The sequence below is a fragment of the Paraburkholderia sp. JPY465 genome, from assembly GCF_050436725.1.
GTDB lineage: Bacteria > Pseudomonadota > Gammaproteobacteria > Burkholderiales > Burkholderiaceae > Paraburkholderia > Paraburkholderia youngii.
This window is the reverse complement of sequence record NZ_JBNDMT010000002.1, coordinates 2,525,346-2,692,557: the sequence shown is the minus strand read 5'-3', so window position 1 is coordinate 2,692,557 and position 167,212 is coordinate 2,525,346. Positions and strand designations below refer to the sequence as shown.

The 167,212-nt window shown below is 64.8% G+C and carries 149 protein-coding genes, 5 pseudogenes and 2 riboswitches (1 of these 156 running past the window's edge); of the genes and pseudogenes, 79 read left to right on the top strand and 75 right to left on the bottom strand.

The features are described 5' to 3' along the window. Nucleotides 1–243: 243 nt before the first annotated feature. On the top strand, nt 244–1,188 hold the full coding sequence (locus QFZ94_RS14510) for a flagellar brake protein (RefSeq protein ID WP_429457673.1): 945 nt from the start codon (nt 244–246) through the stop codon (nt 1,186–1,188). A 65-nt stretch (nt 1,189–1,253) separates the two neighbouring features. Here QFZ94_RS14510 and QFZ94_RS14505 read toward each other — a convergent pair whose 3' ends face one another. The 4 genes from QFZ94_RS14505 to cobW all read right to left on the bottom strand — a co-directional run bounded on the left by QFZ94_RS14505 (nt 1,254) and on the right by cobW (nt 7,936). Beyond that, complete coding sequence (locus QFZ94_RS14505) at nt 1,254–1,793, bottom strand: vWA domain-containing protein (protein WP_429457791.1); 540 nt, start codon at nt 1,791–1,793, stop codon at nt 1,254–1,256. 131 nt (nt 1,794–1,924) lie between these two features. After that, nucleotides 1,925–3,016 (bottom strand): ATP-binding protein, encoded by a 1,092-nt coding sequence (locus tag QFZ94_RS14500; RefSeq protein ID WP_429457671.1) that lies wholly within the window; start codon nt 3,014–3,016, stop codon nt 1,925–1,927. Further along, nucleotides 3,013–6,831: a cobaltochelatase subunit CobN gene (cobN, locus tag QFZ94_RS14495; RefSeq protein ID WP_429457669.1), complete on the bottom strand. Its 3,819-nt coding sequence runs from the start codon at nt 6,829–6,831 to the stop codon at nt 3,013–3,015. The genes QFZ94_RS14500 and cobN overlap by 4 nt, the downstream gene beginning before the upstream one ends. 13 nt (nt 6,832–6,844) lie before the next feature. After that, nucleotides 6,845–7,936, bottom strand: coding sequence for a cobalamin biosynthesis protein CobW (gene cobW / locus QFZ94_RS14490; protein WP_429457668.1), 1,092 nt, complete (start codon nt 7,934–7,936; stop codon nt 6,845–6,847). Between the two features lie 202 nt (nt 7,937–8,138). Then, a riboswitch (cobalamin riboswitch) is annotated at nt 8,139–8,416 on the bottom strand. An 80-nt stretch (nt 8,417–8,496) separates the two neighbouring features. Then, a riboswitch (cobalamin riboswitch) is annotated at nt 8,497–8,764 on the top strand. A 246-nt stretch (nt 8,765–9,010) separates the two neighbouring features. On the opposite strand from cobW, the pseudogene cobA reads away from it, so the two are divergent. The 5 genes and pseudogenes from cobA to bluB all read left to right on the top strand — a co-directional run. After that, a pseudogene (cobA, locus tag QFZ94_RS14485) lies at nt 9,011–9,736 on the top strand (uroporphyrinogen-III C-methyltransferase); the annotation flags it as partial. A 63-nt stretch (nt 9,737–9,799) separates the two neighbouring features. Then, the gene (locus tag QFZ94_RS14480) at nt 9,800–10,234 is read left to right on the top strand and encodes a cobalamin biosynthesis protein (protein ID WP_429457789.1); all 435 of its coding nucleotides are present in this window, start codon (nt 9,800–9,802) and stop codon (nt 10,232–10,234) included. Then, nucleotides 10,231–10,833 (top strand): cob(I)yrinic acid a,c-diamide adenosyltransferase, encoded by a 603-nt coding sequence (gene cobO / locus QFZ94_RS14475; RefSeq protein ID WP_013091616.1) that lies wholly within the window; start codon nt 10,231–10,233, stop codon nt 10,831–10,833. Before QFZ94_RS14480 ends, cobO begins: the two co-directional genes overlap by 4 nt. Nucleotides 10,834–10,836: 3 nt before the next feature. Further along, complete coding sequence (locus QFZ94_RS14470) at nt 10,837–12,162, top strand: cobyrinate a,c-diamide synthase (RefSeq protein WP_410849871.1); 1,326 nt, start codon at nt 10,837–10,839, stop codon at nt 12,160–12,162. Beyond that, nucleotides 12,146–12,805 (top strand): 5,6-dimethylbenzimidazole synthase, encoded by a 660-nt coding sequence (gene bluB / locus QFZ94_RS14465; protein ID WP_429457667.1) that lies wholly within the window; start codon nt 12,146–12,148, stop codon nt 12,803–12,805. Before QFZ94_RS14470 ends, bluB begins: the two co-directional genes overlap by 17 nt. A gap of 38 nt (nt 12,806–12,843) precedes the next feature. On the opposite strand, the gene QFZ94_RS14460 is transcribed toward bluB, so the two are convergent. The 8 genes from QFZ94_RS14460 to QFZ94_RS14425 form a co-directional block, all read right to left on the bottom strand. Continuing rightward, nucleotides 12,844–13,458, bottom strand: a complete 615-nt coding sequence (locus QFZ94_RS14460; RefSeq protein ID WP_429457666.1) for a DUF4136 domain-containing protein — start codon at nt 13,456–13,458, stop codon at nt 12,844–12,846. A 42-nt stretch (nt 13,459–13,500) separates the two neighbouring features. Next, nucleotides 13,501–15,987, bottom strand: coding sequence for a CHASE2 domain-containing protein (locus QFZ94_RS14455; protein ID WP_429457664.1), 2,487 nt, complete (start codon nt 15,985–15,987; stop codon nt 13,501–13,503). Nucleotides 15,988–16,053: 66 nt separating this feature from the next. Then, nucleotides 16,054–17,505, bottom strand: coding sequence for a FecR family protein (locus QFZ94_RS14450; protein ID WP_429457662.1), 1,452 nt, complete (start codon nt 17,503–17,505; stop codon nt 16,054–16,056). After that, nucleotides 17,502–18,242 (bottom strand): response regulator transcription factor, encoded by a 741-nt coding sequence (locus QFZ94_RS14445; RefSeq protein WP_410849875.1) that lies wholly within the window; start codon nt 18,240–18,242, stop codon nt 17,502–17,504. Before QFZ94_RS14445 ends, QFZ94_RS14450 begins: the two co-directional genes overlap by 4 nt. A gap of 1,035 nt (nt 18,243–19,277) precedes the next feature. Next, nucleotides 19,278–22,805: an SNF2-related protein gene (locus QFZ94_RS14440; protein WP_429457659.1), complete on the bottom strand. Its 3,528-nt coding sequence runs from the start codon at nt 22,803–22,805 to the stop codon at nt 19,278–19,280. 219 nt (nt 22,806–23,024) lie between these two features. After that, on the bottom strand, nt 23,025–23,564 hold the full coding sequence (locus QFZ94_RS14435; protein WP_429457658.1) for a cytochrome b: 540 nt from the start codon (nt 23,562–23,564) through the stop codon (nt 23,025–23,027). Then, on the bottom strand, nt 23,561–24,670 hold the full coding sequence (locus tag QFZ94_RS14430) for a catalase family peroxidase (protein ID WP_429457656.1): 1,110 nt from the start codon (nt 24,668–24,670) through the stop codon (nt 23,561–23,563). Before QFZ94_RS14430 ends, QFZ94_RS14435 begins: the two co-directional genes overlap by 4 nt. 115 nt (nt 24,671–24,785) lie before the next feature. Further along, on the bottom strand, nt 24,786–25,058 hold the full coding sequence (locus QFZ94_RS14425; protein WP_368586861.1) for a DUF4148 domain-containing protein: 273 nt from the start codon (nt 25,056–25,058) through the stop codon (nt 24,786–24,788). A 166-nt stretch (nt 25,059–25,224) separates the two neighbouring features. Between QFZ94_RS14425 and QFZ94_RS14420 the strand changes: the two genes are divergently transcribed. The 3 genes from QFZ94_RS14420 (at nt 25,225) to QFZ94_RS14410 (ending at nt 27,475) form a co-directional block, all read left to right on the top strand. Beyond that, nucleotides 25,225–25,950 carry an anti-sigma factor family protein gene (locus tag QFZ94_RS14420; RefSeq protein ID WP_429457654.1) on the top strand — a complete coding sequence of 242 codons (726 nt, stop codon included), beginning with the start codon at nt 25,225–25,227 and terminating at the stop codon, nt 25,948–25,950. Nucleotides 25,951–26,108: 158 nt separating this feature from the next. Further along, nucleotides 26,109–26,627, top strand: a complete 519-nt coding sequence (locus QFZ94_RS14415; RefSeq protein WP_410849879.1) for a sigma-70 family RNA polymerase sigma factor — start codon at nt 26,109–26,111, stop codon at nt 26,625–26,627. Next, nucleotides 26,624–27,475 carry an anti-sigma factor family protein gene (locus QFZ94_RS14410; protein ID WP_429457651.1) on the top strand — a complete coding sequence of 284 codons (852 nt, stop codon included), beginning with the start codon at nt 26,624–26,626 and terminating at the stop codon, nt 27,473–27,475. Before QFZ94_RS14415 ends, QFZ94_RS14410 begins: the two co-directional genes overlap by 4 nt. A 34-nt stretch (nt 27,476–27,509) precedes the next feature. On the opposite strand, the gene QFZ94_RS14405 is transcribed toward QFZ94_RS14410, so the two are convergent. Continuing rightward, a complete protein-coding gene (locus QFZ94_RS14405) occupies nt 27,510–28,427 on the bottom strand; it encodes an AraC family transcriptional regulator (protein ID WP_368586857.1) in 918 nt (305 codons plus the stop codon). On the opposite strand from QFZ94_RS14405, the gene QFZ94_RS14400 reads away from it, so the two are divergent. From QFZ94_RS14400 to QFZ94_RS14390, 3 genes are all read left to right on the top strand, one after another. Further along, nucleotides 28,414–28,557 carry a hypothetical protein gene (locus QFZ94_RS14400; protein WP_410842554.1) on the top strand — a complete coding sequence of 48 codons (144 nt, stop codon included), beginning with the start codon at nt 28,414–28,416 and terminating at the stop codon, nt 28,555–28,557. The two genes, QFZ94_RS14405 and QFZ94_RS14400, sit on opposite strands and share 14 nt — an antisense overlap. Nucleotides 28,558–28,657: 100 nt before the next feature. Further along, nucleotides 28,658–29,566, top strand: a complete 909-nt coding sequence (locus tag QFZ94_RS14395; protein WP_429457649.1) for an NAD(P)H-binding protein — start codon at nt 28,658–28,660, stop codon at nt 29,564–29,566. Nucleotides 29,567–29,571: 5 nt separating this feature from the next. Continuing rightward, nucleotides 29,572–29,742, top strand: coding sequence for a hypothetical protein (locus QFZ94_RS14390; protein WP_410849882.1), 171 nt, complete (start codon nt 29,572–29,574; stop codon nt 29,740–29,742). A gap of 17 nt (nt 29,743–29,759) precedes the next feature. Here QFZ94_RS14390 and ribA read toward each other — a convergent pair whose 3' ends face one another. Next, complete coding sequence (ribA, locus tag QFZ94_RS14385; RefSeq protein ID WP_026228235.1) at nt 29,760–30,410, bottom strand: GTP cyclohydrolase II; 651 nt, start codon at nt 30,408–30,410, stop codon at nt 29,760–29,762. A 293-nt stretch (nt 30,411–30,703) separates the two neighbouring features. On the opposite strand from ribA, the gene QFZ94_RS14380 reads away from it, so the two are divergent. Continuing rightward, the gene (locus QFZ94_RS14380; protein ID WP_368586854.1) at nt 30,704–31,147 is read left to right on the top strand and encodes a CBS domain-containing protein; all 444 of its coding nucleotides are present in this window, start codon (nt 30,704–30,706) and stop codon (nt 31,145–31,147) included. Nucleotides 31,148–31,416: 269 nt separating this feature from the next. Here the strand turns inward: QFZ94_RS14380 and QFZ94_RS14375 are convergent, their stop codons facing one another. Both QFZ94_RS14375 and QFZ94_RS14370 read right to left on the bottom strand, forming a co-directional pair. Next, nucleotides 31,417–31,764: a DUF4148 domain-containing protein gene (locus tag QFZ94_RS14375; RefSeq protein ID WP_368586853.1), complete on the bottom strand. Its 348-nt coding sequence runs from the start codon at nt 31,762–31,764 to the stop codon at nt 31,417–31,419. Nucleotides 31,765–31,983: 219 nt separating this feature from the next. After that, complete coding sequence (locus tag QFZ94_RS14370) at nt 31,984–32,613, bottom strand: DNA-3-methyladenine glycosylase (RefSeq protein ID WP_429457646.1); 630 nt, start codon at nt 32,611–32,613, stop codon at nt 31,984–31,986. A gap of 325 nt (nt 32,614–32,938) precedes the next feature. Between QFZ94_RS14370 and QFZ94_RS14365 the strand changes: the two genes are divergently transcribed. Then, nucleotides 32,939–33,298 (top strand): BON domain-containing protein, encoded by a 360-nt coding sequence (locus QFZ94_RS14365; RefSeq protein WP_013091595.1) that lies wholly within the window; start codon nt 32,939–32,941, stop codon nt 33,296–33,298. Nucleotides 33,299–33,593: 295 nt separating this feature from the next. Continuing rightward, complete coding sequence (locus tag QFZ94_RS14360; protein WP_368586851.1) at nt 33,594–34,676, top strand: calcium:proton antiporter; 1,083 nt, start codon at nt 33,594–33,596, stop codon at nt 34,674–34,676. Between the two features lie 33 nt (nt 34,677–34,709). Here the strand turns inward: QFZ94_RS14360 and QFZ94_RS14355 are convergent, their stop codons facing one another. Continuing rightward, nucleotides 34,710–35,603, bottom strand: coding sequence for a LysR substrate-binding domain-containing protein (locus tag QFZ94_RS14355; RefSeq protein ID WP_429457643.1), 894 nt, complete (start codon nt 35,601–35,603; stop codon nt 34,710–34,712). A 550-nt stretch (nt 35,604–36,153) separates the two neighbouring features. Here QFZ94_RS14355 and QFZ94_RS14350 point away from each other — a divergent pair. From QFZ94_RS14350 to QFZ94_RS14340, 3 genes are all read left to right on the top strand, one after another. Further along, complete coding sequence (locus tag QFZ94_RS14350) at nt 36,154–36,975, top strand: transporter substrate-binding domain-containing protein (RefSeq protein ID WP_368586876.1); 822 nt, start codon at nt 36,154–36,156, stop codon at nt 36,973–36,975. Nucleotides 36,976–37,037: 62 nt separating this feature from the next. Beyond that, on the top strand, nt 37,038–37,805 hold the full coding sequence (locus tag QFZ94_RS14345) for an amino acid ABC transporter permease (RefSeq protein ID WP_410849885.1): 768 nt from the start codon (nt 37,038–37,040) through the stop codon (nt 37,803–37,805). Between the two features lie 2 nt (nt 37,806–37,807). Next, complete coding sequence (locus tag QFZ94_RS14340; RefSeq protein WP_429457640.1) at nt 37,808–38,464, top strand: amino acid ABC transporter permease; 657 nt, start codon at nt 37,808–37,810, stop codon at nt 38,462–38,464. 13 nt (nt 38,465–38,477) lie between these two features. Here the strand turns inward: QFZ94_RS14340 and QFZ94_RS14335 are convergent, their stop codons facing one another. Further along, complete coding sequence (locus QFZ94_RS14335; RefSeq protein ID WP_429457638.1) at nt 38,478–39,365, bottom strand: enoyl-CoA hydratase/isomerase family protein; 888 nt, start codon at nt 39,363–39,365, stop codon at nt 38,478–38,480. On the opposite strand from QFZ94_RS14335, the gene QFZ94_RS14330 reads away from it, so the two are divergent. Both QFZ94_RS14330 and QFZ94_RS14325 read left to right on the top strand, forming a co-directional pair. Then, nucleotides 39,339–39,644 carry an isochorismatase family cysteine hydrolase gene (locus tag QFZ94_RS14330; RefSeq protein ID WP_429457636.1) on the top strand — a complete coding sequence of 102 codons (306 nt, stop codon included), beginning with the start codon at nt 39,339–39,341 and terminating at the stop codon, nt 39,642–39,644. The two genes, QFZ94_RS14335 and QFZ94_RS14330, sit on opposite strands and share 27 nt — an antisense overlap. 140 nt (nt 39,645–39,784) lie before the next feature. After that, on the top strand, nt 39,785–40,375 hold the full coding sequence (locus QFZ94_RS14325; protein WP_429457634.1) for a winged helix-turn-helix transcriptional regulator: 591 nt from the start codon (nt 39,785–39,787) through the stop codon (nt 40,373–40,375). Between the two features lie 41 nt (nt 40,376–40,416). On the opposite strand, the gene QFZ94_RS14320 is transcribed toward QFZ94_RS14325, so the two are convergent. From QFZ94_RS14320 to QFZ94_RS14305, 4 genes are all read right to left on the bottom strand, one after another. Beyond that, nucleotides 40,417–40,875, bottom strand: a complete 459-nt coding sequence (locus QFZ94_RS14320; protein ID WP_368586844.1) for a MarR family winged helix-turn-helix transcriptional regulator — start codon at nt 40,873–40,875, stop codon at nt 40,417–40,419. 256 nt (nt 40,876–41,131) lie between these two features. Further along, nucleotides 41,132–41,404: a hypothetical protein gene (locus tag QFZ94_RS14315; protein ID WP_368586843.1), complete on the bottom strand. Its 273-nt coding sequence runs from the start codon at nt 41,402–41,404 to the stop codon at nt 41,132–41,134. Between the two features lie 69 nt (nt 41,405–41,473). After that, the gene (locus tag QFZ94_RS14310; protein ID WP_368586842.1) at nt 41,474–41,920 is read right to left on the bottom strand and encodes an Ohr family peroxiredoxin; all 447 of its coding nucleotides are present in this window, start codon (nt 41,918–41,920) and stop codon (nt 41,474–41,476) included. 97 nt (nt 41,921–42,017) lie between these two features. Further along, the gene (locus QFZ94_RS14305; RefSeq protein ID WP_410849891.1) at nt 42,018–42,464 is read right to left on the bottom strand and encodes an Ohr family peroxiredoxin; all 447 of its coding nucleotides are present in this window, start codon (nt 42,462–42,464) and stop codon (nt 42,018–42,020) included. A 401-nt stretch (nt 42,465–42,865) separates the two neighbouring features. On the opposite strand from QFZ94_RS14305, the gene QFZ94_RS14300 reads away from it, so the two are divergent. Next, on the top strand, nt 42,866–43,570 hold the full coding sequence (locus QFZ94_RS14300) for an SDR family oxidoreductase (RefSeq protein WP_429457631.1): 705 nt from the start codon (nt 42,866–42,868) through the stop codon (nt 43,568–43,570). Between the two features lie 88 nt (nt 43,571–43,658). Here QFZ94_RS14300 and QFZ94_RS14295 read toward each other — a convergent pair whose 3' ends face one another. Genes QFZ94_RS14295 through QFZ94_RS14285 form a run of 3 tightly spaced genes read right to left on the bottom strand, consistent with a single transcriptional unit; the run spans nt 43,659 to nt 47,690 of the window. Next, complete coding sequence (locus QFZ94_RS14295) at nt 43,659–44,963, bottom strand: c-type cytochrome (protein ID WP_368586839.1); 1,305 nt, start codon at nt 44,961–44,963, stop codon at nt 43,659–43,661. Between the two features lie 17 nt (nt 44,964–44,980). Beyond that, nucleotides 44,981–47,233, bottom strand: coding sequence for a molybdopterin cofactor-binding domain-containing protein (locus tag QFZ94_RS14290; RefSeq protein ID WP_429457629.1), 2,253 nt, complete (start codon nt 47,231–47,233; stop codon nt 44,981–44,983). Nucleotide 47,234: 1 nt separating this feature from the next. Then, nucleotides 47,235–47,690, bottom strand: a complete 456-nt coding sequence (locus QFZ94_RS14285; RefSeq protein ID WP_368586837.1) for a (2Fe-2S)-binding protein — start codon at nt 47,688–47,690, stop codon at nt 47,235–47,237. A 359-nt stretch (nt 47,691–48,049) separates the two neighbouring features. On the opposite strand from QFZ94_RS14285, the gene QFZ94_RS14280 reads away from it, so the two are divergent. Then, nucleotides 48,050–48,448 (top strand): hypothetical protein, encoded by a 399-nt coding sequence (locus QFZ94_RS14280; RefSeq protein WP_368586836.1) that lies wholly within the window; start codon nt 48,050–48,052, stop codon nt 48,446–48,448. Between the two features lie 252 nt (nt 48,449–48,700). Here QFZ94_RS14280 and QFZ94_RS14275 read toward each other — a convergent pair whose 3' ends face one another. Both QFZ94_RS14275 and QFZ94_RS14270 read right to left on the bottom strand, forming a co-directional pair. Further along, nucleotides 48,701–49,657, bottom strand: coding sequence for a peptidoglycan DD-metalloendopeptidase family protein (locus tag QFZ94_RS14275; protein WP_429457626.1), 957 nt, complete (start codon nt 49,655–49,657; stop codon nt 48,701–48,703). 426 nt (nt 49,658–50,083) lie between these two features. Next, nucleotides 50,084–51,262, bottom strand: a complete 1,179-nt coding sequence (locus QFZ94_RS14270) for a porin (protein WP_429457624.1) — start codon at nt 51,260–51,262, stop codon at nt 50,084–50,086. A 526-nt stretch (nt 51,263–51,788) separates the two neighbouring features. Here QFZ94_RS14270 and QFZ94_RS14265 point away from each other — a divergent pair. Together QFZ94_RS14265 and QFZ94_RS14260 are read left to right on the top strand one after the other, a co-directional pair. Then, nucleotides 51,789–52,901, top strand: a complete 1,113-nt coding sequence (locus QFZ94_RS14265) for an OpgC domain-containing protein (protein WP_429457622.1) — start codon at nt 51,789–51,791, stop codon at nt 52,899–52,901. Between the two features lie 118 nt (nt 52,902–53,019). Next, on the top strand, nt 53,020–53,892 hold the full coding sequence (locus QFZ94_RS14260) for an alpha/beta hydrolase (protein ID WP_429457620.1): 873 nt from the start codon (nt 53,020–53,022) through the stop codon (nt 53,890–53,892). A gap of 7 nt (nt 53,893–53,899) precedes the next feature. Here QFZ94_RS14260 and QFZ94_RS14255 read toward each other — a convergent pair whose 3' ends face one another. Continuing rightward, entirely contained in the window at nt 53,900–54,994 is a 1,095-nt protein-coding gene (locus QFZ94_RS14255) for an AI-2E family transporter (RefSeq protein ID WP_368585368.1), read from the bottom strand. A gap of 343 nt (nt 54,995–55,337) precedes the next feature. Here QFZ94_RS14255 and QFZ94_RS14250 point away from each other — a divergent pair, with 343 nt between their 5' ends. Both QFZ94_RS14250 and QFZ94_RS14245 read left to right on the top strand, forming a co-directional pair. Further along, nucleotides 55,338–55,625, top strand: a complete 288-nt coding sequence (locus QFZ94_RS14250) for a DUF3331 domain-containing protein (protein WP_013091570.1) — start codon at nt 55,338–55,340, stop codon at nt 55,623–55,625. Between the two features lie 284 nt (nt 55,626–55,909). Beyond that, a complete protein-coding gene (locus QFZ94_RS14245; RefSeq protein ID WP_429457618.1) occupies nt 55,910–58,495 on the top strand; it encodes an adenosylcobalamin-dependent ribonucleoside-diphosphate reductase in 2,586 nt (861 codons plus the stop codon). Nucleotides 58,496–58,552: 57 nt separating this feature from the next. On the opposite strand, the gene QFZ94_RS14240 is transcribed toward QFZ94_RS14245, so the two are convergent. The 7 genes from QFZ94_RS14240 to QFZ94_RS14210 form a co-directional block, all read right to left on the bottom strand. After that, nucleotides 58,553–59,509: a dimethyl sulfoxide reductase anchor subunit family protein gene (locus QFZ94_RS14240; RefSeq protein WP_429457616.1), complete on the bottom strand. Its 957-nt coding sequence runs from the start codon at nt 59,507–59,509 to the stop codon at nt 58,553–58,555. 19 nt (nt 59,510–59,528) lie between these two features. Continuing rightward, the gene (locus QFZ94_RS14235) at nt 59,529–60,299 is read right to left on the bottom strand and encodes a 4Fe-4S dicluster domain-containing protein (RefSeq protein WP_429457614.1); all 771 of its coding nucleotides are present in this window, start codon (nt 60,297–60,299) and stop codon (nt 59,529–59,531) included. Nucleotides 60,300–60,320: 21 nt separating this feature from the next. Beyond that, entirely contained in the window at nt 60,321–63,272 is a 2,952-nt protein-coding gene (locus tag QFZ94_RS14230) for a molybdopterin-dependent oxidoreductase (RefSeq protein WP_429457612.1), read from the bottom strand. Between the two features lie 218 nt (nt 63,273–63,490). Next, a complete protein-coding gene (locus QFZ94_RS14225) occupies nt 63,491–64,489 on the bottom strand; it encodes an Ldh family oxidoreductase (protein WP_429457610.1) in 999 nt (332 codons plus the stop codon). Nucleotides 64,490–64,607: 118 nt separating this feature from the next. Further along, complete coding sequence (gene dctA / locus QFZ94_RS14220) at nt 64,608–65,966, bottom strand: C4-dicarboxylate transporter DctA (RefSeq protein ID WP_429457608.1); 1,359 nt, start codon at nt 65,964–65,966, stop codon at nt 64,608–64,610. 171 nt (nt 65,967–66,137) lie between these two features. Continuing rightward, complete coding sequence (locus QFZ94_RS14215) at nt 66,138–67,313, bottom strand: UxaA family hydrolase (protein ID WP_429457606.1); 1,176 nt, start codon at nt 67,311–67,313, stop codon at nt 66,138–66,140. A gap of 108 nt (nt 67,314–67,421) precedes the next feature. After that, nucleotides 67,422–67,763: a UxaA family hydrolase gene (locus tag QFZ94_RS14210; RefSeq protein ID WP_217709839.1), complete on the bottom strand. Its 342-nt coding sequence runs from the start codon at nt 67,761–67,763 to the stop codon at nt 67,422–67,424. 265 nt (nt 67,764–68,028) lie between these two features. On the opposite strand from QFZ94_RS14210, the gene QFZ94_RS14205 reads away from it, so the two are divergent. Both QFZ94_RS14205 and QFZ94_RS14200 read left to right on the top strand, forming a co-directional pair. Further along, the gene (locus QFZ94_RS14205; RefSeq protein WP_429457604.1) at nt 68,029–68,787 is read left to right on the top strand and encodes a GntR family transcriptional regulator; all 759 of its coding nucleotides are present in this window, start codon (nt 68,029–68,031) and stop codon (nt 68,785–68,787) included. Nucleotides 68,788–68,902: 115 nt separating this feature from the next. Beyond that, nucleotides 68,903–70,381: a diguanylate cyclase domain-containing protein gene (locus QFZ94_RS14200; protein WP_429457602.1), complete on the top strand. Its 1,479-nt coding sequence runs from the start codon at nt 68,903–68,905 to the stop codon at nt 70,379–70,381. Between the two features lie 67 nt (nt 70,382–70,448). On the opposite strand, the gene QFZ94_RS14195 is transcribed toward QFZ94_RS14200, so the two are convergent. The 3 genes from QFZ94_RS14195 to QFZ94_RS14185 all read right to left on the bottom strand — a co-directional run bounded on the left by QFZ94_RS14195 (nt 70,449) and on the right by QFZ94_RS14185 (nt 72,924). Further along, entirely contained in the window at nt 70,449–70,751 is a 303-nt protein-coding gene (locus tag QFZ94_RS14195) for a putative quinol monooxygenase (protein ID WP_368585359.1), read from the bottom strand. Nucleotides 70,752–70,855: 104 nt separating this feature from the next. Continuing rightward, a complete protein-coding gene (locus QFZ94_RS14190; RefSeq protein ID WP_429457600.1) occupies nt 70,856–72,256 on the bottom strand; it encodes a heavy metal sensor histidine kinase in 1,401 nt (466 codons plus the stop codon). Continuing rightward, nucleotides 72,253–72,924 carry a heavy metal response regulator transcription factor gene (locus tag QFZ94_RS14185; protein ID WP_429457598.1) on the bottom strand — a complete coding sequence of 224 codons (672 nt, stop codon included), beginning with the start codon at nt 72,922–72,924 and terminating at the stop codon, nt 72,253–72,255. The genes QFZ94_RS14190 and QFZ94_RS14185 overlap by 4 nt, the downstream gene beginning before the upstream one ends. A gap of 247 nt (nt 72,925–73,171) precedes the next feature. On the opposite strand from QFZ94_RS14185, the gene QFZ94_RS14180 reads away from it, so the two are divergent. The 3 genes from QFZ94_RS14180 to QFZ94_RS14170 are packed head-to-tail and all read left to right on the top strand — an operon-like array spanning nt 73,172 to nt 75,298. Beyond that, on the top strand, nt 73,172–73,801 hold the full coding sequence (locus QFZ94_RS14180) for a hypothetical protein (RefSeq protein ID WP_429457596.1): 630 nt from the start codon (nt 73,172–73,174) through the stop codon (nt 73,799–73,801). A 43-nt stretch (nt 73,802–73,844) separates the two neighbouring features. Continuing rightward, a complete protein-coding gene (locus QFZ94_RS14175; protein WP_368585356.1) occupies nt 73,845–74,495 on the top strand; it encodes a cytochrome b/b6 domain-containing protein in 651 nt (216 codons plus the stop codon). After that, nucleotides 74,492–75,298, top strand: coding sequence for a molybdopterin-dependent oxidoreductase (locus QFZ94_RS14170; protein ID WP_429457594.1), 807 nt, complete (start codon nt 74,492–74,494; stop codon nt 75,296–75,298). The genes QFZ94_RS14175 and QFZ94_RS14170 overlap by 4 nt, the downstream gene beginning before the upstream one ends. On the opposite strand, the gene QFZ94_RS14165 is transcribed toward QFZ94_RS14170, so the two are convergent. Continuing rightward, nucleotides 75,295–76,263 (bottom strand): AraC family transcriptional regulator, encoded by a 969-nt coding sequence (locus QFZ94_RS14165; RefSeq protein WP_368585354.1) that lies wholly within the window; start codon nt 76,261–76,263, stop codon nt 75,295–75,297. The two genes, QFZ94_RS14170 and QFZ94_RS14165, sit on opposite strands and share 4 nt — an antisense overlap. Nucleotides 76,264–76,600: 337 nt before the next feature. Between QFZ94_RS14165 and QFZ94_RS14160 the strand changes: the two genes are divergently transcribed. Together QFZ94_RS14160 and QFZ94_RS14155 are read left to right on the top strand one after the other, a co-directional pair. After that, nucleotides 76,601–77,653 (top strand): NAD(P)-dependent alcohol dehydrogenase, encoded by a 1,053-nt coding sequence (locus QFZ94_RS14160; RefSeq protein WP_368585353.1) that lies wholly within the window; start codon nt 76,601–76,603, stop codon nt 77,651–77,653. Between the two features lie 751 nt (nt 77,654–78,404). Continuing rightward, on the top strand, nt 78,405–79,361 hold the full coding sequence (locus tag QFZ94_RS14155) for a LysR family transcriptional regulator (protein ID WP_368585352.1): 957 nt from the start codon (nt 78,405–78,407) through the stop codon (nt 79,359–79,361). Between the two features lie 33 nt (nt 79,362–79,394). Here QFZ94_RS14155 and QFZ94_RS14150 read toward each other — a convergent pair whose 3' ends face one another. From QFZ94_RS14150 to QFZ94_RS14125, 6 genes are all read right to left on the bottom strand, one after another. Then, nucleotides 79,395–80,540, bottom strand: coding sequence for a nucleoside hydrolase (locus tag QFZ94_RS14150; protein WP_429457591.1), 1,146 nt, complete (start codon nt 80,538–80,540; stop codon nt 79,395–79,397). A gap of 170 nt (nt 80,541–80,710) precedes the next feature. Further along, nucleotides 80,711–82,192, bottom strand: coding sequence for a glucose-6-phosphate dehydrogenase (gene zwf / locus QFZ94_RS14145; protein WP_429457589.1), 1,482 nt, complete (start codon nt 82,190–82,192; stop codon nt 80,711–80,713). Between the two features lie 234 nt (nt 82,193–82,426). Continuing rightward, nucleotides 82,427–83,359 carry a bifunctional Delta(1)-pyrroline-2-carboxylate/Delta(1)-piperideine-2-carboxylate reductase gene (lhpI, locus tag QFZ94_RS14140; protein WP_429457587.1) on the bottom strand — a complete coding sequence of 311 codons (933 nt, stop codon included), beginning with the start codon at nt 83,357–83,359 and terminating at the stop codon, nt 82,427–82,429. 83 nt (nt 83,360–83,442) lie between these two features. Beyond that, nucleotides 83,443–83,721, bottom strand: coding sequence for a hypothetical protein (locus QFZ94_RS14135; protein WP_368585348.1), 279 nt, complete (start codon nt 83,719–83,721; stop codon nt 83,443–83,445). Nucleotides 83,722–83,810: 89 nt separating this feature from the next. Then, nucleotides 83,811–84,443 carry a C39 family peptidase gene (locus QFZ94_RS14130; RefSeq protein ID WP_368585347.1) on the bottom strand — a complete coding sequence of 211 codons (633 nt, stop codon included), beginning with the start codon at nt 84,441–84,443 and terminating at the stop codon, nt 83,811–83,813. A gap of 52 nt (nt 84,444–84,495) precedes the next feature. Continuing rightward, entirely contained in the window at nt 84,496–85,836 is a 1,341-nt protein-coding gene (locus QFZ94_RS14125) for an NAD(P)/FAD-dependent oxidoreductase (RefSeq protein WP_429457584.1), read from the bottom strand. A 231-nt stretch (nt 85,837–86,067) separates the two neighbouring features. Between QFZ94_RS14125 and QFZ94_RS14120 the strand changes: the two genes are divergently transcribed. The 3 genes from QFZ94_RS14120 (at nt 86,068) to QFZ94_RS14110 (ending at nt 88,831) form a co-directional block, all read left to right on the top strand. Next, nucleotides 86,068–86,322 carry a helix-turn-helix domain-containing protein gene (locus QFZ94_RS14120; RefSeq protein ID WP_410849916.1) on the top strand — a complete coding sequence of 85 codons (255 nt, stop codon included), beginning with the start codon at nt 86,068–86,070 and terminating at the stop codon, nt 86,320–86,322. Nucleotide 86,323: 1 nt separating this feature from the next. Continuing rightward, the gene (locus QFZ94_RS14115; protein ID WP_368585344.1) at nt 86,324–87,664 is read left to right on the top strand and encodes a type II toxin-antitoxin system HipA family toxin; all 1,341 of its coding nucleotides are present in this window, start codon (nt 86,324–86,326) and stop codon (nt 87,662–87,664) included. 312 nt (nt 87,665–87,976) lie between these two features. Continuing rightward, on the top strand, nt 87,977–88,831 hold the full coding sequence (locus QFZ94_RS14110) for a helix-turn-helix domain-containing protein (RefSeq protein WP_152853852.1): 855 nt from the start codon (nt 87,977–87,979) through the stop codon (nt 88,829–88,831). Between the two features lie 28 nt (nt 88,832–88,859). On the opposite strand, the gene QFZ94_RS14105 is transcribed toward QFZ94_RS14110, so the two are convergent. Together QFZ94_RS14105 and QFZ94_RS14100 are read right to left on the bottom strand one after the other, a co-directional pair. Further along, complete coding sequence (locus QFZ94_RS14105) at nt 88,860–90,707, bottom strand: ATP-binding response regulator (protein ID WP_429457581.1); 1,848 nt, start codon at nt 90,705–90,707, stop codon at nt 88,860–88,862. Then, complete coding sequence (locus tag QFZ94_RS14100) at nt 90,677–91,246, bottom strand: molybdopterin-dependent oxidoreductase (RefSeq protein WP_429457579.1); 570 nt, start codon at nt 91,244–91,246, stop codon at nt 90,677–90,679. Before QFZ94_RS14100 ends, QFZ94_RS14105 begins: the two co-directional genes overlap by 31 nt. Before the next feature lie 267 nt (nt 91,247–91,513). Here QFZ94_RS14100 and QFZ94_RS14095 point away from each other — a divergent pair, with 267 nt between their 5' ends. After that, nucleotides 91,514–92,461, top strand: a complete 948-nt coding sequence (locus tag QFZ94_RS14095; RefSeq protein WP_429457577.1) for a phosphoribosyltransferase family protein — start codon at nt 91,514–91,516, stop codon at nt 92,459–92,461. A gap of 27 nt (nt 92,462–92,488) precedes the next feature. Here QFZ94_RS14095 and QFZ94_RS14090 read toward each other — a convergent pair whose 3' ends face one another. Beyond that, complete coding sequence (locus QFZ94_RS14090) at nt 92,489–94,156, bottom strand: ATP-binding domain-containing protein (protein ID WP_429457575.1); 1,668 nt, start codon at nt 94,154–94,156, stop codon at nt 92,489–92,491. Between the two features lie 237 nt (nt 94,157–94,393). Here QFZ94_RS14090 and QFZ94_RS14085 point away from each other — a divergent pair, with 237 nt between their 5' ends. Both QFZ94_RS14085 and QFZ94_RS14080 read left to right on the top strand, forming a co-directional pair. Further along, on the top strand, nt 94,394–95,020 hold the full coding sequence (locus tag QFZ94_RS14085; protein WP_429457573.1) for a glutathione S-transferase family protein: 627 nt from the start codon (nt 94,394–94,396) through the stop codon (nt 95,018–95,020). A 105-nt stretch (nt 95,021–95,125) separates the two neighbouring features. Further along, nucleotides 95,126–95,707, top strand: a complete 582-nt coding sequence (locus QFZ94_RS14080) for a Fur family transcriptional regulator (protein ID WP_410849922.1) — start codon at nt 95,126–95,128, stop codon at nt 95,705–95,707. Between the two features lie 156 nt (nt 95,708–95,863). Here the strand turns inward: QFZ94_RS14080 and QFZ94_RS14075 are convergent, their stop codons facing one another. Continuing rightward, nucleotides 95,864–96,376 (bottom strand): response regulator, encoded by a 513-nt coding sequence (locus QFZ94_RS14075; protein ID WP_176105726.1) that lies wholly within the window; start codon nt 96,374–96,376, stop codon nt 95,864–95,866. 547 nt (nt 96,377–96,923) lie between these two features. Between QFZ94_RS14075 and QFZ94_RS14070 the strand changes: the two genes are divergently transcribed. After that, nucleotides 96,924–97,655, top strand: coding sequence for a ribonuclease activity regulator RraA (locus tag QFZ94_RS14070; RefSeq protein WP_429457570.1), 732 nt, complete (start codon nt 96,924–96,926; stop codon nt 97,653–97,655). Nucleotides 97,656–97,703: 48 nt separating this feature from the next. Here the strand turns inward: QFZ94_RS14070 and QFZ94_RS14065 are convergent, their stop codons facing one another. Next, the gene (locus QFZ94_RS14065; RefSeq protein WP_429457568.1) at nt 97,704–98,516 is read right to left on the bottom strand and encodes a TetR/AcrR family transcriptional regulator; all 813 of its coding nucleotides are present in this window, start codon (nt 98,514–98,516) and stop codon (nt 97,704–97,706) included. 75 nt (nt 98,517–98,591) lie between these two features. Between QFZ94_RS14065 and QFZ94_RS14060 the strand changes: the two genes are divergently transcribed. From QFZ94_RS14060 to QFZ94_RS14050, 3 genes are all read left to right on the top strand, one after another. Continuing rightward, nucleotides 98,592–100,139, top strand: a complete 1,548-nt coding sequence (locus QFZ94_RS14060) for an MDR family MFS transporter (RefSeq protein WP_368585335.1) — start codon at nt 98,592–98,594, stop codon at nt 100,137–100,139. Between the two features lie 420 nt (nt 100,140–100,559). Next, on the top strand, nt 100,560–101,702 hold the full coding sequence (locus tag QFZ94_RS14055; protein ID WP_429457566.1) for a hypothetical protein: 1,143 nt from the start codon (nt 100,560–100,562) through the stop codon (nt 101,700–101,702). A gap of 256 nt (nt 101,703–101,958) precedes the next feature. Then, complete coding sequence (locus QFZ94_RS14050; RefSeq protein ID WP_429457564.1) at nt 101,959–103,032, top strand: TAXI family TRAP transporter solute-binding subunit; 1,074 nt, start codon at nt 101,959–101,961, stop codon at nt 103,030–103,032. Nucleotides 103,033–103,076: 44 nt separating this feature from the next. Here the strand turns inward: QFZ94_RS14050 and QFZ94_RS14045 are convergent, their stop codons facing one another. Continuing rightward, nucleotides 103,077–104,516 (bottom strand): PLP-dependent aminotransferase family protein, encoded by a 1,440-nt coding sequence (locus QFZ94_RS14045; protein WP_429457562.1) that lies wholly within the window; start codon nt 104,514–104,516, stop codon nt 103,077–103,079. Nucleotides 104,517–104,626: 110 nt separating this feature from the next. Here QFZ94_RS14045 and QFZ94_RS14040 point away from each other — a divergent pair, with 110 nt between their 5' ends. The 3 genes from QFZ94_RS14040 (at nt 104,627) to QFZ94_RS14030 (ending at nt 107,200) form a co-directional block, all read left to right on the top strand. Continuing rightward, on the top strand, nt 104,627–105,514 hold the full coding sequence (locus QFZ94_RS14040; RefSeq protein ID WP_429457560.1) for a DMT family transporter: 888 nt from the start codon (nt 104,627–104,629) through the stop codon (nt 105,512–105,514). Between the two features lie 119 nt (nt 105,515–105,633). Next, nucleotides 105,634–106,542, top strand: coding sequence for a sap1 transcriptional regulator SapR (gene sapR / locus QFZ94_RS14035; protein ID WP_429457558.1), 909 nt, complete (start codon nt 105,634–105,636; stop codon nt 106,540–106,542). 76 nt (nt 106,543–106,618) lie between these two features. Then, entirely contained in the window at nt 106,619–107,200 is a 582-nt protein-coding gene (locus QFZ94_RS14030; RefSeq protein ID WP_429457556.1) for an N-acetyltransferase family protein, read from the top strand. Between the two features lie 48 nt (nt 107,201–107,248). On the opposite strand, the gene QFZ94_RS14025 is transcribed toward QFZ94_RS14030, so the two are convergent. After that, on the bottom strand, nt 107,249–107,803 hold the full coding sequence (locus QFZ94_RS14025; protein WP_410849932.1) for a putative glycolipid-binding domain-containing protein: 555 nt from the start codon (nt 107,801–107,803) through the stop codon (nt 107,249–107,251). Between the two features lie 187 nt (nt 107,804–107,990). Between QFZ94_RS14025 and QFZ94_RS14020 the strand changes: the two are divergent. The 3 genes and pseudogenes from QFZ94_RS14020 (at nt 107,991) to QFZ94_RS14010 (ending at nt 110,054) form a co-directional block, all read left to right on the top strand. Further along, nucleotides 107,991–108,862 (top strand): annotated as a pseudogene (locus QFZ94_RS14020) (urea transporter). A 171-nt stretch (nt 108,863–109,033) separates the two neighbouring features. Beyond that, the gene (locus tag QFZ94_RS14015; RefSeq protein WP_429457554.1) at nt 109,034–109,810 is read left to right on the top strand and encodes a class II aldolase/adducin family protein; all 777 of its coding nucleotides are present in this window, start codon (nt 109,034–109,036) and stop codon (nt 109,808–109,810) included. Continuing rightward, nucleotides 109,728–110,054: a 4-oxalocrotonate tautomerase gene (locus tag QFZ94_RS14010; protein WP_429457552.1), complete on the top strand. Its 327-nt coding sequence runs from the start codon at nt 109,728–109,730 to the stop codon at nt 110,052–110,054. The genes QFZ94_RS14015 and QFZ94_RS14010 overlap by 83 nt, the downstream gene beginning before the upstream one ends. A 164-nt stretch (nt 110,055–110,218) precedes the next feature. Here the strand turns inward: QFZ94_RS14010 and QFZ94_RS14005 are convergent, their stop codons facing one another. From QFZ94_RS14005 to garD, 7 genes are all read right to left on the bottom strand, one after another. Next, entirely contained in the window at nt 110,219–111,430 is a 1,212-nt protein-coding gene (locus QFZ94_RS14005; RefSeq protein WP_368585325.1) for a porin, read from the bottom strand. Between the two features lie 78 nt (nt 111,431–111,508). After that, a complete protein-coding gene (locus QFZ94_RS14000; RefSeq protein ID WP_368585324.1) occupies nt 111,509–112,861 on the bottom strand; it encodes a TRAP transporter large permease in 1,353 nt (450 codons plus the stop codon). 13 nt (nt 112,862–112,874) lie between these two features. Continuing rightward, the gene (locus QFZ94_RS13995; protein ID WP_368585323.1) at nt 112,875–113,384 is read right to left on the bottom strand and encodes a TRAP transporter small permease; all 510 of its coding nucleotides are present in this window, start codon (nt 113,382–113,384) and stop codon (nt 112,875–112,877) included. A gap of 172 nt (nt 113,385–113,556) precedes the next feature. After that, nucleotides 113,557–114,549: a TRAP transporter substrate-binding protein gene (locus QFZ94_RS13990; protein ID WP_176105711.1), complete on the bottom strand. Its 993-nt coding sequence runs from the start codon at nt 114,547–114,549 to the stop codon at nt 113,557–113,559. A gap of 611 nt (nt 114,550–115,160) precedes the next feature. Next, on the bottom strand, nt 115,161–116,090 hold the full coding sequence (locus QFZ94_RS13985; protein WP_429457548.1) for an SMP-30/gluconolactonase/LRE family protein: 930 nt from the start codon (nt 116,088–116,090) through the stop codon (nt 115,161–115,163). Next, entirely contained in the window at nt 116,090–116,941 is an 852-nt protein-coding gene (locus QFZ94_RS13980; protein WP_429457546.1) for an NAD-dependent epimerase/dehydratase family protein, read from the bottom strand. The genes QFZ94_RS13985 and QFZ94_RS13980 overlap by 1 nt, the downstream gene beginning before the upstream one ends. Nucleotides 116,942–117,040: 99 nt before the next feature. Continuing rightward, nucleotides 117,041–118,630 (bottom strand): galactarate dehydratase, encoded by a 1,590-nt coding sequence (garD, locus tag QFZ94_RS13975; RefSeq protein ID WP_429457544.1) that lies wholly within the window; start codon nt 118,628–118,630, stop codon nt 117,041–117,043. A gap of 254 nt (nt 118,631–118,884) precedes the next feature. On the opposite strand from garD, the gene kdgD reads away from it, so the two are divergent. The 3 genes from kdgD (at nt 118,885) to QFZ94_RS13960 (ending at nt 122,319) form a co-directional block, all read left to right on the top strand. Then, complete coding sequence (kdgD, locus tag QFZ94_RS13970; RefSeq protein ID WP_368585319.1) at nt 118,885–119,802, top strand: 5-dehydro-4-deoxyglucarate dehydratase; 918 nt, start codon at nt 118,885–118,887, stop codon at nt 119,800–119,802. 190 nt (nt 119,803–119,992) lie between these two features. Continuing rightward, nucleotides 119,993–121,351, top strand: coding sequence for an MFS transporter (locus QFZ94_RS13965; RefSeq protein WP_429457542.1), 1,359 nt, complete (start codon nt 119,993–119,995; stop codon nt 121,349–121,351). Nucleotides 121,352–121,575: 224 nt separating this feature from the next. Then, complete coding sequence (locus QFZ94_RS13960) at nt 121,576–122,319, top strand: FadR/GntR family transcriptional regulator (RefSeq protein WP_368585317.1); 744 nt, start codon at nt 121,576–121,578, stop codon at nt 122,317–122,319. A gap of 145 nt (nt 122,320–122,464) precedes the next feature. Here the strand turns inward: QFZ94_RS13960 and QFZ94_RS13955 are convergent, their stop codons facing one another. After that, complete coding sequence (locus QFZ94_RS13955) at nt 122,465–124,048, bottom strand: aldehyde dehydrogenase (NADP(+)) (RefSeq protein ID WP_410849938.1); 1,584 nt, start codon at nt 124,046–124,048, stop codon at nt 122,465–122,467. A 241-nt stretch (nt 124,049–124,289) separates the two neighbouring features. Between QFZ94_RS13955 and garL the strand changes: the two genes are divergently transcribed. From garL to QFZ94_RS13935, 4 genes are all read left to right on the top strand, one after another. Then, nucleotides 124,290–125,090, top strand: coding sequence for a 2-dehydro-3-deoxyglucarate aldolase (gene garL / locus QFZ94_RS13950; RefSeq protein ID WP_429457540.1), 801 nt, complete (start codon nt 124,290–124,292; stop codon nt 125,088–125,090). Continuing rightward, nucleotides 125,087–126,016 carry a 2-hydroxy-3-oxopropionate reductase gene (locus tag QFZ94_RS13945; RefSeq protein WP_410849939.1) on the top strand — a complete coding sequence of 310 codons (930 nt, stop codon included), beginning with the start codon at nt 125,087–125,089 and terminating at the stop codon, nt 126,014–126,016. The genes garL and QFZ94_RS13945 overlap by 4 nt, the downstream gene beginning before the upstream one ends. A gap of 387 nt (nt 126,017–126,403) precedes the next feature. Then, a complete protein-coding gene (locus QFZ94_RS13940) occupies nt 126,404–127,237 on the top strand; it encodes an RNase A-like domain-containing protein (protein ID WP_368585313.1) in 834 nt (277 codons plus the stop codon). Nucleotides 127,238–127,246: 9 nt separating this feature from the next. Continuing rightward, nucleotides 127,247–127,537, top strand: coding sequence for a contact-dependent growth inhibition system immunity protein (locus QFZ94_RS13935; protein ID WP_368585312.1), 291 nt, complete (start codon nt 127,247–127,249; stop codon nt 127,535–127,537). 379 nt (nt 127,538–127,916) lie between these two features. Here QFZ94_RS13935 and QFZ94_RS13930 read toward each other — a convergent pair. The 4 genes and pseudogenes from QFZ94_RS13930 to QFZ94_RS13915 all read right to left on the bottom strand — a co-directional run bounded on the left by QFZ94_RS13930 (nt 127,917) and on the right by QFZ94_RS13915 (nt 131,324). After that, nucleotides 127,917–128,892: pseudogene (locus QFZ94_RS13930) on the bottom strand (MFS transporter). A 72-nt stretch (nt 128,893–128,964) separates the two neighbouring features. Further along, the gene (locus tag QFZ94_RS13925) at nt 128,965–129,762 is read right to left on the bottom strand and encodes an NAD-dependent epimerase/dehydratase family protein (protein ID WP_429457537.1); all 798 of its coding nucleotides are present in this window, start codon (nt 129,760–129,762) and stop codon (nt 128,965–128,967) included. Nucleotides 129,763–130,127: 365 nt separating this feature from the next. Next, nucleotides 130,128–130,948 (bottom strand): annotated as a pseudogene (locus QFZ94_RS13920) (alpha/beta fold hydrolase). Further along, on the bottom strand, nt 130,905–131,324 hold the full coding sequence (locus QFZ94_RS13915; protein WP_429457535.1) for a hypothetical protein: 420 nt from the start codon (nt 131,322–131,324) through the stop codon (nt 130,905–130,907). Before QFZ94_RS13915 ends, QFZ94_RS13920 begins: the two are co-directional and overlap by 44 nt. Before the next feature lie 153 nt (nt 131,325–131,477). On the opposite strand from QFZ94_RS13915, the gene QFZ94_RS13910 reads away from it, so the two are divergent. The 4 genes from QFZ94_RS13910 to QFZ94_RS13895 all read left to right on the top strand — a co-directional run bounded on the left by QFZ94_RS13910 (nt 131,478) and on the right by QFZ94_RS13895 (nt 135,240). Then, the gene (locus QFZ94_RS13910) at nt 131,478–132,902 is read left to right on the top strand and encodes a cytochrome ubiquinol oxidase subunit I (RefSeq protein WP_429457533.1); all 1,425 of its coding nucleotides are present in this window, start codon (nt 131,478–131,480) and stop codon (nt 132,900–132,902) included. A gap of 22 nt (nt 132,903–132,924) precedes the next feature. After that, a complete protein-coding gene (cydB, locus tag QFZ94_RS13905) occupies nt 132,925–133,929 on the top strand; it encodes a cytochrome d ubiquinol oxidase subunit II (protein ID WP_429457531.1) in 1,005 nt (334 codons plus the stop codon). Beyond that, entirely contained in the window at nt 133,904–134,107 is a 204-nt protein-coding gene (locus tag QFZ94_RS13900) for a hypothetical protein (protein ID WP_429457529.1), read from the top strand. Before cydB ends, QFZ94_RS13900 begins: the two co-directional genes overlap by 26 nt. A 389-nt stretch (nt 134,108–134,496) precedes the next feature. Then, nucleotides 134,497–135,240 carry a response regulator transcription factor gene (locus QFZ94_RS13895; protein WP_368585306.1) on the top strand — a complete coding sequence of 248 codons (744 nt, stop codon included), beginning with the start codon at nt 134,497–134,499 and terminating at the stop codon, nt 135,238–135,240. Between the two features lie 38 nt (nt 135,241–135,278). Here the strand turns inward: QFZ94_RS13895 and QFZ94_RS13890 are convergent, their stop codons facing one another. Further along, on the bottom strand, nt 135,279–137,174 hold the full coding sequence (locus QFZ94_RS13890) for a hybrid sensor histidine kinase/response regulator (protein WP_429457526.1): 1,896 nt from the start codon (nt 137,172–137,174) through the stop codon (nt 135,279–135,281). A gap of 236 nt (nt 137,175–137,410) precedes the next feature. After that, a complete protein-coding gene (locus QFZ94_RS13885) occupies nt 137,411–137,569 on the bottom strand; it encodes a hypothetical protein (protein WP_410849947.1) in 159 nt (52 codons plus the stop codon). On the opposite strand from QFZ94_RS13885, the gene QFZ94_RS13880 reads away from it, so the two are divergent. From QFZ94_RS13880 to QFZ94_RS13870, 3 genes are all read left to right on the top strand, one after another. Then, complete coding sequence (locus QFZ94_RS13880) at nt 137,568–138,359, top strand: hypothetical protein (protein ID WP_429457524.1); 792 nt, start codon at nt 137,568–137,570, stop codon at nt 138,357–138,359. The two genes, QFZ94_RS13885 and QFZ94_RS13880, sit on opposite strands and share 2 nt — an antisense overlap. Before the next feature lie 68 nt (nt 138,360–138,427). Beyond that, complete coding sequence (locus QFZ94_RS13875; RefSeq protein WP_429455271.1) at nt 138,428–139,462, top strand: IS630 family transposase; 1,035 nt, start codon at nt 138,428–138,430, stop codon at nt 139,460–139,462. A 270-nt stretch (nt 139,463–139,732) separates the two neighbouring features. Next, nucleotides 139,733–143,149, top strand: coding sequence for an alpha/beta fold hydrolase (locus tag QFZ94_RS13870; protein WP_429457522.1), 3,417 nt, complete (start codon nt 139,733–139,735; stop codon nt 143,147–143,149). A gap of 129 nt (nt 143,150–143,278) precedes the next feature. Here QFZ94_RS13870 and QFZ94_RS13865 read toward each other — a convergent pair whose 3' ends face one another. Both QFZ94_RS13865 and QFZ94_RS13860 read right to left on the bottom strand, forming a co-directional pair. After that, entirely contained in the window at nt 143,279–144,676 is a 1,398-nt protein-coding gene (locus tag QFZ94_RS13865) for an FAD-binding oxidoreductase (protein WP_429457520.1), read from the bottom strand. 11 nt (nt 144,677–144,687) lie between these two features. Beyond that, nucleotides 144,688–145,662 (bottom strand): isopenicillin N synthase family dioxygenase, encoded by a 975-nt coding sequence (locus tag QFZ94_RS13860; RefSeq protein WP_429457518.1) that lies wholly within the window; start codon nt 145,660–145,662, stop codon nt 144,688–144,690. Nucleotides 145,663–145,907: 245 nt separating this feature from the next. On the opposite strand from QFZ94_RS13860, the gene QFZ94_RS13855 reads away from it, so the two are divergent. Genes QFZ94_RS13855 through hutC (QFZ94_RS13835) form a run of 5 tightly spaced genes read left to right on the top strand, consistent with a single transcriptional unit; the run spans nt 145,908 to nt 149,836 of the window. Next, a complete protein-coding gene (locus QFZ94_RS13855) occupies nt 145,908–146,729 on the top strand; it encodes a transporter substrate-binding domain-containing protein (protein ID WP_429457786.1) in 822 nt (273 codons plus the stop codon). 55 nt (nt 146,730–146,784) lie between these two features. Next, a complete protein-coding gene (locus QFZ94_RS13850; RefSeq protein ID WP_368585299.1) occupies nt 146,785–147,435 on the top strand; it encodes an amino acid ABC transporter permease in 651 nt (216 codons plus the stop codon). Nucleotides 147,436–147,463: 28 nt separating this feature from the next. Then, a complete protein-coding gene (locus QFZ94_RS13845; RefSeq protein WP_368585298.1) occupies nt 147,464–148,126 on the top strand; it encodes an amino acid ABC transporter permease in 663 nt (220 codons plus the stop codon). A 13-nt stretch (nt 148,127–148,139) separates the two neighbouring features. Then, nucleotides 148,140–149,027, top strand: coding sequence for an amino acid ABC transporter ATP-binding protein (locus tag QFZ94_RS13840; protein WP_429457516.1), 888 nt, complete (start codon nt 148,140–148,142; stop codon nt 149,025–149,027). Continuing rightward, entirely contained in the window at nt 149,024–149,836 is an 813-nt protein-coding gene (hutC, locus tag QFZ94_RS13835; protein ID WP_368585296.1) for a histidine utilization repressor, read from the top strand. The genes QFZ94_RS13840 and hutC (QFZ94_RS13835) overlap by 4 nt, the downstream gene beginning before the upstream one ends. A 20-nt stretch (nt 149,837–149,856) precedes the next feature. On the opposite strand, the gene hutC (QFZ94_RS13830) is transcribed toward hutC (QFZ94_RS13835), so the two are convergent. From hutC (QFZ94_RS13830) to QFZ94_RS13815, 4 genes are all read right to left on the bottom strand, one after another. Beyond that, nucleotides 149,857–150,636, bottom strand: coding sequence for a histidine utilization repressor (gene hutC, locus QFZ94_RS13830; RefSeq protein WP_368585295.1), 780 nt, complete (start codon nt 150,634–150,636; stop codon nt 149,857–149,859). A 112-nt stretch (nt 150,637–150,748) separates the two neighbouring features. Continuing rightward, nucleotides 150,749–151,429: a methyltransferase family protein gene (locus tag QFZ94_RS13825; protein WP_429457513.1), complete on the bottom strand. Its 681-nt coding sequence runs from the start codon at nt 151,427–151,429 to the stop codon at nt 150,749–150,751. A 23-nt stretch (nt 151,430–151,452) separates the two neighbouring features. Then, nucleotides 151,453–152,289 carry an arylamine N-acetyltransferase family protein gene (locus QFZ94_RS13820; RefSeq protein WP_429457511.1) on the bottom strand — a complete coding sequence of 279 codons (837 nt, stop codon included), beginning with the start codon at nt 152,287–152,289 and terminating at the stop codon, nt 151,453–151,455. Nucleotides 152,290–152,377: 88 nt separating this feature from the next. Continuing rightward, nucleotides 152,378–153,055 (bottom strand): hypothetical protein, encoded by a 678-nt coding sequence (locus tag QFZ94_RS13815; RefSeq protein WP_429457509.1) that lies wholly within the window; start codon nt 153,053–153,055, stop codon nt 152,378–152,380. Between the two features lie 236 nt (nt 153,056–153,291). On the opposite strand from QFZ94_RS13815, the gene QFZ94_RS13810 reads away from it, so the two are divergent. Next, complete coding sequence (locus tag QFZ94_RS13810) at nt 153,292–154,815, top strand: carbohydrate porin (RefSeq protein ID WP_429457507.1); 1,524 nt, start codon at nt 153,292–153,294, stop codon at nt 154,813–154,815. A gap of 68 nt (nt 154,816–154,883) precedes the next feature. Here the strand turns inward: QFZ94_RS13810 and QFZ94_RS13805 are convergent, their stop codons facing one another. Then, nucleotides 154,884–155,741 carry a LysR family transcriptional regulator gene (locus QFZ94_RS13805; protein WP_176368242.1) on the bottom strand — a complete coding sequence of 286 codons (858 nt, stop codon included), beginning with the start codon at nt 155,739–155,741 and terminating at the stop codon, nt 154,884–154,886. A 102-nt stretch (nt 155,742–155,843) separates the two neighbouring features. Here QFZ94_RS13805 and QFZ94_RS13800 point away from each other — a divergent pair, with 102 nt between their 5' ends. Beyond that, nucleotides 155,844–156,776 (top strand): DMT family transporter, encoded by a 933-nt coding sequence (locus tag QFZ94_RS13800; protein ID WP_368585290.1) that lies wholly within the window; start codon nt 155,844–155,846, stop codon nt 156,774–156,776. Between the two features lie 21 nt (nt 156,777–156,797). Here the strand turns inward: QFZ94_RS13800 and QFZ94_RS13795 are convergent, their stop codons facing one another. Next, complete coding sequence (locus QFZ94_RS13795; protein ID WP_410849957.1) at nt 156,798–158,096, bottom strand: MFS transporter; 1,299 nt, start codon at nt 158,094–158,096, stop codon at nt 156,798–156,800. 205 nt (nt 158,097–158,301) lie between these two features. Between QFZ94_RS13795 and QFZ94_RS13790 the strand changes: the two are divergent. From QFZ94_RS13790 to QFZ94_RS13750, 9 genes and pseudogenes are all read left to right on the top strand, one after another. Continuing rightward, nucleotides 158,302–158,946 (top strand): annotated as a pseudogene (locus tag QFZ94_RS13790) (GntR family transcriptional regulator); the annotation flags it as partial. Nucleotides 158,947–159,093: 147 nt separating this feature from the next. Then, the gene (mdcA, locus tag QFZ94_RS13785; RefSeq protein WP_429457784.1) at nt 159,094–160,764 is read left to right on the top strand and encodes a malonate decarboxylase subunit alpha; all 1,671 of its coding nucleotides are present in this window, start codon (nt 159,094–159,096) and stop codon (nt 160,762–160,764) included. 2 nt (nt 160,765–160,766) lie between these two features. Further along, nucleotides 160,767–161,735: a triphosphoribosyl-dephospho-CoA synthase gene (locus QFZ94_RS13780; RefSeq protein WP_429457504.1), complete on the top strand. Its 969-nt coding sequence runs from the start codon at nt 160,767–160,769 to the stop codon at nt 161,733–161,735. A 5-nt stretch (nt 161,736–161,740) separates the two neighbouring features. Next, entirely contained in the window at nt 161,741–162,061 is a 321-nt protein-coding gene (locus QFZ94_RS13775) for a malonate decarboxylase subunit delta (RefSeq protein WP_176123180.1), read from the top strand. Next, nucleotides 162,058–162,942, top strand: coding sequence for a biotin-independent malonate decarboxylase subunit beta (locus QFZ94_RS13770; RefSeq protein ID WP_410849958.1), 885 nt, complete (start codon nt 162,058–162,060; stop codon nt 162,940–162,942). Before QFZ94_RS13775 ends, QFZ94_RS13770 begins: the two co-directional genes overlap by 4 nt. After that, nucleotides 162,939–163,754 (top strand): biotin-independent malonate decarboxylase subunit gamma, encoded by an 816-nt coding sequence (mdcE, locus tag QFZ94_RS13765; protein WP_429457502.1) that lies wholly within the window; start codon nt 162,939–162,941, stop codon nt 163,752–163,754. Before QFZ94_RS13770 ends, mdcE begins: the two co-directional genes overlap by 4 nt. Beyond that, nucleotides 163,754–164,452, top strand: coding sequence for a malonate decarboxylase holo-ACP synthase (locus QFZ94_RS13760; protein WP_429457500.1), 699 nt, complete (start codon nt 163,754–163,756; stop codon nt 164,450–164,452). Before mdcE ends, QFZ94_RS13760 begins: the two co-directional genes overlap by 1 nt. Then, on the top strand, nt 164,452–165,384 hold the full coding sequence (mdcH, locus tag QFZ94_RS13755; protein ID WP_429457498.1) for a malonate decarboxylase subunit epsilon: 933 nt from the start codon (nt 164,452–164,454) through the stop codon (nt 165,382–165,384). The genes QFZ94_RS13760 and mdcH overlap by 1 nt, the downstream gene beginning before the upstream one ends. Before the next feature lie 633 nt (nt 165,385–166,017). After that, nucleotides 166,018–166,827, top strand: a complete 810-nt coding sequence (locus QFZ94_RS13750) for a class I SAM-dependent methyltransferase (protein WP_429457496.1) — start codon at nt 166,018–166,020, stop codon at nt 166,825–166,827. A gap of 20 nt (nt 166,828–166,847) precedes the next feature. Here the strand turns inward: QFZ94_RS13750 and QFZ94_RS13745 are convergent, their stop codons facing one another. Further along, a protein-coding gene (locus tag QFZ94_RS13745; RefSeq protein WP_410849961.1) for an HAD-IC family P-type ATPase crosses the window boundary here: on the bottom strand, nt 166,848–167,212 show its end. The gene runs 2,392 nt beyond the window's last position; the window shows 365 of its 2,757 coding nt (coding positions 2,393–2,757); the start codon falls outside the window, past its right edge — the gene reads right to left on this strand; the stop codon is at nt 166,848–166,850.

Genomic DNA, 167,212 nt, shown 5'->3' with positions numbered 1-167,212 from the left:
GCGGTCGACAACACGTCAAGCCCCTTCTGCGAATTTCTTTTGGGAGCAAAGACTCTCATCTCAATCTCATTGCCCACATTCACAAAAGAGTCAACTCACGTCAGATCAAAAAAGAAGCAAAATTAGTTAGCCCTCCGATTCAATCCGTCGAAGTCCGGAAACCCACCACCGCTCCCCAAGTTAAAGTTTTACCCCTCCTCGCCGTCAATCAGATCATCCCGCCACTTAAATTAGCTGCCGACTATGGACCATCCCGTCGACGCACACGTCGAGGAAACCCAGCGCGCCGCTGCATCGCCGGCGCTCGAGCCTGATTCGGTGCCGGTAGGCACGCCGCTGCCATGGCCGATCGTCGATGCCGACGGCACGCTGCTGTTCGCAAGCGCGACGACGCTCGCGACCACCGACGAACGCGACTTTCTGTTTCAACACTTCCGCCCGCACCGCGGCGACCTGCACGACCTCGGCACACAACAACCGCCGGCGCCCACGGCCCAGCCTGACCAGCTCGCCGAGCTGACGCTCAAGGATATGCACCTCGAGATCGGCGCATTGATCGGCATGCGCTCGCAACTCGGCAGCGGCGCGCCGATGCACCCATGCCGCATCATCGGTTTCGCGCCGAATCATGCGCTGTTCGTCACGCCGCCGATCCAGCAAGGCCAACCGCTGCCGCTCACGCCCGGCGAGAACGTCGAGCTCGTGGCGATCGCGAGTCAGGCCGTGTTCCGTTTCGTCTGCACGGTCGAAGCGGTCTGCCGCGTGCCGTTCGACTACGTCGTGTTGTCGAGGCCTGGCATGGTCCGCCGGCTACGCGAGCGCAAATCGATCCGCGTCCACGCGCATCTGCCCGTGCGGTTTGGCATAGGTGGAGCCGGCGACACGTACGAGGGCCTTGGCGTCGCCAAGGGCATCAGCGCGCTCGGCATGTCGTTGTGTGCGTCGTGGACACTGGGCGAGGTCGGCGACCGACTGCGCATCGCATTCCGGCTGAAGTCGGCCGAGTTCTATTCGCAGATCGAGACGACGGCAGTGATCCGCAACGTTCAGAAGGGCAAGACGCCTGGCGAGCCGTCCATGCATGGCCTCGAACTGGATCAACTCGATTCCGCTCAACAGATGGCGATGAAGGTCTTCGTGTTCGATCGTCAGGAAGACGTGCAGCACTGGTCCAACGGACTCCAATAAGCGCTCCGGCTGGCAACCAACGCGCGCGCGAACGGAGCAGTCCGAGCTCTCTGCGCACACATCGATCAGCCGATCAACTCTTCAGGCGTCAACCGCCGCGCTCCCCACGCATTGGCGAGCATTTCGCAACGGCCGAGCCGTATCGCACCACGCTCGAAATCGACGAACACGACTTCGTCGGCGCCGGCCGGCCGCGCGGGTTCGTCGCGCGTGCGGCCGTCGGTCAGAATCCAGAGCCAACGCTGCTGGGCCGGCCGTCGCCGCGCGCAGCGCTCGAGCAAATGCGCGGCGCTCCGCACGCCCGACGCGAGCGGCGAGCCACCGCCTCCGCCCACGGGCGCGAGCCTTCGCTCGTTCCACCAGCGCGGCACGGCGGGGCCGAAGCGTACGTCAGCGCCCGCACCACCGAAGCAGATCAGCGCAGCCTCGGCGCGCATCGCACTCGCACGGTCGAACAAGGCAGTCAGTAGGCCCTTCGCGAGCGCAAGGCGTTGGCCCGCCAGCATCGACCCGGAGCAATCGAGCACGAAGCAATGCAGCACTCCGCCGCCCGGCGCTTCGCGTGCGAAGCGCAGATGCTCGCGACGCAGCGTGCGCTCGCGCATCGCGGCGAGCGTCGGTGGCCATGCAATGCGCCGGCCCGGTTCGCCGCGCGACCTATCGCGCAAACCCGCTCTGACGCCTTGCGGCCATCGAAAACCGCTGCGCGAGTCAGCGGCGGCGCCCTTCCGATGGCTCAGCGTTTTTTTGCGTCGAGCGGAATGACGCCTTTGACAGGCACAGTCCCGGTCGGCTCGGGCGGCAGGTAGCCCCAGTCGGGGTCGGCGGAAGATGTCGCCGAATTGCCAGACGCCCCCCCAACGACTTCCTGCGATCGCGCCTCGCTGTCCGGCTGACGCTGATTCGCAGGCTGCGAATCATGCTGACGCCGCCGATGAAGCAGCACCGCATCGGCGACGCAATCCACATGTCCGACCGTCACCGCATCCCTCTGTTCGAATGCGGCCAGCGCGCGCGCCGCGCGCAGCATCACGAGGTCGGCGCGCAGGCCGTCGACGGCTGCGTCAATGCACAGCGCGCTCACACGCGCATGGACGGCGTCATCGAACGCAAGCAGCGGCAGCGCCGCGCGCGCCGAGCGAATTCGCTGCACGTATGAAGCCTGCTGCTCCGCATAAGAGGCACGAAACCCCACGGGATCGAGATCGAACGCGAACCGCGCTTTGACGATCGCCTGCCGCACCTGCGGCTCGAACGCGTTCTGCAACTCCACCATCAGACCGAAGCGGTCGATCAGTTGCGGCCGCAACTCGCCCTCTTCGGGATTCATCGTGCCAATCAGCACGAAACTCGCGTCATGACTGTGCGACACGCCATCGCGTTCGACGGTATTCACGCCGCTCGCCGCCGCATCGAGCAATGCATCGACGAGCGCATCGGGCAGCAGATTGACTTCGTCGACGTACAGCACGCCGCGATGGGCCTTCGCGAGCAGCCCCGGCGAGAAGCGCACCGAGCCGTCGCGCAGCACGGTTTCGATATCGAGCGTGCCGATCAGACGATCCTCGCTCGCGCCAAGCGGCAGGTTCACGAGCTGCCCTTCCGGCAGCAGCTCGGCAAGCGCGCGCGCGGCAGTCGACTTCGCGGTGCCGCGCGGTCCGCTGATCAGTACGCCGCCCAAGCCCGGATCGATCGCGGCAAGCACCAGCGCCTGCTGCAACGAGGCCTGGCCGATCAGCGCGGCAAACGGAAAAACCGGCCGCGACGCCGTGCCCGAAATAGAGCCCGCGCTGCCTAGGTCGTCCGTTCTTCGCATCGCTCCATTCATGTTTGTCTTCCTTCGATCTGCTGTTCGCTCGCAAGCAGATGCGCTTCCACCTGCGCGCGATAGTCGCCCGGCTGCTGCCACAGCCCTCGCTGCATCGCTTCGAGCAAACGCTCGCAGATCGAATGCAGCGCATGCGGGTTGTGCCGCTGCATGAACGCGCGGGTATCGGCGTCGTTCAGATAAGCATCGGCAACGAGCGCGTATTGATGATCCGCGATCACGCGCGCGGTCGCGTCGTAGCCATACAGATAGTCGACGGTCGCGGCGATTTCGGCCGCGCCCTTGTAGCCGTGGCGCTTCACGCCATCGAGCCATTTCGGATTGACCACGCGCGAGCGGATCACGCTCGCGATCTCCTCCTGCAACGTGCGCACGCGCGGCGCGGCAGGATTGCTGTGATCGGCGTGATAGACATGCGGCTGCTCACCGGCCAGATGCCGTACCGCCGCGACCATGCCGCCCTGGAACTGGTAGTAGTCGTTCGAATCGAGCACGTCGTGCTCGCGGTTGTCCTGATTCTGCAGCACGACGTCCATCGCTGCGAGGCGCGCGCCAAATGCGCGATGCGCCTCCTCACCCGCGGCCTTCTGCGTGTACGCGTATCCGCCCCAGGCCTGATACGCGTTCGCGAGATCGGCGTCGGTCTGCCATTGGCGCGAGTCGATCATCTCCTGCAGACCTGCGCCATACGCGCCGGGCCGCGCGCTGAACACGCGCCAGCCGGCGCGCTTGCGCGCATCGACCGGGTCCATGCCGCTCGCAATCAACGCATCGCGTTCGCGCTGCACACGCGCGCGAATCGGATTCAGCTCCGCCGGCTCGTCGAGTTCGGCAACCGCTTGCACGGCCGCATCGAACAGATGCATCACGTTCGCGAACGCATCGCGGAAGAAACCGGATACGCGCAACGTGACGTCGATACGCGGCCGATCGAACGCTTCGATCGGCATGATCTCGAAGTCCGTCACGCGATGACTGCCCGGCGCCCACTTCGGCCGCACGCCGAGCAGCGCGAGCGCCTGCGCGATATCGTCGCCGCCGGTGCGCATCGTTGCGGTGCCCCAGACCGACAGGCCGATCGCGCGCGGATAATCGCCATGCTCCTGCAGATGCCGCTCGATCAGTTGCTGCGCCGATTTCAGGCCGAGTGCCCACGCGGCTTGCGTCGGCACCGCGCGCGTGTCGACCGAGTAGAAGTTGCGGCCGGTGGGCAGCACGTCGGGCCGTCCGCGCGACGGCGAGCCGCTCGGACCGGGCGGCACGAAACGTCCTTCGAGGCCGCGCTTGAGCTGCGTCATTTCCTGCGGGCCGCATGCGTCGAGGCGCGGCAGCACGTCGTCGCGCAGGCGTGCAATTACCTGTGCCGCTTGCTGCAGACTTTCGTCGGCTACAGGAACGGCCTGCGAACGATCCGCGTCATCGCAATCGACACCGCAGACGCCGCGCAACAGCTCGCCCGCGAGCAACTCCAGCCGCTCGCGCGTATCGCCGTAATGCCGCCACGGTGCATCGCTGATCCGCCGCAAGACATCAGGACGTGGGCCGTCCCATGCGGCGGCCCAATCCACGCCCAACGGATCGAACAGATGATCGATGCGCAGATCGCGCGCCAGCGCGTCGACGAGCCCAGCCTTGCCGCCCTGTCCATCGCCGATCGGAAAGCGCCCGAGCGCGAGCAGCGTGTCGCGCCGCTGCACGCCGCGCGGCGACTGCCCGAACGTATGCAGGCCATCGCGAATCTGCGCTTCCTTCAGCTCGCACAGCCACGCATCGACGCGCGTGAGCAGCGCGTCTTCATCGTCCTGTCCGTCGGGCGCCGCGAGACTCAGCTCTTCGTGCAGCCGATGCTCGACGATCGTCGTCAGAATCGTGCGACGCAAGAGCTTTGCGCGACGCGAATCGACCATCAACGCTTCGTAGTATTCGTCGACCTGGCGTTCGAGGTCCTGCAGCGGCCCATAGTTTTCAGCGCGCGTAAGCGGCGGCATCAGATGATCGATGATCACCGCCTGCGCACGCCGCTTCGCCTGGCTGCCCTCGCCCGGATCATTGACGATGAACGGATACAGATGCGGCATCGGTCCGAGAATCAGATCGGGCCAGCACGCGTCGCTCAACGCGACACTTTTGCCCGGCAGCCATTCGAGGTTGCCGTGCTTGCCGACGTGCACGACCGCGTCGATGCCGAACTGGTGGCGCAGCCAGAAGTAGAACGCGAGGTAGGCATGCGGCGGTACGAGCTCCGCATCGTGATAGCTCGCGTAGTCGCCTTGCTCGCGCGAACGCGAAGGCTGAATGCCGACGAACACCTGCCCGCAGCGCCAACCCGCGATCATGAAGCGGCCGCGCCGCAGCGTCGGGTCCTCTTCGGGCTTGCCCCAGCGCGCGTTCAACGCGTCGCGCACGCTCGCCGGCAATGCGTTGAAATGCGCGAGATAGTCGTCGAGCGCGAGACTTTGCAGGGCCGGACGCAGATCGCGGACGACCGGATCGTTGGTCACGCCCTCGGTCAGCCTGTTCAACAACGCGTCGCCGTGCTCGGGCAGTTCGCCGACACGATAGCCCTCATCGCGCAGCATCGACAGAATGCCGACCACCGATGCCGGCGTGTCGAGCCCGACGCCATTACCGATGCGCCCTTCACTCGTCGGATAGTTCGCGAGAATCAACGCGACTTTCTTGTCGGCGTTATCGAGCGAACGCAAACGGCACCAGCGGCGGCTCAGCTCGGCGAGAAAACGCACCCGTTCGAGATCGGGCTGATAGCGGACCACATCGACCTGGGTACGCGCACAGCGATACGCGAGACCCTTGAAACTGATCGCGCGCGTAATGATGCGCCCGTCCACTTCGGGCAGCGCGACGTGCATCGCGATGTCGCGCGAATTCAGGCCGTGGTTGTCTTTCAGCCAATCCTCGCGATTGCCGCCGCTCAGGATCACCTGGAACACCGGCGCGTCGCCGGCGAGCGCGAGCGGCTCGGGGTCGTCGATCGCGGACGCGGCGAACGCGGTCGTGTTCAGCACCAGCGCGACGCCATGTTGCGCGCACAGCGACTGCACGACATCACGGCTCATCGCATCCTTCAACGACGTGATCGCGAGCGGCAGCGGATTGAGCCCTTGCGCTTCGAGCGCATCGATCAGCGCATCGAACACCGCGGTATTGGCGGCCTGCAGATGCGCCTTGTAGAACAGGATCGCGACGACGGGCGCGTCCTGCCGCCAGCGCGCCTGCCAATCGGCGACGGTAGGCGTATCGCGCTCGGGGTGATACAGCGACGCGGCCGGCAACGCGCGCGGCGGCTCGGGCTCGCGCCCCCAACCGAGTGCGCGATACGCGATGCAGCGCAAAAACGCCTCGGCGTTCTGCGGACCGCCCTCGCGCAGGTAGCGCCACAACTGCTGACACAACTCGGCGCTCGCGGTGCTGCGCGCGAGCAGGTTCGGGTCCTCCTGCAGATCGCCGGAAAACATCGCGAGCGTTTGCTGTTTGCGCTGCGCGAGCGCGACGACCTGCTCGATGCCGTACGGCCAATACGCTTCGTCGCCGAGATGATCGACGACGACCACGCGCGCATGCTGCAACACGTCGTCCAGATAGAAATCGACCGAGGCCGGCTGACGCAGATACGTGACGTTCGCAAGCCGCACGCTCGGGAAGCCGTCGCCAAGACGCGGCACCACGCTCGCGAGCAGCGACAGCGTGGTGTCGGCGGAACTGAGCACGACGATATCGGCGGGCTGCTGATCGATGCGGATCACGCCCTGCGTATCGTCGACGAAACCGCCCGGCGTCGTGCGCAGCAGATGCATGCTGGTGCGCCCGTTATGCCGTCGCGTTCGACGTCGCGCCGAGCGCCGCGTCGAGAGCCTGTTGCAGCGCGGGTCGATCGAGGTCTTCTCCGATCAGCACAAAGCGGCTCAGGGCGCCGTCGCCGTTTTCGCCCGCCTGCCAGCGCCGGTCGAAGTAGCTGTCGAAGCGCCGGCCCACGCCCTGGATCACCAGACGCATCGCCGCGCCCGGCAGTGCCGCGAAGCCTTTGACACGGTAAATCGTGTGGTTTTCGACCAGCGTCTGCAACGCGGCGAGCGCCGCGTCGCGCGACGGCACCGATGCCTGCACGACGACCGAATCGAACTCGTCGTGGTGATGATCCGGGTCGTCGGCGGAACCGTGGTGGTCGTGCCGCAGGTGGATCGTCTGCTCCGACGCCGCTTCGAGCCCCAGCAGCGTATGCAGGTCGAGCTGCCCCTGCTGCGCGCGCACGATCTTTACCTGCGGCGGAATCTCCGCGCGGATCGCGGCTTCCACTTCGTGCTGCCGCGCGTCGTCGATCAGATCGGTCTTGTTCAGAATCACCAGATCGGCGGCCGACAACTGGTCTTCGAACAGCTCGTGCAGCGGTGACTCGTGATCGAGGTTCGGATCGGCCTTGCGCTGCGCATCGACGGCGACCGGGTTCTCGGCGAACTGGCCGCTTGCGGCGGCCGGGCCGTCCACCACCGTCACCACCGCGTCGACCGTGAAGCCGTTGCGGATCTGCGGCCAGTTGAACGCCTGCACGAGCGGCTTCGGCAATGCGAGCCCCGAGGTTTCGATCAACACGTGATCGAGTTCGTCGCGCCGCTCCGCGAGTTTTTCCATCACCGGGAAAAACTCTTCCTGCACGGTGCAGCACAGACAGCCGTTCGCGAGTTCATACAATTGCCCTTCGGTCTCGACGCCGTTTTCATCGCAACCGATGCCGCAGCCCTTGAGGATTTCGCCGTCGATGCCGAGTTCGCCGAACTCGTTGACGATCACCGCAATGCGCTTGCCGCCCGCATGCTTGAGGATGTGCCGCAGCAACGTCGTTTTGCCACTGCCGAGAAAGCCGGTGACGATCGTGACGGGAATCTTGCGCAATTGAGTTTGCATCGTGAGGTCCATCCCTTTGCGTTGCATCGGTCTGCCGCAAAGTCCGCGCATCGGTCGGCATCGGCTGGCGAACGGAGCGAATGAATCACGCGCACAGTACCAGCGATCACCAGACACGGGGACGAACGACGGCATTGCCGCGACAACGGAAATACAGAAAACGGAACTGAGGTCATGAACGCGCCGCCGCATCCCCGCGGCGGTCGTTCTGCTTCTTCGGGCCGGTATCCGGGCTGGCGAAAGCGCCGCTTCCCCTTCCCGGCCGAGTGGTTTCTCGTCCAGTGGTGATATGTCGACGCGACCTTGCGCGAGGACATCGAAGCCGGCACCGCGGTGCCCGGCTATCAACCCGGAACCGCTTTTCGCTTACCGTTGCGGGGACAGCACAGGTTAGCCGCTCTAGCGCAGATGGCTCCCTGTTTCCCGTTTAACTGCATGCGCACGAACGCGCACGCGAGCACCCAAAGTGCGTGCGAGTGTAGGCCCCCGGGCATGCGCAGTCAAGGAACGCAGGCCGCCGGAAAGCGTCGCCGAGGCTTATCTGGCAAGGCGCCATGTGCTATCGTATGCGCGCGTTTGGTGCCCGCACATGCACTCGCATGTGCAGTTAAACGGGAAACAGGCAGCGCGTCGCGCGTTCAACCTGTGCTGTCCCCGCAACGGTAAGCGACCTGCGGCGCGCGATTCGATCCAGCTTCGATTCCACCGTGCCGCGCATGCGTTTTTTGATGCCACTGCCCCGCGAATCCGCAGATTCGCAAACAAGGACGGGAAGGCGAAACGCGTGAGGCCGCCAGCCCGGATACCGGCCAGACGCGGAGGCGGCGCCGCATGCACCCGTGCATCAGGTTGCGCCGCCGGCCGCCGGAATCCGCGGGGAACGGATGTGAAGGCGTAGAAACGTGGCATCGCGCGTTTCGTGGCGTTCTCTCTCTGAAGAATCCGCCGCGAGCCGCATGAGTGGCCGCGCCTGGATTCGCTGTATTGCATGACCTCTATATTCACTGCCGCGTGCACCGTCGCACGCCGCTCCTCTCCTCCCATCTCCGCATGGCATGCGCCATGCACGCCGCGATGACGCGCGCCTGGCTGATCGGCGCCGGTCCCGGCGACGTCGAACTGATGACGCTGAAGGCCACCCGTGCGCTCGCGCAGGCCGATGTCGTGCTGGTCGACGATCTGGTCAATCCCGACGTACTGCAGTTCGCACGCGCCAACGCGCAAGTCGTGTACGTCGGCAAGCGCGGCGGCCATCCGTCGACGCCGCAAGCGGACATCGTCGCGCAAATGCTCGGGCATCTGCGCGCGGGACGCAGCGTCGCGCGGCTCAAGGGCGGCGATCCGTTCGTGTTCGGCCGCGGCGGCGAAGAATTGCAGGCGCTGCAGGCGGCGGGCATCGAAGTCGACGTGATCAACGGCATTACGGCCGGCATCGCCGCACCCGCGACGCTCGGCATCGCGGTCACGCATCGCGATTACGCGCAGGGCGTCGTGTTCGTCACCGGCCACGGCGCCGGCAACGGCGAACCGGACTGGGCCGCGCTCGCCGCGACCCGCATGACGATCGTGATCTATATGGGCATGCGGCGGCTCGGCGAAATCGTCGCCGCGTTGCTCGCGGCCGGCATGTCCGCCGATACACCCTGTGCGGCGATCGAATCGGCGACGCGGCCCGAGCAGCGTCACGTGCTCGCGCCGCTGCGCGAGTTTGCCGAGGCGGTCGTGCGCGCAGGGCTCGGCTCGCCGGCGATCGTCGTGATCGGCGGCGTGGCCTCGCTCGCGCTTGCACGTGAAGCGGCGAACCGCGACGGCCGAGTCGATCACGAACAAGCTGCGAGCGCGCTCAAAACGCTAAGCGTCGGCATAGGTTGCCGCTTGCACAGCGATGCCGGCGACATCGAAGCCGCCGTGCGCGCAGCACTCGGTTCGAATGCCTTCGAGCGGATTCGCACCATCGCGACGATCGACACCAAAGGCAACGAAGCAGGTCTGCTCGAATTCTGTTCACGCCATCAACTGCCGCTGCAACTGTTCAGCCGCGAGCAGATCGCGGCCGCGCCGGTCGCGGCGCCGTCGGCGGCCGCGCGCGCGCATCTTGGTGTCGACGGTGTGTGCGAACCGTGTGCGCTACTGGCGGCAGCAGCTTCGGTCTCCGCGACAATCGCGCAAACCGCACGTCTGGTCGTACCCAAGACCACGCACGCTGGTATCACCATTGCAATTGCGGCGGCGACCGACACCGCACCCGGCGACGTAGCGCCCTTCCATCCCGCCCCTCAAGACCAGGACCTTCGATGAAAACCGACCCCGAATCGCATCAACGCATGACCGAGCGCCGCCGCGAAGGCCACGAAAAGAAGCAGGCCAGCGCGACCGTCGAAAAAGGCCTGCTGATCGTCAACACCGGCACGGGCAAGGGCAAGAGCACGGCCGCGTTCGGCATGGCCGTGCGGGTGCTCGGCCACGGCATGCGGCTGGGCGTCGTGCAGTTCATCAAGGGCGCGCTGCATACGTCGGAGCGCGATTTCCTCGGCGCAATCGCGCAATGCGATTTCGTCACGATGGGCGACGGGTATACGTGGAACACGCAGAATCGCGAAGCCGATATGGCGACCGCGCGCAAGGGCTGGAACGAAGCGCGGCGGATGATCGAAAGCGGCGACTACCAGATGGTGATCCTCGACGAGCTGAACACCGTGCTGAAGTACGAGTACCTGCCGCTCGACGAAGTGCTCGCGGTGATCAAAGCGCGCGCGCCGATGCTGCACGTCGTCGTGACCGGACGCCATGCGCCCGATGCGCTGATCGAAGCCGCCGACCTCGTCACCGAAATGCGCGCGATCAAGCATCCGTATCGCGAGCAGGGTGTGAAGGCGCAGCGCGGCGTGGAGTTCTGAGCGATGTCCGCATCCCCCAAGGGGACTTCCTCCGCTGCGTGCCCCGCGCTGTTCATCAGCGCGCCCGCGTCGGGACAAGGCAAGACCACGATCACCGCGGGTCTCGCGCGCTATCACCGGCGGCTCGGACGTCGCGTGCGCGTGTTCAAGAGCGGGCCGGATTTTCTCGATCCGATGATCCTCGCGCGCGCGAGCGGCGCGCCGGTGCTGTCGCTCGATCTGTGGATGGTCGGCGAAAGCGCGTGCCGCAACCTGCTCGCGCAGGCGGCGCAAGAAGCCGACCTGATCCTGATCGAAGGCGTGATGGGCCTGTTCGACGGCACGCCGAGCAGCGCCGATCTGGCGACCACGTTCGGCGTGCCAGTGCTTGCGGTGATTTCGGCGCAGGCGATGGCGCAGACCTTCGGCGCGCTCGCGTTCGGCCTTGCTCGCTTCAGACCACAACTGCCGTTTCATGGCGTGCTCGCGAATCGCGTCGGCTCGGCTCGGCACGCGCAGATGCTGCAGGAAGCGCTGCCGCCCGAACTGCGCTGGTGCGGCCACATCGCCGCGAGCGACGAGATCACGTTGCCCGACCGCCACCTCGGCCTGCATCAGGCCGATGAAATCGACGATCTCGAAGCGCGCCTCGAACGCGCGGCGGATACGCTCGCGTCGACCGCGCTCGCCGAACTGCCGCCGCCGGTCGATTTCGGCGCACCGTCGCCCGAAGTGCTGCCGCGTCTGCTCGAAGGCAAGCACATCGCGATCGCGCGCGATGCCGCGTTCTCGTTCATCTATCCCGCCAACCTCGCGCTGCTCGAAGCGCTCGGCGCGCGGCTCAGCTATTTCTCGCCGCTCGCCGACGAAGCGTTGCCCGCCGACACACATGCGCTCTATCTGCCGGGCGGCTACCCCGAACTGCAAATGGCGACGCTCGCTGGCAACATGCGCAGCGCGGCATCGATCCGCGCGCACGTCGAGGCGGACAAACCGGTGGTCGCCGAATGCGGCGGCATGCTCTACCTGCTCGACACCCTGACCGACGCGCAAGGCAAGAGCACGCCGATGCTCGGCCTGCTGCCCGGTCACGCGGAGATGCAAACGCGCTTCACGTCGCTCGGCATGCAGCAGATCGACGGCCTGCACGGCACGCTGACCGGCCACACGTTCCATTACTCGAAGCTCGCGACATCGCTCGAGCCGCAGCGCTTCGCCACCCGCGCGCACAGCGACACGCCCGGCGAAGCGGTGTTCCGCGTGGGTCCGATTGTGGCAACCTATATGCACGCTTACTGGCCCTCCAACCCGGCTTTCACGGCCGCCCTCTTTCATGGCGAAGCCTTTTGACGACTCCGAGCGCGACGCGGTCTATCGCGCGATTTACGAACGCCGCGACATGCGCCACTTCGTGCCCGATCCGGTCGATTCGGCGGTGCTGCGGCGTCTGCTCGACGCGGCGCATCACGCGCCGAGCGTCGGCTACATGCAGCCGTGGCGCATCGTGCGCATCACCGATGCAGCGCTGCGCACGGGCTTGCGCGACATCGTCGAGCGCGAACGGCTCGCCACCGCCGACGCGCTCGGCAAGCGCCGCGACGAATTCATGAAGCTGAAGGTCGAAGGCATGCGCGACTGCGCGGAACTGCTGGTGATCGCGTTGATGGACGGGCGCGAGCGACACGTATTCGGCCGTCGCACGCTGCCGGAGATGGACCTCGCGTCGGTCGCGTGCGCGATCCAGAACATGTGGCTCGCCGCACGCGCCGAAGGACTCGGGCTTGGATGGGTGTCGCTGTTCGAGGTCGACGCGGTGCACCAGCTACTGGCGATGCCGGAAGGCGCGCGGCCGGTCGCGATTCTGTGCCTCGGCCACGTCGATGCGTTCTACAGCGAGCCGATGCTCGAAACGGAGCGCTGGGCGAGCCGTCTGCCGCTAGGCGATTGCGTGTTCGAAAACCGCTGGCCAGGCGGCGAGCCGGCGCAGGAATAACCGACACGCGCGGCTCCGGCGACTCGAAGCTGCGTTATTTAGCGCTGCAGCGGCTCCATAGAATCGACGTTCGGCGCACCGCTCGCCTTGTCGATACTGAGCTTCACGCGCCAGTCGGCCGGCGCGTCGTACGGCAGCTTCGCAAGCGCGGTTTTCACGAGCAGCGGCAACGCATGCAGCGGGTCCGCGTCGCGATCCATATACACCGCACTGACCTTGTAGCGCTCGGCGCCGCTCGCATAGTCGAAAAAGCGCAGTGTCAGCGCGTGCTGATAGTTGCGCCCGAATAGCAGCGCGCCCGGACCGTCGCTGCCCGCGCCGCAATCGGCGGGCGCGCAATCCCCGCCGCCAATGCCGATCGACGCCGGCCGCGTGCTATACGCGATCGACAGCAGAAAATGCGCGGACTTGCCCGCCGTATCGACGAAGCCGTGTTTCGCCAACTCGTCGCGCAGCAGCTTTTCGACTTGCGGATGGTCGGCGCTGTCGTCCTGTGACTGCGTGCGCGCGAGTGAATAGGTCTGCCCGCCTTGCAGCGCAATGGCATGGTCGGCGCCGTTAGCGGAGGCGGTGTGCACGTCGGCGCTGAGGCCCGCGCAAGCGGTGAGGCTCGCCGCAGCCAGCGCGACATAGAGGTGAGCGATCTTCGCCATTTTCTGTTTTCTCTCTAGTCCATCGAATCCATCACAAGCGCATCAGGCGCGCGGTGCGCTGGTTTCATCGAGCGGCGCGTCGTCGAGCGCGGGCAGCCAGATCGTAAAGGCGGTCCCCTCGCCGGGCGCGCTGACGACTTCGACGCTGCCGCCGTGGCGCGTAACGACGGTTTTGATGAACGCCATGCCGAGTCCCGCGCCGCCCACTTCCGGCCGCTCCGCCTCGTGAAAACGGCGAAAGCGCTCGAATAGCCCCGCCTGCTGCTCCTTCGGGATGCCATAGCCCTGGTCGCGAATCGTGCATGCCACGCGAGCCGCCCCGCTGCCTTCGCGCCTAGCCGCCGGCTGGCTCGCGAAACTGCACACGATGCGCGTGTCGGGCGGACTGTACTTGACCGCGTTGTTCAGAATATTGACGAGCGCGCGCGTCATCAGTGAGCGGTCGGCGCAAATCCAGAGATCTTCGCTGGTGGTGTCGCCGGTTTCCGTATGCAGCGTGATGCGCTTCGCGTGCGCCTGCGGCCAGACCTCGTCGCTCGCATCGATGACGAGTTCGGTCAGGCTCAGCGGCTCGAGCACATACGCCTGCGACTCGGCGCGCGCCAGTTGCACGAAGTCGTCGGCGAGCGTGAGCGCGCGTTGCGCGTAGCGTTCGATGCGCTCGAGCACGCTGCGCGCGAGCGCCGGCTCGGTCCGCGCGCGCTCGATCTCGACCAGCGCAATGATCGACGCCTGCGGCGAGCGCATGTCGTGCGACAACAGCCGCAGCGCGTCCTCGCGCTGACGCTCGGCCGCATGCAGCGCCGACACGTCGACGAGACCGGCGATCCAGCCGGTCGTCTCACCCTGCGCGTTGGTGCAGGTCGCATAGCGCAGCAGATGGTCGCGCTCGTTCGAGTCGCGCACCTCGACACCCTGCGCCATCAGCGCCGCGAACTCGCCGCGCGTCGGATCGAGCGGCACCGGCCAATGCGCGTGCGCGTACACGTTGCGCTGGTTGTCCGCGGCCGCGCCGGCATCGATCGTCTTCACGAGCGTGAGACCGCCGAGCACGCTTTGCATCGGCTGGCCCTCGGGCATCGGCGCGCCGAGCCGCGCGAAATGCGCTTTCGCCGCGTGATTCGCGATCAGCACGACGCCGTCCACATCGCTGACGAGAATCGGCTCCGGCATGCTGTCGAGGCTGTCCCACACGAAGCGCTTCATGTCCTGCACCCGTTGCGCGGCCTCAGCCATCAGCGCCATGTGCTGCGCGAGCACGTCGCCGCCGAACTCGCGGCGGCGCTTCGGCGTTTCGGGCAGCAGATGCGGCTCGTCGGCGAGACGTTGCAGTTCGCCGCGCAGATACGCCATCGTCATTTCGAGGCGTCGCCAGTTCCAGATCGGGTAGACGATCACGACGCCGAGGATCGCCGGCACCGGCGACATCCACAGCCTGCCGCCGTACAGCAGCAGCGCGCTGCCGGCCACGGCGAGCAGCACCAGCGCGCCGGTCAGCAATAGAGAGCGGCGCGGCGACAGCACGAGGAAGCCGCCGAGCAACGCGGCGAGCGGCGCGAGCGCCGCCGCGAACATGATCCACAGCGCGACCGGCTGGATCTCGCGGCCGGTCAGCAGCGTGTCGAGCACGTTCGCGTGGATGTAGACGCCTGGCAGCGGACCGAGCTCGCCCGACACCGGCGTCGCGAAGCGGTCGTACAGACCCGACGCCGTCACGCCGATCACGACGATGCGCCCGCGCAGCTGATCGGCCGGCACCTTGCCGGCGAGCACGTCGGCGAAACCGAGCTTCGCGTAGTTCGCGGCATTCGGGCCGAACGGAATCAGGAAGCGGTCTTCGCGGCCGTCGTCGCTGCCGCGCGCCGGCTCGGTCGAGCGACGCGGCGGCAGCCCGTTGCGCCGCCGCAGCTTGCCGCGTTCGACCGCGTCGGCGACGAGCACCGTCAGTTGCGGCCAGCGCGAGTGCTCGTCGCCCTGGAAGCGCGCGACGCTGCGCACGATGCCATCGCTGTCCACTTCGAAATTGATGTGACCGAGCCCGGCTGCTGCCTGCGCGAGCGGCGTGACGGGTTCATCGACGGTGCGCTCGCCGCTCGCATCGGGCGGCGTCAGCAGCACGGGCAGATAGGTCGGGCTCAGCGCGATGGCGTGGGCGAGCTGGGCGTCGTCGACGTTGGGCTCGGTGAACAGCACGTCGTAGATCACCGCGGCGGCTTTGGCCGCGGCGAGCTGCTCGAGCAGCCGCGCATGCACGCTGCGTGGCCACGGCCAGCGGCCGAGCGCGTCGATGGCCGCATTGTCGATCTCGACGACGACGATGTCGGACAGCAGCGGCTGCTTGCGCAGCTTCAGAAACTGGTCGTATACCAGCAGATCGATGCCGGCGCCGACGCGCCCGAACGATGTCAGCAGGATCACCACGAGGCCGAGACAGCCAACGCTGAGCCACTCGATCAGAAAGCGTCGGCCGGCCCGCCGTCCGAGACGGGCGCGCGGATCGAGGCTCAGTCGCGTAGAAGTGGCGGGCAAGGGGCGATGTAATCCGGAACGGGAGGACGGACCGGGCAGCAAGCCGGCTCCGAGAATCTACCAGCGTCAGCGCGCCAGCGTAAAGGAGCGGACCGGGCTGCTCTTTTCGTAGAAGCGGCCGTTGTCGAACTGCTCGGCGACGATCGTCCAGTAGTAGACGCCAGGCGGCAGATCGCTGATTACGAGTTCGCCGCCCGCCAGATCGGTGCGATCGATCACGGGATGGCTTAGATCAGCCGTCTTCGCGAGCACGAAGCGAAAACGCGTCGGCACGTTGCTGTGGCTGACGAACCAGCGGAACTCGTAGTCGTGGCTACCCGCGCGCTGCGCGGCCGAAGCGTCCAGCCCGAGTTGGCGGCGCTCGAACGCATACACGTTCGGCAGGCCGTCGAGGCCGTCGCTACCGGTTGACGCGACACGCACGAAGTACGTGCCGTCGGGCAGATCGCCGAAGTCGGCGTGCGGCACGCTCACGCGTAGATCGCGTACCAGGTCGAGCTGATCGGCATCGTGCGAAATCTGCAGCCGATAGCCGACCGCGTGCTCGGCCGGGTTGACGTCGAACGCGACGGTCTTGCCGTCCTGCACGCGCGCCGGTCGCTCGACCGAAGGCGCCGGCAACAGCTGGAGCGGACTGCCGATCGCGCCGCCCGAGTGTGTGACGTTGCCGAAGCTTGCCTTCACCAGTTGCTCGGACGCCTGCAGCGGCCTGCCCGGCACCGGCGCGGCGCTCTGGCCATGCTGCCTGGCCGGATCGACGCCGACCGCGCCATCGAGCACCGCCACCGCGGTGGTCTGCGTGTCGCCGTTGTAATCGACGCGAAAGCGCGTACCGCGCACCCCGGCGACCACCGAAGGCGACCGGATCTGAAAGCGATCGTCGCGTCGCGTTGCATGCGTGACCTGGCTTTCGACTTCGCCCGAATGCAACTGGAAGATGCGATCTGCCGCGCCGGTCAGCGTGATGTGCCGCAGCCGCTCAATATTGAGCTCGCCATTTTGCGCGACCGTCACATACGAGCCGTCGGGCAGTTCGAGCGTCGCGAACCCGTTCGCGCCGGTGCGCAAGTGATCGCCTTCGGCAAGCGTTTCACCGCTTTTCAACGGCAGATAAGGGTTTGTGTGGAACGCGTGCTCGACCGGACCGCTGGTCGCGACCACTCGCGCCGTGTCCGGATCCTGGCGCAGCCTTTGGAACGGCAAACGCAGCACGATGCCGGCCGGCATGCGGCGCGGCGCGGGCACGTGATTGAGCCTGCTCAACAGCGCCCAGTCGGAAGGGTCGGCCATGTAGCGGGCGGCGATGTCGTACAGCGTGTCGCCTTCGTGCGTGGTGTAGGAAGCGTAGACCGGCAGCACCTTCGCACCGGTCTTGCCGCGCGCGGGCTGCGCGTGCGCGAGCGCACTCCAACCGGTCGCGCCCGTTGCAATCAGGCAGGCCGCGGCAAGCCACGCGGCGGCGCGAAGGCCGGAGATAGCGCCGCCGCCCGACGCCGCCCCACCCACGCAGACCGTCACGCCTCCCCCGCTTCTTCAGTGGGTTCGTCGTTGGCGGTAGGTGGTGTGTCGGCTTCGATCCGCTCGAGGCGGTAGCCATAGCCGTAGATTGGCGTGAGCCGATAACCCTGCTCCGGGCGCAGACCGAGCTTGCTGCGCAGCATCGACACGTGCGTGTCCATCGTGCGCGACGGGATGTCGGTGGCCTGCTTCCAGATCACGTCGAGAATGTGTGCGCGCGACAGCGGCCGGCTCATATGCTGGAACAGCAGCAGCGCGAGCTCGAACTCTTTTTGCGTGACGGAGACCGGCGTGCCGCGCACGACGACGTGCTTGGCGCTCAGGTCGAACTCGAAGTCGCCGAACACTTCCCTGGTCGCCGGCGGCTTCAGGTAATAGGCACGCCGCAGCAGCGAGCCGACCCGGGCGAGCAGCACCGCGCCCGACACGGGTTTGACGAGATAGTCGTCGGCCCCGATGTTCAGAATCGAAGTGATGTCGGATTCGCGGCCGCGGCTCGTCATGAACAGCACCGGCAGACGCTCGGACAGGCTCTCGCGCACCCAGCGGAGCACTTCTTCGCCGGACATGTCCGGAACGTTCCAGTCGAGCACGAGCAGGTCGAACGTCTGGCGACGCAACTGGCGCACCAGTTCACGCCCTGCGCCATACGCATGACAGACGTGTCCAGCGGCGGATAGCGTTTGACACACAAGGTCGGCCTGAGCCGAATCATCATCGAGGACAGCAATTCTCATAACACCCCACAACGTAACAGCACCTTTCGCGGCTGACGGCCGGCGCACCGGCTGACGACCGGGATGACGACAGCGCCGTCGATCCGGCTTCCCATAAAATTCCGGCTGCTACTTTCTGACTAATGGTCCCTCGCCGTACCCCCGCCATGACGCTGCTTTCATGAAGCTGAATCAGCGCATAAATGTAATTACCATAGCGATTATGCAGGGCAGATCATGATAATCGAAAACCCTCTTTCATCCCGCTTACCGTGTACCGGCAATCCGTCGCGAAAAACCCTAACTGAAAACAATTGACGTGTTTCTTAGGTTCCTCCGGTCTGCCAGTACTGGGAGGCACCCGGACGGACATCACAATGCGGACCGCAGACCCTTGCTGGAGCGGCCTTTCGGCCTTGCCGCTTATCCGCCTTAAGATTCCTTTCAGGTACTCTTATTTAACAATTGCGTGTCCAGTATAAGAATAATCTCAGAATAAATCGTTTAAACATTGTTAGATTTCGTCTCGGGACGAGTTGTCATTTGATGCAATCATCTGCGCGAGCGCGAGACTCGCAGCCCTATTTTTGTATGAGGCGTTTCTACCTGCTTCACATTGATGAGCAGTGCGATGACGCAACGCGTCAAAAGTAGTCAGCGGGTGAGGCCCGGCGCAAGTGACGCGGGCAAAAAAATGCGGCGTTGCTCCTGTCGAAGCAACGCCGCCCAAAAAACACTACACACGCTCGCCGGGGTCTAGCCGCACGAGTCATGTCACGTTAGCCCGGCGCGAAGCCGTGCTCAAGATGAAAGAAATTCCTTTGTAACCGCTGCCAAAGTAGTAATTACACGTCGTCCGGAAGCGCACGAGGCGCAAGTCTTACACAGCGCGAGTTCGAAATTGGTATGAGTTGAAGCCCCACGCGGCGGCCATTTACATACACAGACGTTTTGTTACAGTCCGGCCCCCTTTTGATGTTGCTGCAGCGCATCAGATGCCCCGCCTGCAGCCTGCGCGTTGCCTCTGCGTTGCCTCATTCGATCGTGAAGGCGCGCTCACCGCGCGCCCTCGATTTCCGGCATCGGCGCGAACAGCGCGTCGAGATCGTCGTCCGAGAACTTCGCGGCGCCCGCCGCGTCTTCCGCGAGAATGCTGTCCGCGAGCCCGGCCTTGTGCTCCTGCAGCTCGACGATCTTTTCCTCGATACTGCCGGCCGCGATCAGCTTGTAGACGAACACCGGTTTGTCCTGCCCCAGCCGATGCGCGCGGTCGGTCGCCTGGTTCTCGGCGGCCGGGTTCCACCACGGATCGTAGTGGATCACCGTGTCGGCGGCCGTGAGGTTCAGCCCCACGCCGCCCGCCTTCAGGCTGATCAGGAACAGCGGCACCTCGCCCTGCTGGAACCGCTCGACCGGCGTCACCCGATCAGCGGTGTCGCCCGTCAGCATCACGTACGGGATCGCCGCTTCGTCGAGCGCCTGGGCGATCAGCGCGAGCATGCCGGTGAACTGCGAGAACAGCAGCACGCGGCGCCCCTCCTCGATCAGCTCGGGCAGCATCGACAGCAGCAGATCGAGCTTGGCCGAGCGCATCGCCCGCTCGCCGCCGCTCGCGGCCGCGCCGTCCGTGACGCCGCTCGCGGTGCGCACGAGCCGCGGATCGCAGCACACCTGACGCAGCTTCAGCAACGCATCGAGCACGATGATGTGACTGCGCGCGAGCCCCTGCGCGCTGACCGCCGCGCGCACCTTCTGCTGCATCGCCGTGCGCACGGTTTCGTACAGGTCGCGTTGCGCGCCTTCGAGATCGACCGGGCACACGATCGTCGTCTTCGGCGGCAGTTCCTTCGCGACCTCGTCCTTGCGCCGGCGCAGCGTGAACGGCCGGATGCGGCGCGCGAGCAACGCGCGGCGCACGTCGTCGCCGTTTTTCTCGATCGGATTGCGCCAGCGTCGCGTGAAGTCCTTCTGGCTGCCGAGAAAGCCTGGCAGCAGAAAATCGAATTGCGACCACAGCTCGCCGAGATGATTCTCGAGCGGCGTGCCCGTCAGACACAGCCGATGCCGCGCCCGCAAGCCGCGAATCGCCTGCGCGGCCTTGGTGGTCGCGTTCTTCACGTACTGCGCTTCGTCGAGAATCAGCAGATGATAGTCGTGCTCGCCGAGCACCTTCTGATCGCGCCAGAGCAGCGCATAAGTGGTCAGGATCAGCTCGTGTGCGCCGATCTGCGCGAAGCGTTCCTTCCTATGCGGCCCGTTGAGCGCCAGCACCTTCAAGTCCGGTGCAAAGCGGCGCGCTTCCTCGCGCCAGTTGTGCACCAGCGTGGTCGGCACGACGATCAGCGCGGGATGCGTGAGCCGCCCTGCTTCCTTCTCCGCGAGAATGTGCGCGAGCGTCTGCACGGTTTTGCCGAGCCCCATATCGTCGGCGAGCACGCCGGCCAGATCCTGTTCGCGCAGGAACTGCATCCAGTTCAGGCCCTGGTGCTGATACGCGCGCAGCTCGGCCTTCAGACCACGCGGCACCGGCACTTCGCGCAAGCCGGGTCCGGCCTGCAGACGGCGCGCGAGGTCGCGGATCGAAGCGTCGCCGCTGAACTGCCAGCGGCCGGTGTCATGCAGCGCATCGAGGCGGCCGGCATCGACCGCGGGCACGCGCAGCGGCGCGCCTTCGGCAAGCGCGCCGCCGAGCGAATCGAACAGATCGACCAGCACCCGCACCACCGGCTTCAGTCGATCGGCGCGCAGCCGCAGACGCTTGTTCTCCTCGGTCTTCAGCTCGATCGGTTCGTCGTCGCGGATGCTCTCGAGCGCGCCAGACAGCCAGCGCCGGTCGCGCCGGAACAGATCGGCCAGGAGCGGCTCGAGCCGCACGTTGCGCTCGCCGACGCGGATGCCCATCTCCAGATCGAACCAGCCGTCGCCGGCTTGCTGCGCGGTGCCGTCGATCGAGTCGATCTCGATCACGTTGTAGCGGAACTCGGGCGCCATCGTCACGCGCCAGCCCTTCGCGACCAGATCCGGCACCGCGTCGTTGACGAACTCGGACCATGCGTCGGCATCGGGCAGACCGAGCATCGTGTCGGGCAATAGACGCGCCGCCTGCATATTGCGCGTCGGCACTTTCTGCAGACCGGTCTTGCGCAATTCCAGCAAGCGTTTTTTCTCGGCGTCGTAGCGCCGCCGGATGTGAATCACGTCGCCGCCCGGCAGCGGCACCAGCGTCACGCTGCTGTCGGCGTTGATGCTGACGCCGTCGTAGTCGAAGCTCGCGGCGGCCAGCTCGACCGCGGCGGACTTGCGCTCGGCGGCTTTCGCGGCCTTCGCGGCCTTCGCAGTTTTCGCGGCCTTCGCCGTCTTCATGCCCTTCGCCGCGCCCGGCAGCGCGTGGCTGTTCAGCGTCAGCACCGGCACCGGCTCCACATCGATCACCCGAATCGCGGGTGCGTCGTGGGTCGGCGGCAGCGGCAGCTCGGGCGCGATCTCGCGCAGCACCGACGCGACGAGCGGCGCCTCGGCGAGCGAGATCGGCGGCATCGCGAGGTAGTCGGGCAATTGCTGGAACGGCAGCGACAGCGGCACGATGCCCGCCTCGTTGGCGACGCCGTCCACGTACCAGACCGGCTCGGTCGGCAGCACCATGCTCGCGCGCGGTTCGGTGCGCAGCACCGGGCGCAGGCGTTCGTCGGCGAGCGGCTCCCATTCGATGCGTCCGGGCCGGTCGGCGGCGCGCGCGAGCGGCGTCGGTCCAGCCTTGCCCGGCGCGATCCTGAAGTCGAAGAACAGGCGCCCGGTCGCGATCAGCTTTTGCAGCGTTTCCGCGCCGCTCGTGCCGCGCAGCACGAACTGGCCCAGGTCCTCGCGCGAGCGGCCGAGCCACAGGCCGCGCAGAATCGACAGGTCCTCGTCGGACACGAAGCGCGGCTGCCTGAGCAGCGCGCCTTCGACGTCGCCCCAGCTGTCGCCGACTTCGACGATCACGCCGTCCGCGTCGCAACGCGCGCGATGCAGCACGACCTCGTGGCGCAGATGAAAACGCGACCAGGTGAGCCGATAGGCGAGTGTCTCCTGGCTCGCGGCCTCCACCTTGCGGGCGGCATTTTTTTCGGCGGCGGCGTCGGCCGCGCGGGCGCGCGCGCGAAAACGCTCGAGCCAGCTGACCAGTTCGGGCCGCACACCCGGAGAAGAAGATGAAGATGGTGATGGCGCCGGCGGCACGCCCGAGACCGTGATCCGTCGCGCGACGGACACCTCCGACGTGGCCGGGTCGCTGTCGTCCTCGACCTGCGTGATGTGATCCATCTCGTCGTGGTAGTCGAGTTCCGCGAGCAGCAGCGCCGCGACGTGCTTGCAATTGCGCCCGACCGGGCACGTGCATTCGCCTTCGGCCCATGGCGAGCCGCCATCGGTCCGGAAACGGACCCGTGTCCGGTATGGCTGCGGCTGCGAGCCCTGCACGTCGCCCGACAGCGTCTCTCCCTGCCATTTGACGTTGCTGATCGCGCCCACCGAGCGCGCCTTGGCGACGGTGCGCTCACCGAGCCATTCCGCAATGCTGTCCCGATCGAAGAAAACTGACGACATCCGCGTGCATTCCTGTTCAAACCGGCGAAGGCAAGCGCGTGCGGGTCGAACCGGTGCGACGGGCGACGCGCGCTCGCGACGCCCGGCCGATTTTGTCCAACTGCGATTTGCCTGTGGTAACCGGCCATTTTACGCGTTGGACGAAAATCGGCGGGCCGGCCGATCGGGTCGGATTGAGAACGGCCCGAACGAGCCGCGGCCCGGCCGCTTCGGCCGGTATCAGCGTCCTGGGCGGGCCATGCTGCTCCACACCCCGTCGCGCAGGATCAGCCCATGCAGCAACGCCGCCGCCAGATGCAGCAGCACCGTCGCGTACAACGCGAACGCGAGCCACGTATGCAGCGCGCGCAGCAGCGCGAACAGCGCGACGTCGTGCGGCGCGATCGGCGGCAGATGCAGCGGACCGAACAGCGTGACCGGATAGCCGGCCGCCGACAGCATCGCCCAGCCGATCAGCGGCATCGCGAGCATCAGCCCATAGAGCACGACGTGCGACGCATGCGCCGCGATTCGCTGCGGCTTCGACATCTGCGCGGGCAATGGCGGACTGCCGCGCTTCACGCGCACCGCGAGCCGCACCAGCACGAGCAGCAGCAACGCGATGCCGAGCGGCCGATGCAGCGCGACCAACGCATCATGGGTGCGCGACACCGTCGCGACCATGCCCACGCCGATGAACAGCATTGCGACGATCAGCGGCGCCATCGTCCAGTGCAATAGCCGCGCGAGCGGACTGAAGTGAGTGCGGTCGCGGCTCATGAGTGCTCTCCGTTTGGCTGGGTTCGATGGACCTCGGGATGCAACGCCTCCTCGCGCGTGCGGCGTTGAAACGACTGCGCGTAGGCGGCCGAGCGCGCGGCGAGCAGCGGATCGTCCGATGGCGCGATGCCGGCCGGCACGATCGTCGGATCGAAGTTGATGTCGCGGCAGGTGCCGTCTTCCTGCGAGGTCGTGCGTTCGATCACGAGCGTCCCCGCGTCGATGCGCTGACGGTCGTCGGGCCATTGCAGCGTCGCGTCGTTCGTCGGGTCGCCAGGCTGCGCGACGGTCAATATCAGATGCCAGCGCAAGGGGCCGTGTTGCAGACGCTCGTCGAGATCGGCGGCGAGGAAGTTCTTTTCGGCCTGCTGCGCCGCGGTGACCGGCGCGTACGGCGTGTCGGGCACGACGGCCCAGCGCACCGCGCGCGTCGTGCCGTGGGCATCGGTAAACAGAAACGCGTCGATGCCGTAGTACGCGGCGTTCGCGAGGCTCGACGACGGCGCGTGCGACTTGACCCAGCGCTGGAACGGCTGCGTTTCGGGATTGGCCGCGTAGAACGCCTTCAATCTGGCGGGGTCCGGTTTGCCGGTCGCGGGGTCGGGCTTCGAGGCCAGCAACTGCTGATAAAACTGCGCGGGCGTATGCACCGCGAACACCGGCGTCGAGTTCATGCCGGTACGCCACTGTTCGCCGTCGTGAAGCTGGAACTCCAGCGCGAGACTGCGCACCGGCGAGCTCGTATCGGGGGCGGATGGGTTACCGCCGGGCACCGCGAAGCGCCCCGTAACTGGCGTGCGACCCGGCGCGAACACTCCTGCGTGCGACAGCGCTGCGCCATTGCCGTTGCTATCGAAATAGCCGTCCACGCATAGGCCTTTGGCGTGATTGCGTCGATAGCCGGGATGCTGGCCCGCGACTGCTTCGAACGTATCGATGATGCGCGGAGCGGTCAGACGCGCGGGCGTGAGCCAGCCCGCGGTGTATGCGAAGCCGCCCGCAAGCGCGAGCACGACCGCGCCGATCGCGGCGAGCCGGCATGGCACGCAGATGGGCCGCGGGCCGGAGCCGGCGGGATGAGGTTTGGGTCGGGAGGGTTGTGTCACGGAGACTCCTTGCCGGATGGATACCAACGTACGGGCAAACACGCCGCGCTACGATCTATTCCATCCGGCACCGGCGCGCCCGTTCAAACCCATTCGCGCGCCGGTAGCCGATGCTTCAACGGGTGCCAACAGCCGGCGCGCCCGAGTTCGCGACGTGGCTCGCGGCGGCCGCCGTTTGCGCGGCAAGCGCCATCTTGTGCTGCTCGACCTGACGCGCGAACACGGGACTCACGTCCGGGTACGATGTGTCGGTGATGTAGTCGAGACCGTTCTGCTGCGCCTCGATCAATTCCTGGTACACCTGAGCGCGTGTCTTGGCCTGCGCAAACGCGCTCGACGAAGCGGCGAGAACGACGAACGACAAAGCGACGAACGAAAGCTTTTTCATGATCGACTCCAGTGAGTGTTGTGCGGGTTCGCACCAGGGAGAACCACGAGTCGGCGGCGTTTATTCCTGTATTCGCCGCGTGAAAAAAACATCGCCGGCGCGGGGAATAAATGCCCGGGCGCCGGTGTTTGTCATCGGATAGCAGTAGTCAACACCGCGCATCATCATGACCTCGACTCATCGCCCGTCCGGCACTCCTCCGTCCGAAGACGACATCCAGGCCTATGCCGACGGCACGCTGACGCCCGAACGTGCCGCGGCGCTGCGCGACTATCTCGGCAAGCATCCGGCGGAAGCGCGGCGTGTGGCCTTTTACGACCGCTTGAACGCACAGATCCAGGCGACCTTTCAGACCGCCGAGGAGCCCGCGCATGAGCACCTGCGCGAATCGCGCCGGCTCCGCATGCGTGTGCAACCGGCCGGTCCCGCGCGCCGGACGCTGGTCGCACTGATAGCCCTCGCGCTGATGGTGATTGCCGTCAGCGGCTGGCTCGCGGCGGCTCAGGTGTCGGCACAAGCACTCGACAACGCTGCCGTGATGGCGCTCGCCGAAGCCAGCGCGCGACCCTTTTCGTCGGCATCGCCGACGCGCGTCGATCCCTCCGCGCCGGATCTCGGCTCGATCGGCCTGCGCCTCGTCGGGCAACGCGTGCTGCGGCTCGGGCCATTGCAGCGCGTGGACGAGCTCGTCTATCTGAACGGCGATCAGCAGCCGGTGGTGGTGCTGTCGGCGGCGGCGCCGTTTGCGCGCGAAGAGCCGCAGTGGGCCGCGCGCCGCGTCGGCGAGTTGCGGCTGCTGACGTGGACCGCTCGGCGCCAGCGTTTCGTCGTCGCGGGCGATGCGCGCACCCACGGCCTGATGCGCGCCGCCGATGTGATGACCGCGCGCTGACGCCGATATCCGCGGCCTATGCGGAATAAAATGCGCTGAAAGGTGTTTGCAGTGCGAGCGCATCGTGCGACGGAAGCTTCCGCGACCGGCCCGGCGCGTATCGATACCGACGCGAGTGAAGCCGATGCCACCCCCACGCCCCCTGAACCGGATCGACCATGGATGTCCGTGACGAGCTGATCGAGCATGTGCCGCGTCTGCGGCGCTATGCGCGGGCGCTGATCAACAATCGCGAGCTCGCCGACGATCTCGTGCAGGACACGCTCGAGCGCGCGCTCGGCCGCACCCGTCTGTTCCAGCCGGGCACCGATCTGCGCGCATGGCTGTTCACGATCATGCACAACGTGTTCGCGAATCAGGCGCGCAGGGCGGCGGCGCGCGCGGTCCATGTCGCGGTCGACGACGACAGCATCGCCGAAAGCGAGCTCGCGGTGCCGTCGGGACAGACGCGTTCGCTCGAAATGCGCGACCTCGATTACGCGCTGCAGCGGCTGCCGGTCGAGCAGCGCGAGGTGGTGCTGCTGGTCGGTCTCGAGGAGATGAGCTATGCCGACGTCGCGCTCGCGCTGAACATTCCGATCGGTACGGTGATGTCGCGGCTGTCGCGTGGACGCGAACGGCTGCGAGCTTTGATGGCGGGCGCCCAGCCCGGTGCGAAATTACAGGTGGTGCGATGAGCGAGCCGCAAATGCCGATCGGCGAAGAAGACTTGCACGCGTACGTGGACGGCACGCTGTCCGGCGAGCGGCGTAACGAGGTCGAGCGCGCGCTCGAACAGAATCCGGAGCTGGCCGCGCGCGTCAGCGATTACTTTTCTCTCAATGGGGTGCTTCACGATCGCTACGACCGGGTGCTCAGCGAGCCTGTGCCGATACGTCTGCAGACCGGCGCGCCGCGCCGCGCGCGAGCGGCCGCGAACTGGCCGCGCTACGCCGCGCAGTTCGCGGGCATGGCTGCCGCGCTCGTGCTCGGCCTGGGCATCGGCATGCACAGGAACGATCTGATTCCACCCGTTGCGATCGATCGAACCGATACCGGGGCCGACACTCAAGCCGGCAATCGTGTTGTCAGCGCGAATGGCGCCGAGGGTTTCGCGCGCCGGGCGGCGGTCGCGCATGTCGTCTACATGCCGGCGATCGATCGGCCGAGCGACATGAGCGCCGATCACGAGCAGGACTTCGTGCAATGGCTCGCGAACCGGCTGGGCACCGAGGTCCATCCGCCGATGTTGTCGAAGAGCGGTTTCATGCTGTCGGGCGGCCGCCTGCTGCCCGGCGAGGATGGTCCGACCGCGCAGTTCATGTATCGCGGACCGAACGGCGAGCGTGTCACGCTGTGCATCTCGCATCGTCGGGAGAACGCGAATACGACGGCGTTCAAGCTGTATCAGGCGGGGCCCGTCAACGTGTTCTATTGGGTCGACGGCGATTTTGGCTATGCGGTGTCGGGCGGCATCGATCGCAACGAGCTGTTGCAGCTCGCGCATGATGTCTATGCGCAATTGACGGGCGCGGCGCCCGGTTAAAGCGGATGCCGTGCGGCGCCGCGCGGCTCGCGCATCAACGTGGTGTGTTCGTCTTCATCTGCCCCGGCAGGACCGCGTCGTCGCGCGCGGCGCCGCGAAGTTCACGCGGCGTTGCACCCAGCAAACGCGACATCCAGTGCGCCATATGGCTCTGATGCGCAAAGCCCGTCTCGAGCGCGATCTGGCTTGCGCTGAGGCGTCCTTGCAGCAGCAGCGTTCGCGCGCGCTCCACCCTGCGCTGTACCACGTACTGATGCACGGGCACACCGAGCGTATCGCGAAACAGCGCCTTGAAATGCGGCACGCTCAGTTGCGCCTGGGCGGCGAGCTCGTCGAGCGTCAAACGCTGATCCAGATGCGCGTCGATAAACTCGATCACGCGCGCGGCCGTGCGCGGCGCGAGCGTACGCCGCCGGTTGTCGGCCACCGGTTCGACGCCGATCAGACGCACCAGCATCGCCGTGCACAGACTTTCGGCGTACAGCGGATCGGATGCATCGTCCGCTTCGAGCTCCGCGCGCAGCGCCCACGCGAGATGCTGAAAGCGCGGATCGCGCATCTGGAAGCGCGGACGCAGCTGCGCGTCGGCCGATTTCAATGCGAGTTGCTCGACGGTCCGTCGCGCGAAGTCCTCGGCAAACCAGACGCTGAAAATCGTGCAGGCGGCATCATCGCTCCACTGACCTTCGAGCCCCGCGGGGATCACATCCGCGTCGCCGTGCGCCTGAATCCGCGTGTGGCGGCGCGCATCGCACAGACAGCGCGCGGTTACCGGCGCGCCGACGTGCACGCCCACGCGGTGATGGACGAACGCCGGCATCCGATGCAAACCGGCCGACACGTTGACCAGCTCCGCACCGAAGCCTTGCCATCCGAGCGCCCTGCTGGTGCGCACGGCGATGCGCGAGCCGCTGTGCGGCGCAAGCACGGAAATCGGGGTGACCGCGTTCATCGCTTGTCTCCTGAATGACGGCGAGAAGCCTGCATTGTGCGGCGTTTTCGGCGGCTTCGCAGGCGTGACGGAATTTCGTAGCTCGCCAACCGCCGACGCGATTCGCGCGACCTGCGCGGCATCGCCGTAAAAAGATCATCCATATCTGCGCAAAGTCATCCGGATCTGAGCGCCTCGCGGACGACGCGTCCCTACCATCACGCCATAGCGATCCTCAATAGGAGCACAACGTGTTCGTCATTTTCGGAGCGGCCGGTCACGTGGGACAGGCGAGCGCAGCCGCCTTGCGTCGCGCGGGCCAACCAGTACGCGCGGTGGTGCGCGACGCAACCCAGGCCGAAGCACTCGCGGCAATCGGCTGCGAGATCGCGCTCGCCGACCTGAACGACGCGGAGTCGGTCACGCGCGCGATCGACGGCGCGCAGGCGGTGCAATGGCTTTGTCCGGTGCCGGGAGCGCATGACGATCCCGCGGCCGCCATGCGGCGCATCATCGATGCGGGCGTCGCGGCCTTGCGCACGGCCGCGCCGCCGCGGCTCCTCGCGCTATCCGACTACGGCGCCGAACACGCGGACGGCACCGGCATTACGACGCTGTTCCACTACCTCGAAACGCAGTTGCTGCGCAACGTCACGTCGCCGCTGATCTTGCTGCGCGCCGCCGAGCACATGCAGAACTGGGCGCGGGTGCTGCCGGTCGCACTCGGCCGGGGCGTGCTGCCGAGTCTCCATGATCCGCTCGACAAGCTGTTTCCGACCGTCGCCGCCGAGGACGTCGGCGAGCTTGCCGCGCAGTTGCTGCTCGACGATGCGCCGCTGCGCGCGACGCCGCGGGTGGTCAGTATCGAAGGGAAAGAGCGGGTGAGCGCGCTCGACGTCGCGCGCATCCTGGCGGAACTGTCGGGGCGGCCGGTGATCGCCCAGCGGGTGCCGCGCGACGAATGGCGCGGCGTGCTGCGCGGCGCCGGACTCGGCGATCGTCACGCGCAACTGATCGTCGATCTGTACGACGCGCACAACGCTGGCCGCATCGACGTCGAGGCGAACGCCAGCGAGCGACGCTTCGGCGCCACGACGTTGCGGCAGGTATTGGAGGCGCTGCTATCGCGCGTGGGCGATACCCAGGCGGCGGCGCGGTGAGCCGCATGGAGGTTCGGCGAACGGACGGCGTGGCGCGAGCAGCGGCGAACCCAGACTCACGCGCCGAGTGCTGGCTGCGCGCGGCGATAACGCTTTCGAACCTGATCGGCTGCCGCGCGCTTGCGGACCTGCTCGCCGCGATTCCCGACAGCAACGACGATTTCGGCGTGTTCTAGGTGGCTGGCGTTCCGGCTTATTCGTTCTCGTCGAAGTAATGGCCGAACTTCAGCTGCTTGGTGCGGATATAGCGCTCGTTTTCCTCGCGCATCGGAATTGCGAGCGCGACACGCTCACACACCGGAATGCCGTGCTTCGACAGCGTGTCGAACTTCTCGGGATTGTTGCTCATCAGACGCACCGACGTGACCTTCAGCGTGCGCAGGATGCCCGCGGCCGAATCGTATTCGCGTGAATCGTCGGGCAGGCCGAGATCGAGGTTGGCTTCGACGGTATCGCGCCCCTGCTCCTGCAGCGCATACGCGCGGATCTTGTTCGACAGGCCGATGCCGCGTCCTTCGTGGCCGCGCAGATACAGCAGCACGCCGCAACCTTCAGCCGCGATATAGCGCAGCGCGAGGTCGAGCTGCTCACCACAGTCGCAGCGATAGGAGCCGAGCACGTCGCCCGTCAGACATTCCGAATGCAGGCGCGTCAGCACGGACGACTGGTTGGCGACATCGCCCATCACGAGCGCGAGATGTTCGGCGCCGCTGTCGACCACGCGAAACACATAGGAAGTGAACGTGCCGTAGCGCGTGGGCAGCGTGGCGGTGGCGTCGAGCACGACGCATTCGCTGGTGACGGCGCCGTCCGCTGCGGGCGATGAATCCTGAGACGTGAGCATGGCGTTGAACGATAGTGCTGGCATGAACCCGGTCGAGCCGGGGATAAGGGTTGGACTGCGAGTTTACCGCTAATCCGCGCGCAGCACGTGGATGCCCCTTCGCAGCCACTGGACGCTGCGCCGCCACAACCCCCGCGAAGCACCCGTCGAACCCGCCAATTCAGCAGGCATTCTCCGGCGCGCCCCAGATATTCCTGATGTACCGCGGGCGCACGTCGCGCCTATACTGGAATCGCCTGTCCCTCACGACAGTGCGCCACTTCGGCGTGCTGCATTGCGAAACGGAGCGCTCCATGACAAGCGTTGCACAGCTTCTTAAAACGAAACCGAACTCCTCCGAGGTCTACACGATCGGCGCCGACGATTCCGTCTATGAGGCAATCCGGTTGATGGCCGAGAAAGGCATCGGCGCGCTGGTGGTGACGGACGGCGACAGCATCGCCGGCATCGTCACGGAGCGCGACTACGCACGCAAGATAGTGCTGATGGACCGCTCGTCGAAGGCGACACCGGTGCGCGACATCATGAGCAAGGCGGTGCGCTTCGTGCGGCCGGACCAGACGACCGAAGAGTGCATGGCGTTGATGACCGAGCGGCGCATGCGTCACCTGCCGGTCATCGAGAACGAGCGGCTGATCGGCATGGTGTCGATTGGGGACCTCGTGAAGGACATCATCGCGGAGCAGCAGTTCACGATCCAGCAACTCGAGTTCTACATCCACGGCGAACGCCTCTGACAGCCAGCACGGCTTTCGCTGAACGAACGCGCCTCGATCATCCGCGCAGTAGCGGAAGCAAAAAAAGCCCAAGCCTCGAAGAGCTTGGGCCAAGCTACCTTGCGGCAGCGGAGGTTCCTTCGGAAAGAGGAACGCGACGCGCGCACGGATGACACGCTTGCGGGTGCATGGGTGCGGCGCGCTCGGTTGAAACAGTACCTGGTATGAAACGCCGTGCGCTCGCGAAAGCGGCGCACAGCGTGGTGCCGCGTGCTTACCGGTTAGCGAACTCAGTTACCGAAATACACGCTCTTCGGGCCGCTCGTCGGCTGCGGCTGCGTCGGGCGACCCGCTTGCGTCGCGCCGCTCATCGGCGCGCCGTAACCGCTGGTATTAGCGGTGGGCTGGGTTTGCGCGACGGCCGGATTTTGCGCCTGGACGCGCTGTTCGGCGGCCTGGACGTCGGCCGGATATTCCGCGTCGTTCGAGGTCGACGGGTTATAGCCCGCGCGCTCCAGTTGGATCAGTTCGTTGCGAACCTGGGCGCGGGTGAGCGGCTGTTGGCTCGATTGCGCGAACGATACGATCGGCGCGGCGGCAACGGCTGCAATGGCAACTGCCTTGATCAGCGATTTCATGATGACTTCCCTCCAATGTGGTTTTATCTGCATCGCCAACACCGTGGTGTTCAGCGAATAAGTTCAGTCTAGTCACCGCATGAGCAAGGGAAAACCCTTAATTGCGAGATAGAAAATTGTGCTGTTCGCAACAATGCCGGGGAATATCGAGGAGTCGATTCGCCCCGCATGATGTTCCGGGCAACAATTGTCCGGAACATCCCGTGGGCCGCCGAAATGTCATGCGCCCGAATGCGGAATCGTCAGTAGCTTGCGCGGGCCGCTGACGAACGCGCTGCCCGGTTCGAAAAATCGCAGCGGCCGGTGCATCTCGCGCGACAGGCCAATGCGCGTCGTCACGCCGACCGGTGCGTCGCCGGTTTCGATCACGCCGATCCAGAGCCCGCGTCCCGTACACAGATCCTGGCCGTCGAACGCCTGGCCGATGCCGAATGCCACCGTCAGCCGGCCGGGTCCGCGGGCGAGATCGCGCAGCGGCACGCCGGGGCGGCGCGCTTCCATCAGCGCGAGTCCTTCGAGCGGTTCGATCGCGCGCAGCAGAATGCCGCCGCCGACCTCCTCCGCTTCGGACGACATGTTCAGCATGTACGACACACCGTAGGTCAGCCGCACGTAAGCGTGACCACGGGCGAGAAACATCGAGCCGTTGTACGGACGCCGTCCGATAAACGCGTGGCTCGTCGAATCGCCGAGCGGATACGCCTCGGTCTCGACGATGCGGCCGCTCAGGCGTCCTTCGGGGAGATCGTGCACGAGATATTTGCCGACCATGAAGCGCGCGAGTTCGACCGTATCGACCGGCAGATCGTCGCGGTGTAAAGGTCGGATCGGAAGAGCTTCGTTTCGCATGGGCTGGATATCCTTAAGTCGGTGCTGAAATCCCAGGTCATAGACCGGTTGCGATCTGCAAATTCGTTGTACCGACGCCTCATTTTCTGCGTCAGCAAGTCAACATGGCACCAATTGCTGTATCGTGTGCTTCCGGCCGGTCACACGGCCGTTTGCATGTCTTGCGCGCGCTTCGCGGCTCGCGGAAACGTGCGTGTCCCGCTGCAAGTGTTCGCATGGCTGCTGTACCTGTTCCATTCGCATTGAATCCCGCTGTACCCGCTGATGTAAAAAAAATCGACCCCATCCGGGGGATCGACGTTCTACGACAATAGGAGATGGTTGAATGAAAGCATTCTCGGCAATCAAGGTGATCGGCGGCGCGCTGGTCGTTTTCGCTTCCCTCAACGCGTACGCGCAAAGCAGCGATGCAGCTGCGACCGCAGCGCCGGCGGCAGCGGCACCGACCACCAAGGAAGTTAAACAGGCTAATCGCGCTCTGCAGAAGAAAGTCCGCGCGAAGCTCGCACGTACGAAGGGCCTGACCGTCGGCAACATCACCGTGCGCGCACGCAGCGGCGCGGTCACGCTGGAAGGTTCGGTGCCGGAGCAGGCTCAGATCGAAATCGCGACGAACGCCGCTCAGGGCGTGGAAGGCGTGACGTCGGTGAAGAGCGCACTGTCGATCCGCGCAATCGGCCAGTAAGCCGGTCAAGCAGCTGAAGAAGTAGCGGTAAAGCAGCAAGCTGGCGTCGACGGCGGAAAGCTCCGTCGCGACGCCAATTCCCCTCCGATCGGTCGCTCGACACGATTGCCCCCGGCGCGGCCGTCACACCGCCCGACGAGACGAATCCCCCATGCCCTCGAAACCACGATATGTTGAACGGACGACTCCGTGCAGCACGGGTTGTCGCGACGATTTCTCCCTTATAATTTAATGGCTTAAGGTCGATCCTTAAGGCATCACTTCAAGTTCATACACGCACCGAAAGGAAGGCCGCATGACTTCGCCGGCGACCGTCTTGCCCCGTTGGACCCTCGTCGCACCGATCATTGGCTGGATCGTGCTCGGTGCCGCCTACGCGATGCCGGGCAATGCGCTGCTGCTGGCGCTGGTCGGCGTTTCGCTGTGCGCGGCCGTGTTTGCCGCCGTCCATCATGCCGAAGTGGTCGCGCATCGCGTCGGCGAACCGTTTGGCACGCTGGTGCTCGCGATCGCCGTCACCGTGATCGAAGTGGCGCTGATCGTCTCGGTGATGCTGACGTCTGGTCCCGAGAAAGCCGGTCTCGCGCGCGATACGGTATTCGCGGCCGTGATGATCGTCTGCAACGGGCTCGTCGGGCTATGTTTGCTGGCGGGCGGCATCCGCCATCTTGAACAGGACTTCCAGAGCCGCGGCGCGGCGGCCGCGCTGGCGGTGCTCGCATCGCTGTCGGTGCTGACGCTCGTGATGCCGAACTTCACGACCACCAGCCCCGGGCCGGTCTTGTCGCCGTCGCAGCTCGCGTTTGCCGGTGTGTCGTCGCTGGTGCTGTACTGCGTGTTCGTGTTCGTGCAGACGGTGCGCCATCGCGACTACTTCCTGGCCGGCGTGCCCGACGAAGACGTCCATGCCGAGCCGCCGGGCGCGCGCCTCGCAGCCATCAGCGGCGTGCTGCTGATGGTGAGCCTCGTCGCGGTCGTGCTGCTCGCGAAAGTGCTGTCGCCGGTGGTCGAATCCGCGGTGCTCGGCGCGGGCGCGCCGCCGGCGGTGGTCGGGATCGTGATTGCGTCGCTGGTGCTGTTACCCGAAGGGCTCGCGGCGTTGCGCGCGGCGCGCGCCGATCGTTTGCAGACCAGCCTGAACCTCGCGCTCGGCTCGGCGCTGGCAAGTATCGGCCTGACCATTCCCACCGTCGCCGGCGTGTTTCTGTATATCGGTCAGCCCATCGTGCTCGGCATCAACGGCAAGGACATGGTGCTGCTCGCGCTCACGCTGGTCGTCGCCACGCTGACGCTCAGCACCGGACGCACGACGATTCTGCAAGGCGCCGTGCATCTGTCTCTATTCGCGGCTTATCTGTTTTTGTCGTTCGCGCCGTGAGGGATGCCCTATCCGGCGTTGGCGGACGGCAACTCACTCTTCCCAGTGCTCGGCCATCCAGTCGCGGAACAGATTCAGCTTCTGCTGTTGTGCGACCGAGTCCGGATACACGAAGTAATAGCGCCAGCCGGTCTTCAGCACGGTGTCGAACGGCCGGACCAGGCGCCGCGCGGCGACATCCTCGTCGATCAGCGCGAGGTCGCTGATCGCGACGCCGAAGCCCTGCGCGGCGGCATTGGTCGCCATGTCGAGCGTATCGAAGCTCGGGCCGAGCTCCGCGTCGATCGTGGCGGCGCCCGCTGCATCGGTCTCCGCGACTTTCGCGAGCCACATCTTCCAGTCACGGTGATCGCGAGTCGGATGCAGCAGCGTATGGCGCGCGAGATCGGCCACCTGCGCGAGCGGCTTGTCCTTCAGCAGTTCGGGCGTGCAGACCGGCGTCAGACGCTCCTCGAACAGCGACACCGCCTGCACGTCCGCACCGGGCGACGAACCGTAGATGATCGCCGCGTCGAACGGCTCGCTCTGGAAATCGACGTCGTGCTGCCAGGTGGTCGTGATCTGCACGTGCAGATCGGGATACTCGGACTGGAAGCGCATGATCTTCGGCAGCATCCAGCGCATCACGCAGGTCGGCACCTTCAGCGCGAGGTCGGTGCGCTGCCTCGTCAAGCGCAGCGACATTTCCTCGATTCGCGCGAAGCTCTCCTTGACCGCCGGCAGCAGCATTTCGCCCTCGGCGGTCAGCGTCAGCCCCTTCGCATGACGCTTGAACAGCGGAAACTTGTAGTACTCCTCGAGCGCGATGATCTGCCGGCTGACCGCGCCTTGCGTGAGGCACAGATGATCGGCGGCACGCGTGAAGCTGCGATGGCGCGCGACGGTTTCGAAAATCTGCAGCGCGTTGAGCGGCGGTAGGCGTCGCATCGAATGTCGTCCAGGATCAGAAAAAATCATTGCGGGGCTGTGGCAGCGCGCGTCGCCGCCCTGCCCGTTATGCCCACAGCATACGCGATCGGCTATGCGCGCACGAGTGGGCGCGCTGGGGAACCCGCATGCGTCCGGCTCATGGCGCGCATAAGAATCTTCGCTCTGGTCGACGTCGCACCGGCGTGGTGCAAAAAGCCTTCAGGAAGTGCACCGGAACCGAGCTTTCCTCATGCCTCGATGCACGCTGGACTTCCTCAGCCCGATATGGATGTTAACCCGCATAGGCCATCGCCCGTAGCTTCCCGCCACATCGTCGCAGCGCTCGCCGCTGCGTTCGCCGGCGGCGAGCCATGAGCGTACGTCATGCGGCCCATGCGCATATTTCGATTGTTGCGTGATTTTGGCAAACCTACAGTGCATCCACACGCGGTATCTGCGGCGGCGCTCACGCCGAACCACATCCGCGTAAACGAACCGGCTGCCCGACACCGAACCCATCACACACGCTTCGCTTCGACGAACCCGCATGACGACAGAGGACCAGATGATGAACCAGCGCCCCGCTCTCCAATCGACCCGCCGCGTGTTCGCGACCTTCGCCGCGACCCTCGCGATGACCGCGCTCGGCGCGCTGTGCGCGCTGCCATCGGCCGCACATGCCGACGCGCTCGACGACATCGCGAAGTCCGGCACCGTGCGCATCGGCGTGTTCGAGGACTATCCGCCGTTCGGCTCGATCGGTCCGGACATGAAGCCGGTCGGCTATGACATCGACGTCGCCAATCTGATCGGCAAGGCGCTCAACGCGAAGGTCGAACTGGTGCCGGTGACGGGCGACAACCGCATGGCCTTCCTCGCCGATCGCAAGGCCGACATGCTGCTGTCGGTCGGCCAGACGCCGGAGCGCGAAAAAGTGATCGACTTCTCGCAACCATATGCGCCGTACTACCTCGCGGTATTCGGCCCGAAATCGCTGCCGGTGAAGAACGCCGCCGACCTCGGCGGCAAGTCGATCTCGGTCGCGCGCGGCACGCTCGAAGACCTGAGCGTCACGAAGATCGCGCCGCAGTCGGCGAACATCAAACGTTTCGACGATCCGAATGGCGCTATTTCGGCGTTTCTTTCTGGTCAGGTACAGTTGATGGTGGTCGGCAACGACGTCGGCGCGACGATTCTCGCGCGGCATCCGGCGAACGATCCGGAGCAGAAGTTCGCGCTGTTCAGCTCGCCCGATCACGTCGGTCTGAACAAGAACGAGCCGCGCCTGAAGGCGAAGGTCGACGAAACGATTGCCAAGGCCCGCAAGGACGGCACGATGAACGCGATCTCGCAGAAGTGGCTGCGAGCGCCGCTGCCGGCCGATCTCTGAAACCCGTGGCGTGGTGCTGTAAAGTCCGCGCCTCAATCTGATCCTACGATGGGCACGAGGCCATGACTTACGCGTTCGATTTCACCGGCTTCGGCCTCTATGCGGGGATGCTCGCGCGCGGCGCCGCCGTGACGCTCGGTCTCACGGCCGTGTCGACCCTGGCGGGCGGGCTCGTCGGGATTGCCGGCGCGAGCATCGCGGCGGCCGGGCCGAAGTGGGCGCGCTGGCTGGTCGCGAGCTACGTCGAGCTGATCCGCAACACGCCGTTTCTCGTGCAGCTGTTCTTCGTGTTCTTCGGTCTGCCGAGCCTCGGCATTCATATCGACGAGATCCAGGCCGCGATTCTGGCGATGACGGTCAATCTCGGCGCGTACGCGACCGAGATCGTGCGCGCCGGCATCGATTCGATTTCGCGCGGCCAGGTGCAGGCCGCCGAGGCGCTCGGTCTGCATGGACGCCAGGTGTTCCGCTACGTCGTGCTGCCGCAGGCGCTCGCCAACGTGTTTCCCGCGCTGCTCGGCCAGGTGCTGATCGTAATGCTCGGCTCGGCGGTCGTGTCGCAGATCTCGGTGCCCGACCTGACCTATGCGGCGAACTTCATCCAGTCGCGCAACTTCCGCTCGTTCGAGAGCTACGTGATCATCACGGCGACCTATCTGCTGATGTCGATCGTGTTGCGGCAGTTGCTGAACCGCTTCGGCCGCGGGCTGTTCGCGGGCCGCGCCGCGCGTGGCGCCAACAACAGCAGCAGCGGCAACGACGGCTTGCCTCGCAACTGGCGCGGCCGCCTGATGTGGCGCGGCGCGCGTACCCTGCCGACGGAGCGCTGATCATGGTCGAATTCACGCTGTGGGATATCGCCCGCAATCTGCTGCTCGCCGCGCGCTGGACGGTGCTGCTGTCGCTGATCGCGTTCGTCGGCGGCGGGGTCGTCGGGCTCGTGCTGCTCGCGATGCGCGTGTCGCCGGTGGCATGGTTGCGCCGCATCGTCGTGCTATACGTCGAGGTGTTTCAGGGCACGCCGCTGCTGATGCAACTCTTTCTCGCGTTCTTCGGTTTGCCGCTCATCGGCATCGACGTGTCGCCGTGGGCCGCTGCGGCCGTCACGTTGACGCTCTATACGAGCGCTTATCTGGTCGACATCTGGCGCGGCTGCGTCGAAGCGGTGCCGCGCGGTCAGTGGGCGGCGGGCGCGAGCCTCGGCATGACGTTCGGCCAGCAGTTGCGCTATATCGTGTGGCCGCAGGCACTGAAGATCGCGGTCGCGCCGACCGTCGGTTTTCTCGTGCAGGTGGTGAAGAGCACCGCGCTCGCGTCGATCATCGGCTTCATCGAACTGACGAAGACCGGCACGATGATCACGAACGCCGCGTTCCGGCCGTTTCCGATTTACGGCATGGTCGCGATGATCTACTTCGCGATGTGTTTTCCGCTGACCTGGTATGCGCGCGTGCTGGAGAAGCGGCAGAAGGTCGGGCTGCATCGCTGAGGTGATCGGGAGGCTATAGCGTGTCATCGTCGCCCGCCGGCCCTAGCGTGGGCATGTACTTGCCGAAATTCAGTTCGAAGTCGCTCGGCACGCCGTAGGCGAGGCTACGGAGCTTGGCGCGACGTGCCTGCCCATCTGGCGAGGCGAGAGCCGGAAAGAACATGTCGATGCTCGACTGGAGTTCGGCGGCCGTCGGCGTTCCGACGCGATTGATCTGGGCTTTCGCGGCGCCGAGCGTTTCACGGTCGAATGACGCCAGACGCCGCGCAAGCATTTCGACGAAAGAGTCGAGGTCGTCATCATCCAGCGTGCGGTTCACCCAGCCATATCGTTCGGCGACGTCGGCATCGAAGTCGTCGGCGCTGAGCACGATCTCGAGCGCCCGCGAACGGCCGACCAGGCGCGGCAGCCACTCGAGCGCTCCGCCGCCAGGGACCAGACCGACGCCGACCTCGGGGTTACCGAACAAAGCATTCTGCCTGCTGGCGAACCGCATGTCGCAGGCGAGCACGAACTCGTTGCCGATACCGCGCGTACGGCCGCGAATCTTTGCGATGCTCACCACTGGCGCAGACGACAGGCGCAGTACGAAGTCGCGCCAAAGGCCGAGCACCTCCGGTCGTTCGGCAGCCTTGGCTACGTCGAGATGGGCGACGAAAAAATCGGGATTCGCCGACTGAAACACCACGACCTTGACGGACGGGTCCGACTCGAGATCGGCCATTAGTGCGTCCAATTCGACGATCGTCGCGGGAACGAACATATTGATCGGCGGGTTGCTGAAGGTGATCGTCCACCGGCCAGGATTGCTGCGGTCGATGTCGAACTGCGAAGGGTCGGACATGGTGCTTCTCCTAAAACGATTGGGTTCTGTGTGAATCCGGGTGACATCATCGCTCATGAGCACTGGGGTCAACGCGGCTTTGCTAACACCGACCTCGACTTTCAGCTCAAACAGCAAGGCATCACGCACGTGATCGTCGTCGGCTTGCTGGCGAATACATGTATCGAGTCCACGAGTCGCTTCGCAATGGAACTCGGCTATCACGTCACACTCGTGCGAGACGCTACAGCCGCCTTCACCAAGGAAATGATGCGCGCCGCACACGATCTGAACGGTCCCACTTTCGCCCATGCGATCCTGACAACGGCACAACTGGTTGCCGCACTTCCCGCCTGATCGCTAAGATTTCCGCACGCACTGCTGCGCAATGGATCAGCGAGTCACAGGCTCCTCACGCGTGCGTTGAGCCGCAAACCTGCGCCAATATTGCTATGATTATCATACTTACGATCGCTGCGATTTCGATGGAGGTTTGAATGAGTGCATTGCCCGCCAAGAGCGATACGCTGTGCCCGATCGCGTTGTCTCAGGCTGTCATCGGCGACCGCTGGGCGGTTCTGATCCTGCGCGAACTGTTTATGGGCAATCGGAGATTCGACAGTCTGGTGGCGCAGTCGCAAGCGACGCCGCAGATGCTCTCGTCCCGGCTCAAACGGCTCGAAGCGGACGGCATGATCGAGCGCAAGCGCTACATGGCAACGCCCCCTCGTTACGAATATGAACTCACCGAGATGGGCCGAGCGTTTTACCCGGTCATGCTGGCGCTTCGCGAATGGGGCGAAAAGTGGCATAAACCGCAGGGCAAGGACGTCGCGGTACGCTTCACGCATGTCACGTGTGGCAACGATGCCGGCCTTGGCACCGTTTGCCAGGCCTGCGGTGAACCATTGCGGCGCGAAGATCTGAAGATTGAGCTGAGCCCGTCCTACGCGCAGGAGCGCGCGAGCCGACAGGATGCAGCGAAGACCGGCAAGCCTCTGGCTGATTGCACTCGCTCGTCTAAACCAGGTCCCCGCGAGGTTCGGTCCGCCGGGAAGTCCCCCGTGAGGCGCCAAAAAGTCCGTTGAATGCAGACATGGGCGCCCCCTGCTAAGCGACCGTTACGCGTTCATTCGTCGTTCTGGACTGACTTGATAAGATTGTTCCGCAACGTCACGACCGACGCCTGAATTTTCGCGAACTCGTCGGACGCAAGCCCTGTCTCGACGGGGTTCATCTTCAGCGCTTTTTCGCGCAGCCGCCTGCCGCTCTTCGTGAGACTGATCCGCACCTGGCGCTCGTCGCCGGGATCGCGTTGCCTTTCCAGATAACCCATCGCCTCGAGTTTCTTCAACATTGGCGTAAGCGTGTTCGATTCGAGAAACAGCTTGGCGCCAAGACCGCTGACGGTCTGATTGTCCTCCTCCCACAACGCAATGATCGCGATGTATTGCGGGTAGGTAAGCCCGAGTTCCTCGAGTATCGGCTTGTATGCCTTGCCAAAAGCCAGGTTCGCGGAGTAGACCGCAAAGCACAGGTAATCGGAAAGCATCAGATTTTCGGGTGCCAGTTGATCCTTCGGTTTCATGTGCATCCTCCTTGGCTGGAGCCTGACGTTTCGCAAGATATACATCGCATACGATTATATCGCGCTACAACATATGGCGCATCGCTTCCTGAAGGCGACAACCTACCGTCGGCGAAGAGCGCCCGTACGGCATCGTAGAACCGCTCTGAACGCTGCTTCTTTGTCAGTGGCTAAATCATCGACCGTCCGATTGCCGTGACCGGCGCGCAGCCACAACGTGGATGTGCGCCGGCCAAGCGACAAAAGGATCGACGATCTAGTGGTGTGCGAAAAGGTTGCCACTCGACGTCACGGCGACATGGCTGCCCGATTCCGACTGTCCGGAAACCGCACCGCCGTACGCCCTTTCCGGGGCAGCCTGGTCCTCGCGCTCCGAGGCGACGGTTCGCAGGCTCGGACCGCTTTGCGATGCCGGTGCGCCAACCGAGGGCTTGTAGAACGGGGCCGGTCCATAGCCGCTGGCGAACGCGGGTGCGGTGACGGATGCGGAAACTGCCACGAGCAGTGCAACGATGAGCTTGGTCTTCATGATGGGAATTCCTTCAAAAATGTTCAGTGAAGGGCACCTGTCTCGGGCAGAGACACGTGCCCTGACGGATTACGCCGTGACGATGTTGGTGCTGACCTCGATGTTGCCGCGCACCGACTTCGAGTACGGGCAGATCTGATGGGCCAGGTGCGCAATTTTCTCGACGACTTCCTTGTCCACGCCGGGCACGCGGACGTCGAACTCGGCGCCGAGGAACCACGCGGCCCCGGTCTGCCCGATGTTCACCCGGATGTCCACCGAATAGTCGGGCGGCAGCGTGACCTTGTTCAGTTGGGCCGCGATGCCGAACACGGTGGTGTAACAGGCCGACCAGGCGCCGGCAAACAGCTGCTCGGCTCGCGGGTGCGGTTCGGTGCCGACGTAGTCGAGCGTCTCGACGGTAGGCGCGGTCAGCTTGAGGTCGTAGACGCCATATTCGCCGCGCTGGGCTGCGGGGTCGCGATTGACCGTGGCGTGGGAGTTGCCTGCAGCGAGGACTTTTTCGATCTTTTCCATGATGGATTCCTGTATGTATGGGGGTATCAAACGGGGTATCAACGGGACATCAAACGGATTTGAATCTTGTACGATTCAATCGCGTACGATATAGATGTCACGCTGTGACGACGTTCAGGCCGACCTCGATGTTGCCGTGCACGGCCTTCGAGTACGGGCAGATCTGGTGGGCGCGGTTCGCGATCGCCTCGACGACTTCCACCGCCAGACCCGGCGCGCGGATGGTGAACTGCGCGCCGAGACAGAACCCGTTACCGATGGTGCCGATACTGACCTTGATGTCCACGGAATAGTCGGACGGCAGCGTGACCTTCTTCAGCGAGGCCGCAATTTCGAAGGCGCTGATGTAACAGGCTGACCACGCCCCGGCAAACATCTGCTCGGCTCGCGGGTGCAGCTCGGTGGCAATGAAATCGCGGCTTTCACCGTCGAGCGCCGAGAGCTTGAGGTCGAGCACGCCGTGCTCACCGCGCTGGAGCTCGGGGTCGTGGTTGACCGTGGCGTGGGAGTTGCCTGAGAAGAGGACTTGGTCGATCCGGGTCATGATAGGTTCCTGTGTGAATAAGGGGGTTAAGCGTCTTAGATCGCATGCGATGTAATCGCTTGCGTCGAATAATGGAGAAAGACGCACCCGTTGTCAATCGCAAAAGATTTAATCGCATACGAGCAACCGATAGAGGAAACGAATAATTCGCCCGAAGCCTCGCCGCACTTGACGGTATGAATATCATAGTTATATGCTGCGCCCATTGTCATATGCGACGCGTGCGAGGTCACGAATCGTCCGACATAAGCCGTACGGCGCCGGCTGCGCGACGCGATTGGCTGCTGCGCGGCAAAGGCGCAGCGCAATGGCTCGGTTAGCGAATGCAGCCTCGTTTCCACCACATCTCACGCGCACCGCGAGCCGGCGCGCATGCGATTCACCACGTGAAAGGAAGAACTATGAAGATCGAAGATGCTGTCGTTTTCGTGACGGGCGCGAACCGCGGGCTTGGCCTGGAGTTCGCGAAACAGGCGCTCGAACGCGGGGCGCGGAAGGTCTATGCGGGCGCCCGCGATCCGGCCAGCGTGAGCTTGCCTGGAGTCGTCCCCATCAAGCTCGACGTGACCGATCCGGCGGCCGTGGCCGCGGCTGCCGATGCGGCTCGCGACCTCACGCTGCTGATCAACAACGCGGGCATCGCGCGACTCGGCAGCCTGACGGACGACGGCGCGCTCGACGCGTTGCGCGATCACTTCGAAACCAATGTCTTTGGCATGCTGGCGATGTCGCGTGCGTTCGCGGGGAGCCTCGCCGCGAACGGCGGCGGTGCGATCCTGAACGTGCTGTCGGTCGCGAGCTGGGTGAACCGGCCGATTCTGTCTGCCTACGGCGTGTCGAAGTCGGCCGCGTGGGCGCTGACCAACGGCCTGCGCCAATCGCTGCGCGAGCAGCGCACGCAGGTCATCGGGCTGCATGCAGGTTTTATCGATACGGATCTGGTGCGCGACCTGGAAGTGCCGAAGGCAACACCGGCCGACGTCGTGCGCCAGGCGTATGAAGCTATCGAGGCCGGCTCGGAGGAAGTGTCCACCGACGAATTCACCCGGCAGGTGAAGGCTGGACTCTCGGCAGGCATCTATCTGAACGACTCGACGCCACGCTGATCGCGCGGAAGCGGTCCCACCAAAAAAAAGCGGCAACCCTGCGCTGCATGGGTTGCCGCTTTTGCGTTGCGCCGCACTTACCTCTCGATCAGCGCCCCGCCTGGGTCGACTGCCGCAACTTCGCCACCTCCGCCGCCCCAACCGCCGGTGCGCCGTTGTTCCAGCCCGCGCGCACGAAGCTCAGCACGTCGGCGATCTGCTTATCGTCGAGCACCGCCGCGAAGCCGGGCATCGGGAACGGCGACGGTACGCCGTTGATCACGAGGTCGCCGGTGCCGTTCAGCGTCACGTTGATCAGCGACGACGCGTCCTTCGCGAGCACGTTCGGATTGCCGGCCAGCGGCGCAAGCATCGGCGCGAAACCGCGTCCGTCGACACCGTGGCAATGCATGCAATACGCGGTATAGACGCGCGCGCCGGCATCGTTCGCGGGTCGATCAAGCGACACCTTCGTCGCCTGCGGATCGTACGTATAGGCCGCCGCGCCGTTGCCGCCGACCGGCGGCAGCGACTTCAGATACGCCGACACCGCCGCGACGTCCTGATCGCTCAGCGCTTGCGTGCTGTTGTTGATCACGCTCGTCATCGCGCCGAACGCCGACGCGTGGCGATTCGCGCCGGTCTTCAGGAACGTGCGCAGATCTTCGTCGCTCCAGCGGCCGAGCCCGGCGTTGTGCTCGCCGGTCAGGTTCGACGCGAACCAGCCGTCGAGCAGCGCGCCGCTCAGGAACGCGCTGCCGCTTTCGTCGAGCGCGCTTTCCTGGAACGCAACGCCGCGCGGCGTGTGACACGACCCGCAATGTCCGAGCCCTTGCACCAGATACGCGCCGCGATTCCACGCGACGTCCTTGCCCGGCTTGTCGCGGTATGCGCCCTTTTCGAGAAACGCCATGTTCCAGAACATCAGCGGCCAGCGCATGTTCAACGGCCACTTGATGTCGGACTCGCGATTCGCCTGCTGCACCGGTGCGACGCCGCGCATGAAGAACGCGTACAGCGCCTTCACGTCGTCGTCGTTGACCTTCGCGTAAGACGGATACGGCATCGCCGGATACAGGTTGTGGCCGTCTTTCGCGACGCCCTCGCGAAGCGCCCGCGCGAAGTCCGCTTCGGTGTAGCCGCCGATGCCGGTCTGCGCGTCGGGCGTGATGTTGGTCACGTAGATGCGGCCCATCGGCGTGTTCATCGGCAGGCCGCCGGCGAACGGCTTGCCTTTCGGCGCGGTGTGGCAGGCCGCGCAATCGCCGAGTTGAGCGAGATAAGCGCCGCGTTGCACGAGCGCTTGATCGGCCGCGCCGGCACCCGCCGGAGTCGCGGCATCGGCAGTTGCTTGCGCGAGAAACGGCAAGGCGACGCACAGCGCCGCGCCAAGACCCTTCAGCTTGTTTTTCATGTCGGGCTCCTTGCGCGTCACGCGCTGTGCAGTTGACGGCCCACCGGCAGTTGCCGCAGCCGCGTGCCGGTGGCCGCATAGATCGCATTGGTCAGCGCGGGCGCGAGCGCCGCGGTGCCGGGTTCGCCGATGCCGCCGGGCGCCTCGCCGCTCTTCACGAGATGCACGTCGATCGGCGGCGTTTCGTTGATGCGCAATATCCGGTAGTCGGTGAAGTTGTTCTGCTCGACGCGGCCGTCCTTGATCGTGATCTCGCTGTACAGCGCGGCCGTGATGCCGAAGATGATGCCGCCCTGCACCTGCGCCTCGATCGTGTTCGGATTGACGTACATCCCGCAATCGACCGCGCAGTTCACGCGCTTGACCGTGACCTCGCCCTGTTCGACCGCGACCTCGACGACGATCGCGAAGAAGCTGCCGAACGCGTGCATCACCGAGACGCCGCGCCCTTGCCCCTTCGGCAGCGCGCTGCCCCAGTTGCCGGCCTGCGCGGCCACGTTCAGCACGTTCAGCGCGCGCGGCGATTTGCCGAGCAGATTGCGCCGGTACTGCACCGGATCGATCTTCGCGTGCGCGGCGAGTTCGTCGATGAAGCTCTCGACGACGAACGTGCCGCGCGTCGGGCCGACACCGCGCCAGAACGCGGTGGGCACCGCGTGCGGTTCCACGCGCACGTAGTCGACCAGCTGGTTCGGCAGGTCGTACGGCAGATCGGCGGCGACTTCCACCGCGTCGGGATCGAGTCCGTTCTTGAACGCGGGTGGCGCAAAGCGCGCCATGATCGACGAACCGGCAATGCGATGCTGCCACGCGATCGGTTTGCCATTCGCGTCGAGCCCGGCCGAGATCGTGTCGTAGTAGTACGGCCGGTACATGTCGTGCTGGATGTCTTCCTCGCGCGTCCACAGCACCTTGACCGGCGTCGACACCTGTTTGCCGACCTTCACGGCCTGCGTGACCATGTCGGTTTCGAGCCGCCGCCCGAAGCCGCCGCCGAGCAGATGGTTGTGCACGATGATCTTGTCGGCAGGCAAGCCCGTGACCGCGGCCGCCGCATCGACGACGCGCGTCGGCACCTGCGAGCCGAGCCAGATTTCGCACGCGTCGCCGCGCACGTGGACCGTGGCGTTGACCGGCTCCATCGTCGCGTGCGCGAGGAACGGCTGCTGGTAGACCGCGTCGACGCGCGACTTCGCATCGCCGAACGCGCGGCCGACGTCGCCGTCCTTGCGCGCTACCGCGCCGCCGTGTTGCGAGGCCGCCGCGAGATCGTCGACGATGCGCTTCATCGATAACTGCGCGCCCGCGCCTTCGTTCCACTTGATATCGAGCGCCTGCAAACCGCGCTTCGCGGCCCACGTGTGGTCGCCGATCACCGCCACCGCGTTGTCGAGCTTGATCACTTCGCGCACGCCGGGGATCTGCTTCGCATGCGTAGCGTCGACACTCGCGAGCGTGCCGCCGAACACCGGGCAGTTCGCGATCGCCGCGTAGACCATGCCGGGCAAGCGCACGTCGAGGCCGAACTGCGCGGTGCCGTCGACTTTCTCCGGCGAATCGAGACGCTTCGCCGGCTTGCCGATCAGCTTGAAATCCTTCGGGTCTTTCAACGGCACGTTCTGCGGCGCGGGCAGCGCCGAGGCGGCCTGCGCGAGCTGACCATAGCTCGCGCTGCGATTGCTGGCCGCGTGGATCACCTGCCCGCCTTGCGCATGGCAACTGGCCGGATCGACCTGCCACTGCTGCGCGGCCGCGTTGATCAGCATCACGCGCGCGGTCGCGCCAGCGCGGCGCATCGGCTCCCACGCGAAGCGGATCGACGTCGAGCCGCCGGTCAACTGGCCGCCGAGCAGCGGGTCCATGAAGAGCTTTTCGTTGGGCGGCGCGTGATCGAGCGTGACCGAGTCGAGCGGCACTTCGAGTTCCTCGGCGATCAGCATCGGAATCGACGTATAGACGCCCTGACCCATCTCGACCTTCGGTATCACCAGCGTGACCTTGCCGGCGGTGTCGATCTGGATGAACGCGTTCGGCGCGAACACGCCGCTTTGCGGCGCCTCGTTCGCATCGCCGCCGATCACGCTCTTGCCCGCCTTCTGATCCTGGCTCGCGGCCGGCATGCTGAAGCCGAGCAGCAGACCGCCGCCGGCCGCGGCGCCGACCGTCACACCGAATTTGAGGAACGTGCGCCGCGAGATGCCGCGTGCATGCCGCGTGGCGGTGCCGGTCGGCTGTGCGCCGTTCTGTGCATCGAGCAATCCCTGGGACATGTCAGGCCCCCTTCGCGGCTTGCTTAATCGCCGCGCGCACGCGGTGATAGGTGCCGCAGCGGCAGATGTTGCCCGCCATCGCGGCGTCGATGTCGGCGTCGCTCGGATTGGGATTGCGCGCGAGCAGCGACGCCGCCGACATCACCTGCCCCGACTGACAGTAGCCGCACTGCACGACGTCGAGTTCACGCCAGGCCTGCTGCACTTTCTGACCCGCGGGCGTCGCGCCGACCGCTTCGATCGTCACGATCTTCCGGTCGCCGACCGCCGCCGCCGGGAACACGCACGAACGCACCGCGACGCCATCGAGATGCACGGTGCATGCGCCGCATTGCGCGATGCCGCAGCCGAACTTGGTGCCGGTCAGCCCGACGAGATCACGCAGGACCCACAGCAGGGGCATGTCGGGCGGGGCATCGACGGTATGGGTTTCGCCGTTGATATTGAGCGTTGTCATGAGCGGCTCCGGTGGGGATGTTGTTGTGGTCACGCGGTTTAGATCGCGACACCGCACCAGACCGCGAACATGCGCCGTTTTGTTCGGCATGTCGCGCTAATCCGCGATGAAAAGCGGCCTGTGATCGAGCGGGTGTCGACAGAAAACCGGCCGATTGTAGTCGTGTCGAAAGAACTGCGCTTTGGCGGTGCCAGACGGCACGTCGCATGCTATGCGGGGTGGATCGCATGTGCCGGCTGGGGCGATGCGTTACCATCGATGGATTGATCCGTCAGCGTGATCGCGCGACCCGCTGCATCGCACCGAGTGGTGTTGCGACGCGCGATTCCGTCGTGTCACCTCAGCCGCTGGAGCCGCCGATGAACGACCCGCAATGCATTCAATTCCTCACGGATGTTCGCCGACCATTGCTTGCGCTGCACAAGGCGATTCTCGATCACGAACGCGCCGCATACGAAAAGGAGTTCGGCCCGGTGACGCCGGCGGCATTCCTGCAGGTGCTGATCAACGGTTCGGGGTTTCGCTGGCTGACGCCGCTATCGACGGTGATCGCGAGCGTCGATGAGATTCTCGACGACGCGGAAGCCGAGGCCGGCGACCGCCTCGCAACCGCCGAGGCCGTGATCGGACTGTTCTCGCCCGATCAACCGAACAACCACTTCCTGCCGCGTTATCTGCCGCTGTTGCAGGCCGATCCGGCGATCCTGCATTACCACGGCGAGGTAGCGCGTTTGCTGCGCGGCGTGCAAACGACGTAACGGCGATTCGCACGGAGCACGGCGGCGGCGCGTGCGCTGCTTGCCGGCTCCCGCATTTCCTCACCGTTGACAAGCGGCCTCGCGTCGATGCGGCATCCGTCGATGGTTGGTACTTTTGCGTGAATTGAGCGAAATGCTCTGGCGTGAAGGTACTTTCGCAACGATTTCTCGACCGCCTGGAAGGCACGGCCGATCAGATTGCCTGGGTTAGCTGAATAAATTCAAGGTGAGCTTTTGCGGGAACGCCGAAGCTCAACTGCGCCCCTGCGGCAGATAACGCAGCGGATCGACCGGCTTGCCGTCGTGCCGCACTTCGAACCCGACCGACACACGCGAATTGTTCTCGTCGCCCATCTCCGCGATCTGCTGACCCTTGCGGACGATGTCGCCCATCTTGACCAGCAGTTTGCGGTTGTGCGAATACGCGGTCAGAAAATCCTTGTTGTGTTCAACGATGATCAGGCTGCCGTAGCTGTTCAGTCCGGTGCCCGCGTACATCACCTTGCCGTCGGCGGCGGCTCGCACCGGATCGCCCGCTTTGCCGCCGATCTCGATGCCGCGTGTTTCGCCCGGCTGAAACGCTTCGACGACGCTGCCCGCGGCAGGCCACGCGAGCGTCACGCTGCTCGCATGCCGGCGGGTTTCCCGCGTGACCTGGCGGACTTCCGCGGCATCCGGAGCGGGTGCTGCGGACTGCGTCGAAGCTTGTGCCGAGGTTGGCGCTGTCGCTTGTGAATCACCCGGCGCCGCGGGTCGCGCCACCGCCTTCGCGGCGGCCGCCGCATTGGCCGCATTGGCCGCCTTGACCGCGCGCACCGTCTCCGGCGACGCGACGTGCAGCACCTGCCCCGGCTTCAGCCGCGCCGATGCCTTCAGAGCGTTCCATGCCTGCAACTGCTTGACGCTGATGTGGTGACGCTGCGCGACCCGCGCGAGCGTGTCGCCGCGCCTGACCCGATACACGAGCGGCGGCGACTTTTTCAGTTGCGCGTTATCGCTGGCGTCGATCGACAGCGGCGCGTCTGCCGCCGCATCGCCAGACGTTGTTCCCGTCGCATTCGCCGCCAGCACGCCGGACGCTGCGTTGGTGCTGTTTGCAACATTGTTCTGCGCATTCGGCTGCCCGACGTTTGCGCAACCGCTGACGGCCAGCGCGACCCATGCGCCGGCGAGACCGGCCAAGATCGTTCTGTCGAAACGCTTTCTCATTCTGTCCGACTCCTGCTGTATAGATGCGCAAGCCGGATACGCCGATGCCGCTGACAAGGCGCGCGATCTTTGGCCGCGCGGCCTTCCCGGCGACACGGCGAAGCTGCCTCGTACGGCGCTCATTCCGTGCCTGCTTGCCGATCAAATTTCTCGCGGAATTCTAAAGTGCCGTTTGATAAAAACGTCCCGCGCCACACACTCTGATACAGACGTTACGAGCCGTATTTCCGCGTTACTACGGCACGTGTTTGGGCACATCAACGACGCACACGTCGCCGCTTCAGCGCGGCACGTTCAGACTCGTTGACATTCGACTTATCGGCAGACGCGAGGGGAACTTGAATAGTCATGCGGCGCGCCGGAGGGCGCAAAAAAGCCAGCCTTCGAAATCCGAAGGCTGGCCGATCCGCGTTTGACAGCAGCGAACTAGAACTTATGCCGGATCGCCGCGCGCACGACGACCTGTTTCGACGTCGACGACGGCGACTGCGTGCCGGGGATGAATGCGAAGTCGAGGACCGACAGTGTGGAATCGCCGGCGACCTGTTGATACGCGCCCTGCAGATAGAGGTCGGTGCGCTTGGACAGGTTGTAGTCGGCCATCAGCCCGAACGTATGGATGCGCGGCTTCACGCCGCCGTTCGATGCGTCGTAGGTTTCCATCGTGTACACGTACTGCGCGCCGACGAACAGCACCGGCGAAATCTGATACTTGCCGTTGATCTCGAAGTTCTGATACTTGAGCGAGTTCAGCAGCACGCCCGGCGGCGTGACGGGCACGAGCGGCACCGGCGGCTCGATGCCGAGATAGCCGTTTGCGGTCGGCTCCAGATAGTTCGAGTTGCTGTAGACGAAACCCGCCGTCGCCGGTCCGAACGTATAGGTGATGCCGCCGCCGAACACGCGCATGCGCGTCGCGACGAAGCCCGCGTCGTTGGTGGCGACCGCGCCGTTCGCGCTGCCGCCCGGATTGTCGGCCTGCAGATATGCCGCCGCGACCAGCAGCCCGCCATACGCGTACTGGCCGCCGAAGCTGTACGCGCGATTGTTGGCGAAGCCCGTGTCGTTGCTGAAGCTGTAGGTGCCGCCGAACTGGAAGCCCGAGATCGACGGGCTCGCGTACTTGACGGTGTTGTTCAGGCGAAACGTGTTGTCGGTGTTGTCGTTGTCGAACGGATGCGAGAACAGCTCGCCGCCCCAATTGCCGTCGGCCGTGGTCTGCGCCAGGTAATCGACGACGGAATCATATTGTCGGCCAAACGTTAGCGTGCCGTACGCCTGTGAACTGAGTCCGACGAAAGCCTGACGGCCGAACAGGCGGCCGCCCTGCCCGAGCCGGCCGGAATTCAGATCGAAACCATTCTCGAGCTGGAAGATCGCCTTCAGTCCACCACCGAGATCCTCGGAGCCCTTCAGGCCCCAGCGGCTCCCCTGTGCAAGCCCGCTGGCGAGTTCATAAACATGGCCGTGGCCGACATTGTTCGTGTAGTTGATGCCTTCGTCGATCACGCCATACAGCGTGACGCTAGTCTGCGCGACGGCAGGCACGGCAAGAACGGAAGACGCAGCAACGGAGACAGCCAGCGCGAACACTTGCTTGTTCATGATGATCTCCCTGCACCTCGAGTGATGGGACAACTCGATCCGGCCGCTTTGTTCTTTTTGCTCTTTATTCTCGTCATTTTCCCAGCAGTTCTGAGGACTGCTCCAATGGCTGCGCTTTCCAGAAATCCTCACACGACATCGTCCGGCCGTCCATGAGTGGATGCGCCAAGTATCGGGAATGTTGCTAATTCTCCACTGCGCGTTGTTTCCTCTTTTTTCGTAAGGTCGGTTCAGGTAAACGGCAGCTGCTGCTGCCGATCTCGCTGCGTCATTGTCATGAAAAGAAATATAATCCCGTGCCTCTGCTGCCATGCAACGGAACTCGATGCCGCAGCGAAGGTCACCTTTACAGCCCGCTGACGCGCCGCCTCGAAAAGGCGGCCGAAGTCGGCGACGCGGACCACAGGCGACGCCAACCCGGATCGCCTTCCCGCCGCAGCACCCAATTCCATATTAAAAAGCCTTGTGAGACGCCCGCCGCGCTGGATCAGCGCGCCGTCGCACGGGGCTGCTTTTGACTCGAACAATGCCTGACAAGCCCTCCTCCCGCCTGATCGAGCTGGACTTTTTCCGCGGACTGGTTCTGCTGATCATCGTGGTCGATCACATCGGCGGCAGCATTCTGTCGCGCGTGACGCTGCATGCGTACGCGCTGTGCGATGCCGCCGAAGTGTTCGTGTTCCTCGGCGGCTTCGCGACCGCCACCGCCTATGCAACGCTCGCCGAGCGGCGTAACGAGACGATCGCGCGCGGCCGCTTCGTGCGCCGCTCGTTCGAGATCTATCGGGCGTTTCTCGTCACCGCCGGGCTGATGCTGCTGGTCAGCGCGGTGCTCACCGCATTCAGCATCGACGGGCCGAATCTCGCCACGACCGATCTCGACGACCTGATCGACACGCCGCTTGCCGCGCTGCGCGACATCGTGCTGCTGCGCCGCCAGCCGTACCTCGCGTCGGTGCTGCCGATGTACGCGTTCTTCGCGCTGCTGGTGCCCGCAATCCTGCCGCTCGCGCGCAGCAAGCCATGGCTGCTGGTCGTCGGCAGCATCGCACTGTGGGCCGGCGCGCCGGCGATCAGCAAGTACTTGCCCGCCGCGCCCGACATGCACTGGGACTTCAACCCGTTCGCGTGGCAACTAATGTTCGTGCTCGGCGTGCTCGCACGCTGCCAGCCGGTGTATCAGCGGACCAGCGCGCATCGATCCGGCTGGCTCGTCAGCGTGCTGGCGTTCGCGGTGGTCGTAGGCGCCGCGTACTACAAGCTCGTGCTGCTGCATGCGCCGCTTGCCGCAAGCTTCAAGGAGAACCTGTCCTATCTGCGCGCGGGCAACTTCCTCGCGATTGCATGGCTCGTCGCCAATCTGATCGAGCTCGGCTGGGCGAAGAAGGTCGCGCGGCGGCTGCCGTGGGTCGGCTTGATCGGCCGTCAGGGGCTGCTGTGCTTCATTGCCGGCGCGGTGATTTCGCTGGTGATCGACTCGGTGCTCTACGCGGCGACGGATGGTTACCTGAACTATCCGCTCGGCCTGCTCGCCGACGCGGCCGCGGTCGGCGCGCTGCTTGCCGTCGCGCTCGGCGTGGAGCCGCTGAAGCGCTTCGTCGGGCGGTTCGTCGACGGGCGGCTGCGGACCTCAAGCTGAAGAACTTTGCGCGCATAAAGCGCCGTCCGTCTGTCCGCCACGTTCCATCTCAAATCTGGCGCCAATGCTGATAGGATGACGGCCGCGCGCGAATCCCGCGCCAGCCGGCCATCCTGACATGCGTCGATTCCTCTGTTTCGCCCTCGCACTGCTTGCCTCCGCCGTCGGCGCGCCCGCGTTCGCGAGCACGGTCGCGAGCCGCAGCTTCCATTCCGATGCGCTCGGCCGCGACTGGAGCTACACGATCTACCTGCCGGCAGGCTATCGCGCGCACGGTCCGCGCCTGCCGGTGCTCTACCTGCTGCACGGCAATAACGGCGACGCCAACGACTGGCTCACGAAAGGTCATCTACAGAGCGCCGCCGACACGCTGATCGAGCGCAAGGAGATCGCGCCGGTTGTGATCGTGATGCCGCAAGGCGGCACGGACTGGTACGTCGACCGCAAAGAAAAGATGGAGAGCGCGTTCTTCGGCGATCTGCTGCCCGAGATCGAAACGCACTACGCGGTCGCGACGCAGCGCGGCGGCCGGATGATCGGCGGCGTGTCGATGGGCGGCTTCGGCGCGCTGCGCTACGCGCTGACGCAGCCCGAGATGTTTTGCGGCGCGCTGCTGCTGAGTCCCGCGATCTACGCGAACGAGCCGCCGCGCGCGTCGGCGGCGCGGCGGGTCGGCGTGTTCGGCGAGCACCAGTTCGACCCGCGCATCTGGCACGAGCTCAACTATCCGGCGCAGTGGGACCGCTATATGAGCCAGCCGTATCGTCTGCCGATGTTCATCGCATCCGGCGACGACGACCTCGACATCCAGGCCGACGCGTCACTGCTGTACACGCATCTGCGGCTCGCGGGCAATCCGGCTGCGCTGCGGATCATCGACGGCGGCCACACGTGGGACGTGTGGAGCGCGCTGTTGCCCGCCGCGCTCAAATACACGCTCGGCTGCGTGAAGCCGCCGGCGCAGGAGCATCCGTCGAATCAACGGCCTTGAGCCGGCGCTACTCCACGAGATCGGTCCACAGTACCATCAGCACCGTCATCAACGCGGGGCCGATGAAAATCCCCAGCAGCCCGAACGTCTCGGCGCCGCCGAGAATACCGAACAGCACAAGGAGAAACGGCAGGCGCGTCGAATTGCCGATCAGCACCGGCCGCACGAAGTGCTCGGCGACGAACACGACGACCGCGCCGAATATCAGCAGCCCGGCCGCCGCGACCATCGAGCCCTGCACGAGCAGCCACAGCGCCGCGAGACCGAACACGATCGGCGCGCAGAACGGCAGCATCGCGGCGATCGCCGTGACGAAGCCGAGCAGCGCCGCGTGCGGCACGCCGGTCACGAAATACGCGACGCCAAGCAACAGGCCCTCGCCGACGCCGACCACGATCAAGCCCGACACGGTGCCGCGCACCGCGGTCCCCATGTGCGCGACGAGGTCCGCGCCGCTATCGCCGAAACCGCGTCGCGCGGCCTTCAGCAACGAACCGGACAGGCGCGGCCCCGCCTGAAAAATCACGAACAGCGTGATCAGCATGAACGCGAACACCATTGCCGCATGCGCGGCGCGGGCGCCGAAATGCCGGCCGAGCGTCATCACCGTTTCGCTGTGCAAGCCTTTCATCGCCGCCGAACCGCGCAGCGGCTGAGCGAGATTGGCCTGCCACCACGAGCTGATCTGCTGCACGCCGAACGGCAGACGGTTGATGAAGTCCGGCAGCGGAATGCCGTTTTCCTGCACGCTGCGGAACCAGTCGTTCAGCTCGTGCGCCTCGCGCAGCGCCTGCGCGATGCCGAGCCCGACCGGCAGCAGCACCAGCACGGCGATCACCAGCGTGAAGACGGTCGCGAGCAAGGTCGTGCGCCCCCTGAACCACTGGCTGCTCGCCACCTTGTGCAGCAGCGGCCACAGCGCAATCGCGACGACCGCCGCCCACGCCACTACTACGATGAAATCGCGCACCACCCACAATGCGAGCAGCACGAGCCCGATGTAAAGCACGACCGACGCGGCCCGCTGCTTTTTCTGGCGCTCCGCGGCGACGGACGACGCTTCGGGAGAATTGGGCGGTACGGCGGGAGGGCGTGGAATCATGTGAACTCTGGTGTTTTTGAACGGTGTGCGCGCGAGCCGACCTGAAAAATTCAAACCCGCTACACTGACGGCTCGGTTTGCCGCCCGACACCCAACATCTTAAAGGAAGCGTTGCCGCCCTTTTCCCGGCCGCTCTCCTAGTCGCGCCACAGGCAACACAGCGTTGCAAAAATACGCATTATTAAAAAAGCACATAAAAACCGCTTGCAACGCCCGTCGTTTCAGCCAGTCGCAAATGTCAAGTGTGATTATTGCTAATTCCGGAACGGTGTTTCAACGATGACACAATGGCTATCCGGCGCGCACGGGACTAAATTCGGCACTCCACAATACGGAGTCGATGATGACCCTGGAGTCCATCCCCCTCGACGGTAGCAATGGCGTACGCATCGAAATTCTCGAGAGCTCCGACACGACGCTGGTGATCCGTTGGGTCGAGCCGGGCCGCTGCCACTACGGTGAGCAGCGCTGGCGCCGCCGCTCGGCGCATTCGTCCGGCACCTGCGCGGTGTCGCGCCGCAAGATCCGCCGCGGTGACCCGGTGTTCAAGCCGGCCGAGCGCCCGGCGCCGTCGAATGCGTCCGCGATGATCTGCGCGGAAATTCTCGAACCGCTGCTCGAAGCGGCCTGACGCACGGAACGTTCCCGAGTACCGCGGCCGGAGCGCGAGTTTCAACCCGTTGCCCTCGCGGTCGATCTCGCTACGGCCCACGCGCCCTCAACGACAGTGTGCCCGGCCGGCGCGGCATCGCATGATGCGCCGCCGCGCCGGCACCGCCCCCGGTTGCCGCCCCGCGCCTCGTGCGTTAAGGTGGATTCGTTGCGCTCGCCCGACCGCCGGCTCGCTATCCGGCGTCGGCTGCGCGCCTTCCACCACCGCGCCGCGCCCGCCGCGACGCCGTTTGAGGGCCGATCATGGCAGAAGACACGCCGCAAACCCGCGCGGCCACCGCCGCTTCCACGCCTCCCGCTTCCTCCGCTGCTCCCGCTTCGCTGATCCCGCCGCAGCAATTCTCGCTCGACGTGCTGCTCGAAAAGTATGCGAAAGGCGATGAGCAATCCGCCGACGACGTGTATCGACGCGTCGCGCGCGGCGTTGCCGAGGCCGAGCCGCCCGAGTTGCGCGCGTCGGTCGAGGAACAGTTCGTCGACAACATGCGCCACGGCGCGCTCGGCGCGGGCCGCATCATGAGCGCGGCGGGCAGCGGCATCGCCGCGACGCTGATCAACTGCTTCGTGCAGCCGGTCGGCGATTCGATCCAGGGCGTCGACGAACAGGGTTTGCCGGGCATCTACGTGGCCCTGCTCCAGGCGGCCGAAACGATGCGCCGCGGCGGCGGCGTCGGCTACAACTTCTCCGCGATCCGGCCGAAGGGCGCGCGGGTTCACACGACCAGCTCGGCCGCCTCGGGTCCGTGCAGCTACATGGACGTGTTCGACGCATCGTGCCGCACCGTCGAAAGCGCGGGCTCGCGACGCGGCGCGCAGATGGCGGTGCTCGACTGCAACCATCCGGACCTGCTCGAATTCATCGAAGCCAAGCATTCGAAGGGACGTTGGAACAACTTCAACGTGTCGGTCGGCGTCACCGACGAATTCATGCGCGCGGTCGAGAACGACGAGCCATGGCAACTGGTCCATCGCGCCGAGCCGTCACCGGCGCTGCGCGCGGCCGGCGACGTGCGGCAGCGCGAAGACGGCCTGTGGGTCTATAGCGAACATCCGGCGCACGCGATCTGGGACCGCATCATGCGCTCGACGTACGACGTCGCCGAACCCGGCATCGTGTTCATCTCGCGGATGAACGAGGACAACAATCTGCGCGCGGTCGAAACGATCCGCGCGACCAATCCGTGCGGCGAGCAGCCGCTGCCCGCCTACGGCTGCTGCAACCTCGGGCCGCTCAATCTGACGCGCTTCGTCGTCGATCCGTTCGCGCAGATGCAGGGGCGCCAGCCGTCGTTCGACTGGGACGGCCTCGCGCGCCGCACCCGCACGCAGGTGCGCTTTCTCGACGACGTGCTCGACGTCACGCTGTGGCCGCTGCCTGAGCAATACGCCGAATCGCGCGCGAAGCGGCGCATCGGCGTCGGCTTCACCGGCCTCGGCGATACGCTGGTGATGATGGGCCTGCGCTACAACTCGCAGGAAGGCCGCGATTTCGCGGTGCGCATCGCGCGGTTGATGCGCGACGAAGCATATCGCGCGTCGGTCGAACTTGCGAAAGAGCGCGGCGCGTTCGAGCTGTTCGACGCCGCGCGCTATCTGGAAGCCGGCACCTTCGCGTCGCGTCTGCCCGACGACATCAAGCAGGCGATCCGCCGCGACGGCATCCGCAACAGCCATCTGCTGTCGATCGCGCCGACCGGCACCGTGAGCCTCGCGTTCGCGGACAACGCGTCGAACGGCATCGAGCCGGCGTTTTCGTGGACTTATACGCGCATGAAGGTGATGGCCGACGGCGGCCGCGAATCGTTCGACGTCGAGGACTACGCGTACCGGCTTTATCGCGAGCTGGGCGGCGATGTGACCAGGCTACCGGACTATTTCGTCAGCGCTCTGCAGATGTCCGCGCGCGACCATCTCGACATGATGGCGGCCGTGCAGCCGTACGTCGACACGTCGATCTCAAAGACCGTCAACGTGCCCGCCGACTATCCGTTCGACGCTTTCGAAAGCCTCTACTTCGATGCATGGAAAAGCGGGCTGAAGGGCCTTGCGACCTATCGCCCGAACGACACGCTCGGCGCGGTGCTGAGCGTGTCGTCCGCGCAGGCCGACGACACGCTCGCCGAGATGGATCAGGACCCGCTGCGTATCGCGATCGATCATCGGCCCAGGGGCGAATTGCCGGCGATCATCGAGAAGGTCGAGTATCTGACTCAGGCGGGCAAGAAGTCGCTATATGTCGCGGTGTCGTTCATTGAGGTGACGGGGCGGCTCGGCGGCGAGGACGTCACCATCGAGCGGCCTATCGAGTTCTTCATTCCGGTCGGTCAGCGCGACGAGTCGCAGCAATGGATCACTGCGACGATGCGTTCGCTGTCGCTGGCCGCGCGCGGCGGCTTCGTCGCGCGCAATCTGCAGGACATGCGCAAGGTGTCGTGGGATCGCGGCCAGGTGCGGCTTGGTGACGTGCAGCGGCTCGACGGTCATCGTGCGCCACGCTGGCACGATTCTGAAGTGGCCGCGCTCGCGTTCGCGATCCAGCAGATCCTGTATCGACGCGGCTTTCTCGACGCCGAGGGCAATCAGGTCGCATCGCGCATGCTCGCGCGTTTGCCGCGCGGGCAAATGAAAACCGATCTGGCGCTGTCCGCCGATTTCGGCCTCCGTGCGAATCCCGCGGATAGCGCCGACGCGTTGCTGCAGCCCAACGGCACGCAAGGACTGCACACGATGCTCGGACGCAAATGCGCTTCGTGCGGCGCGAATGCGGTGATTCGCAAGGACGGTTGCGATTTTTGTACCGCGTGCGGGGAGGTGGGGGCGTGCGGGTAGTGTGAGGTTGGGAGCGCGGTGGCCTCGCGGCCAGACGCGCTCATCGGGGGCTATGCTTCACCCCACTCTCGCGTAATAAAGATTCTGCGGATGCTTCGCCCCCGCGAAGAAAAACCAGCGCTCCGCCACGAGCCCCGCATACTGCACGAGACAAGCCGCGGCCAGCAAGCCGAACGACGCGCCAAGCGAGCGCAGCCCCGCGCCGAGCGCGATCAACACGACCGGCACGATGAACGCACCCGCGAGAAAGCCCCATTTGACGCCACGCAACGTGCGCGCCGATTTGCCGTGAAAGAACTCGCGCAGATTGAACGCGCCGGCCGTGAAGCCCCGTGACACCTGCACGAGCTTCGGATTGCGAATGCCCGTCGCGCTCTGCACCGTCGATTTCGGCCGCAAGCGTGCATTGCGCAGCAGCGACGCCGTGCGGCTCGCGCAGCCGGCGAGCGTCAGCACGCACGCGCAGATCGCCAGTCCCAACGTCAACTCGGGCGCGAACCATGCGCTCAATGCGGTCGCGAGCGTCGAGCCCGATGCGCAGCCGAGCAGCACGAAGTTCACGAGCGTCAGCGGCGTCGCCCACTCCTGGAGAAAACGCAGGCACGCATAGATCATCGCGGTGCAGACGAAAAGCGCGGCGCTAGCGAGCACGCCGAGCCAGCCGAGCGCGAGCGACCATGACGAGCCGAGCCAGTGCGCGACGCCATACAGGAACGCGCACGCGAGAAACGCCGGCAAGCACAAACACTCACGCGACAGCCACGACGTGCGCCACATCGCGATCGCGCGCCACGCGCGTTCCGGATGGCCGAGATGGAAGAACGACGCGATCAGACCAAGACCGCCCAGCAGCACCGCGAGCGCCGCGCCGCTCACATAGAACGCGGTAGCGGCGGCCGGTTGCGCAACGACGCCCAACCATGCCGCACTCTCGACGCCGACGAGCGCGATCAACAGCCCCTGCGCCGCGCCGCTCAGCGTCGTCAGGAAGACTACGGAAAAAGCCGGATTCATCGTGTGGCCTAGTTGTCGTTCAGATGCGCGTCGCGATCGACGCGAGATGCACTTCGCCACGCGCGAGTTGCGCCTCGAGTTGCGAGTCGGGCGAGCCCGACATGTGCGTCGCATCGTCTGTGGTCGTTCCCGACGATTTGCACGAGCATGCGTCGCTGCCGCAACCCGCGGCGGTGGTCGGCACGCGCGGCAAATAGTGATTGGCGGGACGCGTGCCCCACTCCGGCATCAACTGATAGCCGCCACGCTCGCGGATCGCCTGCGACACCACCGACTCCGGATCGTGTATGTCGCCGAACAGCCGCGCCGATGTCGGGCACGCGAGCACGCAGGCCGGCTTGCGATCGCGCTCGGACAGATGCTCGTCATGAATGCGATCGACGCACAGCGTGCACTTGGTCATCTCCTTGCGCGCTTCGTCGAGTTCGCGCGCGCCATACGGGCACGCCCACGCGCAATACTTGCAGCCGATACAGCGATCGAAATCGACCAGCACGAGACCGTCTTCCTTGCGCTTGTAGCTCGCGCCGGTCGGACATACCGGCACGCAGGGCGGGTCCTCGCAATGCAGGCACGACTTCGGAAAATGGATCATCTCCGTGTCGGGGAAGCTGCCCGCTTCGAAACTCTGCACGCGGTTGAAGAACGTGCCGGACGGGTCCGCGTCGTACGGATTGAAATCGGCGAGGCTGCCCGATTCTCCCGACGTGTTCCACTCCTTGCAGCTCGTCACGCACGCCTGGCATCCGACGCATACGTTCAGATCGATCACCAGCGCCATCTGGGTCATTGCAGGCTCCTTGCCATGGCTTCAACGATCGTCGCCGTCAGGTTCGGCGCGTCGCAACGTCCCGCGCAGGCGCGCCGCGAATTCGCCGCGTCCCGCGAAATAGGTCTGGACGATGCGCGACACCACACTCTTCTGTGCAACCGCACCGGGCAATCCGGGCATCGCATCGAACTGCGGCAGCGTGTGCCGCGCGTCGGCTTCGGCCGGATAGATGCGTACGCGCACGTCGTACCAGGCGGCCTGGCCCGTCACAGGATCGGAGTTCGACATGCGCGCGGGCGCGTCGTCGCGGCCCGGCAATTCGTCGGTGATCAGGTGATTGAGCAGGAAGCCGCGCTGCGATTCGTTCGCGTCCGGGCCGAGATTCCATGCGCCCGCCGCTTTGCCGATCGCGTTCCACGTCCATACGGTGCCCGGTTCGACGGTCTCGCTGTAGCGCGCCATGCAGCGCACGCGGCCCCATTGCGATTCGACGTAAATCCAGCCGCCATCCGCGATACCGTTTCCGGCCGCCGTGCGCGGATTCACATACAGATAGTTCTCACCATGGATCTGCCGCAGCCACGCGTTCTGCGAATCCCACGAGTGGTACATCGCCATTGGCCGTTGTGTAACAGCGGCGAGCGGGAATTGCGCGAGATCCGTCGCCGCGCTTTCGAGCGGCGCGTACCAGAACGGCAGCGGATCGAAGTACCGTTCGACGCGCGCTCGCAGATGCTCGGGCGGCTGTCGCCCGCTGGTGCGTCCTTGCGCGGCGAGCCTGAACTTCTGCATCACGTCCGAGTAAAGCTGGATCAGGATCGGCTCGCTGAACTTGCGGAAGCCGTTTTTGACCGCCCAGTCGAGATACGGTCCGTTGCAGTTGCGCATGTACTGCAAGGTCTCGGGCAAGCGGTAATGGAACACGCAGTTGTTGTTCGCGTACTGCTCCCACTGCTTCGGATTCGGTTCGCCGACCAGTGCCTTGTCGCCATCCTTGCCGCGCCAGCCGATCAGAAAGCCGACGCCGGAACCGGGCGACGTCGTGTGATTGACGATGAAGTCCGGGTAGTCGCGAAAGCGCCGGCCGCCATCGGTATTGGTGAACGCGGGAAACTTCAGGCGCGACGCCAGTTCGATCAGCACTTCCTGGAACGGCTTGCATTCGCCGGTCGGCGGCACGACCGGCACACGCACGGAATCAACGGGGCCGTCGAACTCGGAGATCGGCCGGTCGAGCATCGACATCGCGTCGTGACGTTCGAGGTAAGTCGTGTCCGGCAGGATCAGATCGGCGAATGCGGTCATCTCCGACTGGAACGCGTCGCATACGACGAGAAACGGGATCTTGTACTCGCCGTTCGCGTCTTTGTCGGCGAGCATCTCGCGCACCTTCATCGTGTTCATCGACGAATTCCACGCCATGTTGGCCATGAAAATCATCAGCGTGTCGATCGGATAAGGATCGCCGCGCCACGCGTTGGTGATCACGCTGTGCATGACGCCATGCACCGCGAGCGGATATTCCCACGAGAACGCCTTGTCGATACGCACGGGGCCGCCGTGTTCGTCGACGAACAGATCCTCCGGCGCGGCAGGCCAGCCGAGCGGGCCCGTCGCGAGCGGTGTATTGGGTTTCACCGCGTCAGGGCTGTTCGGCGGTTTCGCCGATGGCGGTACCGCACGCGGAAACGGCGACTTGTGGCGAAAGCCGCCGGGGCGGTCGATCGTGCCGAGCAGCGACATCAGCACGGCAAGCGCGCGGATCGACTGAAAGCCGTTAGAATGCGCGGCCAGCCCGCGCATCGCGTGAAAGGCGACCGGGTTGCCCGCTACCGTGTCGTGCGTTTCGCCCCACGCGTCGGTCCAGCGGATCGGCAGCGTGATGCGGTGCCGGCGGCCGGTTTCGATCATTTCGTCGGCGAGGCGGCGGATTGTATCGGCGGGGATGCCGGTGATCTCCGCCGCCCATTCGGGCGTGCAAGCGGCGACTCGCTCGCGCAGCAAGGCGAACGACGGCGTGACCGGCTTGCCGTTGGCGAGCGTGTAACGGCCGTCGAGCGCGGGCGTCACGCCGCTCGTGTGATGCGGCACCGCGCGCTGGCTGGCCGGGTCCCACCACAGATGATTCTGCGGAAACAGCGGATTGCCTTCGGCCCGTTCGGGATCGCGCACGAACAAACCGAAGTTTTCGCTCGCTTCGTCGATATCGACCAACTCCGCCGCGTTCGTGTAACGCTGCACGAACTCGTGATCCCACGTGTCGGCGGCGATCAGTTCGTGCAGGAACGCCATGAACAGCGCACCGTCGGTGCCGGGTTTGATCGGCACCCATTCGTCCGCGATCGCCGCGTAGCCGGTGCGGATCGGATTGATCGCGATGAAGCGGCCGCCCGCGCGCTTGAACTTCGAGATCGCGATCTTAAGCGGATTCGAATGATGATCTTCCGCGGTGCCGATCATGAAGAACAGCTTCGCGCTGTCGAGATCCGGTCCGCCGAATTCCCAGAACGAACCGCCGATCGTATAGATCATGCCGGCCGCCATGTTCGACGAGCAGAAGCCGCCGTGCGCCGCATAGTTGGGCGTACCGAACTGCCTCGCGAACAGGCCGGTCAGCGCCTGCATCTGGTCGCGGCCCGTGAATAGAGCGAACTTCTTCGGATCGGTCGAGCGGATCGCGGCGAGACGTTTTTCGAGCACCTCGAACGCGGTGTCCCACGAGACCGGTTCGAACTGCGCGCTGCCGCGCTGCGCGCCGGCCTTGCGCATCAACGGCTGCGTGAGGCGCGCGGGCGAGTACTGCTTCATGATGCCGGACGCACCCTTCGCGCAAATGACGCCCTGATTCAGCGGATGCTCCGGATTGCCGTCGATATAGCGCACCTCGCCGTCGCGCAGATGCACGCGGATGCCGCAGCGGCACGCGCACATGTAGCAGGTGGTGGTCTTGATATCGAGCCGTTCGTTCTGCGTGCGGGCGTGGTGCTCCATGGCCATCTCCATCGCTGCTTCTGGTGGGCCGAAGCGCGGGTCATTCGCGCTGCCCATACGATATCGATCATCGTATTCGCGCCTGCCTCACAAGGGAAATCGCGATTTGCGACTAAAACTATCCGACGCACCGATAGTTTCGGTCTCGCTTTCAGCTATGCGCTTCTTTCTTCCGCGTGTCCAGTTGCATCAGGCCGGTTGGGTACGCCAAGACTTGTTCAAGCGCGGCCCTCCAGTTGCGCGATCAGCGCATCCGGAATGTCGACGCCGTCTTCGTATGCCGCTTGCGCAAGCTGCTCTCTTCGATAACCGGGCAAGCGCACCTCGTCGTCCATCAGCATCATCTCGATCAGCGCCTCGACACGCGACAGATATGCGTCGTCGCCGGCCAATGCGCCCGGGTCGATCGCCCAGAACAGATGGCCGATGCGCGAGCGCTCGCCCTCCTCGGTCAGGAACGAGCCCGCTTCGTAGCCGAAGTTCGCGCCGGTCAGCGCGGCGGCCAGCAACTCGACCACCAGCGCCAGCATCGCGCCTTTCGCGCCGCCGAACGGCAGCATCATGCCGTCGAGCGCGGCGCGCGCATCGGTGGTCGGCAGACCGTCTCGCGTGGTCGCCCAGCCTTCGGGGATCGGCTTGCCGTCGCGCGCGGCCAGCGCGATCTTGCCGCGCGCGATCTGCGACAGCGCGAGGTCGATGACGAGCGGCGCGCCGTTGCGGCGCGGAAACACGGCCGCGATCGGGTTGGTGCCGAAGAGCGCGCGGCGGCCGCCCCAGGCGGGCATCGCGGCTGGCGAATTGCTGAACGCGAGCGCGACCATGCCGGCTTCGCCGAGCGCGGCCAGATGCGCCGCGCCAACGCCGAAATGATGGCTGCGGCAGATGCCCGCGACTGCGCTGCCGTACTGCCGGGCGCGTTCGGCGAGCGTCGCGACCGCCAGATCGCAGGCCGGATATGCGAGGCCGTCAGCGCCGTCGATCAACACGGCCGCGCCGCGATCCGCGACGATGACGGCTTGCGCGGCCGGATCGACGCGGCCGTTGCGCAACTGCGCGCAGTACATCGGCAGACGCGATACACCGTGCGAAGACAGGCCGCGCACGTCGGCATAGACGAGCGCGCGCGCCGTCGATTCGGCGGTCGCTGGCAACGCGTCCGCGCGGCGCAACGCGCGAATCGCAAGCGCAGTGAGCGCGTCGGGAAACAGTCGGGCCATCGGTTATTCCTTTCCTTGGTTCTATTGTGGGCAGCGCATCACTTTGTCATTGCCGAGGTGAAGCATCAAGTCCGGCACTGCTATCGATGCCGCTGCGACGCGATGCTCACTTCGCGGCCTATTCGTACAACCCCGTTGCACGAGGCCGACTGGCTTCTTCCTCGCGCGCCTGCTGCGCTTGCGCGGCCTGCGGCTTGCGCACCGGCTGCGCCAATGCCTGCGCCTGCACCTCGCGCGGTGCGGCCAGGAATTCGCGTGCGGCGCTTGCATCGAATGCGCGCTCCCAGCGCGCGACCACCAGCGTCGCGACGACGTTGCCGATCATATTGGTCAGCGCGCGGATCTCGTTGAGCACGCGGTCGACGCCGAGAATCAGCGTGATGCCCGCGACCGGAATGATGTTGTGCGTCGACAGCGTCGCGGTCAACGCGACCAGCGCCGCGCCCGCCACGCCCGCTCCGCCCTTCGACGTCAGCATCAGAACCGCCAGCAAGCCGAGCTGCTGCATCAGCGTCAGATGCGTGTTGGTGGCCTGCGCGATGAACAGCGACGTCATCGTCAGATAGATCGCGGCGCCGTCCAGATTGAACGAGTAGCCGGTCGGCAACACGAGCCCGACGATCGCGCGCGGACAACCCAGGCGCTCGAGCTTTTCCATCAGACGCGGCAGCACGGACTCCGTGGTCGACGTGCCGAGCACGATCAACAGTTCCTCGCGGAAGTACTTCAGCAGCGGCCACAGGCCCACGCCGGCCCAGCGCGCGGCCGCGCCGAGCACGATCGCAATGAACAGGATGCTCGTGATGTAGAAGCACAGAATCAGCAGTCCGAGTTGCTGCAGCGTGCCGATGCCGTATTTGCCGACCGTGAACGCGATCGCGCCGAACGCGCCGAGCGGCGCGAGCCGCATGATCATTTCGACGATGCGCATCAAGGTGTCGCCGAATTGCTCGATGCCGCGCATCAGCAGCCGGCTGCGCTGCGACATGATCGACAGCGCGATGCCGAACAGCACCGAAAACAGCAGCACCTGCAGCAGATCGCCGCGCGCGAACGCGCCGACCACCGAGTTCGGCACGATCATGTCGATCAAGCTCGACGACACCGAGTGCGCATCGGCGACGTAATGCGTGAGCGCATGAGGATCGAGCGATGCGGGATCGATATTGAGTCCCGCACCCGGACGCAACAGGTTCGCGACCACGAGGCCGAGCACCAGCGCGATGCTGGTGACGACCTCGAAGTACAGCAGCGTCTTGAAGCCGACGCGGCCCACCTGCTTCAGGCTTTCCATGCGCGCGATGCCCACGGAAACCGTGCAGAAGATCACCAGCGTAATCAGCATCTTGATGAGGCGAATGAAGGTGTCGCCGAGCGGTTTCATCTGCACGCCGAACATGGGCGCGAATTGACCGACGAGAATGCCAGCCGCAAGTCCGATCAGGACCTGCACGTAGAGATGTTTGAGCACGCGCAAGATGGTGTCTCCTCCACTCGCTGCTGCCAGATGTCGAGCCGGCGCCACTGCCGCATGAGCTGCCGGTCACGGGGGCATGCCTGGCCGCTTCTCCGTGCCGGCATGCGCCGAGAAGGTGGGGACCGCGGCGCGCGAGCCGTGCGGCTCGCTGCGGCGGCCGGGCCGCCCGCGTCAGGCGCTTTCGAACAGACGCGTCAACACGAACTCGCGATGACCGAGCGCTTCGGCCGCGGTGAAACGGCCGTTGATCGTGGCCATCATGCACTGGAGCAGTTTGTCGCCGCTCTCGTCGAGGTTCTGCTCGCGCTGCAGAATGCCGGTCACATCCACGTCGATATGCTCGCCCATCGTGCGGACCGTGCGCGGATTCGCGCAGATCTTGATGACCGGCACGATCGGATTGCCGATCACGTTGCCCTGCCCCGTCGGGAAGAAATGCACGACGAAGCCCGATGCCGCGCACAAGGTCACCATCTCGGCCGCGGCCGACGACGAGTCCATGAACCACAGTCCGGAATGCGTCGGCTCCTCGGCTTTGTCGAGCACGCCGTCGACCATGCACTTCTTGCCGATCTTCTGGATGTTGCCGAGCGCCTTTTCCTCGATCGTCGTCAGGCCGCCCGCGATATTGCCCTTGGTCGGCTGCGACTCGGATAGGTCGTCGGTTTTCCAGCGGTTGATCATGTCCTGGTAGCGGTCGAACATGAACTGGAAGCGGTCACGCACACCGTCGTTTGCGCAGCGCGCGGCGACGATCTGCTCGCCGCCCGTGAGCTCCGAGGTCTCGCCGAACACCAGCGTGGTGCCGAGGCCGTAGAGTTTGTCGAACGCATTGCCGACGGTCGGGTTCGAGCCGCAGCCCGACGTGGTGTCCGACTCGCCGCACTTGGTCGACACCCATAGCTCCGAGATCGGGCACGCCTCGCGATCGAGCGACGTCGCATACTGCACCATTTCCTTCGCGGCCTTCGACGCGCGCATGATCGTGTCGTGATCGCCATGCAGTTCGATGCCGAAGCCCATCACCGGCTTGCCGGTTTTCGCAATACCGTCGACGACACGCTTGGTCCAGCCCTCCTCGATACCGATCACGACCACCGCCGCGACGTTCGGATTGCTGCCCGCGCCGATCAGCGTGCGGAAATGCAGTTCGAGGTCGGCGCCGAATTGCAGCCGCCCATACGGATGCGGCAGCGCCATGGTCCCCTTGATATTGTGTTCGACCGCCTGTGCCGCGGCATTGGACAGATCGTCGACCGGCAGGATGATCACGTGGTTGCGTACACCCACGCGGCCGTTGTCGCGACGATAGCCGCGGAAAGTGGTATCCAGGTCAATCACGCTCATGGTGTCTCTCTCGTGTTCGGGTTGATGCCAGTGAGGGCGGCTCGATGCCGCGAAGCGGGATGCCGCCCAGCGGTATGCGTTAAAGCAGGCAGCAATTGCGCGCGTTGCTCACCAGCGCTTCGTCTTGATGTTGTGCACGTGCGCGTGCTCGCCGGCCTTGATCGGCGCGACCACCTTGCCGATATCGACGCCGTACTTGAACACCGTGTCGCCGACGGCCATGTCCTTCAGCGCGACCTTGTGACCGATCGGAATGTCCTGCTTCGCCGGCACGGTGACGATTGCGTCGTCATCCATGATCCATGCGTTGAGCTGCATGCCCGCCTTGATGCCCTCGACCACCGCCACGCCGACCGTGTCTTTCGCCTCGTGCAGCACGATGTGAATCGTTCTACGTGGCGCCGACGCGCCCGCTGCGGTGTCGTTGATGTCTGCCGTGGGATTGCTCATGAGCGTCTCCATTCGTAGTTTGAATGCGGTGAGGGTGCCGCCGGGCAGCGCAGCCACGTGCGCCGCGGTGAATCGATACTAGGCGCCCACCTACTCAATGTCAACTAGGTCATATAGATGTGTTAGAAGACTGGGAGGTGACCGGTCGCTGTCGCGAATCGCCGACAACATACGATTCATCCAGATGTTTCAGATGACCTGGTCGTTTAGAATCAGGGCAGGTCCAACGCAGGCGAGCTACGACTCGCGTATTCCGGAGGTTTTCATGAGCACGCTCGCGATCAATGCGCCCGCCGTGGGCGCCACACGGTACAAGGAGGTCAAGAGCGCGATTCTCGCGGCGCTCGCGGCCGGCGAATGGAAAGGCGGCGAATGCATTCCTTCGGAAAAGCGCCTCGCCGAACGCTTCGGCGTGTCGATCGGCACACTGCGCAAAGCCATCGACGAACTGTGCGCCGAGAACATTCTGATCCGTCATCAGGGGCTCGGCACCTTCGTGGCGATGCATCAGCGCGACCGGCACTTTTTCCGCTTCTTTCGCATCGTGCGGCGCGACGGCGACAAGGCCTACCCGGTCGTCACGCTGATCGGGTTCAAGAAGGCGCGAGCATCGCGCGAGGCGGCCGTCGCGCTTGGTATCGAGACCGGTGCGCGCGTGCTGCAGTTCGTCAACGGGCTCGCGCTGCATGGCAAGACCGTGCTGATCGAACATATCACCGTGCCCGAAGCGCTCTTTCCCGGCTTGACCGAAAGCAAGCTGCGCAACCGGCCGAACACGCTGTACAACTTCTATCAGGACGGTTTCGGCATCAACGTGGTCGAGACCGATGAGCGTGTGAGCGTTGCGCTCGCCAATGAGCTCGAAAGCGCGCAGCTTGGCGTCGATGTCGGCGCGCCGTTGCTCGAGATTCGACGCATCGCGTACTCGTATCATCGCAGCGCGGTGGAACTGCGCATTTCGCGGCTCAATACCGAGGAATACGAGTACATCGGCACGCGCGCGGCACGCGACGATCAGAAATAGCGGACCACGGTCACTCGCCAGGCACGTCTGCGCAAAAACGACAGGCCAATCGTCTTTCATTTTCGACCGGCGCCAGCCTGTCTAAAATAGCCGCACTTCCGATCCCGAGAACCTCATGCTGGATACCCTCACGAGCGGCTCCGCGCCCATCAACGACGACTCCGGGATGTTCGAACTCGCGCCGGTGTCGCTGTGGCTCGAAGATTTCAGCGGCGTGCGCGCGTTGTTCGATGAATGGCGAGCCGCGGGCGTGACCGATCTGCGCGCCCATTTCGCCGAAGCCCCGCAGCGCGTCGCCGAATGCGCTCACCGCATCCGCGTGATCAAGGTCAATCGCCAGACGCTCGCGCAATTCGAGGCCGCCGATTTCGACACGCTGACGAGCAACCTCGCGTCGGTGTTCCGCGATGACATGCTGAAAACGCACCTCGAAGAGCTGTGCCAGCTCTGGGCCGGACAATCGAACTTCACGAGCCACACGGTCAACTACACGCTCGGCGGACGGCGCCTCGACGTGCTGCTCAAGGGCGCGGTGCTGCCCGGTCACGAGGACCGTTGGGACCGCGTGCTGGTGTCGACCGAAGACATCACCGAGCTCGAAGGCGCGCGGCGCCGTGTCGCGGAGGCGGAAGAATACGCGCGCGGGCTCTTCGAACATTCGCCGGTGTCGCTGTGGGTCGAGGATTTCAGCGCGGTCAAACGCCTGCTCGACGGCGCGCGCGCGGCCGGCATCAACGATTTCCGCGTGTTTACCGACGTCCATCCCGAGTTCGTCGAACGCTGCATGGCGGAAATCCATGTGCTCGACGTCAACCACCACACGCTCGGGATGTTCGGCGCGAAGGACAAGAAGACGCTGCTCGCGCGCCTCGCCGACGTGTTCCGCGACGACATGCGCCCGCATTTCCGCGAACAGTTGATCGACCTGTGGGACAACAAGCTGTTCCAGCAGCGCGAGGTGCTCAACTATTCACTCGACGGCAACGAGGTTCACGTCCACCTGCAATTCTCGGTGCTGCCCGGCCACGAGCGGGACTGGGACCTCGTGCTCGTCGCGCTGACCGACATCACCGCGCGCAAGAAAGCCGAGGCCTACCTCGAATTTCTCGGCAAGCACGACGTGCTGACCAAGCTGCGCAACCGCTCGTTCTATGTGGACGAACTCAACCGGCTGGAACGCAAGGGACCGTGGCCCGTCACGATCATCATGGCCGACCTGAACGGCCTGAAGCGCGTGAACGATCAGCTCGGCCACGCGGCCGGCGACGCGCTGCTGCGGCGTGCCGGCGAAGTGCTCGCGAAGGCGATGGAGTCGCCGTTCCACGCGGCGCGGATCGGCGGCGACGAATTTGCGATCCTGATGCCCGATACCGACGAGCGCGGCGGCGCGGCGATGATCGACGCGATCCGCCAGCTGGTCGAGATGAACAACCAGTTCTATCCGGGCTCGCCGCTGAGCTTCTCGATGGGCGCGGCGACCTGCCAGCGCGGCGACCGGCTGGAAGCGGGCGTGCAGCGCGCCGACCTGCTGATGTACGAGGAAAAGCGCGCGCACTACGACGCGCAGCCGGGCGTGGAGGCGGCGGCGAAGTAACGGCCGAGGGCGTCAGGCGTTCGCCACGCCGGCGCAACGCTCGACGCTCAACCTCGCTCAACCTCGCTCAGCCCGGCAGCTTGGCCGCCAGCACATCCAGCTTGACGATGCCCGGCGGCGACGCGAATAGCTCGCCCGCCTTCTCCATCAACGCGGCCGCGACCTTGCCGTTCAGATGTGCGTTGCGACCGGCTTCGTCGTCGAACGCATCGAAAATGGCGTAGGTCGACGGACCGAGCTTCAGACCGAACCACGCGGCGGTGGCCGGTTCCTGCTCGACGAGCGGCAGGCCGCCGAGCAGAAACGCCTCGACTTCCTTTTCCTTGCCGGGCCTGGCTTCCAGACGGACATACAAAGCGAGCTTGACCATGATGCGACTCCTGGTGAGTTCGGCAGCGAACGGTCCTTTCAAAGCGCTTTGAAAAGTATAGGCGGCGTCGGCTGAAGCGACGCCGGACCTCATGCGCGAGCAAGTCACGCGCCCGGAAAGCGCAGCTCGAAACGCACGACGCCCGGCTGCGGACACACCACACGCGCGCTGCCGCCATGCAGATGCATGATCGCCTTCACGATCGCGAGCCCGAGTCCGTTCGATTCCGTGAACGCGCTGCGCGCCGCGTCGCCGCGATAGAAGCGATCGAACAGCCGGTCGAGTTGCGCGGCCGGAATCGGCTGGCCCTCGTTTTCGACCGTCACCAGCGCGCCCGCCTGGTCCTGCGCGCCGCGCAGGCGCACGATCGTGTCGCCCGCGCCATAACGCACCGCATTGACGACCAGATTGTTGATCGCGCGGCGGCACAGCATCGGATTGGCCGATGCGATGCCTGCCGCGTCGACTTCGAAACGCATGCCGCGTTCGTCGGCCAGGCCTTCGAAATAGTCGGCGATTCTGACGAGCTCGCCATGCAGATCGACCGGCTGCCGCTCGATCGACAGCGCCGCATGATCCGCATGCGCGAGAAACAGAATGTTCTCCGCGATATGGCTCAGGCGATTCAGCTCCTCCAGATTCGATTCGAGCAGTTGCTGATACTCGTCGGGTTCGCGCGGCTGCGCGAGCGCCACCTGGGTCTGGCCGACCAGCGCGCCGACCGGCGTGCGGATTTCGTGCGCGAGATCGGCGGAAAACTGCTGCAGACGTTGATAGCCGTCGGCGAGACGATCGAGCATCGCGTTGAACGCATGCGTGAGTTGACGCAGTTCCAGCGGCGCCGCTCGATCGTCGAGCCGCACCGCCAGATTCGTCGGGGTGATTTGCGCGGCGCGGGTGGCGATCTCGCGCACCGGGCGCAGCGCGCGGCGCAGCACGCAGTAAGCGAGCAGCGTCGCCGCCAGCATGCCGGTCAGCGTCGCCAGCACGATGCGGTTGCGGTACTCGGCCAGCATGCGCATTTCATGTGTCATCGGATGGCCGGCGATCACCTCGACTTCGGTGCCATCCTCGCGCGCTGTCGCGGTTGCAATCGCCCAATGCACCGGCACGCCGTCGGGAAGGTGCGTCCGACGCACGTCGGTGGCGCGCGGCGGATCGCCTGCCGGGGCGGCCGGCAGATCAGGCACCGCGAGTCCGCCCGGATTCACGTCGACGAACGGCGCTTCGCCGGGCCGGCGGAAGATCAGCACGTCCTCCTCCGCGCCGAGCATCGTCTCGAACAGCAGCGGACGCTTTTTCAATTCGCTGACCGAGTAAAGGTCGTGCACGATGCGGCTGAAATGCTCGACGCGGCCGCTCAGCACGACATCGGCGCGGCGTTGCAGCGCGACTTCAGCGGAATGATAGAAATACGCGCCGAGCGAACCGATCACCGCGCAGGCGATCAGCGCGAACAGGAACGTGGTGCGCGCGATCAGCGAGCGTTCGGTCCAGAGTCTCATGCGCCGTCGCCGAACGTGTAGCCGATGCTGCGCACCGTGTGAATCAGCTTCCTCTCGAACGGGTGATCGACCTTCGCGCGCAAGCGCTTGATCGCCACGTCGACCACATTGGTGTCGCTATCGAAGTTCATGTCCCACACTTCCGATGCAATCTGCGAACGCGACAGCGCTTCGCCCTCGCGGCGCACCAGCAGATGCAGCAGCATGAACTCCTTGTTGGTCAGCGGAATGTCGACGCCTTCGCGCGTGACCCGGCGGCGCAACACGTCGAGCTTCAAGTCGGCGACTTCGAACACGTCGCTTTCGCGGATCACGCCACGGCGCAATAACGTGCGAATGCGCAGCACCAGCTCGGTAAACGAGAACGGCTTGACCAGATAGTCGTCGGCGCCGAGTTCGAGACCGCGAATGCGGTCGCTGACCTGATCGCGCGCGGTCAGGAAAATCACCCGCAAATCGCGTCGCGCGCGCAACGCCCGCATGATTTCCCAACCGTCGATGCCGGGCAGCATCACGTCGAGCACGACGAGTTCGTAGTCGTGCCCGAGCGCCAGGTGCAGGCCGTCCGTGCCGGTGCGCGCGAGGTCGACCGCGTAGCCGTTCTCGCGCAGGCCCTTCTTCAGATAGTCGCCGGTTTTCGGATCGTCTTCGATGACCAGAATGCTCATGATGCTCGCCGCTCCTGCGCACGATTCGGCCCGCAAGGCCGCGCTCGCGCGCGCAATAAACGCCTGACGGGAGCGCTCGAGAAAACCTGCGGCGCTCCCCCGGCGGCCATTCTACGTGGCCGCCTTCGGCCATTGATGACGTTTTTGTCATCCTCCCGTCACCTTGATGAGCCGATGCGGCGGCTAGTCTGATCGCACCATCCACCACGCTGCATCCCCTTCCTGGAGTTGCCTGATGAAGACCCGCATGAACACTGTCCGCGCACGCACGCTGCGCGCCCTCGCCGTCCCCGCCCTCGCCGCCGCGCTGTTCGCAACGTCGTTCGCGGCTTCGGCCCAGACTGCCGCGCCGACCGGCGTGCGCGGCACGGTCACGTCGCTGTCGGGCGATCTGCTCAAAGTCCATACGCGCGACGGCCAGGACGTCGACGTGAAGCTTGCCGCCGACACGCCGATTCGCGGCGTCACGCTCGCCAACGTCGCCGACATCAAACCGGACAGCTATGTCGGCACCGCCGCGATTCCGCAGGCCGACGGCACGCTGAAAGCGCTCGAAGTGCATGTGTTCCCGCCGAGCATGCGCGGCTCGGGCGAAGGTCATCGACCGTGGGATCTCGGCGCGAACAGCACGATGACGAACGGCACGGTCGGCTCGCTGGTGGTCAGCAACGGCCGCACGATTACCGTCAAGTACAAGGACGGCGAGAAGAAGATCGTGATTCCGCAGGACGTGCCCATCGTCAGTCTGGAGCCTGGCAGCCGCGCGCTGCTGACGCCCGGCGCGAAGGTCGTGCTGTTTGCGCACAAGGAGGCGGACGGCTCGATGGCGGCGAACTTCATTTCGGCCGGCGAGCATGGCGTGACGCCGCCGATGTAACGCGGCACTTCGTTCGTCTTCCTCCCTCTCGTCTTTGAAGCCAATGCCCGACTCGCAAGCATCTCTGATCGTTCATCCTCTCTTCGTTCGCGTGACGCACTGGATCAACGCGTTCGCGATGGTCTGCATGGTGATGAGCGGCTGGGCGATCTATAACGCGTCGCCGATCTTTCCGTTCCGGTTTCCCGTATGGGCGACGGTCGGCGGATGGCTCGGCGGCTCGATCGCATGGCACTTCGCGGCGATGTGGCTGCTCTGCGTGAACGGGCTGCTGTATCTCGCGTACGGCGTCGCGAGCGGTCATTTGCGTCGCAAGCTGCTGCCGGTGCGTGCCCGCGACGTCGCGCGCGATGCGGCGCTTGCGTTGCGCTTCAGACTGCCGCACGAGACCGGCAGGTACAACGCCGTGCAGCGCGCGTTGTATCTGCTGGTGCTGCTGCTCGGCGTGCTGCTCGTCGCATCCGGACTGTCGATCTGGAAGCCGGTGCAATTCTCGTGGCTGACCGCGCTGTTCGGCGGCTTCGATTTTGCGCGGCGCGTGCATTTCGTCGCGATGGCCGGCGTGGTCGGCTTCGTCGTCGTGCATCTGCTGCTGGTGCTGCTGGTGCCGCGCACGTTGCCGCCGATGTTCACCGGACGCGCCCAGCACGGCACGCCTCGCATCGATCAAGCCCCCCAGAGGACTCGCGCATGAGCGCCCCGCAACGAACCGACACGGCGAACGATACGCACGCCAATACAGACGGCGCGCGCCGCTCACGCATCGTGCTTGCCGAGCACCGGCCGCAAATCGAGCAATTGCAGCGCCGTCTATTTCTGCGCTCGTCGCTATCGATCGGCGCGCTCGCGATGCTGTCCGGCTGCAACCTGCAGGACAACGATTCCGTCGACAAGGTGCTGTGGGCGATGTCGCGCTGGAACGATCGCGTGCAGGCGTGGCTGTTCGATCGCAACAAACTCGCGCCGACCTATGCGGCGCGCGATATCACCGATCCGTTTCCGTTCAACGCTTTCTATCCCGAGTTCGATGCGCCCAATATCGACGGCTCGAGCTTTCGGCTCGAAGTGTCCGGGCTCGTCGCGGACAAGCGAAGCTGGAGTCTCGAGCAGCTGCGCAAGTTGCCGCAGGTTTCGCAGATCACGCGCCACGTGTGCATCGAGGGATGGAGCGCGATCGGACAATGGAGCGGCGTACCGTTTCGCACGTTTCTCCAACTGATCGGCGCCGATTTGAGCGCGCGCTACGTGGGCTTCAAATGCGCGGACCGCTATTACTCGAGCCTCGACATGGCGACCGCGCTGCATCCGCAAACACAATTGACGCTCGATTTCCGCAACGCGCCGCTGCCGGCCAAATACGGTTATCCGCTGAAGCTGCGTGTGCCGACCAAGCTCGGCTTCAAGAACCCGAAGCATATCGCCGCGATCTTCGTGACCAACACGAATCCCGGCGGCTACTGGGAAGATCAGGGCTACAACTGGTTCAGCGGGCTTTAGACCGCGGTCACGTAACGCGGCACCGGCTTGTGCGCGCGCGGCAGCGGCGCATCGTGAGCGGCGCGCATGCGCTTGACTTCGTCGCCGGGACTCAGGCCGAATAGCCGCTTGAACTCGCGGCTGAACTGTGACGCGCTTTCATAGCCGACCCGCGCGGCGGCTGCGCCCGCATTCAGGCCATCCTGCACCATCAACAGACGCGCATGATGCAGACGCGTGGTCTTCACGTACTGCATCGGCGACGTCGCGGTGACCGCCTTGAACTGCGCATGAAACACCGCGAGGCTCATGCCGGCCTCGGCCGCGAGCGTATCGACATCGAGCGAGCCGTGGTAGTCCGCATGGATGCGCCGCAGCGCCTTGGCGATGCGGCCAAAGTGATTCTGATGCGTGAGCGCCGCGCGAATCGCGCCGCCCTGCTCGCCGGTCAACACGCGATAACAGATTTCCCGCACGATGCCAGGGGCGAGGATGCGCGCATCGAGCGGCGATGCGAGTGCTTCCATCAGACGCTTCACTGCGCCGCTCAGCGCGGAATCGAGCGGCGTCGAGTAGATGCCGGCCGGTTCGTGCTGCGCGACACCCTGAGTCTCGTTGAGCGCCATCAGCAACTCGGCGACCATCGTCAGATCGACGCGCACGGAAATGCCGAGAAAAGGCTCCTGTTCGCTTGCTTCGGTCTCGCATTCGAACGGCAACGGCACCGACAGCACCAGGTACTGCTGCGCGTCGTACTGGAACACCTGATCGCCGATAAAGCCGCGCTTGCGTCCCTGGCAGACGATTACGATACTCGGCTCGTACATCACCGGCCTGCGCGCCATCGGCTGATTCGCGCGCAGCAGGTCGACGCCTTCGAGGCTCGAACGCGTGATGCCGGCATTCGGCGCGAGCAGATTGAACAGTTCGAGCACGCGGCGCTGCGCCGCATCGTTCGTAACGGAATCGACAGCTTGAGTGGACATGACGATATGGTGACAGCCAGGAGAATAATGCCTGGAATTTAGCACCAAACAGTGTATCGCGCTGTTCCTCCAGAGTTTTAGGCAAACCTTCAAGACAATCAGGTATTCCACGACGGGTGTCGGACTCCTAAGATGGGAACCCTGCCGGATCGCCCTTTTTGCCGCGCGCAGCGTGCGCGGTCATTGGCCACCATCAATTTGCTCGACGCGGATGTTGGCCACCGATGCACGCTCCCCGATTCCGGTTCATGCTGCGGTCCGCCGCATCCGCAACCCCCTGTTGCGCATCGCCGGCGCGTCGTATGTTGCGCCATCACCCTCTTTGCTGGAGCTACCCATGAGCACGACGTATGCCTATGCAGCGACCGACGCCACCACGCCGCTCGCCCCGTTTGAATTACAGCGCCGCGCACCGCGCGCCCATGACGTGCAGATGGAAGTGCTGTACTGCGGCGTGTGCCATTCCGACCTGCATCAGGCGCGCAACGAATGGAAGAACACGATCTACCCGGTCGTGCCGGGCCACGAAATCGTCGGCCGCGTGACCGCGGTCGGTCCGAATGTGACGAAGTACAAGGTCGGAGAACTGGTCGCGGTCGGCTGTCTGGTCGATTCGTGCCGCACCTGTTCGAGCTGCGCGGAAGGTCTCGAGCAGTATTGCGAGAACGGCTGGGTCGGCACGTACAACGGTGTCGATCGCGTCGACGGACAGATCACGTACGGTGGCTATTCGACGCAACTGGTCGTCGACGAGGCTTTTACGCTGCGCGTGCCGCAGAATCTCGACCCCGCGGGTGTCGCGCCGCTGCTGTGCGCGGGCATCACCACGTATTCGCCGCTGCGCACGTGGGGCGTGGGCCCGGGCAAGAAGGTCGGAATTGTCGGCCTCGGCGGACTCGGCCATATGGGTGTGAAGCTGGCTCGTGCGATGGGCGCGCATGTCGTGCTGTTTACGACGTCGCCGTCGAAGATCGAGGATGCGAAGCGGCTTGGCGCGCATGAAGTCGTTGTTTCGAAGAATCCGCAGGAGATGGAAGCGCACGTGAATAGCTTCGATTTCATTCTCAATACGGTGGCGGCGCAGCACGATCTGAATCCGTTTTTGAATCTGCTGAAGCGCGATGCGACGATGACCCTGGTCGGTGCGCCGGAGCACGATCATCCGTCGCCGCAGGTGTTCAATCTGATTCTCAAGCGGCGGCGCCTTGCCGGTTCGCTGATTGGCGGTATTGCCGAGACGCAGGAGATGCTCGATTTCTGCGGGGAGCATGGCATTACTTCGGATATTGAAATGATTCCGATGCAGAAGATCAATGAGGCTTATGAGCGGATGCTCAAGAGCGATGTGAAGTATCGGTTTGTGATTGATATGGATTCGTTGCGGAAGTAATAGCTGCTTGTTTGCCGCGCAGCGGGTGGCTTTTTTTGCGCCCGCGGCGCGGGGCTCTGTTTTGTTTTGTTTTGTTGTTGTGTTTTCTTTGCCTTCGCGCTTTTTCTTTGTTCTTAGGGTGTTGGCCTTTCCTTGATTTCTTGTCGGTCTATTAGCGTTGCCCCTGTGCGGGGCGGCACCTACTTTCTTTGCTGCTGCAAAGAAAGTAGGCAAAGAAGACAGCTCAAACCGCCAGCTCATAAGCGGGGCCCTCGGTCCGCGTGAGGTAGTGGTGCATCTGGAATCTGTCATCTCGCGCATTCCGCGTTAGTGACAAGGCAGTCATACCTCCGGCGGCGCTGCGCGCGCCGAAGCACTGTTCTCAAACCATTGGTCGGTTTGGCGTGTCGCCGAGACGCAGCCGATGGCCCCACTAACACAAAAAACACACTGGTTTCCCCTGCATACCGGTCCGCGACGCACGTAGTGCGGAGTGGGATGGATGACGGCTTTGTCACTGCCGTCGAATGTGCGGGGGCACGGATTCCAGATGCACCACTGCCGCTCGTGGGGCACGGTGCCCGCTTAAGAATTAGCGGTTTGAGCTGTCTTCTTTGCCTACTTTCTTTGCAGCAGCAAAGAAAGTAGGTGCCGCCCCGCACAGGGGCAACGCCAATAGACCGACAAGAAATCAAGGAAAGGCCAACACCGCAGGAACAACGACAAAAGAACCGCCGCAGGCAAAAAAAGAAACCTCATTTGGAGCATCCCAGTGATCGACAGAATAACTGCAATGCGCACATTCATCCGAATCGTGGACACCAACAGCTTCACCCGCGCAGCGGAGTCATTGAACATTCCGCGTGCAACGGCGACGACGATCGTCCAGAACCTGGAAGCCCTGCTCGGAACAGCGCTATTAGTCCGCACGACGCGCCGCCTGAGCATCACGCCAGAAGGCGCCGCCTACTACGAACGCTGCGCGCAAATACTGGCCGACATCGACGAAATGGAAGCCAGCATCCGCAATTCGACCGACAACCTGACCGGCCGCCTGCGCATAGAAATGCCGAGCGCAGTAGCAAGCGCAATCGTGCTCCCATCGCTAGACGAGTTCCACGCCCTCTACCCGAACCTCGATCTCGCGATCGGCGTCAGCAACCGCACCGTCGATATGGTTTCCGAAGCAATCGACTGCAGCATCCAGCTCGGTGAATTGCCCGATTCCAATCTCGTCGCGCGGCAACTCGGCACCCTCGATCAGGTCACCTGCGCGAGTCCAGCCTATCTGGCTCGCCACGGCACGCCCGTCGATCTCGACGAGCTGCGCGCGCATGTCGCGGTCAACTGCGTGTCGCCGCATAGCGGCCGCGAATGCGACTTCGATTTCGAAGTGGACGGCGAAGCGCGCAAGGTCAAGCTCAATGGCTTCGTGCAGGTCAGCGACGAACAGGCGTACCTCACCTGCGGACTGCAAGGCCTCGGCATGATCCAGCCCGCGCGCATCGCCGCGCAGCCTTACCTCGATTCGGGCTTGCTGCATGAAGTGCTGCCGCAATGGAAACCCGTGCCGATGCCGGTCTCGGTCGCGTACGTGAAAAACCGCCGCGTGTCGCCGCGCGTGCGCGCATTCGTCGATTGGCTCGCCGAGCTGTTCGAGAAGGCCGGCCACGTCGAGCAGGATCTGTCGCGCGTGCGTCAGTTGCTGCGCGGCCTGCATCCCGCGTAAAGCGGGTGCGGGCGCGCGGCGCTCGCGCGTTGATTAGTTCATTGGCCGCACCGGCACCGGCCGCGTCAGCAGATCGACATAGAAATTGAAAAACGCCGGATTATCGAATCGCTTGACGACCGTCATCTTCTGTAAACCCGGCGGCGGCGAACTCGTGTAGCCCGTTGCCTTGCCATCGTTGGCGCCGATGCCCGTATCCACATCCACCCACTCCTCGACGGTCTGCGTCGCGAACGACGGATGCATCAGATACGCGAGCGTCAGCGTGTCCCAGATGTTCGTCGTGTAGTTCGGATTGGTCTCGAAGCCGTTCTTGCCGTCGTAGCCGTAACCGTTCAGCGTCTTGAACAGTTGCGTGATGATGGTCTGCTTCGCCGGATCGTGCGCAATGCGATCGTAAAGCGTCTTGTCCATTTGCACGGTATTCGTTACGTCGAGCGGAATCACCGTCTGTTTGATCGGCAGACGCAGCACCGTTTTCGCCGCTTCGGGATCGAACCACCAGTTGAATTCGGCGGTGGGCGTGGTATTGCCCGGCACGTCGATCGCGCCGCCCATGTAAATGATCTGCTTGATCAGCGGCACGATCTCGGGGTGCTCGCGGGTGGCCAACGCGATGTTGGTCAGCGGGCCGATTGCGAGAATCGTTACCTCGCCCGGAAAGCGTTTCACCGATTCGACGATGAAGTCGATCGCGCTCTGGCTTCGCACCTTCGTGTGCGTCGCGAAGCCGTCTGGCGGCGCGACCAGTTCACTAGCCGATTTCGGCTCCGGCTTGCTCCATGCGCCGATGTAACCGTCGCCGCCCGGGAATTCTTTCAGTTCACGCTGGATCGTCGTGAAGTCGTGCGACAACGCGTAATTGGCGCCCGCATACACGCCGATCTGCTGTTCGACGCCGAGCCGCTCGACCGATTTCAACGCATCGGCAACGCCCTGCTTCAGCCACTGATTGCCGGACACCACGGTAATGCCGAGCACTTTCAGCGAACCCTGCGCCTGCAGTTGCGCTGCCATCACGCCGAGCTGGCCATCGTCGCCGAGCGTGTTGTAGTCGCTGTCGATGATCACCTTCGGCGGATCGCTGCGGGCATTGACACCGTTGCTTGCGTAAGCCGTGAGATTGAGTGTGGTTGCCACGCTTGCCGCCCAGATCAATGCCACGAGAATTCGCCTCATCGATGCCTCGTTTGGAGTGCCGCTGAGTGACGCGGACAAGGAAATCATCATAGGCGCAAGCCCTATGAATGACGAACAATCAACGCGCCAGCGACAGTGCAAGCAAAAGCGGCTCGCGACGCCACTGCAACGTCGCGAGCCGCCTCGTATAGCGTGCTGTCAAAAGCCTGTTACTGCGATTCCTCCGCCCACACGGCGTTCTCCCGCGTCATCAGCGAGGTCGATGCCGCCGGTCCGAACGTGCCCGCCGAATACGAGCGCGGCCGCTCGCCCGACTTCGCCCAGCCGTCGAGAATCGGCTCGGCCCACGCCCATGCCGCTTCGAGTTCGTCGCGGCGCATGAAGTGCGTCAGCCGTCCGCGGATCACGTCGATCAGCAGCCGCTCATAGGCTTCCGCGCGACGCTCGGTGAACGCCTGCTGCAGGTCCAGGTTCAGGTTCACCGGCACCATGTGCATGCCGCTGCCGGGTTCTTTCGCGAGCACCTGCAGCTGGATCGACTCTTCGGGCTGCAACTGGATCACCAGACGATTGCCGTAGGTGCGTCCATTGCTCGGAATGATCGAGAACGGCAGCTCGGAGAATTCGATGACGATCTCCGACAGCTTCTTCTGCATCCGCTTGCCGGTGCGCAGGAAGAACGGCACGTTGGCCCAGCGCCAGTTGTTGATCCGCGCGCGCAATGCGACGAAGGTTTCGGCGCGGCTGCCCGGCGGCACGTTTTCTTCCTCGAGGTAGCCCTTGACCGCCTCCCCATCGACCGCGCCCGCCGTGTACTGGCCGCGCACCGTGTCGCGCGCGATGTCCTCGGGCGTCATCGGCCGCAGCGAGCGCAGCACCTTCAGCTTTTCGTCGCGCACCGCGTCGGGATCGAGCGACACCGGCGGCTCCATCGCGACGATGCACAGCAGTTGCAGCAGGTGGTTCTGCACCATGTCGCGCAGCGCGCCGGTCTTGTCGTAGAACCCCGCGCGAGTGCCCACGCCGACCGTTTCGGCCACCGTGATCTGCACGCTCTTGATGTACGGCGCCTGCCACAGCGGCCCGAAAATCGGATTGCCGAAGCGCAGCACCATCAGGTTCTGCACGGTTTCCTTGCCGAGGTAGTGGTCGATCCGGTAGATCTGCGATTCTTCGAAATGCCTGCCGACCGCGTTGTTGATTTCCTGCGCGGACGCGAGATCGTGGCCGAGCGGCTTTTCGAGCACCACGCGCGAATGGCTGTCGACGAGCCCGGCCGCCGACAGGTTGTCGCAGATATTGGTGAACAGATCCGGCGACGTCGCCAGATAGAACACACGGTTCACGCCGTCGCGCGACGCTTCCTTCAGGCGCAGGTAGTCCTCGCGCGAATCGACGTCCATCCGCACGTATTCGAAAATCGCGAGAAATTTGTCCCACGCGGATGCATCGAACGCCTTCTTGTCGATGAAGGGCTTGGCCTTCTGCTCCATGAATTCGCTGATGTATTCCTCGCGCGACCAGGGCTTGCGCCCGATCGTCAGAATGCGGGTGTCCGGCGGCAGATTGCAGTGCAGATGCGCCATATACAGCGCGGGCAGCAGCTTGCGGAACGACAGGTCGCCGGTGCCGCCGAAGATGATCATGTCGAGCGGCAGGTCGGGTGTGGCAGGAGCTTGTTGGGTCGTCATGGCACGGTCGCAGCGTCTAGGGGGAAGGCGTCGATCAGGAATCGGCGGCGGGCGGACGGGCTAAAGCTCACGTCCGGTATGGCGCTTTTTCCGGCAAACATCTATGGTGCAACGTTTTGAGATAGTTTGCACGGCAACATCTGCCGCAGGTTAGCGCAAGTTGCCAAGCTTGCGCGCCACATGGTTGTTTTTTCGGGATATTTTGCGTGATTTTGGCGGGTGGACCGCTAACGATCAGCCGCGCGCCAGCGCCTCTCGCGCGACCCGGCACGCGGCCAGATCCCACGCCGCGCAGCCGACGCTCTTGAACACCACGGGTCCCGCCGGCACCGGCTGCGTCTCACCGAGCACCGCGGCGATCGCGCCCACCCGCGCCCAGTCAACGCCGGCCTGAATGAAATCGCCGGCCTCGTGCTTGGCGCCGGCCTCGTCGTCGACGTACAGCGCGCTGCCCGCGATCGTCGTCGCGCCGATCTCGACCATCTGCGGCGTGAAAGCGCCGACGCCGATCACGAGCCGCTCCGCGCGCGCCGTCTCGTCGTAGACCGGCTGTTTGCTGGTGGTCAACGCAATCACGACCTCGACCGAAGCCGGAATCGTCGCGCCGCCTTCCGCGAGCGGCCGCAACTCACGCACCTTGCCGCGCTGCGCCGCGCAGAACGCCTCGGCGCGCGCGGGCGCGCTGCCCTTGACCCACACGAGCGCGTCCGGAAACAGTTCGCCGATCGCTTGCAGATGATTGAGCGCCTGCGTGCCGGTGCCTATCAGCAGGAATTCGCGCGGCGTGCTCGCGGCGAACGTCGCGATGCCGAGCATCGACATCGCCGCGGTCCGGCGGCCCGTCACGGTCGGACCGTCGAGGACGAACAGCGTCTCGCCGGTATCGGCATCGAAGGCCATGACCTGGCCGTGGATCGTCGGCAGATCGCGCGCGCCGTTGGTCGCGCACACGTTGACGAGCTTGTGGATCGCCAGATCGGGCGCGGTGGCGGGCATCGACAGCATGATGCCGCCGGCATTCAGCGGCACGACGAGCCGCTCGGGGCTCACGATGCGTCGTTGCGCGTAGTCGATGCTTGCGCGCCGTAATGCGTCGACAAGCGCTGCAAAAGGCATCAGCCGCGCGGTGGCGGCGGCGTCGAAGATCTGCGTGGTCGGGCGGGTCATGGGCGGGACGGTCCAATGCTGGATCAAGTGGGCATGGCGTCACCGTAACCGAGCGCAGAAAAATTGACTAGTCGTGTGGGCGTCTACTTGCCGCCGTTACCGTCGCGGTTCTGGTCGCGGTTCTGATCTCCGTTCTTGCCGTTGCCGTTGCCGAACATCGCCCGACACGCGGGGCTCAGTTCGTCGAGGTGCCGCTTCATGCAGGCGATGATCTTCGCCCGGTGCGGAATCTCCGAAGCGCAAAAATGGAACGCATCGTGACGGCACGCATGGGCCTGTTCTTCGCGGGTCGCGGCATGCGCGGCGCCGGCAGCGTCGAGCACGACGAGGCCGGCAGCAAGCAGACGGAAAGCTCGATTCATGGAAGATCCGATCGGTCGCACGTTGAAGATGCTGCATTAGCAGGAAACAGACCCGAATCGCGAACGCCGCGTCATGCCCGGCGCGCCAGCTAGCTCGTGCTGCGGCCGAGCGTCATCCCACGCCCTGCATAGAAACGCGACATCGTCGTGAACGGCAGGTACACGTCGGACTGGTGCGGCGCGACGCCCGACGGGTTATGGAACCACACGCCGTCGCGATCCCGCCCGTGCAGCAGGATCAGATGACCGCCCCGCTGCCGGTTCGGCCGCTCCGGATAGCGGATCTCGGGGCTCACCGACACGATCGCGAGCGTATCGGCGTCGAGCCGCGCCGCGATCTCCTCGAGCGACGCCTGCGGCAGCACGTCGATGTCGAGGCCGAAGGCCGGGCCCGCCCAGTCGGCGAACGGCCGGTAGATCAGACCGTCGACGCCGCCATCGTCGCGCAGCCGATACACGCCGTGCCGCAGCGCGTCGTCGAGCAATGCGGCGCGCGGCGCGTGATCGATGCCCCAGTAGTCGAGCGCCGATTCGAGGCACGTCAGCCCGCACAGGCGTTGCGCCCAGAAACGATAGCGCTCGGGGTCGGCGAAACCGCTGCGCTGCCAGTGCGGGTCTTCGCACGGATCGCGCTGCCGTTCGACGATGTCGCGCACCCACTCGGGGCTGCCCCATTGCGTGTAGTACGGAACATCGGCGTGGCGGAGAACGGGTTCGGTCATCGGTGGTATCGGTCGGGTTGAGTTGGGTTGGGTTGGGTCGCGTTGCGCGCGGTTACAGCATGCTGCGCGGCCGCTTCATCGTGCCGTCGAAGAAACGCTGCAAACGGAACGCCGACAGATCGAGCGACGCGTTGCCGCCATCGTTGAGTTCAGCGAGCAGCTTGCCGACGATCGGCCCCATCGCGAACCCATGTCCGCAGAAGCCGGTCGCGATCGTCAGGCCTGGGACCTGCGGCGGCGCATCGATGACCGGAATGCCATCGGGCAACACGTCGATCAGCCCGGCCCACGCCTCCACCACCTGGGCGTCGCGCAACGCCGGAAACAGCGCGCGCAGCTTTTCCAGCGCGCGCGGCGCGTGGCTCGGATTCGGCTGCGGATGCGGGTCGCGCGGATAAATCCCACGTTCGGCGTCGGGCACGCCGCCGGGCAGACGCTCGCGCAGATCGCGCAGACAGGCGCCGTTCAGATGGAAGCTGAACTTCTCGCGCTGGGTCCACAGCTCGGGCAGAAACCATTTGAGCGCGCGGAAATGGCCGAGCGTCATGTCGACGTCGACCTGCATGTCGTCGGCGAGGTTGATCGCGCCGTTCGCGCGCTGACGGATGCCGAGGCCGTGGCCCCAGAACGTCGACGCCGTGATCGGCGGCAGCGGATTGGTGCGCATGCAGGTACCGCGCACCGCCTGCTGCGGCAGTTCGAGACCGAGCGTCCTGAGGAGCCGCCAGCTGCTCGCGCCGGCCGCGCAGATGAGACGCGAGGTACGAATCGTGCCGCGCTCGGTGACCACACCGGCGATCGCGCCGCCCGCGCGTTCGACGCCCACCACGCCGCAGCCCTCGAAAAACAGCGCGCCGGCTTCGGCCGCGCGGGCGGCGAACGCCGCGGCGGCACGGCGCGGTTCGGCCTGGCCGTCGCTCGGCGTGTACAGGCCGCCGAGCGCGGGGCCCTGCATGCCGCTGACGACGGCGTCGATCTGCCCGCGGTCGAGCGTGCGGGTGTCGAGGCCATACTGACGCGCGACTTCGAGCCATTGCTGGAACGAAGTCCAGTCTTCGTCATTGGTCGCGACGTACAGGCAACCGCCCTGGCGCCATTCGAGATCGAAATTCAGCTCACGCTCGAGTTCTTTCCACAATGGAATGCTCGCCATCATCAGCGGCACCTCGGCGGCCTCGCGACCCTGCTGACGCACGAAGCCCCACGCGCGCGACGACTGCTGCCCGGCGATCCGCGACTTGTCGAGCACCACCGCCGACAGGCCGCGCCGCGCCAGGTAATAAGCGGCCGCGCAGCCCATGATGCCGGCACCGGCGATCACGACGTCGGCGCGGCTGGGAAACGGTTGGTCGGCGGGCGTGAAGGTCGAGTGCAGCGGGTAAGTCGTGGTCATTGGTTGGGCGGGTTGGAGACGTGGGCGTCATCTTCGCAGTGGCGGCCATTGTCCGCAATGCCGCGTGAGTTCGGCACCGCTGCAGGTCGCAGCCGGGACGGCACGCCGGCTCCTGGCGGAATCCCGAGTTATCCGTTAAACGGATATTCGTCGATTATCTGTCACGCAAATATTTGACAAATATTCGTGTAACGCATAAATTGCGTTTATTCGTCTCTCAGATAATCCGCCATGCTCCATCTGATCACCACGTCGGACCAGCTCGCGCAGCTGCTGGCGGCCAGCCGCCGCCAGGCCGGCTTCACGCAGACCGAGGCGGCCGCGCGCGTCGGCGTGAGCCAAAGCCGCATTTCCGCGCTCGAAACCGATGCGAGCGGGCTCACGCTCACCCAGCTGCTCGCGCTGTGCGGCGTCTACGGCCTGCAACTGCAGTTGCGCGACAAAAATCAGCCGGGCGCCGAGCCGGCGCCGAACGTCGAGTGGTGAGATGGCCCGGCAAACCGCCTCGAAGGCATTGTCGGTGTGGGCCAACGGCGAGCGCGTCGGCGTCTGGCGCCTGCCCGCGCGCGGCCCGATGGAGTTCGCCTACGACGCCGCCTGGATCGCGTCGCCCGCGGGTCGTCCGCTGTCGCTGTCGCTGCCGTTCACACCCGGCAACATGACGCACAAAGGGCCGCGGGTGCTCAACTACTTCGACAACCTGCTGCCCGACAGCGACGCTATCCGCAAACGCATCGCGCAGCGCTACCGGACCGAAACGCTCGACGCGTTCGACCTGCTGCGGGCCATCGGCCGCGACTGCGTCGGCGCGGTCCAGCTGCTCGGCGAAGACGACGCGCCGGCCGGGGTTCAGCGCATCGAAGGCACGCCGCTTTCCGACGACGACATCGAGGCGCTGCTCGCGCAAACGGTGGGCAAACCGACGCTCGGCGCGCCCGACGAACCCGACGACTTCCGCATCTCGCTCGCCGGCGCGCAGGAGAAAACCGCGCTGCTGTGGCACGACGGCCAGTGGCAGCGGCCGCACGGCGCGACCCCGACCACGCATATCTTCAAGCTGCCGTTGGGGCTGGTCGGCAACCGGCTCGCCGATCTGAGCACGTCGGTCGAAAACGAGTGGCTGTGCATGCGGATTCTGCGCGCGTTCGGCCTGCCGGTCGCGAACACCGAGGTGCTCAGCTTTGGCCGGCAGCGCGTGCTCGCCGTCGAACGCTTCGACCGGCAGATGCATTCGAGCGGCACCTGGCTATTGCGTTTGCCGCAGGAAGACTTCTGCCAGGTGTACGGCGTGCCGTCGCATCGCAAGTACGAGAACGAGGGCGGCCCCGGCGTGCTCGACCTCGCGCGGATTCTGCAGCAGTCGGTCGACGCGCGGCAGGACCTCGAGACCCTGCTCGCGAGCCAGATCCTGTTCTGGATGCTGGCCGCGCCGGACGGCCACGCGAAGAACTTCAGCATCCGTCTGCTCGCGGGCGGCCAGTACCGTCTGACGCCGCTTTACGACGTAATGTCGATCTGGCCGGTCGAAGGCAATGGCCCGAACCAGTGGTCGTGGTACAAGGCACGGCTCGCGATGGGTCTGTGGTCGCGCAGCAAGCACGATGCGTTTCGCGATGTGCAGCGGCGTCATTTCAACGCGATGGCGTTGAAGTGTTCGTACGGCGCCAACGCCGAACCGCTGATCCAGCGTCTGATCGAACAGACGCCCGGCGTGATCGAGCGGGTGTCGGCGGAATTGCCCGAGCGCTTTCCGGGCAAGGTCGCCGAGCGGATTTTTAAAGGACTTCAAAACTCGGCGGCCCGGCTCGACACGATGCCGGCAAGCTGAACGCTTCGCGGCCGGAAGCCGGAACCGTTGGCTTGCGCACAACTCATTCGTGGATTCCCTACGGTTTCGTCATCGTTTCACCGGTAGAATGCTTTTTAATGCTCAATGCATCAAAAGTCACCCGCGCGACGGCTGCGTCGCTTGCATTAGCGGCCTCGGCGACGGTCTGACAAAATCATAAACAGTGAATTTTTTTACGGTACATTTGCTGTCCCCGCGTGGCCGATTCATGCGCATTGCATGCGCAAGGTCGGTTTGCGCCTGTCGACCGCGTACCACTTGTACCTTTTAACTCGCGGATTTTCACGCCGTATGGCCAACGAAACACACTCACCGGACTCCATCGCGGTTGCCGAGCGCGTGCGCGAGTTGATGAGCCGGCATGGAATCGGCAAGCGCCAGCAAACCACGGAGCTATGCCGCATCCTCGATCTGAGTTTTTCTCAGGGGCACCGCAAACTGCGCGGCAATAGCCCATGGACGCTGTCGCAGATCAAGAAAGTCGCCGAGGTATTCGACGAACCGGCGGCGCAGCTGTTCGGCGCGCAGTCGCTCGATCCGGGCGTGGTCGGCGCGATCGCCCAGGAGGCGGTGTTCTGCATCGGCGCGACCGAAATCGCCTGTACCGCGTGGGTCGGCGCCGCGCTGGAACCGGGCAGCCGTCCGGAGTTCGTCGCCTATTCGCGGCTCGGTCAATGGCGTGTCTCGCGTCATGATGGCGCGCTGTATCAGAGCGCCTATGAAGTCCACAAGATCGAGATCTACCCGCGCCGCGCCGAAACCGACAAGCCTGCGATCGCGGTCGTCGACGACGATTGCGCGAGCGCCGATAACCTGCGCGACTATCTGGAGCGCAGCGGCTTCACGGCGGTCGCGATCTATGGGCTCGCCGCCTTCAGCGAGCAGTTGCAAACGCAGGTGTTCGACGGCGTGATCATCGACTGGCTGTTCGGCTCGCAGACCTCGGCGGCCGCGATTCGCGCGGTGCGCGCGTCGGAGAACCCGGACGCGCCGATCTTCGTGCTGACCGGCGAGCTGCTGACCGGCAAGGCCAGCGAATCGGAGATCAGCGAGGTGATCCGCGATTACGACGTCGCGTGCTATGAGAAGCCCGCGCGCATGGCGATCCTCGTCGCCGATCTGTCGAAACGGCTGAACCGCCCCTGAACCGCGCGCGGCCCCCCCCCTCGCGCCCTCACGCCTGATGCCGCGCCGCCAGCGCGTGCTGCAGCGCGTGGTTCAGATCCTCGTAATGGACCGGCTTTAAGAGCGCCTCGAACACCCACGGCACGCCCGTTACGCCACCTTCCTCATCCCGCACGACCTCCGGTGCGTACGCGCTGACCACGATCACCGGCACGCCCGCCGACGGTCCGCCGCGCGCCGCGAAGTCCTCGAGAAACGTGTAGCCGTCGCGCTCCGGCATATGCAGATCGAGCAGCACCACTTCGCAGCGGTGTGTATCGAGCCACGCGAGCGCGTCGTTGGCATTGCCGAGTGCGAGCGAGTCGTAGCCCATATGCGCGACCATCTCGCTGAGTGACTCGCGGATCAGGCGGTTATCGTCGATGATCAGCACGCACGGTTGCGCGCCGTCCGGCTCGGCTTGCGCCGCGACGTCGGCCGGCTCGATGGTGGCGACCGGCACGACCGGAATCGTCACGGTGAAGCGGGTGCCCTCGCCGACCGTGCTCGCGACATCCACGGTGCCGCCGAACAGCTTGACGAGCCCTTGCACGATCGTGAGCCCCATGCCGGCGCCTTCGGAACGGCGCGTGCGCTTCGCGTCGAGCTGAGTGAACTCCTCGAAGATCAATGGGAATTGCTCGGACGGCACGCCCGGTCCCGTATCGCTGACGACGAAAACCAGCAGCGCCGGCTGCTGGCGCAGCTCGATGCGCACCGTGCCGGTCTCGGTGTAGCGGATCGCGTTGGTGACGAGGTTGTTGACGATCTGCCGGATGCGGTGCGGGTCCGACTCGACCAGCCCGCGCGCGCCGCTCGCCTCGCTTTCGAGCTTCAGGCCGCGCGCCTTGGCGGACATCGTGTGTTCATCGACGATCGACGCCAGCAGCTCGCGCGGCTCGAAATGCTGGTGCCGCAGTTCGAGCTTGCCGGCGCCGAGGCGCGCGTAGTCGGTCAGGTCCTTCATCTGCGCTTCGAGATGGCGCGCCGCGGTTTCGAGCCGCTGGATCACCTTGCGGTCGGCCTCCGAGTGATAGTGGAAGCCGAGCAGTTCCACCGACGACACGATCGCATGCAACGGCGTGCGCAGCTCATGGCTGATCATGCCGAGAAACGCATCCTTCGCGAGGCTCGCCTCGCGCGCCGCGCGGCTCGCCTGATGCTCGGCTTCCAGCGCCGCGCGCTGCTGGCGCATGAGCCGCGTGCGGCGCCGGCCGTTGAGCACGAGCAGCAGCGTCGCCGCCGCCGACAGCAACAGCAGCACCAGACCGCCCGCGAACAGGATGCGGCGCTTGTCGATGAAATCGCGATTCATCGCCTCGCGGTCGGCGACATCGGCGAAACGGCGCGACAGCGCGAGATCGTTGACCTCGCTCCAGTGCTGGCGCAGCTGCGCGCCGATCCGCGCGGCATGGGTGCGGTCGCGCGGCAGTACGTCGATCTCGGGCTGGATGTCGTCGAGCATATCCTCGAGCGTCTTGATTTCGTCGATCTGCCGTTGCAACAGAGCGAGCTGCGTGGAGAGCCGCTGCGTCGAACCGGCCATCACGCGCAGCTTCGATTGCAGCAGCTGAAAGCGCAGCAGCAGCCGCTGATAGTCGTCGTCGGCGCCGGACTGATACAGCAGCAGCTGATTCTCGAAGCGGGCGTAGGCGATCTGCAGCTGTGCGGCGTCCCAGTAGAAACCGTCGTAGGTGCCGGTCAACTGCTCGGTCGCGCGCGGGTTCAACAGGTTCGCATACAGCAGATAGCCGATCGCGCCGACGGGCGCGGCGAGCGCCATCAGCCAGATCAGCACGTACATTGCGCGCCGCCATGGACGGCGCGCTATTTGACGATGAGGGCCTTGATCTGCCATACGAATTTCGAGTCGCCGACCGCGCCAGTCAGTTCATCCGGAAAAGCATCGCGCGGATAGATCAGAAACAGCGGCCCGAAGTCGCTGAGTTTCAGGCGCTGGCCGTTCATGCTGTACGCGACGATCACGCCGTAGCGGTCGCAGTCCGCGACCGGCACGGTGTAGGTGTAATCGTCGTAGGTGTGAAGCTCGATTTCGGTGCCGCGCGCGCCGACGGCCTTCAGGATGTCGGCGAGCCTGGGACCGGCGAACGTCGAGCGCGGTGTCCAGGTGGTCGAAGTCGTGATCGTATGCACGGGCAGCGCGAGCAGTTGAGCCTCGTCGAAGTGATAGCTGCGATGCGCGGCGTCGTTGGTGTTGGCGATCTTGCCCTCGACGTCGAGCGCCAGCGCCGGCGACTGCCGCACGCCCGGCTGCGCATGCGCGCCATAGACAGTAAGCCCGACGATCAGTCCCGCGAGCCCCGTCAGCCAGCGCACCCACCAGCGCACACCAGTTCCGCCGGCTGCATCGCGCAGCGTTGCAATCAGGTTGGCCATTTGCTTTTTTTATCCGTTCTAGTTGATTCGCCGGACCATGGGCGGCGCCACGGTCAGCCGATCTTATGCCACGCGAAGTGTTGCGCGATACCCAGCAGCCAAACGCGTGCCACCCCGACACGCGACCTTTGACCCGCATGCATAATATCGCCAAAATGCGCTGACTCAAAAACGGGGACCCGCGATGTCGCGCCAGTGCGTCAGCGAGCAACGCACGCCTCCCCGCGGACCAATGCCTTCCATCGCGCCAACGGCGCCTCGATAGTCATGAACAAGCCGGTCTTGCCTCTGACGTACGAACAGCTCGATCACTGGATCGAATCGCTGCAACCCGCGTTGCTCGCCGAGCGTTTCACGACGGCGCTCGGCATTCTGCGCGGCGGCGCGCCGCTCGCGCTGATGGTGTCGCACGCGGTCGGCGCGTCGGTCGCGTTCCTGCGCTACGACCGCCAGACGCGCGCGGTCGCATGGGATTCGACGCTGCCGATCCCGCCCGCCGGCTCGAAAGTGCTGCTGTGCGAGGACATCGCCGGACGCGGTTTTACGCTCGCCGATTGCATCGCGTTCCTGCAGTCGCACGGGCTCGAAGTCAAAACGCTGACCGCCGCGGTCGATGAACTGAGCCGCGTGCAGCCCGACTACGCGATCGACGCGCGCGGCTACTTCGCCCTCTTTCCATGGGAGCGCCAGGCGTACACCGAGCGCTATCGCGACGACTGGGCGCGCGTCGAAGCCGGCGCGGCGCCGGCGATGGCCAACGACCACGAATACGCGGCGTACGCGATCGACCTCGACGGCATCCTGCTGCCCGACGTACCGCTCGCGCGCTACGACGAAGACCTCGCCGGCGCGCTCGCCGAGCGCGACGCGCTGCTGCCGTTCGAGGTGCTGCCAGGCATCGACCTGCAGCACGTGCGCACGATCATCACGGGTCGACCGGAGATGGATCGCGCGCGCACCGAAGCGTGGCTCGCGCGACACGGCTTCGCTCACATGCAACTGGTGATGCGCGCGACCGGCCTGCACGACGACAGCCCGTCCGGGGCGGCCGCGCACAAGGCGAGCGCGGCGCTGCGCGCGGGTGTCACGCACTTCGTCGAAAGCGATCCGGTGCAGGCGCTGCTGATCGCGCAGCAAGCGCCTTTGTTGCGCGTGATCTGGTGGGATGCGCTGACGCGCACGGGGATGCTGGTGAGCGCAAGGGCGTGGAGCTGAGTTGAGTTGATCTGAGCTCAGCGTTCTCTACTTGTCCTTCCCCTCGCGCAACTGCAAATGCCTTGCGGCCCGCTGCGACGCGACGACGATCAGCTTCATCGTCGCGCGCGTCGCGCCGACGAACAGCTTGCGCGCGACGCGTTCGTCGAACGCGTCGAAGTCGATCTCGGTGAAGATCACGCACGGCGCCGCCTGCCCCTTGAAGCGGTAGATCGACTCGAACAGCACGTCGCCGTCGCGATACTCCGGGTTGCCGAACAGATCATATTTGCCGGTGAAGCTGCGCAGCCGATGCGGTCCGAGATGATCGAGCGCGCTCATCGCCGAACCGTCCCTGCCGCGGAACGACAGCACCACGATGTCCTGCTTGCGAAAGCCGAGCCCGAGCGCGTGGGTGATCGCGCGCTTGGTCGCGTCGATGCTGCTTTCGGCGGCCTGCGCTTCGTCGTAGACCGACACCGAAACGTCGGAGCCGTCGAACGGACTGCCCGACGCGAGCGCCGCGGCAAGCGGCACCGACGAGCCGATCACGTCGCGCAGATAGTCGAGGATGTCACGCGGACTGCGGTAATTGGTGGTCTCCTTCAGCGTGGCCCAGCCGGGTAACGACACCGGCTCGCGCATGTACAGATTCTGCAGCGGGTCTTCGAGCCACCACCATGCGCCGCCCGGCCGCAGCAGCCGCTCGAGCGAGGTAATCCACGACTGCTGGAAATCCTGCCCTTCATCGACGATCAGCACGTCGAACTGCCAGCGCGGTTCGATCGGCGTGCGGGCGAATCCGGCCTCCAGCTGATCGAACACCTGCGCGGATTCGAAATCGGGCGCGCGGCCCGCGTCGCGCATGATCCAGTCGCACAGCTGGTGATAGTTCGCGACCTTCGCCTCCGGCGGCGCAACCCGCGCGATGTGATCGGCGAGCGGCCGGTTGAAGCACACGTACAACGGCCGCTCGCCGCGCGCGACCGCGTCCTTCATCACCTGCACCGCGAGTTGCGTCTTGCCGGAGCCTGCCGTGCCGACCACGCGCAAACGGAACGGCGCGAATTCGAGCCGCCGGGCCCACGTGGCGAGTCCGCCCGACAGGCGCGTGACGAGCGTGCCCGCCTGGCCGACGAGCGCGCTCGTGTCGGGTGCCAGCGCGAGTTCGTCGGCAAGAAAGTGATGGATTTTCGATGCACTGGGAAGCCGCGGCTCATCGGCCGGCAGCGCTTCGCGGATGATCGCCGCGAGCCGTTCGCGCCGCGTCGCGTCGACGATGCGCGCGGGATTCACGCCGGCGATCGCCGCATCCTTGACGATGTGATCGGGACAGTACAGCAGTTCCTCGATGAAATACGTGCCCGCGCCGAACGCCGCGGTAAAACGCCGGTGCAGACTCTCGATCGTATGCGCGAGCGCAATCGCGACGTTGCGCTCGGTCTGCAGATACACCTTGACGAGCCCCTTCGGCGTTTCACGCAGAAAGCCGGTCTTCTGCTCGATGATCATCAGACGCCCGGCGGGACTCACGATCACGAAGTCGGCCTCGCCGAATACCGAGAAGTTCTGGTTCAGGCGAGTCCAATGCACACCGTGATAGACGGTGTAATCGTCGGGCAGTGCGTGTTCGAGCAGCGCGAGCGTTTCGCGTTCGCGCGCCGCCGCGCCGGTCGCTTCGAGGCTCTTCCAGTCGTCGGGAACAATGCGGGCCATGCGGTGCCTTATTGGGTTGGATGCGTGAGTCCACGCATGTCGGCTCAGTGCGCAATTCGGGGTGCGGTCATTGTACGCAACGCGGTGACGGGCGTCGCAGCCGCGACACTGCGTGCCGCCTCGCGCGGAGGGCGCCTTTCGGATGCCGCGCAAAGCTTCGCGCATCGTGTATCGTAACTGGCTGAACGCCGCGCGCGAGGCGCGGCTTGCCAACCGTAACAGAAAAGGATTTACCGGATGATTACGATCTGGGGACGTACCAATTCAGTCAACGTCCAGAAAGTTTTGTGGTGCTGCGACGAACTCGTACTGCCATTCGACCGCATCGACGCGGGCCTGCAATTCGGCCGCAACAACGAACCCGACTATCTAGCGATGAATCCGACCGGCAAGATCCCGACGCTGGTCGACGACGACTTCGTGCTGTGGGAATCCAACTCGATCCTGCGCTATCTGGCGATGCAATACGGCGAATCGAGCCTGCTGTATCCGGCCGAGCCGAAACTGCGCGCGAGCATCGACCGCTGGCTGGACTGGTCGCTGTCGACGCTGCAGCCGGTGGAACGTCCGGTGTTCTGGTCGCTCGTGCGCACGCCGGAGGCCGAGCGCGACACCGCCAAACTCGCGGCCGACGTGCAGGCGGTCACCGTGCTGTGGCGCCTGCTCGACACGCATCTGCAGGGCCGCTTCTTTCTCGAAGGCGACAAGTTCACGCTCGCCGATATCGTGATCGGCGCGTACGCGAAGCGCTGGTTCGGCCTCGACGGTTTGCAGCGGCCGCCGCTGCCGAGTCTGGAGCGCTGGTATTCGCGTCTAACCACGCGCACCGGGTTCAAGAAGTACGTGGATTTTCCGTTGACCTGAACGGCCGGTTCATCGGCGACTCCGTGATCGCCGCCCGCGCGCCTGTGCCGCGCCGATCCCGCGACCGGCGCGGCGGCCCACCGCGCATGCCTCTATAATCGACGCATGAAAACCGCCAAGCCCGCCGCAACCGGCCATCCGGTCACTCCCGCGCCTGCCGCCACCGCCGCCGATGCGCACGATCATCATGTGCATCACGACGTGCATCAGCCGTCGCAGGAAGCGGCTCTCGCACTGGCCGAGGAATATTGCCGCGAGCGCGGCGAAAAACTCACGCCGATCCGGCGCAAGGTGCTCGAACTCCTGCTGAACTCGGGACGCGCGACCAAGGCCTATTCGCTGCTCGACGAAATGCGCCAGATTCACCCGGGCTCGGCGCCGCCAACCGTCTATCGCGCGTTGGATTTTTTGCTGTCGGCGGGACTCGTGCATCGAATCGAGTCGATCAATGCGTTCACCGTCTGCCATGATCTGACGCAATGCCAGCACGGCATTCTCGTCGTATGCCAGCAATGCGGCAGCGTCACCGAGCTGCATCAACCGAAGCTGCGCCAGGCGCTCATCGCGCAGATCGAAGACGCGGGCTATCGGCTCGCGAGCGACGAAATAGAGTTGAAGGGTCTCTGTGCGGCCTGTCAGGCGGCCGCAATGGCTGGCGAAGCCGCGCCGGTGGCCGCGGCCAAATAGCGGCGCGCTACGCGTCGGGTGCGCAACGCGGTGTGATGCGCCGCGAAGCGTCGATGGCCGTGCGCTGCTCCGCGAAACGACGTCTTCCCGCCGCGCGCCGGCCTGCTACTACTCACTTCCACGAAAGCCCGCTGCGAGCCCGTTGCGAAGCGGCGATCACCCCGCCGCGCGGGCGTCGATCGCGTCGCGCAGCAACGTCACGAGCGCTTCGGGTAACGCGGGTTTGGTCATGAAATGCTGGAAGCCTTCGCCGATGCTGCGCAGGCGGTAGGCGTCGTCGGTGTGGCCGGTCAGCGCCACCGCCACCGCGGGCGAATGGCCGCCGCAAATCTCGTGGTCGCGAAGCCGCTGGATCAGATAGAAGCCATCCATGGTCGGCAAGTCGAGGTCGCAGACGACCGCGTCGGGAAGCAACTCCATCGCCGCCACGACACCCTCTTCCGCATCGGCGACCGCGCATACCTTCGCGCCTTCCGCCTCGAGTAGCAAGGTCAACGATTCCCGGCTGTCGGGGTCGTCCTCTACAAGCACGATCGTGGCCTGATCGAGCCTCATTGCTGCATTCATCGTATGTTGTTGCTCTGGAAAACCGGTTAGGCCATCGGAAGTGGCCAATGTTTCACTCTGCTGATTGCCGCCGATTTGCGCGGCCGAGGTGTTGCTGTCCATGGTTCCGACTCGATTTCGCACGCCGAGTTGCAGACAGGTCCGCGATTGTAAAACATTGCTGAGCACCTTCCCGAGTACAACGCGTGCGCACGGTAACGCGCCAAAATTGCACGTCGATGAAAAAACGGCGCTCGACGCATGCCGCGATTTAGCTGCTGAGTGTCCGCAGTTTTTCCGCGGCTCGCCGATTGCCGGCACCCGATGTTCCGGCGCGGTTCGCACGAACCCCGTTCGTACGGCCTTCTCCGCCCGGTATCGATTCTGTCCTTCGTATTGTTTGCGCGACGCGGCGCTGTCGTTCGTGTTGCGCCGCTCGCACCCGACGACTCTGCAAGCATGTCGCGTGCCTCGCTGCAGCGGTTCGCGTCACGTGAAGAGGGGCCGGTCGCGCGTGCCGATGACACAAAGATGTATTGGCGCTTACCCGCTAACCGTTGGCGCCGCGGCGCTATCATCGTGGGCGCGCATGCGCGGCATGCTGCGGTTCGCGGCTGCCCGCACGCATCTATTGATGTCTCTTCATCTCAACCCGAGGTCACCCGACACCATGTCCGCCACATCGCCCGCGCTTTGCACCGCGACGCTCGAGATCCTTCGTCACGTCAGCACCGCCACGCTGACCACGCAGTTGTTCAAGCGCGGTCTGCGCAATACCTTCATGCAGGGCGTCGCACCGCTCGCTCCGCGCCGCGGCGCGAATCTGGTTGGGCCGGCGTTCACGCTGCGCAATATCCCATCGCGCGAAGACATCGACGTGCTGGAGCTATTCGCGGACCCTGACTACGCGCAACGCAAATGCGTCGAGACCATTCCGCCGGGCCATGTGCTCGTGCAGGATTGCCGCGGCGAGCGCGGCAGCGCGTCGTTCGGATCGATTCTGTCGCTGCGTTTGCAGGTGCGCGGCGTGGCCGGCATGGTGTCCGACGGCCCGGTGCGCGACAGCGCGACGATCGCCGCGCTCGACATGCCGGTGTTTTGCGCCGGCGCGAGCGCGCCGCCCAATCTGATCCGCCATCACGCGGTCGACATCAACGTGCCGATCGGCTGTGGCGGCGTCGCGGTGTTTCCAGGTGACGTGATCGTCGGCGATGGGGACGGGGTCGTCGTGATTCCGCTGAAGACGGCCGACGAGGTCGCGCAGGCCGCGGCCGAGCAGGAACGGCTCGAAGCGTTTCTAACCGAAAGGATTCGCGCCGGCGCTGTGCTGCCCGGCACCTATCCGCCGAACGACGAGACGAAGGCGGCGTTCGACGAGTGGAAGAAAAACCGCAAAATCTAGCGCCTTTTCAACCGACACGGCGACCGATGTGTCACACCGGCCGCCGGTTCAAGCGCCCTTGCCGGGTCCGATGCCCTGTACCAGCAACGCCACCGCGTGCCGTGCGATCTCCGCGCCGCCGATATTGCGGCGCAATGGATCATTACGCCACAGCTTCGAAGTGGCGAGCGGCAGAATCGTCATGCCGAGCAGCGTGACGAACACGAGCGCGGGTTCGAGCGACGCATTCAGGCGGCCCTCCTTCTGCCAGCGCGCGATCGCCAGCAGCGACTCCTTCTGATGCGCGAAACCGAAACGCTCATGCATGCGCTGGCGCAGCAGTCCGCCGTCGCTGATCACTTCGCGAATCCATAGCGATGCGAACCAGGGGTTATCGCTGGCGATCTGCACGAGCCGCTCGGTGAGCTGCGTGATCGCCGCGACAGGATCGTCGGGATGTTCCTGGAACGGCAGACCGAGGCTCGCGCGCAACGGCGCGAAACACTCGTCGATCAGTACGTCGAGCAGCTGATCGCGTGTCTTGAAGTAGTAGTGCACCATCGCGGGCGTGAAGCCGGCCTCGCGGGCGATCTCACCGAGCGATGTCTCGACGATGCCCTGCCTTGCGAACAGCGTCAGCGCAGCGTCGAGCAAGCGCGCGCGCTGCTCGGGGCCGCGCGCGGCGCCCGTCGGCCGGCCGGGGCGGCGGGCGGGCGTCCCGCTTGGCGCGACACTTGCGGGATTCGCGGCTTGCGTATCCGCTTGTGTCCCCTCGAGTTTGGACTTCGACGCGCCCCGCTCTTTCGCGGCAATCCGCGCGGATGGCCCCGCATCTGTCACGGCGTGGTCCGCCGCGGCGTCATCAGATGAGATCCTTGTCATTGCATTGAATTTGACGTGAGAGGCGATGTCGCATATATTAATCTTTCGGTTAATTAATTTCAACGCGTTGCCACCATGGAACAACCTGCTACGACCCTGTCCGCCGACTCCGCGCCCGAGGAATCCCGCCCAGCCGCAGCCTCGGCCGCAGGCGCAGCCGATCATCCGCCGATCCGGCTGCTGTTTCCGGCGCTGCTGCTGGTCATGCTGCTCGCCGCGCTCGACCAGACGATCGTGTCGACCGCGCTGCCCACCATCGTCGGCGATCTGGGCGGGCTCAATAACCTGTCCTGGGTCGTGACCGCCTACCTGCTCAGCTCGACGATCGTCGTGCCGCTGTACGGCAAGTTCGGCGACCTGTTCGGCCGCAAGATCGTTCTACAGACGGCGATCGTCATCTTTCTCGTTGGCTCGGCGCTGTGCGGCATCGCGCAAAACATGAGCCAACTGATCGTGCTGCGCGCGCTGCAAGGCCTTGGCGGCGGCGGCCTGCTCGTCGTGACGATGGCGGCGATCGCGGACGTGATTCCGCCCGCTGAGCGTGGCCGCTATCAGGGCGTGTTCGGCGGCATCTTCGGTCTCGCGACCGTCATCGGTCCGCTGCTCGGCGGTTTTCTGGTCGAGCATCTGACCTGGCGCTGGATCTTCTACATCAACCTGCCGCTCGGCATCCTGTCGCTGATCGTGATCGGCGCGGTGTTCAAGCCGCACGTGCGCCACGTCAAGCACACGATCGACTACATGGGCGCCGCGTTTCTCGCCGGCGCGCTGACCTGCATCATCCTGTTCACGAGCCAGGGCGGCACGATTCTGCCGTGGACCTCGCCGCAACTATGGTTCACGCTCGGCATGGGCCTCGTAGCGATCTGGGGCTTCATTCACGAAGAGCGCAGCGCGGTCGAACCGATCATGCCGCTCGGACTGTTCAAGCAACGCACGTTTCTGATCAGCAGCCTCGTGAGCTTCATCATCGGCGTATCGCTGTTCGGCTCCGTGACGTTCATTCCGCTCTATCTGCAGGTGGTGAAGGGCTCCACGCCGTCGCAAGCCGGCATGCAGATGCTGCCGATGATGGGCGGCCTGTTCATCCTGTCGATGGTGACGGGCCGCCTGATCAGCAAGATCGGCAAGTATCGGCTGTTCCCGATCATGGGCACGTTCCTCGTCTCGGTGGCGATGCTGCTGCTCGCGCGTCTGCAGATCGATACGCCGATTCATGTGATGTATCTGTACATGGGTCTGCTCGGCTGCGGCCTCGGCATGGTGATGCAGGTGCTGGTCCTCGCGGTCCAGAACACCGTCGAGTTCAAGCATATGGGGGTGGCGACGTCCGGCGTCACGCTGTTTCGCTCGATCGGCGGCTCGATCGGCGTGGCCGGTTTCGGCGCGGTGTTTTCGAACGGACTCGCCGCACGCCTCGAAAAGTTGATCCCGCCCGATACCGAACTTCCGCAGGCCCTGGGTCCCGCCGCGATTCATCAGCTACCCGAAGCATTGCGCAACGACTATCTGCATGCGTTCGCTGGCGCGTTGCATACCGTGTATCTGTCGGCCGCCTGCGTCGTGGTGCTCGCGTTCGCGCTGGCGTGGCTGCTGAAGGATCATCCGTTGCGCAAGCACTGAGCGTTCTTCTACGCCTGATCCGGATGCTGATGCAAACGCTTACCGGCAAGTATCCAATAGCCGGGTGATCACGAGGCCGCACGCGCAACGCGTCGGCCTCGTTGTTTTTTTGTCGCGCTCACTACGTGTGGCGCGCAGCGTGCATTTGTCGTGAAACAACAGACACATATATGCGTTTCGAGCGTATCGCCGAAGTTTCTTCATACCTCCGAATGAGCGGTAGCGCACACAATCCAGGGGCCTACCGCGTTGACGTCCCCCGTGAAACATCACATATTGGAAACCGTGGAAACGCAGGCGCGGCCTACGTCTCCGCGACCTCCGGCGCATGTGGATCGTGATTCCGCGGACAAGGCTCCTGCCTCAACACGATCCGGAGCATGCCTTTACGGCATCGTTTTCCAAAGGTGGGTCCACGGCATGTCCACCCAGACAGCAACCGGCCAAAGTTTCCCCACGCCCTGCAAACGCTGCGGTGGCGCACTGTACCGACAAGTCGACGCCTGCCCCTACTGTGGCGCTGCGCATCCGTTCGAGCAGGACGATCCGCACATCCGCACCGGTATTCCAGGTAGCCGCGCGAGCGCCACGCACAAGCCGCTGCCTCGCTTCGACGACGAGCTCGGCACACGGGATGAGCCCGTCATCGCCTCTGCCGCGATGGCGTCCGAATCTCTGTTGCAGAGCGAGCCGATCATGCACACGGCGCTCGTGTCGACCGACACCGCTATCCCGCCTTACGAAGATCCGATGTACGCGCCAAGCAACACCGCGCAGACGATCTGGCGCGTGCTATATGTGATCGGCGCGGTCATCGCGATCGGCCTGGCGTATATCGCTTATACGTTATTCAGCGACGGTGGCGAGTCGGAAGATAAAGGCGTCGAGCAGATTACTCAGGATGCCCGCACAACGACGACCGGCATGATCGCGCCGCTTGCGTCCGCACCGGTGATTGCTCAAGCACAGACCGCGCACGCGCCGGCCGCGACCAGGCCGGCGCCACCGCCCGTGACCGAACTGGCGGCGAAGCCCGCGCCCGTCGTGCCCGCGGTTCCCGTCATTCCAGCGACACCGGCTGCGCCACCTGTCACGCCGCCGCTGGCCGCGACGCCCGTGCGGCCCGCGACGCAATTGCACGACGCCGCTCAGGCGCTGCAGGTCGCGAGGACCGCGTTCCGCGCCAACGACCTATCCGCCGCGCAGGCCGCTCTCGCTGCCGCGCAAACGTTTCAACCGGGAAACAGCGACGTGCAGGTTCTGGCCGATCAGATGCGGCCGCTGGTCCAGCGTCGCGATACTGCGCTGCAGGCCGCGCAGGTCTGCGTCGCGCAGCAGTCGTGGCCGTGCGCGCGTCAGCACGCGAACGAGGCGCTCGCGATCGACAGCAGCAACGACGCGGCGAAAGTGATCCTCGAGCGCGTGATCCGCGAGACCGGCTGGGCGCCGCTGACTCCGCCGCATGCGGCGACGGACGCCGCGCCGGGCGCGCCGCTCGCGCAGGCGCAACTGCAGGTACCGCTGCCCGCCGGCATGCTGCAGGCGACGTCGCGGAGCAACTAGCGCTCACGCGCGACGCGACCCTCCGCTCAGGGTCGCGGAGACGCAAGCGACTGCGCCGTCGCGCGAAAGCATTGCTTCGCATACCAGATCAGATGGTCGCCGTCTGTGCCGATTCGCACATAATCGTGCGCTCTCTGAGCGGCAACAGACGGAGCGGCCCTGGCAGCAGTTTGAACATGACATGGCAACCGGATCACTGGTGCTTCCACGCGCCACGCGTGAAGCGGGATCAACCTGACCGATAGGTAGAAAGACCATGCTGAAGAGACTTCTCGCAGGCTGGCTGGGGCTGGTGGTACTGGTCGTATGTTCGCTGGCCGGCGCCGAACCCGCGCACTACAAAATCGTCACCGGACCGGAGCGCGGCACCTATATCCAGATCGGCAACGACCTGTCGAAATGGGTGGCCCAGCCGGTCGGTATCGACCTCGAAGTGGTGGCGTCGAAAGGCTCGGCCGAAAACGTGCAGCGCATGCGTTTCGAGCCCGGCGTGAAGCTCGCGCTCGTGCAGTCCGACGTGTACCAGGCGTTCATCGATATGGCCAACACGGGCAACCCCGATGCGGGCACGACGATCCGGCCGCTGCGACTGATCATGCCGCTCTACGACGAGGAAATTAATGTCGTCGTGCGGGCGGATTCGCCGCTGAAGACGCTCGCCGACATCAAGGACAAGACCATCAGCGTCGGTCTGCTAGGCAGCGGCACTGCGCAGTCGGCGACGACGCTCTACCGCCTGATGTTCGGCCAGCCGATTCCCGAGCAGAACGTCGTGCATCTGAGCAACGAGGACGCGCTCGCCGCGCTGATCGTGAAGAAGATCGACGTCGCGATCATCGTGGTCGGGCAGCCGGCAAATCTGTTCACCAGCATGAAGCCCGACCTGCTGTCGCAACTGCGTCTGTTGCCCGCCGATCCCAACGCGCCGGAGACGAACCGCGCAAAACAAACCTACTTTCCGACGACGATCCGTCAGAGCAGCTACCCAGGCTGGTTGAAGGAAGACGTGCCGGGCCTCACGGTCAAAGCGTTTCTGGTCACCTACGACTATGGCTTGCGCGACACCGTCAGCAATCTGAATCATTTCGCCGACTCGTTGTGCGCGAACTTCGACAATCTGCAGGAGCACGGCCATCCGAAATGGAAACAGGTGAAGCTCGAATTGCCGACGCTCGTACGCGGATGGAAGTATTACGGTCCGGTCGAGAAGCACCTGCGCGCGTGTCTCGCGAACCGCAGCGCGGCGATGAGCGCGGCGGCCGCGCAACCCGCGCCGAAACCGCACACGCCCTGCTCGGAACAGGAGCGGATGCTTCTGCTGTGCAAATAACGCTGTAGCAAGGACTGCGAGCGCCCGATTCGATCCGGTTCGTCTCAGACGCGCTCGCGCCCCGCGTCGGCCGACAGCGCGCACGCATCCATCGCCCGTTGCAATGCCTCGTACACCTTCGGTCGATTGCATTGCGACACGTTGAAACGCAGAAAACCCGCCGCCGCTTGCGACGCGCTGAACACATTGCCCGGCGCGAGCACGACGCCCGCCGTCAACGCATGACGGGCGATGTCGGCGGCATCGAGCGCCCCGGGCAAGCGCGCCCACACGAACAGGCCCGCACGCGGCCGTGTCCAGATATCGAGGCCCGCATAGCCGAGACGCCTGACGGTCTCTCCCATCGCATCGGCCAGCTTCGCGCGCATCGCCTCGAGATGACGCCGATAGGTACCGTCGACGAGCATCCGATGCACGACGCTCGCCGCGAGCTGACCATTGCCGAACGAGGTCGCGAGCTTCAGATCGATCAGCGGTTCGACCCATTCGGCCCGCGCGGCGATATAGCCGCAGCGCACCGCCGCCGATAGCGTCTTCGAAAAGCTGCCGATCGACACGACGCGGGAGAGCCCGTCGAACGCGGCGAGGCGCGGCGCAGGTTCGTCTTCGAAGTCCGCGAAGATGTCGTCCTCGACGATCAGCAGATCGTGCTCGCCCGCGAGCTTCAGCAGCCGATGCGCGACGGCCGGCGCGAGCGTCGCGCCGGTCGGATTGTGGATCGCCGAGTTCGTCACGTAAAGCCGCGGACGCTGCTCGATCAGAACGCGCTCGAACGCCGCGAGATCCGGCCCCTGCGGCGTGTACGGCACGCTCGCGATCCGCACGCGATGCGCGCGCAGCAACGCCTGAAAATTGAAGTAGCACGGATCGTCGATCAACACCGTGTCGCCGGGTTCGAGCAGGAAGCGGCACACGAGATCGAGCGCATGAGTGCCGCCGTCGGTCAGCAGGATCTGCTCGGGCGGCGCATCGACGCCGTGCGCAGACAGCCGCCACGCAAGCTGCTGACGCAGCGCGGGCAAGCCGGCCGGGCTCGCGTAGTCGGCGAGCAGTGACTGCGGATCACGGGCGAGCGCACGCAGCGCGCGCCGCACGCCATCTTCCGGCAGCCACGAAGCCGGCATCCAGCCGCAGCCTGGCTTCAGCGCTTTCGAGCCGGTTTCCAGCGACTGCCGCGTGAGCCACAGCGGGTCGACCTCGCGATCGAGTCGCGGTCCCAGATCGGCGAGCGCGAGCGGCGGCGCATGGCCCGACACGAAGAAGCCGGAGCCGCGCCGCGCGACGATCACGCCTTCCGCGACGAGACGGTCGTAGGCTTCCACCACGGTCGACTTCGACACGCCGAGCGTGTCGGTCATCGCGCGAATCGACGGCACGCGCGCGCCCGGCATCAGCGAGCGGCTCGCGATGCGCTCGCGCAGATTGTCCATCACGAGGCCGACGCGCGTGCCCGGCACCGTCTCGTTGTTGTCGCTTTGCGCCATCTGTACTGCTCCATGTTCAGTACAGTTCGTGCAAACTGTACTGATCTGTAGCTTAACGTTTACGGCCGCGGCGCGCATCATGTGACTTTTTCAGCGCAGGGATGTTCGCAATGGACAAGACCACCAACGGCTGGCTCAGCGGTTTCGCGGGCGTGCTGATTTTCAGCGGCTCGCTGCCGGCCACGCGGCTGGCCGTGCAGGGACTCGATCCGGTCTTTCTGACCGTGGCGCGCGCGACGATCGCGGGCGTTCTCGGTCTTCTACTGTTGCTAGTGTTCCGCGAGACGCGGCCGCAGCGCCGCGATCTGCTGCCGCTCGTGGTGGTCGCGCTCGGCGTCGTGGTCGGCTTTCCGTTGCTGACCGCGCTGGCGCTGCGGCATGTGAGCGCCGCGCATGCGGTCGTGTTCATCGGTTTGCTGCCGCTCGCCACCGCGATCTTCGGCGTGCTGCGCGGCGGCGAGCGGCCACAGCCCGCGTTCTGGCTGTTCTCGGCGCTTGGCAGCGCGGCGGTGGCCGCGTTCGCGCTGCGGCACGGCATCGACGCGTCGCCGCTCGGCGACGCGCTGATGCTCGCGGCGATCATCGTGTGCGGGCTCGGTTACGCGGAAGGCGCGCGGCTGTCGCGTCACCTCGGCGGCTGGCAGGTGATTTCGTGGGCGCTCGTGCTGTCGCTGCCATTGATGCTGCCGCTCGCCTGGTGGACGCGGCCCGTGTCGTTCGACGGTGTCGGCGCCGCCGCGCTGTGGGGACTCGCGTACGTGTCGCTATTCAGCATGCTGATCGGCTTCGTGTTCTGGTATCGAGGACTCGCGCTCGGCGGGATCGCGGCGGTCGGACAACTGCAGTTGCTGCAACCGTTTTTCGGGCTGCTGCTCGCCGGCGTGCTGCTGCACGAACAGGTCCCGCCGTCGATGATCATCGTCACCGTGATCGTGGTCGCCTGCGTGGCCGGCGCTCGGCATTTTTCGCGCGCGGCGCCGGCGCGGCGGGCGGTCTGACGCGGCTCGACCAGCGCGCGGCAAACCGTCTTTTTTCAGGATCGAATGACGCGAGTCGTGGGTCGATATGTCATCATTTCGCAGATTGGCACAACCAGCGCCTTGCGCCGCGACTGACGATGACGACCGCTTTTGCCCAAACCGTCGAAGCCCGTTTTTCCGAACTCACGCCGACGTCTAAACGCGTCGCCAGCTATATGCTCGCGAATCTCGACCGGCTCGGCCTCGAGACCGCCGACCAGATCGCGCAGCAGGCCGGCACCAGCGGCATTTCGGTCGGCCGCTTCCTGCGCAGTGTCGGCTATCGCAATCTCGACGATCTGAAACGCGAGCTGCGCGGCACGCAGCAGCGCCCCTGGCTGATCACGGACCGGCTCGACGCGTTCCGCCGTGGCCCGAGCGACAGCGCGCAAACCCGTGAGCCGCATGAACCGGGCGTCGCTAACGGCGCCTCGCCGAGCGACGCGGCGCTCGCCCAATCGCTCGAACTCGAAATCGGTGCGATCCAGCATGTATACGAGCTCGCGCGCTCGCCGGCCTTTGCGCGCGTCGCCGAGCGCATCGCGAACGCCGATGCGGTCTACATCCTCGGCATCCAGTCGACGCGCGGTATCAGCAACGCGTTCTACAGCTACCTCGAATACATCCGCCCGCGCGTGTTCTATTCGGATGGCATGTCGGGTTCCTACGTCGATTCGCTGAACTCGGAATTCAACACACCGTATCTGATCGTCACCGACACGCGCGCCTATTCGACCATCGCACGACGCTATTGCCAGGCGGCCTCGCGACGCGGGCTGCCGTTCGCGCTCGTCACCGATATCTACTGTCCGTGGGCGCGCGATTTCGACGGCGACCTGCTGCAGGTGAAGACCGACGTCGGTCAGTTCTGGGATTCGCTCGCGCCGCTGACGTGTCTGTTCAATCTGCTGATCTCGGCGGTCGTCGAACGGCGCGGACCGGCTATCGACGAACGCGTGGCGCGCAATCGCGAGTTGCAAAGCGAGTTCGATCAATTCGATTTTTGACCCGCTTCAAATCCGCACCGGCGACAGGCATAGTCAAAGCTTCCGTCAAACTGAGCCGGCCACGACCGGACCACGCATGAGTTCAACCCGCCCTGCGCTCGACGTCCCGCTGATCCGCGACGCTACCGAAGCCGACCTTCCCGCGATTCAGGCGATCTATGCGCGTCACGTGCTGACCGGTGTCGCGTCGTTCGAAGAAACCCCGCCGTCCGTCGACGACCTGCGCGCGCGGCTCGCAAGCGTGCGCAGCCACGGACTGCCGTATATCGTCGCGGAGATCGACGGCGACGTCGCCGGCTATTGCTATGCGACGCCGTATCGCCCGCGCGCCGCCTATCGCAACACGATCGAAGACTCGATCTACGTGAACGACGCATATCGCGGACGCGGCATCGGACGCTTGCTGCTACAGGCGCTGATCGATCGTTGCGAGACCGGACCGTGGCGTCAGATGATCGCGGTGATCGCCGATGGCGGCAGCGGCGGCTCGTTGTCGTTACATACGCAGCTTGGCTTCGAGCTGACCGGCACGTTGAAGGCGGTGGGCTACAAGCACGGCCGCTGGCTCGACACGACGCTGATGCAACGCACGCTCGGCCGCGGAGCGTCGACCGGGCCCGACGACGTTTCAAACGCCGCAGGCGGCACGCACGGGTAGGCCGCCGCGCGCACGACGCGGCGTGAGCGCGACAGCGAAAGGCTAAACCTAACGCGCGCGCGGCAAACGCGCGAACAAGGTCGGATAGTCGATCACGAGGCCATCGCTATCCACGCGCATATTGGCGGTGAACTCGCGAAAAATGCCTTCATAGCGGTACTCGCCATTCAACTCGATGCACGTGTATGCCTGCTCGGCGCGCGTAACCTGCAAGTCGGGCGTCGAGATGTACGCGACTTCGATCGGTTGACGTTCGCCCTCGGCCAGTTGCAGCCGGCGGATCGGCAACGTATTCGTGTACGGCGTCGCGGCGATATCGATATCGATACAGCCCTCGATCGCACTCAGCGCGAGGCCGTGCCCGTCGTGCCAATGGCCTTCGCCATCGCCATGCAATTCCAGCTCGCCGCCGCCAACGATCTTCAGGTGCGCGTAGCGCGTGCGCCAGCGCGCGTCGCAGCGCACCGAGTAATGCAGCCCATAGGTTTTGCCGTAGCGCTGCCCGATCACGACGCTTTCCACGGCGAAGCCGTCGTCGCGCGCATCGAATACCAGATGTTCGATGCCGTCGCCCTCTTCCGAGGCCCATCGTAATTCACGCATCGGTGTCTCCTCGCGAAACGGCGCAGTGGGCGCGCCGGCCTTTCATCGTAGCGCGAAAGTCCGCGCGCGAGTCAATCCCGACCCAGGCGCTTACGGCCGGCAAATAGCCAGTATCAACGCGCGAGATGCCTGAGTGTTGGCCGCTCGACTATGCTCGCGGTTTGTCGTGACTCCGAACCCGCCGCCGATGCACGCCGCCGCGACCGATGCGCCCTCTTCCTCGCTCAGCGCCCCGCTGCGCACGCTGCTGCGCAGCTTCGGCCAGATCGTGCTGCAATCGAACGCCGCGACCGGCGCGTGCATGCTCGGCGCGTGGCTGGTGAGCGAGCCGCGTCTCGTGTGCGCCGCGCTGCTCGGCGCGATCGCGGCCAACGTCAGCGCGGTGCTCGCCGGTTCGGCCGACGCCGACCTGCGCGCTGGCCTGCTCCGCTTCAACGGCGCGCTGGCGGGCCTCGCCGCGTTCAGCTTCATCGGCGATCCGGCGCGCGCGTCGGCCGTCGCGATTCTTGCGGCGACGGCCACCGCGTGGCTGCTGCGACCGTGGTGGCATTGTTTGCGCGTGCGTCGGCTCGGCTATCTGTCGAGTCCGTGCCTGATCGTCACGTGGCTATGGTTGCCGCTGATCGCGAGCCGTTCCTTGTCAGCGGGTCCCCATGCCGCTCATCCGCTCGACGTGATGCGGTTCGTCAGCGGCGTGCTCGCGGGCGTTGCGCAGACCGGCTTCGCGGCGGACGCGCCAGCGGGTGTGGTGGTGCTGCTCGGGATTGCCGCCGCCTCGCGAAGACCCGCGCTGTATGCGCTGGGCGGCGCGACCTTGGCCAGTGCTGCGCATCTGTTGCTCGGCCGAGCGTTGCCTCATTCGACGCCGGCCTGTCAGGATTCAACGGCGCGCTGACCGCGCTCGCGCTAGCCGACTCAGGCTACGCGGCGATGCTCGGCGGCATCGCGATGTCGGTGCCGTTGCAAGCGGCCGCCCTGCATTGCGGTCGGCTTACGATGAGCGCGCCGTTCGTGCTCGCAACGTGGAGCATCCAGTCGCTGGGGCGCCGCGCCGCGTAACGCAAGGCTGGGTCGTGCGCTGTCGCCAACGGCGCGGGATTGTGCGGTAGCATCCCAAGCCGGTTCGCGCGTCGCACGGCCTCGCATTCAGCAACCTTCTTGCCTTGGCGATCCATCGCATGGCGCCGAAGTCGGTGCTGAAACACTCACTCCAGCCGACAGGAGACAGATATGTCGTTCGCCCACTCACCCGCCGGCCGCATCGCCGAGACCGGTCCGCAGTCGGAAGCGGAACAGCAAACCCGCATCGATCTGGCCGCCGCTTATCGACTCGCCGCGCTCAACGGCTGGGACGATCTGATCTACACACACATTTCCGCGAGCGTGCCCGGCGAACCGGGCCACTTCCTGATCAATCCGTTCGGCCTCGCGTTCGATGAGGTATGCGCGTCGAATCTCGTGAAAATCGACATCGCGGGCAATATCGTCGGCGCCAGCGAACATCCGGTAAATGCCACCGGCTTCGCGCTGCACGCGGCCGTGCATGCCGCGCGCGACGACGCGTTCTGTGTGATGCATCTGCATAACACCGCGGGCGTGGCCGTGTCCGCGCAGCCGGAAGGATTGCTGCCGGCGTCGCAGCACGCGCTGCGCTTCTACGGCCAGCTTGCATATCACGACTACGAAGGCCTCGCGTTCACGCCGGCCGAAGGCGAGCGCCTCGTCGCGCATCTCGCCGATCACCCCGCGATGCTGTTGCGCAATCACGGCACGCTGACGCTCGGACGCACGGTTGCCGAAGCTTATGTGCTGATGGCGACGCTGCTGAAAGCCTGTGAAATCCAGATCCAGGCGCAAACCTGCGGCGCGCCGCTGGTCGTGCCGAGCGACGCGGTCGCCGCGCGCACGGCGGAGCAGCTCTGCGATGGCAGCGCGATCGAAGGCGCGCTCGAATGGCCCGCGCTGCTGCGCAAACTCGATCGACTCGATCGAGGTTATCGCGCCTGAACGCCCGAGCCGGTCCGCTTCATTTCAGTCCCAACCCTCAACCCTACGGAGCAACGTCATGCCCACGTTTCATATCGAACTCTTCGAAGGCCGTACGCTGGAACAGAAACGCCAGTTCGTCGAAGCGATCACGAAAGCCACCTGCGAGTCGCTCGGCGTCGAGCCGAACTCGGTCGATATCATCCTGACCGACGTTAAACGCGAAAACTGGGCAACGGGTGGGCGTTTATGGTCGGAGGCCTGATCGACCCGAAAAGCGCCGGCGAGACCAGCGCTTCGATGCATAAAAAAGAGGCATCGAAAAAAAAGCTGCGCACGTGAGGTGCGCAGCTTTCGAGGCTTACAACGCGAAAAAAATCGCGTCGATGTGGCGGCAAAACAACGTGCCGCCACGTGTTCAGTAACTGTTTAGAACTTGTGGATGATACCAACGCCGACAGCGGTCTGGCTGCGCGACGACGACGGCGAACCGTTTTGGCCGTCACCGATGCTTGCCACTGCGTTGATGATCGACTTGCCGTTGCCCGACAGCGTCTGACCGCTAGCGCGCTGATACGCTTCGAGTGCGTACAGGCCGGTGCGCTTGGACAGCGAGTAGTACTGCGACAGGTTGAACTGGTTGTAGGTAGCCGTGCTCTGAATGCCGTTCGACGACGTTGCACGGGTGTAGCTATAGCCAGCGGCCACATCCAGCACCGAGATCGGCTTCCAGTGCAGCACTGCGCCACCGGTATTCCAGATCTGCGTGTCGTGGAACAGCGAAGCCTGGCCCGCAGTGTATTGAACGTTCGAGTATGCGAACGAAACGTCCCACTGCGAGTTGAACGCATAACCACCCGTCACAGCAACACGCTGCTGCTTCGCGGCGGTCTGGAAGCCGTTGTTGATTGCCGAAACGGACGGCTGAGCGCCGTTGTTCGACGCCGTCGAATTCCACGCCGGGGTGCCAACGGTTGCCGCGTTGTCGATGCGCTGGATACCAGCCGCGATACCGATCGGGCCGTTCAGGTACTGTGCCGCCACGCTCCACGTTTGGCCGGCCGCGAAGCTGCCCGCGTTGCCGCCCAGTGCGTACGAACCGCTAACCGTCAGACCGCCAAAGCTCGGCGACGTATAGACCAGTTGGTTGTTCACGCGGAACGTCGTATCCAGCGAGTCGATATCACCCGGATGCGCGCCGTATGCACCGGTCAGCCACGTGGTCGGGCTGTACGGCGAGAGCAAGGTGTAGTACGAGGTATAACCGCGGCCTGCCGTCAGCGTACCGAACTGCGCGTTCGTCAGACCGACCCATGCCTGGCGGTTGAATGCCAGACCCGATACGGCTTGCGCGCCCGTTGCGCTGTTAAAGCCTTCTTCCAATTGGAAAATGGTCTTCGTGCCGCCACCCAGATCTTCCGAGCCCTTCAAACCGAAACGGCTGCCTGCCCAGATGCCGTTGATCATCTTGACTTGCGAGTTGCCGGGGACGGTCTGCGGTTTCGCTGCCGTGGTCAGCGATGCCGAGCTGTTCTGCCAACCCAGGCCCGTATCGACGATACCGTAAAGCGTCACGCTGCTTTGCGCATGTGCGCCCAGGGCGACCAACCCCAAGGCCGAAGCTAAGAGAGTCTTTTTCATTTCTACTCCGTTGTTAAAAACTTTCAGACGCGGCCCATCCAAGCACCGCCGAGTGTGGGTAAAACGCTTTATTTGGAATCAGAACACCGGATGGCCGTTGATGACGCTCGGCAGCCAGGTCGAGAACCACGGTACATAGGTGACTATATTGATGGCCGAGAAGATAGCGAGGTAATACGGCCAAGCCACCTTGGTAGTTTCCCCTATAGACACATTCCCAATCGCACAACCAATGAACTGCACCGAGCCAATCGGCGGATGCACGAGACCCAATGCGCAGTTCAGCAGGATCATGATGCCGAACTGAACCGGACCCACGCCGTTGTGCATCGCCATCGGCAGGAACAGCGGGGTCGTGATCAGGATGTGCGCCGCCATGTCGACGAACGTACCGAGGAACACCTGAATCACGTTGATGTACAGCAACATCAGCCACGGCAGCGAGGTCGCGCCGTCGAGCATGCGCTCGATCGCGTCCGGGATCTCCAGATAGGCCATCTGGAAGCGCAGCATGTTCGACACACCAATCAGCAGCAGCACCACGCCGGTCGTCTTCGCGGCCTTGCCGAGCGCATGGCCGAGCTTCTTCAGCGTCAACGTGCGGTACACGACGATGGTCAATATCAGCGAGTAAGCCACGGCGATCGCGGCCGCCTCTGTCGCAGTGGCGATACCGCGCGCCACGCAGAACAGAATGATCGCGATGACCATCAGGCCCGGCACCGCGCCGATGAACGTACGCAGCACCGCCATCCAGCCCGGGAAACGCTGCAGTTGGGTCGAACCGTCGGGACGGCGCGGATAGCCGAACTTGACAGCCTGCCAGTATGCGGCGACCAGCACGAGGCCCATCACCCACAATACCGGCAACAGACCGGAGAACAGCAGATCGCCGATCGACACGCCGCTCATCTGCTTGCCGTTCAGCACGCCGCTCACGCCTTGCGCCGCGAACGCGTAGATGATCATGTTGGTCGACGTCGGCATCAGCGCGCCGGCGAGCGACGAGTGCGTGGTCACGTTGACCGCGTATGCGGCGCTATAACCTTCGCGCTTCATCAGCGGGATCACGACGCCGCCCATTGCCGACGTATCCGCGGTCGGCGAACCCGACACGCCGCCAAACAGCGTGCAGGCGACCACGTTGGCCATGCCAAGGCCACCGCGGAAATGGCCGACCGTAGCCTGCGCGAAACGCAGGATGCGGTCAGCGATGCCGCCGTGGAGCATCAGCTCGCCGGAGAAGATGAAGAACGGCACCGCGAGGAACGAGAAACCGTTCATGCCCGAGATCATCGCCTGCATCGCGGTCGCGGTCGGCAGACCTTCGAACAGATAGGTCAGGACGCAGGACAGCCCCAGCGCGAATGAAACCGGAACACCTAAAAAAAGGAAAACTAGAAAACTGACGGTGAGGAGGGCAAGTTCCATGATGGCTCTACTTTTATTCCGTGACGGAGAGTTCGAGCGCTGGCTCTTCCCGCTTGCCGGCGAAGAGCTCGAGCAGATGCTCGATCGAGAACAACGCGATGCACACGCTCGCGAAGATCGGAATGCAGTAGCGCACGCCTTCCGGCACGCCGATGATCGGAATGCGGTCGCCCATCGTGGTTTCCGCCATCTCGAAGCAACCGACGAAAACGGCCACCGCGAAAGCAAACAGGCAGAGGTGCTGAATCCCTTTCGCGATCACCTGGCCCTTCTCGGGCAATTTCTTGACGAGCGAGTCGAGTCCGATGTGACCGCCCTCGCGAACCTTCAATGCGGCGCCGAACATCGCGATCAGGATCACCAGCAACAATGCGATGGGCTCCACGTAATCGGGTGCATCGCTAAACACGTAGCGCATCACCACGCTATAAATCACGAGCAGGCAAAGTGCGGCGAGGCTAACCGACGCCACGACCAGCAGCACGCGAAAAAGAAAATCATTTGGGCGTTTCAGGAAACTCATGACCCTGTCCTTGCTTACGTCCGACCTGTGCTTGAAATTCAGCCGTCCCGAAGCGACGCGATCCGCGCGCGCGAAACTGCGCGGCGGAAGGTCTCGCGAGTTTCCTCGCGGACCATTCACGCCGCTGCTGCGACAAACGTTGCTATTGCTGATTGCGTCCGGGACGCGAGACTTACTTGATTGCCTGGATCTCGTCGACGATCTGCTTCATCTGCGGGGTCTTTTCGTACTTCGTCCACACAGGCTGCATCACCTTCACGAAAGCCGCACGGTCGATCTGCGAAGCCGCGACCACCGTTGCGCCGCCCTTCGTGACGGTCTTCTGCGCGTCGGCTTCACGCGCGGTCCACAGCTTCTGGTAGTACGGCACCGAGTCAGCCGCGGCCTTCTTGATGATCTGCTGCTCTTGCGGCGACAGCGTGTCCCACACCTTCTTCGAGAACACCAGCACTTCGGGGGTCATCGAATGCTGGGTTTCCGAGTAGACCTGAGCGACTTCGAAGTGCTTGGTTTCTTCGTACGACGGGATGTTGTTTTCGGCGCCGTCGACGAGGCCGGTCTTCAGGCCCGTATAGACTTCCGAGAACGGCATCGGGGTCGGCGTGCCGCCCATTGCCTTGATTTCGTCGACCATCAGGTCGGACGGCTGCACGCGAACCTTCAGGCCCTTCATGTCAGCCGGCGACTTGATCGCCTTCTTCGCGTACATCGAGCGTGCGCCGCTCTCGTAGAACGTCAGCGCGATCATGCCCTTCGCGGTGAACGCGTCGAGGATCTTCTGGCCTTCCGGACCGTACATGACCTTGCGGAAATGGTCGACGTCGCGGAACAGGAACGGCAGCGACGGGATCATCGATTCCGGCACGATTTCGTTGAACGCAGCACCGTTGGCGCGCGTCATGTCGAGCGCACCGATACGAACCTGGTCGATCGTGTCGTTTTCCGAGCCGAGCGCGCTGTTGCCGAACACCTTCACGGAGTCCTTGCCGTCGGTCGCCTTGCTGATCTGCTCGCCCATGTACTTCACGGCCATGTTGGTCGGGAAGGTGTCGCCGTGCACATCGGCAACGCGGAACACGCGCGCTTCAGCCGACATCGTGCTGAACGCCAGCGCCGCGGCTGCGACGATCATCGAAACACGGGAAGAGGCAAACTTCTTGTTCATCGTGACATTCCTTGAAAAATAGACCATCCCAGCAACAGCGGATGTGACATGGTTTTGACGCGTCTCCGGCTTCGCGCCCGCTACCTTCTCAGGCGCGGGCGCTGGCCGTACTGGCTGTGCAATTTCCCCGGCACAGTTGCCCCAGCACTCCAGTCGACAACTCGACTACTTACTTCAATCACGGCGGCCGGCTTCGGACATGCATGCGGCATCGACCACAGCCGCACCACTCGCCCGAAACCTACCGAATTGCGCTTGTCACACATACATAGAAAGCCGTTTGTTTGGACTTATATGTTGTACGACGACATACGAAGTCTATAAAAGGGGTTTTAACTTGTACAGACGGTATTTACCCGCATCAAGAAAAGCTCCAGCAGCTATCGGCGAAATGGCACGCCACCAAGCCCCACGCCGTCTGGCGCTGAATGAGCGGAAATCGGCCTAGTCTGCGGAACTGTTGTATTTTTGCCGAACAAAGATGCGGGAACGTTGTCTTTACGTCAAATGTTGTATGACGAGTGACGAATAAAGGGCCACACGAATGACCCTGACAAATGAAAACGCCGGGCGAAAAACTTCGTCCCGGCGCATGCCTCATGTAAGCAAGATTACAGTTGTCCTGCAAATTCGGGCTCAGGCAGCCCGCGCACGCCTGGCCGCAGCGCGAACACATGGCCGTCGTGCTCGCTCGCGCCGTTGGCCGGGCGAATCGACGTGACGAACAGCGTATCCAGGTCGCGGCCGCCGAATGCGCACATCGCAGGCTTGATGGCCGGCACTGGAATCTGCCGGTCGAGCTTGCCTTGCGGCGTGAAACGCAGCAGCAGACCGGCGTCGTTCGCGCAAATCCAGTAGCAGCCGTCGGCATCGACCGCCGCGCCGTCCGGACGGCCCGAATAGTGATGCAGATCGGCGAACACGCGACGGTTGCGCGGCTCGCCGGTTTCGACGTCGTAGTCGAACGCCCAGATCATCCGGCGCAGCGGATGCGAGTCCGACAGATACATCGTCGTCCCGTCCGGCGACCAGCCGAGGCCGTTCTGCGTGATCAGCGAATCGACGACCGGTGCCGACAGCACGCCCTTCTCATCGAAGCGGTACAGCGCGCCGCCCGGGATCGCCGCCGCCATGTCCATCACCATGGTGCCGGCCCAGAAGCGCCCTTGCCTATCGCAACGGCCGTCGTTGAAACGCATGCCGCCGTGCGGGAATTCTGGCGCCGCGAGCTTGCGCAGCGACGCTGTCAGCGGCTCGCCGCCCGGCGCATTCGACGCGTCGGCGAGCGTGACCGCGAAAAAGCCGGTCTCGCAGCCGGCGAGCACGGTGCCGGCGTGATCGAACGCGATGCAGGCAACCTGCTCCGGCAGCAGCCATTCGGTGCGCTTGCCGGTTTCGAGCGAGCCGCGCACGATCTTCTTCGCCGGAATGTCGACCCAGTACAACGCCTGCCCGGCCGCGCGCCAGACCGGGCTTTCACCGGTGGCTGCGGGCAACGGACCGGCCGCTTCGAAGCGTTCCACTTGCGGATTCGCACTCATTATTTAGGCTCCCGCTTCGGCTCCATCGGACCGGCGAGCACGAACGGGCCGCCCTGGTACAGCTGGGTCGGGTCGTCGAAGCGCGTGTCGGGAGCGCTCGGCGGAAACAGGTGCTCGAACTGCGCCGAGCTGTCTTGCGGACGGTAGCCGAGGAACGCGGCGTTGGTGTTGTCGACCCACGAGGTGCGGTTGTTCGACACGCCGTAGACGATCGCGTGGCCGACGCGGTTCGTGAACAGCGAGCAGCGCACGAGCTCGATGAAGTCGCGGTAGCTCAGATACGTGACGAGCATGCGCGCGGTCTTCGGCTGCTCGAACGACGAGCCGATCCGCAGACACACGGTTTCGAGGCCGAAGCGGTCGAAGTAGTAGCGCGACAGCGATTCGCCGAAGCACTTCGACACGCCATACATGCCGTCCGGACGCAGCGGCGCGTCGGTGCCGAGCACCGACGTCACCGGATGGAAACCCACCGCGTGATTCGAGCTCGCGTAGACGATGCGCTTCACGCCGTGCTTCTGCGCCGACGAGTACACGTTGTACAGGCCGCGGATATTCGCTTCGAGGATGTCTTCGAACGGCGCTTCGACGGAAATGCCGCCGAGATGCACCACCGCGTCCACGCCTTCGAGCAGCGCGTGCACGGCCGCTCCATCGGCGAGATCGACGACGGCGGCTTCCTCGTGCGCGGCGACTTCGCCGAGCGGCGCGATATCGGATACGCGCACGATGTCGGCCCATTGCGCGAGCGCGGGACGCAGTTGCTTGCCGAGGTTGCCCGCGGCGCCGGTGAGCAGCAGACGGCGGAAGGGTTTCTTTGCCGCGGAGCGGTCAACGTTCAAATCGGTCATGTCTCTTTGCTGTTGTGATGCGATCGGGTCTTCTGAACGGAAAAGCGAGCGCCGGTTGGACCGGCGCTCGCCTGAGATTGGATGGTGCGGGTTGCCTGATCAGGTCACCGGCGCCGGGTTGAAGAGGGTCAACGCATTGTGCAGCCCGAGCTTCTCCGCGCAGGTTTCCTTGCGGCCGCTCGCGACATCGAGCATCAGGCGGAACAGTTCCCAGCCCACCTCCTCGATGCTGGACTGGCCAGTCGCGATCGTGCCGGCGTTGATGTCCATCAGATCATGCCAGCGACGCGCGAGGTCCGAACGCGTCGCCACCTTGATGACCGGCACTTCGGCGAGGCTGTACGGCGTGCCGCGGCCGGTCGTGAACACGTGCAGCGTGATGCCCGAAGCAACCTGCAGCGTGCCGCAGATGAAGTCGCTGGCCGGCGTCGCCGCGTAGATCAGGCCCTTCTGATTGATCTTCTCGCCGGGCGACAGCACACCGGAGATCGCCGAGTTGCCCGACTTGATGATCGAGCCCATCGCCTTTTCGACGATGTTCGACAGGCCGCCCTTCTTGTTGCCGGGCGTCGTGTTCGCGCTACGGTCCGCGCCGCCGCGCTTCAGATAATCGTCGTACCACTGCATCTCGCGGATGATCGCCGCCGCGACGTCCGCGTTGGCCGCGCGCGCGGTCAGCTGATCGACGCCGTCGCGCACTTCGGTGACTTCCGAGAACATCACGGTCGCGCCGGCGCGCACCAGCAGGTCGGTCGCGAAGCCGACGGCCGGGTTCGCGGTCAGTCCCGAGAACGCGTCGCTGCCGCCGCACTGCACGCCGACCACCAGATCCGACGCCGGACAGGTTTCGCGACGGCGGTTGTTCAGGCGCTTCAGATGCCCTTCGGCCATCCTCATGATCGACGTGATCATCGACTGGAAGCCGACGTGCGATTCGTCCTGCAGCACCACGACGTCGCCGTTCTGATCCAGCGCGACATCGCCGATGTCCGCGACGTCGTCGACCACCGCGGCCGCGGCGATCGGAATCGTGCCCGGCGGCATCAGACGCTCGGGCTGCAGCTTTTCGCAGCCGAGGCTCACCATCATCACTTCGCCGCCGAAGTTCGGGTTCAGCGCGATGTTGCGCACGGTGCGGATCGGCACCATCGCGTCGGGCGCGTCGATCGCGACGCCGCAGCCGTAGGTGTGGCCGAGGCTCACGACGTCGTCGACATTCGGATATTTCGGCAGCAGCTCGGCCTTGATGCGCGTGACCGCGTGTTGCACGACGTCGGCGACGCACTGCACGGTGGTCGTAATCGCGAGGATGTTGCGCGTGCCCACCGAGCCGTCCGAGTTACGGTAGCCCTCGAACGTGTAGCCTTCGAGCGCCGGCATGTCCGGCGCTTTGATCGTGGCGATCGGCAGGTCCTCGAGTCCCGGCGGGCTCGGCATGCGGATCACGTGCTCGTTGATCCAGCTGCCCTTCGGCAGCGGCTTCAGCGCATAACCGATCACGACGTTATAGCGGATGACCTCGTCGCCTTCGGCGAGATCGGCCAGCGCGACTTTGTGGCCCTGCGGCACACGCTCGCGCAGCCTGAGGCCATCGGCAAATACCGCGCCCTCGCCCAAACCGCCGTCGTTGACGACGATCGCGACATTGTCATTGGGATGAACGCGGATGTAGAGCGGGGTTTGTTCCATTGATAAATCCTTAAGGCGCGTAGGCCTGCTTCGCCAGAAATCATACGTCATCCTACAACGCCGGCGTTTGCCCGGGGGTTCCGTATTTACCCTATAGACAGCATTATGCCGTGAAAACACCGTTGAGTTACGGGATTCATTGTTGTACGATGACGTATAAGAAATCTGATTTCAAAGATTTTCTACTAGTACGACGTCCGTCGTACTAGTTGGATCCTACTAACGACCCCATCCGACGCCTGGATATTTAGATCATGACGACACCGCAGGAACTCAAGCAGATCGTTTCGGAAGGCCTCCTGTCCTTCCCCGTCACCGACTTCGACGCTAAAGGCGATTTCCGCGCCAACACTTACGCTGAGCGCCTCGAATGGCTCGCTCCGTACGGCGCTTCGGCGCTGTTCGTCGCCGGCGGCACGGGCGAATTCTTCTCGCTGACGCAAGACGACTACACGCAAGTCGTCAAGACCGCGGTTGAAGTCTGCAAGGGCAAGGTACCGATCCTCGCCGGCGCAGGCGGCCCGACCCGCGTGGCGATCGCCTACGCGAAGGAAGCGCAGCGCCTCGGCGCGCACGGCATCCTGCTGATGCCGCACTACCTGACCGAAGCGAGCCAGGACGGTATCGCCGCGCACGCCGAAGAGGTCTGCAAGGCCGTTCCGGGCATGGGCGTGATCATTTACAACCGCGCGAACTCGAAGCTCAACGCCGACATGCTCGAGCGTCTGGCCGACCGTTGCCCGAACCTGATCGGCTTCAAGGACGGCGTGGGCGAGATCGAAAACATGGTGACGATCCGCCGCCGCCTCGGCGACCGCTTCTCGTACCTCGGCGGCCTGCCGACCGCGGAAGTCTATGCTGCTGCGTACAAGGCGCTGGGCGTGCCGGTGTACTCGTCGGCGGTGTTCAACTTCATCCCGAAGACGGCGATGGAGTTCTACCGCGCGATCGCCGCCGACGACCACGCAACGACCGGCAAGCTGATCGACGAATTCTTCCTGCCGTACCTGAAGATCCGCAACCGCCGCGCAGGCTACGCGGTCAGCATCGTCAAGGCTGGCGCGAAGCTGGTCGGCCACGACGCAGGTCCGGTGCGCGCACCGCTGACCGATCTGACTCCGGAAGAACTCGAACAGCTCGACTCGCTGATCAAGAAGCTCGGACCGCAGTAAGGAACCGGCGTCGGGGCTTCGAGCGAAGAAGCTCGCGAGCCTCATCGACGAGGGCTGCATAGACGGCCCCGTTGCGAACGCCCGGCACGGCAACGTTGCCGGGCGTTCGTGCATTTGCGCGATAGGCAGGCGGTCTGCGGACCGCCCGGCGTAGAGACCACACCTCGCCCAACAATACAGGAGATGACCCATGGACTTGAGCCGCACGGCCAGTTCCACCGACGCCGCCTCTAGCGCGGCACGCACCAAGGTCCGCTACGGGATCCTGGCGCTGATCTTCGTGATCACCACCCTCAACTATGCCGACCGCGCGACGCTGTCCGTCACCGGTTCCGCGATGCGCACCGCGTTCAGCCTCGACGCGATCCGCATGGGCTATATCTTTTCCGCATTCAGCTGGGCCTACGTGCTGTCGCAACTGCCGGCCGGCTGGTTGCTCGACCGTTTCGGCGCGCGCCGCGTGTACGCGGCGAGCATCTTCTCGTGGTCGCTGTTCACGCTGCTGCAAAGCTCGGTCGGCCTGCTCGGCAGCGCCGGCGCGGCGATCACCGCGCTGTTCGCGCTGCGCTTCGTGATGGGCGCTGCCGAGTCGCCGGCGTTTCCGGCGAACGCAAAGGTGGTCGCGAGCTGGTTCCCGACCAACGAGCGCGGCACCGCGTCGGCGATCTTCAACGCCGCGCAATACTTCGCCGCGGTCGTGTTCACGCCGCTAATGGCGTGGCTCACGCATGCGTTCGGCTGGGAGACGGTCTACGTCGTGATGGGCGTGGTCGGGCTGCTGCTCGCGCTGACGTGGCTGAAGGTCATGAAGAATCCCGCCGATCACCCGGGCGTGTCGCGCGCCGAGCTCGAGTACATCGAGCAAGGCGGCGGCCTCGTCAGCGGTGCGCGCAAGACGGGTCCGGACGACGTGTCGAAGAGCGGCGGCTGGACGCTCGTGCGTCAGTTGCTCGGCAACCGCATGCTGCTCGGCGTCTATCTCGCGCAGTACTGCATCAACGTGCTGACCTACTTCTTCCTGACGTGGTTTCCGATCTACCTCGTGCAGGCGCGTGGGATGACGATTCTGAAGGCGGGCCTCGTGGCCTCGCTGCCGGCGATCTGCGGCTTTCTCGGCGGCGTGCTCGGCGGCGTGTTGTCGGACGGGTTGATCCGCCGCGGCTGGTCGCTGACCGTCGCGCGCAAGGTGCCGATCGTCGGCGGCATGCTGCTGTCGACCTGCATCATCGGCTGCAACTACGTGTCGACCGACTGGATCGTCGTCGCGCTGATGTCGCTCGCGTTCTTCGGCAAGGGCATCGGCGCGCTCGGCTGGGCGGTCGTCGCCGATACGGCGCCGAAGGAAGCGCTCGGTCTGTCCGGCGCGATCTTCAACATGTTCGGCAACATCGCCGGCATCGTGACACCGATCGTGATCGGTTATCTGGTCGCGCGTTCGGGCTCGTTCAATGGCGCGCTGGTGTTCGTCGGCGCGAACGCCCTGATGACGGTGATCAGCTATCTGGTGATCGTCAAGGACATCCGGCGAGTCGAGTTGCGCTCAGCGTGAGCCCGCTATAGGCTCAGTTTTCGTTACGGTTATCGTACTTCCGGCCGGCGGACGCCCGGCGCCTTGCGCGAGCCGTGCGCACCGAGGCGCCAAAGTTCAGGCATCCGCCGATACATGTGACAATCGCGCCGAATTCGATCCGGCGCTTATATAATCAGTCGTCAGACGACGATATAATAAAAATGCAGGATTCCCAGCGATCTTCCAAACAAGGAGCGTTTTCGATGGCTACACCACTAGCATCCGCGGCACCGCCACGACGCGCTCGCAATCTTGCCGAGTTCGTCGTCAATTACGTCACCGAGCAGATCGCGGCCAACGTGCTGAAGCCGGGCGACAAACTCCCGACCGAATCGCAGCTGATGAACACGCTCAGCGTGAGCCGCACGGTGATCCGCGAGGCGATCTCCCGCCTGCAGGCAGGCAAAATCATCGAGACGCGGCACGGTATCGGCAGCTTCGTGCTCGAGCCGCAGCGCGAAAAGCTCGGCATCGACATGGTGCCCGCCACCACGCTGCGCGACGTGCTGTCCATTCTGGAGCTGCGCATCAGCCTCGAAACCGAATGCGCCGGTCTTGCCGCGCAACGCGCGAAACCGGACGACCTCGCGCACATGCGTACCGCGCTCGACGCGATCGAAGCCACGCGTCACAACGGGCTCGACAGCGTGGAGGCCGATCTGCAATTCCACATCTCGGTCGCGCGTGCAACCGGCAACCGCTATTTCGTCGACATCCTGTCGCAGATGGGCAGCGCGCTGATTCCGCGCAACCGGCTCGACTCGGCCGGCATTGCGCGCGCCGATCCTGATGCGTATCTGTCGCTCGTGAACCTCGAGCACGAAAGCATCCTCGAAGCGATCAGCCGGCACGACGCCGAAGGCGCGCGGGCGGCGATGCGCATGCATCTGTCGAATAGCCGCGAGCGGCTGCGTCGCGCGAACGAAGCGAACGACTCGAACAGCTGATTTGCGCGAAGAAGCACGCGGGCGAAAAAAATGGCCGGGGAATTCCCGGCCATTTTTTTTGTGATTGCAACCGCCCTTTCCTTCGATGCGCGCCCATGCCCATATCGGCACGACGCGCGCATCCGTTCAGGACGGCGTCACGCGATCAACCGCGCGTGAGTTCGCCATCGCGACGACGCCACAGTTCCAGCGGATTGCCGTCGGCCAGCGTTTGCGGCAGCAGCTCGGCCGGGAAGTCCTGGTAGCAGACCGGGCGCAGGAAGCGGTCGATCGACGTGGTGCCGACCGAGGTCGCGCGGCTGTCCGAGGTTGCCGGGAACGGGCCGCCGTGGACCATCGCGTGACACACTTCGACGCCGGTCGGGAAGCCGTTGACCAGAATGCGGCCGGCCTTGCGCTCGAGAATCGGCACCAGCTTCTTCGCAGCCGCCACGTCGGCGTTGTCCATCTGCAGCGTCGCGGTCAGTTGGCCCGCGAAGTGCTCGGCGACCTTCAGCATTTCCTGCTCGTCCTTGCAGCGGATGATCGTCGACACCGGGCCGAACACTTCGTCTTCCAGCGCCGGGTTCGCGAGGAACGTCTGCGCGTCGGTCACGAACAGCGCCGCGCAGGCCTGGGTCGGGCCGGTCGCGGGGACGCCGCGTGCCACGACTTCGACGCCCTTCGTTGCGGCCAGCTTGCCCTCGCCGTCTTCATACGCGGCGTGGATGCCCGAAGTCAGCATGGTCTGCGCCGGCTTGGCAGCGAGCGCTTCCGATGCCGTCGCGACGAAGCCCTTCAGCGCGTCGCTGTCGATCGCGATCGCGAGGCCCGGGTTCGTGCAGAACTGGCCCGCGCCGAGCACGAGCGAGTCGACGAAACCGCGCGCGATGCTGTCGCCGCGTGCGGTCAGAGCGTTCGGCAGCAGGAACACCGGGTTGATGCTGCTCATTTCGGCGTAGACGGGGATCGGCTCCGGACGTGCCGCCGCGACGCGCATCAGCGACGTGCCGCCCGCGCGCGAACCGGTGAAACCGACCGCCTTGATGGCCGGGTGCGCAACCAGCGCCTCGCCGACCGAGTTGCCCGCGCCGACGATCATCGAAAACACGCCTTCGGGCAGATCCATTTCCTGCGCGACGCGCTGGATCACACGACCGACCAGCTCCGAGGTGCCGAGGTGCGCGCGGTGCGCCTTCACGACGACCGGGCAGCCGGCAGCGAGCGCCGCAGCGGTGTCGCCACCCGCGACCGAAAACGCGAGCGGGAAGTTGCTCGCGCCGAACACGGCGACCGGGCCGAGCGCGATCTTCTGCATGCGCAGATCCGAGCGCGGCAGCGGCTTGCGTTCCGGCAGCGGCGAATCGAGCGTCGCGTTGAGCCACTGGCCCGCGCGCACGGTTTGCGCGAACAGCTTCAGCTGACCGGTGGTGCGGCCGCGCTCGCCTTCCAGACGCGCTTTCGGCAGGCCCGATTCAGCCATCGCGCGTTCGATCAGTTCGTCGCCGAGCGCGGTGATGCCGTCCGCGATACGATCCAGAAACTCGGCGCGCACTGCGAGCGGCAGCTGGCGGTACGCGTCGAACGCCTGTTGCGCGAGCACGCAGGCCTGCTCGACGTTCTCGACGGTGCCGCTGCCGAACACCGGCTCGGCAATCTCGGAACCCGTGGCAGGATTGAACGCGCGCAGCGGTTTTTCTTCGCCGCGCACTGCTTTGCGACCGATCAGCATTTCACCGGTAATAGGCATTTTTGGCTTTCCTTGAATGAAGGCTTCAGATATAGGTCATCCTACAACATTCCGGGGGCTCCATGCAACCCGAAACGCTTGTCGGACGGGGTCATTCGGGTATACACGACCGTTACAACGGAGGGGCTCAGTGCTAACCTGCCGTTAGTCATACGACGACTTATAACCTTGCGTTCTGCGCGGTTTTACTGCGGTCGTCGAAGCGCTATTCCCGATCCATCGTCGTTCGAGGAGACCCCGCATGCCCGCCGTCACGCCTTACGAATCCTTGCCGAACCGCTTCCGGCGCGCGGTGCGCGAGGGAAAAACCCAGATCGGCTGTTGGGCATCGCTTGCCAGTCCGATCGCCACTGAACTGCTGGGCACGGTCGGCTTCGACTGGATGCTGCTCGACGCCGAACACGCGCCCAACGACGTGCTCACGCTGATCCCCCAACTGATGGCGCTCAAGGACAGCGGCAGCGCACCGGTCGTCCGACCACCGGCTAACGACAGCGTCATGATCAAACGATTCCTCGACAGCGGCTTCTCGAACTTCCTCGTGCCGTTCGTCGACAGCGCCGAGGACGCCGCCCGCGCGGTCGCCGCAACGCGCTATCCGCCGCAGGGGATCCGCGGCGTGTCGGTCGGCCATCGCGGCAACCGCTATGGCACCGTGTCCGGCTACTTCGCGCTCGCCAACGACAACATCTGCGTGATCCCGCAGATCGAAAGCCGCAAGGCGGTCGAGGCGATCGACAGCATCCTCGCGGTGGACGGCATCGACGCGGTTTTCATCGGTCCGTCCGACCTCGCGGCATCGTATGGCCACCTCGGCAACGCGAGCCATCCGGACGTGCAGCAGGCGATCGCGCATGTGTTCGAGCGCGCGCAGGCGGCCGGCAAGTCGAGCGGCATTCTCGCGCCGGTGCAGGCCGACGCGGAACGTTATCTGTCGATGGGCGCGCGCGTCCTCGCCGTCTGCGCGGATCTCGGGCTGCTCAAGGGCGCCGCTCAGGCGGCGCAGAAACACTTCATGCAGAAACCGGCGGGCGAAGCTTGAACGCGGCCGCCACGACATCTTCGGAGCATTCCATGAAAAAAGCAGGCTTTATCGGACTCGGCATCATGGGCAAGCCCATGGCCGCCAACCTTCTGAAAAACGGCGTGCCGCTCGCCGCGTTCACGCGTAGCGGCGTGCCCGCCGAACTGACGCAGGCCGGCGCCGTCGCATGCGACAACCCCGCCGCGGTCGCCGCCAACGCGGACGTGATCTTCATCATGGTGCCGGACACGCCGGACGTCGAGCGCGTGCTGTTCGGCGAAAACGGCCTCGCGAGCGCGCTGCGCGCCGGCCATACCGTCGTCGACATGAGCTCGATCTCGCCGATGGCGACCCGCGACTTCGCGGCGCGCGTGCGCGAAACCGGCGCCGACTACCTCGACGCACCGGTGTCGGGCGGCGAAGTCGGCGCGAAGGCCGGCTCGCTGACCATCATGGTCGGCGGCGAACAGGCCACGTTCGACAGCGTCAAGCCCATGTTCGACATGATGGGCAAGAACGTCACGCTGATCGGCGCGGTTGGCGCCGGTCAGGTGTGCAAGGTCGCCAATCAGGTGATCGTCGCGGCGACCATCGAGGCGGTCGGCGAAGCGCTGCTGCTCGCGTCGAAGGCGGGTGTCGATCCGGCGCGCGTGCGTGAGGCGCTGATGGGCGGCTTCGCGTCGTCGCGCATTCTCGAAGTGCACGGCGAGCGTATGACCAAGCGCACGTTCGATCCGGGCTTCCGCATCGAGCTGCACCAGAAGGATCTGAACCTCGCGCTGTCGACCGCGCAGGCGCTCGGCGTGTCGCTGCCGAACACCGCCACCTGCCAGGCGCTGTTCAACGCGTGCGTCGCGCACGGCGGCAAGGCGTGGGACCACTCGGCGATGGTGCGCGCGCTCGAAGTGCTCGCGAATCACGAGATTGGGCAGAAGACTGCGTGATTTGAGGTAGGTTCGAACATAGTTGCGATCGGGTTGTCCGTCGGTGTTCATGTGACCGATGGGCGGCTCGATTGCACTCTGCATTTCTGGGCGTCGTGCGTAGTTCGCGCATGCTGCCCTTTCCCTCTTCCGGCCGTAGAGTTCTTTCGCCGCCTAACGCGACACGTTCGTATCGTGCTTAGCGATGGCGACTCCCCGCCCCGTGTCTCCTCGGATTGCCGTCTGCTCCCGTGCGTTAAGCCGCGTGGCTAGTGCATGACTACGAGCGATATGCAGTCAATGACTCGCAGCCATCGGATTAATGGGACACAAGAATCATCCATCGCCCATTTCCTGTGCCTTTGGTCGACAGCTATCTTGGCGGCCTCAATCACAGAGGGATACCGAATGTCGGGCGAACAAGATGGAGACGGCGTGCGTGTCGTGGTGAGTGCGCCGCAACTAGCGGCGGTGCTGACCCGTCAATCGATCAGCCACAGCGAAATGATTTCCAACCGGTTATGGGGCGGATTGCAACTTGTCGGCGGTTTGCTGGAAATGGTCGGGGCCGGCGCGCTGTGTGTGATGCCTGAACCGACCATGGCGAGCAAGGCTGGATGCGTTGTGTTCGGCGTACATGGCTCGGACACGGCGGCCGCTGGCTTGCGTCAGATCTGGACGGCGCGAGATACGGCGACGCTGACCCAACAGGGCACGACGAAACTCGCGCAAGCGATGAAGGCCAGCCCCGATATGGCGAACAATATCGGTCTGTGGCTCGATATGGTCGTGCCGTTTGGCTTTGCTAGTTCGATCAAGGCTATACGGGCTTCGCGTATCGCGATGGGCCGGATCAGTCTGGACATGCACGAAGCGAAGGCAGGGAGCGGGATTGGCGGACACACGCTCTTGAAGCATGTCGGACGGACCGAAGCGCAGTTGCGAGAAAGACTCAAACTCGAGCCGCGTCGAGAGAAGGTTTCGTCGTTCACGAACCTCGAGCGGGCCGAATCAGCCATCTCAGAAGTCATGCGTGCCAATGCGACCATCATTCGGGAATGGGCGCAGTCTTCGGGCAGAGGCGGCCCTCTCGCTTTGACGCGGCGCGTGGCGGGTAACGTCGGCTATGGCATAACGAGGGAGACAGGGAAACTGACGCCCATGAATGAGGTTGTAGTCGTTCTGAAATATCAAACCTACAACGGAATGCCATACTATATTGTTACTGCTTACATTAAATAGAGAGAATTTATGCTGTCAACTCGCTACCCCAAAATGTATCAGCTGTTTGGCGCATACCTGAATGAGGATTTCGATATATGGGGAGATACGATTCCCGAAATCATCGCTTGCTACAAGAGAGACTGCCCACGCGAGAGCCACCTCGAGATGGTTCACGAAATCAATTCATTCATGAGCGAGCACCGGGAGGATCTGGATTCGGCGTTCAGAAACGACTATGGCCAAGATTTTTCTCCGGAGTTATGGGGCTACACGACTGCCTCATTTCTTGACGAATTAAAAAGGCTTCTCAGCGAGTAATTTGTCGCGATGCTCGCGCCACCGCTCTGCATCCGGTCAACCGCCTCAGATCCCTCAAATGATGAACGAAGAGTCATATCCTCAGTTCCACGCCCTGTTTGGTGGATATCTGAACCAGGGTAGCGATCTGTTAGGCGACAAAAATCTTACGAAGACTATGGATTTAATTTTTATCGGAAATTGTGGGGATACATAACCGCATTGTTCTTTGACGAATTAAAACGTCTGCTGGGCGATTAATCTGTTTGCGCCTGTAACGCTCGGGGCGCAAGACTGCAATCTCGCAATCGGCCGCAAACCTGACGAAAGAAACGGCACCTACTCTTGCGCGCCGCTTCTTTCGCCGGATCGGCCCACACGAGCCGACCGTACTTTCGCCTTACTTCGCCGTCACCGCATCCGGCGCGACCCACATCGGCTCCGGCCTCTTCTCCGAACTCCTGGCCAACAGACACACCACGACCGCGGCAATCAGATCAAACACTGCCAGCACGACGAACAGCGGGCTATACCCGATCTGCGTGACGAGCACACCGAACAGCGCAGTGAACGCGGCAGCGCCCAGATACCCTGCCATGCCGCCCATGCCCGTCGCGGTCGCGACTTCGTGCTTGCCGAACATGTCCGACGTGATCGCGTACAGCGCGCCCGACAGCGTCTGGTGCGCGAAGCCACCGACGCACAGCAGCGCCACCGCCATGTACGGGCTCTCGACGAGACCGACGCAAGCCGGCCCGATCATGAACAACGCACCGACCACGAACACCATCTTGCGCGACGTGAACAGCGACACTTTCGCGTACTTGTGAAACAGCGGGCTCAGATAACCGCCGAGCACGCAGCCGATATCAGCCGCAAGGAACGGCATCCACGCGAACATCGCGACTTCCTTCAGGTTCATGTGACGCTCGGTCATCATGTACAGCGGAATCCACGCATTGAACGTTTGCCAGGCGACGAGCCGATATTGAACCAGCCGATCGCAACCGACCGCTCCTTCGCCGGGAACCACTCGCTCGTCGCCTTCACGCCAGCCGGAATACCCGCCGATTCGGCGAGTCCGAGGAGACCGCAGAACCCGCGAGGCTGCGCCAGCCCGTCGCCCATGCCGCCGCCGCGCAAGCCACCGACCATGCCAGCGCAAAGACCGCGAAGCCGATCTTGGTGCCGATCGTGTCGAGCACGAAACCGGCGACCGGCTGCATGAACACATAGCAGAGCTGCCACGCCACGACCACGTGCGCGTACTGCTCGGTCGTGATGTTGAGCTCCTTCATCATCGTCGGTGCCGCGACCGACAACGTGTTGCGCGCCAGGTAATTGATGATCAGGCCGACCGCGACCAGCGCGACCATCCACCAGCGAATACCCTTGATCTTCGTTACGCGATCTCCTCGGGATGCATTGCCCGTCGAACTGCCCGGGACTTAGTCCTCGCGCGAGTAGTCGATGCCGACGAAGCTGCCGCCCTGAAAGCGCTGGCCCAGTTCATCGAGCGGATTCGGGCGCGAGAGGATGTCTTGAGCGTAGTCCTCGGCGTTCTGCTTCGGCTCGTAGCCCAGACGCGCGGCGCCGACGCTGTTGTCCCACCAACTGCGCGTATTGGCCGACACGCCCCAGATGGTCAGGAAGCCGACCTCTTCCGCTTCGATGCAGCGATCGAGGAAATGCATCAGGTCCTGATGGCCGAACCAGGTGCTCAGGTGACGCTGCTCGGTCGGACGCTCGAGGCAGCTGCCGATGCGCACGCACACGCTTTCGATGCCGTGCTTGTCCCAGTACATGCGCGCGAGCGCTTCGCCCCACACCTTCGACAGACCGTAAAAGCCATCCGGGCGCAGTTCGCAGTCGAGGCTCAGATGCTCGGTGACCCGATACATGCCGATCGCGTGGTTCGAGCTCGCGAACACGATGCGCTTCACGCCGTTGCGGCGCGCGCCTTCGTAGACTTCGACGAGGCCGCGCAGGTTGTTCTCGATGATCTCGGGCAGCGGACGCTCGACGCTCGTGCCGGCGAAATGGATCAGCACGTCCACGCCGTTCAGCAGACGGTCGACAACCGCCGAATCGCGCAGGTCGCCGTTCATCACGTCTTCGCCGTCGACGAGCGGCGTCAGCACTTTCGAGCCAGCGGCCGAGCGCAACGGCACGCCGCGCGCGACGAATTCAGCACGTACCACGGAGCCGAGCTGGCCGCCGGCGCCACTCAGGGCAATCTTCTTCATAGGGGTTCCTTTAACTGCGCCGCGCGCGAGGTCTACAGAGAACAGACAGAGGGATTGAGCAGCCGGCGGATCGCGCTGTGCGCGTCGCATAACACACCCAAGTTGTACGATAACGTACTATCGATGATGAACCGGCGGATTTCAACTCCGCATTTACCCTTAAATTGCATATGAGGCGTTTGGTAGCCTCTTAAAAAACAAAGACATACGGATATCGCCTTCATGCGACATCGTATGACCATGAGGGGTTTTTTGTTCGAGAAGTGAATCGCCTGACGCCCGCGGTCGCCCGGCATTCGGCGCGGGCGGCGTCTGAACGCCGCCCGGGCAGTCAGCAAATCACCTGATCACGCGTTTCTGATCGCTCAAGCGCCGATGAATTCGAGCAGGTCGGCATTGACCTTGTCGGCCTCCACGGTGCACATGCCGTGCTGGCCGCCCGCATAGACCTTCAGCGTCGCGTTCCTGACGATCTCCGCGGTGCGTCGGCCGGCTGCGTCGATCGGCACGATCTGGTCGTCGTCGCCGTGCAGCACCAGGGTCGGTACGTCGATCTTCTTCAGATCTTCGGTGTAGTCGACCTCGGAGAACTGCTTGATGCAGTCGTATAGCCCCTTGATCGAGCCGGCCATGCCCTGGCGCCAGAACGAATCGATCACGCCCTGTGACACCTTCGCGCCCTCGCGGTTATAGCCATAGAACGGCACGGCCAGATCTTTGAAGAACTGCGAGCGATCGTCGAGGACGCCCTTGCGGATGCCGTCGAACACGTCGATCGGCAGGCCGAGCGGATTATCGGCGGTCTTCAGCATCAGCGGCGGCACCGCGCCGATCAGCACGGCCTTCGCGACACGCCCCGTGCCGTGTCGGCCGATGTAATGCGCGACTTCGCCGCCGCCCGTCGAATGGCCGACCAGCGTCGCGTCCTGCAAGTCGAGATGTTCGATCAGTGCGGCAAGGTCGTCGGCGTAGGTGTCCATCTCGTTGCCGTCCCACGGCTGCTCCGAGCGTCCGTGGCCGCGCCGGTCATGCGCGATCACGCGAAAGCCTTGCTGCCGAGAAACAGCATCTGCGCATCCCACGCATCGGCGGTCAGCGGCCAGCCGTGCGAAAACACGACCGGGCGACCCTTGCCCCAGTCCTTATAGAAAATCGAAGTACCGTCTTTCGTCCTGATCGTGCTCATCTGCTAACTCCTTGTCGTTGAAGTTTGCCGTCGCCGGCAGGTGGATGAAGCGGAAGCTGCTCACGAAGCATGCGCGCGACGCATGACAGAACGCCGTGCGAATACGGCAATGAATCACGGAACTACGGAAACGGCCGAATCGTAGAGATAAAAAAATCGGCTGACTAGCGCGCGAACCGACGAAGTCGGTTTGGATGTATCGATTGTCGGCTGACGACGGGCACCGCTCGCGACCTTGCCGCGCAAGGCTGCGCGACAAGCATTGCTGCAGCGCGGTCGATTGACGCAGCACATGCAACGACGCACACGCGGCCCTGCCTCGGCCGCTAAAGGAAACTTGAGACTCATCAACGGCTTGCCTCTTCGATTCGCGCATTTCGCATAAAACAAGGCGGTTTTTTGACGCACACCGCATTGCAACACATTTTGTTTCGATCCCCTACTCTTGCGCCATCTGCCAAGCGCAGTGCGCACCGACATCGGTCGACGCGCGTAATTCACTCACGCGGCAATCACGCACAACAGGATCATGAACTCGGCACTATCGGCATTCGATCTCGCGCGCATTCAATTCGCGTTCACGGTTTCTTTTCACATCGTTTTCCCCGCGCTCAGCATCGGTCTCGCCAGCTTCATTGCCGTTCTCGAATGGCGTTGGCTGAGAACCGGCAAGGCCTACTACAAAGATCTTTGTCTGTTCTGGTCGAAGATCTTCGCAGTGGCCTTCGGGATGGGCGTCGTCTCCGGTGTCGTGATGGCCTATCAGTTCGGCACCAACTGGTCCGGCTTCTCGAGTTTCGCCGGGCCCATCACCGGTCCGTTGCTGATGTACGAGGTGATGACCGCATTCTTTCTCGAAGCGGGCTTCCTCGGCATCATGCTGTTCGGCTGGCAGCGCGTGAGTCCGCGCGCGCACTTCGGCGCGACGCTGATGGTCGCGATCGGCACGCTGATCTCGACCTTCTGGATCCTCGCGTCCAATAGCTGGATGCAGACGCCGCAGGGTTTCGAGGTCGTCGACGGCCATGTCGTGCCGCTCGACTGGTTCAAGATCATCTTCAATCCGTCGTTCCCGTACCGGCTCGCGCATATGGCGCTGGCGGCGTTCATCGTCGCGGGGCTGGTGGTCGCGGCGGTCGGCGCGTGGCATCTGCTGCGCGGCCGACGCGATCCCGCCGTCAAGAAGATGTTCTCGATGGCGCTGTGGCTGCTGCTGATTCTGACGCCGATCCAGGCATTCATCGGCGATCAGCACGGCCTGAACACGCGCGAATATCAGCCGGCGAAGATCGCGGCGATCGAAGGCATCTGGGACACCGAAAAAGGCGGCACCGCGCTGAATCTGTTCGGCATCCCCGACATGAAGGCCGAAACCACGCACTACGCGGTGTCGATCCCGCACCTGGGCAGCCTGATCCTCACGCATAGCTGGGACGGCGAAATCCGCGGGCTGAAGGAATTCCCGCCAGAGGACCGGCCGGATTCGGCCGTGGTGTTCTGGAGCTTCCGCATCATGGCCGGCCTCGGCGTGCTGATGATCGCAATGTCGATCGCGGCCTGGGTGCTGCATCGCCGTGGACGTCTGTTCGAAGCGAAGTGGTTCCAGCGGCTGTGCGTCGCAATGGGCCCGAGCGGCTTCATCACGCTGCTGGCCGGCTGGGTCACCACCGAAGCGGGCCGTCAGCCGTGGGTCGTCTATGGCGTGATGCGCACGTCGCAGGCCGTGTCGCCGCTGACCACGCAGCAGGTCGGTCTGTCGCTGATGACCTTCGTGGTCGTCTACTTCCTCGTGTTCGGCACCGGCATCTACTACATGCTGAAGCTGATGCGCTCGGGTCCCGCGCTGCCTGGCGGCAAGCCGCACGACACGCCGCACGACACACCGCAGCCGACGCCCGCGCAGACCGCGCGCCGCCCGCTGTCCGCCGCCGATCAGATGATCGACGTCGTCTAACCCACGCTACGAGAGAAAGAATATGGACGTAACCGTCGTTTGGGCCGCGATCATCGCGTTGGGCCTTTTCATGTACGTCGTGCTGGACGGCTTCGACCTCGGCATCGGCATCGTCTTTCCGTTCTTCCCCGACGAGAAAGAGCGCGACCTGATGATGAACACGGTCGCGCCAGTGTGGGACGGCAACGAGACCTGGCTCGTGCTCGGCGGCGCCGCGCTGTTCGCGGTGTTTCCGGTGGTCTACTCGACCGTGCTGTCGGCGCTCTATCTGCCGCTCGTGTTCATGCTCGTATGCCTGATCTTTCGCGGCGTGTCGTTCGAGATCCGCGCGAAGTCGCGTCGCACGAGGCACCTGTGGGACCTCGCGTTCATCGGCGGCTCGGCGGGCGCGACGTTTTTCCAGGGCATCGTGCTCGGCGCTTTCCTGCAAGGCATTCCGGTCGTCGATGGCGCGTATGCCGGCGACGCGTTCGGCTGGCTCACGCCGTTCAGCCTGCTGACGGGCCTCGGGCTCGTCGCGACTTACGCGCTGCTCGGCTGCTGCTGGCTGGTCGCGAAGACCGAAGGCGACCTGCAGCGCCGGCTGCATCGCGTGGTCTGGCCGCTGACGCTGGTGCTGCTCGGCTTCATCGCGATCGTGAGCCTGTGGACGCCGCTGATGGATGCGGGCATCGCGCAACGCTGGTTCCATGACGGGATCTTCTATCGTCTGCTGCCGGTGCCGTTCCTCGTCGCGATCTGCGCGTTCTTCATGCATCGCGCGGTGCGCGCGCGCCACCACAACACGCCGTTCGTGCTCGCGCTGACGCTCGTGCTGCTTGGCTATCTCGGGCTGCTGGTGAGCCTGTGGCCGTACGCGATTCCGTCGAGCATCACGCTATGGGAAGCCGCCGCGCCACGCACGAGCCAGACGTTCACGCTGGCCGGCGCGGCGGTGATCCTGCCGATCATCGTCGCCTATACGACGATGGGTTACTGGGTCTTTCGAGGCAAGGTGCGTCATGGCGACCAACATCACTATCACTGAAAAGCGGGGTGTCCGCGCGTCGACTCCCGCTGCCAATGCCAATGCGGCAGCGCCCGGCCGCAAGCTGCCGGGCTGGCTCTGGTTCATCGCGCTCTGGTGCTTCGGCGTGGCCGCGACGATGTCGCTCGGTTTCGCCTTCAAGCTTCTGATGAAAGCGACGCTATTCGCGGTCGGATAGCGGCGCGCGAACCCGTGTCGATCCGGCGGGCATAACCTGCCGGATCGCGCGCCAGCGCTTCAAAAAAGCTTCGCACGGCTCGTCTACGTAGCAAGCCGGAACCTATGCGCGGGAGACCTGCCTTAACATCACGAAGCGCATCGAACGATGCCGGCAGCCGGCCACGCGCGTCGCAGCCCAGCCGAGCGGCGCGCGGCACGGCAAGGGAGCGGGACCCCGGCGAGTTGGAACGTGCCGGGGTCCGTGGGATCGACCAAGAAGCGCGGAAAACCGGCCATGATGTGTGTCATGAGTACCGCAGTTAATTGCGCTGCAAGTGCGCAGCCCGCCAGGGCGGAATGTGCATCGGCGGCAGCCCTCAACGGACCGGCTCGACTCGCGGAGACATCATGAAGTTTCTTGTAGCCGACGACCATGAACTGATCCGGCAAGGCGTCAAAGGCATGCTGCGCGGCTTCGATCCCGACGCCCAGTTCGACGAAGCCGACAGCTGGGAAACCCTTGCGACCGCCGCGCGCCCCGACGCCAATCACGATCTGGCGATCGTCGATCTGCATATGCCGGGCATGAGCGGCGCGACGTCGCTCGAATCGCTGCTGAAGGCGAATCCGGCGCTGCCGGTGGTGGTGCTGTCCGCAGAGGAATCGCCCGACGAGATGCGTGCGGTGCTCGCGGCCGGCGCGCTCGGTTTCGTGCCGAAGCGCCAGCCCGCCAGCGTGATGCTGAAGGCCATCGAACTGGTGCTGTCCGGCGGCGCTTATGTGCCGATGGAAGCGCTGAGTCTGCTCGGCACACGCGAAACCCAGGCGGCCGGCTGCGCGGGGGCCGAAGCGGATGCATCGGCAGGTATGCCGCCCCCGAGCGTCGCCGCGCAGACCGAACCGCTCAGGTCGGCGCCGTCGCTGCAGCCGCACCAGCAGCATCTGCTGGAGAACCTGTCACCGCGTCAGCAGGACATCATGCGGCTCGTGCATCGCGGCTGGACCAACAAGATGATCGCGCGCGATCTCGGCGTCGCCGAGGGGACCGTGAAGGTGCATCTGTCGGTAATTTTTCGCGCTCTCGGCGTGCATAACCGCTCGACGGCGATCGCGGTAATCAATGGATGGCTGGAGGCGGGGAAAACGCTATAGCGCTGCGCCGCAGCGTCAACCGTCTCTGCTTCCCGTTGCTAAGGCTGCGTTTCGCTTTGCGCCCCGGAGCCCGCTTCGGTTTGCGGCGAGCCGCCCCCTGCCGGCGACTGCGCTGAACCAACCTCTCCCGCCGCATCTCCCAACACGACTGCGCCCGCCGGCCGACCCTTGTCGAGTTCGGCCTGCTGCCACAGCATTTCCAGCGTGCGCCGCAGCCGCGCCGGTGTGACCGGCTTGTGCAGCACGGGAATCCCCTGCAACGCGAGCGCCGCCAGCTCCGCCGACGCCATATCGCCGGTGATCAGCAGCGTAACCACATTGCCGTGCCCCTCGCGCGCGAGCGCGCCGCGCATCGCGCTGAGCGCCTGCGCGCCGGTGCGGTGATTGGCGAGCTGGTAGTCGCACAGCACCGCGTCGGGCACGAAGCCGTCCGCGAGCGCGGCGAGCGCACCGGCTTCGTCGCGCGCGCCGCGCACCTCGCAGCCCCAGCGCTCGAGCAGGCTCGCGAGGCCCTCTAGTATCGACGGCTCGTCGTCGATGCACAGCACACGCCGCCCCAGCGAAGCCGGGCCGCCCGCGACCGGATCGTTCAGACTCGCGACGATGCCGCTCCCGTCGCCCGCCTGCACCGCGAAGCGGAACACCGAGCCGCGCCCGGGCGCCGAGCGCAGCTGCAACTCGCCGCCGAGCAGGCCGACGAGCCGCCTGACGGTCGGCAGGCCAAGCCCGTGCCCCTGACGCGCGTCGCGCTGCGGATTCTCGACCTGGTAAAACTCCTCGAAAATACGCCCGTGCTCCTCCGGCGCGATGCCGACGCCCGAATCGCGCACCTCGATATAGCCGCCCTTTTGTCGCCCCGCGCGCCGGAAGCCGAGCCAGATCGCGCCTTGCTCGGTATAACGCACGGCGTTCGACAGCAGATTGCTCAACACCCGTTCGAGCAGCACAGGATCGTCGTAGACGACCATCGAAGTCGGCGCGATGCGCAGCGCGAGCCCCTTCGCCGCGGCCTGCGGACGATATTGGCTGCCGACCCGCTCGAACAGCTCGGAGAGCCGGAAGTGCAACCGGATCACCTGGGTCACGCCACTTTCGAGCCGCGCGAGATCGAGCACCTGGTTGAACAGCTGATTGAGCGCCTCGACGTTATAGACGATGTGCCCGGCCGTCTTCGCGTGCTGCGCGGGCGTCGCCGCAGGGTCGTTCAGCGACGCCGCGAGCAGGCCGATCGCATGCAGCGGCTGGCGCAGATCGTGGCTTGCGGCCGCGAAAAAGCGCGTCTTCGCGAGGCTCGCTTCTTCGGCGACGCGCTTTTGCGCGGCCAGCGATTCCGCGAGGTACTGCTGATCGACACGCGCCTGCACGACCTGGCGAAACAGCTTGCGATAGCTCATCGCGTAGACGTTGATCGCGCAGAAGAAGAACGCGAGCACGATCGCAAGAATCGTGCGATCGAACGTATGCGAACCGAAATGCAGCACGATCGATGGCAGCAGCAGAAACGGAATCGACGTCGAAAAATTGAGGAGATCGAACCCATTCGACATGAACACGCCGGCCGCGAGCGTCACCAGCAGCACGGTATGCAATAGCGGCAGATCGGTTTGCGGACTCTGGAACGCGAACCACACCGCGAAGCCCGGCCCGCTGTACAGGAGCACGCCACGCAGCGCGTGCAAATAAATCCAGTCGCGCGGCGACACCAACTGCGGATAGCGACGATTGCAGATCCACAGCGCGAGGCCCGCGCAATTGGCGAGCGCATAAAAAACGAAACACGCGATAAACAACGGCGGCGCCGGCACATGCGGCCAGTAGATGGCCACCAGCACCGCGATCGAAAACCAGTGCGAAAAGAACGCGATCGGGTCCTGCGCGTAGAGCACGCGCACGAGGTCTTCGTCGATGGCACGCTGGATCGGGTCGGCCCGCATCGGGCGGTCTCCTCTGTCGGCGTTAGCGCGATAGCGCCTGATCCGATCCCGCGCAGCTTGATCGCGGGGGCATGGCAACTTCGTTGAGACGAAGCACTGGCCAGGCGGCGGTGCTCCGGGAAACCCGCGGGTCGGAACCGGGCGACCAGACGCGCCGCCCGAGCGGTTCATTCTACGGCGAATGCGCACGCTTCTGACGAATCGTCAGCATTCCGTCAGAAGGTTTACCCGGCGGTTTACCCATCGGCTAACACTTCTTCCATATAGGCGAAGGCCTTGCCGCGAACCATACTGCATTCACGTTTCAGCGCGGCATTACAGGCAACTTCCCTCGCTTCGCGGCCCACGCGCCGCGGCTCACCGCGCTCCCTGTCAACCGTGACGGAGGTTTCCATGGGCGCAGTCCCGAGCTACGAGTTCGCCCGCCAACTCGACGACGCGATCCTGCCCGACCTGTGGCGCAGACGCACCCGCCTCTCCGCGGACGAAATGGTGTCGATGGTCGAACTGGTCAAGCGCGCGTTGCGGACCTATCACCCGCTCGAATTGCAGGCGCTCGGCGAGGACAAGGAAGAACTGGTCGCGCAGTTCATCTACGCGAAGGTGTTGCGCCTCGCGCCCGGCCACACCGAAACGAACGCCTGCGCCGACAGCGCGCCGTCCAACAGCTACGCGATGTGCGCGTATTTCCGCCGCTATCTGATCGACTGCCTGCGCAGCGCGTGCCATCAGCGCAACGTGTCGATGGAGACCGAGGGCGTCGCGCAGGAAATCGATCTGCACGCGCACGCGCTCGAAGACCCGGTGGAAAGCGTGCTGCTGCAATACGGCCTCGACGAACAAAGCGTGCGGCGCGCGGCGCGCGAGTTCATCGAAGGGCTCGACGAACCCGAGCGGATCGTGCTGGCCGGCAGTCTCGGCTGGTGCTCGGAAGGCAAAGGCGGGCTTTCGGCGGTCGCGGCGCAGCATCGGGTGCCCTCTTATCACTATCGCGCCGTCAAACTCGGCGTCACGATGAAAAAGACGGCCGGCGCCGCGGAATTTTCCAACACCAAGATCGGCCGCTGGCTCACCGACGCGCTCGGCATCGAGATCGACGTCGACAATCGCGCGGCGATTCTGGTTGCGCTGAATCTGCTCGCGGCGGAATCGAGCGATAGCGAATGCAATGAAGTGGCCGCGTAACAATTCGGAGAACCAACAGGCCACATACTGACCGGTGCACCAAATACTGCCCTGTGCGTTAGAGAGGTATGAATACGCAAACTGATGCAAGGAAGCTGGGCGAGGCAACGCAGGCGCACCTGAGGAAGATGGTGGTGCAAGCGGTGCGTAGCGGCATGACGCGAGTGGAAGCGGCTCGAACGTATGGCGTTAGCCTGCGTGCGGTGGGCAACTGGATGAAGTTGGCACGAGAGGGTGGCTTGAGGGCACTGAGGTCCGGCAAGCGTGGCCGTCGGCACGGAAGCGGCCACCTGACTCATCCACAAGCCGTGAAAATGCGCAAGCTTATCATCGAGCGCATGCCCGACCAGCTTGCGCTGCCGTTCTACCTGTGGACCCGCGAATCGGTGGCAAAGCTGATTGAGCGCGAGTGCGGCGTGAAAGTGTCGAAGTGGACGGCGGGCCGATACCTCAAGGCATGGGGCATGACCGCCCAGAAACCTGTTCGACGCGCGTACGAGAGAAAGGACGAGGAAATCGAGCGCTGGCTGAACGAGGACTATCCGGGCATTGCGAAAGAGGCGAAGCAGGAAGGGGCAACCATCTATTGGGGCGACGAAATGGGCTTGCGCAGCGACCACGTGAGCGGTACCAGCTTTGCCCTGAAGGGCGAAACGCCGGTCGTCAGGGCGACCGGAAAGCGCTTCGGCTGCAACATGATTTCTGCGATCACGAATCGTGGAGAACTGAGCTTTATGGTCTTCGAAGGGACGTTCAAAAACGCGACCTTCATCGATTTCCTGAAACGCCTGCTCAAGCAGGCCACGCGCATGATCTACCTGATCGTCGATGGGCATCCTGTGCACCGGTCCAAAGCAGTCAAGCGGTACGTCGCCGATAACGCTGCACATCTGCGCCTGATCCGGTTGCCGGGGTATTGCCCCGAGCTCAATCCTGACGAGCTGCTCAACCAGGACGTCAAAACCAACGCGCTCGGCAAAAGCCGACCGGCGACCAAGGCGGAACTGATCGGCGCGATCCGGCGACACCTGCATCGCCGACAGAAGGAGCCTCACATGATTCGCAACCTCTTTAAAGAAAAACATGTCCGGTACGCAGCCTGAGAAGAGGCACTATTTGATGCACCAGTCAGTAAGAAGCGAAGTAAGAGCGCATGCCCGTACGGGCGGGTACACCCGGCAACGGCCGGCGGGCATGCCGCTCTGAACGTCGCACGCTACGACTTCGGCGCGCCCCTCCATGGCGCGCTTTTTTTGCATCCGCTTTTTTTGCAGCGATATTCCGCCTACGATAAAAAAGCTGCCGCAGCACGCCGTCTTTGTTCCGAAGCCGCGCTTCCTTTCCCGCATCCGATTCCAGACGAGGTGGTCCTGATGAACCGCTTATCGAGCGCGCCGACGGCGCTGCAACGGCATTACGAGGTGGTGGTGATTGGCTCGGGCTACGGCGGCGCGATCGCCGCGAGCCGCATGGCGCGCGCGGGCCGTCGCGTGTGCGTGCTCGAGCGCGGCCGCGAATTCATGGCCGGCGAGTATCCGCGCACGCCCGTGCAGGGCGTCGAGAATATCCAGTACAACACCGCCGAGGCGCAGATCGGTTCACCGCTCGCGCTGCTCGAAGTGCACGTGAACGAGGACGTCAACGCGGTGGTGGGCTGCGGGCTCGGCGGCACCTCGCTGATCAATGCGAACGTCGCGCTCGAGGCCGATCCGCGCCTGTGGGACGACCCGCGCTGGCCGGCCGCGCTGCGCGCCGACAAAGCCGGACGCGACGACGGCTATGCGCTCGCCCGGACAATGCTGTCGCCGTCGCCGGTGCCGGACGACTTTCCGCCGCTGCCGAAGCTGCAGGCGCTCGAAAAATCGGCGCAGGCGCTCGGCATGGCCGACCGCTTCAGCCGTCCGCCGATCACGGTCACGTTCAGGAGCGGCCCGAACGCGGCGGGCGTCGAGCAGCAGCGCTGCGTCGGTTGCGGCGATTGCAACTCCGGTTGCAACTACGACGCGAAGAACTCGACTCACATGAACTATCTGCCCGACGCGGTCGCCCACGGCGCGCAGATTTTCACCGGCACGGCCGTGCATTCGGTGCTGCGCGATCCCGACACGCAGCAATGGAAGGTCAACTTCCAGCTCGTGAAGCTCGGCCGCGAAAGCTACGACGCGCCCGATCTGTTCGTGCTGGCCGATATCGTCATCGTCGCGGCGGGCACGATCGGCTCGACCGCGCTGCTGCTGCGCTCGCGCGACGCGGGCCTGAGCACATCGGACATGCTCGGCCAGCACTTCACCGGCAACGGCGACGTGCTCGCCTTCGCGTACAACACGAAGGACCCGATCAACGGCGTCGGCTGGGGCGAGCACAAGCCCGGGCAGATTCCGCCTGTCGGGCCGACCATCACCGGCCTGATCGACAATCGCGCCGCCGAGAAAAACGTCAGGGATGGCTTTGTGATCGAGGAAGGCTCGCTGGCCGGCGCGGTCGGCGAAGCGCTCGTAGGCATGCTCGGCGCGGTCGCGCCGCTCGAAGGCGTGGATGCGGCGGGCGCCCCGTCGCTGCTCGAGCGCGCGGCCTACGACGCGCGCGCGATCGAGAGCCTGATCCGCGGCCCGTACCACGGTGCGCTCAATCACACGCAAAGCTACCTCGTGATGGCGCACGACGACGAAAGCGGCCGCATCAAGATCGGCGATAAAGGCCGTGCGCGCATCGAATGGGAAAAGGCGGGTCGCCAGCCGATCTTCCAGACCGTCGAGGACGTGCTGATCGACGCGACCAGGCCCCTCGGCGGCAAATATCTGCGCAACCCGATTTCGACGAAGATCGCCGGCCGGCACACCGTGACCGTGCATCCGCTCGGCGGCTGCGGCATGGGCGAGGACGCCGCGCATGGCGTGGTCGATCATCTGGGCCGCGTGTTCAGCGGCACGGACGGCGCCGCGGTGCATGACGGCCTCTACGTGATGGACGGCGCGGTGATGCCGATGTCGCTCGGCGTCAATCCGCTTCTGACCATCTCCGCGCTCGCCGAACGCAATTGCGCGCTGCTGGCCAAAGCGCACGACTGGTCGATCGATTACGCGTCGAAGGGCACCGCCGCCGCGCCGCCCGCCCAGAAGATCGGGCTGCGCTTCACCGAGACGATGGTCGGCACCTACACGCCCAAGGTGGCGGGCGAAGCCGACAAGAGCCCGATCGAATTCACGCTGACGGTCGAGTCCGACGATCTCGCCGACATGCTGAGCAACCCGAATCACCTCGCGCGCACCGCCGGCACGCTGAGCTGCCCCGCCCTCTCCGCGCAACCGCTGACGATCAGCGACGGCACGTTCAACCTGTTCGTCGTCGACGAGTCCGACGTCGACGAGCGCAACATGAACTACCGGATGACGCTCGACGCGGCCGAAGGCAACACCTGGTATCTGACCGGCAAGAAGATCATCACGCGCACGTCGCCGATCAACCTGTGGGAGCAGACCAACACGCTGTATGCGGAGATACGCGCGTCGGATAAGGACGATGCGCCCGTCGTCGGCACCGCCACGCTCGTCATCACGCCGGAAAACTTCCTGAAGCAGCAGCGCACGCTCGAAGTCACCCACGCGCCCGACCTGAAGACGCGCCTCGAATGGACGCTGAAGTTCGGCAAATTCTTCGCGGGCGTGCTGTTCACCGAATACGGTGGCGTGGCCGCGCCGCTGCAGTTCTACGATCCCTACACGCCGCCGCGCGCCAAGCGCACGCTGCGCGCGCCGGCGCCGCAGGTCACCTACTTCGATACACCGGACCGCACGCGGCTCAAGCTCACACGCTACTTCGATCCTGCCGCGGACAAAGAGTCGAAGCCGATCCTGCTGATCCACGGCTCGGGCGTCTCGAGCCGCATCTTCTCGACCGATCTGATCTCGACCAACCTCGTCGAATATCTGTACGCGTCGGGCTACGACGTATGGCTCGTCGATCTGCGCGTCAGCATCGAACTGCCGAGCGTGCTCGTGCCGGCCAACGTCGACATGGTCGCGCGCGAGGATATTCCCGCCGCGGTCGCGAAGATTCGCGAGGTGACCGGCGCGCCGAACATCCAGGTACTCGGCCACTGCCTGGGCGGACTCGCGCTCAGCATGTCGCTGCTATATGGACTCGAAGGCGTGCGCTCGGCGGTGATCTCGCAGGTGTCCGTACATCCGGTGCCGGGCACGCTGCAACGGATCAAGGCCGGCTTGCATATTCCCGACCTGATGCAGCATCTGCGCATCCGCGACCTCACTGCCTATACGCAGGAAGACTCGTGGCCCGCGAACCTGTTCGACGAAGCGCTGCGTCTCTATCCGGTCGATCACGACGAGGGCTGCGGCAATCCGATCTGTCATCGCGCGACGTTCCTGTATGGCCTGCTCTATGAGCACGACAAGCTGAACGAGACGCTGCATGCGAACCTGCAGGAACTGTTCGGCATTCACGACATGGCCGTCTTCCAGCATCTGGCCACGATGGTGCGCGCGGGCCATGTCGTCGATGCGCGCGGCGACGACGTCTATCTGAGCGGCGCAAACGGCATGAAAGGACTCGAGGGGATGCGTCTGCCGATCGGCTTCATTCACGGCGAGAAGAACGAAACGTATCTGCCGGTCAGCACCGCGCACACTTACGACCTGCTGCGCGGGCGCTTCCCCGAGCAGCCGTACGAGCGGCATCTGATTCCGGGCTATGGGCATATCGACTGCATTTTCGGCAAGAACGCGGCGGTCGATGTTTATCCGCTGATCGTCGGCTATCTGAACGCGCACTGACGGCGCGGCGTCGACCGTGCGCCGTGCGAAGTCGATCGCCTACTCGGACAGCGCGAGCGGCGTCTATATTCAGCGCGATGTTCAAGCGGCTCGACCAATCAGGCGGCACACGCGCCGCCTGCGTCAGCATCAGAACAGCTTGCCGGGATTCAGGATGCCGTGCGGATCGAGCGCATGCTTGATCGCGACCATCGCGGCGAGCTCGGCTGGCGAGCGTGAAATCGGCAGGAACTCGCGCTTGAGCGAACCGATGCCATGCTCGGCCGACACCGACCCGCGCAACGGCCCCAGCATCTCGTAGACGAACGCATAGACCGCGTGATGATCGACGCCGGGGATCGAATGGCCATCGACGGTCAGATGCAGATTCGAGTCGCCGATATGCCCGAAGAAATACGCTTGGTTGCCGGGCCAGCGCTGATCGAGCGCCGCGCGGCAACCGTCGACGAACGTGCCGATCTCGCCGATCGGCAGACTCACGTCGAAGTTGATCGGATCGAGCTTGAGCGGAAACTCCGCGGTGCACTCGCGGATCGCCCATAGCGCGCGCGCATCGGCAACCGATTGCGCGGTCAGCGCTTGCGCAAAACGTTCGCCAGCGTCGTCGGCATTGAAACCCGCGTGCTCGATCAATGCATAGAGCGGATGTGCGGCGTCGAACGGCGAGCGCGCGCCGGTCAGCTTCACGCCGAAATCGTAGAAGTCCGGCCACATGATCTCGAACGCGCCGATGTCGTTGCCGAAGCGCGTCGCGAGACGGCGCAGCAGGCTCACCGCGGCATCGTAGTCGTTCAACGCGACGAGCGCCGTATGACGCGCCGCGCGTCGCGGATGCAGCCGCAACACCGCGCGGGTGATCACGCCGAGCGTGCCCTCCGAACCGATGAACCAGTGCTTCAGGTCATAGCCGGTGTTGTTCTTGACCATCTTGCCGAGCGAACTGAGGACGTCGCCATTCGCGAGCACCACTTCGAGACCGAGCACCTGATCGCGCGCGGTGCCGGACTGGATCACGCGATTGCCGCCCGCGTTGGTCGCCAGATTGCCGCCGATCTGGCATGAGCCGCGCGCGCCGAGATCGAGCGCGAGTTCGAAGCCCGCTTGCTCGGCGGCTTCCTGTGCGGCCTGCAACGTGGTGCCGGCACGCACGGTCAAGGTAGCCGACGCCGCGTCGAGTTCTTCGACGCCGCTCAAACGTTCCAGCGACAACGCGACATCGTTGGCGCGCGCGATCGCGCCGCCCGCGAGTCCAGTCATGCCGCCTTGTGGCACCACCGGCTGATGCGCGGCGTGGCAGATCGCAAGTGCGCGCGATACCTCGTCGGTCGTGCGCGGCAGCAGCAGCGCCGCCGGACGCGTCGGCTGGTGGCGCGTCCAGTCGGTCATCGCGTGTTCGCCGATCTGTTCGCCGACGCGCACCGCGTCGGCGCCGAGCGCGGCGCGCAACGCTTCGAGTGTCGACGCGAGCGGCGCGGTCGCGCTTGCGATCGGGGTCTTCTTCTCTTCGGTGATGCTCTGCTCTGTCATGCAGGATTTCCTTACTGTGCCGTAGCGGCGAGTTTCTTGCGATAGCCCATCGAATCGTTGATGCGGCCGAGGATATAGTCGCCCGCGGCGACCGGCTGATATTTGCTTTGTGCGTCGCTCGCGCCGAGCTCACGGGGATCGACGAGCGCGCCATAGGTCGGATCGTAGAACGTCGCGATCGAATAGCGCTCGCGCCCCGATGCATTGATCACGCGATGCAGCGTCGAGCGAAAGCGATCGTTGGTCCAGCGTGCGAGCAGATCGCCGACGTTCACGACGAAGCTGCCTTCGACGGGCGGCGCCTCGACCCACGTATCGTTGGCGATTTCGCGCACCTGCAGGCCGCCGACCTGATCCTGCCACAGCAAGGTGATGCAGCCGTAGTCGGTATGCGGCGCGACGCCGAACTGATCTTCATCCGATTGCGGCGGCTGTGGCGGGTAGTAGACCATTTGCGTGCGCTGCATGCGCTTCGTGTAGCGCGGCACGAAGAAATTTTCTTCGATACCGAGACTCACCGCGACCGCGCGCAGCAGATCGGCGCCGCACGCGCCGACCGCCTTGTAATAGTCATACAGCACCGGCCGCAACCCGGGCATGAAATCCGGCCAGTTGTTCGGCCCACGTAATGCCTGCCCCGCCAGCACGTCGGGATCGTCTTCCGGCAGTTCGAGGCCGATGCTGAAGAATTCCTTGTAGTCGGGGCGCTTGGCCTGGTACATCGTCGCGTCGCCGAGCGCATTGAAACCGCGATGCCGATGATTGACCGCCGCGCGTCGTTTCGTGTCGACCGGAAACGCGAAGAAGGTGCGCGCGGCTTGCGCGGCGGCATCGATCGTCGCTTGCGGCACGCCGTGATTGACGATGTAGAAAAAACCGATCGTCGTACACGCTTCATGAATTTCCTTCGCGACGCGTCGCAGCGCCTGCTGATCGCCCGCGCGCACGCCGGCGACATCGATGATCGGAATGCGGGTCGCGGGCATCGCGCTGCTCCTTCGAGGGATCGGTATTGCAGTGGTATATACCGCCAAAAGCAGTGCTGCAAGTTGCTTCGCGCACCTCAATATCAGGGCTTTTCTCTACTCGCGCGAGCATTTATTTTTCGCCGGAAACGCAGTATATACTGCCCAGCAGGGCCCGCACCTGGCGTCGGCGCGGCGGGTCCACAACGAAGACTTCGACACGCCGGCCACCCAACACCAATTCGCCCCCGGAGAACCCCAGGCGTATCCTTGCAGGCTGGAAATGTGGTCTGGTCGTGCTGGCGCTGTGCGCGGCAAGCGTCGCAGCGCACGCCGAAGACCAGCTCGCCAAAGTGAAGAAAGCCGGCGAACTGGTGGTTGGCACCGAAATGCAGTTCGCGCCGTTCGACTTCCTCGAGAACGGTCAGCAGGCCGGCTTCAACAAAGACCTGTTCGCGGAGATCGGCAAGGAAATCGGCGTCAAGGTGCGCTTCATCGATCTGCCGTGGCCGAGCGTGCTGCCCGGTCTCGAAGCGGGCAAGTTCGATATGGTCGGCGGCCCGTTGACGGTCACGAAGGCGCGCATGGAACGCTACACGTACACGCTGCCCGTCGCCGATGCGACCGACGCGCTGCTCAAGCGCGCGAACGATGCGTCGATCAAGCAATCGGCGGATAGCGCGGGCAAAACGATCGGCGCGGGCAAGGGCTCCGCGCAGCTCGATCAGCTGAAGAGCTACGCGGCCACGCTGCCGAAGCCGCCGGAAATCCGCGAGTACGTCGACAACAATCAGGCTTACGCGGACCTCGCGGCAGGCCGCATCGCCGCGGTCGCGAACTCGATGACCAACATCGCGTATGTCGCCAAGCAGCGCCCCGAGATGTTCGCGGTCGTGCAGCCGCCGTTCGGCGCGAAGGTGTACTTCGCATACGCATTGCGTAAGGACGCCGACAGCAAGCCGCTCGCCGACGCGTTCAATGCCGCGCTCGTGAAGATGCAGAAGGATGGCCGCCTCGCCGCGTTGCAGAAGAAGTGGTTCGGTGTCGCGATGGAGATGCCTTCCACGATGCCCACGCCGAACTACTGAGCGTCCTTAGCGTCGGCGCCACGCATCGCCCTTCCCGTTCCACCGGCCGCGATCCATGTTCAACACGACCGTCTTCGTTCAGGGCCTGCCGCTGCTGCTGCACGCGGCGCTCGCCACCGTCGGCATTTCGCTGACGGGGCTCGTGATCGGCTTCTTCGTCGGTATCGGCGTATGCACCGCGCGGCTGTCGCAGCATCGCGCCGCGCGGCTCGCGGGCGGCGCCTATGTATTCTTCTTTCGCGGCGTGCCGATGCTCGTGCAGTTGCTGCTCGTGTACTACCTATTGCCGTTCGCCGGCATCAACGTGTCGCCGATCGTCGCTGCGATCAGCGCGGTGTCGTTGTGCTCGGCCTCGTATATTGCCGAGATTCTGCGCGGCGGCTTTCTGAGCATTCCGCCCGGACATCTCGAAGCCGCGCGCATGCTAGGGCTCTCCCGGCTCGATACGCTACGGCGCATTCTGGTGCCGCAAGCATTCCGTTTGACGCTGCCGTCGCTCGTCAACGAAATGGTGCTGCTGATCAAGGCTTCTTCGCTGATCTCGGTGGTCGGCGTCGCCGAGTTGACGCGCACCGCGCAGAACATCGCCGCGAGCACTTACCGGCCGCTCGAAGCGTATGTCGCGGCCGGGCTCATCTACTTCGTGATCTGCGGTTCGCTCGCGCTCGTCGCGCATGCGGCCGAGCACCGTTTGCAGCACACCTGAATCGACTCACGTTTAAGCCAACCTCGCCATGCAAACGTTCGATCCGACCGTCATCACGCACAACCTGCAGCCGATCGCCGCGGGCCTCGCGACGACGCTCGGCAGCTGGGCCGCGGGCGTCGCGATCGGTCTCGTGATCGGCTTCCTGATCGCGGTGCTGCAACTGTTCTGCGGACGCTGGCTGCGCGCCGCGCTGCGCGTCTATATCGAACTGTTGCGCGGCACGCCGTTTCTGGTGCAGCTGTTTCTGCTGTACTACGGCGGCCCGTCGATCGGCCTCACGCTCGAACCGATGACGGCCGGCATCGTCGGGCTGGGTCTTTACGGCAGTGCGTATTTCGCCGAGGCGTTCCGTTCCGGCTTCCAGTCGGTGCCCAAAGGCCATCTCGAAGCGGCGTCGTGTCTCGGCCTCACGCGCTGGCAGGCGATCGTACGCATCCAGGCGCCGCAAATGCTGGTGCTGATCGTGCCCGCGCTGACCAATCTGATCATCGTGCTGAGCAAGGAAACGGCCGTGCTGTCGATCGTCACCGTCCCCGAACTGACGTTCGTGCTGACCGGCATCGGCTCGGCCACTTTCGCTTTCGTCGAAACGCTGCTGGTGCTGTGCGTGTGCTATCTCGCGCTGGTCGAGCTGACCTCGCGCGCGGGCATGTGGGCCGAAGCCCGCCTCGCACGCTTCATGGCATGATTCCGGGACCCCTATGAACGCCATCGCCGACATGCACTCCCCCGCGCAATCTTCCGCGCCGTCCGCCAGCGCCACGGCGAACGCATCGAATGCCGCGCCGCTGATCGAAGTGCGCGATCTGCGCAAACGCTTCGGCGATGTCGAGGTGCTGCGCGGCATCGATCTCGAGATCGCGCGCTCGGAAGTGGTCTGCATCATCGGGCCGTCGGGCTCGGGCAAGAGCACGCTGCTGCGCTGCCTCGCCGCGCTCGAAACCTACGATCACGGCGACGTGCGCATCGAAGGCGAACTGCTCGGCTATACCGAGCGCAACGGCAAACGCGTGCGCGCGTCGCATGGCGAGATCAACCGCGTGCGCCGCAACGTCGGCATGGTGTTCCAGCAGTTCAACCTGTGGCCGCACATGAGCGCGCTCGGCAACGTGATGGAAGCGCTGCTGCGCGTGCGGCACCTGTCGAACGACGAAGCGCGCCGCCGCGCGAACGCGATGCTCGAGACGGTCGGCCTCGCGCACAAGGGCGATGCGTATCCGGCGAAGCTGTCGGGCGGTCAGCAGCAGCGCGTCGCGATTGCGCGCGCGCTCGCGATGGAGCCGCACATCATGCTGTTCGACGAACCGACTTCGGCGCTCGATCCGGAGCTCGTCGGCGAAGTGCTGCAGGTGATGAAGCAGCTCGCGCGCGACGGCATGACGATGGCGGTGGTCACGCACGAAATGGGCTTCGCCGCACAGGTCGCCGACAAGGTCATGTTCATCGACGAGGGCCGCATTGCCGTGCAGGGCAAGCCGCGCGACGTGTTTCACGATGCCGCGCAGCCGCGTCTGCGGCAGTTTCTGCAAAACTATTTCGACCGCAATGCGTTCTGGACGCGCGGCCCCGACGACAGCCAGCCGCTATGAGCACCACCGCTCGCAACAAACCTCACGGCAAATTCTCCGCCAGCGCGGCCCGCGCCGCGGCCAGAACCGCGCGCGGCAGTGAGGAGGCGCCCGCTGCGCGCTACGAGCAGGTCAAGCAGCACATCCGCCAGATCATCGTCTCGGGCGAACGCCAGGCGGGCGATCGTCTGCCTTCTGAACTCGATCTCGTCGGGACGCTCGGCGTATCGCGGATGACGGTCAACCGCGCGTTGCGCGAGCTCGCCGACGCGGGGCTCGTCACGCGCGTATCGGGCGTCGGTACTTTCGTCGCGCCGAACAAGCCGCAATCCACGCTATTGATGATCGCCCATATCGGCGACGAGATCCGCTCGCGCGGCCACGCATATCGTTGCGACATGGTGCTATTGCAGCGCGAGACCGCGTCGGTCACGGTGTCGAACGCATTGGGACTGGCGCCGGGCGCTTCGGTGTTTCATGTGATCTGCGTGCATCGCGAGAACGGCCTGCCGGTGCAGCTCGAAGATCGCTATGTGAATCCGGCCGTCGCACCGGATTTTCTGCAGCACGATTTTTCGGCGCTGAAGCCGTCCGAGTATCTGCTGACGGCTGTGCCGATGCACGATCTCGAACACGTGGTGGACGCCGCGCTGCCGACGCCCGCGGAAGCCGAGCTGCTCGAAATTCACGCGGAGGAACCGTGCCTGACGCTGACGCGCCGCACGTGGACGAGCGGCGTCGCGGTGACGTTCGCGCGTTTCGTGCATCCGGGTTCGCGCTACCGGCTCGGCTGCCGCTTTTCGCCGAATACGTCGCAGCGCCAGGGATGAAGCGCGCTTCGGAAACCGGGCTACACGGTCCCCGCCAGATGAAACCGCGACGCCGGATGCCATAGCCGCACCGACGTCGCGACGTTTTCGCCGACCCACGTGCGCCGCCACAGCAGCAGACACGGCTCGCCGATATCCATCATCAGATGACGCCGCACATAGGCGTCTGGCTTCTGCGCATAGATGCGGAACTCGGCGCGCTGCACCGGCGCGAGCCGCACCATGTAGTGATTCGGCGTTTCGACCGAGAAGTCCTGCTGCAGATACTCGGGGAACACCTTCGGATTGACGTAACGGTCCTCGTACTGGATCGGCTCGCCCTCCTCGCTGTGCACGATGCACGAATGAAACGCGGGACCGCTCGCGAGACCGAGCGCTTCGAGCGCATCGGCGTCGTCGCTCGGTTCGAGCGTGAGCACGCGCGCCGAATGACGATGACCGCGTGCGGCGATTTCATCGGCGATATTGCGGATCTCCAGCACCGTCGATTCATACCGCTGCGGCGCGACGAAGGTGCCCGAGCCTTGCACGCGCGTGAGCACGCGCTCGGCGGTCAGCTCGCGCAGCGCGCGCGACACCGTCATGCGCGCGACGCCGAACTCCTTGACCAGCTCCGTTTCGGAAGGAATCAGTCCGCCCGGCTTCCATGCGCCCTCGCTGATGCGCTTGAGCACGTAGCGTTTGATCTGCTCGTAGGCGGGCATCGCCTTGACCGGCGTGTCGCGGTTGCGATCGGCGGCGTCCTGGTTCTGCTCGGTCTGTGCGGCGGGCGCGATGCGCGCCTGTGTAGTTGTTTTCACTCCAAACCTCGTCGGTGGTTCGCCGGTGTTACATCAGGTACACCGTGGCCGGTTCTCCGGCGGCCGGGAGCCATCTTACCCGCTTCGACGGCGGCGAGACCACCCGGACGCGCTACCAGATGAACGGCACTAAACGGTAACGCACGCGTTGCAGGTACGCCGTATAGCCGTCGAGCTGCTCGGTGAGCAGCCGCTCCTCGCGCACCGCGCGCCAGCCCATGCCGTACGCCATCACGGGCAGCGCCACGAGCCCCCACCAGGAGCCGAGCATCAGCGGCGTGCCGATGAAGAACACCAGCGCGGCCGCGTACATCGGATGACGGACGTACGCGTAAGGCCCGCTGTCGGCGACCTTGTGCCCGCGGCTCGCCTGAACCTTGACCACCGGCGCGGCGTAGCTGTTCGCGCGAAACACGAAGCGGCACATGAAGATGCACAGGAACACGCATAGCGCGCCGAAGCCCATCAGCCACAAAGGCGGCGGCGCGGACCAGCGAAACCGCATCGCGTCGAAGCCCATCAGGATCAGCCAGCCGCACCACGCGGCTCCGATCGCGACCATGAACACACGATCCCAGCGGCTCTGCTGCGCCTGCACGAGCGGCGCGAGCCGCTCCGCGAGCAGCGCGGGATCATGACGCGCGAGCCACGAGCCGAGCCACAGGCTCAACACCGCGAGCTCCAGCAGATACCACCACGCGGCCGGCCACGCGAGCGTGCCGGCCGCGCCGAACAGCAGCACGCCCATGAACGCCAGCCAGGCCAGCGATTGCAGGATCATACGTGCGACCATCGCGGCTCCTTCATCGGCTCGGCTTATGCGGCCGCATCACGCGTGCGCACGCGCTCGAACACGGCGGCGATATCGATGTCCTCCAGGTTCAAGCCGAAGCGCTCGCGCAGGCAGTCGGCGAGTTCGGCGGCACTCGCGAGGCGCCGTTCGCTAACGATCTGCCCTTGCGCGTCACGCTCGTTCAACTGATCGTTGAATAGCGCGAGGCGCAGTTCGGGTAGCACGCGGCACGCCAGCAGGTTATTCACGAACTTCGAATCGGGCGACGTCGACGTGTACCAGTTCGAGAGTTCATAGTCGACCCACTCGACCGCGCGCAGATCGACGTGATAGACGCGCGACCAGCTCTCGTTCGGCGCCAGCACCTCGAGATACACGGTGTCGTGCCCCGCGTCGGCGAGACGGAACGTGCCGAGCGGAATTGGTTGCGCAAGGCCGGCGGTCAGGCGCAGCGGCGCGGTCAGCGTCACGCCGCCGAAGCCGACGTCGGCGATCCATTCGTCGCCGTCGATCTCGACGCGCAGCACCATGTGCGTGCGCGGCGAGATCGTGCCGGGCTCGCGGCCCCATACGACGCGCGCAAGCATCGGCGTGACCTTGAAGCCGAGTTGCACCAGCACGTTCGCGAGCAGAATGTTCTGCTCGAAGCAGTAGCCACCGCGCTTTTGGGTCACGAGCTTGCGTTCGATCGCTTCGAGCTCGAGCCTGACCGGCTGGCGTGTCAGCGGGTTCAGGTTCTCGAACGGAATCGCGGCGGGATGGAGCCGGTGAATCGACCGCAGCACGTCGAGCGTGGCGGCGCGCGGGCCCTGATAGCCGATGCGGGCGAAGTAGTTTTCCAGATTGACGGCGTGGGACATCGGCGGAATTCCAGTTGAGTTGCGGGTTCGACGCGATCATAGCGGCTTTCGGCGCTGAATCGACCGCGCTGGGCGAAGCGAAACGCGCCTACATTCCCTTCAACGCCGACGTCGCGATCGACGGCACCGTAATGCCGTGGCTCGACGCGAACTGCACGGCCGAGCTCAGCGTCGACATCAGCGACTGCAACTGCCCCGGCGCCGACTGCGCGATATACGAAGCGCTTTGCGCGGTCTGCGGATTGAGGCCCGATTGCAGCAGCGACGACGGACTCATCTGACCCAGGCTGCCAAGCCCCGACTGCAAGCTCGCATACTGGCTCACTCCCTTGCCGAGCGACGACAGCCCCTGGGTGAACGCTTCCTTGTTGACCGGCGTCGCCGAGGCTCCGCCACTTGCATGATTTGCAAACGCATCGGTGAGCTTCTGCGACAGCGACTGCTGCGTGCTACCGACCTGCGTCAACTGGCTGACCGACGGCGTGCCGCCGGTGAGGAGCCCCGCCGCCTGCTGCGCCTGGCCGGCCGCACTCGTCATGCCCATCGCCGACGCGAGGCTCGACTGCCCGCTCAGCACCTGCTGGTTCGCGCCCACATAGCTCTGCAGCAGCTGCGACACACCGCCCGACGCCGCCCCGGCACCCGCCGAGCTGTCACCGCCCCCGCCGATACCGAACTGCTTCAGATTCAACTGCGCGTGCGCGGCGCCGCCCAGCAACAGACCGCCACTCGCCAGCAACGAAACCAGAAGAATGCGCTTGCTCATTTCGACTCCTTACATTGACTTTCAGGGTTACTTCGTGCGCTTCGACAACTTGCCCTTTGTCGCGTTCGGTCTGGCTACGTCAATTCGGTTTCGTTACGTTTTCGTTAACACCGAATGACGCGCCAGCGATATTGATGCGAATCGTTCTCATTTGTTTGACTCTCGCAAGTCGCCTGCGTACGATCAGGCCATTTCCTGCTTCGGCATCGGACGAAACAACACCAATAAGGATTTCGATGAAGTTCGCCCAACTCAAGGGACTGCGCGCCGGCGCGCGTCCGGTTTGCGACCCTTCAGCACGTACCGCTGCAATTCATCGTACGCTTTTGCCTTCTATGCGGCGCGTTGCACTGTGTACGGTCTTCGCGTCTGCCTCGTTGACCGGCCACGCGGCGCTGGCCGAAGCCAATCCCGATGCGAACCCGGAAGCGCCCGAAGCCGACCTGAACACTGAGGCGACGCAGACCAAAGAGTCGACCGGCTTCTGGGATCGTCAGCAAATGCTCGGCGACATGGGCGGCCTGCGTCCGTGGCTTGGCAAGTACGGCATGATCTTCACGCTGACCGAGACCAGCGAAGTGCTGGCCAATCTGCGCGGCGGTCTCGCGCGCGGCGCCGACTACGATGGCCTCACCACCGCCACGTTGCAGATGGATACGCAAAAGGCGTTCGGCCTGCAAGGCGGCCTCTTCAACGTCAGCGCGCTGCAGATTCACGGCGCCAACCTGAGCGCGAACAAGCTCGGCACGTTGAATACGGCGAGCGGCATCGAGGCCGACAACGCGACGCGGCTGTGGGAGCTCTGGTATCAGCAGTCGTTCCTGAACAAACGCGTCGACGTGAAGATCGGTCAGCAGAGTCTCGACCAGGAATTCATCACCAGCGCGTATGCGGCGCTTTTCCTCAACACGATGTTCGGCTGGCCCGCGCTGCCCTCATACGATCTGCCGTCGGGCGGTCCCGCCTATCCGCTCGCGGGTCTCGGCGTGCGCGTGCGCGGCCAGATCACCCCTTCGTTGACCGCGCTGGCCGGTGTGTATTCGGGGGACCCGCTCGGCAACAATCCGAACAACATGAGCGGCACGAACTTCAACCTGCATAACGGCGCCTTGTGGATCGGCGAGCTGCAGTACGCGATCAACCAGCCGTCCGAAGGCGAAAGGGTCGACACCGGCGGTGGCGGTCTACCTGGCACCTACAAGCTCGGCGTCTGGTACAACACCAACAAATTCGCCGATCAGCGTTTCGACAATATGGGACTGTCGCTCGCGAATCCTGCGTCGACCGGCATCGCCGCGAATCACAGCGGCAACTACAGCTTCTATGCGGTCGCCGACCAGATGGTGTGGCGCCCCGACCCCGACGAACCACGCAGCCTCGGCGTGTTCGCGCGCGTGATGGGCGCGCCGGGCGATCGCAATCTCGTGCAGGTGGCGGCCAACCTCGGCGTCGTGCTGAAGGCGCCGTTCAAGGGCCGTGACAACGACAGCGCCGGCCTCGCGCTGACCTACATCAAGGTCGGCGGTCACGTGAACGGACTCGACAGGGACTTCCTCGCATTCAACGGCAGCCCGTACGGCGTGCGCACCAGCGAAACCACGCTCGAGGCGACCTACCAATACCAGATCAATCCGTGGTGGCAGGTGCAGGCCGACGCGCAATACACGTTCAACGCCGGCGCGGGCCAGAACCCGAACGACCCGACGCAGCCGCTGCGCAATACGTTCGTCGTCGGCGTGCGGACCAATATCAACTTCTGATGCCGCCCGCCGCGTGCTGAGCGGATCGTCGTCCTTGGTGATGAAGTTGCCGACCGCGTCACGCTCGGCTACCGCAACGACAGATCCTGCACCATCTGCTGCGCCAGATAATCGCAGGTCGGCCGATCCGATTTCGCGCTGCGCGCGACCACGATTTCGAGCGGCGCGATTTTCGGCAGGCCTTGCGCGTCGCCGAGAATCGCGAGCCGCGGCGGCACGCTGCAACGCGTGAGCGCGATCACCGACAAACCGGCATCCACGGTCGCGACGAGTCCCATCAGGCTCGCGCTGCTGAATGCCGCGCGGTAGCGGATGCGCGCGCCATCCAGTGCGGCGAGCGTATGCTGGCGCGCGACGCAGCCTGGCTCGTACAACCCCACCGGCAACGGCGACGCCTTCAACACCGGCGTATCGACCGACGCTCCCACCCACACCATCGGCTCGCTGCGCACGAATTCGCCGCGCAGCTTGCGGTCGCGCGTGACGAATGCGAGGTCGATCTTGTTGTCGGCGAGCATCGGCGCAAGCGCCGTGCTTTGCGCGCAGACGATCTCTATCTCGACACGCGGGTACAGCGTCGCAAATCGCCGCAACACCGGAGACAGCAGCGACGACACGTAGTCGTCCGGCGCGCCGAGCACCACCCGCCCGGTCACCTCGGGCCGCACGATCGCCGACCACGCCTCCTCCTGCAACGCGAGCGCGCGCCGCGCGTATTCGAGCAGCGTATTGCCGGGCCGCGTCAGCGACAGATTGCGCGTGTTGCGCGCGAACAGCGTCGTGCCGAGCATTGTTTCGAGCCGCTTGATCTGCATGCTCACCGCCGCCTGCGAGCGATGCACGCTCGCCGCCGCCTTCGTGAAGCTGCCCGCCTCCACGACCGCGACGAAGCTGCGCAACAGATCGACGTCGAATTCAGGGTTCACGATTTATCAACTGAGCTTATGGAATTGCTCAATTTAATTCGTTTGTGATAAGCCCGCAAGCGGCGCAATACTCGCAGGCATGATCTAACGGAGCCGTTGCGCATGTCCCTCACCTCACGTCAACAAGGCGCGATCACGCTGGCGAGCGGCGGGCTGCTGATGGGCACGATCGGCGTTTTCGTCGAGGAGGCGCGGCTCGATGCGCTGACGCTCGTGTTCTTCCGCTGTCTGTTCGGCTTTCTGTCGCTGGCCGCCTATTGCGCGTGGAAGGGCTTTTTCACGCGCGCGCAGTTCACACGCCGCACGGTCGTGCTCGCGCTGATTTCCGGCGTACTAATGGTCACGCAATGGGTCGGCTTTTTTGACGCGATTCATCGCACCAGCATCGCGGTTGCCACCGTCGTGTTTCATGTGCAGCCGTTCTGGGTCGTGCTGATCGGCGCGGCGCTCTTTAACGAACGGCTAGGCGCGGATCGGCTCGGCTGGATCGCGACCGCGTTCGTCGGGCTCGTGCTCGCGTCGGGGGTCATCGCGGCCGGCAATCTGCAGGGCCACACCAGCTATCTGATCGGTTTGGGCGAAGCGCTGTTCGGCTCGCTGCTCTATGCCAGCGTCACGCTGATCGCGAAAAGCCTCGGCGAAATGCGCCCGCACCTTCTGACGCTCATGCAATGCGCGGTCGGCGTGATCTGCCTGCCGCTGATCGCGCCGCTCATCGCGCCTTTGACGCTCACGCATATCGGGCCGATGCAGTGGTTCTGGCTGATCGGCATGGGCGTGCTGCACACGGGATTGTCGTACGTGCTGATTTACGGCGCGCTGCCGAAGCTCAGCACGCCGGTGATCGCGGTGCTGCTGTTCGTTTATCCGCTGACCGCGATCGTCGTGGATGCGCTCGTGTATGGCCGTGCGCTGTCGCTGTCGCAACTGGCCGGCATGGCGCTGATCGTCGCCGCGAGTCTCGGCGTCAATCTCGGCTGGCCGTTGCTGACGCTGCTGCATCCGGCCGGGCGGGCGCGCAGTCACGCGAAGTAACGCGCGCCGCCCGCCTGGTTCTCACTGCGGCAGCGTCTCGCCCTTCGTCTCCGGCGCGAACGGAATCACGAACAGGCCGAGCACGAACGCCAGTGCGGTCAACGCAATCGGTACGCCGAGGGTCTGCATGTGCAGCACCGCCGCGCCGAGCAGAAAGTTGACGCCCGCGCCGACGAAGCGCCCGAACGACGTGCAGAACGCAAACGCGGTTGCGCGTACGCGGGTTTCGAACTGCTCGGGCAGCCACAGGCTGAACAACGCGAAGTTGCCGCCGAAAAAGCCCAGCACGAACAGCCACGCGATGAACGGCGCGAGCCCGTTCGGCAGATAGAACGCCCAGCCGAAGCTCGCCGCGATCGACACCGCCATCCCCGCGAAGTACACCGCCAACGTCATCTTGCGGCCGATTCGCTCGGCCAGCGGCGGCAACGCAAGACACCCGAGGATCGTGCCGATCGACAGCAGGCCGGTAGCCAGCGACGCCGTGCGCATCGAATCGCCCTTCGACATGCCCGCGCGCGTCGCGAGCTGGATCACCGCGGACGGCTCGTACACGGCGCCTGCCCACAAGCCAATGATGGCGATCGTCAGCAGAATGCACGCGACCCATGTGCGACGCCGGTAAGCCGGCCCCATGATCTCGCGCAGCGGCTTCACGCGCACCGTCTTTGCGTCGGCCTTCTGCCACTTCTCCGGCTCCTTCACGCGCAGCAGAATCAGAATCGCGACGACGACCGGCACCGCGCCGGTCAGGAACATCGCGCGCCAGCCGAAGTGCACGCCGATCGTGTAATTGAGTGCGGCCGCGAGAAAGAAGCCCGCGTAGTAGCCGGTCTGCAGATAACCGGCGCCCATCTTGCGACGATCTTCGGGCCAGGCCTCGGCGACGTAGGTGCCCGCGAGCGCCCATTCCCCGCCGATCCCGACGCCCGCGATGAAGCGAAAAATCCCCAGCTCCCAAACGTTGCTCGCGGTAGCGGACAGTCCGGTGAAAATCGCGAACGTGAAGATCGTCGCGGCGAGCACCTTGGTCCGGCCGAAGCGATCGGCAAGCGGTCCCCAGATGAACGACAGCCCCCAACCGACCAGAAACAGCGCAAACAGGATCGATCCCGCGAGGCCGACATTCGACGGCGTCGCCGCAAAGCCCGAACGCGGCAGCAGCTCGGTCAGCGCGGGCGTGAGCACCAGCGCGTAAATGAACGAGTCCATGCCGTCGAGCGTCCAGCCAGCCCACGCGCCCCAAAACCCTGCGATCTGCGAACGATTGAGTGGTGTGCGCTGACGCGCGACCGCTCGTCGGTCGGTCAATGTATTCATCTTGCTCCTCCAGCCTACGATGGTTGAACGTAACGAAAAACGACGGGCGCGCTTGGGGTTGGATCGACGACGTTGATTGATCGGCGATGTCCTCGTACAACTAATTCAGAGGACGACGCGGGGAAATTGCCGGATTGTGGTTGCGGCCCCGTCCGGGTTTGCCCGCGCTGAAATACGCGTCTTTTCATATATAATATTTGATACTATGACCGACGCAACTGAAGGTTTTCCCCTGGACGCGCCCGTGACCGGCTCGTTTCTTCCGGCCGCGGCACCTCGCGAAAGCACTTCGCACATGATTGCGGAGGCGCTGCGCGCGGCGATCGTCGACGGCACCCTCGCGCCCGGCGCACCATTGCGCCAGGACGCGATCGCCCGGCATTTCTCCGTCAGCGCGATTCCCGTGCGCGAGGCGCTGCGCCAGCTCGAAAGCGAGGGCTGGGCGCGCGCGGCGGTCCACAAAGGCGCGACCGTCGCGCCGCTGTCCGCCAACGAAGCGCGCGAAATCTACGAGATCCGCTCGGCGCTCGAAAGCCTCGCGCTCGGCCTCGCGATTCCGAATCACACCGCCGCGACGCTGCGCGAAGCCGCGCAGTTGTGCAGCGCCGCCGAGCGCGAGGAGGACCCGTCGCTGTACGTGACGCGCAATGCCGCGTTCCATATGTGTCTCTACGCGCCCGCCGGCCGGCCGCAGCTGGAGGACATGATCGGCTTGCTGCACCGGCGCGGCGAACGCTATCTGCGGCTGAAGTTCGGCTTGCCGTCGTACAAGGGCGAGTCCGACAGTGAGCACGCCGCGCTGCTCGAAGCCGTCGAGCGCCGCGATATCGCGACCGCGCAGTCGCTGGTGGTCGCGCATCTGCTCGGCACCGGCGAGCTTCTGCATCGTTTCCTGACCGAGCGCGCGCGCGAAGAAGCGCTCGCGCATCAACCGAAGCCGCGCGGCCGACGCCCGCGCGGTCCACAGCGGGAGCTGACCGCACCGATGACCGAGCCGATGAACCACCTCGCCGAAGCCGCCTCATCGCGGTCCACTGCCCGCTCATGGACGACTCGACGCGACGAAAAGAACCGCCGCCTCGCGGCCATCGCGCCGTGGCTCGAAGACGGCGTGCTGCCTACGCACCGCATCGTCGATGCGCTCGAAACGCTGATCCAGCCCGGCGAGCGCGTCGCGCTCGAAGGCGACAACCAGAAACAGGCCGACTTCCTGTCGCGCTCGCTCGCGAAGGTCGATCCGCAGAAGCTGCACGACGTGCATCTGCTGATTTCGAGCATCAGTCGTCCTGAGCACCTGACGCTGTTCGAGCGCGGCATCGCGCACAAGGTCGATTTCTCGTTCGCGGGGCCGCAGAGTCTGCGCGTCGCGCAACTGCTCGAAGACGGCCAGCTGGAAATCGGCGCGATTTATACGTATGTCGAGCTGTACGCGCGCATGTTCGTCGACCTGACGCCGCACGTCGCGCTGCTGTGCGCGGACAAGGCCGACCGTCACGGCAATCTGTACACCGGCCCGAACACCGAGGACACGCCGACCATCGCCGAGGCCGCCGCATTCCATCACGGCATCGTGATCGTGCAGGTCAACGAGATCGTCGACGAGTTGCCGCGCGTCGACATTCCGGGTTCGTGGGTCGACGTGGTCGTGCGGGCGGACCGGCCGTTCGCGGTCGAGCCGCTGTTCACGCGCGATCCTCGTCATATCGGCGACTTGCAGGTGCTGACCGCGATGATGGTGATACGCGGCATCTACGAACCGTACGGCGTCACGTCGCTCAATCACGGCATCGGTTTCGATACTGCGGCGATCGAATTGCTGCTGCCCACCTACGGCGAATCGCTCGGCCTCAAAGGCAAGATCTGCCGCAACTGGACACTCAATCCACACCCGACGATGATCCCCGCGATCGAATCGGGCTGGGTCGACAGCATCCATTGCTTCGGCAGCGAGGTCGGCATGGAGGCGTATATCGAGGCGCGCCCCGATGTGTTCTTCACCGGCAACGACGGCAGCCTGCGCTCGAACCGCGTGCTGTGTCAGTTGGCCGGCCAATACGGCGTCGATCTGTTCATCGGCTCGACGCTGCAGATCGACGCGGACGCGAATTCGTCGACGGTCACGCGCGGACGGCTCGCCGGTTTCGGCGGGGCGCCGAACATGGGCCACGATCCGCGCGGCCGGCGTCATGCGAGCGAGGCGTGGCTGAAGCTGTTGAAGGGCGACGGCGCGATATCGCGCGGCCAGAAGCTCGTCGTGCAACTCGCGGAAACGTACAAGAAAGGCGGGGAGCCGACCTTCGTCGATGAACTCGACGCAGTCGCCGTCGGCGCGAAAAACGGCATGCCGATCGCACCGGTGATGATCTACGGCGACGACGTGAGCCATGTGGTCACCGAGGAGGGCATCGCGCATCTGCATAAGGCCGAAGGCATCGACGAGCGGCGCGCGGCGATCGCGGCGGTGGCCGGCGTCACGCCGATCGGCCTGCGCGCGAAGCCCGAGAAAACCGCCGAGTTGCGCCGGCGCGGCATCGTCGCGTATCCGGAAGATCTCGGCATCCGGCGCGGCGAAGCGAAGCGTTCGCTGCTCGCGGCGCGCAGCATCGACGATCTGGTCACGTGGTCGGGCGGACTGTACGCGCCGCCCGCGCGCTTCCGGAGCTGGTGACGATGGCGTCCGCTGCTGCTGTTCTCGAACGGTTGGACGCGCCACTTGCTCCAGTCCTGCGCAATGATGCGCGTGACACTTCACCGATCGCGCCGTTTTCCGACGCGCAACTCGCGCGCGACGCGATCACCGCGCTGATCGACGAGGCCGAACTCACGCCGAAACCCGCGCTCGTCGACCGGCGCGGCAGCGGCGCGCATCGTGACCTCGATCTCGCGATCATGCGGCGCTCCGCGCACGCGCTCGAACCTACTTTCGCCGCGCTCGCGCGCACCGCGCGCCGCCGCGGCGAACCGTCTGCGCTGCTGCGCGCCGAACTCGCGCAGATCGGCCGCGCGGGCGAACAGGACATGCTGCAGGCGACCGGCGGCAGCAATGCGCATCGCGGCGCAATCTGGATCATCGGACTGCTCGTTGCGGGCGTCGCGCTCGAAACGTCTTCGAGTGCCTCGATGCGTACACACGGAGCCGGCGCGCCGAGCCCTCTGGATACCTCGCGCGTCTGCACTTTGGCCGCGCAGATCGCCTGCTTCCCGGACCGCTTCGCCGCTTCGTCCGATAGCCACGGCGAACGCGCGCGTCGACGCTATCAGGTCGGCGGCGCGCGGCGCGAAGCGCAGGACGGCTTCCCCCACGCGCTCGACGTCGGCCTGCCCGCGTTACGCGCGGCGCGCGCACGCGGCCTCGACGAAAACACCGCTCGGATCGACGCCTTGCTCGCGATCATGAGCACGCTCGACGACACCTGCCTGCTGCATCGCGCGGGCCTCGCCGGCTTGCATGCGGGGCAGCGCGGCGCACGACGCGTGCTCGGCGCGGGCGGCAGTTCGACAGCCGCGGGCCGCGTCGCACTCGACGCGCTCGAACGCGAACTGCTGGCGTTGAACGCATCGCCTGGCGGCGCGGCCGATCTGCTCGCCGCCACCCTCTTTCTCGACATGCTGGCGCATCGCGACGCCAGCCGGAGCTGAGCCTCATGGAACATCTGACCTTCGACTATCCGGCGCAACGCGCCGTCACGACCCGCGCGCACGTCGGCGTGGTCGGCTCGGGCGATCTGGAAGTGCTGCTGTCGCCCGCCGCCGATGCAGGCGGCTCGGCGCTTGCTGCGCACGTGGTCGTGCGCACCAGCGTCGACGGCTACAGCCACATCTGGAAGAGCGTGCTCGACCGCTTCTTTACGCGCTACGACGGCGCCGCGAACATCGAGATCAACGACTTCGGCGCGACGCCGGGCGTGGTCGCGCTGCGCCTCGCGGAGGCGGTCGAAGCGGCCGAGGAAGGAGACAGCGTATGAGCACGAGCGCTAGCATTCACCGTGCCCCGCTGCTGCACGAGAGCTTCATCGAACTGCCCGCGCGCGAGCGCGCCCGTTCGCTGCTCGACGCGGGCAGCTTCCGCGAACTGCTCGGACCGTTCGACCGCATCGCGTCGCCATGGCTGCCCATGCAGGGCATCGTCTGCCAGGCCGACGACGGCTGTGTGATCGCGCGCGGCACGATCGACGGCGAACCGGCCGTGGTCGCGGCGATCGAATCGGCGTTCCAGGGCGGCAGCATCGGCGAAGTGTCGGGCAGCAAGATCGCCGCGGCGCTGGAGATGGCGCGGCGCGACTGCGCGCGCGGCAAGCTCGTGCGCCCGGTCGTACTGTTCGAGACCGGCGGCGTGCGGTTGCAGGAAGCGAACCTCGGGCTCGCAGTCATCGCCGAGATTCAGGCGGCGATCGTCGCGCTGCGCCGGCACGTGCCGGTGGTCGGCGTGATCGCGGGGATGGTCGGCTGCTTCGGCGGCATGTCGCTCGCGGCCGCGCTGTGCTCGTATCTGATCGTGACGAAGCAGGGACGGCTCGGCATGAACGGACCCGAAGTGATCGAGCAGGAAGCCGGTATCGAAGAACTTGATGCGAGCGATCGCCGCCGCGTGTGGCAACTGATCGGCGGCGAGCAGCGCGTCGCGAGCGCGCTCGCCGATACCCTCGTCGACGACGATGCCGACGCGGTGCGCGCCGCCGTGCTCGCCGCGTTCGCGCAGGGCGTGCCGGCCGCGCATCGCAGCGAGCAGGTCGACACCTTCCTGCAGCGGCTCGCGCGGATCGATCCGGCGAGCGTCACGCCCGAGACAATGCGTGATGCGTACAACCCGCAGGCGGGCGATATATCGAACAAGGAGCAGCCATGAGCGACACGACACTCACGCGCGGCGCGCGCTGGTTCAACGCACTGGCCGGCGAATCGTCGAGTGCGGCGCCCGTCTGGAGCGGCGATGCGCCGCTCGGCGGCGACACTGCGCGCTTCATCGCGGTCGTGCCCGATGCCGCGAACCGCTTTCCGCGCGCGACCAGCAACGTGGTCGGGCTCGAACAAGGCTGGCAACTCGCGCGCGCGGTGCGCGAAGTCATGGACGCCGATCGAGGCGCCGGCACGCGCCGCCCGATCGTCGCGATCGTCGACGTGAAAAGCCAGGCGTATGGCTATCGCGAGGAAATGCTCGGCATCCACCTCGCCTGCGCGGCCGCCGTCGACGCCTACGCGAGCGCACGCGACGCCGGGCATCCGGTGATCGCGCTGATCGTCGGTCCGGCGATGTCGGGCGCGTTCCTCGCGCACGGCTATCAGGCGAACCGCATCGTCGCGCTCGATGTGCCCGGCACGATGGTCCATGCGATGGGCAAGGAAGCGGCCGCGCGCGTCACGCGCCGCACTGTCGAAGAACTCGACGAACTCGGCGAGACGATCGTGCCGATGTCGTATTCGATGGCGTCGTTCGGGAAGCTGGGGCTGCTCGATCAGCTGATCGACGGCGTCGACGCCGATGCGCCCGACGCGGCGCAGATCGAGCGCGTGCGCACTGTGCTGGTCGAACAGATCCGCAGCGCGCGCGACGGCGATCGGACGCTCGCGCGTCGGCTGGAATCGGCGGCGGCGCGGCAGACTCGCGCGGCGTCGATCGAGGTGCGGCGGCGCCTTGCCGAACAGTGGGACGCCGTCTGATGCGCGTGTGCGCGGCTGCGCCCTTCCCGACCGCTTGCGCGGCGTCGTGCGACCCGCGCTGGCGGCCGCATGATCTGCTGCGCTTGCGACGGCTCGATGCGCTCGATGACGAACCGGCGTGGCTTCGCGAAGCATTCGAACGCGCACCGTACGCGGTCGTCCGACGCGCGCGCGCCGCCGAAGGTTTCGTCGCGATCGGCGTGCGCGGCGCGGAGCGAGCGCAGCGTTACGGCACGTGGGCGCATGCGGACGATATCGTCGGCGCCGTATCGCCGGAGTCCCTGGCGCAGGCGCGACCTGATCCCGGACGTGATGCATTGCCTTCTTTCGTTGCGCTGAATTCGTTGCAACGTGACCGGAGCGGTCCGCTTTCTGGATTCGTTTGGGGTCCTTCTGGCAGCACGGGATTCGAACTCGCGACGCACGTTCCCGCCGTTAGCGAAGCCAGCGATCTCGATCTGTTGATCCGTGTGCCCGAACCATTGGCGATGAATGTCGCGGGTGCTTTGCTGGAGCAACTGCAAACGCTCTCAGCGCGTCTTGGTGTACGCATCGATGCACAACTCGAAACGCCCGCCGGCGGCGTCGCGCTCGCGGAGTGGGCTGCGGGCAAGGCGCGCGTGCTGGTCCGCCATGCGAGCGGTCCCCGCTTGATCGCCAATCCGTGGGCCGATGTTGCGCAGGATGGCGCCATCTGATGCTCGCGCTTATCTTCCCCGGGCAGGGTGCGCAAAGCGAAGGCTTTCTGAATCGACTGCCGCGGCCTCGCGCGGTACAGGACACGTTCGCTGAAGCATCGGACACGCTCGGCATCGACGTACTGACGCTCGACTCACTCGACGCTCTGGATTCGACCGTCGCCGTGCAACTGGGCCTGACGATCGCGGGCGTCGCGATCACACGCGCGCTCGCCGATGAAGGATTGGTGGCGCAAATCAGCGCGGGGCTGTCGGTCGGCGCTTATCCGGCAGCGGTCAGTAGCGGCGCGGTGCCGTTTCGCGATGCCTTGATGATGGTGCGGCGGCGCGCCGAACTGATGGAAACCGCTTACCCGTCGGGCTATGGTCTGGCGGCCGTATCCGGCTTGAACGAGCAGCAGGTGGAAACGCTCGTCGCGCAGCAGGCGCAAGAGCTGCGGCAACGCGTGTATATCGGCAACGTCAATGCGCCGCGCCAGATCGTGATGGCCGGCGCAAACGATGCGCTCGATATGTTCATCGAACGCGCACTTGCGGCCGGCGCGCGCAAGGCCACCCGGCTCGCGGTCAGCGTGCCCTCGCATTGCGACTTGCTCGCGCATGCGAGCGACGAACTGCTCGCGTACTCGCGCGAGCTGCGTTTTGAAAGACCGCGCGGCATCTATATCGGCAATCGCGGTGGACGGCCGTTGTATACGGCCGACGCGATCCGCGAAGACCTTGCGACGAACATGCGCTACACCGTGCGCTGGTTCGATGCGCTCACCGTGATGCAGGAAATGGGCGCGCACGTGCTGGTCGAGGCGCCGCCAGGGCAAGTGTTGACGGATATCGTGAGCGAGCATTTTTCGGAGACCAGCGCGCTGGCTGCCAGTGCATTGCCGTTCGACAGACTGGTCGGGACCGTGCGCAGGCGCCTCGAGCGTGGCTAAGGCGGCTGCTCATCAACCTTCCGGTCGACTCGTGAATGTGTCGGCCGCTGAACAACACAAGATTCGCCCCGCTGTCTGCCCGAACGCAACGCCGCCGCGCGTGAATCCATATTTCCGCCCGGATATTTCATTTGCATACGTTGCAGAGCCCATTTAGACCCGGCGGGACGGGTCTGGACCGCATCAACGGGCGCAGAGGGCGCAAAACCATCACAATAAGGCGCGAAACGTGGAGATTCCTGGCCAATTGCGGAGGGACCAACTGCTATCCTTGAAAGAAGTCGACCCGTTCTCGAGCGCACTCCCATGCGCGCGCACTCGGAAAGAGGATCCATGAGTTGTCCCGCACTATCGCGGCATTTTTTTCTCCGTGGTTCCCTTGCCGGTTTGCCTGCGACACATGTCGCGTGCACCGCCCTCGAACGATAGTTCGGCTACACAAAGCTTTACACAAAATCTGAACCGCAACGCGGTTGGAGCAGCAGGTCTCAGCAAACGCGGTCCATCGGGATTCAAATTCAGACTGATCAACTTCCCGCGAATTTTTCGAGCTGATGTCACACATGTAGCAACAGCCGGCAGTCTGGAAACGAGTTGCGCAGAACTCCGCTTTCGCACCGATATGAGGGAGATATGCATAGACCCATCGACACTGAAACGATTCCGAGCAATGAATTGCAGCAGGTCAGGATGACTTATGCCAAGCTTTGCCAGGACTACCTTGCACATCGCGCCGATGGTGAATACCGGGACTATGTGCAATCGGTTATTGCCAACGACGCCAGTCTCGATCGCCATGTGCGCGCGTTCGAAATTTATGCACCGTATGTCAAGCGTGGAATGAAAGTGCTCGACTGGGGATGCCGTCACGCCCCAGATTCGTGCATGCTTCGTACGCTTTACCGGGACATCGAGATATATGGCTGCGACCTATGCAACGATGGACAATTCGCGGAATTCCATCAGTACGCCGGATTATCTTTCGCAGCGCTCGATCATGAATTTCTGCTGCCGTACGAAGACAATCAATTCGATGTAGTGATTGGAAGCGGTGTACTCGAGCACGTGGCTCGCGAACAAAAGAGCATCGATGAGCTATGGCGCGTGCTGAAAGACAACGGTTTGCTGATAATCACATTTTTGCCTAACCGTTTATCGGCAACTGAAAACGCCTGCAGAGTGATGAAGAAGTACACGGGCCATAACCGGCTGTACAGTCTCAGCGACGCGAAGCGCCTGTTCCTCAGGTCGGGATTCGTACTGGAAGAATGCGGCTATCATCAGGTCTTTCCAACGTTCGCAAAAGGCATAAAGGGCGGCGGAGCGCTCAATGCACTGGCCAATATCGGCATGAAGCTGAACCGGCCTTTCGAGCGCATACCAATCGTGAATGCAGTCTCAGCGAATCTGTTTTTCATTCTCCGCCGCGTTCATGAGATGTAGCGGTAGGCCGCCAAGGCGGCCTACCCCGCCGGATCATTGCGCAAGGCCGCGCCGCCCTCCTGTTGCGAAGTCACGAATCCTCTCAATGCGGGGGTGAGTCGGAAGACGAGCTTCTCCAGTTCCACCACGAGGAAGAACAGGACGCCACCAGCAAAGAGCCACCCCCACGCCGACAACGGCAAAGCCTCGGTGTGGAAAACGGCCTGGAACGGGAACGTATAGGTGAACAGAAGCTGCAACACCACGACCCCGGCTATCCCGTACCACAGATGGCGATTGCCCATATGCGCGCGCACGGTCAGTGACGAATCGAGCAGATAGCGGATGTTGAGCAGATAGAACACCTGGCCCAGCGTAATCGCGTTGACCGCGGCCGTGCGCGCCA

What these genes read in the sequence shown, in the direction of transcription:
- QFZ94_RS14320 (WP_368586844.1), bottom strand. Translation starts at nt 40,875, where the DNA reads ATGAAACCGAAGGATCAACTGGCACCCGAAAATCTGATGCTTTCCGAT.
- kdgD (WP_368585319.1), top strand. Translation starts at nt 118,885, where the DNA reads ATGACGACACCGCAGGAACTCAAGCAGATCGTTTCGGAAGGCCTCCTG.
- QFZ94_RS14215 (WP_429457606.1), bottom strand. Translation starts at nt 67,313, where the DNA reads ATGAGCGTGATTGACCTGGATACCACTTTCCGCGGCTATCGTCGCGAC.
- QFZ94_RS14165 (WP_368585354.1), bottom strand. Translation starts at nt 76,263, where the DNA reads ATGTCCACTCAAGCTGTCGATTCCGTTACGAACGATGCGGCGCAGCGC.
- hutC (WP_368585296.1), top strand. Translation starts at nt 149,024, where the DNA reads ATGAGCACCACCGCTCGCAACAAACCTCACGGCAAATTCTCCGCCAGC.
- QFZ94_RS14250 (WP_013091570.1), top strand. Translation starts at nt 55,338, where the DNA reads ATGACCCTGGAGTCCATCCCCCTCGACGGTAGCAATGGCGTACGCATC.
- ribA (WP_026228235.1), bottom strand. Translation starts at nt 30,410, where the DNA reads ATGCTCACGTCTCAGGATTCATCGCCCGCAGCGGACGGCGCCGTCACC.
- QFZ94_RS13850 (WP_368585299.1), top strand. Translation starts at nt 146,785, where the DNA reads ATGTTCAACACGACCGTCTTCGTTCAGGGCCTGCCGCTGCTGCTGCAC.
- QFZ94_RS14050 (WP_429457564.1), top strand. Translation starts at nt 101,959, where the DNA reads ATGCTGAAGAGACTTCTCGCAGGCTGGCTGGGGCTGGTGGTACTGGTC.
- QFZ94_RS13795 (WP_410849957.1), bottom strand. Translation starts at nt 158,096, where the DNA reads ATGAATACATTGACCGACCGACGAGCGGTCGCGCGTCAGCGCACACCA.
- cobW (WP_429457668.1), bottom strand. Translation starts at nt 7,936, where the DNA reads ATGCAAACTCAATTGCGCAAGATTCCCGTCACGATCGTCACCGGCTTT.
- QFZ94_RS14200 (WP_429457602.1), top strand. Translation starts at nt 68,903, where the DNA reads ATGCTGGATACCCTCACGAGCGGCTCCGCGCCCATCAACGACGACTCC.
- QFZ94_RS13845 (WP_368585298.1), top strand. Translation starts at nt 147,464, where the DNA reads ATGCAAACGTTCGATCCGACCGTCATCACGCACAACCTGCAGCCGATC.
- QFZ94_RS14460 (WP_429457666.1), bottom strand. Translation starts at nt 13,458, where the DNA reads ATGGCGAAGATCGCTCACCTCTATGTCGCGCTGGCTGCGGCGAGCCTC.
- QFZ94_RS13820 (WP_429457511.1), bottom strand. Translation starts at nt 152,289, where the DNA reads ATGTCCCACGCCGTCAATCTGGAAAACTACTTCGCCCGCATCGGCTAT.
- QFZ94_RS14295 (WP_368586839.1), bottom strand. Translation starts at nt 44,963, where the DNA reads ATGAAAAACAAGCTGAAGGGTCTTGGCGCGGCGCTGTGCGTCGCCTTG.
- QFZ94_RS13940 (WP_368585313.1), top strand. Translation starts at nt 126,404, where the DNA reads ATGTCGGGCGAACAAGATGGAGACGGCGTGCGTGTCGTGGTGAGTGCG.
- QFZ94_RS14025 (WP_410849932.1), bottom strand. Translation starts at nt 107,803, where the DNA reads ATGCGTGAATTACGATGGGCCTCGGAAGAGGGCGACGGCATCGAACAT.
- QFZ94_RS14135 (WP_368585348.1), bottom strand. Translation starts at nt 83,721, where the DNA reads ATGAATCGAGCTTTCCGTCTGCTTGCTGCCGGCCTCGTCGTGCTCGAC.
- QFZ94_RS14195 (WP_368585359.1), bottom strand. Translation starts at nt 70,751, where the DNA reads ATGGTCAAGCTCGCTTTGTATGTCCGTCTGGAAGCCAGGCCCGGCAAG.
- bluB (WP_429457667.1), top strand. Translation starts at nt 12,146, where the DNA reads ATGGCGAAGCCTTTTGACGACTCCGAGCGCGACGCGGTCTATCGCGCG.
- garD (WP_429457544.1), bottom strand. Translation starts at nt 118,630, where the DNA reads ATGGAACAAACCCCGCTCTACATCCGCGTTCATCCCAATGACAATGTC.
- cobO (WP_013091616.1), top strand. Translation starts at nt 10,231, where the DNA reads ATGAAAACCGACCCCGAATCGCATCAACGCATGACCGAGCGCCGCCGC.
- cobN (WP_429457669.1), bottom strand. Translation starts at nt 6,831, where the DNA reads ATGCATCTGCTGCGCACGACGCCGGGCGGTTTCGTCGACGATACGCAG.
- QFZ94_RS14440 (WP_429457659.1), bottom strand. Translation starts at nt 22,805, where the DNA reads ATGTCGTCAGTTTTCTTCGATCGGGACAGCATTGCGGAATGGCTCGGT.
- QFZ94_RS14405 (WP_368586857.1), bottom strand. Translation starts at nt 28,427, where the DNA reads ATGAACGCGGTCACCCCGATTTCCGTGCTTGCGCCGCACAGCGGCTCG.
- QFZ94_RS14005 (WP_368585325.1), bottom strand. Translation starts at nt 111,430, where the DNA reads ATGAAAAAGACTCTCTTAGCTTCGGCCTTGGGGTTGGTCGCCCTGGGC.
- QFZ94_RS13750 (WP_429457496.1), top strand. Translation starts at nt 166,018, where the DNA reads ATGCATAGACCCATCGACACTGAAACGATTCCGAGCAATGAATTGCAG.
- QFZ94_RS14010 (WP_429457552.1), top strand. Translation starts at nt 109,728, where the DNA reads ATGGCAGCGCGATCGAAGGCGCGCTCGAATGGCCCGCGCTGCTGCGCA.
- QFZ94_RS14110 (WP_152853852.1), top strand. Translation starts at nt 87,977, where the DNA reads ATGGCCAACGAAACACACTCACCGGACTCCATCGCGGTTGCCGAGCGC.
- QFZ94_RS14040 (WP_429457560.1), top strand. Translation starts at nt 104,627, where the DNA reads ATGGACAAGACCACCAACGGCTGGCTCAGCGGTTTCGCGGGCGTGCTG.
- mdcE (WP_429457502.1), top strand. Translation starts at nt 162,939, where the DNA reads ATGAGCGACACGACACTCACGCGCGGCGCGCGCTGGTTCAACGCACTG.
- QFZ94_RS14375 (WP_368586853.1), bottom strand. Translation starts at nt 31,764, where the DNA reads ATGAAATCGCTGATCAAGGCAGTTGCCATTGCAGCCGTTGCCGCCGCG.
- QFZ94_RS13980 (WP_429457546.1), bottom strand. Translation starts at nt 116,941, where the DNA reads ATGACCGATTTGAACGTTGACCGCTCCGCGGCAAAGAAACCCTTCCGC.
- QFZ94_RS14180 (WP_429457596.1), top strand. Translation starts at nt 73,172, where the DNA reads ATGAACACTGTCCGCGCACGCACGCTGCGCGCCCTCGCCGTCCCCGCC.
- QFZ94_RS14370 (WP_429457646.1), bottom strand. Translation starts at nt 32,613, where the DNA reads ATGCGAAACGAAGCTCTTCCGATCCGACCTTTACACCGCGACGATCTG.
- QFZ94_RS13775 (WP_176123180.1), top strand. Translation starts at nt 161,741, where the DNA reads ATGGAACATCTGACCTTCGACTATCCGGCGCAACGCGCCGTCACGACC.
- QFZ94_RS13915 (WP_429457535.1), bottom strand. Translation starts at nt 131,324, where the DNA reads ATGCGCGAATCGAAGAGGCAAGCCGTTGATGAGTCTCAAGTTTCCTTT.
- QFZ94_RS14410 (WP_429457651.1), top strand. Translation starts at nt 26,624, where the DNA reads ATGAGCGAGCCGCAAATGCCGATCGGCGAAGAAGACTTGCACGCGTAC.
- QFZ94_RS14285 (WP_368586837.1), bottom strand. Translation starts at nt 47,690, where the DNA reads ATGACAACGCTCAATATCAACGGCGAAACCCATACCGTCGATGCCCCG.
- QFZ94_RS13900 (WP_429457529.1), top strand. Translation starts at nt 133,904, where the DNA reads ATGGCGACCAACATCACTATCACTGAAAAGCGGGGTGTCCGCGCGTCG.
- QFZ94_RS14210 (WP_217709839.1), bottom strand. Translation starts at nt 67,763, where the DNA reads ATGAGCAATCCCACGGCAGACATCAACGACACCGCAGCGGGCGCGTCG.
- QFZ94_RS14185 (WP_429457598.1), bottom strand. Translation starts at nt 72,924, where the DNA reads ATGAGCATTCTGGTCATCGAAGACGATCCGAAAACCGGCGACTATCTG.
- mdcA (WP_429457784.1), top strand. Translation starts at nt 159,094, where the DNA reads ATGAACCACCTCGCCGAAGCCGCCTCATCGCGGTCCACTGCCCGCTCA.
- QFZ94_RS14065 (WP_429457568.1), bottom strand. Translation starts at nt 98,516, where the DNA reads ATGACAAGGATCTCATCTGATGACGCCGCGGCGGACCACGCCGTGACA.
- QFZ94_RS13800 (WP_368585290.1), top strand. Translation starts at nt 155,844, where the DNA reads ATGTCCCTCACCTCACGTCAACAAGGCGCGATCACGCTGGCGAGCGGC.
- QFZ94_RS13910 (WP_429457533.1), top strand. Translation starts at nt 131,478, where the DNA reads ATGAACTCGGCACTATCGGCATTCGATCTCGCGCGCATTCAATTCGCG.
- QFZ94_RS14335 (WP_429457638.1), bottom strand. Translation starts at nt 39,365, where the DNA reads ATGAGCGATGATGTCACCCGGATTCACACAGAACCCAATCGTTTTAGG.
- cydB (WP_429457531.1), top strand. Translation starts at nt 132,925, where the DNA reads ATGGACGTAACCGTCGTTTGGGCCGCGATCATCGCGTTGGGCCTTTTC.
- QFZ94_RS14090 (WP_429457575.1), bottom strand. Translation starts at nt 94,156, where the DNA reads ATGGCCCGCATTGTTCCCGACGACTGGAAGAGCCTCGAAGCGACCGGC.
- QFZ94_RS14510 (WP_429457673.1), top strand. Translation starts at nt 244, where the DNA reads ATGGACCATCCCGTCGACGCACACGTCGAGGAAACCCAGCGCGCCGCT.
- QFZ94_RS14275 (WP_429457626.1), bottom strand. Translation starts at nt 49,657, where the DNA reads ATGAGAAAGCGTTTCGACAGAACGATCTTGGCCGGTCTCGCCGGCGCA.
- QFZ94_RS13885 (WP_410849947.1), bottom strand. Translation starts at nt 137,569, where the DNA reads ATGGAAACCTCCGTCACGGTTGACAGGGAGCGCGGTGAGCCGCGGCGC.
- QFZ94_RS14030 (WP_429457556.1), top strand. Translation starts at nt 106,619, where the DNA reads ATGAGTTCAACCCGCCCTGCGCTCGACGTCCCGCTGATCCGCGACGCT.
- QFZ94_RS14380 (WP_368586854.1), top strand. Translation starts at nt 30,704, where the DNA reads ATGACAAGCGTTGCACAGCTTCTTAAAACGAAACCGAACTCCTCCGAG.
- QFZ94_RS14235 (WP_429457614.1), bottom strand. Translation starts at nt 60,299, where the DNA reads ATGACCCAGATGGCGCTGGTGATCGATCTGAACGTATGCGTCGGATGC.
- QFZ94_RS13865 (WP_429457520.1), bottom strand. Translation starts at nt 144,676, where the DNA reads ATGACAGAGCAGAGCATCACCGAAGAGAAGAAGACCCCGATCGCAAGC.
- QFZ94_RS13860 (WP_429457518.1), bottom strand. Translation starts at nt 145,662, where the DNA reads ATGCCCGCGACCCGCATTCCGATCATCGATGTCGCCGGCGTGCGCGCG.
- QFZ94_RS14305 (WP_410849891.1), bottom strand. Translation starts at nt 42,464, where the DNA reads ATGACCCGGATCGACCAAGTCCTCTTCTCAGGCAACTCCCACGCCACG.
- QFZ94_RS14255 (WP_368585368.1), bottom strand. Translation starts at nt 54,994, where the DNA reads ATGATTCCACGCCCTCCCGCCGTACCGCCCAATTCTCCCGAAGCGTCG.
- QFZ94_RS14225 (WP_429457610.1), bottom strand. Translation starts at nt 64,489, where the DNA reads ATGGCCCGACTGTTTCCCGACGCGCTCACTGCGCTTGCGATTCGCGCG.
- QFZ94_RS14445 (WP_410849875.1), bottom strand. Translation starts at nt 18,242, where the DNA reads ATGAGAATTGCTGTCCTCGATGATGATTCGGCTCAGGCCGACCTTGTG.
- QFZ94_RS13760 (WP_429457500.1), top strand. Translation starts at nt 163,754, where the DNA reads ATGCGCGTGTGCGCGGCTGCGCCCTTCCCGACCGCTTGCGCGGCGTCG.
- QFZ94_RS13815 (WP_429457509.1), bottom strand. Translation starts at nt 153,055, where the DNA reads ATGAGCAAGCGCATTCTTCTGGTTTCGTTGCTGGCGAGTGGCGGTCTG.
- QFZ94_RS14205 (WP_429457604.1), top strand. Translation starts at nt 68,029, where the DNA reads ATGAGCACGCTCGCGATCAATGCGCCCGCCGTGGGCGCCACACGGTAC.
- QFZ94_RS14105 (WP_429457581.1), bottom strand. Translation starts at nt 90,707, where the DNA reads ATGGCAGATCAAGGCCCTCATCGTCAAATAGCGCGCCGTCCATGGCGG.
- QFZ94_RS14360 (WP_368586851.1), top strand. Translation starts at nt 33,594, where the DNA reads ATGACTTCGCCGGCGACCGTCTTGCCCCGTTGGACCCTCGTCGCACCG.
- QFZ94_RS14095 (WP_429457577.1), top strand. Translation starts at nt 91,514, where the DNA reads ATGAACAAGCCGGTCTTGCCTCTGACGTACGAACAGCTCGATCACTGG.
- QFZ94_RS14160 (WP_368585353.1), top strand. Translation starts at nt 76,601, where the DNA reads ATGAGCACGACGTATGCCTATGCAGCGACCGACGCCACCACGCCGCTC.
- QFZ94_RS14060 (WP_368585335.1), top strand. Translation starts at nt 98,592, where the DNA reads ATGGAACAACCTGCTACGACCCTGTCCGCCGACTCCGCGCCCGAGGAA.
- QFZ94_RS14230 (WP_429457612.1), bottom strand. Translation starts at nt 63,272, where the DNA reads ATGGAGCACCACGCCCGCACGCAGAACGAACGGCTCGATATCAAGACC.
- QFZ94_RS14505 (WP_429457791.1), bottom strand. Translation starts at nt 1,793, where the DNA reads ATGCGCGAGCGCACGCTGCGTCGCGAGCATCTGCGCTTCGCACGCGAA.
- QFZ94_RS14055 (WP_429457566.1), top strand. Translation starts at nt 100,560, where the DNA reads ATGTCCACCCAGACAGCAACCGGCCAAAGTTTCCCCACGCCCTGCAAA.
- QFZ94_RS14190 (WP_429457600.1), bottom strand. Translation starts at nt 72,256, where the DNA reads ATGAGACTCTGGACCGAACGCTCGCTGATCGCGCGCACCACGTTCCTG.
- QFZ94_RS14420 (WP_429457654.1), top strand. Translation starts at nt 25,225, where the DNA reads ATGACCTCGACTCATCGCCCGTCCGGCACTCCTCCGTCCGAAGACGAC.
- QFZ94_RS14075 (WP_176105726.1), bottom strand. Translation starts at nt 96,376, where the DNA reads ATGGACAGCAACACCTCGGCCGCGCAAATCGGCGGCAATCAGCAGAGT.
- QFZ94_RS13810 (WP_429457507.1), top strand. Translation starts at nt 153,292, where the DNA reads ATGAAGTTCGCCCAACTCAAGGGACTGCGCGCCGGCGCGCGTCCGGTT.
- QFZ94_RS14390 (WP_410849882.1), top strand. Translation starts at nt 29,572, where the DNA reads ATGGAGGTTCGGCGAACGGACGGCGTGGCGCGAGCAGCGGCGAACCCA.
- QFZ94_RS14500 (WP_429457671.1), bottom strand. Translation starts at nt 3,016, where the DNA reads ATGAATGGAGCGATGCGAAGAACGGACGACCTAGGCAGCGCGGGCTCT.
- QFZ94_RS14080 (WP_410849922.1), top strand. Translation starts at nt 95,126, where the DNA reads ATGAAAACCGCCAAGCCCGCCGCAACCGGCCATCCGGTCACTCCCGCG.
- QFZ94_RS14175 (WP_368585356.1), top strand. Translation starts at nt 73,845, where the DNA reads ATGCCCGACTCGCAAGCATCTCTGATCGTTCATCCTCTCTTCGTTCGC.
- QFZ94_RS13840 (WP_429457516.1), top strand. Translation starts at nt 148,140, where the DNA reads ATGAACGCCATCGCCGACATGCACTCCCCCGCGCAATCTTCCGCGCCG.
- QFZ94_RS14070 (WP_429457570.1), top strand. Translation starts at nt 96,924, where the DNA reads ATGTCCGCCACATCGCCCGCGCTTTGCACCGCGACGCTCGAGATCCTT.
- QFZ94_RS14340 (WP_429457640.1), top strand. Translation starts at nt 37,808, where the DNA reads ATGGTCGAATTCACGCTGTGGGATATCGCCCGCAATCTGCTGCTCGCC.
- QFZ94_RS14350 (WP_368586876.1), top strand. Translation starts at nt 36,154, where the DNA reads ATGAACCAGCGCCCCGCTCTCCAATCGACCCGCCGCGTGTTCGCGACC.
- QFZ94_RS14245 (WP_429457618.1), top strand. Translation starts at nt 55,910, where the DNA reads ATGGCAGAAGACACGCCGCAAACCCGCGCGGCCACCGCCGCTTCCACG.
- QFZ94_RS14345 (WP_410849885.1), top strand. Translation starts at nt 37,038, where the DNA reads ATGACTTACGCGTTCGATTTCACCGGCTTCGGCCTCTATGCGGGGATG.
- QFZ94_RS14365 (WP_013091595.1), top strand. Translation starts at nt 32,939, where the DNA reads ATGAAAGCATTCTCGGCAATCAAGGTGATCGGCGGCGCGCTGGTCGTT.
- QFZ94_RS13985 (WP_429457548.1), bottom strand. Translation starts at nt 116,090, where the DNA reads ATGAGTGCGAATCCGCAAGTGGAACGCTTCGAAGCGGCCGGTCCGTTG.
- QFZ94_RS13770 (WP_410849958.1), top strand. Translation starts at nt 162,058, where the DNA reads ATGAGCACGAGCGCTAGCATTCACCGTGCCCCGCTGCTGCACGAGAGC.
- garL (WP_429457540.1), top strand. Translation starts at nt 124,290, where the DNA reads ATGCCCGCCGTCACGCCTTACGAATCCTTGCCGAACCGCTTCCGGCGC.
- QFZ94_RS13895 (WP_368585306.1), top strand. Translation starts at nt 134,497, where the DNA reads ATGAAGTTTCTTGTAGCCGACGACCATGAACTGATCCGGCAAGGCGTC.
- QFZ94_RS14130 (WP_368585347.1), bottom strand. Translation starts at nt 84,443, where the DNA reads ATGACCGAACCCGTTCTCCGCCACGCCGATGTTCCGTACTACACGCAA.
- QFZ94_RS14240 (WP_429457616.1), bottom strand. Translation starts at nt 59,509, where the DNA reads ATGAATCCGGCTTTTTCCGTAGTCTTCCTGACGACGCTGAGCGGCGCG.
- QFZ94_RS14000 (WP_368585324.1), bottom strand. Translation starts at nt 112,861, where the DNA reads ATGGAACTTGCCCTCCTCACCGTCAGTTTTCTAGTTTTCCTTTTTTTA.
- QFZ94_RS14310 (WP_368586842.1), bottom strand. Translation starts at nt 41,920, where the DNA reads ATGGAAAAGATCGAAAAAGTCCTCGCTGCAGGCAACTCCCACGCCACG.
- sapR (WP_429457558.1), top strand. Translation starts at nt 105,634, where the DNA reads ATGACGACCGCTTTTGCCCAAACCGTCGAAGCCCGTTTTTCCGAACTC.
- QFZ94_RS13965 (WP_429457542.1), top strand. Translation starts at nt 119,993, where the DNA reads ATGGACTTGAGCCGCACGGCCAGTTCCACCGACGCCGCCTCTAGCGCG.
- QFZ94_RS13825 (WP_429457513.1), bottom strand. Translation starts at nt 151,429, where the DNA reads ATGGTCGCACGTATGATCCTGCAATCGCTGGCCTGGCTGGCGTTCATG.
- QFZ94_RS14115 (WP_368585344.1), top strand. Translation starts at nt 86,324, where the DNA reads ATGGCCCGGCAAACCGCCTCGAAGGCATTGTCGGTGTGGGCCAACGGC.
- QFZ94_RS14300 (WP_429457631.1), top strand. Translation starts at nt 42,866, where the DNA reads ATGAAGATCGAAGATGCTGTCGTTTTCGTGACGGGCGCGAACCGCGGG.
- QFZ94_RS14260 (WP_429457620.1), top strand. Translation starts at nt 53,020, where the DNA reads ATGCGTCGATTCCTCTGTTTCGCCCTCGCACTGCTTGCCTCCGCCGTC.
- QFZ94_RS14280 (WP_368586836.1), top strand. Translation starts at nt 48,050, where the DNA reads ATGAACGACCCGCAATGCATTCAATTCCTCACGGATGTTCGCCGACCA.
- QFZ94_RS14125 (WP_429457584.1), bottom strand. Translation starts at nt 85,836, where the DNA reads ATGACCACGACTTACCCGCTGCACTCGACCTTCACGCCCGCCGACCAA.
- QFZ94_RS14015 (WP_429457554.1), top strand. Translation starts at nt 109,034, where the DNA reads ATGTCGTTCGCCCACTCACCCGCCGGCCGCATCGCCGAGACCGGTCCG.
- QFZ94_RS14150 (WP_429457591.1), bottom strand. Translation starts at nt 80,540, where the DNA reads ATGAGGCGAATTCTCGTGGCATTGATCTGGGCGGCAAGCGTGGCAACC.
- QFZ94_RS13935 (WP_368585312.1), top strand. Translation starts at nt 127,247, where the DNA reads ATGCTGTCAACTCGCTACCCCAAAATGTATCAGCTGTTTGGCGCATAC.
- QFZ94_RS13925 (WP_429457537.1), bottom strand. Translation starts at nt 129,762, where the DNA reads ATGAAGAAGATTGCCCTGAGTGGCGCCGGCGGCCAGCTCGGCTCCGTG.
- mdcH (WP_429457498.1), top strand. Translation starts at nt 164,452, where the DNA reads ATGCTCGCGCTTATCTTCCCCGGGCAGGGTGCGCAAAGCGAAGGCTTT.
- zwf (WP_429457589.1), bottom strand. Translation starts at nt 82,192, where the DNA reads ATGACGACCCAACAAGCTCCTGCCACACCCGACCTGCCGCTCGACATG.
- QFZ94_RS14290 (WP_429457629.1), bottom strand. Translation starts at nt 47,233, where the DNA reads ATGTCCCAGGGATTGCTCGATGCACAGAACGGCGCACAGCCGACCGGC.
- QFZ94_RS14270 (WP_429457624.1), bottom strand. Translation starts at nt 51,262, where the DNA reads ATGAACAAGCAAGTGTTCGCGCTGGCTGTCTCCGTTGCTGCGTCTTCC.
- QFZ94_RS13875 (WP_429455271.1), top strand. Translation starts at nt 138,428, where the DNA reads ATGAATACGCAAACTGATGCAAGGAAGCTGGGCGAGGCAACGCAGGCG.
- QFZ94_RS14425 (WP_368586861.1), bottom strand. Translation starts at nt 25,058, where the DNA reads ATGAAAAAGCTTTCGTTCGTCGCTTTGTCGTTCGTCGTTCTCGCCGCT.
- QFZ94_RS13870 (WP_429457522.1), top strand. Translation starts at nt 139,733, where the DNA reads ATGAACCGCTTATCGAGCGCGCCGACGGCGCTGCAACGGCATTACGAG.
- QFZ94_RS13890 (WP_429457526.1), bottom strand. Translation starts at nt 137,174, where the DNA reads ATGCGGGCCGACCCGATCCAGCGTGCCATCGACGAAGACCTCGTGCGC.
- QFZ94_RS13780 (WP_429457504.1), top strand. Translation starts at nt 160,767, where the DNA reads ATGGCGTCCGCTGCTGCTGTTCTCGAACGGTTGGACGCGCCACTTGCT.
- QFZ94_RS14325 (WP_429457634.1), top strand. Translation starts at nt 39,785, where the DNA reads ATGAGTGCATTGCCCGCCAAGAGCGATACGCTGTGCCCGATCGCGTTG.
- QFZ94_RS14085 (WP_429457573.1), top strand. Translation starts at nt 94,394, where the DNA reads ATGATTACGATCTGGGGACGTACCAATTCAGTCAACGTCCAGAAAGTT.
- QFZ94_RS14315 (WP_368586843.1), bottom strand. Translation starts at nt 41,404, where the DNA reads ATGAAGACCAAGCTCATCGTTGCACTGCTCGTGGCAGTTTCCGCATCC.
- QFZ94_RS14265 (WP_429457622.1), top strand. Translation starts at nt 51,789, where the DNA reads ATGCCTGACAAGCCCTCCTCCCGCCTGATCGAGCTGGACTTTTTCCGC.
- QFZ94_RS14170 (WP_429457594.1), top strand. Translation starts at nt 74,492, where the DNA reads ATGAGCGCCCCGCAACGAACCGACACGGCGAACGATACGCACGCCAAT.
- QFZ94_RS14470 (WP_410849871.1), top strand. Translation starts at nt 10,837, where the DNA reads ATGTCCGCATCCCCCAAGGGGACTTCCTCCGCTGCGTGCCCCGCGCTG.
- QFZ94_RS14120 (WP_410849916.1), top strand. Translation starts at nt 86,068, where the DNA reads ATGCTCCATCTGATCACCACGTCGGACCAGCTCGCGCAGCTGCTGGCG.
- QFZ94_RS13995 (WP_368585323.1), bottom strand. Translation starts at nt 113,384, where the DNA reads ATGAGTTTCCTGAAACGCCCAAATGATTTTCTTTTTCGCGTGCTGCTG.
- QFZ94_RS13990 (WP_176105711.1), bottom strand. Translation starts at nt 114,549, where the DNA reads ATGAACAAGAAGTTTGCCTCTTCCCGTGTTTCGATGATCGTCGCAGCC.
- lhpI (WP_429457587.1), bottom strand. Translation starts at nt 83,359, where the DNA reads ATGACCCGCCCGACCACGCAGATCTTCGACGCCGCCGCCACCGCGCGG.
- QFZ94_RS13960 (WP_368585317.1), top strand. Translation starts at nt 121,576, where the DNA reads ATGGCTACACCACTAGCATCCGCGGCACCGCCACGACGCGCTCGCAAT.
- QFZ94_RS13880 (WP_429457524.1), top strand. Translation starts at nt 137,568, where the DNA reads ATGGGCGCAGTCCCGAGCTACGAGTTCGCCCGCCAACTCGACGACGCG.
- QFZ94_RS14355 (WP_429457643.1), bottom strand. Translation starts at nt 35,603, where the DNA reads ATGCGACGCCTACCGCCGCTCAACGCGCTGCAGATTTTCGAAACCGTC.
- QFZ94_RS14415 (WP_410849879.1), top strand. Translation starts at nt 26,109, where the DNA reads ATGGATGTCCGTGACGAGCTGATCGAGCATGTGCCGCGTCTGCGGCGC.
- QFZ94_RS14100 (WP_429457579.1), bottom strand. Translation starts at nt 91,246, where the DNA reads ATGGCCAACCTGATTGCAACGCTGCGCGATGCAGCCGGCGGAACTGGT.
- QFZ94_RS13955 (WP_410849938.1), bottom strand. Translation starts at nt 124,048, where the DNA reads ATGCCTATTACCGGTGAAATGCTGATCGGTCGCAAAGCAGTGCGCGGC.
- QFZ94_RS14045 (WP_429457562.1), bottom strand. Translation starts at nt 104,516, where the DNA reads ATGGCGCAAAGCGACAACAACGAGACGGTGCCGGGCACGCGCGTCGGC.
- QFZ94_RS14435 (WP_429457658.1), bottom strand. Translation starts at nt 23,564, where the DNA reads ATGAGCCGCGACCGCACTCACTTCAGTCCGCTCGCGCGGCTATTGCAC.